The organism is Pseudarthrobacter sulfonivorans (assembly GCF_031454915.1).
GTDB lineage: Bacteria > Actinomycetota > Actinomycetes > Actinomycetales > Micrococcaceae > Arthrobacter > Arthrobacter sulfonivorans_C.
Genome location: NZ_JAVDRS010000009.1, coordinates 1 through 222,063 on the forward strand (window position 1 = coordinate 1; position 222,063 = coordinate 222,063).

Consider the following 222,063-nt stretch of genomic DNA (forward strand, 5'->3'; position numbering starts at 1 on the left):
CGCACTGCACGGTCACGGACTTCGGGCGGAAACTGCTTGGGCATAATCACTATCTTTCTCACAGAAGATAGCGGCATCAAACCCGGGACGGTTCAGCCTGCGAGGTCGCGGGCCGGGCCTGGGTCACACTCTCCAGAGACTATCCGGTGAACTTAGCTACAGGATGACAACCAGGCTGATCTCTGCAACAAGAACTTTAAAGCTTGTAAAAGAAGAACTTTTTCGACACCGCCGCCCGTAACCTATGGCCCCGCCTAGGCGTGGACCAGCAGACCGGGGAACGGGACATAGAGGTGTGAAGTTGCTTTATTCGTTCTAGTCAGTCGGTGAGACGTCTCGTTTGTCCAGCGTTTCAGGACAGCCGGCAGCAACCGACAACTGACATGTCTGCCGGTGCGGGCCGCGTTCTTCAGCATTGAAGGATCGGCTGAGGGGCTGCGAGGGCACGATGCGCACGCAGGCGACCCCTCCACGCCGGTAAGGTGACCGACCCGCATTGGCCTCACGCATCGATCGACCTGGCCATGGTCATCGGACTCCTGACGAGCCTCCCCACATCATTGCGCGCCCCCTGGAACGCGCCGACTTCGAGCGCATCGTCGACGAGGTACTAGTCCCGCTGTGGGCGAGCCGCGGCTACCCGTGCTAGATTTCGCCTCAAGCCACTTGACCCGGGGCCGACAAATAGCGCTACGGACAAGCCGCCATTTAGCGTCGCGGTTCACAGGGTAGGAGAGCCCGGCCCCTGCAACTCGGAAAGGCGTCTCACCGGAGACCCGTTTCAAGGGGGGTATGGAGGGCTTTCAAGCGAGGATGCCAAATCCCACGTGGACGCCGCTGCTGGCTGTAGCAGTGGAAGAAACGCAACGGTCTCACCAACTTGATCGGTTAGGCGTGCGGTTGCTTCAACAGTGCCCGCTTAGGGTCAAACCGCGGGTGTGGACATTGTCAACAATTTCAGCCTCAAATTGGGTAGTACAGCCTCGGGACTGCTCTGGATTCCGCACGTTTCCGCGGGAGCACAGTGTTTGCAAGGGCTGGAATGCAGTTCGAGTCCAACTCGGGCACGTTTTCCCACGTCAGAGGCGGTTTTAAGCTTCTGTTGTGTGTACATTTACCCTCCAGCGGCCCTCTGAGGCCGGCTGCGGAGTGTGCTTGGCGCCGCGCGCGCCGATGTAATTGTGTGGGTGGCGGTTTAGAGCCCTGGATGGGGGGCCTCCGCCTGCTGGGATCTGGCGTGTTACTGGCTCCTTTCTGATTCTCCGGCAACTGTGGTTGGTTCTTCACCTATTCATGCTGTGATGTTGTGTCGACGACATGAGCTGGGCGAGGTTTTTTGAGTATTTTTCGCCCAGTTTGGCTCCTTCTTGGCCAATGGGTGCCGGAGTGTGGCCCGGTTCTCTTGCCAAAGGGGGTTGCACGTCCTGAAAAGGCTGTTCGGCTTGCATCTGGTCCCTTCCTGCGAGCATTTTGGTCGAAACCAGTTCATGCAGCGAGGCGGTGCGGGCGACATGACGTGCGGGGAAGCCGGCGTCCATCGTCGCTTCGCTCCTCGTCCGTTTCCGGTGACATCTCTTCGTGCTCCCGGGCGTGGTTTCTGACATGACCTGTGGGGGAGACCGGGTGCTGCCGCCCGTCGTGGCGCCGGCGAGGGCCGGCCGTCCCCCAAAAAGGCCATCAGAGACAACTCCCCACTTTGGCTTCAACGCGAATACCGGCCTTTCGTCAGCTGAGCTGGGGGAGGCCCAAATGGTATCCGCCGTGTATCCGAAGGGCTTTGATGGGCCGGGGCGGCTGACTGGGTATGCCCGCCAAAGGGCTGTGGGGTGGTATCCAGGGTGGGGAGTGCGCTGGGATGCAAGCCCGATGGGCCGCCAGCCTACAGCGGCGTGCATAGGTGCCCATGGCGTTTCGTCTGCGGACGGGGAGATAGGCCTTGGAGCCTTTGCGGGATTGAGGCCTGATGGCGGGTATCAGCAACGAACCACCGATTGCACGTAGGCGGGTAGGGAATGGTTTTCGCCGGGATACATCCTTTTCAACGCGGAGTAGCGTATTGATTCAGAGTGGGCTGCTTCTAGTTCTGGCACGCCGGTGGGATCGAGGCCTACTCCGGTCGGACGGCCGCTCGACGCCGTCGGTGACTCATGGACGGAGATGGCGGAATGACCCGAAACGTAGATGTCTCAGGAGCATGGCAAATCAAGCAGGAAAATGGCTTCCTTGTTGACCTGGTTCTGCATCAGAACGAGGACGGCGTACTTGACGGAACCGCGACGCACTCAGGCGAACGGGTTCGGAGTACGAGCGTAGACGGCACTGCCCGGGGGGAGAAAGTCGAGCTGGTGATCCAGTGGAACAACAACACGCGCGGCAGGTACACGAGTGAGGACCATCTCGTGGGCGGCCACTTCACGGGCCCCGACCAAGGGATCCTTAAAGGAAAAGCCTTAGATGAAGTAAATCCGCACGTGACAACCAACTGGGAGAGCCTGCGGTCGTTCTCGCGCGTGAACTGAACTTCGCCCTGACCTAAGCCGTGCGTCTCTTTGGAGACGCTTCGGCATGATCCGCCGGGGTGGCAGAGCCCCTGCTGAATAGATTCGAGGAGAAATGGCGGCGCCAGTTCGCTGACGCCGCCATCTTCTAGTGGGTATTAGGGCATCGAGATGATCGGAGTGGATCTCCAGCTACTCCAAACCGGAATACCAAACGGAGGGTCCTCCTGGTGTCGGGCTTGGTGGAAGACTTCTTCCGGTCCCACTTCGGTGTTGATGGTGGGGAGCACGTTGTGAAGCTTGAGGGTCTTGTTGGCTCCTACGTGAACTGTCTTGGACGAATTCTTTATCAGCTGATTTGGTGCGGGGAAGTCAACCTCCCAGACCCGGTGCTGGACTGTCACGAACCGATCCTTCAGGCAGGTCACCTTTACGGGAGAATCGGTGAGCTTTTTGCCGTGCACGCCAACGCCGACAAAGATCGGGCGCAAAGGCGTAACGCTGCAGGCAAATATGTGCGGGGCTGCGGCTTGGGCCGGGGTTGCCAAAGCGACGGGCGCAGCTGTGAGGGCAAGTGAGGCTGCGACAAGCAAGGCATTCTTCTTGACCGGGATTGTGGCTCCAAACATTTTCGTCTCCTGAGTAGGGGTCCGGCCGGAGAATAATTGCCCCTGCATGCGCAGTTGCGACAATGGCGGTGCGGGAAAACTTGGAACTGACAAACCTCTGGAGGCCGGGGACGGTTCCGGATCAGATTTGACCCGATATGTTCATGTTCCGGTCAGGATAGGCGTCTGCGCCTCCGTGCTAACACGGTTACTGCAGAATCCGGCGAATGAGGTTATCGTCGCCCTCTTTCGAAGCGGACTCAGAGTGCAGGTGGTTCTTGGCGATCGTCGCGAGTAGGACATTCTTGCAAGTGCCGAAGAGGGCCTCGCTGTTGTTGTCGCGGTTGGTGTTGGTGAAGTTTGCGAGGACGGCCGCCGTCGCGTCCTTGTCGCTGCTGAGGCAGCCGCCGACTTTTCGTGCGTACATGTGGGCGTGATCGGGTGTGGTGGGCAGGTCCAGCCGGAGGGTTGCGCCCATCCGGTTGTTTTGGAGCGAGATGCAGACGAGGCTTTCGTGGGGCCAGTAGCCGAGGCTGTGGCCGATGAGGCTGACGAGGTCGGTCCACACTTAAATGTTCCTTGTTCCTTGTTCCTTGTTGCTGTTGTCTGCAGTCATCACTGTCGCGTCCCTCGGCTAACGTTCACTCATCGCATACGAGAGGTCTGAAGGACATGGAGGTGATCCGCAAGCGCAGCATGTAGGGTGACTCCCGACATGAGAGTTCAGTCGCTACATTCGGCCGGGTGTTTTTTAGTTGGTCACGGCCGTGTTATCCCCGTGACGGCAGGAATGAAAAACGGGAGTGGTCCCAGCATCGCCAGCCCCTAGCCTGAATTCGGGAGCTTTGGCAGTTCACGTGATCTTCGCATGCCGAAGGCGACCAGTCTGCCAGTAAGAACCCATATGTCGTGCGGGAAAACGCGAACCTAGTGGAGAGGGTTGCGTTTCATTCAGGGAGAAGCTGTCGATCGGTGGTGCTGGTTTCGCGCCATTGAGGTCACGGGGTTCGTAGCGGCGAGTGCAACCGTAACGAGTGGCTGCGGGGTGGGTTTAGTTTTAGCCTTCCTTCAGCGGGGTATCAGCAGGCTGATTTGTGTCCTGATGTCCTGTACCAGTGACTCGATATCCAACCCAGCGTTCAGACTTGCCGCCATGCTGACGAACATGATCGCCGAGACAATGCGCGCTGTGGTCGCGGCGTCACCCATACCGGCATGTTGTTCCCGGTCCAGTATGGCGGCGATGGCTTCCTCGGTTTGCCCAACGATCGATAGGGCAGCGTGATGGTGCGGTTCAGTAGGGTCTCCGAAGACCATTTCCCGTAGGTAGAAGCGTCCGTTGTCGATTTGGGTTCGGTTGCACTCCACGATCGGTCTCACGATGGACATCACCGCGTCCAGGGCATCCATAATGGTTTCAGCATGTGCTCGGCCGCGTTCGAGGGCTTCGGCGTAGTTGGTGTTCTGGACGAGGAGGAGGAGTTCTCCTTTGGTTTTGGCGTACAGAAAGAGGGTTCCGGTGCCGATGTCTGCTCTGTCGGCGATCTGCTGGGTGGTGACGTCCTCGACCCCGTATTTGGCGAACAGTTCAGTGGCTGCGGCGGTAATGCGGTCCAGCTTTTCCTGCTTGTTCCGCTCGCGCCGTCCGAGCGGCTGAGATGTGACAGGCATGTGGGTTCCTCGGGGCATGAAATGACTGGACTCAGTAATGAGTATATCGAAGCTATGGGGTCAGGGGGCCTAACTGGCGTCCCTACTCTTCGTAGTGGGGGAGTATCCGGCCGTGCTTGACGTACGTCAATGCTGCTTCAACCTCATAGGCGTGGATGGCGGAGACAACGGGGGCCAGCTGATGGGAGGGTGGGGACGGCAGGACTGCCGAAGAAGGCATCGCGGGCTGCGGGGTCGGCGAATCCCAGGATGATCGATGCGTGGAATCTGTGGTCCGCCGGGTTGTCGTGGGCTACATGGGGAGTGTCCCACATCTTCCGGATCCTTCAGCACCCCGGTGATGACCAGGGCGGGCACAAGTCTCTTCGTGACGGTCCGCCGGAACGTGCCTGGGCGAACACCGTGGCGGCGGCGGAGGTAGATGATCGCTCGAGCCCCGACGGTCTCTGCCGGGGAGGCTACGTCAAACCAGCGTGCGGTGTTGGGCGGGCCGGCGTAGAGAAGGGTGCGGCGGAACACGTTGATCTCGTCTTTGTAGGCCAAGGCGGTCTGCTTGCGCCCTTTGAGCGGCGAAAGCGCTGATTGGAAGGTGACTTCGGCGATGCCGTCGATCTTCCGATCTACGGGGATGGTGGTCTCCACCCCTGTGGTTGCCGGCCACAGGCCGGGGTTGTGTTCTGCGAGGTGAATTTGCCGGTATTCCTCCAGCCCTGGTGTGGCGGAGATGATGCCCGAGTGCGGGCCCTTCCAATAGTCCATCCCGGATTGGCGGGGCTGCCCGTTGCGTACCCAGAGCAGGACCGAGGAGGTGAAGTGCTTCGTAGCCTGCGGTTGGGTTGTTGCCGGTGGGGTGCCCATGGCGGTCTTCTTTCGCAGCGTAGTGGTCAGGGGGCGAGAAAGTCGACGACGGCGGGTGCGAACGTTGCGTGGTACTGGAAGATACCACCGTGGCCGGAGTCGGGGTAGATGATCAGTTCGGATCCCTTGATGCGTCGGTGCAGGTCCTCGGAGAGCTCGGAGGGCACCATGCGGTCGTTGTCGCCGTTGGCGATCAGGGTGGGTTGAGTGAGGATGGAAAGGTCGGACGGGGCCGAGCGGCCGTACTTCTTAATTGCTTTCAGTTGCGTCCGGAATGCGCGGGTGCTGATTGACTTGTCACGGTTCTCCGTCCGTTCCTGAAGGCGTTTGATGAAGGCTTTCGCAGCGGGTTTGCCGGTGGTGTTGCGGTTGAAGAACAGGAATTCCTTGGGGTCGGACCTGGTTAGGGTTGCCCGGAGGATGTCCCCGTAGGTGGTGCCGACAACCTTGTCGATGTCTTTGCCTCCTCGTGGACCGGTTCCGGTGAGTACGAGCTTTCGGACGAGTTCGGGATGTTTGACGACCAGGTCCTGGGCCACCATTCCGCCCAATGAAAAGGAGAAAACATCTATCTTTTCGAACCCTAGGGCCTTGATGAAGGTGTAGGCGTCGTCGGCCATTGCTTCGATGCTGTTGGGCACTTATCCTGTGGAAGCGCCTACTCCCGGCTGATCGAAGGTGATCACGTGGCGGTTCTTGGCGATGGGGTCGATGATGCGGGGGTCCCAGTTATCAAGGGTGGCAGCGAGGTGCACGAAGAACACGACGGGGATGCCGCCTTTCGGGCCAAGCTCGCGATATGCGTATCTGACACCTCCGGCGGTGACAGTTCTGGCAGGGGCCTTTGAGTATGAGGTGACTACTGTTTCCTCTGGAGTGTCGGTGTTGCCCATGATGGTTGGTCTCCTGGACTCTCTGGGTGAATGTGGCTGGCGCCGGGTCAGTTGTTGACGGTGAGTACTGCTTTGCCCCGGAATCCGCCTGCGGCCAGGGATTGCAACGCTTCTGGAGCCTCGACGAAGGTAAAGACCTTCCCCACAATGGGACGCAGTATGCCGGCGTCCACCAGTGCGCTGATCTGACGTAATTGGTCGCCGCTGGCGCGCATGAAGAGGAACTCATAGCTGACGCCGAGTTTCCTGGCTTTCTTCCGAATCTTGCTGCTGAGCCCGGTGATTGCCAGACGCAGTATGGGGTTGAGGCCGGCGGTGCGGGCGAAGGCCGGATCGGGCGGTCCTGCGATCCCAATCACCTTGCCACCTGGCTTGAGGATTCGCAGTGATTTCTGCAGGTTCTCCCCTCCGAGGCTGTCCAGTACCAGGTCGTATCCGCTCAGGAGCTGTTCGAAGTCCTGGGCGCGGTAGTCGATAACGACGTCGGCGCCGAGGCCGCGTACGAATCCGGCGTTGGAGCTGCTGGCGGTGGTTGCAACGGTCGCGCCGAGATGTTTGGCGAGCTGGATTGCGATGGAACCGACCCCGCCGGCGCCGGCATGAATGAGAACTTTTTGCCCGGGGCGTACGTTGCCCTGCTCCACGAGGGCCTGCCATGCCGTAAGAGCCACGAGGGGCAGCGAGCCGGCCTCTTCCATGCTGGCCGATAACGGCTTGAGCGCGAGGTCTTCCTCCGCGATGGCAATGCGTTCAGCGAATGTTCCGATGCGGTCCTGGTGGGGACGTGCGTAGACCTCATCACCGGGCTTGAACCCTGTTACTTTTTCCCCGACGCTCAGCACGGTGCCGGCTACGTCGTTGCCGAGGACCAGCTGAAGCTTGTAGGGAAGGATCTGCTTGAACTCGCCCAAGCGGATCTTTTCGTCCAGCTGGTTCAGGCCGGCCGCGTGAACCTGTACCAGCACGTCCCGTTCGCCGACGGCAGGCTCTGCCACCTCCGCTTCGCGCAGCGGTTCCCTGTACTTGGTGATAACGAATGCCCGCATGCGGCGATGCTCCTTCTGATTAAAATGACTTAACTCAATTATGATTCCACTCAGTTAAAAGTCAAGCACTAATAAAAACGCGCCGTGGTGATGGGTTCGACCCATCACCACGGCGCGGCTGCTGATATTAAGACTTGCTGGACGCAAGCTGGGGGTAGAGTGCCTCGATGGGGGCGCTGAGTCCGGCCTTGAGCTGCACGGACGTCTCGTCGGCGAGAACTTCGTACTCGCCGGCCTCCACGGCATCCAGCACCTTGGTAACCAGCTCGGCCGGGTCCATCTTGGGGTCGGTGGCGTGTGCAGCCATCGCTGTGTCGACGTAGCCCACGTGGACGCCCACCACGTGGACGCCGTCGGGGGCGAGTTCAAGGCGCAGCGAATTGGTGGCCGACCAGAGGGCGGCCTTCGTGGCACTGTAGATGCCGCCGACGGCGTACCAGCTCATGGCGGAGTGGATGTCGATGATCGCGGATTCGTTCCTGGCTGACAGGACCGGAGCGAACGCGCGGGCGAGGAAGAGCGGGCCGAGGAAGTTTGTCTCCACGTTGGTCCGGATTTCCTCGTCGGTGTGGCTAAGGATGCCTGGGGTTGCCACGGACGCTCCAGCGTTGTTAATCAGGACTGTGACATCGCCGGCTGCCGCGACTGCGGCCCGGATTGACGCCGGATCTGTGATGTCGAGGGTCAGTGGGACGATCCGTGCGTCCTCCCAGGTGCGGGGGGCGCGTGCGGAGGCGTAGACCTTGCTCGCACCGCGTGCGAGGGCGGCGTGGACGAAGTGGGTTCCGATGCCGCCGTTTGCGCCGGTAACGAGGACGACTGCTCCATTGAGTGATTGCATTTCACGAACTTCCTTGTGTGGATTTCCATCAGCACCGGTCGGCCTGGATGGGCTTTGGATGGTGTGGGATCAGACGTGGGCAAGGGCTGGATAGTCGGTGTATCCGGTGGCCCCGCCGCCGTAGAGGGTGGTGGGATCCACCGCGTTCAAGGGGGCATTCAGGCGCAGGCGTTCAACGATGTCTGGATTCGCCAGTGCGAAACGGCCCAGCGGGGCGACGTCGGCAAGGCCGGCCGCGACGTCGTCGCAATCTGCTCGCGGTTACGTCCGTAGCGGACCACGAGCACCGCCGTCGGCCATATATCCCTGAGGGAGCGGAGCAGTTCGTCGTCGCCACCATGGTGAAGGTGCAGGTACGCCAGGTTCAGGGATGCGAGCTCGCCGACCAGGTGCCGGTACTGGGCGCGCACGCTTTCGGTGTCGCCTTCGTTGATGCCACCTAATGGCATGGCGGGGGAGAGGCGGATGCCCACCCTGTCTGCCCCGATTTCATCGGCGAGGGCCTGTGCGACGTCGATCACGAACCGTGACCGGTTTTCTATTGATCCGCCGTATGCGTCCGTGCGGTGGTTCGCGTTGGGTGAGAGGAATTGGTGCAGGAGGTAACCGTTCGCCCCGTGGATTTCCACTCCGTCGGCGCCGGCTGCGATGGCCGACGCCGCCGCGTGGCGGAAGTCATCAATGGTGGTCTGGATGTCCTCTGTGCTCAGCGCCCTGGGTGTCGGCGTTTTTTGGGTTCCGGTCGGCGTGAAAATGTCCTGCTCGGCGGAAATGGCCGACGGCGCCACGGGCTGGCGGTGGTGGGGCGTGTTGTCCGGGTGGGACATGCGTCCCGCATGCATGAGCTGGATGAACATGGCCCCGCCCTCGGTATGAACTGCTTCGGTGACGTTTCGCCAGCCGGCCACGTGCCCGGGAGTGTAAATCCCTGGCGTGTTGGCGTAGCCCTGGCCGTCTGGCGACGGCTGTGTCCCTTCGGTAATGATCAATCCCAGGGAGGCGCGCTGCCTGTAGTACTCGGCCACGAGGTCGCCCGGCGTGCCATCCGGGTTGGAACGGTTCCGTGTCATGGGTGCCAGTGCCAGCCGATGGGACAGGTCCAGGCGGCCAAGAGTCAGAGGTTGCCACAGTGAGGTAAGGGTCATGGGTTGGTCCTTTTTGCGTCCGTGTGTCAGAGCATCACCCCCGCCCAGCCGATGGCTCGACTGTCGTTGATGACTAGACTCATAACTGAGCACGCTCAAGATATATTCCCACGAGAATCAAGAGGGCGAAGAGCGAACGAAAACTCCGCGTCAGCTACCTGGAATTCAGGTCAGCAGCCACAGGACTTGCGGACGATGAGTTCGGTGGTGAGGAGTTCTATCCCGCCAGCCGGCTCCTCCGGTGAGAGGGCGGCGGCGAGTACCCGCTCCGCGATCCGGTCGAGTGGCTGACGCACCGTGGTCAGCTGGGGCCAGCTGAACTCCGACTCGGATAGCCGAACCGGACCTAAGCCGCTGCATGACACATGCCGAGGCGCTCCTGAGAGGCACAGGTGCAGTCACTGCAACAGAAACAATGCCGCCGGACGTCCCGGAACCTCAGATAGGCACTGCCAACCACGGACAAGGGGAACGTCCACCGAAGCCAGGGTGCCACGCAGAAAGGGTATACGCGGCGCCGTCCGGGCGCGTGTTCAACTGACGGCACCCAGTGGCCTGCGCTGGGGAACAGCAAGCCCTTCCGTCCCGCGGTTCCGTTCGCCGGCCCCTTACGGACCCGGAGGAACTTTCCGCTCCTCGGCGGCCCTTCCCAACGGGGAGAAACTTGTTCAGCCTGTGCTGTGGCCCAGGGCTGCCAGTTCTGATTCGAGTTGCTGCGCCAGCGACCGGAGCCGCCGGACGCCTTCCTGAGAGATAGACGTCGGCTGCGACGTCACTTGTGCGTCGACGTCGAAGACGGTGTTGGGGCTGTGCCAGACATTGAACCACTCAAGGCCGTGGCCGAGCGCGTCACGGGTCACCCCTTGAAGCAGGAGCAGGGGTTCACGGGTACTGGTATGAAGCTTGTGAGCCAGGTCGGCATCTGCGGCCACGGCCTGGACCTGTCTGGGTCCGCCGGCCGGATGGTAGCCGTGCTCCCGCATGAGGCCGAGCAGTGAAGCGTTTTCCAGCAGCTCCTTGGTGAAGTGCGGAAAGAGGTCCCGGGGCACCCAAGTCCTCATGAACGCTACCGGGACCTCTTCGAGGTAGCGGATCCGTTCAATCTTCCACGTATTCGTGGTGTTCAGCGCCTCTACCGCCGATTCCGGCGGGGCTGCGTGTTCGACGGCGATGACATGGGTTCGCAGGCGCTGGCCGTGCGCGGCGGCCTGTTCGTCCAGCCCGCCGGCGCGCTGGAGATGCCGGCGGAGGACCGGTGCGGCGGCCACGACGCTGCCCCGGCCACGCTGGCGACGGATCAGCCCAAGGTCTGACAGTCCGGACAACGCTTGGCGGACCACGCTGCGGGAGACACCGAACTGTTTTTGGAGTTCCTCTTCGGTCGGAAGGGGAGAGCCGGGGAGTAGCGGCCGTTCCAGTATCTGCCGGTGCAGGATGTCCCGGATCTGCGCGTGAAGGGGCGGACCCTCCTCCCGGTTCAGGCCGTTAGCCCGCTCCCGGGGCTCGGCCCCGGCTGGTTGCACACTCACACTGACTCCTTTGCCGCTCGAGCACATCATAGCTCGGCTTTGCTGCATCTCCTGCTTGACGGGTGATCCAAACCACAGGTAATGTACGTACTAATTGTACGGACTTGCTCCGTCGACTGGAACATACAATGACGTAGAAAGGTCGAGTAAATGACGCAGATGCACTTGAGGACCGGGCGCTCACGCCTACCGATGTTTGCCTTCCTCCAAAAGGTCCCCGCAGGCATGATGCTGATCCCGCTCATGCTGGGTGTACTGATGAACACCTTCGCGCCCGAGGCCCTGAAAATCGGCGGCTTCACCACGGCGCTGTTCAAGGAGGGGGCCCTGACACTGATCGCGGTGCTGATCCTCGCCACCGGCGCCCAGATCACTGGAAGCCACAGCGGCAAGGCCGCCGCCTCAACTACGACGGTGGTCCTGGTCTGCAAGACCCTGATCCCTGCCACAATCGCGGTGATCCTGGGCCTGGTGGTCGGCATCGAAGGCATCGCGGGGGTATCGATCCTGGCGATGCTGGCAATCTTCGGAAACAGCAACGGCGCCCTGTGGCTGGCGTTCGCCGGCCAGTACGGCGACGAGCGGGACACGGGCGCTTACGTCGCCAGCGCCTTTGATGACGGACCGTTCCTGGCCCTGATCTTCCTGGGCGCATCAGGGCTGGGCGATATCCCGGTGCTGGCCTTTGCCGCGGCACTGATTCCGTTCATCATCGGCCTGATCATCGGCGCCGTGGACCGGGAGTGGACGAAGGCCCTGGACCACGTGCCGAACATCGTGATTCCGTTCATGTCCTTCGCTGTCGGCACCGGCATCAATCTGAAGACCGTGCTGACCGGCGGATTCGCCGGCATCTTCCTCGGCCTGATCGTCGTCATCTTCACCGGGGGCCTGACCTACCTCGGGTACCGGTTCATCCTCAAGCGCGGCTCCAAGAGCGGCATAGGGTTCGCCGCCGGCACAACAGCCGGCAACGCCGTCGCCGTCCCCGCAGTAGTCGCCGTCGCCGACCCGCGATTCGAACCCTTCGTCGCCTCCGCCTCAGCCCAGGCCGCCACAGCAGTCCTCGTGACAGCGCTCCTCGCCCCGATCGTCGCCTCCTGGGCCCTGAAGCGGGCCGGAGGCCTCCAGCCGGCAGATCCGGTCCCCACCGCAGTCTGAACCAACCCCTTACATCCCCTTCATGGACGGAGAAACCATGCGCGACCCGCGCTCGGTGCGATGCACCTACTACCTAGAGTCCGAAATTGACCCTGCAAAAGCCGCAGCCATCATGGCGGGCGAGCAGTCCAGCGGCACCTTCCTGCCGGTCCCCGGCGAATCCGCACGCATCCGTGAGCGGCACGCCGCACGCATCTCGGACGTCCAGGAACTCGGCTTTTGCCGGCCCTCCCTGCCCTCACGATCGACTCCGGAAAAGGTCCGGGCCGCCCTTGTCACCGTCGATTTCCCCATGGAGAACGTCGGCACGGACCTGGCCACCCTGCAGACCGCCATTGCCGGCAACCTCTTCGAACTGGGCGACCTCTACGCCTGCCGCCTGGAGGACATAGCCCTGCCCGATGACTTCGTCGCCGCCCACCCCGGCCCGGCCTTCGGGATTGAGGGGACGCGAAAGCTCATCAGCGACGTTCAGGGCGTCATGGTCGGCACCATCGTCAAGCCCAACGTCGGACTCTCGGAAGAGGAATTCCGGATCGTGGTCCGGGACCTGGCGATGGCTTCCATCGACCTGATCAAAGACGACGAACTGATGACCGACCCCGCGTACCTGCCGTTGGAGCGGCGGGTCGCGGTCGCTACCGAAGAAATCCGTGCCGCTGAGCAGGTCACCGGCCACTCCACCATGTACGCCTTCAACATCACCGGTGACCTCGCCGGACTGCAGAAACGCCACGACCTGGTCGTTGATGCCGGCGGCACGTGCGTGATGCTGAACATCCCGGTCATGGGCCTGCCCGCCCTGGCCCTGCTGCGCAGCTTCGCCGAGGTACCGATCCACGGCCACCGGGCAGGCCTCGCGGCCTCCATGCGGTCCAAGGCCCTGGGCATGGATTACCGGGTCTGGCAGCAGATGGCCCGCCTCGCCGGTGCCGACCACCTGCACGCCAGCGGGCTTGGCAGCAAGTTCTACGAACTGGACGAAGAGGTCGCCGCGAACATCCGCAGCCTGCTCGAACCCCTCGGACAGACCATCGCCCCGCTGCCCGTCCTGTCCTCCGGGCAGAACGTCACCACCCCCGGGCCGACCTTCGACGCCGTTGGCTCCACCGACCTGATGATGCTCGCCGGCGGCGGGGTCGCGGCCCACCCGGACGGTCCCGGCGCCGGGGTGCGCAGCCTGCGCCAGGCCTGGGAAGCGGCCGTGGCCGGCGTGCCCCTCCAGTCGGCAGCGGACAAGCAGTCCCAAACCGGGGACGACGCACTCCTGCACGCAGTTCAAACCTTCGGAAAAGGTGCCTGACATGGCCGCTTTCGGTTTCGTCGCGGACGACCTCACCGGAGCCGCCGACGTCCTGGCCCAGTCACACCGCTACGGCCTGGAAGCAGCCCTGGTCATTGGCGACGCGCCCCTGCCCGCCGATGCTGACGTCGTCGGAATCGCCGGACCCTCCAGGTCCCTGGCCGGGGAAGCATTCGACAACCTGGTACGCAGGGATCTGGCCGGTATCGCACCACTGAACCTGGAGGTGCTGCTCTACAAGGTCTGCTCCACCTTCGACAGCTCTACCACCGTCGGCAGCATCGGCCGCGGCATCCAGCTGCTCCATGAGCAGTTCCCCCTCCACGGCCCAATCCCCGTCGTCCCGGCCCAGCCAGGGTTCGGCCGCTACACCGCCTTCAGCAACCACTATGCGACCTACGCCGGCCAGACCTACCGGTTGGACCGCCACCCCGTCATGTCCCGGCACCCGTCCACCCCCATGGCCGAGGCCGACTTGCGCCAGGTTGTGGCTGAACAGCTCGGCACCGGGGAAGTTCCTGGTGCCATCCACCTGCCCGCCTTCGAGGACGGCACCTTCAAGGACGCCTGGGCCGAGCGCCGGCGGGAGCCCGGCGCGCAGGCCTTCGTCGTGGACGCCGTGGACGAACGGCACATGGACGCCGTTGCCGAAGCACTGACACGGGAAGAGCACGGCCACGGGCCCTCGATCGTCGTAGGATCAGGTGGCATTATGGCAGCACTGGCGCGATCCATCTCGTCGGATCAGACTCCGCGCGTATCTGGACCGCAGCAGCCCTCAGGACCCGTGCTGGCCATCAGCGCCTCTGCTTCCAGCACCACAGCAGAGCAGATCAACGACGCCATCTCCCAGGGCTGGGAGGACGTGCCCGTATCCGCCGAGCTGCTGCAAGGGCACGACGCCGCGGCCGTAACCGCCCTGGACCGGCGCGTTTCAGCAGCCCTTCAGAAGGGCCGGAACGTCATCGTCCACACCACCCGCGGTCCCGGGGATCCCCGCTATGGAGCCGCCAAACCAGCTGATGCCGGCTACGTCGGCGCACTGATCGGAGGCATCGCCGCCCGCATGGCCACAGCCGGCCTCACCCGGGACATCGCCGTGTGCGGCGGAGACACCTCCAGCCACGCACTCATCGCCATGGGCGTACGCCAGCTCCGGGTCTCGGACCAGTTCGTCACTGCAGGGCCAATCCTGCAAGCCGACGGCGGCTCCGCCGTCGCCGGATGCCGTTTGCTGCTCAAGGGCGGGCAGGTCGGCCCCACCAACATCCTGCGCCGATTCGCAGGCCAACTCCCCGACTGATAACCATCCAGGCATTCCCCACGCACCACCAGAACCAATGAAAGGCGGCCCCCATGCGGGCAGTAGTCAAAAACGCGGCCGAGCGAGGCGTTAAGTACGTCACCGACGCCGGCGACCCCAAAGCAACAGAAGGCACAGTCGTCATCGAAGTCGGCGCTGCGTCCCTGTGCGGCACCGACCGGGAACTGTATGAATGGACCCCCTCCGCGCAGGCCTTCAACCTCAACCTCCCCGTCATCCTGGGCCACGAAGGCGCAGGCACCGTCGTCGAAGTCGGCGCAGGTGTCACCGGGCTGAGTGTCGGTGACCAGGTAGCACTTGAAAGCCACCTCACCTGCGGGCAATGCTTCCCCTGCCGCACAGGCGACGCCCACACCTGCGAACGCACCGGCATCCTCGGCATGCACATCGACGGCGTCTTCGCCCAATACGCAGCGGTCCCCCAGGACATCTGCGTCAAACTTCCCACAGGACTGTCCCTGGAATCCGGCGCCCTGCTCGAAGCCGCAGGCGTCGCCGTCCACGCCATCCAGCGCGCCAACTACTCGGTCGCAGGACGCGCCGTGCTCGTCAGCGGCGCAGGACCCGTCGGCCTCGTCGTCGTGAACCTTGCACTGCTCATGGGCGCCTCCCATGTCATCGCCGTCGACCCCAACCCGTACCGGCGCGCCCAGGCCGAAAGGCTTGGCGCCATCGCAATGCACCCCAATGACGGCATCATCGAACGCTGCCGCGAACTGACCGGCCGCCGCGGCGGCTTCGACGTCGCGTTCGAATGCTCCGGTGCACCCGGCACCCTGGCAACACTCTTCGAAGCCGTCCGCCGCGAAGCCACCGTCATCACCGTCGGACACCCCGGCCGCCCGGCCGAAGTCGACATCGCAGCCCACATCAACAAAAAAGGCATCACCCTGCGCGGCATCTTCGGCCGCCGGCTCTGGGAAACCTGGGAACAAAGCCTGCTGCTTCTCGACTCCGGAAAACTGGAACTCGACTGGCTCATCACGCACCGTATGAAACTCAGCCAAATCGACGAAGCGGTAGAACTCCTCACCGGCGACGCCTGCAAAGTCCTGCTGATCCCGGACCTCGGCTGATCCGAGCCCAACTGCGGAACTGCCTCGGCAGAATTGCGCACCTAAGGCAGAACCAAGGTGACCAAGCGGGGGTGTGCATTTGTGATGCATACCCCCGCTTTTCTCTCCAAATCCAAATGCCGCTTTTAACGACCACATCTTTTGCCAATGCTGCCAACGCCACTCAAGCGATCACAGGGAATGCTGAAAGCTTCAAATTGGAAGGAACCACATGAACGGGGACACTCAAACGGCAAGCTTCGTGAGGCTCGCTACCAAGGCCCGCCCCCTTGACTATCACAATTGGGTCCACCTAAACCCGGGCCACCGAGTTATCGTCAAAAAGGTATGGTTTCGAACCAGAGCACGGCACTGTCAACATCGTCAGCGAGGACGCGACGTACTTCTGGGTCTGGGTTGACGGCCAAAGCCGAATCCTTATCTTTCATGGTGACGGAACAGTAATCCACAAAATCCTCCCCTAACACCACAGGGAAGGTGGGCCAGCAGAACATGAATCGTTCGGACTGGTGCTCTCACTCACCACACTCTGGCGTCTCCTCCCGTGACAGTCCTTGCAGCGCCTGTGTCGTTCAAAGGCAGATTGGTCCAGTACGTCGGCCGGGTTATCCGGCCGTACCCGGGGAAAACCGTGTGGACTGTTCACGACTACTACGACGAATCCACACCCGTATTGGCAGCGTCCCTGAATAAACGGGCGCCAGGGTACGTCTCACTCGGGTTCCCTGATCCGCGCAAGCTAAAAAACAGATGACAGCGTTCCCAAGACCATAGATGGCGGGTGCCTGCGTTGCCACAACTCCTCGGAACCGTATTCTCGAGAGGTCACCTTCGGGCAGCCGGATACGTCTCATGCCAGTGGACTCCCTGATACCGCTGAGTACATCGAACATGTACGTGAATCTGCTTGTTTCAGAAGGCCGTGGCCGCCGTCTGGATGAGCCTAATGCCAAGGCGCACACCTCCAAGTCGGAGTTTCTTGGTCAAGTTGCCTGTTCGGATGTCCAGCGTCACCGGCACAGGCAAAAAATCAGCGCGGGCCGGGACTTCGTTAGGAGCCACGAGGCCGGGCTGCTGAAGCACCTTGAGGATGCCTGAGTTGTCGCCTCGAATACGACGACATCATCGCCTTGCGAGGTCTTCTTGTCTGGGACGCACTGCCTGGCCACAACCGCATGGGTGTGACGACTCGTCCCTCCTGCACGTCCAACAAGCGGCGGCTGCAATATAGCACTTGAGTTGTAGAACACCTGAGTTGCATGATGGCCTTGATGTGGAAGGTTAACGTGGGACTAGTTGAGCCGTGGCTGTTAGCTCTTGACCAAGACTCGTATGAGCAGATTGTCGCTGCATTAGAGCTTCTCGCCGAGCGCTGACCTCAACTTGGTCGGCCGCTGGTCGACACGGTGGTTCGTTCACGGCATAAGAACATGAAGGAACTGCGGCCGGGATCGAGCGGGCGGTCGGAACTGCGAATCCTGTTTGCCTTTGATCCAGAGCGGCGGGCTATCCTGCTTGTCGCGGGGGACAAAGCGGGCAACTGGAGCAAGTGGTACACGACGAACATTCCGGTTGCGGATGACCTGTTCGATGATCATCTGAGGATCCTGAAAGGAGAGGCATAGTGGCGAAGTCCATGGAAGAACTACTGGCCAAGCGTCCGGTGGACCGGGCAGCTGTGAATGCCCACAAGAAGCGGATGCTCGATGAGGTCCGGGCCTACCGGCTTCGGGAGCTCCGCGAGGCATCTGACCTGACGCAGGTCGAGCTGGCTGGGCGCCTGCATGTCGGCCAGAACCGGGTCTCCCGCATCGAGCACGGTGACATTGATCGTGCCCAAGTCGACACCTTGCGGAAATACGTCGAGGCGCTCGGCGGCCGGCTTCGTGTCGAGGTGGAGCTAGGCGACGAACGAATCCAGATCGCCTGACGATACGACTCGAGCGATCCGCGACGGCAGTCGTCTTGCCCGTACAGCGAGATCTAACAGGTGGGAAAAAGGGGTGTGCACAATGTGCACACCCTGGGCCTCGGACTAGGCCGTACATGCGTCGGATCGGGCCGGATTCCGCTTGTTTCCGCGGGAGCCCAATATTTGCAAGGGTGGGAATGCAGTTCGAGTCCCACCTCGGGCACGCATAACCCCTCGACAGAGGATTTTTGCTTTAATGTGTGGACATTGACCCTCCGCGGGTCCCTCTGACACTGGCCGCGGACTGTGCCTGGCGCCGCGGCTGCCTGTTCGGTTGTGTGGGTGTGGCGGGGTTAGGGTCTTGGCTGGTGGCCCTCCGCTGGCTGGAATGTAGAGTATGTGCCGTCCTTTCTGGCTGTACCGCTGGCCAGGTGTGGCCTGTCACTCGTTCATGGCCAAGAGTTGTGGTGACGACATGACGAAGCCGAATTTTCTTCGAAGATCTTCCTCGGATGGATGCTGTCTGCGAACCAGGCAGAGTGCGCTCATCGCGTCTTTGTCCGGCCAAAGGGGGTGTGCACATTGTGCACACGTTTGTGCACAGGCGGCCTTTCGACCTACATTTTGATCCCTTCCTCATGGTTCTGCCTTCACTACTTCATGCAGTTCTCTGTTTCAGGCGACATGACTTTGCGGCCTGGACCGTCGGTTTTCGTGGGACGTTCCTGTCAACGGGCACCTCTCATGGCGTGTCTGTGACCGGCGCACGATCCGTAGACAGAGTGCAGGTGTGTGGGATCCGGACTCTTCTTCCGGGGGCGGTCCGGGTTTGGTTGAACCGTAAGACCCGGGTGGACAAGCGCCTATCGTTTCCTCCCATGGACATGGCACCGCTACGAAGGACGTCTCGAGCAGACTTGCGGTAGACGAGGCGGCTCCCGCGCTTCTCAGAGACGGGCCGTCACCGACGATCATTCCGTTGAACACAGCGACGATTACATTGGCGGCACTGGCGTCGTGGACGAGGTAGTCGGCCGCTGGGGGCACCGGGTGTGTCTGTCAGATTTGTGCGTCGTTCTGGTAGCGGAGTCACCGCTGGGTTTGAGGGTCCGGAGTGCAAACTTGGGGAACCGGGAGCGATTCAAGGTTTCGTGGGGAAATAAGCGACGGAGGAGTGCCGAACGAAACTTTGAATCGTGAGCGGCGCGGAGCGCCCTGGTTGCGTGGAGGATCCGCCCAGCGATGATGGGGATCAGAATGACAGCGAAGTTGCTTCTGGTGGTTCTTGGAGGTGGGGGAGTGGGGCGGCATGACGCGCGGTTCGCGGGAAGGGCCGCCCATTTGTTCAAGGCGCTGCGGACCAATGGAGGGGCCTACGAGACGGGCCGGCGTAATCACTGGGGCTTCATCAACTACCCGATGCTGCCAAATGGCCTGCTTAGATACTTCAAGGACAGTGGCTGGGAGTTACTCAGGACCTGTGACCGATTCCCGTCGGGATCACCGATAAGTATCCTTCCGTCAGGTTGTTGGCAGAGCCAAGGGGCCGCAATTTGCGGGTAGCCCGACTATGCTGCGGCACCAGCAGAGATCGCCCTGAGTCTTGTCAGGCGTCGGTTGTTCTCCCTGGAAAGCGGTACCGGGTTACAAACGTGGGCGGCGCAGGCAGGGGGATATTGGAGGGATCCGCGCCGGGCCGTCGGCGTCGTAATTCCAGAGCGAGGGCTTCCTGCCCGCGGGCCATTGCCCAACGATGGTTTGCGGAGAAGGCGGGCCTGAGCAGCCAGCTCAGCCGACGCAGTAGCGGCTTCGACGCGCTGACCCGCCACTCATAGGTGACAACCGTTTCCGGCCCGTCCTGCTCGAAGGTCCAGCGTCCGGTGCCGTTGAGGTCACCGTGCGCGGAGATTGCGAATCCTTGTTCCGTAATGGGCTCGGTGACGGTGAGCCGCCACTTCAGGGTGTAGGGCAGCCAACCCTTGGTATGCAGGAAGAGCGCCTTTCCACTGCCATCCGGGTTGCCCGGATCCAGCGGCACAACAGTCAAATACACCGAGGGCCACCAGCGGGCCAGGGTTCCGGCATCACCCAGAATGTCCATAACCTCGTGCGGGGTCCCGGTCACGCGCCAGACGGTCAGAAATTCGTAGTCAATGCTGCTTTTGGAATTGCTGCCCATGGCTTCCTCCACGGCAAGGGATGGATAGTTGACCCAGAGTACTCAGGGCGCTGCACGTGGTCAACGATTCGGTTCCGCATGCTTTGGCGGGCCGTTTGCCGGCTGACCGCCTATTCGCCGGGCCTGTTCTGAGCCCCAGGCTCCGGGGAGCAAGCGCCACCAACATGAAGGCAGGTGCAGCCTCCTTTGCAGGCACCCGAGCAGACCTGCACTTCAAAATCACCCACTCAACCGACTAAGAAGAACCGCAACGCAAGATCGACCAGGACTTTCCCAAGGGAAGGTTGAGGCGGCCGGGTCAACAAAAGCCGGGGCAGTCCCGTCTTCGTTGCAAGCAGGCCAACGTCCACCATGGCCGCGGACGAGTTGACTGATGATGTACGAAGGGTTGCGGGGGTGTAGGTGGGCGAGGTGTTCGTGATGTAGAACGGTGTCGCCATCTTGCTACCCCCGCCCACTACTCGCCTAGAGGCACGGCTTCCGGGACGCGTCCAGGCTAAGGTGCTTCTTCATGCTGGCAATGTTCAATTGCTTGGCCGTAGCGCATTTCAGCGAACCGTACTGGATATTGATTACGGGCTTGCCCTTGTTGGCAAACGCCGAATAGGCGCCGCACTCGTTGTAGTCGAAACACTCCTCATTGACGGCCATATCGAAGTACGGCTCAAGGGCAGCTATCTGGTCAACGTCATTCTTGAGCGAGACGGCCAGGCCCCGCGCGTGGGTGATTTCCGCCAGCATCTTGTTGTACGCGAGCTGATGCGCCCCGGTCAGCGGGAACCCCGTGCCGTTGGTGTAACCATCCACGTTGTCCCAATCCGCAGCGTCAAAGCCCTTGGCCTTGCATACGTCCGCCCGTTTCTCCATGATCGGTTTCAGGACGGTTAGGTTCCGAACGTCCAGCCACTTCTCACCCGGCCAGCCGTCCAGGTTCTTGCCCTTTACCGAGGCCGGGAATGACGCAGCGTCGGATCGCCAGTCCTCCCAGCTGCCTGCCGACATGTAGCAGATCGACTTCGCGCCGCGTGATTTCAAGCTGGCAACGTGCGATGCCGTGGCGTCGAACCCGTCATAGACGTAAATGCCGACGCCGGCAACGTACGGGGGATTCGGCTTGCTCAACACCATTTGCCACTGCGTCGAGTGGTTGCCCGTAGGCTTCCACCACGCCGCCGCCGCTGGCGTTACTATTTCCGTCGCAGTGGGCGCCGGAAGGATTTGTGCCACCGTTGGGATCGGCTTTTGCGTAAAAGTTCCCACAGTGCATCCGGACAGAGCCAAGACAACGGCTCCCAGAACCGCCGCCATCCTAGCCTTGACAATCATTGCTTACCTCTCAGAGCTTGAAGATCTTGTTCGCGCCGGAATCCCACGCGATGGTGACGTCGCCGCCATTGGGCACAATCGGGAAGTTCATTCCCATGTCGATCCAGGCGATAAGTCTCGGAGCCGTGGCCGCGACGTCGCCGCCGCCAGCGACTGCCGAAGACTCGAAGACCAATACCGAGTGGTTCGAGGCGTTCGAGGCGACAGAGGAAAACACGACGTCGGCAGCATCCGCCACACCGCCGGTTACCGTCTTGGATGTTAGCGCACCGCTCGTCACATGCAGAACTTCCGAGGCGCCCGTCACGTCCGAAACGAACTTGTGGGCCGCGCTGAACGTGTAGGCCCGGACAAGGGCAATCTTGATGACCGCCGTATCCCGTCGGTGGTGTCGCCAAGAAATCCTTCCCGGTCCGGATCGAACAATGCACTCGCCATGATTGACTCCTAGGGAATTTAACGAAAAAGCCCCGAGCTGGGGGGTCGGGGGCTTTCTCGCGCTTTACGGCCGCCGGCATCAGCCGAACAATCTTCTTCGCGGGGCCCCAGGCTCATGTTCATAGGGTTCCGCAATGTCGCGGGCAAACGGTTTCCTCAAGGTTGCAGCTGCAGGCTATCGGTATCTGGCTGGGGAGTAAGCCCCCATGACTCGTTCCGGTCAGTACGCCGGGCAAGGCGGACTACATCCCAGACAGCTCTGGCCTTCTTTCTTAATCGAGCAGCCAGCACAGCAGCAGGAGCCCCACTACGCGATTTTTTCAGCAGAGCTAACTTGGAGCGTGCAATGGGGTGTGGCCGTCGTAGCTATCGCTGAAGGTCGATCTCGACTCCCGCCGCGGCGGCGTAGCCCTTGCTGCCGGAATAATGCAGCACACCCCTGCCGGCTACGGGGTCATAGTGCAGTTGCACCAAGCCGTTGGCTTCGACCGGCGCCGCGATGACGTCATGTCGCCCATCCTCGTCGTCGAGCTGCATCACCACAGTGCCGCCGTTTGGCGGCGGCGCTCCGGCTGGAGAGACGACCTGGATGAGCAAGAAACCCGGTGAGTGCTCGACCACTCGAAGTGACGTCGTCACGGCGGTGACTGCAGCCTGCGTGACACCCGAACCTGTTCGCGGTACGCAACCGTTAGCCGGGAACCAGTCGTCGAAAAGCCATCGAAGCGACCGTCCTGGACGGCACCACGACCAAGACATGGGCGGTACCTCCAGCACCAGCGAATTCGCCGACGCCGTCGCCAACCGCATCACCACCGTCACACACGCACAACCAAGCGATAACAAGCTGCTGGCACGAGTTCCGGCGCAGCCTGTCGTTACATGATTGGCGTGGAGGGCTGCCCCAATCAGATTTCTCGATGCTGTTGGGCTGGGCACGTCCTGCCTCGAGGGTAAGAACGTGTTCCCGTGTGGGTTGGAAGACCACCCGAAGGTTGAAGGTCAGCTTTCAGAGACCCAGCTCTAGTGCAGAGCCGGATGGCCGTGCAGTCTGTTTAAGCCCGGTCATGTGTGTGGCTGCCGAGTTGCTCAGGGGAGGGGTCAACCGATCCTGGCTTCTCCGACTTCCTAGCCGAAATGGGAGCGACAACAGCAACCGGATAGACCACCCTCGGAAACCCTGGGAAAAGTCACCCTTCGGTGCTGTGGGAGACGCTTATCTAACCCCTTAGCTATGCCCCCAGGAAGGGGAGGTAAGGGGATTCGAACCCATGCACAACGTTTTGTGAATGCTGGCGGCAGCGCGGCGGCATCGGGGCGAGGCAGGTTTGCCTACCCGCACAAATATCAGGAGAAGTTATTCAGTGCAGAGGTCAAGAGTTTTGCGGGTGAGCCGAGACGAAGGTGAAGGCCGGCTTTTGCCACTAGCTCTCCGTTGATGACTACCTCGGTGACGTCGGCTGCTGTTGCGGTCATGGGCAGTTGGCCGGGTGCTGATCCGGCGGTGCGGACCGAGGCGGAAGCGATGGCGACGAGGTCGCAGACAGCGCCGACCTGAACGGACGCAGGTGCAATGGGTGTAGCCATGGAGCTGGCGGCTCCTTCGGTTGCTGCGAGAAGCATTTCATCCGGGGAGAACCGTCCTCGTTTTCCAGAGTGAAGCCGCTCACCGTATTCCAGTGCGCGCATTTCCAGCCACGGGTCTATGACTGCGTGTTGGTCCGTTCCGAGCGCGATGCAAGCACCGGCGTCGGCCAAGGCCCGGGCAGGACCAATGCCGTCTGCCAGGTCGGCTTCTGTGGTGGGGCACATAACTATCGTTGCGGCTGCGTTCCCCAGCGCCGAAATGTCCTCCTCTGTGAGGTGAGTGCAATGAACTGCCGAGAGGCGGGGGCTGAGGAGTCCGTGTTGCGCCAAGAGCTCTGTGGGAGTCAAACCGTAAGCGTCAAGGCACGCCGCGTTCTCGGCGGGCTGTTCGCTCAAATGGATGTGCAGCGGTATGTCCGGCGGCAGTTTCTGGGCCACTATAGCGAGGTCTGCTTCAGGCACTCCTCGGACGGAGTGTAGTGCTGCGCCGACGTTGACCATGTCGCTGGGGAAGGTCTTGTTGATTTCCTTCCGCAGGGAGTCCAGCCTGTCGAGCCAGGTGTGGACGTCGGGGTCGCCAAAGCGGTTCTGTTCCGGTCCGAGGGGCAGACCGATCCCTCCGGCGAGGTAGAGAGTGTCAAGGAGGGTTAGCCTGATCCCTGCCGCTTGGGCAGCCCGGGCAAGGGCGAGTTCCATGGCGTGCCGTTGCGGATACGGGGCACCTCCGGGCTGGTGGTGCACGTAGTGGAACTCGGCCACGCTACTGAACCCGGCAACTACCATTTCCGTGAAGACAGCTGTTGCCAGCTGCTCGTACGCGTCGGGTGTCAGCTCGGAGGCGCTCCGGTACATGTGCTCCCGCCAGACCCAGAAGTCACCGCGGTCATGATGAGTGCGCCCGCGCAGGATTCGGTGGAAAGCGTGTGAGTGCGCGTTTGCCGCCGCCGGAAAGACCACTCCCTGCAGAACATGCGCATCGGATGCCGCCTCCACGCCGACGGTGATTTCGATGATCCTGCCTTCCGTGGTTCGAATTTCCACGCCCTCGGCCACTAGCGGTCTGTCTGTGCCGCTCACGAGTGCGGCCTCACACCAATAACGCTTCACAGCAGGCCTGCCAGAACGTTGGCGAGTGCGGTGGCGCCGGCGTCGGCGTCGGCGTCGGTTACATGTTCCTCTGGAGAGTGGGAGATCCCGCTGGGGTTGCGCACGAAAAGCATGGCAGAGGGCACGAACCCGGCCAGCACGCCGGCGTCATGGCCGGCACCGGTGGCAAGCATGGGTGCGTCCGGCAGCATCGCCCCGATGCGCCCGGTCAAGGACGCATCGAAGTGCACGGTGTTGCTGTACGATTCCTCGGTGAGCTTGACCGTGCACCCTTCTTCGGCAGCTACCCGCTGCGCTCGGCCATGGATTTCTTCCACCAGGTGTGCGGTGACCGCGTCGTTGGGGTGGCGGGCGTCCACCCACATGTCCACACGGGAGGCGATGACGTTTGTACCGCCCGGGACTGGAATCATGCGGCCAACGGTGGCACGTGCATCTGGTTGGCGCGCTGCGGCGTGACGGACGGCCATGATGATCTGGGCGGCTGCGACCATGGGGTCCGCTCGGTCTGACATCAGTGTGGTGCCGGCGTGGTTGCCCTGGCCGTAGATGCTCAGTTTCCAGCGGCCGTGCCCCAGGACCGAATTGCCAACCGCGATTCCCGGGCCGTTGGCCCCCAGGCCTATACCCTGTTCCACGTGCAGCTCCACAAAATCACCGATCCTTGCCAACGCATCTGGATCGGGGCCGACATGACGGGGGTCAAGGCCGTTGGAGCGCGCAACGTCTGCGAAGGTGTCCCCGTCACTGTCTCTCAGGCGAAGCGCCCTGTCCGCGTCGATGGACCCGGTGAGCAGCCGCGACCCCAGGCAGGCCACACCGAACCTTGATCCTTCCTCCTCGGGAAACACGGTGATCGCCAGGGACCGGGCGGGCTTGATACCGCGGGCCTTGAGGAGATCGACGGCAGCCAGGGCGGAGGCCACCCCGAGCGGCCCGTCATATGCCCCTCCTCCGGGCACGGAGTCCAGATGGCTGCCGGTCACGAGGGCTCCATCTTGCTGGGGCCCCCACCAGGCCCAGATGATGCCGTTGCGGTCTGTTTCAACATCCAGTCCCCGCCGCTGGGCCTGCTCTCTGAACCAGCTCCGCAGATCAAGTTCGGCAGTTGAGTAGACCGGCCGTGAGTAGCCCCCACGGACGGGGTCCTGCCCCACGTGGGTGAGTGAGCGCAACATCTGACTGACAGTTTCCAAAAGGAACCTCCAAGGTGAAGAACCAGCACTATGTCCTGGCGTAACCGACTGGGGCTGTTCCTTTGGAGGCAGCCCCGGGAAGAAAGCAACTGGCACCAAGCAGCGGCGATAAGATCACCGAACCCTGTGAGGGTTGATGCGATGCGCGCAGGCCTCCGAGATGCTGGCTCTCCCCTCGACGTATCCCGGGTGTGATTGCACAAAACCGGTAGAACACTTGTTAGTCCGTTTCCGGCCCGTTGCAGTAGGGGCAGTTCTCGGGACAACTGGATTGGTTGGCATCCGCGCGTGCAGGGACCCGCAGGAAAGCATGTGAATGCAGTTTACGAATTTCGGACCGGGAATCAGCGTGGCCCGGATATCGTGCGGATCGTGTTTTCACCTTTGCCGGGGTTCCAGAGAGAACCAGTCCTCGATGTGGAGACTGTGTGAGGTTTCGGTGCATATCTTTGTCCTCGTTTCGGTTAGAAGTGCCTAGTGGTGGGCTGAGACTCCAGGGTTGTCAGTGCGATGATCAAGCAACGGGAGCCCGCCAGCTGAAGGGTGAAAGTTTCGGGCTCCGGTGTGTTCGTTATTTCCAGAAGATGCCCTGCCGGAAGGTCGATTGGGGAAAAGCGCGTTGACGTCACTGCGGTCTCGGACTCAGGGCTGTATACGAGGGTTGTATCGGCAGAGGCCGAGAAGTCGCGGGGTTGCCCTTGCTCTGTCCACTCCCACCGAGGTGAGATGTGCGCTGGTGAGTAGATGAGGTTTATGTCTTTGACGGGACCGTTTAGCAGCTCGCACTGAACGTCGGAGCTACCATCGAAGCTCAGGGTTTGGAACGGGGCAAGCACCTCGTTCGAGCGGCCGCCCAGGTTTAAGCGCACACCGTTTCCTTGGATCACTGTGATGATTCGCTGCATGCCCACGAATCTCGAGAATGGTCCGTCGACACCAATGTCGGCAATGGACAGACGCCAGGTGTACTTTTCTCTGGGTCCGCCGCGGAGTAGTTCTGTGGTGTGCCCGCCACGGTTTTTCCACGGCATTCGGGCGTACTCCGTGGGCGCATAGCTGATTGCTTGGAACATTACTGGGCACTAACGGGGTAGCGATACGCCGAGAGAACCGCATTGCCACGCCAAAGTGCATCTCCTAACTAGTGGCTGACTCAATTTGTTTGGTTTCGTTCATGGGGATGCGGACGCCGCGCTCTTTGGCGACCTCGACGGCGCGGTGGTAGCCGGCGTCGGCATGGCGGATGACGCCCATGCCGGGGTCGTTGGTGAGGAGGCGTTCGAGCTTCTGGGCGGCGAGGTCGGTGCCGTCGGCGACGGACACCTGGCCGGCGTGGATGGAGCGGCCGATGCCCACGCCGCCGCCGTGGTGGAGGGAGACCCAGGTGGCGCCTGAGGCTGTGTTGAGCAGCGCGTTCAGCATGGGCCAGTCGGCGATCGCGTCGGAGCCGTCGGCCATGGCCTCGGTTTCGCGGTACGGGGACGCGACGGAGCCGGAGTCGAGGTGGTCGCGGCCGATCACGATGGGCGCCTTGACCTTGCCTTCCTTGACGAGCTGGTTGAACAGGAGGCCGGCCTTGGCGCGTTCGCCGTAGCCCAGCCAGCAGATCCGGGCGGGCAGGCCTTCGAACTCGACCCGTTCCTGGGCCGCGTCGATCCAGCGGTGCAGGTGCTTGTTTTCCGGGAAGAGGTCTTTTATGGCGGCGTCCGTGACGGCGATGTCCTCGGGGTCACCGGAGAGCGCGACCCAGCGGAAAGGGCCGAGGCCTTCGCAGAACAGCGGGCGGATGTAGGCCGGGACGAAGCCGGGGAATTCGAAGGCGCGGTTGTAGCCGCCCTTGCGGGCTTCGTCGCGGATGGAGTTGCCGTAGTCGAAGACCTCGGCGCCGGCGTCCTGGAACTCGACCATGGCCTGGACGTGCCTGGCCATGGAAGCCTGGGCCTTCTTGGTGAAGCCTTCGGGATCGGCGGCGGCCTCGCGGTGCCATTCCTCCACCGAGATGCCTTCGGGCAGGTAACTCAGCGGATCGTGGGCGGAGGTCTGGTCCGTGACGATGTCCACCGTGAGCTCGCCGGCGTTGTGGCGGCGCAGGATCTCCGGGAACACCTCGGCAGCATTGCCGACGTAACCCACCGACCAGCCGCGGCGTTCCTCCTTGGCCTTGAGGACCTTGGCGATGGCGGTGTCGAGATCGGTTTCCACTTCGTCCAGGTAGCGCTTGCCGGCCCGGCGGCGCAGGCGGGTCTCGTCGACGTCGACAATCAGGCACGCGCCCTCGTTCAGCGTGACGGCGAGCGGCTGTGCCCCGCCCATGCCGCCGCAGCCGCCGGTGAGGGTCAGGGTGCCGGCGAGGGTGCCGTTTTCGTCGCCGGTGAGCTTGCGGGCGATCGCGGCGAAGGTTTCGAAGGTGCCCTGCAGGATGCCCTGGGTGCCGATGTAGATCCAGGACCCGGCGGTCATCTGGCCGTACATCATCAGGCCCTCGGCCTCGAGCCGGCGGAATTCGGGCCAGTTGGCCCAGTCGCCCACGAGGTTGGAGTTGGCCAGGAGCACGCGCGGCGCCCATTCGTTGGTGCGGAAGACGCCCACGGGCTTGCCGGACTGGACCAGCAGGGTCTCGTCCTTCTCCATCGTTTCGAGGGTGCGGGTGATCGCGTCGAACGCGGCCCAGGACCGCACGGCGCGGCCGGTGCCGCCGTACACCACCAGGTCATCCGGGCGTTCGGCCACCTCGGGGTCCAGGTTGTTCATGAGCATGCGCAGCGGGGCTTCCGTCTGCCAGCTCTTGGCGGTGAGCTTGGTGCCGCGGGCTGCTTTGACCGGGCGGGCACCGGTGGTGAAATCGGCGGGTGCCATAAGGCTCTCCTTCGTGAGTTTGCAGTATTAGGGCTTGCTTGGTGTTTACCTTGCGGCGGCGGCGGGGCGGTGGCCTGCCTTCGCCAGCTGGATTTGCTCGTAAACGTGGTGGCGCAGTTCTGTGAAGCGCGGCAGGGACCGGGTGTTGAGCTGGTCGCGCTCCGCGGGGAGGTCGATGACCAGGTCCTCCTGAATGACCGTTGGTGAGGACGAGAGGATGATGACCCGCTCCCCGAGGTAGACGGATTCGTCAATGTCGTGGGTGACAAACAGGATGGTGACCCCGAGCTTCTTCCACACAGTGCGGATCAGATCCTCCAGGTCTGCACGGGTTTGCGCGTCAACGGCGGCGAACGGCTCGTCCATCAGCAGGACTTCGGGCTGGTAGGCAACGGCGCGGGCGATGGCAACGCGCTGCTGCATACCGCCGGATAGTTGCCAAGGGTAGGACATCGGAACGTGGGAAAGGCCCACAGCCTCAAGCGCTTCATCCACAAGCCTGTCGCGCTCAGCCTTCGGCACACGCTGATTCTTCAGCGGCAGTTCGACGTTTTCACGCACCCGCATCCACGGGAACAGGGAGCGGCCGTACTCCTGGAAGACCACGGCCATTTTCTTGGGCGGACCGGAAACCTCCACTCCATCCAGCAGCACCTGCCCCTCTGTCGGAGCCATCAACCCTGAGATGCATTTGAGGAGCGTTGTCTTGCCGGACCCGGACGGGCCCACCAGGCATGCAAGCTCTCCTGCGCGGAGATCGAAGGTCAGGTTCCGGACCGCTTCAATGGGTCCGCCGTCGGTTTGGTAGACCTTCTTCAGGCCACGGACCGAGAGCATGGCGTCATTGTTCTGCGGGGTTCCGCCGGTTGACACAGGGTTGGTCACGGTGTTCTTGTCGGTGGTTTCAGACGGCATTTTCTACCTCTCGCAGGCCGTGGTACCAGCGCAGGATGCGGCGCTCGGTGAATTGGAAGATGAAGGACATGGCAACTCCGATCAGTCCCAGGATCACGATGCCGGACCACATTTCGGGGATGGCGAAGGAACGCTGGAACTGAACGATGGTGAAGCCCAGCCCGGAGGAGGAGGCGAACATTTCGGAGATGACCATCAGGATCAGTCCGATGGACAGGCACTGGCGAACTCCCGCCATGATTTGTGGGCTTGCGCTGGGCAGCACGAGGTGGCGGATCCGGGCGCGCCCGGTGATGCCGTAGGTGTGTGCGGAATCGGACAATACGCCGTCGATGGCCCTTACGCCTTCGATGGTGTTCAGCAGCACCGGCCAGATGCAGCCGGAGATGATGACCACCACTTTCATGGAGTCCGTGATGCCCATGAGCAGCATGAGCACGGGCACCAGGACCGGCGGCGGGATGGCCCGGAAGAACTCCAGGACCGGTTCCGTCAGGTCCCGAAGCCACTTCACAGAGCCGATCAGCAACCCCGCCACGATGCCGATGATGATGGCGGCGGTTACGCCCACGATCAGGCGGCCGATGCTGGGCAGCACATCGGAGAGGATCCTGTCTCCGAACCAGGTCTCTGCAAAGGTGGCCAGCAGAGTGGCTGGGGTGGGGACGAAGAAGTTCGCCTCCCCGGCGGTGGCCACTGCCCAAAACAGGACGAGGATTGCGGGCAGGCCTATGGCGTAGCCGATACCTTTCAAGGTTTTCATACAATCACTTCCGCGCGAACCGAGGAGTGCCAGGACAGGGTCTTGCGCTCCACAAAGCGCATGACGAGGTTGATCAGCACCCCGATGAGGCCGGTGGCCAGCACCAGGGCGTACATGCCGGCGATGGCTCCGCCGGACTGGGCCAGTGCAATTTCGCGGCCCAGCCCTGGGGAACCGATTACCAGTTCGGCAGTGATCGCCAGAATCAACGCGACCGACGCTGCCAGACGGACACCGGTCATCAGGTAGGGCAGCGTCGTTGGGAAGACCACATGGCGGATCCTTGCAAGCTGGCCCAGCCCGTAGCTCTTGGCTGTATTCATGGCGACGTTATCCACATCGGCGACTCCGTAGAGAACCTGGATGAAGACCTGCCAGAACGAGGCGTAGATGATGAGCATCAGTGATGACTCCATCTTGACGCCGAACAGCAGAACAGCCAGGGGGATCAGCGCCACCGAAGGGATGGGCCGGAGAAACTCCACTGTGGAGTTGGTGAATTTACGCAGAAAAGCAGAGGAACCGATGATGAAGCCCAACAACGCCGCGGCAAGAACCGCAATGACCAGGCCGATGAGCCACGCGAGCATCGTTTCAGCAACGGCCAGCCAGAACGCGGCCAAGCCAAAGTCACGGACCAAGGCCAAGACCACCTCCGACGCCGGCGGCAGGAACCGGGCATCCACGATGCCGACCGTGGGAATCACCTCCCAGACCAGCAGAAACCCTATGATCCCGGCGATGCCCAGCAACTCCTTGGTCGGCCGTCGTCGGGCCGTCTTTGTGTTGTCCATTCTTCTTCCTGAAGGATCGAGTGCAGGAACTGACATGAGGTTTGCCGGCTACTTGGCGATCAGTGCGTCGTAGTCCGGGTCCTTCTTCAGGACGTCATACTTCTTAGCGGCAGTGCCCAGCTTCGTGAGGGCGTCCATGTTGACATCCTTATACCACTTGGACATCACGATACTTTCGGCGAGTTCCGGTGTGACCTTGGCGTAGTCCTGGATGATGGTGCGAACTTTGTCCTCGTTCTTCATAGCGAAATCAAACGACTTCTCCAGGGCCCGGCGGAAGCGCTCCACGAGTTCGGGATTCTTTTCCAGGGTTTGCTTAGACGTGAAATAGAAGGCCGAATCAAATTTTTCGGCCATGTCCGTCATCGGGCTGGCAACAATTTTTCCGCCTGCTTGAAGGATCTGGGTGCGGAAGGGCTCGGTTGTCCACGCTGCATCCACATCTCCGCGTTCGAGGGCGGCCGGCATGTTCGGGTACGGCATCTCCACGAATTTCACGCCCGTGGGGTCCCCGCCTGCCTGTTCGATGGAGTTGCGGATGGTGATGTCGGCGAAGTTGTTCAGGGCATTGACTGCAACTGTCTTACCCACCAGGTCGGCCGCGTTCCCGATGCCGCTGTCCGGCATGGCTGCCACCTCTGTCGTGTCGCTCCCGGGCTCGTTTGTTGACGTGGAGCCGTTGGACACCACCGTTATGGGGAGACCTTTATCTTGGGCAACCAGCAGCGAGACGACGTTTGAGTATCCGAACTGGTAGTCCCCGGTCATCACTGCAGGGACGATGGCCGCGCCACCCTGCGCCAGCTGGACGTCAAGCTCCAGGCCCTCCTCTTTGAAGTAACCCTCCTGGACGCCCAGGTAAACGGGGGCGACGTCGGTGATCGGAATCAAACCAACACTTACCTTTTCCAGATTGCCACCTGCCTTGTCGCCTTGGGGCGTTGCGGCTGTTCCTGACGAGGACGGGCTACCCGTACCGCAACCGGTCAAGGCAAGCATTCCGGCAAGTACTGCCGACGCCGCTGTGACAACAGCCCGCCGGCTGGGAGCGGATACGGGAAGGGACTTTGCTGACATGGGGATTCTCCAGGAGGTTCCGGGCTCAGATGATTTCAAGCAATAAAATGTAACTGCCATCACATGAAACTACTCCGTGCTGATGGCAGGGGTCAATGGTTTTTACTCACTAAATTGCCGTAGAGTGAAATATGTGTTTCAGAGTCGCGCCGTCCCGCCCTACTGACTGAATGAGGAACCATGACAGTTCGCCCCACCCAGGACCCCACGACCCGGGCCGCGGACCGAGCGCTGGGGTTGTTGCGCGCCGTGTGCGAGGGCGATGGCGTAAAGCTCGTCGACGCCGCCAAGGCTGTAGACCTGTCCGCCAGCACAGCACTGCGACTGCTTCGCACCCTTGAAGCCAACGGTTTCGCGGCGAAAACGGAGGACGGCCTTTACCGCCCCGGATTTCGGATGGTCCAGCTCGGGGTCCAGGCACTGAGCCATGAATCCCTCGTAGCCACGAGCCGCTCTGCGTTGCAGGTCCTCGTCGAGCAGACAGGCGAATCCGCATACTTAAGCGTCCCGGTAGGTAACAACGTGCACGGGTTGTATCTCGCGATCGAGGAGGGCACGCACACGGTGCGCCATATCAACTGGGTTGGTCGGACCTTCCCACTGCAAGGAAGCGCAGCCGGTGCGGTATTACTGGGGCAAGTCGAACCCGGAGCGTTTACCGTCGTTGCCGACGGCGTGGAGCCGGACGTAACTGCCGTTGCAGCACCGGTCATGGTGGGCTCAAAAGTCGCTGCAGCCCTCAGTATTGTGGCGCCCAGCTATCGGACCACGGCGGAGGCAGCCCAGGAGCTGGGCGCCCTGATCGCCGGCGAGGCCACAAGGCTCTTTGCGACACCTGGAAGCGGGGCGGCCGTCCTGGCCTCCCCGCAAACTTCTTAGTCTGTAGGAATTTCCCGCGACAGATGCAGAGCAATTCCGGCTGATGGTAGACATTAGCGAATCGGAGTGGCTACCTTCGGCACAAGATGGGCAACAGGTCAGCGCAGGCCCGCCGGTTACGACAGTTCAATGGAGTCATCCACGGCTGCTGACCGAACAGCGACTCCCGGGCTGGACCGCCTGAACATGCAAAGGGGCGTGATCTGTCAAGAACACCTCCCCTTTTGCATACATGCTCGGAAGCAGACCCGGGAGTTGTTAGGCCCCGCGGACGAGGCTGTTGTTCTTGGTTTCGCGCATGAACGGAGACCTGGAAACGTTCCGCTGCCCGCCGCAGCGGCCAGCCGTCATCGACTACACATTTGGCGAGCTGGAGCCTGCCTTGTGGTGCAAGAAGAGCGTTAGGGTGGGACACGAAGACCTCCGTTTGTGGAACTGGACTCTAGACAAGCCCCACTCCATTCGGAGGTCTTTTTCATGTCACGCCACCACGCCGAACGTCACTAACGTCCGTGGTCAATACAACTAGGTGACTGCGATGCGCACTAACAGGAGCGCGGCTACGGTGATTTCGAAGACGGCGCGGCCGTCCTCGTGTGTGAAGGGTATCTCCGCCGGCGCTGAGTCTCCCGGCTGCGTGATGGTCACCCTCCGCGGCGTCTTCCCGCCGCAGGGGATGGCGACCGTGAAGCTGGCGCTCTGGGCATTGAACCCGCCGGTATCGAGGCCGTCGATGTTGGCGAAGAGCACGTCGAGCCGGTGCTCTGTGCGCTGTCGCAGGTCGATGACCACCGCGGGCGGCGCATTGGTGACGATGGTGCGTCCGTTCGCCTTCAGGATCTCCGCCAGTGCGGTGGTCACTGCGGCATCGTCGGTCTGGTAGTACTTTTGGCCCACCTGTTCGGTTACGAGGACCACGGCACCGTGGCCATGCGACGTGCGTGCCCAGTTGGCTCCGGCGCTAATGCCAAACGCCTGCAGCAGCGCCGGCTGCGATCGCAGCGCGCCGTTCTCATCGAAGACGCCGGCATCGGTGGCGCCGGTGACCAGCAGCGTGCCGCCGGCCTTGACGTAGCTCTTCAGGCTGGCGATTTCCCCGTCCGACAGCGCCGCCGGCCGTGGCGCCGCCACCACCGGGTAGGGTGCGAGCCGCTCCGGTGACAGGTGCGGGGTGGTGACGACGTCGTAGGGTGCGTGGGCGTGGATGAGGGCCTTGCAGATGCCGCGGTACTCGCCGAGGTAGGGCAGGGTCTTGGCGGAGTCCTTCCGCCTGGTCGCCCACCAGTCCTCATCGGCCGGGTTGGTGCTGGTGTAGAGCCCCGTGCCGGCGTTCCGGTCGACAAAATCGCGGCTCACACTGGAGAAGATCACCGCCACCGGGTTGGCGCTGTCGCCGGCCCAGATGTCGCTGTTTTCCTTGAGCCAGCCGTACATCTTGCGACGCCAGGCGTCACCCACCGTGCGGCTCAGGAGCGGGATCTGGCTCTCGTACGGTCGCTGGCCACCGGCGATGGCGATGGCCATGACCCGTTCGGCGTCGTCGGTCTGCTTGCCGTAGGTGATCGCCCAGCTCGGGTTCTTGCCCGCGCAGCCGCGGCCGTGGCGCATCATGATCGCCATCGAGATCCAATCGTCGGCGGGCGCCTGGCGCATGCCGGTCGCATCGCTGGCGCAGTCCACTTCCCAGGCGCGCAGTACGTCGCCATCGTCGCGGCTGGCGCCGTCGTGGCCCTGCGAGGTGGCGTTGCTGTGGTCCATGGTGCCCGTCTCGACGATGAGCAGAAAATCCGGCCGTACTGTGCGCGCGCCACTCAGTACCGCCTGCTCGAACTCGTGGATGACGCCGTGGCGCCACGCCACCCAGCGGCGGAACACCGGGTTGTTCCAATCCACGCTGGTGGGCTGGGCGAGTCCGGTCTCGGCGAGGAATTTAGCGGCGCAGGTCGCGTTGGTGCATGGCCACACGCCGACGATGTCCGAGAGCAGCGGGACGTCCCCCCACAAGCCGTCGAGCGCGGTCTGCGCAAGTCGCTTCACCCGGTTGATGAAGTAGTCGCGGTAGGCGGTGGTGGGGCAGAGCCAGGCGCTCTCGGTCCTCTTCGGCACCCAGAACACGCGGCCGCCGCCGACGAACACGTTTGCCTTGCCGTCGACGCCGCGTTGCACCCAGTCCGGGTGATCCTTCCCCATGGTGTGTCGCCTTTTCGGCGCCTTCTCGGTGAGCACCTCCAGCATCGGGTAATAGGCGACCGCCTTCATGCCGCGCTGGTGACATTTCTTCGCCACCGCGTCGATGAAGACCGCGTGCTCCTCGAAGCGCCTCTCGGTCAGGTAGAAGGAGAGGTCGGAATCGATCACCACCACGCTCACGTGCGCGGCCGCGAGTACATCGAGGCGTGCGTCGACGTCCGGATCGTCCACATAGGTCTCGAGTCCCGCGGCGCGCGCGTCGGAGATCCATCTCAGCTCCACCGGCGGCGGCTCTGCGAGCGGCGGAGTCCGCCCGGCGGCGTCTCCGTCCCCGGTACCGGGGTCTCGCCGCCGAGTGGGTTGCTTCCACACCCAGCGCCAACGGCGGCAAAGCTGAGCGTGACTGAAATGAAAGCTACGCCGGGTCACCTGCTTGATGCTCCTGATTGCATGTGCTGAGCTTAACGACGGAGTCAAGCATCACCAACGAGCATCGGCCCATCGCACACTCGCGAATCGGCGTCCATGCACATGCCCCGCTGCTGCGGTCGGAAGAACATTGAAATTCCGGACATCTTCCTGATTTACAACTGGATAGCTGGACTCGGAGCTAGGGCTCGTCATCCACTGCCACTCGACGGTTGCTGGCGGCAGCAGTCGCGACTTTGACGAATCTCCGGGGCGCAAGCAAGGCTGGCGGGTTGGCCACCGGTTGATTCGGTGCAACTGTGCGGAAGTTCAGAAGATCAAGTCGATTCCGTTCCACCCGCTGCCCATTTGAGCTCGGGGCAGCCACCCACCTGAGCCATTGCCCCGGTATAGCCACAGGTTGCCCTGAGTGTCCCGTCCCACCACGTCGGCGGTACGGTCGCCATTAAAATCTCCAGGGCTCATCACCGTGGTCAGTGAATTCCAGCCTTGTCCCACCCGGACGCGTTGCAGCCATCCGCCTGTGCCGTTTCCCGGATACAGCCATAGGTCTCCAGTCGCAGCTTCGCGTGCCAGGAGGTCCACCCGTCCGTCGCCGTTGAAGTCCCCGGGGCCGACGATGGAGTTGTAGGCATTCCAGCCAGTTCCCACTCGTACCCGCGGCAACCATCCGCCTGTCCCGTTCCCCCGGTACAGCCACAGGTGTCCGGTTGACCGCTCACGCGCAAGGACATCGACAAACTGGTCTCCGTTGAAATCTCCTGGTCCCACTATGGAATCGAACACGTTCCAGCCCTGGCCAACGCGCATCCGAGGCTGCCAACCGCCAACGCCGTTCCCTCGGTAAAGCCACATATATCCGGTAGCGGCTTCACGGGCCAGCACGTCGGCTTTTCCGTCACCGTTGAAGTCTCCCGGTGTCTCGAGGGCGTTCATCGCAGCCCAGCCGACCCCGATGCGTGCACCAGGCCATACCGTTGCGTTCCCTTTCCCCCGATACAGCAGGAGGTCTCCGGTCGCTGTCACCCGGGCCAGCAGGTCGTTGTTCCAGTCACCGTTGAAGTCGGCGGTGGACCGTGAGAGGGTCGAGGCCGGGATCGCCAGGGGCGTGAAGGCGTAGGGTTCGCACGTCAGATCGTAGTCCCGTGTGTCGTCGTACCACTGAGAGAGGTACACCCGGCCGCCGGAGAAGCTGGGCTGCCGGCACCGATCCAGCGCTTCGCCCGGATAGTCGAGCCTCCCGGCGGTGGCCCACACCGGCACCCCAGGCAACCGCCACGACCCCGTGATGTCAGCCCAACCAGCCGCATAGGAGTACAGCCCATAGGAGAACCCCGAGTCGCGGAGGCCACGCATCAACCCCTCGATGATGAGCCGGTTATCTCGCTGCTGAGCGGCGGTGCTCGTCAGCCAGGGTTGAGCCGGCCGCGGCTCAACGTCAATCCATACGACCGGCGGATGGAAACCGACCCTGCTCATGCTGGCGACGGCGAATTGTGCTTCGGCGTAGCCCACGTTGGACAATTGTCCGGCCCGAGTGGTGGTAGTCCATGGTCCCCGGGCACCGTAGGTACTCAACTGCGATGCGGTGGGGAACGCAGCCATTGCGTAGCCATGGGTCTTCTTGTTGTTGGTTCTGGTCCAGTTAACTTGGCTTGCCAGACAAGGATTCTCGGTGAAGGGCAAGCCCTTCGTCAGTCCAATAATGACGAATTGGGTGGAAACCGGTGGCAGAGGCAAGCCGAACCCGCCGACGGAGGGCGAACATTGAGGCCAGGACACATCGTGACCATAGAGCGGTGCGGCGTGAACCGGCGGTGCGGCGGTCACGAACCCACACAGGAGGGCAAGCGATGTTCCAACAGCTAGAACCATCCGGCGGAGCGAGCCAACCATCATGCCAACCACCTCATCCGAGGTGAACATTTTATCGCCGACCGCGGGTCTTGGTCGATTGCGGGCTCATCTAGGCCAAAGCACCGGGGGAGGGCGTACCCGCTACCAGGTGTCAGATTGGAATCTAGGACTGATCATCGGAAGGCTGCCGAAAACCCCTTCTGGACCCTATCCTGACGCTGTTTGAATGTCTGCCTGACGCCTAGCTGGGGTGTGCCCTACCTAGGCAATGCCGTGAAAGAGCGGCTGCCAGGAGCCCAGGGGTGAGCGAGTAAAGGGTTGCTGTAAGCGAGCCGTCCTCTGCCGCTCTGCCGGTCCCGGCACTGGCTTGTAGAACTGCTCAGGCTGACCAGCCCAGGGTGCCTGACGAAAGAAGGCTTGAAAGTCGAGCGAGGGAGGGGCCCGCGGCCTGTCACGAGCGGGTGTCGAGGTAGTGCAGAATCGCCCGGGCCGTTTCCCCTGGAGCGCTGACGTGGGGGCAGTGCCCGGTGGCCTGAAGCTGCACCAGGGTGCCGTGTTCCAGATTCTTGTACAGGTAGGCGCCCACTTCCGGCGGGGCAAGCCGATCCTCGGAGCACTGCAGAATCAGGCAGCTGGTGCGCAACTTTTTCAGTTCAGGGCGAGTATCGGAGAAAAAAGTTACCCCGGCGAAGTGCCGTGCGATGGTCGGATTTGTCCGGCAGAAGCTGGCACGCAGGTCCTCCGCTAATTCCGGCTCCTGCGGGTTGCCCATGACCATGGGCGCCAAGGCCGCGGCCCAGGCGAAATAGTTGCTGTCCAGAGATGCCAGCAGGCCCTCGATGTCTTCCCGCGAAAACCCGCCCACGTAGCCGTCGTACGGGTCATCCGTGTGACGGGGTGAAGGAGCAAGCAGGACCAGGTGGGAGAATCGGTTGGGGTCCTGCACTGCGGCGATCACGGCGATCATCGTGCTGACACTGTGGCCCACCAGGATGACGTCCTCAAGTTCAAGGGCCGCGCAAATCTCCAGCAGGTCCGACGCGTACCCCTTTAGGGAGCCGTACTTCTCCCAGTCATAGGCGCTGATGTCGGAGTGTCCCGCACCAACATGATCAAAAAGCACCAGCCGGTAATCATCAACGAAATAGGGCAGCAGCTTCCGCCACATAGCCTGATCGCAGCCAAAACCGTGGGCAAACATCATCACAGGCCCATCATCCCGGCCGAATATGGTGACATTGTTCCGGCCGATTACCGCAGCAACTGCTTCGATCACGTTCTCACTGACCCTCGCGTAGGGTGGCTTCCTGTCCCAGATACTATAGAGAATCCTAGGGATCCTCCCACTATGAACTTCAAGGTGACGTCGATTCAGCCCATTACATGCGACGCGGCTTACGCGACTCCTCCGACAGGGACCATGATCGCGATCAGAGCGTTGTCAGTCAGGGCATGGGCGAACCAAACCGGCTACAGCTATCCACGGAAGTGTCGGCGCGCGCTTCCAGCCGGACTCATCCGGAACATGAGTACATAACAGAGCACCACCGCCTGTCCTTGGCCTACGCGGGCGAGCCTGTGGCTTAGGGCGAGGTGTGTGGGACTGGGGACCACACTGCCCCACGCGCAATATAATGACGCCATAGAGGCCGACGATTTCGCAGTAGTCCTCGACTATGCGCTAAGAAAACTTCGACCCAGCACGTTGAAGGCCTAAGAAAGACATAGCCGGTCGATGGTTGTCCCAATACGGCTTGGACGACTTCCGTCAGGCTGTCCACGACGCACCGGTGGACTCCAAGGAATGACGTGTCCGGCCTTGGGACGCTGAGTGCGTGCGAGCTGTTCCCAGGGCTGACCCATATCGATAGGGTGATCACGAGCGGTGTCGATAAAGGATCGCTCAGTTTGGAACCAGGGGCCGATAAATCGGAGCCTGGAGTACGCCATTCGATTCTCGGGAGGAAGCATGACTATTCCAGAGCAGGATCCAAGCCAGCAGGAGGGCCCAGCAGACGGTGGCGCGGCCGGCATCCCCGGCGCCCAGGACGGCGGTGCCGATGGCGGCGCTGATGGTGGTGCTGACGGCGGCGCTGATGGTGGTGCTGATGGTGGTGCTGATGGTGGTGCTGATGGTGGTGCTGATGGTGGTGCTGATGGTGGTGCTGATGGTGGTGCTGATGGTGGTGCCGATGGTGGTGCCGATGGCGGCGCCGCACAACCAGGCAGCTAAGTTTGTGCACCACCAGCACTGACTTCCAGGACCCCGGCGCGGTGAAGGACGCCGGGGTTTTGGAAACACGCCTGATCGACATCGGCCATGAGAGGTTCGCCAGCGACGTCTGGGGGCGGACCGCGCTGCTCACCCGGGGTGTCAGCGACTTCTCCGATTTGTTCTCAGCCAACGCCGTCGACGAACTGATCTCGCGCCGCGGACTGCGGACACCTTTCCTGCGCGTCGCCAAGGGCGGCTCAACCCTTCCCGACTCCTCGTTCACCTCACCGGCAGGCGTTGGCGCCACCATCTCTGACCAGCTTGATGACACGAAGCTTTGGCGCAAATTCGCCGACGGAGCCACCCTGGTCCTGCAGGCTCTGCATCGCACGTGGGAGCCTGTGTCGAGGTTCAGCACTCAGCTGAGCACCGAGCTTGGGCATCCTGTGCAGGTCAATGCCTACGTCACCCCGCCCCAGAACCGTGGATTCGACGATCACTACGACGTCCACGATGTCTTTGTTCTGCAGATCGAGGGAACAAAGCGCTGGATCATCCACGAGCCGGTCCACGTGGACCCGCTGCGCAGCCAGCCCTGGACCGATCGTCGCTCCGCCGTCGCCGAGGCCGCTCAAGGCGAGGCTTACATCGACACGGTCCTCGGGCCCGGCGATGTCCTCTACCTGCCGCGTGGCTGGTTGCATGCCGCCGAAGCGCAGGGCAAGGTCTCGATCCATCTCACGCTGGGAGTCCACAGCTGGACCCGCCATGCGCTGGCCGAACACCTCGCGCAGGCCGCGCTTGCGGCACTGGACGACGATCCCGAGATGCGCCGTTCGTTGCCAATGGGCGTGGAGGGACCCGACGGCGAGATCGCCGCCGTCCGTGAACGTCTCGCCGCCGCCGTTCTTGAGGCTGATGCCGCTTCCCTTTTCCACCGTGCCCGGAGGGGACAGGGGCGCCCGGCCCCACTGGGTCCGGTGGCCCAGCTCGCGGCCGTCGAGGGCCTCGGCCCCGGGTCGCTAGTGCGGCTTCGGGATGCACTGGAGGCACGGCTGGAGGGTTCACGCCTGACTACCCGCGTGGGTTGGCTCGACTTCCCCGAGGCAAATCTGCCGTCCGTAAGGCGCCTGCTCGACGGCAAGGATCACCCCGCGGCAGATCTCGGCGTTGCCCTCGTCGAAAGGCTGTTACGCGCAGGAGTTCTCGTCCCCGTTGAACAGTGACTTCCCGGTGGCCCCAACAGAACGTTTCTTCTGCGCGGAAAGCGCTCGGATGCGCGGCGACTCGATGGCCGGCACGGCGTCACCCGGTGTGGTTTGGGTCCTCATCGAGTACCGTGGCGGGTGGCCTCCCAACGGCTTCGAGGGCCTTGACCTTGCGGCCGGGACCCAAGCCCTCGTCCTGTCCGCCGCGCGGACTGCGCGTGCACGGGTTCTCTTGGTGCGGCGGCCCGGCCCCCGCCGGCGCCACGGTCCCAGCCGTTGGGCCATACTGCGCCATCAAAGCTCCGGTGCCTATCAACAGCTATGGGGAACGTGGGACCGGGACGAGGACCTTGCAGAGATTGTCCCAGCCCTGGCATCGCCCGGAAAGCGCGGTTTACCGCCGGTCATCCTGATCTGCGCTCATGGTCAGCATGACCCCTGCTGCGCAGTGCGGGGACGGCCCGTTGGACGTGCACTCAGTGACCGTTGGCCAGAGCTGGTGTGGGAGTGCTCCCATGTTGGCGGTGACAGGTTCGCAGCTACCGCGGTGGTCGCTCCCGATGGCGTGTATTACGGCGGACTCGATGCCGAGTCCTCTGTCGCCACGATCGAGGATCACTTCGGCGGCCGTATCCGCGCAGAGTATCTGCGCGGATACACGGACCTCTTCCCACCACAACAAGCCGCCGTCGCGGCCGTGCTGGGTCATTTCGGCCCGGCCGGCCGGAATGACTACCAAGTCACTGAGACCGTGCGCGAGGGCGAGCACTGGCACATCCATATCACCGGCCGCCCGCCCCACCCGGCGCGCATCGAGGTGGAACTGCAGTCCCGCCGCTCACCGCCGCGTCAGCTGACCTGCCGGGGACCGGCGGCGGGTTCGGTCATAGTCTACGAACCCACTTCCGTCCGCAGAACCTGACACTTGCGGACCGTACATGCCCGCTGGATGTCCATCTAGCCACCCGGCAGCTGCCCTACATCCATTCCGCGCAGTACGCACAGGATGCAGCCCCTAACGCGTACGATCACGAGGCGCCAAGAAGGCTTTCCAGCATGAACGATTACCAAGGTGTTGCCCTGGGTTGCCCGCTGTTTCTGGCCGAACGCCCTTCAATGTTAACGCTGAATGTCCGGCGATAGCTGTCAGACACGCTTATAGGGGGGGACGCGCTCCAGGCCATGGACCTCGGCGGATTCAATGATCCGGCCATGACCTTGACCGTTTCGATCGGGTACTCGCCCACGCTGGTCTCACCGGAGAGCATTACGGCGTCCGCACCGTCGAGCAGGGCGTTGGCGCAGTCGGAAGCCTCTGCACGGGTGGGCCGCGGGTTGTCGATCATGGACTCCAGGATCTTGGCGATGACCGGCACGCGGCGGCCTTCCTCGTCCATGATCTCGTGCACGCGCTTGATGTCATTGGCGTCACGCACGAAGGCAGCGCCACCAGGTCAACTCCGCGGCGCATGGCCCAGCGGAGGTCGTCCTCGTCCTTTTCGCTCAACGCAGGGCCGTTGACGGCAACGCCGGAAGGTTGATGCCTTGTTGTTGGACACCATGCCGCCCACGGTCACCTGGGCAACCACCTTGCCGTCGTCCACGGCAGTGGCGCGCAGGGCCACCTTTCCGTCGTCGATCAGCAGGGCATCACCCACGTTGACGTCCTCGGTGAGGCTCTTCAGCGTGGTGGAACAGATGTCCCTTGTGCCGGGGACATCCTCGATGGTGAAGGTGTCACCAACGGCGAGGGCGTGTGGGCCGCCACCGAACCGACCCAGGCGAATCTTCGGACCCTGCAAGTCAGCCATGATGACCACCGGTTTGGTCAGCTCCGCCGCTGCCTTCCGGACGTTCTCGTAGGTGTTGTCATAAACCCTGTAATCGCCATGGCTCATGTTCATGCGGGCGACGTCAACGCCGGCCTCCCAGCACCGCGAGGGTGTTCTCCTAGCTGGCAATTGCTGGGCCGAACGTAGCCACAATTTTCGCGCGTCTCATATACCTACCCTTGTATTCTTTGCATGGATTTCGAGTACGGAAACACCCGCCCGCGTTATCCCGGGCGGGTGTTTCTGCTTCCCGCGCTGTGTGGAGTTCAGCTACAGGAGGCTTGTTCCGATTTCTCTGCCGATTTGTCGGAGCAAAGTGGCGGAGAGGTGAGGGTCTTTGGAGGAGTCCAGATCGGTGTAGTCCGCCAAGGTGTAAACCCGGGTGAGGGCCATTTCAGACCATCGCTCCTTGGGAAGCAGTGACCGGCCCGCGACAGCGATGATGGGGCGGGTGCCTGACCGTCGCGCAACAGCGGCGGGCAGTTTCCCTGCCAGGGTCTGCTCGTCGATGCTGCCTTCGCCGGTGATCACCACGTCGCAACTGTCCTTGCGGGTGTTGAAGTCCAGCAGGTCCAGGAAGTAGTCGGCTCCGGATACCTGTTTGGCGCCGAGCAGCAGGCAGGCGTAGCCGATGCCGCCGGCGCTTCCGGCGCCTTCATGTGCTGCCTGTGACTCCGCGTCGGCGAATCCGGCTTCGGCCATTTTGGTCACGAAGTGCCCCAGACTGTCGTCGAGGAATGCGACGTCCTCCGCTGTGGCACCCTTTTGTGGGGCGAAGACCGCGGGTGCGCCGTTGGGGCCGCGGAGGGGGTTATGGACGTCGCTCGCGACGACGAGTTCGGTGTCCTGCAGTTCCGGGAGCGCGGTGCGGTGAACGGACTGGATCTGTGCCAACGCTCCTCCGCTGCCGTAGAGCTGGCGCCCTTCGGAGTCGTGGAAGCTGTAGCCCAGGGCGGTGAGCATTCCCATTCCGCCGTCGGTACTGGCGCTGCCGCCCAGTGCCAGGACGATCTTTGCAGGGTTAAGGCTGAGCGCGAACAGGACGGCTTCGCCGAATCCGCGGCTGGAGGAGTTCAATGCCTCCAGTTTGCCTTCGGGCAGCAGTCCGAGTCCGCAGGTGTTGGCCACCTCGACGACGGCGGTGGTGCCGTCGAAAGCGATGCTGGACGGTACGGGTTGGCCGGTGGGGCCGGCAACGGTGTAGCTGTGGCGAGTGAAGCCAGAGGTGACGGCGGCGTCGACGCTGCCGTCACCTCCGTCCGCCAGGGGAAGCAGTTCGCACTGAACCGCTCCGGCCGTGCCTGGGACGTCAACGGGGGAGCGAAGCCCTGTTGCCAGGGCCTGCGCTACCTCGCTGGCCGTGAGGCTGCCCTTGAACTTGTCGGGGGCGATAAGGATCCGCACGGTCTTGGGGGCAGTAGTTGTGCTCATGTTAGTTAGACAGTCTCCGAGTGGATGGGACGAGAGCCCGCGGGGGCAAGCTCGGCAACCGGGCCCGCGTGCTTGGAAACAGCTTCCTTGGGCCCATGGTGTCCGTACTCGGTGAGGTCGTCATCGATGTCAACGACTTCATCCAGGTGGATCGGGTCCTCGGAGGGCATGGGCTCCACGGTTTCACCGGCGAAGACGCGGCGGGCACGATCAGCGTCGAGGGTGCGGTCCCACCAGGCGATGAAGAGGGTTGCCACGGCGTTACCGGTGAAGTTCACCAGGGCGCGGCATTCGGACATGAACTTGTCGATGCCGAAGATGAGCATGATGCCCGCAGCCGGGATGGTGCCGAGGGTGGTCAGGGTGGCGGTGAGGGCGATGAAGCCGCCACCTGCAACGCCCGCGGCGCCCTTGGAGGTCAGGAGCATGACGGCGAGAAGGCCCAGTTGTTCACCGATGGACAGGTCCGTGTTGGTGGCCTGGGCGATGTAGAGGGCGGCGAGGGAAAGGTAGATCGCAGCGCCGTCGAGGTTGAAGCTGTAGCCGGTGGGGACGACCAGGCCTACGGTTTCCTTCTTGACGCCGGCGTGCTCGAGTTTGCGCATCAGGCCCGGCAAGGCAGGTTCGGCGGTGGAGGTGCCGAGGATGAGCATGTATTCCTCTTTGAGGTGCCGGATCATCGTGAAGATGTTCAGCTTCAGGAAAAGCATGATGGAGCCGAGCACGATCACCACGAAGAGGATCGAGGTGATGTAGAACAGGGCGATCAGTCCGCCCATGCTGGTCAATGATGAGACGCCGAACTTGCCGACGGCGTAGGCCATGGCGCCGAAGGCACCGATCGGGGCGGCTTTCATGATGAAGCTGAGGATCTTAAACATGACCCCGGTGAGGCGCTGTACACCGTCCAGGACGGGGGCGCCGACCTTGCCCATGGCGTTCAGGGCGATGCCGAAGATGACGGCGATGAAGATGATCTGCAGGATGTTGCCCTCAACGAAGGGGGAGACCATGCTTTCCGGGATGATGTGGGTGAGGAACTGCCACCATTCCTGGTTCGCGCCGGCGTCGATCAGCTTCGCGGCGGACTCGGAGGTCTCGATGCTGCCAGCATCTGCGTTGACTCCATCGCCCAGCCGGAAGATGTTGATTGCCACGAGACCGAAGATCATGGCCAGGATGGTGCCGACCTGGAAGTAGGTAAGGGCCTTCAGGCCCGTCATGCCCACCTTCTTCAGGTCCGCGACACTGGCGATGCCGCCAACGATGGTCAGAAAAACGATCGGGCCGATGAGCATCTTCATCGCGTCCACGAAGGTGGTCCCGATGGGTTCCATGGCGATGCCGACGCTGGGTGCGAGCCAGCCGACGAGAATGCCGATAACGATGGCGGTCAGTACCCAGAAATACAGTTGGCGGTACAGAGGTGTTTTGCGGGCCGCCGAGGCTGTGCCGGCGGTAGTGATGTGGTCCATGATTCCTACCTCGTTGTGGAATGTAGCTGGAGGGTGCTCGATGAAGATGGGCATGACGGAGTGGACGGCGGCGGTGTTCTGCCGCCGTCCACTCCGGGCTATGTACAGACCGCCGGGATCGTCCCTGGCCGGTCGCGCGTTCTGGCTAGACGGCGGCCAGCGTGTTGGTCAGGGCCTTGATGATTGCCTCGGTGACGTCTTCGGTTTTGGCATTCCCGCCGACGTCGCGGGTGAGGTGGCCGGAACCGGTGGCAGTTTCGATGGCGGCTTCAACCTTGCGTGCTTCCTCGTGAAGGCCGAAGTGGTCCAGCATCAGGGCAGCGGAGGCGATGGCGCCGATCGGGTTGCTGATGCCCTTCCCGGCGATGTCCGGAGCGGAACCGTGGACCGGTTCGAACATGGAGGGGAAGCGGCGTTCCGGGTTCAGATTGGCGCTGGCTGCCAGGCCCAGGCTGCCGGCAAGCGCGGAGCCAAGGTCCGAGAGGATGTCGGCGTTCAGGTTGGACGCCACCACCACGGACAGGTCCTCGGGCTTGAGGATGAACTTGGCGCTCATGGCATCCACGAGGACGCTTTCGGTCTGGACGTCCGGGTAGTCCAAGGTCACGCGGTTGAACACTTCGTCCCAAAGGACCATGCCGTACTGCTGGGCGTTGGACTTGGTGACCGAGGAGACCTTCTTCACGGTGCGGGTCCGGGCCAGGTCGAACGCGAAGCGCATGATGCGCTCACAGCCCTTCTCGGTAAACAGTGCGGTCTGCAGGGCAACCTCGTTGCCGGGGCCACGGCCGCTGAGGTTCCGGCCACCGAGGCCGGCGTATTCGCCTTCGCTGTTCTCGCGGACAACTACCCAGTCAAGTTCGGTGTTGTCAGCCTTGCGCAGCGGGGACTGGACGCCCGGCAGGAACTTCACGGGGCGGATGTTGGCCCACTGATCGAAGTTCTGGGTGATGTTCAGGCGCAGGCCCCAGAGGCTGATGTGGTCCGGGACGTTCTCCCAGCCGACCGCGCCGAAGTAGATCGCATCGAAGTTCTTCAGCGTCTCCAGGCCATCGTCGGCCATCATCTTTCCGGTTTCTGCGTAGTAGCCGCAGCCCCAGGGGAATTCGGTCCAGTTGAAGGCGAACTTGCCGTTGGAGTTCTCGGCCAGCGCGTCCAGGACGCGGCGGCCTGCAGAGACGACTTCCTTGCCTACGCCGTCGGCGGGGATGGATGCGATGCTGAATTTCTGGGTGGCGCTCATGTGCCTACCTCCTCGTTGAGTTTTTAGCAGTGAGCCTGTTAGCGGGGTCACACTGTTCTTCCTCTTCAAGTAGACGGCCTGCTTCTATGCGGCGTCCAAGACCAAGATTCGATACGGCATATAGGCTCCGCCTATCGATGCCGCGGGGGCCCAGCGGCAGCTTCGGGGTCCGGGGAGGCGTGGAGTTCTGCCACCGTCAGGAAGGCCCGGGCAGCTGGCGTGAGGTCTTCCTTCCGGCTGAGGATCGCGACGTCCAAGTGGGAGACGGGCTCTATCAGCAGGGTTCTGAGTCCTATTTTGTGGGCCAGGGGTGCCCAGGATGAAGGCATGACGGCGTGCCCCACGCCCGCGAGCACAAGGGGGAGAATGGAGGTCCGGTGGGCCACTTCGACAACGATTTCGGTGTCGACGCCGTGGGCCAGCGCGTCATCGACCAGCCAGCGCATCAGGGATCCGCGCTGGCTGGCGATGAGCCGGTGGCCGCCCAAGTCGTCGCGTTGTATCGACGTTCCGTGGTTGAAGGTGTCGGCTTGGGGGTTGACGATGAGTATCAGGGGCTGGCGTTCCAGCTCAAGGACCTGGACTCCGGGTACCCGGATGGGTGTAGGGGAGCCGGCGAGGCCGATTTCCGTGCTGCCTGAGCGGACAGAGTCAATAACTTCTTCCGGTGTGAAGGCGGCGCTGACATTGAGCCGGACAGAAGGGTGCAGCCGGGTGAAGCCGGCGATCATGGACGTCAGCGGCTCGATGCCGGGGGAGGGCATGGAAATGATGTCCAGCCGCCCACTTCGGATTCCGCGAAGCGCCTGGACGGCCGAGGCCGCCGCATCGAGATCTCGCATCACCAGTCTGGCCGGTCCGACGAGCTCTTTGCCCGCTTCGCTGAGGACGGCGCGGCGGCCGATGCGATGAAACAGCGGGACGCCCAGGTCTTTTTCCAGACTCGCGATGGTCTGTGAGAGCGAGGGCTGGGCGATTAGTAAATGCTCGGCCGCGCGGTTGAACCCGTTGTGATCAACCACGGCCAAAAAGTACTTCAGCTTTCGCGTATCCACGCAGCTCCTTCAACGGGTTTCGAGCCTGGGGTTGTGGCGACAACGCCCTTGAGCGGCCCTCTGCGGGACGAGGGTCAGGGCGTAAATAGCCTACGCCTATCAGCCGGATTGCTTCTAAGTCTTGGACGCATCCCCAACCAGTGGCTCTAATGGAACGACACAACAGGCACTTCAGGAGCCGCAACTGCCCAAAGGTTTAGGCGGTTCGCCCGCCATGCATCATCACGTGGCGGGGATAGGCGTACGAGAACGTTCCGCGGACGGCTGCGCCACGTTCCAAAACGAGAAGAACGTGGTCCCTTCTACGTTTGCTGCAACAACGAGTTCAGTGGCAGCTGCCAGGGGGCCGCGTCCGGAGGAAATGGCCGGTGTTAACCCGCCATCCTTCCCGCCAAGGAAACGGCACAACGAACACACTCGACGGTCATTTGAGCATCGACCTTGATAAAACGAAGGGCCACGGCATGTATATCTCGAATCCCGGCACTCCCCACTCCATGCTCTCCAGCCGCCTGCGCAAGGAAATAGGCAACTGGCGCGAGCTAACCCCTGGTGACACCGTCGTGCTCCTGACATCGGATAAGCGCAACCCACGGATAACGGGACGTGTGGACGACATCTCCGCTGACGGGTGGTACTTGTGGCTGTTGCAGGACAGCGGCGCCGGGCGCCGCCTGCTGGACCGGACCGAGGGATACACCACATTCCTGGACTCAAATCCCTAGCGGGAAAGAAACAACCCTGCCGCCGGTCATGCCATACCGACCAGCCCCGCCCGGGTAAAGGCTAAACCCCGCACTGCCCCACGTCTCGCCGAGCAGGCAAACATTATCCGGCCACTGGCAGGAACCGGCAGTGTTCGGGACAGACTCACGCTGGTGGGTGCACTTGGATCCCGGTCGACACCATTCTGATGTCGTGTGGGACACCGGAACGCTCCATCCCTCGCCCGTGTGGCGGCCGCTCTGTCGTGAACGCATCGCTGATAGTGACGCATGCCTTCCGAGCTTGCTGTGTAAACAGCAGAAATTAAGACCCGGCGCGGGCCCCGTCTCTCGGGTGCGTGTTGCGGTTCCGCGTGCCCGCGCCGGGAAATTCATCGCTCCGAGATTCCCCCTTTGGATGGCTGTTCCGGTTGTGATTTTGTTGCTATTGGCCAATACCGGTCACACCGATCATGATCGGGACGATGCTGACGATCAGGATGGCACCAAGGATGTCAAAGGCGAATCCGGTGCGGACCATGCGCGTGATAGGAACAGCGCCCGAGCCGTAGACAATGGCGTTTTGCGGGGTGGAGACCGGCAGCATGAAGCCGAAGGATGCGGCGAACGTTGCTGCCAAGGCAGGAACAAGAGGGTCTACCCCCATGGCGACACACAACGGGATGACGATGGGAACAACGACGGCGGCAGATGCAGTGTTGCTGGTTGTCTCCGAGATGAGGATGGCCAGGACTGCCGAGAATGCGGTGATCGCTACGACGCTGGTGACTCCCAGGTTATCGGCGGCAGCATTGCCTATCGTTTCGGCAAGACCGGTGGACGAAAGAAGGGCGCCGAAGATGATGCCCGTACCGAAAAGGAGAATCGTTCCCCAATCGATTTTCGCTGCGTCGGCCCACGTCAGGGTTGCGCGGCGCTCCTTCCAGTTGGTCGGAAGGATAAACAGCAGGGAAGCGCCGATCACGGCAACGATGCCTTCGTCCAGCCGGTTATCGAGAAAGGTGTAAATTTCGGAATCCGGGCCGGCGATGAGGCTGGCGAATGCCGGGAGCAACCACAGTGTGACGGTCAGGCCAAAAGCGATAAGAGTGTTGATCTCCGCCCGGGACATCTTTCCCTGCTGGTTCTTCTGCTCCCGGATGAACTCATCTACGCCGTCAATCCGGCGGATCTCCGGTTTGTTGAGGAGGAACATGGTGAGAGCCAGCACCGCAAACATCGCAACGCAGAGCGGGGCCACGGTGGCTGTCCACTGGACGAAGGAAATCTGAACACCGGTTGCTTCCTCTATGAGTCCGCGGCCGATCAGGTTCGGGGGCGATCCTACAGGGGTCAGGAGGCCACCGACGCTGGCGCCATAGGCAAGCATCAGCATCAGTGCTGCGCCCACGCGAAGACGCAGCGGGTCGAAATCGGACTTGACGACGCCGCGGTCCTGCATCAGTTGTCCGATGACAGCCAGGATGCCCAGGGCGGTCGGCATCAACATCGCCACCGTGGCGGTGTTTGAAACGAACGCGGACAGCAAGCAGGTGATTACGCCGAAGGCGATGATCACGCGGTAGGTGGATTTGGCGATACCGGGAATGGACAGGACGGCGAATGCCAGCCGTTGAGCGATGCCGTGTTTGAGCATGGCGGCAGCGAGGATGAAGGCGCCGATGAAGGTAAAGATGGTTGTGGAGCCAAAGGGTCGCAGTACGTCACTGGCAGGTGCCACGCCGAGCAGGACGATAGCGGCGACACCGATGAGCCCGCCTACTGGGATGGGTACGGGTTCGCAGATCCAGAGGATGATGACGCCCAGCAAGACGGCTGCTAACAGTTGCTGCGTGTGGTCCATCCCTGTGGGAATAAGCGCGAAAATAATTGCTACTGCCGGCGCCAGGAAGAATCCCAGAGTCTGCCGGGCCCGCTCGAATTTTTCTTCCCGCGGAGAGAGCTTCTGCTCGCTCAAACTCCTGAAGGTTTTACCGCCCAGTAAGGCGGCTCGAACATCCGTCCTTTGAGGTGAGGAATCGGCCGCTGAGGATGCCGTTAGTTTGCTGGACATCGTCGTCCTTTCATCGTTGGGTTTGAACCAACTGTGCATCCGTGACCCGAATCACGTCCAAGACGGATTCCCTACTGACCTGATAGGAAAAACCGATCTCAGCCCCCCACCGGCGACCCTTCGACCAGCGCTGCCTCACTGGGGCAAATAGATACGCGTCCCGCCACTGCTTGGACCTAAACCAACACTGCACCAGGGGAACCAACCCGTGCTTGCTGATCAAGCGGGCGCAACCGGTGGCGACATTGATCCATCCATGGCTGGGGTCAATTCAGGTTATCCACGGCTGGAAGCGGGAGCCGTTGGGTAGCTCCCTGGCAGCAGCAGCGGTGGATAAACTATGAAAGTTTCTTCGTATTTTCACGAGCAAACCACGTTGCGCATCGTGTTCTTTGGACGAGGATTGTCGGCTCGTTAGGGATCGTGTCGGTGACGGTCGAAAACTGAGCCATTGTGACGGTTGAAAACTGAGCCACCCGTTCCAAACGATTGGGTGGGTGATCACAGTGGAGGATTGGGCGCTTATCCGGCCGGTTGCATCTGGCCGAGGGTGAGTCGATGAGATCGATAGCGGCGCGGTTGGGAATCTCCCGGAACACCGTCGCGAAGGCTGTCGGCGCTGACGGTCCGCCAACGTATGTGCGCGCACCGCAGGACTCCGGGATCAAGGCGGTGGAACCGGCCATTCGTGCGCTGCTGTTGGAGAACCCGCGGATGCCGGCGACAGTGCTGGCCGAACGGGTTGGATGGTCCGGGTCGCCGGCGTGGTTCCGTGAGAACGTGGCCAGGATCCGGCCGGAGTATGCCCCGGCGGATCCTGCGGATCGGATCACTTACCAGCCCGGGGATCAGGCGCAGTGCGATCTGTGGTTCCCAGAGGTGCGGATACCTGTCAGCACCGGCAAAGCCAGGGTGTTGCCGGTGTTGGTGATGGTGTCTTCGCATTCACGGTTCATCATGGCCCGGATGACCGGAGACCTGCTGGCCGGGATGTGGGAGCTGCTCGAGTCCCTGGGCGCGGTTCCGCGGCGGCTGATCTGGGACAACGAAACCGGCATTGGCCGGCGGAACAGCTACGCCGCCGGCGTCGCGGCGTTCGCGGGGGTCCTGGCCACCCGGATCGTGCAGGTCAAACCCTATGATCCGGAGAGCAAGGGCGTGGTGGAGCGGGCCAACCAGTTCCTGGAGACATCCTTCCTGCCCGGCCGGGTCTTCGCCTCTGCCGAGGACTTCAACAACCAGCTCGGACAGTGGCTGCCGAAGGCTAATGCCCGGCTTGTCAGGCGGACCGGTGCCCGCCCGACGGAGTTGCTCGCTGCTGACAAAGCGGCCATGCTGGCGCTGCCACCGATTCCACCGGTCACCGGATTCACCGCGCGGGTTCGGCTCCCGTGGGACTACTACGTTCGGATGGGATCCAACGACTACTCCGTCCACCCGCAGGCCATCGGCCGGTTCGTCGACGTCACCGCCGACCTCGCAACCGTCACGATCAGTCTGGACGGCAGATCGGTCGGGACCCACCCCCGGTCCTGGGGCACCGGTCTGACCATCACCGACCCGGACCACGTCGAGGCAGCAAGGGCACTGCGGAAGGCCTTCCAAACCCCTCATCCGGTTGGCGAAACCACCGGGCTGCGGGACCTGGCGGACTACGACCGGGCGTTCGGGGTTGTTGACGGGCAGGTCGCCTGATGCCAGCGGCTAAGGAAACCATCGGTCAGATCGAGTACTACTCCCGGGCGATGAAAGCACCCCGGATCCGTGAAGCAGCAACCCGGCTCGCGGACCAGGCCCGTGAAGGCGGCTGGACCCACGAGGAGTATCTCGCCGCTGTCCTGTCCCGGGAAGTCGCAGCCGGGGAAGCCTCCGGCGCTGAGATCAGGGCCCGGGCGGCCGGGTTCCCGGCCCGTAAATCACTTGAGGACTTCAATATCGATCACCAGCCCGGCCTCAAACGCGACACCATCGCGCACCTGGCCACCGGCGCGTTCCTCACCGAAGCGTCCAACATCGTCCTGCTCGGACCGCCCGGCACCGGCAAAACCCACCTCGCCACTGGGCTGGGCTTACGGGCTACCCAGCTCGGTCACCGTCCTGTTCGCCACCGCCATCGACTGGGTCGCACGGCTCCAGGCAGCCCACCAGAACGGCAGGCTGCCCCAGGAAAGAGCCGCATTGGGCGGGGTAGACCGCCGGATTGACGGAAGGACGCCTCAAAGTTCCGCACCATCCGCGCATTCCATTTGACCCCGAAGAAGCAATATACAAAAGGTTCGATTTGATCTTGCGGTGATAGCCTGCAGCTAACATTCACCTGCCGAAGTGCTCAGTTCCTGGCTGGCTATTCTTCGCTGGTTTGGCAACAGGTGATGAAGCGTTCGACAAGGGGTTCCTGCCCTCCGGAGCGGACCACCACGGACAGCTCTACCAGATCCACGCGCCTGCGCAGTTCCCGCCAAACAAGCCCTTGTGGCTGGTACCTGACCGAAGACTCCGGTGCAAGCGTGACCCCCAGCCCGCATCGGACCATGGCGAGCTGGGAATTGATGGAATTGGCATAGTGCTGGGCTTCCGGGCTGAATCCGGCCTGGCGGCAAGCGGCAACCAGTTCGTCATGATAGTCCGGGGAAATGTGCCGGGGCAGCCACACCCAGGGTTCGTCACGGAACTCCGCGAGGCTGACCGGCCCTTCGCTGACCGAGAGTGGATGGTTTTCGGGCATGGCCACCACAAAATGATCCCGGCGCAGCGGCACCGAGCTCAGGCGCCGGCCCGTGGCGGTCTGTCGAATAACTGCAACGTCCAGCTCCCTGCGCTCCAGGGCATCGCGCCCATGGTGGGAGTCAATCTCCCGGACATGCAGGTCCACGAGGGGACGCGACGCGCGGAACCTCTGCAAGATCAGTGGCAGCGTCTCACTGAACGCCGAGGTGACGGCACCGATGCGAAGTGTGCCGGACAGGCCGCCGTTGGCCAGCGTCGCCGCATCACGGGCACGTTCCGAAGCCCCGACCAGCAGCCTGCACTGCTCCAGGAACACGTGCCCGGCCTCGGTCAGCAGAACGCTCCGGCTTGACCGGTTCAACAGCGTAGTTCCCAACTGGCGCTCCAGCTGGAGAATGGCCTGGCTCAGCGGCGGCTGCGACATGTTCAGCCTGTCTGCTGCACGGCTGAAATTCAGTTCTTCGGCAACAGCGATGAAGTACCGGGCCTGTCGTACTTCCACCATCTTATCTAGTCGCCCTTCGTCTTCTAGCTATATGCAGTCAGACCTTCACTCTATCAACCGTGTCCGGTCTACTTGAAGCATGACCGATTCAAACACTTCCCTGCTTGCCGGGTACGCGGAGCTTGACTCCGCTGCCGTATCGGACGCCCTGGACGCCCTGGACCTGCCGCCTGGCCAGGCCGGTTTCCTGCCCGTCTGGGGACACCCGAAAATTGTCGGCTTTGCCGTCACTGTCCAGCTCGAGCCGTACATCCCCGGGCCCTCCGGCGCCCACATCGGGTCCGCTGCCGTTGCTGCGGCCTCGGCCGAGAACGTGATCGTGGTGAACAACGAAGGCCGCACGGACGTCTCGTGCTGGGGCGGACTCCTGAGCCTCGGCGCCGCCCTGAACGGCGTGCGGGGTGTGGTGGCCGACGGTGCCTGCCGCGACGTCAACGAGGCCCGTGACATGGGCTTCCCCGTTTTCGCCAAGGGACGGATCCCGGCTACGGCCCGGGGCCGGCTGCAGCAGCGCTCCACCGGTGAACCCGTGCAGTTCGGCAACGTCACCGTCACCCCCGGGGATGTGGTGTTCGCCGATGAGACCGGCGTTGTCGTGGTCCCCCGCGCCCACGCCGAAGAAGTCCTGGACAGGGCACAGGCCGTGGCAGAACGGGAACGCGGCATTGCCGCGGACCTGCGCGCCGGCATTCGACTCCATGAAGCCATGCGCGACGCGCGCCTGGCAGGAACCACCGAAGGACACTGATGAACACCACTACTGACATCGCGGCCCGGCTGAAGGCAATCCCCACTGCATCCATTTCCGATGCCATGGATTCCCTCAGCCTCCACGGCACCCTCCACGGTCTTGCTCCATTGACCTACGACTTCCGCATCGGCGGCCCCGCCTTCACCGTCCAGTACGAACCCGCCGGCTCCGAACGCGGCAGCGTCGGCGACTTCCTGGACGACGTCCCGCCGGGCGCCGTCGTGCTGATCGACAACCACGCCCGCACCGACGTCACCGTCTGGGGCGGCATCATGACCGAGATCGCCGCCGCCCGCGGCATCGGCGGAACCGTCATCAACGGCGTGTGCCGGGATCTGAACGCGGCCCTGCGCCAGAACTACCCGCTGTTCAGCCGGGGCAGGTTCATGCGCACCGGCAAGGACCGCGTCCGGCTGGTCGCCGTCAATGCCCCGGTCACCATCAACGACGTGGAAATCTCGCCGCTGGACATCATCTGCGGCGATGCCGACGGCGCCCTCGCTGTTCCCGCCGGGCGCGCCGAAGAAATCGCCGAGATCGCAGAACGCATCGAAGACGTAGAGGCCCGGATCGTCGAAGCGGTCAAGGCAGGATCGACCCTGGTCCAGGCCCGCGCCGACCTCGGCTACCACAACCTGCAGTGGAGGAAAGCATGAGCAACGCAGCAGGAGGACACTCCGCAGCCACCCTGTACGAAGCAGCCAAACTACCCTGCGCCTGCGACCCCGGCCTGAAGGCTGCCTGGGCCGGAGCCAAAGTCGCCGGCCCGGCGTTCACCGTCCGCGGCATCGGCGGGGACAACCTCGCCCTCCACAACGCCGTGCTCGCCGCACCTGCCGGCAGTGTCCTGGTGGTTGACCTGCAGGGCGCCGCCTACGGCCACTGGGGCGAAGTGCTCGCTGTCGCCGCACAGCACCGCGGCATCGCCGGGCTCGTTGTCGACGGCGGTGTCCGCGACTCCGAGGAAATGGGGGCCATGGACTTCCCCGTCTTCGCCCGGCACGTCACCGTCGTCGGCACAGGCAAGGACTACCCCGGCGACATGGGTTCCCCGGTCCGTGTCGGCGGCGTCGTGGTCCACACCGGCGACCTGGTGGTCGGCGACGCTGACGGCGTCGTCGTCCTGCCCCGGGACTCCGCCGCAGCCATCATCAGCCGCGCCGACCAGCGCGTCGCCGACGAACAGCGCATCATCGCCGATATCAGGGCCGGCAAAACCACCCTGGAACTCTACAACCTGCGCGCCGAAGGCACCTTCACCGCCCGCTAACCCCCTTACTGGACCGGGGCAGGGGAACGCTTCCCCGGCCATTGCCCGAAAGAAATCATGGAAACTGCAGCCACCCCACGCCCCCGTACGGCCGGTTCCACCGCCGTGGAACGGATCATCAGCAGCAGCAGACGGCCCAAATCCCTCGGCGCCAAAACGCCCGGCGCCATCTCACTGGCCATGGGCGAACCGGACACCGGCACCCCTACAGCCATCGTCGAAGCAGCTGTCACCGCCTTGACCTCCGGCCGGACCCGCTACGCACCCATGGCCGGCTCCCCAGAACTGCAGCACGCCGTCGCGGAACACACCTCGGCCAAGTACGGCCGGCCCACCATGTCCGAGGAAATCGTGCTCACCCACGGCGGCAGTGGCGGCCTCGCGGCAACCATGCTCGCCCTGGTCAACCCCGGCGACCGGATCCTGATCCCCGAACCGACCTACTCCCTCTATTCCGACCATGCGGCCATGATCGGCGCGGAGGTCATCTGGGTACCCAACCTCCATGACGGTTCGCTGGACCTGGACACCCTCCAGCAGGAGGCGCCCACCGCCAAAATGATCATCCTGTGCAACCCCGGCAACCCCACCGGCCGCGTCTACCCCGGCAGCGACCTGCACCGGCTCGAACAGCTCCTCCAGGACAACCCCGGACTGCTGCTCCTCGCCGACGAAGCCTACGCAGACATCATCTTCGACGGCGGCGCCTTCACCTCCGCGCTCACGCTGGCTAACGCACGGGAGCAGATCATCTGCTGCAGCACCTTCTCCAAGACCTACGCCATGACCGGCTGGCGGCTCGGCCACGTTGTAGCGCCGGTCCGGCTGGCAGAGAAGATCAACACGATCCACCGCACCATCAACGGGCCCCTGGGCACGTTCATCCAGGACGCGGCACTGACGGCCCTGGAAATGCCCCGCTCCGATCTCCGGGCGGCAGCACTGTCCTATCAGAAACGCCGGGATATCGTGGTCGATTTCCTGTCCGGGCTTCCCGGCGTTGAGATGCTGACGCCCCAGGGCGCGTTCTACGCCTTCCCCAGGATCACCTCATCCCTCACCTCGGACGAAATGACGGCGCGCTTTGCTGAGGCCGGGGTACTTGTCCGCTCGGGTAGCGAGTTCGGACCAACAGGCGAAGGCCACATCCGGATTTCCTTCGCCACGGACCTCGAAAGCCTCCAAGAAGGGCTTGCCCGCTTCGTATCGGCCGTTAAGGAAATGGTATGAAGCGCAGGGCGATGATAATCAGGCCAGCGCACCGTGAGAGACCGGGCAGCATCCGTCACGACGATCAGCCCCCGGGACCTTAAACCCCTCCTGACGCAGACCCCGGCACTGGGATAGCCCGCCGGGCGCCCGCGCCGATGAAAACTCCATGACTTTAAGGAAGACCCTTGACCACTAACACCCTGACCAGGCACTGGATGGAACTGACCATCGACGGCACCGGCGTGCGGCTTTCCTGCATCAGCCGGAAGGGAGCCGGGATGCCCATCGTGTTTCTTCACGGCTTTGGCTCCACCAAGGAGGACTACGCGGACGTGGCACTGCATCCTGCCTTCGCCGGCAGGCCGATTTTCGCCTACGACGCGCCTGGCTGCGGCGAGTCCGAATGCTCTGACCTGGACCGGATCTCCATCCCCTTCCTGCTCAAGACCGCCCTGGCAGCACTTGATGAACAAGGCATCGACAGGTTCGACCTCGTGGGGCATTCCATGGGCGGGCTGACCTCCCTGATGCTCGCGCACCAGGCACCGGAGCGGGTAGCCAGCTTTACTGACATCGAGGGAAACGTCGCACCGGAGGACTGCTTCCTCAGCCGCCAGATCTTCCTGCACCCGCACGAGGACCCGGAAGAGTTCCTTGAAGACTTCATCGCCCGGAACTGGGCAGCTCCCTTCTATTCAAGCCCCCTGTACGCCACCAGCGTCCGCTACAAGGTACGTGCCGGGGCTGTCCGCGGAATCTTTGAATCCATGGTGGACCTCTCGGACAACGCAGACCTGATGGCGAAGTTCCTGTCCCTGCCGCTGCCGCGGATGTTCATGTACGGCGAGCAGAACAAGACCCTCAGCTACCTGCCCCACCTGGCCTCCAACGGCGTGGCCCTGGCGGAAATCCCGCACAGCCGCCACTTCCCCATGTACTCCAACGCTCCGGAAATGTGGCGCAGGATCGCGGCCTTCCAGGCACGTGCCTATGAAGATTCACCTTCTGCGGAGACCGCGTGCGCCTGACTCAGCGGCCGAACATGGGTTTGGCGGCACAGCGCGGCCGGCGCCGAAACCCAGGTGGCCTGACCTGCGGAAAAGCCCTCGTGGAACGGTAGTTCTCGCGGCTACTTCCACTCCCGTGGTCTGATTGCCGATAACCGGCCTTTCGTCCAGGTAAGTGGCCAAGGGAGTCCTCGACCGCGGGTGATCGCCTGGTGTCGTTGGTCCGACACATACAATCAGGAGGGCGCCTCGAGTACGTGGGATTTTATCGGCCTGCCGCGTAGCTGCCTTGGCTTGGTCCTGTACATGCTTTCCGAGCAACGCATGAAATGGGTGAAGACGACGTCATCCGCAACTTACATCCTCGTTCGTCCGTCCCTTGGGTTTTCGCGTTCACCACTTCATGGTCGCTAGGGCCGCTTACAAGATGATTGCTGATTATTCGTTGGATCGACCGAGGGTTGCGGCCGGTCCGGAATCTCCGCTCTGATACCTGTTCATGCAGGAATGCGGAGGGAACGGCATGACACGGCGTCTCTGAAGCCCAGGGGGACATATGCGCTGTTATCGGCGTTTGGGCAGCGAATTCCCGGTGACAGTTGAAGTCTCTCCCATCGCGCAAGCCTTCGGAACAGAGGGTCGCCGGCCGGGGCTTGGCTCCTAGGAAATCGCCAGCCGAGCTCGCACTCAGGAATGATGAGCTTCGTCGCTAATTTAAGAGACATGCCATCAACGTGACACAGCCTGCGAAGCCCGTAGCCGTAATTCCATTAGAACAGCGGCCAGGGCACTGCCGGCATCTCACCGCTCGGAGCCGGAAACCGCCCTGCCAAGCGCAACCGGGCGCAGCGCGTGGCGAGCGATGCGATTTCTTCGGCGCTGAGCAAGTCCGCCAGGTTTCGGCCAAGCCCACCGAGCAGTCCTTCGGTGACACGATCGATGCCGTCGCGTTCCTCGGCGGTCAGAGCGTCTCCCAGCCATCCCCACAGCACCGTGCGCAGCTTGTGGTCACGGTGGAAGGTGAGCCCATGGTCCACGCCGTGCCGGTGTCCGTCCGTCATGGCAAGAATGTGGCCGCCTTTGCGGTCGGCGTTGTTGACGACCATGTCGAACACCGCCATGCGTCTGAGCGCTGGCGAGTCTTCGTGAACGAGGGCGACCATCCGTCCATTCTCATCCTGACCCTCGAGGACCTGTTTCCAGCCGATCTCCGGCACGTGGTCCGTTGCGACCAGGTTCACGGCGCTTTGGGCGGGGTCTTGCTCCTGCCAGAGCTGCACCATTCCTTCGCCCATCGGACCATCGCGCAGCCAGGTGTGCGGCACGACGTCCCAGCCGAAGACCTGCGAGACCAGGTAGGCGGCCACCTCCCGGTGAGCCAGGGTGCCGTGGGGAAAATCCCATAGCGGACTTTCTCCTGCTATCGGCTTGTAGACGACCACCACGTCGCCGATGCTGCCCAGAAATGTAGCGTTTGACGCCGTCGTGATGCGGCCGGTGAGCGTCAGCTCGGTGGTCACTAGGTCCGGCGCTGGCATCAGACCTCGGGAAGGGTGCAGATGTGCCCGTCGGCGTCTATGGGGTAACCGCAGAGCGAGCATGTGGGACGCCCGGCGCCCACGATCTCACGGGTGCGCTTGGCGAATGCGCGGGCGGTGCCGACCGGCATTCGCACCAGCAGCATTTCGGGCTCGTTAGCGCCGTCCTCGTCAATGGAATCATCGTTGTCATCAGCATCGACATCCGTGATGGGGTAAGCCTCTATTACGACCTGGGCCGTGGTTGGGTCCCACCCTAAGCTCATGGCGCCGGTGCGAAAATGCTCCTGAACGGCCTCGAGCTGGTCATTGTCGACAAGTTCAATTGGAGTACTCGTGGGAACGCTGAAGGGGTTGCCCTCGACGGTGATGAGCTGATCCAGAATTTCGTCGATCTTCTCCGCGAGCAGCGCCGACTGCTGCTTCTCCAGGGCAATACTCACGATCTGCGTCCCTGCGCGCACCTGCAGGTAGAACGTGCGCGCCCCCGGAAGGCCGATGGTGCCAACGACGACCCGATCAGGCCAGGCAAACTCGTGAACACGTGTAGGCATGTCAGTATTTTAGCCCCATGAGGTTCATGGCGCCTTTTGCCCTGCCCCGCCGCCCACCGGCGCATCGCCAGAGTGGATGCCGTTCGACAGCCATGACAGATCACCTGCGTCGGTGTTGGTCGCGTAGACGCTCGGCCGACTAGCGCCGTAGCGCACGATCGATACGGAGGCGGGGCCCACGTTAATACGCTGGAACAGGTCAAGGTGCATGCCGAGCGCGTCGGCGAGGATTGACTTGATGATGTCACCGTGGCTCACCGCCACCCACACGGCCCCAGGCCCGTACTCGGCTTCGAAGGCTGCATCGTGGCGTCGAATCGCTGCCACCGACCGAGCCTGCATCGCGGCCATGGATTCACCGCCGGGAAAAACGACGGCGGACGGTTGAGACTGCACAACCGGCCACAAATCCTCGGTCGCGAGATCACTGAGCGTGCGGCCCTGCCACTGGCCGTAATCGCACTCGGTGAGATCGAGATCGACCGGCGCGTATGGCGTACCAGCCTGGCGGTCGAGGATGAGCCGGGCGGTCTGCTGACAACGCTCAAGAGGGCTCGACACCACCCCGACTACGGGCACGGCCGCGAGCCGGTCTCCGGTCAGAGCCGCCTGGTCGCGCCCGACCTTGTCCAGGCTGACGCCGACGGCCCGACCGGCCAGCAGTCCAGTGGCATTGGCTGTGGTGCGGCCGTGCCGCACGAGAATAACTGTCGCCATCCCCCCAGCCTAGCCACCCGCTCGATGGCGGTGTGGGTTCGGTTGCACTCCACGATCGGCCGCACTACGGCCATCACCGCACCCAGGGCATCCTGGATGGTTTCAGCATCCGCCGGCCCCGCTCGAGAGCTGCAGCGCGAGATCCGTCTTTCAGTCCTGCATCGTCCCGGACAACTGACGGACGTCGAAATCCTGCAGGGGATCCGGCCCTGAGTCCATTGCATCGGTTCGGTCAGTGACAACGATGGCCGCTCCGGTAATCTCCCCTTCGTCGAGCTGACGGAGCCCTGAGGGAACCAGCAAGGACAACCGGATTTCGCTGCGGTTTCTTGTACTCTCGAGGAGAACTCCCGTCAGTATGGTCCCTAGCTCGGACGTTGATATCACCAGATTCTGGCCGGAGAATTCCCGGTCGGTTCCCGGAAGGTCGTCGCCCTGTACCGAGAGCACGCCGGCATCAGAGCTGTACCGCGCTTCGATGCCTTCGCCTGTGAGCGTGAAACTCCTCATCTGAATCTTCCCCTTTGAGAACAAAGCCCGTAATCCCACTACACTTTGTTGGCGTTACTGCGCCGTTACAGAGGCGCGCACGCCGGAAATTAGACCCCAGACCGGAAGGTGAGGCGAACGGTCCAAGCCCGCCGGGTGCCTACGCTCCACTGGCACTTGCGCCTTCATGTTGCGGCGGCCATCCCAAGCCAGCACCACAATAAGGGAAGAGCCCAGTTCCGTTGGAACTGGGCTCTTCCCTTATTGTGGTGTTCGATATCTCTTAGGCAGTAATGCCGCTTGGTTCCCGCGTTAGGGTGAGATCCTGGACGGCCTTCTGCATATGGCCTTTGATGGCCTGCTGAAGTCCGCTCCGGTCCCGCGCATCGAGCAAATCCAGGAGGTTCTGGTGTTCCTGCACCAGCACATCAATGCGGGGATACGCGACTTCCAGGCTGAGGATACACATTCTGGATTCCGCGGCGAGTGTCTCGTAAATCCGGATCAAACGCGTGTTTCCAGTGCCTGAAACAAAGGCGGTATGAAACTGCATATCCAGCCTGGCGATCGCCTGCCAGTCCGAAACCGCAACCTGCTTTGCCATGTCCCTGATGATTCCCTTGAGCTCCCGACACGTATCCGCGACCTGTTCTTGACCGTAGTCGAGCAGAATGTGGGCAGCAGCCAGTTCCACCGCTTCCCGTACGGCGTAGATCTCTTTAATGTCCTCCGTTGAAAGCTCCAGCACGAACACGCCACGATTACGCTTGCTGACCAGGATTCCCTCCTGGCACAGGCGCTGCAGAGCTTCCCGGAGGGGACCCCTTGACGTCTTCAGCTGGCTTGCCAGCGCGGATTCGTTCACCTGCTGCCCAGGGCTGAAAGCCCCTTGGACGATGAGCTCCCGGAGTTGGTCAGCGATAAGCTGCGCCGTGGGCCGGCCCTCCAATACGAACATTCCCTCCGGTGCCGCCATTGACATCCCCTCATTTCATGCTTCAGCAAGTTGAATCTATTAGACCGCTATTGCGGTGTATTTGTACTCCAGGAATTCTTCGATCCCGATCTTTCCGCCTTCGCGGCCCAGACCCGACTGCTTGACGCCTCCGAACGGTGCCGCAGGATTTGAAACAAGGCCGGTGTTCAGTCCGACCATGCCTACTTCCAGTTCTGCGGAGAAGCGAAGGGCCTTGTCCATGTTCTCAGTAAACACGTAGCCAACGAGACCCCACTCGGTGTCGTTGGCGAGGCGGAGGACTTCATCTTCGCTGTCGAAGGGGGTGATGGCTGCTACCGGACCGAAGATTTCGGTGTTCATCAGTTCGGAGTCGATGGAGACGTCGGTCAGGACGGTGGGGGTGTAGAAGTATCCCGGTCCCTCCGGGCGGGTTCCTCCGGTGAGGATGCGCGCGCCCTTGGAAACCGCATCGGCCACGAGGCTTTCGACCTTGTCCAGGCCTTTGTGCTCGATCAGCGGACCCACCTCGGTTCCCTCCAGGGCCCCGTTGCCTACCCGCAGTTCGGAGATCTTCTTAGCGAACTTGCCGCCGAATTCTTCTATGACCGAACGGTGCACGAAGAAACGGTTCGCCGCGGTGCAAGCCTCACCCATGTTCCGCATTTTGGCCTTCATAGCGCCGTCGACTGCCTTCTCAATGTCCGCGTCAGCCAGGACTATGAACGGGGCATTTCCACCCAGTTCCATCGAGGAACGCATGACGTTGTCGGCCGCCTGGCGCAGCAGGATCTTGCCCACCTGGGTGGAGCCGGTGAAGCTGATCTTCCGGGCAATGCCACTGCTGGTCCAGGTTTCCACGACGGCGGAGGCGCGGGAGGTGGTGACGACGTTCAGGACGCCGTCGGGAAGGCCAGCCTCCCTGAAGATCTGCACCAAGGCGAGGGACGTCAGTGGTGTCAGCTCGGCAGGCTTGAAGACCATGGTGCAGCCGGCCGCGACGGCGGGCGCTATCTTCCGGGCACCCATGGCCAGCGGAAAGTTCCACGGCGTGACCAGCACGCAGGGGCCGACCGGTTCCTTGGTGATCATGATGCGCGTATTGCCGTCAGTGGAGGTGGCGTGGTCTCCACCGATGCGGACGGCTTCTTCGGAGAACCAGCGAAGCATTTCGGCGCCGTAGGCCACTTCACCCTTTGCCTCGGCTAAGGGTTTGCCCATCTCCGCGGTCATGATTGCCGCCAGGCGATCGGTGCTGGCAATCACCAGCTCAAAGGCGCGGCGCAGAATGTCAGCCCGTTCGCGGGGTGTGGACTTGCCCCACGCCCCCTGGGCCCGGGCGGCAGCCTCTATCGCTGCGCGGGCTTCTTCGGGGCCGCCGTCTGCTACGTGGGCGATGATCCCGTGGGTGGCCGGATTTTCCACCGGGAAAGTGGCGCCGCTGGCGGCCTTCTGCCAGACGCCATCGATGAACAGTTCCGTGTGAAGATCTGAGGGGTCGAATGAGGAGCTCATGTCACGCTTTCAGAAAATGGTAGGAGAGATATTAGGAGGTGGCTGTCTTCAGCGCCTGGGTGAACCTGGTCAGACCGGCTTGGATCTCATCACTGCTGACGTTAAGCGCTGGGATGATGCGGACGACGTTTCCGTGCGGACCGCAGGTGAGGAGGAGCAGTTCTTCCTTGATTGCTGCTTGCTGGACAGCCAAGGCTGTGGCGGCATCAGGCGTGTTGTCCGCAGTGGTGAATTCGATGCCCTGCATGAGGCCTCGGCCGCGGACATTGCCGATGACCGTGAATTCTGTCTTGAGCCGGTCAAGCCCTGCCCGCAGTTCATCGCCCCGGACCAGGGCATTCTCGACCAGGTTCTCGCGTTCAATGACACCCAGGGTTGCGACGCCGGCTGCGGCCGCTACGGCGTTTCCACCGTAGGTGCCGCCCTGGGAGCCCGCCCACGCCTTGCCCATCAGCTCGGTGGAGGCGGCGATGGCCGAGATGGGGAAGCCGCTGGCGAGTCCTTTCGCGGTGATCACGACGTCGGGGGTGAGGCCTGCCCAGTCGTGGCCCCAGAACTTTCCGGTCCGGCCGACGCCGGCTTGGACCTCGTCGAGGATGAGCACGATGCCGTGGCGGTCAGCGCGTTCCCGCAGGCCTTGGAGGAAGGCCGGGGGAGTGGGGATGTAGCCGCCGTCGCCCAGGACGGGTTCGATGATGAAACCGGCTGTGTCTGCCGGGCTGCTGATGCTCAGCAGGAGGTGGTCCAGTTCCTTCAGGGCGAAGTTGACTGCCGTTTCCTCATCCCAGCCATACCGGTAGGCGTGTGGGAAGGGTGCGATGTGCACGCCACCCATCAGGGGGGAGAAGCCTGAACGGAACTTCGTACCGGCCGTAGTGAGCGAAGCAGCGCCCACGGTCCGGCCGTGGAAGCCGCCGTGGAAGGAGATGATGTTCGGCCGCCCAGTGGCCATCCGGGCCAGACGGACCGAGGCTTCCACTGCCTCGGAGCCGGACGTGGCGTAGAAAACGCTGTCCAGCCCCGAGGGCAGGAACTCTCCCAGTTTTTCCGTCAGCTCAAGCAAGGGCTTGTGCATCACCGTTGTGTACTGGGCATGGACAATCTTGCCCACCTGCTCGCGGGCTGCCGCTACGACGTCGGGGTGGCAGTGACCTGTGCTGGTAACACCGATTCCAGTGGTGAAATCGAGGTACTTTTTGCCGTCGGTCGCGTGGATCCAGCTGCCGAGAGCATGGTCGACGACGACTGGAGTGGCCTGCTTGAGGAGTGGACTGAGAGTTGCCATGGGCTTCATACTTTCTGAGGAACTGTAGATTGTCAACAATAGTCTATGTTGTGGGGATTAGGACTTCAGGTGCTCTTGTCATATCGACTTGAAGCGTTGAGGACGCGCAAAATCGAGGCCGTCGAAGGAGCGCTTGCCCAGGGCTTCGCATGCGGCGATTTCGCCGAATCCGGTGGCCATTTTGAAGCCTTGGCCGGAGAAGCCGGTGGCGAAACAGATTTTGCTCTCTTCGTTGACGTGGCCGATCAAAGGCTTCCCATCTGAGGTGAAGAGGTCCGGGAAGGCGTCCGAGCGGACAATATTGGGGAACAGCCCTGGGAAGAACTCGGTGACCGTCTCCATGGTTTCCGAGATTTCCGCGGATGTTAGGTCGCGGGGGACCGAATCCGCGTTGGGTGTGGGTCCGCCACGTCCGTCCAGGGTTGCCTTGACTGTGGCGCCGTCGACGGCGGGTGCGCCGTACATCGAGCGGTCCCCGGAGATTCGGATGAAGACGGGGAACTTCTCGGGTGAGAACTCCGATGCGTCCCGGGCGACGAACCAGGTCAGGAAGCACCGTTTGGTCTCCGTTGCCGCCTTCAGGTAGTCGGGCATAAGCCGCTGGGACCAGCCGCCGGAGGAAACGATGACGTTCTCGAAAGTCCAGGATTTGTCGCCGGAGGTGATGATGACGCCGTCCGCGGTTTCGGTGATGCTGTCGATCGGGGTGTTGGTGTGGACGGTCGCGCCGTTGGCTTGGGCGGCCGCAACCGCCGCCGTGACTGCACGGTCGGTGCGTAGGGAGCCGGCGTGGGGGTCGTAGACGGCGATGTCGTCCGGGCGGAGGTTGTGCTGCGGGTAGCGTTCGGCCATGGCTTCGCGGCTGAGGATTTCGTGGTCCGCGCCGTTGGCCCTGGTGGTTTCCAGCAGGGCCGTGAGGTAGGGGCCGTCTTTGGTTCCGATGGAGAGTCCGCCGCAGCGGGTCAGGATGTTTTGGCCTGTTTCGGCTTCGAGTTCGGCCCAGAGCGTGCGGGAGCGTTCCAGGATGGGGTGGAGGTCTGGGATCCCGCGGTAGATCATGCGGAAGAGTCGGGTGTCACCGCCGACGGCGCTGCGGGCGTGGGCGGGTGCGTGGGCCTCGAATCCGGTGACGGAATCGGACAGGCGGGAGGCTTGCCAGAGTGCCATGCTGCCGATGCTGCCCAGGCCGATGACTGCGAGTTTTCCGTCCACCTCAGAGCACCTGTTCCAGGAAGGCCTGCGTCCGGGCTTCTTTGGGGTTGGAAAGAACCTCCCGCGCGTCGCCGCGTTCAACGATGTAGCCGTCGTCCATGAAGATCAGGGAGTCTGCTACTTCGCGGGCGAAGCCCATTTCGTGAGTGACGACCACCATGGTCATGCCCTTCTTGGCGAGTTCCTTCATGACGGCGAGGACTTCGCCGACTTTTTCGGGGTCCAGGGCGGAGGTGGGTTCGTCGAAGAGCATGATCTCGGGGTCCATGGCCAGGGACCGGGCGATCGCGACGCGCTGCTGCTGCCCGCCGGAGAGCTGGGCGGGGTAGTAGTCCCCGAACCCGGCCAGGCCAACACTGGCGAGCAGCTCGTGGGCACGCTTGGCTGACTGTTTCTTGTCCGCACGCTTGACCAGGACCGGTCCGGACATGATGTTTTCGTGTGCGGTCATGTTAGGGAACAGGTTGAAGGACTGGAAGACCATGCCGACCCTCGTGCGCTGCTCAGCCAGTTTTTTGGGCGGCAGTGCATGATAGGCGGTGTCGGTTTCGTAGTAGCCGAAGTCTTCGCCGTTGACTTTCAGGACTCCCGAGTCGACCGTCTCCAGGCCGTTGATGCAGCGCAGGACGGTGGATTTACCGGAGCCGCTGGGTCCGATGATGCAGCAGATCTCGCCGCTGGCGATGTCAAGGTTGATGTCTTTGAGGACTGTTTTGGGTCCGAAGGACTTTCGGATTCTGCGGGCGTGAATGGTGCCGTCGGTACTCATCGGGCGATACCTTCCGGGTCGGTCAGGACAACTTTTGTCTTCCGGGGAAGCCTTGAGGAGGAACGCGAGTATTTTTGCTCGAGCTTGGATTGCGGGTAGCTCAGCAGGAGGGTCATCACGAGGTACCAGAGACTGGCGACGATCAGCAGCGGGATGGTCTCGTAGGTGCGGGCGTAGATGAGCTGGGCGCTCTGGAGCAGTTCGGCGACGCCAAGCACGCTGACGAGGGAGGTCTCCTTGAACATGCCGATGAACTGGTTTCCGGTCGCGGGGATGATCGAGGGCATCGCCTGGGGGATGATGACCTTGCGCATCTTCATCGCCCCGCTCATGCCCAGCGAATCTGCCGCCTCGATCTGGCCTTTACCGACCGCGGAGAACCCGCCCCGGACAATCTCTGCCATGTAGGCGGCCTCGTTGAGTGTCAGGCCAATGAGAGCAGCCGTGATGGGCCCCATCAGGGCGTTCGTGTCGATTGCGGTGCTGATGTCGGTGAACGGGATTCCGATGGACAGGTTCGGATAGAGGGCGGAGATGTTGAACCAGAAGATCAGCTGCACCAGGACCGGGGTGCCCCGGAACAAGGTGATGTAAAGCCCCGCGGCGATGGAGACCGGCTTCACCTGTGAGGAGCGCATGATCGCCAGGCCCAGCCCCAGCAGCGTTCCCAGAGCCATGCTCGCCAGCGTGAGGAAGATCGTGAGCATCAGGCCACGGAGGATGGACTCATGGGTGAAGTACCTGGCAACCACACCCCACTTGAAGTTCGGGTTGGTGAGGACGGAGATGAGGATCCCGATGCCGGCGAGAATGCTGAGGACCCATCCCGCGTACTCGGAGGGAGTCCGAAGCCGAAGCCGTGGCTTGAGGGCTGCATCAATGCTACCCATCGTTGTCCTACTTTCTTTGTTAGTAGCTGTGACCATAGTGGCGCCCCGCTAGTTCAGCTTGGCGTCGGTGATGGCCCCGGAGTCCAGACCCCAGGTCTCGAGGGACTCCTTGTACTCCGGGGTCTCAAGGACGGACTGGAGCGCTTTCTGGAATGCCGGGGTCAGCGGCGAGCCCTTCTTCAGGCCGACGGCGGTCAGGTCGCTCGAGCCGACGTTGACCCGGCCCAGGATGGTGAAGGAGCCCGGCTGCTGCTTCTCTGCCCACCCGAGCGAGGTCGTGTCGTAGAGGATGCCGTCGATCCGCTTGGAGTGCAGCTGGGTCAGGGCGTCCTGGATGTTGGGCAGCGTCACGGCGTTGATCCCCGGCTGTCCCTTGGAGGTGCAGGTCTGCTCGTTAAGGGCCGGGAGGCGCTTGAGCTGGCCGGTCGAGCCCTGGGTGACCGCGATGTTCTTCCCGCACAGGGTCTCGACGGTGAGGTTCAGCGGGTTCCCGGCGGCCGCGGCCACGGAGTTGCCGGCCCTGAAGTAGTCGATCATGTCCAGGACCTTGAGCCGCTCTTCGGTTTTGGACATAGTCGTGGCGGTGAAGTCGAACCGGCCACCGTCGAGGCCGGGGACGATCGTGTCGAACTTCGTGTCCACGAACTTCAGCTTCAGGTCAAGCTTCTTCGCAATGAGCCGGGCGACGTCCGGGTTGAGCCCGATCGGGGTCTGGTTGTCCTCCGCGAGGAAAGTCGTCGGAGGGTAGTGCAGGTCCATCGCGACCGTGAGCTCGCCCTTGTCCTTAAAGGACTGCGGCAGCAGTGCCACGGCAGCCGCGTCAGGCTGGATGCCTTCTGAGATGTCGGTGGTGTTGTTGGTTTTTGCCTCAGATCCCGAAGTGCTGGTGGCCGCGCCGCCACAGGCACTCAGGGTCAACAGAACAGCGAGGCCCGCGGCCGCCGTCTGGACTTTGTTGATGGTCTTCATGGTGATTCCCTTCGAATGGTTTCAGCCTTCTGTGTTGGCTGAAACGTGGCAAGATTTACAAGGAACTTCCGCTGGGCATCCCCCCGGAGCCTGACTGCGAAGATCAGTCCCGGTGATACCTGAGGACGTCGGTGTGATCCGGATCTCTCCTTTTCTAAAAGCAATGCAACCCCTTCAAGTGCAGATTGTCAACAATTGACAGCAACTAATTTTTCCATCCAGGCACTCACGCTGCTGTTGGGAATGGTTCGCAAATTGACTGCGATGAACTGTTGACAATCGACAATTTCCGGGCATACAGTCGGTGATAACGGGAACCCCGGTCCCATGCTGGACGCAGGAACTTCCTGGTGCCGGGCACGCATCCTGACAAAACATAAGGGCCCCCAAGAGGGCCCAACCAATCCTCAGAAGAAACGGACGAATCATGGCAGACACGAACTTCCGGCCGAAGTACATCTCTTTTGATATCTACGGCACTCTCATCAACTTCGACATTGACCCCACCACGCGCCGCCTGCTCGATGGCCGCATCTCAGAAGAGCAGTGGCCCGCCTTCAAGAAGCAGTTCCGCGGGTACCGGTTCGACGAGGTCCTTGGCGACTACAAGCCCTACGAGCAGATCCTTCAGGATTCCTTTGACCGAGTATGCAAGCGCTGGGGCATTGGGCCGACCGAAGGCGCCGGCGCAGAGTTCGCCGAGGCTGTACGCGGCTGGGTTGCCCACGAGGACGTGCCGGCTCCGCTGAAGCTGATGGGCGATAACTACCAGCTGGTGGCTCTGTCCAACGCAGACGACAGCTTCCTGGAGATCAGCATTCCCAAGCTCGGCGCTGATTTCCACGCCGTGTTTACCGCTGAGCAGGCCCAGGCCTACAAGCCGCGCTACCAGGCCTTCGAGTACATGCTGGACACGCTGAATGCCAAGCCTGAGGACTTCCTGCACGTCTCCTCGCACACCCGGTACGACATGCATCCGATGCACGACATGGGCTTCCGGAACCTCTGGATGCTGGACCGTGGCTATGACCCCATTGGTGAGGGCTACGACCTCAACACCGCTAAGTCCCTGGACGAGATCAACAAGCACCTCGGTCTCTAAAACGACTCGAGGCGAAAGGTCGAACCGTGAAACTCATTCCTTACTGGCTGGACACAGCCGAAGCATCCGGAGACTACCGGCAGACTCCGGTGCCGGAAAATGTCGATGTGGCAATCATCGGCGCCGGATTTACCGGGCTGTCCGCGGCCCTGGAATTTGCCAAGCAGGGCGCCAGCGTTGCCGTTTTCGAAACCCACACCGTGGGGTGGGGTGCATCCGGCCGTAATGGGGGAATGGCGACGACCGGGTTGGCCATCAGCTTCAGCACCGCGGTCAAGCGGTACGGGGCCAACCGTGCCGTGGAGATGTTCCAGGAATACAACGATGCCATCGACACCATCGAGAAGCTCGTGCATGACAATGGCATCGACTGCGACTACAACCGCTTCGGAAAGCTTTCGCTGGCGTTCCACAAGTCCCACTACGAGGGCTTCCTGAAGTCGCAGGAGAAACTGGCCACCCTGGCCGATCACCATGTCACCGTGATCCCCAAGTCCGAGATCCACAGTGAAATCGGCACGGACTTCTACCAGGGCGCAATGGTTGACCCGCTCGGTGCCGGTCTGCACGTGGGCAAGTTCGTCCATGGCCTGGCCGGAGCGGCTGTTGCCGCCGGAGCCGACATTTGCGAGAACGCTGCCGTGACCGAGCTGAAGAAGGTCTCCGGCACCGTGCACGACGTGCACACCACCCGGGGCATCACCAGGGCCAAGCAGGTCCTGGTCGCTACCAGCGGCTACACCGGCAACATCACCCCGTGGCTGCAGCGCCGCGTGATCCCGGTGGGCAGCTTCATCATTGTCACTGACCCGCTGCCCGAAGACGTGGTCAACCGGATTCTGCCCAACCGGCGCCAGGCCTCCGACAGCAAGATGCTGACCTACTACTTCCGGATCACCCCGGACAACCGTCTGCTCTTCGGCGGCCGGGCCCGCTTTGCGCTGTCCAGCCCGGACTCGGACGTCAAGAGCGCGGAGATCCTGCGCAAGGCCATGCTCGAACTCTTCCCGTACCTGTCCAACGCCAAGGTGGACTACATCTGGGGCGGTCTGGTGGACCTCTCCATGGACCAGATGGTTCACGCGGGTCAGCATGACGGACTCTTCTACTCCCTCTGCTACAGCGGACACGGGGTGCAGATGGCCGCGCACATGGGCAAGAGAATGGCCCACTACATGGCCGGAGACAAGTCCGCCAATGTGTGGGGAGACCTGAAAAACCCGCCCGTCCCGGGCCACTTCGGTCCGCCCTGGTTCCTGCCCTTCATCGGCGCAGCGGCAAAAATCATCGACCGGGTCAAATAGGCAGGATAAGGGTTCACATGCTTTCATCAACGACCGCGGCTCAGGCGCGCCCGAAAACAGCTGAGGAAACGGGTTATGGCCGGGCAACCGTGGCCAACCTTCCTGGCGGTGCCTTTTTTGAAGGTCAGTGGCAAACCACTGACATGACCCTGGAAATACGGGATCCTGAAGATGGCATTCTGCTTGGCCGGGTCTGCACCTCAACACCGCAAGATGTGCGGCGCGCGATCGCGCACATTCATCGCCACCTCCAGACTGACAACTGGCCTCTGCGTTCACGCCGCGTGGCGCTGGAGAATGCTGTACAGCTTATGGGCGAACAGTCTGAGCGGTTCTCGAAGATCATTGCCGCGGAAAGCAGCAAGACGATCGTCGAGGCCGAGCGTGAAGTGCGGCGTTGCATGGAAACCCTCAGGCTTTCTGCCGCCGCTTCGAGCGAGCTGACGGGGGAGACGCTGGGCTTTGATGACAGCATGGCCGGAGGGAACACGATCGGATGGTACAGCCGAAAGCCGGTAGGGATCGTCGCGGCCATCACGCCGTTCAATGATCCACTGAACCTTGTGGCACACAAGCTGGGTCCGGCCATCATCGGAGGCAACGGCGTCGTGCTTAAGCCTTCCGGCCGCACCCCGCTGTCCGGGCTGGCACTGGTCCAGCTCCTGCTCGAAGCGGGTGTTCCGTCGGGACGTATCGCGGCGATCGTGTCCGGTCCGGGCGTTTCCGAAGCGCTGGTGACGGATCCACAGGTGGATCTGATCTCCTTCACCGGCGGTCCCCAGACCGCGGACCGCATCGCCGCCGCAGCAGGCGCCAAGAAGATCATCTCCGAACTCGGCGGCAACAATGCCACGATTGTCTGCCCGGACGCTGACGCTGTCCAGGCAGCCGATGCGATTGTGGCCGGAGCGTTCGGTGTGGCCGGGCAGAACTGCCTGTCCGTGCAGCGCGTGTACGTCCACACCTCGCTCTTCGAGCAAGTCCTCGAACGCGTCATCGCCAGCACCAAGGCACTCAGGACCGGGTCCAAGCTCGACCGGAACACCGACGTCGGGCCCCTCATTTCGGAGGACGAGGCCCGGCGCGTTGAGGAATGGGTGGCGGAAGCGAAGGCTGCCGGCGCCACCGTACACGCCGGAGGCAAACGCCGTAACGCCTACTACGAACCCACGATCCTGACCGATGTGCCCTCGGAATGCCGGGTGATCCGGCAGGAAGTGTTCGGGCCAGTCGTCAGCATCCTGCCCTTCATTGAAGCCCAGGACGCCATTTTTGCAGCGAACAACACTGAGTTCGGTCTCCAGGCAGGTGTCTTCACACAATCCATCGACCTTGCCATGGCCATCGCCGACCGGCTGCACGTAGGCGCCGTTGTCATTAACGAAACCAGCGACGTCCGTATTGATTCAATGCCCTTCGGTGGTTTTAAGAAATCCGGCGTGGGCAGGGAAGGTGTCAAGCACGCAGTGCGTGAGATGACCGAACCCAAGAGCACCATCATCAAACTGGCGGCGTCAGCTACCCGGTGGCATCAGCTGACGGGCACTATGGAAGGAAGTGGATCATGAGGAACCACAAAATCGCGGTCATCGCCGGTGACGGCATCGGACAGGAAGTAGTCCCGGCAGCGATCGAATGCCTTGAGCGGATTGCGCTGATCCATTCCCTGAACCTGGAGTTCACCTATTTCGGCTGGGGATCCGACTACTACGGCCGCCACGGACGGATGATGCCCGTTGACGGCCTGGAACAGTTGGCGCAGCACGATGCCATCTTCCTGGGCGCCGTGGGCTCCCCGGCTGTGCCGGACGCAGAATCGCTTTGGGGTCTCCTCATCCCGATCCGCCGGGAATTCCAGCAGTACATCAACCTCCGTCCTGTAAAAACGCTCGACGGCGTGAAGTCGCCTCTTGCGAACAAGGAACCGATCGATATCCTCATCGTGCGTGAAAACAACGAAGGGGAATACTCCGAGGTCGGCGGTCGCGCCTACCGCGGCCTGCCGCACGAAACCGCGGTGCAGGAAACCATCTTCACCCGTCTGGGAGTATCTCGGGCCGCACACTACGCCGCGTCCCTCGCATCCTCCCGGAAGGGCCACCTGACGTCGGCCACCAAGAGCAACGGCATTATCCACACGATGCCCTTCTGGGACGAAGTGGTTGAGGAAACGACCCGGCTCTATCCTGATGTGACGCTGACCAGCGAGCTCGTTGACGCGTTGGCTGCGCACTTGGTCCTGAAGCCCTGGACCTTCGATGTCATCGTTGCCTCCAACCTGCTGGGTGACATCCTTTCGGACCTGGGAAGCTCCGTCACCGGCTCGATCGGAGTGGCGCCGAGTGCCAATTTGAATCCCGAAGGTGATTTCCCGTCCCTCTTCGAGCCGGTCCACGGATCCGCACCGGACATCGCGGGCAAAGGACTGGCAAACCCGGTGGGGCAGATGTGGTCCGGAGCGATGATGCTCCAGCACCTGGGCCACCCGGAGGCTGCCGAGCACCTCCAAATGGCCTTCGAGTCTGCCCTTCGGGAAGGGCTCGGGACCCGCGATGTCGGAGGGCCGTCGTCGACGTCCGAATTCACTGCCGCAGTCCTGGCCGCGATCGACGTCATCGACGAGATTGCCGCAACCACGGCAAGCAGGCCGGCGGCAGCACCGGCGTCGTCATGACTGCCCCGGAACGCGAGCGGCCCGTCGTCGCAGTCCTCTACCGGGAGGCTTTGCCGCCCCGGCTGGAAGAGATCGAACACCTGGCCGAAGTACGCCTGGCCAAAGCCGACGGACTGGCTGAGGCCATGGACGGCGCGGACGTTCTGTACCAGTGGCACTCGTTTTCCCCTGCCTTAAAGGAGAACTGGGATGCAGCCTCGTCGCTGCAGTGGGTTCATGTCTCGGCGGCGGGTGTGAGCCAGTTGCTTTTCAATGAGCTGATCCGCAGCAACATCGTTTACACGAACTCGCGCGGGGTGCTCAGCCGTGCCATTGCCGAGTTTGCACTTGGCTTTGTCCTGGACATGGCCAAGGACGCTCACGGGTCGTTCCTGCTGCAGCAGCAGCGGCGCTGGCAACACCGGGTGACCCGGAAGATCCAGGGCCAACGGGCACTCGTGGTGGGCACAGGTTCCATCGGACGGGAGACCGCGCGTTTGTTCCGGGCCGTGGGTATGGAGGTGAGCGGGGCCGGGCGCACAGGTCGATCGCGCGACGGCGACTTTGATGTGGTCTGTTCCTCGGCCGATCTGGCCAACGTGGTGCAGGACTTCGACTATGTCGTGCTCGCGGCTCCATTGACGGCGGCTACGAAGGGCCTGGTGAACGCGGGCGTCCTTTCGGCGATGAAGCCGTCAGCGCGCCTGATCAATGTGGGGCGGGGCGAACTCGTTGAGACAGATGCCTTGACCGAAGCGTTGGCCTCCGGCTCCATCGCCGGCGCTGCCCTTGATGTTGTGTACCCGGAGCCACTGCCTGAAGGGCACGCGCTCTGGAACATGGCGAACGTGATCATCACGCCTCACATGAGCGGCGACACCGAAGATTATCTTGACGATCTGGGGAAGCTGTTCGTGGATAACCTCCGTCTGTTCATCGGGGGCCAGCCACTTCAAAACGTCGTGGACAAGTCCCTCGGATTCGTCTCAGTTTCCTGATTTTCCATCTTTAGAGGACCCCGACATGCCCCTGTCAACGAAGACAACAACGATCAGTCACTTCATCAACGGCGTTGAAACCACGGGAGAGGGCAACAGCATCCTGCCCGTTCGCAATCCGGCAACGGGCCAGATGACCGGTGAATTGCGCCTCGCCAACGAAGCAGACCTGAATACCGCCGTCGCCGCGGCCCGCAAGGCCGCCGAGACCTGGGGTGACATTTCCCTGGCCAAGCGCACCGCGGTGCTGTTCAAGTTCCGCGAACTCGTCGCCGCCCACGTCGATGACCTCGCCGAACTGATCACCGCCGAACACGGCAAGGTCCTCTCGGATGCGAAGGGCGAGATCGGCCGCGGCCTGGAGGTCATCGAGTTCGCCTGCGGCGTCCCACAACTGCTCAAGGGAGACTACTCGGACCAGGTCTCCACCGGGATCGATGTGTTCTCCTTCCGCGAGCCGATCGGCGTCGTCGCCGGTATTACCCCGTTCAACTTCCCCGTGATGGTGCCGCTGTGGATGGCGCCGATGGCGATCGCCACCGGCAACGCCTTCATCCTCAAGCCCTCCCACCGGGTCCCTTCCGCGGCCATGCTGCTGGCCGATCTCTTCACGCAGGCCGGATTGCCCGACGGCGTGTTCCAGGTCCTGCACGGCGACCGTGAAGTGGTCTCCGGCCTGCTGACCCACCCGGACATTGACGGCATCTCCTTTGTGGGGTCCACCCCGGTGGCCAAGCACATCAATGAAGTGGCGACCGCGCACGGCAAGCGGGTCCAGGCTTTGGGCGGGGCGAAGAACCACGCCATCGTGCTGCCCGACGCCGACCTGGACAACGCTGCCGACCACCTGGCCGCGGCCGCGTTCGGCTCCGCCGGCCAGCGGTGCATGGCCATTTCCGTCGCTGCCTCCGTCGGGGACGCCGCCGATCTGCTGGTGAAGAAGGTCGAGGAGCGCGCCGTGGCAGTCAAGGTCAAGAACGGCACCGAGCCCGACGCCGACATGGGCCCGGTCATCGGCGCGGACTCCAGGAACTTCATCGTCAAGACCATTGGCGAGGCGGAAGCCGCGGGTGCCGCGATGGTGGTGGACGGCCGCGACCTGGTGGTCCCCGGCCATGAGGAAGGCTTCTGGGTTGGCCCCACCGTCATCGACCACGTGAAGACGGAAATGAGCGCGTATACCGAGGAGATCTTCGGTCCGGTCCTCGTCGTGGTCCGCGTTGACACCCTGGAGGATGGCATCAACCTGATCAACTCCAACCCGTACGGCAACGGCACCGCCATCTTCACGTCCTCCGGTGCCGCTGCCCGGAAGTTCCAGCGCTCCGTTGATGTCGGGATGATCGGCATCAACGTGCCGCTGCCGGTGCCGGTGGCCTACCACTCCTTCGGCGGCTGGAAGGCTTCCCTGTTCGGCGACAAGCACATCTACGGACCGGAAGGCGTCTCCTTCTACACCCGCGGCAAGGTGGTCACGTCCCGCTGGCCCGAGGCAAGCCACGCCTCGGGGGCCTCGTACAACTTCCCTTCGAGCTAATGGCCAAGGTCAAGGCAGAACAACCGCGACGCTCTCCGATTGGACTACGGTTTCCGACGAAATCCCGCCTGCTCCACAAGCTCGGTAAGCCATGGGCGATGCCCCTGATGGAAGACCATTCCGTCTGGCAGACCCTTGACTGTAGGCGTGGAATTGACGATGTCGATTGTTATTCGGCCACCTGCCATTGGCGCGTTGCTGATGTGAAGATCGCCGTAGGACTCGGGCAGCACCGGATCCATCCAGAATCCGCCGCGCGAAACATGGGTGTCGTACCTCATCATGCTGGTCACCAACTGGATCGGTGTGGTGGCTGCCCAGGCCTGAGGGGAGCAGGCAGTCGGATAGGGCACGGGTGCCGGAAGCTGCCCACGGTCAAAACCGCAGAACAGTTCCGGCAGCCGTCCATCGGAGAACTCTGCCGCTTCCAGGAGAGCGGTAGCGATCCGTTGAGCCTCGTCGACAAACCCGTATCGCATGAGTCCTGCTGCGATGACCGCATTGTCATGCGGCCAAACCGAGCCGTTGTGGTAGCTGGCCGGGTTGTAGGCTCCCATGTCACTGGCCAGCGTCCTGACTCCCCAGCCGCTGAACATTTCCGGCGACATCAGCCGCTCTGCTACCAGGGGGGCTTTGTCCTCATCAACTAAGCCGACCCACAAACAATGCCCCATATTGGAGGCACATGAGTCAACCTGACGCTTCTTACCGTCGAGGGCGACGGCGTAATAGCCGCGATCAGGCATCCAGAATTGCTCGTTGAACTGTTCTTTCAACCGTGCCGCCCGATCGGCCAGTTCTGTGCCTAAAGCCTGGTCACCGGCGTCGTACGCCATCCACGCGCGGGCCATGTAAGCGTCATAAACATAGGCTTGAACCTCGCACAAGGCAATGGGAGGTTCAGCCAGACGGCCGTCGGCGAAGTTGATGCCGTCCCAGGAGTCCTTCCAGCCCTGATTGATCAGGCCCCGTGGGTTGAGGCGCTCGTATTCCACGAAACCGTCACCATCTTTGTCGCCGTAGTCCCTGATCCACTCCAAGGCACGGTCGGCATGGGGGAGCAGCCTGGCGATGGTGTCCTTGGCGAAGCCCCAGCGGCTCACGGACCCCAGGACAATGACAAACAATGGAGTGGCGTCAACGCTGCCGTAATAGATGGATTTCCCACCAAGTGCGAGGTCGCTGGATACATCGAGACGGACCTCGTGCAGAATCTTTCCGGGCTCCTCCTCACTCAGGGGATCCACTGCCCGGCCTTGGCGGTCAGCCAGGGTCTGCAGCGTGCCCAAGGCCAGTGATGGATCGACCGGCATGGCCATCTCCGATGCCCACAGTGAGTCACGGCCGAACAATGTCATGAACCAAGGGGCTCCGGCCGCAACGACAACGCGATCAGGATGTACGGGGTCCTCGATGCGCAGGGCGCCCAAATCGTCGTAGCTTCTGCGAAGAGTCCGTTCAACGGACTTGTTGCCGATCTGGACGACGGGAATCTTTGCTACCCATTCCTGTCGACGCCGGTCCCGGGGCGACAAGTCGTCACCGTCCGTGTGGACAAACGACGGCGGGGGAGAACTCTCTGCCTCGTTGCTCGGAACGGCGGTGAGTACCGTACTCCACTGGCTGTGCGGCGCGATCGATGCGCGATATTTGAGGGTGCGTTCCGTGACGGCGGCTCCAGGCGCCTGGACCAGGATGCCCTTTCGGACGTCATGCCAGACCGCCCGGATGGTGAGCGAATCTCCCGCAGCATGGAGCGTCTGATCCCAGCGCCGCCGGATCCTGGCCTCCTTCACTTCAAAGAGGTCGGCGAAGTCCGCTTCAAGGCTCACGGCAACGTCACATCGGACCGGCTCCGGCGAATAGTTACGAATAGTGATCTGTTCCTGGATGCCGGCACCGACTTCCCGAAGCCGCTCCACGATCACCGGGCTGTCGGCATACCCGTCCGTGCGAGGAACGCGCCCCACAAAGAGTGCCCGGTAGGGTTCCTTGGTTTGCGCTGTCAGCGGCTCAAGGGCCTGCCCATTAATGGTCAGATTCCAGCGTGAGAGGATTCGAGTGTCCTGGAAGAATGCCCCGTGCGGATGCTCAGGGTGAATGTCTCCATTCGCAAGCGAAATGCAGAAATTGGATCCCTCGACCAGCGTCACTGTTCCGGCCCCAAGAGGTCCGGCCGCCGTGTCCGCGTTCCACCCAGCCAATTCAGTCTCCCTCGACCCATTGGTCCGAAACGCCGTTGACAGGGTTCCGTATTGTCGTGGGTCTCGGATTCCATCCTTATTTTCGAAGCTACGCCGCTCTCGTGAAAGGCGCCAGAGCAAAAGATGCCATCGACGCAGGGCGCCGGGCCAAGCGCTCAACGAGTTTTTCGGGAGGATCAACAAAAGCCATTAGCTGATGATCGAGGCTCCCACGTTAGGGATGCGGGAAATCCGCGGTGTGCCGTTGGTCCCCGGTATCCCTCAGGAGGCGTAGGCAACGTCGGTGATGAGTAACTCGTAGTCATCTTCGATGTGGAACAGGCGGCGATCACCGAGACCGTCAATCACCCAGATCATTTGGCCATCATCTGTTCGTTCATCGATGGTGCCTTGGTGGCACCGCACGCCGTGACGGTTAAGGGTGACGGCGTCACCGCGCTGGAGTGAGGTCCACATGGATACTTGCTTGGCTGTACGACCACTCTGTCGCATTTTTTGCCTTTCTTATCGCACGGGCCATGAGATGGCCTTGTGGGGGCGAAGAGGTAAAAACTCTGCTTCCACCCTATCGTCGATTGTTGACAATTGCTAGACTGCCTTTGTGCCGTGTCAACAGAGACCGGCATTTTTCACAGCAGGGCTTAGGCCCGAGAAGGAGAAGCCATGGTCAAGGCGACTGTCATGAGTAATGCAACTACCGAGAACCCGGGTGAGCACATCCTGAAGGAGACCTCCACCACCACGCCCGGATAAACTGAGGTATCCCTGCGCCTTTGGGCCAGGGAGGGATTGAAGACGGGTATCTGGGAGGTAACCCCGGGGACTTTCAAGAGCACCAGGCCTGGGTATGACGAGATCTGCCAGATTCTGAGTGGAACCGCGACCATCACGGAGGCAGACGGAAGTAGCTTTGAAGTCGGTCCGGGCTCCTTGTTCGTGACGCCCGCCGGGTGGGAGGGTACCTGGCTCATCCATGACACGCTTCGCAAGATGTGGGTGGTGGCGGACCTTCCTGCCGCTGCCGGCTGACACGGGACTACCCCTGACGCTCCTGCTGGAGGAATGTCATGAAGAAAAGACACCTGGCTGCGCCGCCCACTCCGGACCTCGCCGAAAGCTCTCGCACTGGGTACCAATGCCCGAAATCCGGGTGGTGGCTGGCCCGTGAAGACCCGGGCGACGCAAGGTTCATCACGAAAGGAGACGTGATGCCTGCCTCTGGCGGCGGACCGGTGCTCTGGATAATGAAGGCGACGGCGGACATGCAGTACCCCGGACCGGCAACGCCTTTGCAAGCCAGCTCTTTGGCTTAGCGGCACGCGATCCTGACGATCTGCGGTGGCACGCTCCTGGGCCGGCCGACAGTCAGAGCTGGAAGTGGCATCTTCGCTGTGGCCCTTGTTTGCCGCAGCGAAGATGCCGTTCAGTTGCGGCGTTTCGGTGCTGGAGCCTGGGTCCGGTTCGGGTTGAACATGCGCTTGGGCGCGCGTTGAACATGCGCTTGGGCGCGCGCCCACCTGTGACTTTCGCCAATTGAAGGTCGAACCTGGCAGTGCTGTTTTAGGAGCCTGGCTGGTGCTGTGGGGTGAGTTGGGTTGCGAGGCCGGAGAGAAGGATGCTGAGTCCCTGGTCGAGTTCGCCGTCGCCATCGTAGTCGGCGAGAACGGGTCCCAGCGCGCGGAGATGGGGGAAGTCTTTGGCCGGCAGGCGGTGCAGGCCCAGACGCAGGATGGCTTCGTTTTCTTCCGGGTCCACGATGTACTCCTGGAGTTCGTTCAGGATGTGGCCGTAGAGGAATCCGTAGTAGGCGCGGTAGACGTGCAGCGCCGCCGACGGGGTGAAGCCGGCTTCGATCAGCAGTGCCAGGATCTGTTCCAGGGGGCGCAGTGTGCCCAGCGGGCGCATGCCCAGCGGGGTAGAGAGGGGTCGGGTGACCAGCAGCGGTACGACGTTGGGGTGGCGCAGGGCCAGGAGCCTGAGGTCGTGGGCTATTTTGCGCAGCTGGGCCTGCCAGTCGGGGTCATCGGGGAAGATGGCCAGTTCGTTCAGGACCATTTCCGAGACTCCGTCAAGCAGGGCGGCCCGGTTGGCTGCGTAGCGGTACAGGCTCATGGGATCCCGTTGAAGTTCCTGTCCGAGGCGGCGCATGGTCAGGGCGTCCAGGCCTTCCGCGTCGACCAGCGCCAGCGCGGTGGAGAGTACGAGATCCCTGCTCAGGCGAGGCTTCGGGGCCTCTGTCGGGTGGTCGGATTTTTGGGGGGAGCCCATTAAGTTTCCATCCTCTTCGTTGCCTCGAGCCTACCTATTGAAAGATACGTAAGCTTGCTTATCATGTAGTCTACGCGTACTGTCTACATTGTAGAGACGTTGTCGACATGGTTTCAGTAGAGGGATCAGAGTTTGCATGGCTGCCACGGCCGCTCACACCCTTTATCAGGAGAACCATTGACTGCACACACCCAGAACGAGCACACCAGCACCGTCCGCAACGCCAATGACATCAAGGTATCGACCTGGACCCTCGAGTTCGCCGTCTATGTCGCCGCTGTCATCGCCACGATCATCACCGCTGCAGTTGTCGGGGATGACGCCAGCGAGAACGGCGTCGACGTCTTCAATGCCAACGACGCGATGCAGTACATCACCTTCCTCACGGTCGGTCTGATGGTGGCCCGCGGTCTGGCGAAGGCCGGCAACCGCGTCCACAACAACAACGCCTAACGAGCGCCCTCCCCGTCCCTCACCGCGGAAACTGACTGACCCTGGCGCGGCCCCTTGGGGGTGCCGCGCCAGGGTCATCCTGCCCCACCCCGTATTACAACCTGCCGGAGAACCTCAACGATGATCCGGCAGTTCCGCTCAGCGTCCCGTGCAAGGCACTGAGCTTGATGCCGCTGTAGCCGAATGGCGGACCACACGCACCTTGTTGAAAAGAGCCACCATGGCACATTCACATTTCGACCAGTTCCTCGAAGAAGCCACCTACCGCGACCGGGAGTCCGATTCGACTCTTGATAAGGATGTCTTTTACGGCCTGTACACCAGTTGGTGCTACATATCCCAGACCACGCCACAGCCAGAGCGCATCTTCTGGGCAGCGATGAAAGAGCTCGTCGGTTCCGGGCACAACGGCCTGCAGATGAAGGGCCCGGCGGCCGCCGACTACATCCTGACCAGCTACCAGGCTGTGGTCTGACCAGATTGACCATGACATCGAGCAGCTACGTCCCCCGTGACGTATACCAGCCCCGCGGGAAACGGCCCTGGTGCGCAACCTGCGACACCGATCAGTATCTGATGTTGGAATCCCCAGCAGTAGTGGGCTGGCAGACAGGGACTCTCGCAGTCGCCGTCCACTGTTCACAGTGCTGTGTCTCCCGGGTCATGGACACCACCGCAGACCACGTCGCAGCCTTCCCATGCACTTAGCTAAGCAGGAGGATTTGGTTCATCAGAGTGGACGCTACTTTCACTGCGGAGAACCGATGTCTTTACCCGAACCCCGGGCCCAAACCACCCTGCGGACATTTACCACCCGGTCCGACGCCGAACACTCTCGGGCGGCCTATCTCGCCACCCAGGTCCTACGCTGCCGGTGCGGGTTCCAGGTGGAAGTGCCCTGCTGACCCACCCAGCCCAATGCCTCACACGGCAGGAAAAAGGTACTCCCCGAACATGACGACCCTCAGCCACACGACTGCCCCCGACGCCACTTCCGCCGCGGGGCAGAAATACCTCACCTCTGTAGAGGACCTTGACCTCACGCCTGAAGGCCTCGCCGACGCCCCGGCCCATCAACAGGACCCCGAAAGCATCGTCCATACCGGCAACAGCTAAGCACTGGGCTGAGCCAGGTCGTCCCGTCAGCTACCGGCGCCCGGTATCCCGCTCAGGGCGGGAAGAGGGAGGGCGGACAGCAGCACTATCCTCTGATCCAGTCCTGGACACCTACCGGACGGGCACAAATCACCAACAGCCACAGCGCATGAAGATCACGGAGCGCACAATGACCACTGCATAATCCGAATGCGGTATGCGCGGTGATGGCCGCCGGGAACGCCAACGACCACCGACGGACCACTGGCACCCAGCCTCTTGAGGAAGCCATCGCAGGCGGCGCCGTACGGCACATCGACCTCCTGCGCATCCGGACAGGCCACGGCGAGGACGCCGCTGCTGAGTACGCTCACTCCTACATAGGGTTCGGCCTGACACCCGTCATGGCCATCGACCTTGAAAAGGGCAGCAAAGGCGCCTTGAAGGAAATGCTCTCCGTGATGCGCACGTTCTCCAAATTCAAACCATTCCAAATTCGGCAGAGCGACGGCAGACACCGGAAGTTCGACAGCCTCGTCTTTGCCAATATCGCCGAGATGGCGAAGTACGCCACCCTCAGCGAAGCCGACGACAAGCTCGCCGACGGCCAATTTGAAGTCATCACCTTCCCGCACCGGCCAAAGTGGCGGGTACTGCTGACGGCCCTGAGGACAACCACCCAGGGGCTTGGCGATCAGCCGAGCGTCAGCAGCTACCGGTTCACCACCCTCAAACCCATCCCGTATCAGATCGACGGCGAAGTGAAATCCGTCGATCACAAGACTCCGGTCACCATCGAATGCGCAGCAGCCGCCCTCGCCACGCTGGGGTAGGCGCAGGACGCAATGGTTGACCAAAATGAAAGGAAAGCCGGTGACAGCCGCAAGCGACAAAATAGATGAAGCAGAACCGGAATCAGTTGGAGGGGTGCTGTCCTGGATGCGCCAGCCGTTGACGCCGAGGATCGTCACGACGGGGTCCCTGACCTCGCACGTGCACTTTCTGGCAGGTCCTGCGGACGCTTCAGGTCCGGTCTTTGTGTTGCTTCACGGCATCGGAATGTCCCACCGCTACTTCCGCAGGCTCCAGATCCTCCTCGCCCAGCACGGGGACACCTACTCCATCGACCTGCCCGGTTTCGGCGCAACGCCCAGACCGGATCGACAGCTCAGCGTCCCTGATTACGCCGCTATCGTCGCGGCAACACTCAAAAAAATGGGGGCCACCCGCGTCGTGGTGATCGGGCACTCAATGGGAACCCAGTTCGCGACCGAGCTCGCCGTTCAGCATCCGGACCTCGTTTCCCACGCCGCACTCCTGGGCCCGGTGGTGGACTCGGCGCGCCGCACAATCCGCCAGCAATCCATGGCTTTAGGGCTTGATTCGCTGATGGAAAGCCCGATGGGCAACGCGATAGTTGTCACCGACTACGCCCGCTCTGGGCTGCGCTGGTACCTCACTGAACTGCCCGTCATGATGTCTTACGACCTCGAAGTGCGCCTAGGGGCAGTGACCCAACCCGTTCTGGTCATCCGCGGCTCACGAGATCCGGTAGCGTCCCGGCCCTGGTGCCACAAACTGGCCGACACCGCCCCGAACGGGCGCTTCCTGGAAATACCCGGTAAACCACACATTGTCCAGCACGGTGCGGCTACCCGCACCGCCGCCGGCATCCTCGCCCTAACCCGCACCTAGAAATGTTAGTGCCGGGTCGGTCGTCCCGATAGACAGCTACGGAGGCTAGGCAGAAACGACCGTTTGAAGGTAATCCGAAGCTACGGCCACCATTGGTGCCGGCACACAACAGCCAACCTCCCAAAAGGCGAACTCTCAGGGGTAGGGTTTGCCCTAGCCGACGAAGGGGTCACCATGAGCTACAAATATCGAACTGTCCGGGTGCGCGGTACCGAGCTGGTTGGAACAATTGCCAGGAAGCACGGGAGTGCGGCTGAGATCTACGAAACGTCCAAGGACCCTAGCACATCGGTGGTTCCGGTGTTCTTCGAGGCAACGGGCGAGATACGTTTCTTCGACAGGTCAGCGCTGGAGGACGTGGTGGCGCCAGCCAGTTGACAGCACGGACACACGGGGGCTGGCCGCGCTGGCCTTCCCGATGGGACGGTTGGTCAGATTGGTGACTGCCCGCGCACGCGCGCAGGCCATTCGACAACTAGTGCGTGCACCAGGGCCGGGTTGCTCGTGCAGCAGCGCATGGCCAGCGCTATCGACCGCGGCAAAGGTGGCGCGAGCGTAGTAATCAAGCAGTTCCCAGGGGCCTGGGTCTGTGCGCCGGATGCCGGCATCGGCTCGCGGATGCAAGGTCGGGCCAATGCGGGACGCTGAGGGCGGGGAAATCAGCCCCGAACCCTTCCGTGCTGATCGTGAAGAGAGTAGGAAACAGGGCTTCCAGGTTGCAGCAAGCGAAGACGTTTCAGACGACGAGATCGGCGGCCTCGCCGTCGAAGTCCGAAGAGCCGCGTCGGCAGTCATCGTCCCGTAGACATCTCGGAGCAGCGCCGACTCTCAACGGAGCCCGATTGTTCAGGACTATCAGACGAAGATTTGTGTTGATGTCATTCGTTCAGGCCGCCTCGGGAAGTATTTATCACGACGGCGGTGTCCTTCATCAGGCCGAGTTCGCGGGCGCCGATCATGTGGCGTGTGCTGGGCAGGAGCGGTGCGTGCAGGGTGATCCACGATGTTTACAGATCCGGGATGCCTCAAGCACAGGGGCAAAGTGGCTAGTCTCATCGATCGAATCCACACGCCTAGAACCCACCAGTTTCTCTCCTCTTGGGTGACTACGTGATGACGGTGCCAAATGTCAGTGATGCGCGTTGGAGCTCCAAGCTAGGCTAGTGGTCCCTCGGCGGCGCCGTAAGCCGATTGGCCAACGGACGGACAGTGATGCCCAGCCACTGGAGCTAATCGCTCCGCATTGATAGCTTCAAGGCATGGTCATCAAATTCGAAAATGTGGGTATCGCCGTTCGCGATATTGAAGCAGCAATCGCCTTTTTTACCGATCTCGGTCTTACGGTCATTGGCCGTGACACGGTCAGCGGCGAGTGGACCGATACTGCCGTTGGTCTTGATGGAAACCACGCCAACATCGCGATGCTCCAGACCCCAGATGGTCATGGTCGGCTGGAGCTCTTCGAATACATCCATCCCGAGGCGATCGAGTCGCATCCGACTCGTCCCAACGACATTGGCATGCACCGCGTGGCCTTCTCGGTGGACGACATCGATAAGGCCCTCGAGGTAGCTGCAAAGCACGGATGCCATCCGCTGCGCGGTGTGGCGACCTACAAGGACGTCTATAAACTCACGTACCTCCGGGGCCCCAGCGGAATCCTCGTGATGCTCGCTGAGGAACTGAAGAAGGACTAACACCCGAATCGGCCCAATCGGCCTGTATTGCTAGGCCCCAGGGTCGAGAGACTGTCCGGTGAAGGCGCGACTTTCAGCGGAGTAGGCGTCGTCTGGTATGCGTGCAGACGACTTCTGAAACTGACAACCGGACTCGACGCGGTGCGACGTTCGAATTTGTCCACGACAGGGCGACCATCGGCGGCGGAGTCATCTTCTACGCCTTCGCTCCCTACCCCCTGCAACTGGCTCAATGGGCCCACCGCTTCGGGTGCCCCACAACAGGACAAGCCCACAAAGACTGGATGCGTAACCCCGTCGGCCACATTATGGGCGCGATGTCTATGGGCAGGAAGTGCCGCACCCCGGGTCCCCGTCGACCTGGACCCTGTCCTCAGCGATCGGCGCGGCGATCCGGCGGCACGAATACACCGGGCCACCCACGCCGAGACCCTCGTGAGCCGCGCCTACCTCAACGCCCGCAGCCGGGACTGGCTCGAACCGGCAGGCTACTCGCCGATCGTTGACACCTTCAGCGGAGTCCTGGGCCAGCCAGCCACGCCCCGCTCACCCGCAGGCGAGCGCTCGGCCGGCACCGTGCGCATGGGACTCGATCCAGATTCGACCGCAGCAGCGGTGATCTTCTGCTTCGTCCTGGTCGCGCAGGGCGCCGCATGAATGATCATCAGCGGCCGCATGCAGGCCATGGCGGCCGCCGACGGCTCATTCTTCGGAGGCTTCTTCGGCCGCTTCCACCCCAAGCTGCGCATGCCGATCCGCGTCAACACGCTCTCCGGGGTGGTGGGCTCGTGGGTGGCGATCTTCCCCGGAACACTCGAGGTCCTCTTCGGCCTGGAGTACGACTTCGAGGCAACCTGGGGCGTTTCGCAGTTCACCTTCGAGGCCTTCGCGCTCGGCACGCTAGGGTGCGTCCTGGCCCTGGGACTCGTTGGTTATGCCCGCGGCAAGAAGGTCCGCGAGGCCGGGGCGCCCAGCAGAGATGCCGCCCACGATGCAGGCGCCGATAACAATGGCGCGCTCCTTCCCTGAAGCTGATCCCGGCTTTCCCTTGGTGGGGCTAAGAAACCGTGCTGGCACGGAAGCGTCCAATGCCGCCGCGCACGGACCATGGGAGTGACGGTTTACGGCACCCGGTTTAACAGGACCGGGTGCGCGCACGAAACCGGCAATCAACACCACACTCACTCACACCAGGAGAACCTCCCATGTTTATGAACACCCTGCGGCAACGGACGGGCCGCTCCGCCACCGCCGTTCTGATTGCCATGATGCTTGCTGCCTTCGCCTTCGTTTTCATCGGCAGCACGCTGACGGCGGCACCGGCCCACGCCCTGTGTAGCGGCTCCAGCCAGGCGACTGGAACCTGGAAGAACACCGACCCCAACACCAACTCAGTCACGAAGGTGGTGCTGGACTGGGGCTGCGCGGACCAGGCGCTGTGCGATACGAGTGGGCACTGCGTCTATCCCGCGGGGTCCATCCGGGTGTTCGGAAAATGCCACCCGACCGACTGCGACTGGGGATCGCGGCGGACCTTTGCTGAAAACGGCGGATGGGAGAGTGCCACCTACAAGCACAGCTGGGCGACCAAGAGTGTGTGGGTCAAGCCCTACCAGTACTACGGCCGCACCTACCTGCGGGTATGGGTCCATACCGATTTCACCCCGGCGGATGGCCGGCAGGACTACACCACCGACGTGTGGATGCTGAAGTAATCCAAGACAAAGAGGTCCGGGGTGTGGCTGCTGGTTACCGGCGGCCACACTCGCCGTTACAGGCACGGCAGGGGCCCCGCAGGAAAGGCGGGGCAGCCCCGGGCGACACTTGGTCCGGTAACGCCTCAGTAACGCGTCCCCTGAAGGGTTGAGTTGTTGATTTAAACAGGAAGGCGACGCGATGAGTGAACTACGGAGCGAATGGACGCCGCAGCAGGTGCAGGCGAACCTCGGCGAAGTAAACGAGAATTTGCCTGAAGCGCGGACCACCGACAGGTTTCCGGTATCCGGCACTGCAAGCGGAATGGACATGCGCGCAGGTGAGCAGCCGTACGAGGAGGACGCGGACGCGGCACCTGGTGCAGGCCGCGAACTCCGGATGCCACCAGACCCGCCACGACGCCCTACGGAGCAGGGCGGTCGGTGATGGGCCTCTATTTCCAGAACGGCACCGCGGAAGCTATCTTCGTCGCCTACGCCTACCACGCCCCCGGTTGCGAGGGTGGCACGGACTGGGCCAAGAAGGGCTGGTACCGCATCGCACCCGGTGGCACAGCGAAGGTCCTCAGTGGTTGGGCAGGGCCTGGCAAGTACTTCGTCTTCGCCGAGAACGAACTCCGCACCCGAGCCTGGTCCGGACAATTCTTCACGCAGCTGCCCTCAAGAGCGTTCGATTGGTGCTGGCAAACCGGGAGCAGCGATAGCCGCACGCTTGGCCTTGCCAAATTCGAAGTGGCGTGGGGAATCATGGATCACACCGTCCGCCTCACCTGAGACTGTCTGCGCTCGTTCGGGACGACCAGCCTCGAGCCGTCCGCTCCCGCCAGTCAAAGACATGCGGGCATGATGGGATTCCTACTTGTTGGTCTTCGTCTCGGGCTTTCCCTTGTCCGCGGCAGGTTCTTCCTTCGCCGGTTCTTCAGCTTTCTTCTCCTGCCTGCTGGGGCTCCACTCGTCTAAACCTTTCAGCGGTCTGCCGATGAGCAGGAGGGTCGCAGGCGAAACAGCCATCAGGGAGAAAACGAAGACCAGGACCGCCATCTCCCACCCGCTGATGCGGCCGACGATAACCAAGCCAAACAAGCCCAGCACGAACACGCCAGCGACGACTGAGGACGGCATCAGCAACGGTAGGACTTTGTTGGAAAGCTCCCGCCACTTCGCCAGATGTGCATTTATTTCAGTTGCGGTAACCACCGCCCCCTTCATGAGGTTGACCCGCTCAGCTTGGAATTCGTTCACCAGCCCCTCGCGCTTGACCTGCTCAACAGTCATGCCATGTTTCTGCTCCAGAATCTTCTTTGCCAGGCCAGATCGTTCCTCGTCATCAAGGTGGGCGAAGAGGGCGGCATCGTCAAAGCTGCTGCCGTATGCGGCCGTGTGCGGTCGGTTGACGACGTACTCTACAAGCTTCTTTGCGAGCTCTTCCTGACTGTCGGGCGTGAGCGACGTCCAAAGATATTCCGGGATTGCCGGGAAGACGTCCGACTGTGGGGCAGTCTTTTTCTCAGGCTCGTCCGCAGGTTTATCAGGCTTTCCCGCCGCACTATCGGATTTTGGCGGGTCCTCGGGCTTGGGCGGCGGGCCTCCGGGCTCGAAAAACACTGGGGCTTGCAGAGGGTTTTCGAGATAGGGCTTCGATACGATGCTGCTAAGATCCGACAGCCGTTTGTCTTGGATCAAAAGGGCAAACTGGCTGGCAGCCTCGTCTTCGCTATGCACTTGCCGCAAGAGGAGACTCGCAGGGGATGTTTCTGCTGAATGGGGCACTGCCTGCCACCCATGCTCGAGTACTGCCGCCAATTGTTCTTCAGTGAGGGCTTCCTCGGTCTTGGCAGTTGCCAGGAAAACTTTGTCGTCCATGGTCACTGATCATGGCCCTGCCACCCTGATTTTGGAAGGTCTCCTGACCAAGTCCTGTCGGAATGAGGCGACCGTCGACGGCGCCAGCCGAACAGGCCCTTGTCGACGCGCGCTGGAGCAGGCTACTGAATCAACGGGTTTTGCCGCCTCGGGTCCTGTGCTCGAGGCTCCCGACGGCCGGCGGAACTTCGTTGATGCCCGGTGCCGTGCTGCGCGTTGCGGCCCCCAGACTGGCCGGTTTCTCGGCGGTGAACAGCCATTCGTCGATAAGCGGGTTCAGTTCCTCGCCCGAGACCTTTTGGGCGAGGGTTATGAAATCATCTGTGGAGACGTTGCCGCCGGCGTTCAGTTGCGCCCACTCGCGCAGGATGCGGAAGAATTCCTCGTCGCCGACGGCGTGCCGCAGCGCGTGCAGGGTCATGGCCCCCCGGGCGTAGACCGCGGAGTCGAATATCGCCTCGAGCCCAGGATCGCCGATCCTGACGCTCCAGAACGGGTCATCGGCCGGGGTCGAGGCAATGGAATCGAAGATCTCCTGGATGGTTCCCAGGCCCTCGCGTTCACTCCACAGCCATTCGGTGTAGGTGGCAAATCCCTCGTTGAGCCAGATATGCTGCCAGGCCTCCACGGAAATACTGTCCCCGACCCACTGGTGCGCCAACTCGTGCACCACCACTGCATCGCCCTGCAGCCGGTCGTGGAAGAAATCCTTGGAGTAGATGGGCCGCGTCTGGTTCTCCAGGGCGAAGCCCAGCCCCCGGAGGTCGTCCACGGTCCCGCCGGCGTCCCGGAACGGATACCGGCCGAAGTAGCCTTCGAGGAATCCAATAATTTCCGGCTGCCTGGCGAAGGAAGCCCGCGCAATTTCCCCGACTCCCGGGGGAGACTCTGCCGTTACGGTCCAGTCGTTCTCATTGACCGGGCTGCCCGCCGGCGGACCGGAGACCGCCCATCCGTCCAAGGTATCGCCGTCGTCCTCGAAGGAGGTGCTGCCCTCGCCCGTGGAGACCACCACATCGTCGACAAACACGCCGGGATACTGAGCGAAGTCGTCACTGACGTAGCTGATGGAGACTTCGACGTTCCTGCCTGCAAAGTCCGCCAGGTCGGCCGACCACCGTTCCCAGCCGTCGCTGGCGCCGCTGGCCGCCCACCACACGCCGGAACTGCCCGTCGCCTTGCAGCCGCCCGCTCCGTCGTGCGTCTGGTAGTGGGTCAGGAACGGATGCAGGTCGTGCCACCCGGGACAAGAAGAGCCCGTCTGCCCTGAGGTGTGGCCGTTGGCATCGGGCAAGGTAGTCCAGTCTTCGGCGCCGGCGGTGCGGGCCTCCACGAAGGCGAAATCCCAGTTGGGCTCGGTATCGCGGGTCAACCAGAAGGACAGCTGCGCCCCGCCGTCAGGGACGGTGATGGTTCGGGTAAGCCGCTTGTAGGAACTGACAACCGCCTGGGACCAGGCGAAACTGGTGCCGGTCCGCGGTTCCGCCACAGGGTCAAAGAGGTCGGGGTCCAGCGCATCCAGGTAGTTGATCCGGCCGGCCCGGTACTGGTTGAGGTCCCACTGCCCGACACTGGCCGTGGCAAGATAGGACGCCATCGGTTCGCGCGCCTCCCACGTCCAGGTGGTCAGGCCGTCCCGGGTCCGGTTGTCGAGCAGGCGCCCGTTGGCCACAACTTCGAGCCCTTCGGGAACCGTCATCCGGAAGGTGTAGGAAGCCTTGTCCAGAGGATGGTCGTTAACCGGGAACCAGGTCGCTGCCACATGCGGCTGCCCAATGACCAGGGAGCCGTCGTCGGTGTGGAAGAACCCGGACTGCCCGAACAGTTCGGTGATGGTTTCCGGAACGCCGTCGTAGCGTATCTGCGTTATGAAGCGGCTGCCGTCCCTGATACCCCGCTGCGGAGTAATAGTCAGTTCACCGGCGTCGTGCGTGAATTCGGCCGAACGGCCCTTGACCGTCACCCCGCGGACCGTCATGCCGTCCAAGTCCAGGTTGAATGCCGAGAGGTCCTGCGTGGCCTTGGCGGTGATGGTCGCGGTCCCGCCCAGGACGTCGGTCAGCGGATCGTAGCTGAGATCCAACACGTAATGGTCGACGTCGTAACCGCCATTGCCGTCCAGCGAAAAGTAGGGATCACCCAGCCCGGGCGCCCCGGGCCGGTAATCGGCTCCGCCCGGGAAAGACTCTCCCTGGGCCGATTCCGGGGATGTTTCCGTGGCCGCGGCGGGGAGGAGCGGCAGCGCGGCTACGCACAGCAGCAGTGCCGCCAGCGCGGCCGTGCTCCGGCGTCCGCCATCGGCATGAGGGCCGTGTCCGGCGGCCGGAGGTTGGGGCGACATCGGCAATTCCTGCTTTCCTGAGTAGCCGGTGGAGGGCGCTGCCGTCCACAAACCTGTAGCAGTTGTGTTCGTAGCTACCCTGGCACCGGCCCAGACCGCGGGCGCGGGGTTCCATTGCACCGCCGGTGCCATCACTGGCGCGTTACTGCGCCGTTACTAGCAGCCTGACGGTCAGACGATCGATTCCCGATCGGCCTTCCAGTAGCGCAGGTGGGCCTCCTCAAACCTGGACTCGAGTGATTCGAGTCCGGATGAAACCTTCAGCGTTCGCTCGCGCTCAGTAATTGGAAGCAGCCAGAGGATGTCGATGTGGCAATCGCCGACATGGCAGGTCTGCAAGTCGGGGCCAAACGGATACGGCAAGGAGATCAGCAGGTGATCACAGCCCGAACCAGGTAGCCAGGGCTCCCCGATAGGCACCGTGTGACCGAGGCCGAGTCGGCCGGTTCTGTTGTAGAACACAGTCATGGCCAGGAGCTCGATAGCCCGGGCGTCGTCCGCCTCCGTGCAGAGAACAAACTCCTGCCCGTGGTTTGTGCCCTCCGTCGTGGCCCATCCTCCAATCGAAACGTAGGTCCAAATGCCTCCTTCTGACAGGGGCGCGACGCGCAGGACCCGAAAGTGCGGGTTCTCCCGCAGTATCGGTCCGCCACTCCAGCTAAACGCCTCTACCAATCGGCCCCTGAAGAAGCTCCGTACGTGTTCCTCAAGGACGCGCGCCGAAGCGGCAACAAGCCTGTCCGAGGCGGTTTGGTACTCCTAGGCTGGAGTTACCAAATCACTCGAAGGGTGGCCCACAATGAAGAAGGTTCATACGTGGCTGGCAGTCATTTTGATGGCCGTCGGATTGGGTTTCCTGGCTCCGTTGCCTGCCTCGGCAGCCACATCCTATTGCGGACTCGTGTGGGGGTCGCTGGCTAAATCTGACCCCACCATGAACGCCGCCCCCGTCACCAACGTTAGGACGGGGCAGCACTACTGCTTCGACCGGATGGTGCTTGACCTCAGCGGCCGGCCTAACGGCTACAACGTCAGGTACGTGCCGGAGGTGACCCAGGACGGTTCAGGGGCACCTGTCCCGCTGCGGGGCAGCGCCTTCCTGCAGGTAACGGTGAACGCTCCGTCCTACGACGACGACGGAAACGCTACGTACAGCCCGGCAAACCCAGCTGAACTGACCAACGTTTCGGGATACCAGACGTTCCGGCAGTTGGCGTGGGCGGGCAGCTTTGAAGGCACGACAAACATCGGACTGGGCGTCCGCGGCCGGCTTCCCTTCCGGGTATTCACCCTGGATGGACCGGGCTCGGGTTCGCGCATGGCGGTGGATGTAGCGCACTTCTGGTGAGTACCCGAACATCGGGACAAACCAGGCGCCGTCCGTTGCCGGCGCTCCGTAACGGTCGATGTGAGTGCAAGGGGCGCATGGGTGGAACGTTGCCGCGCCCATGCTCGATGTCGACGGCACCACCCAGCCGACGAATCGCGTCCCTCTCAGCTCCCTGTTGTGATCGGGGCGGGGGCCGGGACGCCCGGGGGTTCCGTCGCTCCGGCCGTAGGCTCGGTGTTCACTGCCGGGGCTTCTTGTGACGGGCCGCTACCGGGTGGACGGCCGCCCGTGGTGGGCTCCGCCGTCGTCGTTCCCGCCGGCACGGTCGGGGGAGCGGTGGCGCCTGGGGAGGGGGGCCGGCTCGATCCGGATGTTGGGCCGGGTATCGGGGTGGCCGTTGTCGTGGGCGTTGTGGATGTGCCGCCGCCCTTGGTGGCGCTGGGGTCGCTTTGGACGATCTGCATGATCTGCTCCTTAAACGTGTTGAGGCGCTCCTGGATTTCGGACAGTGGAATGTTCTGCAGGTTCCGCCCGAACTCGGCAATTTCGGCCCACAGGGCGTTGAGCCTGGCCGTGCTGCCGTCGCTCAGCGGTCCGTCCAAGGTGAGCACCAGTTGCGTGGCCAGTGCATAGGTAAGGCAGCGGAGGCAGTTGTAGTTGGCCGCGGCGGACAGGTTCGCCGGCACGATCACATCGGCTTGGCCCACAATGAGCACCACCTGGAAACCCACGGCAACGGCGGCGCAGTCGGCGCAGCTGGCGAAGGCGTAGGCCTCATTGGTGGTGTCCACGGGTTCGCCGTCTTCGGCCCACACGAGTGCGAAGGCGACGTCATAGGCCACAGAGCCGTCAGTTGTGTTCACCACGAGGGCCTGGTTGCCGTCCCCGGGCGGGGGAGCGGGCTGGTTGAACGGGAACACCCACGACGGCGGCGGGGCTGAACCGGCCGTGGTGTCAGCCGCCGTGCCGTCCCCCGTAGGACCGGCGCGGGGCACCAGGACCATGCTGAGCTGGGGGTTCTCGCGCGTCGGCTTCGCTGCGCCTGCGGGCCACAGGGCCACCGTATTCCCGGTCCCGCCTTCCCGCAGGGCGGAGTACGCCGCCGTCGGAAATACAGCTGTGGTGGCGTCGGCCAGAGTGCCGCGTTCGTACGGCTGCACCGGCCGGTATGTGTCTGCTCCGGGCCACCAGGCCCAGGCCAGCCCGGCGGTCACCGTGGCGATGGCGACCATGGCCACGGCCCGCTGCAGTGTCTTGCCGCTGGTCCGCTTCCAGAGTCCGGTGGTCAGTTGCCGGACCAGCCGGAGCAGGATGTAGCCAATTCCCAGGATGGGGAGGCCGACGGCGGCGATCGCCAGGGCGCGCACCGCGGCTCCGGCGATGTCCCCGGCGGCCAGGCTCTCGGACAATTCGGACTGCTGCTTCATGGCGCTGGCCCACGCCGTGCCCAGGAGCCGCGGCAGCGAGAGCACCATCAAGACCAGGCTGAGCACCAGTAAGGGCACCGTGACCAGCACCCAGGCCGTTACCACTGCCCTGGCCCATGGCTTGAGCACCTGGGCCGCGGGGTCCGTCCGGAGCCACGGCAGCAGCCCCAGCAGGGTCGGTTTGATGCGCTGGAAGAGGTCCGGGACGCCGGTGGCGTCGGCCAGGATGTGGTAACCGTCAAACCGCACTAACGGAAGCAGCTGCCGGACCATCTGGAGGATTTGGGTGACTACCACCAGCAACAGGGCGTCAAAGCCGGTGGCCCACCAGAGGCCCATGATGGCAACGGCCACGATCGCGTTGAAATACAGCCCGCCCAGGTCGGTGCGGAGCCGGCCGCCCCGGCCCAGCCGGTAAGTGTCGGTGACATCGGTGAAAAATGCGGGCCAGATCAGATAGAGGCCGGCCCCCATGGCTCCCGGTGTTGCGCCGCCACGGCGTGCGGCCGCGGCATGGCCGAACTCGTGGAAGCCCGCGGACAGGATGGTCACGGCCAGGACGAGCAGGACGAGCCCTGGGTTGGCGAACGCATCGTGTGTCGCGGAGGCGAGCCCCTTGACCATGAGGACCCACCAGCAGGCAGCAACGAAGGCTGCGCAGACGGCCGCGACGATCAGCGGATTAAAAAGCACCGAGAACGGAGCCGTGAGCCTGCGCGTACGCTCCGGATCGGTCACGGTATAGCGGAAGCGCATGCCGAGCAGGGGGTCCGCTTTCCTCACCTCGGGCTGCGAACCGTCGGCAAGCCGGAGCAAGCCCAGCGGCAGCAACTGGGACCTGACCAGAGTGCGGACGTTGTCTTCGCTGACCAGCTTCCCGAACCGGGCACTGACGTGGTCCGCGATCTGGCCAGTGGTCCGCTGGCCATCAGCTGCTTCCAGCACCAGATACAGCAGGTGTGTCAGCGCGATGGCCTGGCCATCTGCCCTGCGGACCAGCGAAGGCGGCTCACGGTAGCCGGAACCTTTCGTCTCACCGATCAGCTCCACACCATCTGCCCGGACCGGAACGACAGGCGGACAGGCATCGGGCGGGACTCCGGGCCCAGCGGACGCGTTAGAAACCGGCGGGCCGTCCATCCGGGACGGCCCGCCGTGCACAGTGCTCATTAAAGGATGCCCACGTGGGAAGTGGTGTCCGGACTCTACTGCCGCAAATCGGACTGCTGGTCGGCAGAGGCGGTGGCTTCGCCCTCGATGTGCTGGCTAATAATGGCGTCCTGCTGGGCGACGGCGAACGCATCGCTGTCGATGGAGCCGATGTTGGCTGCCACGGCGGCGTCGATCGGGGCGGCAACGTTGGCGTTCGCCGCGACGGCCCCGTTGATGGGGGCCGCAATGTCGGCCTGGGCGGCAAGGTCAACATTGACGTTCAGGAGGTCCCCGTCCAGTGCCGCCGACGGATCTACCGGCAAGGCGCCAACATCAGCGGCCCCATCGTCTGGAAGGAGCCCGCTGTCCGGGCTATCGACAGCCTCGGCCCCGCTGTCCGTGGTTCCGCCCCCATCACCAGCTGTGTCCGTGCCCTGATCAATGACGCTGTCCTGCGTGGAGTCAGCTGTGGCATCCGCCGTGATGCCCTGATCGATGATCACTCCCTGATCGGCAAGGGCCTGGGCCTCAGATCCGAAGGAGAGGATGTTCGCTGAGGCAGCCGCATCGATCGGGGCTGCGACGTTGGCGTTGGCCGCGACCGCCAGGTCGATGGGTGCCGCGGCGTTAATGCCAAGGTCCAGGTCGGCGTTCAGGTCCAGGACGGAAGCCACTTCCTTGTCAGGCAGCGCCGTGCCGCCCTGTGCCATCAGTTCTTCGTCGGTCAGCGGGTTCAAACCCTGTTCAGTGCTCACGCGAAACTCCAGTTCCGGCACGGTCGCCACTGCCCCCAGTGAGCAGCTCCTACACCGATGTGCCTAAAGCAAGTCAATAGTAAGCATGGTTATCATTTTTCGGTATCCAGTGCGAAGTAAGTGCCGGCTTCAAGCCTGTGGTGCGTGGTCGCTGGATCCTACTCTGTTTTGAGACCGGTGCCGCCAGCGAGTAGCGATACCACGATCCCGACGGAGGCGGCCGCGAGAGTTCGCCGACACCAAAAATTCACTCGCCACATCCTTGCGCCCGGCGCATCTGATCATCCAGACTGACTACAGATCCGCAGGACATTCCTCCGCCGATCCAAGCCGCCGGCTTTTGCCGGCCACCGCCCCATCAAAGAATGCCGGGCACCCTCTCTCAAATCACAGCCTTCAGCCTCCCCGGGCGCGCCCCGGCCAGGAGGCGGCGTCTTCCAAATACTCCGGCATTGAACCCACAGAGAAAGAACCCATCATGATCAAGCGCCACTCTGACCTCGTCCTGGAAATCACCGCCGACGACCCTCGCACCATTGAAAACGACATCAATACCGCCGTGGACATGGCCCGCCAGCACGCCATCCTGGAAGGCCGCCACGGGATCCTGGTAACCCAGCACGGCTACACCAGCTACACCGTGGCCGTCAGCCGCGACGTCCCCTTCGGCCAAACACACGAACGCCGAGAATTCGGACAGCATGCGGGCTGACACAACGTGCGTGACTTCAGTCCCAACCGGAGGCAGGTGCCCCACCCGGGGTTGCCGTGGTCATGTCCGCGCCTCGCGATCTGGCGTGAATCCCCACTTTGATACATGGTTGCATGAATACATCTGCCGATGTACTTTCGCATTTATGGAAACCCTCACCCATGCCCCGGTGCTGGCAAGGTTCGGCTACGCGGTCTCTGATCACACCCGGGCTCGGATTCTGCTGGCCCTGGCGGATGCGGCGGCGTACCCGTCGGACCTGGCGGATTCCCTAGGGGTCTCGCGGCAGAGCATATCCAACCACCTGACATGTCTGCGGGGCTGCAGCCTTGTCGTGGCTGTCCCGGATGGCCGTCGCACCCGCTATGAGCTCGCTGATGCCCGCCTAGGACACGCCATCACGGACCTGCTGGGCGTAGTGCTGGCCGTGGACCCGGCCTGTTGCGCCCCGGACTGGACGTGCCTGGCATGACTACTGCAATTCAGCCCGCACCGTCGGCCGTCCGCCGCGCCACACTGAGCCGGCGGATCCGGCTGTTCGCAGCCGCGACGATCACCTACAACCTCGTCGAGGCCGTCGTCGCGCTCTGGGCCGGCAAGGTGGCGGACTCCTCCGCACTGATCGGCTTCGGACTTGATTCGGTGATCGAGGTCGCCTCCGCCGTCGCCCTATCCTGGCAGTTCTCCGCCAAAGACCCTGAACGGCGCGAGCACGTGACCCTGCGGATCATCGCGGTCTCCTTCTTCGCACTCGCCGTGTTCGTCTCCGTGGATTCCATCAGGTCGCTGACCGGAGGCGGCGAGGCACAGCACTCCACGCCGGGCATCGTCATCGCCGCCCTGAGCCTTGCCATCATGCCCGTGCTGTCCTGGCTCCAACGCCGCGCAGGACGGGAACTCGGATCCAGGACCGCGGTTGCAGATTCCAAGCAGACGCTGCTCTGTACGTACCTCTCTGCCGTACTGCTGATCGGCCTGGTTCTGAACAGCACGTTGGGATGGTGGTGGGCAGACGCCGGCGCGGCACTGGTCATCGCCGGGATCGCCGTCCGCGAGGGCCTCAACGCCTGGAAAGGCGACATCTGCTGCACCGTGCCGCATGTCGGGCCGCGGCACGACGGGGAGGCTGACGGTTGTTGCGACACCCCTGAACCTGGCACTGGCCCAAACCGCGACGGCGGACCGGCCGAGTCGGGCGTGCAAGCAGACCAGAGTACGGATGCTGAGCAAAGTACAGCGTCCGGCTGCTGCAAGGGCTGTGGATCCAGTCCGGAACCGAAAGTTGTCAGTCTCTCGGTGCCACCAAGACTCGGCTAAACCAGAGGAGCTAATCGACGCCGCAACACGGGCCGGTGGCACCGGGGGGGCAATGACCGCATCGCAGGAACTCATGCGGAAGTCACCGTTATCCCAGCGGGGCGCCGGCGGGCAGCGGCGTTGTCACTCGTCACCCGCCTGGTCACGAAGGTATCTCGAGAGAAGATTAGCGGTCTGCTGCTCACATTTCAGGATCGGCCTGAGGTGGGCCACTGCCAGCTTCGGCAGAATACGTTCCGGTTCGGCATCGGCCCCGCTTCGGAGCGACCGTTCCAGGTCGAAGGCAAGTTCGGCAAGCCGTTCCGCGCCCACCATCTGGCTGGAGGTCTTGAGGCTGAGGACCGAGTCCAGTGCGCCGGCCAGGTCTCCGGTGGTCAAGGTCAGGCGCAGCCTTTCGGTCCTGTCGGGTAGGAGAGCGATGAAGTTGTGCAGGAACGCACTCCAGACGCCATCGCTGTCATCGAGCTCGTCCCGCAGCCTGTCCACCACGGTGGGATCAAGGAGGGGCTTGGCATGGAAGTCGTCCCGCGTCATCAGCCCTAGGCCTCGTGGTCGGCATCAGCCAGGTTGTGGCTTCGGGCCACGAGGGCGGAGGCGGGATTGATGCGCCCATGTGCTGAGCAAGTAATCATGCTTGCGACGGTACGGAGTGGACGTTGGGGGAACCCTGTATGCCGCCCCTCGGGGTCTCCGAGGGTCGCCCCGAGCCAAGCCGGCAGAGTGCCCCGCCGTGCCGGACCTGCGCTCCATAGACCTGTTCAATCCAGCCACAAATGCTTGGGATTTCCTTGAGGGTTTCCCGGGCACAGCTTCATAGGATTTCCTCAAGGCGGAGCCGTCAAGCTGCCGGTATCTGGCTGGGGAGTTCAGCCCCCATAACTCGTTCCGGCCAGTGCGCCGGGCCTGGCATCGCGCTAACCGATGCCAGGCCCGGCGGCCACGCCTCGCTCCAAGACGTGCACCGTGGCCGGCCCAAGGGTGGTCAAGCTACATGTTGACGGCCTCCTGATGTGTTCCCAGCAGCTGGACAGAAGCAACCAATGATGCGGTCTGGCTGCAGGCAGCAGGCGCAGAGCGCGTCCTGGTCATCAGCGGCGCCGACCTTTACAAGGAAATCCCAAGGTTGACTCTGCATGTTGGGGCGGCGTCTTCATGCGGGCCACGGAGGCACAGCCTGGCACGTCGGGCTGAGCCGCTAAACGGCCAAATGGGCCGCTCGTTGCTTGTCGGACGTTGAGTCGCCCATCAGTGCGACGGTGCTCCTGCCAGCTCCCGCGATGCCGGCGACATCCAGCGAGCTGCGGACCATGCGGCTGCCCGTCTTCAGCCAAGGGGCACTGCCGGTGGGCCCGCAGCGGCTCGATCCACGCGATCCGGATGGGCTGGAATCCGCGCGGTGCGGCCAGCACCGAGTCACCGCCGAAGACTTCGTCCTGGGCGACGACGACGGTGTCCTGTTTATCCCTCTCAGCAGCGCCGCCGAGGTCGCGGAGGTGGCCGCCACCATCCGCGACACCGAACGCTCCCAGGCCGCAAAGATGCACCTGGGCACCACGTTCCGGCACCAGGCTCGTCGGGGGGACTACCTCGCAGCCCGGGACTGGGATGCGACCATCACATTCCGCCAGCACCTTCGTATGTTCGGCGGCGAGATCGAAGAATGACCGCCCGGCAGGGGTGATGTGGAAGGTTCTCGGCAAATGAAACGCCGTCCGACCTCTCCAGTTCCTCTGCGAAGATGTAGGCGTGCGCCTCCAGCTGGTCCGGTCATGACGCCATGACGGGCACGTTGCGCCGCATCGCCGTCTTACCGATTTCCGGCTGTAACCTGAAGCGGAGCACCACTACTCATGGGGGAACTTTGACAGATAATATCCCGCCGGCGCCACAGCCATCAGGTGGCCTTCCGGGCAACCAGCCGCCGTATGGACCGCCGCAGCCATATGCGCAGTCGGGCCCGCCCGGCTATGGCCAGCAGCCCCGGTACGCTCCCTACCCGCCTCAGCAGTACGCCCACGTGTCGACTTTCGGGCCGCCCCACCAGTACACCCATGTGCCGCCTTTCGGGCCCCCTCAGCCGTACGGCCACACGCCGCCTTTCGGTCGGCCGGGCGCGAAGTCCTCCGGATTCCGGGTCGCGGCAGGCATCGTCAGTATTGTTTTCGGCACGTTGCTCTTCCTCCCGGCAATCGCCGGGTCCAGGACGAGCGGAATTGCCTTCATGGCCCTCCTCATCCTGCTTGCCGCGCTGGGGAACATCACCTCCGGAATCCTTCTGCTGGCTAATCAGCGAAACCGGACCCGGTGGGCGCCGGTGACGTCAATGAGCACGGCCGGCTTCGTGCTGCTGCTTGGCTTCATGGGCCTGATGATCGACTACTACGGTGGCGCGCTGCTGGTGATCTCCCTGCTTCTGGCCGGCCCGGTACTGATTCTCTTGGGCATCGGGCTCGCGCGGGAGAAGCGCAATGCCTAACCGTCTACTGCCGCGGTGCCTGGGTACCTAACATTCATGACCACGCCCGAGACTGAGACTGTTCTCCGCCGTCGATGGTGGGGGAGGGCTGTGCTGTGGGCTGTCCTGGTTGTCGCCTCGATCGTCCTGACAGGACTGGCGCTGGAGCGAACGTTCTCCCTCATGGTCGGCCCCGGCCCTGAACAGCTGCGGGTGGGCCGGCTCCTGATGCTGGGCGGTGTCGTCGCGTCCCTCGCCGCGGCCATCTGGTCGCATTTCCGGCGCCACCGCTTCTGGATCACCGCCTGCGTCGCGGCGCCGGCGGTTGTGGTTGGTGGCGTGACCCTCTTGATGCCGGGCAGCCTGCTTCCGCAGATGGTCGGCGCGGTGGCCCTGCCAGCGGCTTTCGCGGGGCTGCTGGGCGGTGTCCTGGGCCGGGGAAGTGGCAACCGCGGATAAGGGGTCCGCCCCATGAAGAGTCCCATCCAGTCCCCGCCCCGGCTGACGGCCCGGCATCGAGGACGCCACGCTCATCGTCGTGGCCAGCAGCGCGTCTGGATAACCAATGAACTTGCCGCGGCACAACAGCCAGCAACGTAGGGACACGGAACCGTCATTCTCAAGGGCCACCCGCTGCAGCCCCGGTAGGATACGAACGATGAGACTCTGGCGGCGACGAGCTAAGACCCGTGCTCCCGAACCTCTTACCGTGATCGTCGACCGTGACAGCGTTGCGATGGGCGACGACACGCAATCGCACCAACGCCAGCTGCAGTTCAGTCCGGGCATCCTGTTGAGTGCCCTCATCGAGCAAGTCTCACCTGAGATTCGGAGCACGGGATGGTCATGGGTTGTGGTTGTCGGTGATGAGACCACGGCTGTGTGGTCGGTCGACCACGGCGTTCAGTTGTTGTGCCCTGACATTCCCGTCGTTCCACAGCCTGCCCCCATCAAGGTGTTCTTCCGCTACTTCGTCCAGATCGGTCCGGCCTGGCTGTTCCAACGTCTTTGCGGGGGGGCAAAGGCTGACCGCGGGGAGCTCGAACGGGAGTACGCGCCGATTGCGAAGGCGACGTACGAGCAGCACCTCCGGGATCGTGAGAGCAGCACGTCCGATCGTTTGCTGACGCAGCAGTGTATTAGAGCGCTTGAGTATTTCGGCGCGGTCATAGACCTGCATTCAGACGTGATGTGCCGTTTCGACGCCCAGGGCCAACAGTGGATTCTGCGCACCGATGGCCCGGTAACACGGGTCTTCCGCGGGGGAAGCTGGCCGCCACTGGCGTCGATGCGCCCCGTAAAACTTGCCGAGAGATGGACGGTGGCCGCGGTCGGCGCCCGTTGCCGTGTCAAGCGCGGAGAGGAACCCCTGCCATCCTTTGAACAGCGCGAAGCGGAGGAACTCATACGCCGGCACGGTACCCACAAAGGCGACATGGAATGGCAGACATCCGGTGGTGCGGTGTTTGCCCGGCTGCACGATGAGCAGTCGGTGCGGCTCTACCAGTTAGTGGCGGGCCGCAACATTGATGACATCGTTGCGCTGCTCTCCACCTGAACCACACGGCCCCGCCGCGGTCCGGTAGCCGGCCCTCGACGGCGACCACCCGCCGTCGAGCTTGACGCCCGGCATAGTGCATGGCCGCCTGGCCGGTGACGGCGCGTTTGCGGCGCGGGCTGCGGCCAAGACGATATCGATCGCCCTGGGTCCACGTCGGGTGAGTATCCGGCGAAGTGCGGCCAGTGCTAGCCGATGATGGGGCGTTCCTCCGGCAGGCTGTAAAGGCGGGGCCGTGACGACAAGGCCAGAGCGGACGCGACCGTGACCGTGCCGATTCTGCCGACGAACATCAAGGCCATTAGCACCCATTCTGCCGACGGCGGGAGGTTGTAGGTGATGCCGGTGCTCATCCCGACGGTGGCGAATGCGGAGATGGATTCGAACAGTACCTTCTCCAGGCTGTAGTCGGTCACCATCAGCAGCACCAGTGTGCCGCCCACCACCGCGGCCACCCCAAGCAACGCCACGGACAGGGCCTGGCGCTGGGACGAGGCGCTGATGGACCGGTGGGCGATGGTCACCTCGTCACGGCCGCGCACCTCGTTCCAGATGGAGAAGCCAAGCACCAGGAAGGTGGTGATCTTGATGCCGCCTGCGGTGCCGGCGCTGCCGCCGCCGATGAACATCAGGACGTTGGTGACCATGAGGGTCTCCGGTGACGCGGCGCCGTAGTCGATGCTGTTGAAGCCGGCAGTGCGGGGGAACACGCTGCCGGCGAGGGAACCCAGCAGCTTCCCGGTCACGGACAGGCCGCCGAGAGTTTCCTCCCTGTTCCATTCGAAGGCGGCGAACAGCGTGATGCCAAGAACAAGGAGACCAAGCGTGCCGTAGATGGTCAGGCGGAGGTGGACGCTCCAGTCTCCGGCTTTGACGTTGCCCCGCAGCAATTGGATGATCACGGGGAAGCCGAGGCCGCCTCCGATGATCGCCAGGCAGATGGGAATGATGATCCAGGGATCCTCCGCGAAGCCGATGAGGTTGTCACTGTACAGCGCGAACCCGGCGTTGTTGAACGACGAGACGGCGTGGAAGACACCGTGCCACAGCGCTGTGGCAGGGTTCTGATCATAGGCCAGCCAGAAACGTCCGGTCAGGACCGCGGCCGTGGCCGCTTCAATGCCCACCATGAGCCTGGCCACGCGGAGCAGCACGGCGCTGACTTCACCCAGGTTGAGCGTGTGGGTTTCCGATTGGGCCACGAGTTGCCCGCGCAGGCCGATGCTTTTCCGGACCAGGAGGGCCAGCAGCGTGGCCAGCGTCATGATGCCGAACCCGCCGACCTGGATCAGTCCCAGGATCACGGCCTGCCCGAAGGGGGTCCAGTACGTGGCCGTGTCCACGGTGATCAGCCCGGTCACGCAGACAGCCGAGACGGAAGTGAAGAGCGCGGCCATCAGGGGGTCGGCTCCGGGGTCGCTGCCGGTCCTGGCGGCGGGCAGCAAGAGCAGGGCTGCTCCGAGGATGATGACGGCCAGGAACGCCAGGGGCACCGACCGGACCGGGTGCGAGAGGGCCCGGCGGATGGCGTTCTCCTTGCCGCCTTTGACGGCTTTGGCCCTCCACCGCGCAGGACCAGAGCCGGGGCCGCGGTCCTTCACGCCCGGGCCGGGGCTGCGTGGGGTCATTGGACTGCCTGTCAGCCTACGTGGATGCGGGGGCGGCGGCCGGGATCCGGTTCGTTTTCCCTGATGATTTCGCGGACCACGGGGGCGGTGTCGCCGCGTCCGAGCAGCAGGTAGCGCATGAGGTGGGCCAGGGGGTTGCCCTCGGCCCACTCGAAGTAGGCGTGCGGCCGGACGCCGGTGGCGTCGCGGAGGGCCAGCAGGATGGCGGCGATGGCATTGGGGGCGGCCGGGCTGTCGGCGCGGAGGACGCGGTGTCCGTCCACTTCGATGCCGCGCACCTCCAGGACGTCGCTGAATCCCGACGGATCGCTGATGTCGATTTCCAGGAAGATCACGTCCGCGGTTCCGGGCACGGGGTTGTTCTCCCGCTGTTCGGCTTCTTTTTCGCGGTATTCCTTGGCATCGCGGGACTGTGGCCGGTTGGCGATCAGGTTGATCCGCCCGTCAAAGTCGAGCGTGTCGGTGATGAAGCGGCGGGCTTCGTCGTCGAATTCGATGTTGTGGACGCGGAGTTCGGTGGTGCGGCTGACCCGGGAGACGAGCGAGACCACGATGATGCCCAGGATGAAGAAGCCGGAGATGGCGATGCCGTCCGGTTTGGCGATGACGTTGGCCCCCAGCGCGTAGAGCAGGATCAGGGTCAGGACGGTGAAGCCGACGGCGGCACGGCGCCTTTTGCTGCGGGCGGCGGAGATGCTGACCGCGACGGCGCCGGAGACCATCATGGCCAGGATTCCGGTGGCGTACGCGCCGGCCTGGGCGTTGACGTCGGCGTTGAATCCGATGGTGATCAGGATGCTGATGGCGGTGTATACCAGAACGACCGGGCGCACGGCCCGGGACCAGTCTGGGGCCATGCCGTAGGAGGGCAGGTAGCGGGGAACGATGTTGATCAGCCCTGCCATGGCGGAGGCGCCGGCAAACCACAGGATCAGGATGCTGCTGACATCGTGGACGGAGCCGAACCCGTTGCCCATCAGCTCGTGGGCCAGGTAGGCCAGGGCCCGGCCGTTGGCCTCCCCGCCTGGCTGGAAGGCCTCTGCGGGGATCAGCACAGTTGTCACGAAACTGCTGCCCAGAAGGTACACACTCATGATCAGGGCGGCGGTGGTGAGGAGCTTGCGGGTGTTGCGGACGCGCGCGGCCAGACGTTCCTCGGCGGTGGCGCCGTTGGCCGCGACCAGTGGCATCATGCTGACGCCGGTCTCGAAACCGGACAGGCCCAGGACCAGCAGCGGGAAGGCGAGCAGGGCGGGTCCTGCGATGTCGCCGAAGCCGGCTCCGGAGGAGGTGAGCGCGGCGGTCCAGTCGGCCATGGCACCGGGCTGGGTGACGGCGTCGTACAGTCCCACGCCGATGATCACCGCGTTCAGCGTCAGGAAGATGCCTACCAGGGGGATGGCGACGGCGACTGCTTCGGAGAAGCCGAGCAGGAACACCCCACCCAGGATGAGCAGCAGAACCACGGTGATGGCAACTGCCTGGCCTTCGAGGAAGTGCGGCAGGTAGGGGTTTTCGAGCATGTGGACGGTGGCGTCGGCGGCGGAGAGGGTGATGGTGATGATCCAGGAGGTGGCTACGAAGCCGAGCAGGATGAGCACAAAGATTTTTCCGCGCCAGAACGGCAGGAGCTTCTCCAACATCGCCACCGATCCCTGTCCGTGCGGGCTTTCGTGGGCGACTCTTCGGTACATTGGCAGCATGCCCAGCAGGGTCAGGCCGACTATCAGGAGCGTGGCCAGCGGGGAGAGCGCCCCGGCGGCGAGTGCGGCGATGCCCGGCAGGTAGGAGAGGGTGGAGAAGTAGTCCACCCCGGTGAGGCACATGACCTTCCACCAGCTCTGGGTGGGCGCGTGGTTCTCAGCGGTTTCCGGGCCCACCGGCTGATGGACAGTGTGTTCGAGCAGCCACCGGGTGAGCCGGTTTCCTGGTCCGCCGTCGCGTTCAGGGTTGGGGACGCTGGCGGGAATGGAGAAGCGGGTGGACGCAGTCAACGGGTTACTTTCTATACCCCGCACAGGCGGGATTGGGGTGAATAACCAACGGAGCGTAGCACCGTGCCGAGAGACCTTTGCGGGAAAAACCGGGATCTTAATGCATCCTTAACGCCTGCGCGACGCGTTCATTGTGACCTCACCCCGAGGCGGGAAGCCAACGCAGGTAGGAGGCGGTGCGGCCAATCCCGTGCGCGCTGTAAGACGGGCCGGGCGCCACCGTTAAGGCCGGATCAAGTCACGGGTGGCGGTTTTCTTGGTAGACGTCAGGGATCCCGTCCTGATCAGTATCGAGGGTTTCTTCCGCCTCCACGGCACGGTACTGGCGGTTCCGGGCGCCCAACACTGCCGTCGCCAGGAGGGCAGCCAGCAGCGACGCGGCGAGGATTCCGACCTTGGCGTGGTCATCGTGGGCGCTGCCTTGTCCGAAGCTGAGCTCCGCCACGAGGAGCGAAACAGTGAAGCCGATCCCGGCCAAAAGGGACACCCCGAACACGTCTATCCATTTCAAGGACCGGTCCAGGGACGCTCGCGTGGCCTTTGTGAGGAGCCAGGTGGTGCCCAGGATCCCGGCCGGTTTGCCCAGCACCAATGCCACGATGATGCCGATGGTTACTGGGTCGGTCACGGCCGAGACGAGACCGTCCCAGCCGCCCACGGCCACACCGGCGGAGAAGAAGGCAAAGACCGGGACGGCGATGCCGGCGGAAATCGGCCGGAACCGGTGTTCGAAGACCTCTGCGAGGCCAGGACCGGCAGAGGGTCCGCCGCTGGCGTGGGACCGGATCACCGGGATGGCGAACCCCAGCAGTACACCGGCGACGGTGGCATGAATACCGGAGGAATGCACCAAGGCCCAGGTGAGCACACCCAAAGGTAGAAGGATCAGCCACGCCGTGGCGGGTCTGGTGCCGAAGAACCGGCGATACTTCTGGGCCAGGAAGGTGTAAAAGGCTAGCGGAAGGAGGGCCAGCAGCAGCGGCCCCGCCTGGATGTCGGACGAATAGAACACCGCGATGATGCTGATGGCCAGAAGGTCATCGACCACGGCCAATGTCAGCAGGAAGATCCGCAGCGCACTGGGCAGGTGCGAGCCGATGATCGCCAGCACAGCCACGGCGAAAGCTATGTCCGTTGCCGTCGGGATAGCCCAGCCCCGCAGGGTCTCAGGACTGGTGAGATTGATCAGCGCGTAGATAACGGCAGGGACTGCCACACCTCCGACGGCCGCCGCGATGGGCACCACGGATTTACTGAATTGGCGAAGGTCGCCGGCGACGAACTCACGTTTGAGTTCCAGCCCCACGAGGAAGAAGAAGATCGCCAACAATCCGTCAGCAGCCCACGCCCCCAGACTGAGTTCCAGATGCCAGGGCTCGTAACCGATGCGGAAGTCGCGCAACGCGAAGTAGCTATCGGAAATCGGGGAGTTCGCCCAGACCAGGGCAATCACCGCTGCGGCGACCAACAAAATGCCGCCCACGGTTTCCTTGCGCAGGATCTCGCCGATGCGCAGCACTTCGCCGTAGCTTCCCCGTCCCAAAACGGCGGAACGCGGAGGAACAGACGGATTCTTGCTCATGTGGGTGTCCTAAAGATTGGGTCGACAAAATAAATGCCGACCAGACTTCCCGGCTCACCTCCAGCAAGTCTACCCGCTCACATAGCCCACGGACTGGCAGGCATTCCAGACCTTCGCCGGAGGCGCATGCCGCGGTAACGACCGGGTAACGGCCTCTGTCTATCGTGGGGACCGACGGCCAGGCAAGACATGACGGCGTTTCATGGCGACCTGCCGAGGTGCAAGACAGCCAACTTGCCCGATCATCTGAGCTGCAGAATTCTGCCAACCACGGGAGTTGCAATGAGGGACCGACCGCTACCGCTGACGATGCCAACAACAAGATCATCCCGCATGGAATTGCGGCACCGCGGACCGTGGAGTGGGCTACGTTGACCGGATGGCCCCAGCCGGATGAACGGGCCGGCACCATCACGCTCGTCCTCGATCAGCCCAGCACCCTTGGTCCCAAGGACGACCTCCGCGACGGATTGTCCGCGATCGCTTGCCAGGGCGACCACCTCTGGGTCGCCAACGACGAGTCGACCAGCCTCGAACGGCTCACCACGGAGGGGGACCAGGCCCGCGCCCATCAAAGCGTCGATCTCAGCAGGTTCCTCGAGTTGCCCGGGGAGGGCGAGATCGACATCGAAGGCCTCGACGTCGCGGGGGACACGCTGTGGCTACTCGGGTCGCACAGCTCGGTCCGGAAGCGGGTCAAGAACGAACATAGCCCTGACCAGGCCCGGAAAGCCCTGGCGAAAGTCGAGGTCAGCCAGCGTCGGCAGGTACTGGCCCGGGTCGCCACCACAACACTCCTTGAGGAGGGCGGCAGCCGGAACGGTGAGCGGCAACGCCTCCCTGTGTTCGGCCCTGCTGGAGGCAGCGGCGGGGGCTTGTTGGAACTCCTGGCTGATGACCCCCACCTTGAAGGCTTCATACGGTCACAGTCGATCCCGGGCAAGGACAACGGGATCGACTGTGAGGGTCTCGCGGTGACGGGCGACCAGGTGTTCATCGGCCTGCGCGGGCCGGTGCTGCGCGGGTGGGCGGTGATTATCGAGCTCAGGGTTGGCGGCGGGCCAGGCATCGAGCCGCAGCCGATCAGTCCCGAAGGGCGCCTCTACCGCAAGCACTTCCTCGACCTGCGCGGCCTGGGTGTGCGTGATCTGTGCCGTCACGGAGAGGACCTGCTCGTCCTGGCCGGACCCACCATGGAGCTCGACGGCCGCACCGCCGTGTTCCGCTGGCGCCACGCGCTGACGACGCAAACCGAAGCCGTCCTGCCCAGGGACGTCCTGAAATGCGAAATAGAAGTGCCGTTCGGAAAGGGCGAGGACCGGGCCGAGGGAATCACAGTGCTCGGGGACGGCCGGTCACTGGTGGTGTATGACACGCCAGCGGACGAACGCAAGACCGGAGACCACGGCGTCCGGGCCGATGCCTTCGATCTGAGGGAGTAGGATCCGTGCGGCCCGATCACGTTCCCGCGCTCGCCGACGACTTCAGGCCTGCTCATGTCCGGCGAAATGGAGGAAAATATACCTAAGCCATTCGGAAACAGAGCCTTCCCTCTGGCGATAACGACGCTGTAACGCCGTCAGGCGTTTAATACCCGTGTGCGCAATTATTTCAGGAGGATCGAAGCACTCGTTTTTGGGGATCCTCCCGTGGCCTGAGCCGGCCTCAAAACGTGGGCGGCCAGAAATGTGATGGTGCGAGATGAACGCCTATAGCCGCCGCCACATAACAGCCTTCGTCTGGGCGGTGATTCTGACAATGCTTCTGTCTGCGTGTATGACGGCAGGCGGCGACACAGTTCCCAGCAGTTCCGGCGCTTCTCAAGGCAATGGGCAGAGCGAAGCCAGCGGAGGATCGACCGGCCCCGGCGGCTCTGGCTCTGATGGGAAAAGTCAGCCGCAAGGCCCGGGGCAACCACCCGGCCCAGCAGCCCCGGGGCAGCCGCCTGCCCCCGAGGACCCCGGCCAACCGCCTGCTCCGCCGCCGGGACCGCCGGCCCCCAACCAGCCACCTGTCCCGGAGACTGTAGTACTCGAATGGTTGCCGATAGGCCCGGTCGGGCGGGGAGATCCGGTCTGGTACGTGAACCTGAAGAACCTGGACTGCCAGTCGCTCGAAGATTTTTCCGAACCTTTGAGCACCATGCAGGCAGCGGCAAAAACGATCTGCCTGGGTTTGAAGGGCGATCAGGCTGCCTGGGAGAAGGGGGCCTCTGCCCTGGGCGCGATGCCCCTGCCACCCTCGGACTGCTGGTCCGTAGCCGCCTACGAGGTGCTCGGCAAAGTCGCCGCTGTCCGGAGGCAGAAGCCAGACGCGCTCGTGGAACTTGCTCCCCGACCCGGCACCGCCTGCCCTCCAGAACTCCAGGGCCTGGAGGATGACGAGGGCTCGCCGCCCTTCCTGGTGTGCCCCGGCCATGCGATCGTCCTGGTGGGGAACGTCACCGGTCTCCCCGCTGGCACCGTTCGTTCAGTAAAGGTGGGAACAACAACGGCGCCTGTGCAGCAGCGGCAGAGCTCCACGAACAACGACTACCCCCTTGAGTTTTACTTCTTGGCGCCGCCCCTTTCGGCAGGGGACCCGACGACGGCCAACGTTAGTATTGCCGACGCCGATTGGGTGGTTAGGGGAACTGCCTCTTTTGAGTACGCAGCTGACCAGAGCACATGTCCGCCGACCCCGGGCGCCGTACCGTGACAAAGACCAGCGAGGACGAGCGTTCCTCATGGTCGCGCGCCCTGGGCGTGATTTCCGCTATCGGCCCGCCTGTCACGGTTGCGACGGCCCTGCTGTTCTACTTCGGCTGGGCACGTGCGGAAGCCCAGGCAGCTCAAATGGGCCTGAACGTCAGCTTGTTTGGGTACGGTGTGCAGGACTACCTCCTGATCAGCATCAACGCGCTCTTCCTGCCGCTGGTCTGCATCCTGGCGGCCAGCGTCGTCTGGCTGGCCCTTGACCGCTGGCTGCGCCGCCGGATCCAGGAGAGCCGCAGCCGGGCTGTCATCGTCCGGGCTTCCGGCATTGGCGCCGTGTTCAGCGGGCTTCTCGTGGGCGTGAGCCTGGTGCTGGCGGTAATGGAGCCTGCCCGGACAGCACTCTTCACGCCATACTTGATGGCCTTGGGCGTGCTGGTGGCTACCTGGTGCATCCACCTGCGCCGTCTTGGCCGGGATGGCGAACGGCCGGCCCTCACCACCGAGCAGCGGGCTGTGGAAACCACGCTGATCCTGAGCATCGTGACACTGCTGCTTTTCTGGGGTACCGCCGACTACGCCCAGGCGCTGGGCCGGCGCTTGGCTCTGAACTACGAGCAGGGAGTCCAGTTCATGCCCAGGGCGGAGGTCTATTCGCTAAAGCCTTTGGGCATCGGCTCAGGTGCGGTCACGGAAGTGAAAGTGGGTAGCGGGGATGCAGCGCTTTACCGGTACGACGGGCTACGCCTGCTGGTGCTCAGCGGTGGACGATTCTTCTTCCTGCACGACGGCTGGACACCGCGTGATGGAACGGTCATTGTCCTCCCGGACAACAATTCCGTCCGTATTGAGTTCAAGAGGTAATAGCGGACTGTTGGTTGTAGAACCTCGGTGGGCTACGGTGCCGGGAGGTCCAGCTCAGAAGTCCTTGGTCCGGGGAGTGACTGCTATTCGGATTAAGGCTTTAGCTCCAAGCAGCCGCCGCGCAATGGAGGGAACGCGGACTTCGCCGACCCACATGTCCTTGACGTCCGGCTCCACGTCCACAAGAGCCTCTTCGCCTTCTTCCCTTGGTTTCCAGAGGCGGACGGGCCTGGCGAGGGTACTTGTCCAGGCCGCCCACGCCTTCGGAAGCTCGGATTCCCCATCTCCTGGCAAGATGTCGACCACGAGCGCGTCTTCCCAGTCAGCCGTCTGCTCCAGGTGGTCCCGCATATCGATGCTGGACTCCCCATGATCCGAGTCGGTCTTGTCGTCGTCTTTTTCCCGGATCGACATGAGCCGAAGGTTCAGGACATGACGCAGTGTGGAAACTCTGTTTCCGTCCTCATCCAGGGGCCGCGGCGCCTTCGAGGACAGGAAAGTAGTCAGCAGGGGCCTGGGGTGATCGACCGGATGTTCGCCCTGTTCCAACCGCTCCACGAGGACCGGGCAGTGGTGGGCTGCGGTCTGTTCGTGTACCAGCACCGGCAGGCCTCGGATCGCCAGCCCCATGTCCAGTTGGAACTCCAGATCAGAGTCGTCCTGATGGCCGACGTCGGCGTTGATCAGATCCAAGGTGACCTGAAGGTCCCCGAACAGGAAGCGGTATAGGTTTTGGTAGCCCTCCTCTGAGTTGACGATGCCGTATCTTCCGCTGTGGCTGCGATGGACGATTGCAGAGTGGGCCTTCTCGATCACCGCGTTCTCAAGCTGGACCAGCCCGTCGCTCTTGGCTCCTACTGCCCGGGAGGAAAGCCCGAACAGCTCCTTGTAGTCTCCTGGATTCGACCCGGCAAGGCAGAAGATTTTCGATACGGAATACCCGTCCTCGGGGATTACGGTGCCTTTGAAGCGGCGGCGCGGCTCCTGATCCTTTTGGAAATCCGGCGTGAGGTACTCGTACATCCGGTCAGGTCCAAAGACGTCTGCGCCAAAGAGTCCGGTGAAGTCGCGGAGGCGCTCGAGGAAACCGCCGCCTACGGCAAACCGGATTCCCCCGTGGGGCGTGGCATACGTGAAGAGGCTGGCGACGTACTTCTCCCCGGCCCGCGGGTTATGCCCGCCCTGTTCGTCGACGTCGGCTTCGGGGATGACACGCTGAAGCAGGCAACGGCAGATGAGCCCGCCCATGGAGTGGGCTACGAGGAAGACCTTCGGGGCGCCTGTTTTGAGCCGGACAAGCTTGATCAGGCCGAACAGATTTATGGCTGCCTGCTCCAGGGAAAACTTCTCCGGGTCGTCTTCAATGCTTGAAGCTGAGACATCGTAGAAACGGTGGATCCAGATTGTGGCCGCGGGAATGTCCTTATCCGTGGCCTGATCCAGATATCTCTTCTGGTCTCCATGCACCCGCACTTCGTAATTCATGTCCGACATTAGCCGCAGCATCGGGGATTCGAACTGGTGGAATGTCGGATCGCCCCTACGGTTGGCTCGAACATGGACCGAGCCGGTGCTGAAGCCGTAGAACGGGTCTTCTATGGCACCCTCTATGGCGCCGCCGGCAAAACCCCGGACATAGATGATGGGGAGCCTGACGTCGTCCTGTTCATAGCTCATGGTCCTGGGCCTTTCGTTCATAAGCAAGCAGCGCCAGACCGGGTGCGCCGGTCGCAGAACGCCCCCTTCCGGCGATTGCAGCACTATGCCCGTTACGCCGGCGTTACTGGGCTTGAGGGCCTGTCTTTGGCTAGGCGTAGGGTGGAACGTGGACGATAGGAGCATTTCATGAAGAAAATCCTCATGGTATTGACCAGCGTTTCCGAGATCGGCGATACGGGAGAAAAGACCGGCTACAACGTGGCCGAGGCTGCACATCCCTGGAAGGTCTTCAAGGATTCCGGGCATTTCGTCGACTTCGCATCCATCAAGGGCGGACAGCCCCCGCGCGACGAGGTGGACTCAAAAGATCCCATCCAGGTTGCCTTCACGGAGGACGAAACCACGCGCGCCGGGCTCTACAACACAGCCCGCGTCGACGTGGTTGATCCCGGCCAGTACGATGCCGTCTACCTTGTGGGAGGCCACGGCACCATGTGGGACTTCCCGGACAGCGAGGGCTTGCAAAACCTCGTAGCCAGTATCTACAACGCCGGCGGCTTGGTGGGCGCGGTCTGCCATGGACCGGCCGGCCTGCTGAACGTGGAACTGGCCAACGGGCTGCGGCTCGTCGAGGGCAGGAAAGTCGCCGCCTTCACCAATGAAGAGGAGGTTGCCGCAGGCAAGGACAAGGTCATCCCGTTCTTCTTGGCAGACCGGCTTGTGGAGCAGGGCGCCACCCACGTCGCGGCTGGTGTCTTTGAGGAAAAGGTGGTGGTTGACGACCGGCTGGTGACCGGCCAGAACCCGGCCTCAGCCGCCGGCGTGGCCAAGGAGATGGAGAAGCTCTTCGCTGAAGTCATCCACCAGGAAAAGGCTGAGGAGCAGCACGAGGCGGAGGCGGTACGCGCCGGAAAGGACGCCGAGAAGAACGCCAGGAAGGCTGCTGCGGCAGGCACCGAGCACTAGTCTTAGGCGCGCAAGAGCGATCTGTTCACCACCCGGCCGTGCCCGGGCCGCCCTTGAACGGACCAACGATCTGCCCGGTGATCCAACCGCCATAGAAGTCACCATCCTGCGAGGTCACCTGCTCGCCGTTGACCTCGCAGGAGTCCGTGCGGCCGGGGTACAGGGCCACGCGGGTGCTGAGCGCCTCGAAACCGCGGGTGGGTTCCGGGTAGGTCCACCCGGCACGGGGAACGACGACACCGCCGGCAACAACGTCGAAGTAGTGCGCTTCTCCCTTGAACTCGCAGAAGCTGGTGCCCTCGACCGGGACGAGAACATCGGCAGGGAATGCGTCCAGTGGCAAATAGTAGACAGGCGGATGGCTCGTCTCCAGGACCCGCACTGCATCGGTGGTGTCGGCAATCACCTGCCCGCCCACGCGCACGATGACCCGTTCGGATCGTGGCTCGACCCTTGGTGGGCGCGGGTAGTCCCACACCGATTCCTGACCGGCCTTGGGTTTGATGGGCTGGGGACGCCGAAAGGCCGAAACACCGTGGGCAGGGGTCATGTCCCAATGCTCCCTGGTCCGGCGCCAGAACGTGGTCCCGGTGCAGACGTTCCCTCTTGTTGACGCGCTGCCCTGTCGAGTGCTTCCAACACGTGCGCGTTGTTTGCCGCGTCCGTGAGATCGTAGCGGAGCGGCGTACCGTTCAGGACGCTGTCGGCGAAGTGTTCGCCCATCCGTACGAAGTGGTTTTCGCCCCTGACCTTGTGATAGATCGTGTCCTGCCCGAAGTGATGCTCCTCCAGGACCGAATCCTCTTCCAAGAGCCCAAAAGGATTGTCGAGATAGAGCCTGCCCTCGGTTCCCGTGAGTTCCAAAAAGTTGCGGCGCTCGAGGTTCACTCCCGTATCAAAAAGCGCGGTGGCGCTGCCGGGAAAGCGCAGCATGCCCGCAATGCTGGTGTCGATTCGACCTCCGTCGCTGGCATCGCGGTAGTTGCCAAAGGCGGCGATGTGAACCGGCTCCTGAGCCGTGACCATCCGGCTCATGTTGACGCAGTAGCAACCCGTATCGAAAAGTGCGCCGCCGCCGAGCCCGGCATACCAGCGGATGTTGTCGTCTTCACCCGCATCAAAGGAGTGACCGACATGGATAAATGTCAGTTTGCCCACCGCATTGGCCGCGAGCAGCTCTTGCAGCTTCTCGAAACGCGGGTGAAAACGGTACATGAAGCCTTCCAGGACTTTGAGCCCGGTCTCGTCGGACCTGCGTCTGATCTCCGCGCACTCGGCCGCGCTCATGGCCAAAGGTTTTTCACAGAGGACGTGCTTACCTGCGTCCAGGGATTTTAGAATCCACTCAAGGTGCAGTGCGTTCGGCAGCGCAATGTAGACAGCGTCGATGTCCGAGGAAGCGAGCAGCGCCTGATAGGAGCCAAACGACTGTGGGATGCCGTGCTTGTCGGCGTACTCCCTGGCCTTTTCCTCGGTGCGGGAAGCGATGCCCACGACCTCACCGTTATTCGTTTCCTGCAACGCCGGAATTGTCTTGCGGACGATACGGGCGGTGCCCAGGACGCCCCAACGCAATTTCACGCTCATTGAACTCTCCTTTTTTACAAAACCTACCGCGCCTGGGAAGTGTTGTGCGTCTCATGCACGCGCGTCATGTGACCGACGCCCCGGCGTTTCATCCCCTCGAGGGGCGGGGTCCAGGCTGCCGATCTTGAACCCGGGGCCAGAGGACAGAGGGCCGGGCGCACCTCACCACGTCACAGTTCCGGCGGCGCCGTCCACCGTGATGTTCTGGCCATCGCGCAGCCGTGTGGTGGCATCCGCGACACCCACCACTGCGGGGATACCGTACTCCCGGGCCACCACCGCTCCGTGCGATATGACTCCGCCCATCTCCATCACCACGGCGCCCGCCGTCATGAAAAGCGGCGTCCAGCCGGGATCAGTGGAGGGGGCCACCAGAATTTCCCCGGGTTCCAGGTGGGCGCCCACCGGATCCATAATGACCCTGACCTTTCCGGTGGCGGTGCCCGCAGAGGCAGGCGTCCCCGTGAGGCGTTCCGAGGCAGCCGGTGGGGGCATCACGGCGGCCTCGACGTCTGTGCCGTCCGAGAGCAGAAGGCGCGGAATGCGCCGCCGCCTGAGTTCGACGTCGTACAGCCGACGGCGGCCGGCGACGATTCCCTTCAGGTCCGCACCGCGGAGGCCCACACGCAGTTCTTCGAAATCCAGGAAGAACACGTCACCGGCTGCGTCGAGGGCTCCGTTTTCGACCAGTTCGGCGCCGACCTCCCTGAGCTGCCGGTGCATCTCCGCGAGCACCAGCACGATATAGAACTTGGGCAATTCCCGCAGGCCGGCGAGCTGCCGTGTCCGGCGCAAACACAACGACACCAGGTGCCCCCGCAACCGGCTTTTCGCCCGGGCCCGCGCCACTAACTCCCTGATCCGGGCCTCCGCATGGTCAGCGGCCCCGGCGAATTGGCGGTCCGGCGCCTGGCCGGGATCTTCCACGCGGAGATAGTTCGAGATCATTCCGAGGAGGTGGTCCGGTTCCTCGAACCACCTCGGCATCCCCAAATCGATCTCCGCCACGGCCCGGTGACCGTACTTTGACAGGAAAGCCCGCAGCCCGGACTGGGCAGCGGCGGGCAGCGTCCCCGCCCTGTAGCGGGAAGCCAGCTCTTCAGGCTTCAGTTCCGTGAACGCGCGGCGGGCCTCAGGATCCCTGCCCAGGGACTCGGTCAGGTGCCACAGCTCCAAATCCATCATGGTGGTCACGTTGTGGGGAAGCCCGCGAAGGACAGCCTCAAGTTCACGCGGCTTGGCAATTCCACGCAGCAACCGCCGGGCCGCGGCCAGCATCAGGTATCCCACGGAGGGAGCCGGCAGTGTGGCCTGGATCAACCCGTTGACGGTGGTGGCCAGGATGTCCGCAGTGTGCTGGAGGCGCCTGGCCGCAGTGGCCGGCAGGCGCAGGGCCAACGCGGCTGCGAGCTGGTCCTGATACCGCCGCGCCCTCCGCAGTTCCCGTTCCGGCCACAACAGGGCCCGGGCCATGGAGGGAATGAGCCCTACAAACAGGCCCAGGCTCTGGGTGCCTTCAGCGCCCTTGGATTGCGTCCGGGCGGAGGCGGTATTGCCCTTGCGGCCGGATTCATTCCGAGGACGCCGGACAACACTGAACCGCGGATCTTCCAGGAGAGCGGGGAGAACCGCGGCTGACCGACCGTCCGCGAGCGGCAGCATCCTCACCAATGCCTTGCGGCCGGATTTGTTGCGGATGAGCGGCGTCAGTTCGATGTACATCCGCAATCCCGGGTTCACGTATTTCCACGGTCCTTTGTTGCCCCTCATGAGGCCCAGGACGGAGAGTCCCATCGGCGTGATGGGGCGCGTGAGGCCCTGGAGCAGCGTGCCGCACAGGTAAACGCGCGTATCACCGCCGGAGGCTGCGTCAGCCGTGCCGTCGGTGCCGGTTTGCCCGCCGAGCGGATCGTCATCCGGCAGCGGGTACAGCGTGGTGATGGGCCGCGACTGGGTCAGCCAGGCCTTGCCGGCGTCGTCGATCACCCATTCCACATCCTGGGGGACTCTGAAAAGCCGCTGGGCGCGGTCCCCGAGGGATGTCAGCTCGCGAAGCTGCGGCACGGTCAGGCTGGGCGCCCCGCCCTGAGTCTGCTGCAGGATCCGGCCCGATGCCGTCTCCACCACGAAATGGTCCGGGTTCACCGCGCCGGACACCACCGCCTGTCCCGGCCCTTGACTGGCATCGATGACTGTCTGGGTCCGTGTGCCTGTCACCGGATTGGCCGTGAAGAGCACGCCGGCCGTGTCTGCGCGGACCATGCGTTGAACGACGACGGCGAGGCCCACCTCACGGTGACTGATCCCGTTCGTTGTGCGGTAGGCAACCGCCCGGTCCGTCCAGAGGGACGCCCAGCAGCGCCGGACGGCCTCAACAACGGCGTCGGCTCCCACCACGTCCATAAAGGAGTCCTGCTGCCCTGCGAAACTGGCAAAGGGCAGGTCTTCGGCGGTGGCGGACGAACGCACCGCCACTGGCCCGCTGCCCATCGTTGCATAGGCATCGCGGATGGCGGCCTCGACGTCGGGTGGTACCGGCGCTGCCGCCATCATCTCGCGGCCACGCCACGAGAGCCCGTTCCGGTCTGGTTCCTGCAGTCCGCCGGCGACGTCCACGCTTTCCGCTCCGTCCAGGCGGGCGGCGATGGCGTCCATTTCCGTGGGTGCGGCCTGCCGGTAGGCGGCCGTGGTCAGGCAGAAACCCGGCGGAACCGGAAAGTCCGCAGCGGCAAGCCGGCCGAGGTTGACGGCCTTCCCGCCCGCTGTGGCCAGCGACGCCGATGCCAGCTGGCTGAAATCAACCACGAGGCCCATTTCGACACGGCCCCGCTCCGGACCGGGATTTACTGAAGCCATGTCCTGCTCCTAGCCGTTGTCCGCACCTTCCTCGATGGCGGTGGACGCTGATGCGGATCACGCTAGTCCCGACGGCGGGCGGGGCAAAGGGGCGAAATGCCCTACTTTGCGCCAGTACGCTCGACACGAGGATAACGATCGCGGAAGCTGGAGAACATGCCCCGAACCCGAGGGGGAGAGTCTGTGCTCTCCCGAGCCGTCCGCATCGTAGAAGCCTTCGGGCCGGGCGATACGGCATTGACCGTCACAGAGATTGCGCGCCGGTCCGGTCTGCACATTGCCACGGCCTCCCGGCTGGTGGAGGAACTGGGCAGCTTCGGCTGGCTCCAGCGCGACGAGGAGCGCAAGGTGCGGATTGGGGTCCGCATGTGGGAAGTAGTTTCCCGGGCGTCTCCAACACTGAGTCTGCGGGAAGCAGCGTTGCCTGTCATGGAAGACCTGCATGCCATTGTTGGCCAGCACATCCAGCTCGGACTTATGGAAGGCGATGAGGTGCTCTTCGTGGAACGTCTGACCGCGCCGGGGGCGGTCATTAACTACACGCGTGTCGCCGGCCGGCTGCCCCTTCACGCCTCGTCCTCCGGGCTGCTTCTGCTGGCCTACGCCCCGCCCGCGCAACAGGAGCGCATCATGGCCCGGCCTCTGGAGGTTTTCACCGAAAAGACGATCAGCACTTCCTCGCAGTTGAGGTCTGCCTTGGCGGAGGTGCGCCGGCAGGGGTATGCACTGCTCGCCGGCCACCTCCACCCGGATGCCACCGGCGTTGCCGTGCCCGTCCGGGACCCTGCGGGCAAGGTGGTGGCTGCCCTGGCAATCATTGTGCCCAACGACGACACGGCACGGTCCCGCATCGCCGTCCTTCAGGCCGCCTCGGGCGCCGTTTCCCGGGCAATGAAGTACCCGGCACCGCCAAACCCCTAGTCCGCTCCGCGCTTTCCTCTCAACCATTGAGAATCGCATAGTTACGGGCGTCACTTCCAAGCCAGCATGTGAGGAGAACACAGCGAGCAAAGGAGCCGAGATGTTCACCGGAAAGAATGACGTACCTGACCCGTCACAGGTCAAGCTGATCGTGACGGCGAAGACGAGGGCCGCTGACGAAGTGGTCGCCCTGACACTGGCCCATCCTGACGGGCGCAGGCTGCCTGACTGGACACCCGGATCCCATGTCGACGTCGTGCTGCCGTCCGGCGTCAACCGCCAGTATTCCCTGTGCGGGGACCGGTGGGACGCCCAGAGTTACCGCATCGCGGTCCTGCACGAAGCGGAAGGCCGTGGGGGATCCGCGTATATCCACGAAGAACTCACCGAGGGAACCATGCTGGCTTTGGGCGGGCCGCGGAATAATTTCCGGCTTGTACCGTCCGAAAAGTATGTGTTTATCGCCGGTGGGATAGGCATCACCCCCATGCTGCCCATGATCCAGCAGGCGGAGATGCTCGACGCGGACTGGAAACTCCTGTACCTGGGCAGGGCACGGAGCACCATGGCCTTCCTTGACGAACTTGCGGAATACGGAGACCACGTTGTGGTCCTGCCCAAAGACGAGTCGGGTCCCAGCCAACTGGAGGAACTGATCGACGGCCCTTCAGCGGACACCAAGGTCTACGTGTGCGGCCCGCAGCGGCTGCTTGCCGCCGTCGAACGCCACTGTGCCGCGTGGCCCGCGGGCCTTCTGCGCCTGGAACATTTCGCCGCCAAGGCCCAGGGCGCCCATGCACGCGACGTTCCCTTCGAGGTGGAGCTCGCCCGGGCCGGATTGTCGGTGACAGTGTCGCCCGACGTCAGCATCCTCGATGCGCTGCAAAATGCCGGCGTCAATGTCCTGACCTCATGCCGGGAGGGTACCTGCGGAACCTGCGAGGTCCCCGTTCTGGCGGGTGTACCGGACCACCGCGACTCCATCCTCAACGACGCGGACCGTGCATCCGGGAACTGCATGTTCCCCTGCGTCTCACGCTCTTGCAGCGACCGACTCGTTCTTGACCTGTAACCCGCAGCCTGCTGCGAAAGGACCCACCATGACCATCACCCCTGCCACGCTCAAAAGACCAGTCCGGGACGTCGACCCTTTCAGTGCCGACATTTTGGAGGACCCGCTACCGTTCCAGGCTGCCCTCCGCGACGCCGGTCCAGTGGTCCATTTGGACAAATACGATGTCTTCGCCATGGGCCGCTACAACGAAGTGCACGCCGCCCTGACAGACTGGCAAACCTTCCAGTCGGCGGCCGGAGTTGGACTGAGCAACTTCCGCACCGAAGTGCCGTGGCGTCCCCCGAGCCTGCTGCTCGAAGCCGACCCGCCCCACCACGACGCGCCCCGCGCGGTCCTCACCAAAATCCTCGGGCCCCGTGAGATCCGCAGGCTGGCCGACTCCTGGGCCGCGGACGCTGAGGAACTGGTCGATGACCTGCTGGCAAAAGGTGAAGCGTTCGACGCCGTAACGGACCTTGCCGAGGCGTTCCCCCTCCGGGTCTTTCCCGACGCCGTGGGAATACCGCAGGCGGGCAGGGAAAACCTCCTGCCGTACGGGGACCACGCCTTCAACGCCTTCGGTCCGCCAAACGAGCTCGTGGCCAAGGGCGCACCGCGCGTAGCCGAACTCTCCGCCGCGATAGCTGCCCAATGCGCTCGCGAGGTCCTGACCACGGATGGATTCGGTGCACAAATCTGGGCCGCCGCAGACAGGGGAGACATCACCGCCGCCCAGGCGCCCCTGATCGTCCGCTCGCTGCTCACAGCGGGCGTGGACACCACCGTGAACGGACTGGCAGCCGTGCTTCACGCTTTCGCCGCCCATCCTGACCAGTGGGCGATGCTGCGCAAAACCCCCGCGCTGTCCCGCACTGCCTTTGACGAGGCCGTCCGGCTCGAATCACCTGTCCAGACGTTCTTCCGGACCACCACCCGGGACATTGAAGTCGGCGGCACGCGTATCCCCGAGAGCCGCAAGATCCTCATGTTCCTCGGGTCAGCCAACCGGGACCCGCGGCGCTGGGAAAACCCGGATGCCTTCGACCTTAACCGGGACCCTTCCGGGCATGTCGGTTTCGGGTTCGGCATCCACCAATGCGTGGGCCAGCACATTGCCCGACTGGAGGCATCGACCATCCTGAACGCCCTGGCCAAGAGGGTCACCTCCCTCGAAATCTCCGGACCAACCCGCAGGCACCACAACAACACGCTGCGGGCCTGGGAATCCCTGCCTGTGCGCGTCCGGACCGCCTGAGCACAGGACGGAAAGACCGCACGCGCACCACCCCACCCACAACCAGATACAACGCCAGCAAAAGGACAGCCGCTGCCGGCTGCCGGTTCAGCGCGCCCAATTTACAAGGACGTAAACATGGACATACTCAACGAACTCCGCACAGCACCTATGAGCAGGCTCCAAATCAGGGCGGTCGCCGTCGCCATCGCCCTGATGCTGATAGACGGCATGGACGTGGCAGTTGCCGCGTACGCAGCGCCGTCACTTTCCAAGGCCTGGAACCTTGACCCCGTTACTCTCGGGTTTCTGCTCAGCTCCGGCCTCGTAGGCATGGCAGCCGGCTCCCTTTTTCTGACCCCGTCTTCCGACAAGATCGGCCGGCGCCGCATGATGCTGGCCGCCCTGGTCCTGGTCAGTGCAGGCATGGTGCTCTCCGTCTTCGCCGGCGACGTCGTGCAGCTGATGGCCTACCGGGTGCTTGCCGGGCTCGGTATCGGAGGCATGATCGCGAACCTCAACGTCTTTGTTTCGGAATACTCATCGGACAAACGCCGGGGGAGTATCTTCGGGTTGTACACGGCAGGATTCGCCATCGGCGCAACCCTGGGTGGCTTCATCGCCGGACCGCTCATTCCGCAGTTCGGCTGGCGGTCAGTGTTCGTCGTCGGTGCTGTAGCCAGCGTCCTGATGCTCGCAGTGACGTGGCGGTTCCTTCCGGAGTCGCTGGATTACCTGCTCAGTAAGCGCCCCCGCCACGCCCTTGCCAAAGTCAACGCCATCCTCGTGCAAATGCGGCGCCCCACGCTGGCCGAACTTCCCGAACTGCCACAGGATCAACACGCCCAACAGGGAATCAAAGACCTGCTGTCCGGGCGGATGGCCGTTCAGACCGTCCTGCTCTGGGCCGGCTACGGCCTCATGATCGCCGCCTATTACTTCGCCAGCACCTGGACCCCCAAACTCATCGCCACCTCCTCCGGAGACGACAGCCTGGGCGTGACGATGGGCCTGGCCGTAAACTTCGGCGGCATCATCGGCTGCTTTATCTTCAGCATCCTGGCCGTGTTCCTTCGCAGCCGCCACCTGCTCCTCGGGTCGCTGCTGGTCTCCGCGCTGATCTACGCCGTGTTCGGCATGGCGTTTAACCAGACGTCCATGGCCATCATCATCGGCGCAATTCTCGGTGTAGCCACCTCGGCAAACGTCGCCGGGTTCTATGCCACCACTCCTGGCCTCTTTCCCGCTGCCCTCCGCGGAACGGGCATCGGGTGGATGGTCGGCATCGGGCGGCTCGTCTCGATCGTGTCACCCATCGTTGTGGGCTATCTTCTGGCCGGAGGCTGGAAAGCCGAGAACATCTTTATGCTCTTCGGGCTGCCGCTGATCGCGTCCGCCCTGGCCATGGCTGCGGTCTGGTCGCTGTCCGCGAAGGCAACTCCGATCGAGCCTGGCTTGGTCAAGGTTTCCTAGGGCCCGCGCCGGGTAAAGGACACCGACAGGCAGCAAGCAGTGAGGCGGCATTGACGCCTCACTGCTTGCGGACGCCGGCTATCCGACGCACTGCAGGCTGGAGCCCGTCCGGTCATCCCGGAAGCGGCTCCAGCCTGCAGACAGGTGAACCATCGTTGTGGTTCAGCCACTTGTATTTCAGCGGGCCGCGGTGGCGGGCTGCTCCTGGAAGGCAGGCACAACGTGCTCGATGAACAGCTCGAGTGAGCGCTTCTTTTCCGCGTGGGTGAGGCTGTTGTCGGCCCAGAAGCTGAACTCGTCCACGCCGAGGGCCTCGTAGTGGCGGAGCCGCTCGATAACCTCGTCGGGAGTGCCGATCATGGCCGTCCGGTGGAAGGACTCCGGTGTGAACTCCGGCCGGTCGGCGAACTTCTCTGCAGGGCTGGGCTCAAGGAACCCGTTCTTCGGTGTGGTCTTGTTTCCGAACCAGGCATCAAACGTGCGGTAGAACTTCTGGATAGCCTCGGCCGGACGCCGCCATCCCTCGGGCTCGTCGGCGGCGTGGACGTGTGTGTGGCGGAGGACCATAAGATCCGGGCGGGGGACGCCGGGGTTGTTCTCCACGGCGGTGTTGAACTTGTTGGTAAGGTCTTCGACCTCTTCGTCGCCCTTCATGAGCGGCGTGACCATGACGTTGCAGCCGTTGGCGACGGCGAACTCGTGCGAGGAGATGTCGCGGGCGGCGATCCACATCGGCGGGGTCGGCTTCTGCACGGGTTTGGGGACGCTGGTCGAGGTAGGGAACTGCCAGACCTCGCCGTCGTGTGCGTAGTCGCCTTCCCAGAGCGCGCGCACGGCCGGGACGAGCTCGCGAAGGTGCTTGCCGCCGTCCACCGCGGACATGCCGCCCAGAAGGCGGTCGAATTCGAACTGGTAGGCGCCGCGTGCCAGGCCCACTTCCATCCGGCCGTTGCTGATGACGTCCAGGAGTGCAGTCTCGCCGGCCACACGGAGCGGGTTCCAGAAGGGCGCGATGATGGTTCCGGCACCGAGCCGGATGCGTGTTGTGCGCGCCGCCAGGTACGCCAGCTGGGGCATGGGGCTGGGGGAGATGGTGTACTCCATGGAATGGTGTTCACCAATCCAGACGGTGCTGAACCCGCCGGCTTCAGCGATGAGCGTGAGTTCCGTCAGGTTCTCGAAGCTTTCCTGGTAAGAGACGGCCTCGTCCCAGCGTTCCATGTGGGCGAAGAGGGAAAAACGCATTAGTGGCTCCTTTGTTCTGCGGCGGTGTCTGCCGGCGCCAGGGTGGCGGGTGCCGCGCCCTGGGCGGCGGCGTTACGTTCGGCGATGGTCTGGTCGCCGCGGGACCAGTGTTCGTGTTCAATTTCCCGGATGATGACGGTGGTGTTTTCCGGTGCTGCGCCCACGGAGTTTTCAGCTGCGCGGTGAAGCGCGCCGATGAGGGAGCGGAGCTGCCCGGGGGTCCGGCCCCGGGCAATCGAGACTTCGATAAGAGGCAAGGTGTTCAGCTCCTCATGATGAAGGGGTCGGCCAGGGGGGACTCGTCGGTGTTGATCCAGACACTCTTGAGGCGGGTGTATTCGCGGATGCTTTCGATGCCGTGTTCGACGCCGACTCCGCTGGTTTTGAAGCCTTCGCGCGGTGATTGCGGGGACATGGTGCGGTAGGTGTTGACCCAGATGGTGCCCGCCTCGAGCCGGCTGGCCATGCGGTGCGCCCGGGAGAGGTTGGTGGTCCAGATCCCGGCGGCCAGCCCGTAGCTGGTGTCGTTGGCCAGGGCGAGGACCTCGTCCTCCGTCTCAAACGGCATGATCGCCGCGACGGGGCCGAAGATCTCCTCCCGCACCACGCGCATGGAATTGTCAACGCCGGTCAGCACCGTGGGTTCGAAGAAGTAGCCGTTGAGGCCGGTGTTGGGCCGCCCGCCGCCGGTCAGGACGGTGGCGCCTTCGGAGACGCCGAGATCGACGTAGCTGGCGACCTTGTCCCGCTGGTCTGCGAAGGCAAGCGGCCCAAGCTCGGTGGCGTCCAGGAGCGGATCACCGATGACAATACTGCGTGCGCGGTTGGCGACCCGCTCCAGCAGTTCGTCGTAGACGGACTTGTGGGCGAACACCCGGCTGCCGGCGATGCAGGTCTGGCCGGCCGCGGCGAAGATCCCGGCCACCACTCCCATGGACGCATTGGCGATGTCGGCGTCAGCAAAAACGATGTTCGGCGACTTGCCGCCCAGTTCCAACGTCGAGCCGATGAAGCGGGACGCGGTGGAGGAGGCGATGCGTGCGCCGGTGGCGGTGCTGCCGGTGAACGAGATCTTCGCCAGCCGCCGGTTCTCGACGAGCGCGGCGCCGGCTTCCGCGCCGAATCCGGTGACCACATTGATGACTCCGGGCGGGAAGCCTGCTTCGTCGGCCAGCGCCGCGAGGCGCAGGACGGTGGCCGAGGTGTATTCGGACGGCTTGATCACGATGGTATTGCCCGTGGCGAGGGCCGGCGCGAGCTTGCTGGTGGTCAGCGTCAGCGGCGAGTTCCAGGGCGTGATGGCCCCGACCACGCCGAGGGGTTCGCGCAGGGTGTAGTTCAGCATTGCGCGGCTGGAGCCCGGAATGGTGTCGCCCTGGATTTTGTCCGCCAGCCCGGCGTAATAGTAGTAGTACTCGGGCATCGCGGCGAGCTGGGCGCGCATCTCACGCAGGAGCTTGCCGTTGTCCTCTGACTCCATGCGGGCGAGTTCGTCCGCATGCTCACCCACGAGATCGCCCAGGCGGCGGAGCAGGTGCCCGCGTTTGGTCTGGCTGAGGTCCCGCCAGGCGGGGTTTTCGAAGGCAGCCGCGGCGGCTGCCACAGCCCGCTCGACGTCGGCGGCGTTGCCTCGGGCGGCCCGGTACAGCACATCCAGCGTGGCCGGGTTGGTGCTCTCGAAGTATTCCCCGGACGACGGTGGAACAAACTCTCCGTTGATGAAGTGCTCGTAGCGGCGATCAGTGGACATGTGAATGCTCCTTGATGAAAGCAGTGAGGGTGGTGGCGAGTTCCTGGGGCCGTTCCACCGGCATCATGTGGCGGGCCCCGCTAATGACGGAGTACGTGCAGCCGGGGATGGCCGCGGCGAGCCGGGCGCTCATCTCCGGTGTTGAGCCCGGGTCCAGTTCACCCGTCACGGCGTGGGACGGAACGCTGATCCGAGGGAGTTCGGGGGCGATTTCCGCGTCTGCGGTTGCGAAGACGCGATAGCAGGCCAGGAAGGATTGGGGGTGGTTGCGAAGCAGTACTTCCCTCGTCGCCTGGACCAATTCGGCCGGAACGGAGGACCCTTCGGGGTACCACCGCAAGATTGATGCTTCCACCGTCGCGGGAAAGTCAGATGCCGCTGAGGCCAGGCGAATCATCACCGCAGCGTGCTCCTGGGATGTACGGTCACATACCGATGCGACGGAAACCAGGGAGGCCACCAAATCAGGCCGGAATCGCGCCAGGTGTTGAGCGACGAGGGCGCCGAGTGAGAAGCCCACGACATGGGTGCCCGGTTCCAGGTGCTCTGCGACGTCGGCGGCGAGCTCGGCAAGTGACACACCCTTGGGCGCAATGTGTCCGCGGTTTCCGTGGCCTAGGAGTTCGAGGACCTGAACGTCGTATTCGGGTTCGAGGAATTCACGGAGCGGCCCCCACATCGACCCGTCGAGGCCAACTCCGTGAATGAGTGCGATGCGGGGGCGGCTCACGAGGGCAGTCTCCTACTTCGCTTCGGTGCTGAACGCGGCGAGGCGCTGCTGGGGGCGTCCCTGAGCTGCGGCGGCCAGTGCGATCACGATCTCGTCGGCGTGAGGTGCGTCATTGATGCGCACCTCGATGCTCTGGTGGTGGGAGCGGATGGTCGCGTCCGTGATGTGCTTGAGCGGAATATCAAACACAACGCCTGCCGGCCCCCGCTTTTCAACCGCTGGCAACAGCGTGGTGGCGTTGGCAGCGTCACGGAAGTGGTTTCCGAAGGCAAGGGTGTGGATGAGTCCGGAACCGTGCTCGATTTCACCGTTGAGGCCCACGATGGCGGCTTTGCCGTACGCTTCGGCGGGGGCGCCGAGGGCTTCGAGCACGCGGGGGGCGAGCAGGGCGCCGATGTCGGAGGCGTTGCCGTCGATTCCGGCTGAAAGGTCCTCGACGAATCCCTGGCCCGCCCACGGGTTCTTGATAATAGCGGCGACGACGGCGACCCGTGCGTTGGGTGCGACCTCGCGGCCGCCCTCGATCAGGATGTCTTCGGTGAATGTGACAATTTTGCGGATGCTCATGAAATTAGTTCTCCTAGGGTGTCTGCTTTGACGACGGGGTCCGTGAGCCGGTCCCCGATGCGTGAGTGTGGGCGGGGTCCGGTTGATGCGCCGAGGGCGACGACAATCTCCCCGGGCAGGGGAGCATCACTGATGCGGGTGGTGATGGTCTGGTAGTGCGTGCGGGTGGCCGCAGCGTTCTTGTGCCAGAGGGGCACAACGAGCGAAGCGCCGGCGTCGGCCCTGTCATCGGCGAAGCAGATGATGGATTCGCCGTCGAAGTACTCCCGGACGAGGTTGCCGAAGAACGGTGTATGGATGAGGGCCGCACCATGTTCAATCTCGCCGTCAGTGCCGACAATCGCCGCTTTTCCGAAGGCCTGGATGGCGTCCACGCCGCCCAGTTCCCTGGCGAGCACGTCGGTGAGCTTGCGGGCCAGGACCGGGGCCAACTTGATGACTTCCTCGTTCAGGTCGTCGGTGGCCCTTCCGCCGAGCCAGGGGTTGGTGACCACGGCCGCTGCCGTGGCACGCACCGCGGGGACGGCGGGGGAGAGGCCGTTCTCGAGCAGGATCTCTTCGCTGTAAAAGACAATCTTGCGGATTCCCAAACTCAAATCGTTCATGATTCGGGCCCGCAATTGGCTGGAGCTCCGGCGGCGCCGAAGGCGTGAAAGATGGAAAAGCACATAACTAGCTCCTGGCAGTAGTAGAAAAAGGCGGGCTTTTCAGCCGTTGGCTTGGTGTTGCTCCGTTGCTACCTCGCGGGCCGACGTGACGACGTGATCACGCATCGCCCACTCGGCGCCCATGGCGTCTTTGGCCTGGATCATGGCGACCACCTTGCGGTGCTCGGCCACTGACCGCGAGATGCGTCCCGGGTGCGCGACGGTGCTCGCAACGAGGCGCTGGTAGTACGCAAGCTGGTTCATCAGCGTCCGGTACTGCTCGGCCAGCTTGCGGTGGTCGCTTCCATCGACGATGAGCTGGTGGAACTCATGGACAAGCCGGGCATAGGTTTCGGAGTCGCCGTTTTGCGCTGCCTCCTCTGAGGCTTCAATGTTGGCCTCCAGTTTTGTGAGCTCCGGTACCGGACCACGACGTGCCATCAGGCCGGCAGCGAGGCCTTCCAGGATCTCTTTGAGCTGGAACATCTCGACGATTTCGCGGCGGCTTGGTTCCCGCACGAACGTCCCGACCTTAGGCCTGATCTCCACAAGACCTTCAGCCTGCAGTTGCTTCAGGGCCTCCCGTACAGGAGTACGGCTGACATTGAATTCCTGGGCCAGGATCGTTTCACTGAGCGCCGTGCCCGCCGGGTAGTCACCACTGAGCACCACTTGGCGGAGCCGGTCCAGCAGGGGCGGCACCGGCAGCTGGATGATCTCGTCCTTTGAGGCCCGCTTCGAACTCTGTTGCATGGTAGATAACGCTACACGGCACGATTCGAGTCCGTCAAGGACTTGCATACAACAGATTCTGCGCGGTCGGCGATCGGCCATAAATACCCGCAAACAAACGGAACTTACCGCCAATCTATGATCTGGAACACGCAATTTTTCACCAGCTATTGACCTGCGTCACATTAAGGATCTACCGTCTGTTGTATGGAACAGACATCCACCAGCGTTCCGCCGGCGCCCGTTGAGGCCCAGGGCAACGCTCCCCAACCGGTTATTCCTCCCCAGCGCTTAGGATCCGTCTTCTGGATCTCCCTAGGACTTATTGCCGCCTTCGTGATTTGGGCGGCTGCATTCACTGACAGCCTCAACACCACCATGACGGCCGCCCTGAACTGGGTTACAGGGTCCGTCGGGTGGGGGTACCTGGCGGTCACCCTCGGCCTTATCGGGCTGCTGGTATACATCATGTGCAGCCGTTACGGCACACTCCGGCTTGGCCCCGCAACGTCGAGGCCGGACTATCCCACCTACGCATGGCTGGCAATGATCCTGTCAGCGGTGATGGGTGTCGGACTCATCAGCTACGGCGTTGCAGAACCGATCTCCCACTTTGTCGCCCCTCCCCATGGCCTGGCAGATGCCGGCTCACGGGACGCGGCTGTCCGCGCCATGCAGTTCAGCTTCTTTGACTGGGGCCTTCACGCCTGGGCAGTGTTCGCCGTCTTCGGGCTTGCCATTGGTTACTCAACACACCGGCTCAACCGGAGCACGCTCGTTTCCACCATGCTCCGTCCAATCCTGGGCAAGGCCGCAGACGGTTGGGGCGGCAAAGCGGTGGACGTCCTCGTCATCATCGCAACGCTCTTTGGAACCACCACCTCGCTGGGCCTTGGTGCAGCTCAGATCGACAATGGCATGCAAAGCGTCTTTGGCCTCCCCGGCGGCACCGCCACGCAGATCAGCATCATCGCCATCATCACCGTCCTGTTCACCGCATCAGCACTCAGCGGCGTCCACCGCGGCATCCGCTACATCAGCCAGACCACCATGGTCCTGGCCGTGGGCCTGCTGCTCTTCGTCCTCGTGACCGGTCCCACCAACTTCATCAGCAACCTGTTCTTCGAATCCATTGGCCGGTACGCCAACGATTTCCTCTCGATGAGCCTCATCACGCCGCAGAGTGATTCTGAACTGCAGTGGATGCAGTGGTGGACGTACTTCATGATGGCCTGGTGGATCGCCTGGGGCGCCTTCGTCGGCGTCTTCCTGGCCAAGATCTCCCGCGGCCGCACTATTCGCCAGTTCATCATCGGAGTCCTCGGCGTCCCCAGTCTCGTCTTCTTCATTTGGTTCACCGTCTTTGGCGGCACCGCGATCCACAGCGACATGACCGGCGACGGAGCCATCGGAAAAGCAGCGACGGCGGACGTCAACTCCGCATTCTTCGCCATGCTCGGCGAGCTTCCCCTTACGGGCATCACCTCAGCCGTCACCATCATCCTGGTTGTGTTGTTTTTCGTCTCCGGCGCAGACGCCAATACTTACGTCCTGAGCATGCTCTCCACCAAGGGCGTTCTTACCCCCAAGCGCCCGGTGCTCGTTGTATGGGGCGCAGTCACTGGACTAACAGCCGTTGTTCTCCTGCTGGCCGGCGGACTTGCGGCGCTTCAACAGGCGGTCATCCTCTCCGCCGCCCCCTTCACCGTCATTGTTGTCCTGCTCGCAGTCTCACTGATGATCGAGCTTCGGCGGGATCCGGAGATTCTCGCCATGGCACCCCTCAAAAACCTGGCAACTCCAGAACCAACCACTCGCAAGGAAGAAGGAGAAAAGTGAGCAACGCACCCACAACCGGCCTCTCAACCCGTGGATCAGCCGTGGCCCAGGCCTGGTCGTCGGCCTGGAACGAAGGTGACACCACGCTCCTGGAGCAGTTGCTCGACCCGGCGTACCAACGCCACTCCGCCGGATCCAGAGGCAGCCAGTCGTCCACGCAGCTCATGGAGACCATCCAGGCCTCGCGCTCTGCTTTCCCGGACCTGCACACCACCATCGATGCGGTCATCGAAGAGGGCGACCAGATGGCCATCTTCTGGCACAGCACCGGTACCCACCAGCACGAATTCCTTGGTGTTCCGTCTACCCGGCGCACCGTGGAGACCTTTGGATCCAACCACTGCGTATTCAACAACGGCAAGGTTGTTGCCGAACACGTGACCTGGGATCCGCGCCAGCTTCTCTCCGCCCTCGGCATCATTTCATTGGAGTCAGAATGAACGACATGACAGCACCCGCTGTTGCCCCCGACGTTGACCCGTCACTGGTCCGCGCCTTCAACAAACAGTTCGTCACGGGTGTCACGGTGGTGACCACGGACGACGACGGCGAGCCGCGCGGCCTGTGTGTGAACGCCTACGCCTCAATCTCCTACGACCCGCCCATGGTGATGGTTTGTGTCCAGCACAGTTCCAGCACGCACCCCTCCTTGTTTAGGGCCACGCACCTGGGCATCAACATCATGGCGAACGACCAGAAGGACGTCGTCGGGATCTTCGCCGGCAAGAGCGACAACAAGTTTGACCAAGTCGAATGGACGCCGGCGCCGCACGGGTCACCGTTGATTGCCGGCGCAGCAGCCTCCCTCGAGGCCGAGATCCGGGAGCGTTTCCAGGCCAAGACCCACACCGTGTTCATCGGGCGCGTGCGCCACGTAACCGTCGCCGACAAAGAGCCCATCATTTACCGGGCCGCGCACTTCTACGACGGCGGTGCGCTGGCAGAGCTGCCCTGATTCTCCCCTGCCACCCCGGAGGGTGAGCTTGTCGAAACCGGCCCCGACCAGCCTGGGCACCGGAAACCCCACCCGAATGAGGAAGAAGCATCAATGAGTATTTCCATCGACCAGGAAACCCGCCTCCTGGACACCGTTCCGACCGGTCTGCTGATTGGCGGGCAGTGGCGGGACGCGTCCGACGGCGGCACGTTCGATGTCCATGACCCCGCCACCGGGGAGGTGCTCGCGACCCTCGCCTCTGCCACCAGCGCGGATGCCGTGGCCGCGCTGGACGCCGCAGATAACGTGCAGGCTTCCTGGGCGCGGACCGCGCCGCGGGTGCGGGCCGAGATCCTGCGCCGGGCCTTTGACCTGGTCACCGAACGCGCCGAGGACTTCGCGCTGCTGATGACCCTGGAAATGGGCAAACCCCTGCCCGAAGCCCGCGGCGAGGTCACCTACGGGGCCGAGTTCCTGCGCTGGTTCTCCGAAGAAACCGTCCGCGACTACGGCCGCTACCTCACCACCCCCGAGGGCAAAAACAAGATCCTCGTCCAGCACAAACCCGTCGGCCCCTGCCTGCTCATCACCCCCTGGAACTTCCCGTTGGCCATGGCCACCCGCAAGGTCGCCCCCGCCATCGCCGCCGGCTGCACCATGGTCCTCAAACCCGCCAAACTCACCCCGCTCACCGCCCAGTACTTCGCCCAGACCATGCTCGACGCCGGCCTGCCCGCCGGCGTCCTGAACGTGGTCTCCTCCGCTTCGGCGTCCGGAATCTCCGGCCCGCTGCTCGCCGATCCGCGCCTGCGGAAGGTTTCCTTCACCGGTTCCACCCCGGTGGGCAAACGCCTCATGGCCGACGCCGCACAGAACGTCCTGCGGACCTCCATGGAACTGGGCGGGAACGCCCCCTTCATCGTGTTCGAAGACGCCGACCTCGATGCCGCCGTCGAAGGGGCCATGGCCGCCAAAATGCGGAACATGGGCGAGGCCTGCACCGCCGCCAACCGCTTCCTCGTCCACGAATCCGTGGCCCAGGAATTCACCCGCAAATTCGCCGCCGCCATGGGCGCCCTCACCACCGGCCGCGGCACCGACCCCACCACCCAGGTCGGACCCCTGATCGACGCCGGAGCCCGCGACGACGTCCACGCCCTCGTGACCGCCGCGGTCGACGCAGGAGCCACCGCCATCACCGGCGGCACACCCGTGGACGGCCCCGGCTACTTCTACCCGCCCACCGTCCTCGGAGGCGTCCCCAACGACGCCGAGATCCTCCGCCAGGAAATCTTCGGCCCCGTCGCCCCCGTCACCACCTTCACCACCGAGGAGGACGCCATCCGGCTTGCCAACGCCAGCGAATACGGCCTCGCCTCCTACCTCTACAGCCGCGACTTCAACCGGCTCCTGCGCGTAGCCGAACAAATCGAATTCGGCATGGTCGGCTTCAACGCCGGCGTCATCTCCAACGCCGCCGCACCCTTCGGCGGCGTCAAGCAATCCGGCCTCGGCCGCGAAGGCGGCACCGAAGGCATCGCCGAATACACCACCACCCAATACATCGGCATCAACGACCCCTACGCCCGCTGATCCGGCGTCGCTGCCACCGCAGCACTGCGGGCTTGGTCAGGAGTGACGAAGGCAGGGCCACCTGTGAGGGGTGGCCCTGCCTTCGTTGCGTAGGGGTTGCGCTCCTGCGCCCGTCCTTCGGGCTACCTGTTGCGATGGATTGCAGGGCGCGGCCCCGTACGCCAGCCGACCTGTTAGGTCGGCGGTATTCGGGCAGCTGGACCGGCCGTCAGTCCTGGCTGCTACATGATGCCCGTGGGAACCAGCAGGGCCCAGGCCAGTGCCGGGGCCACCAGGACCACTCCGCCGGCGTACATCATCAGCTGCTTGTAGACGCGCTGCCGGTCGTCCTCACGGGCATTGGCCACAACCAGGGCGCCGTCGGTGGAGAACGGCGAGACGTCAACGACGGTGGCGGCGATGGCCAGAGCCGCTACTGTTCCCGAGGCGCTGAGCGCGCTCGTCGCCAGCAGGGGACCGGCCAGGGGGATGAACGCCGTCAGCAGGGCCGTGGAGGAGGCGAAGGCAGAGCCGACGCCGATCACGTAGCAGAGGACCAAGGCGATGAGCAGTGGCGCACCGAGCGCAAGGGCCTGCTCGGCGAGAGTGTCGATGACGCCCACGTGCTGGAGGAGGGAGACGTAGGTGATCATGCCTGCCACGAGCAGTACGGTCGACCAGGAGACGCCGCTGATGAAGGTGCGGTGTTCCTTGATGTTGACCAGCGCCAGGAGGAGACCTGCGGAGAGAGCGACAAAACCGATCGGCATGTGGAAGCCCAGGGCACACACGAGCATTGCGGCAATCAAAGCCAGCGTGAGGATCTGCTGGCCGTGAGGACGGCTGATTTGGGTGGTGTCAAGATCGGCGTGTTGGCCGGCACCGTCGCGTAGTTTGCCGAGGAGGGCAAACAGCACAACGGTCAGTATTGAGAGGACCAGGTTGAGGGCGAAACTGGCTGCGAACAGCCCGCCTTGGGAGATGGGAAATCCGTTGTCCAGTGCGATGTCGTGCACCAGGACGCCCGCCACGGAAAGCGGGGAGAATCCGCCGGCGTGGGCCCCGTTGATAATGAATGCGCCCATTAGCACGGGGTGGATGCGCGATTCGTACGCCAATCCGATGGCCGCCGGGGCCAGCAGGGCGACGGCGGCAGGGGAGAAGGTGCCCAGTGCCGTGAGCGATGCGGCCAGGAGGAAGAACACCCACGGCAGAAGCAGCGTCTTGCCCCTGACGAGCCGCACGCAGTTCTGGACGATGATGTCGATGGTCCCGTTCCTCTGGGCCATGCTGAAGAAGTAGGTGACTCCGATGATGGTGATCACGATGTTGGCGGGAAAGTCCGCGAGTATTTCCTTGTCGGTCATTCCGAGCATGAAGTAGCCGACGCCGAAGGAGGCAACCAGCCCCATGACCCCGATGTTCAGTGGCCACTTCGTGGCGACAACGAACATCACCACGAGTATGACGAGCGGAATGATCTGGGTCGCGGTCATAGTCGGCTCCGATTCAGGGGTGGCCGCCGGGTTGAAGAGGACACCCCCGAACAGGAGGGCGACCAGACCCAGGATCACAGAAGCGGCTACCGTCACCAGAAGGATACGGCGGCGACGGTTCGGATGCTTGGAGCGGCGGTCCTGGATGTCGCTCTCTGGGGGAGCAGGTTGGAAAGCGGTCTTAGCCATGGTGGTGTCTCCTCATTGAGTGGCTGATGCCAGGGAGGCTTCGACGGCCCTGCCGAGTGCCTCAGGTAGATGGATGATGGTGGTGGCGATGGTGCGGGCTGTACGGTCGACCCCGACCAGGAGGGATCCGTCGCGTTCCTCGCTCCAGGTTTCGATCACGCCTGCAGGCGTGCGAAGTTTCAGGTTTCCGCCCGGTGTGTCGCCGGTGATGGCGTTGAGTACGGTGCCCCGGGTGCGGGCTGCGAGCGTCAGGGCGATGCTGCCGGTGATGGCCAGGGCCGGGTGGGGCTTGCCCATCGAGAGCATCATGACGTTGACGTCGCAGTCCGGATCCGACGGGGTGGGGGATGCGACGATGGCGAGTTTGGGTACGGCGCGGGCAGCTTCCGCAACTGTTGGTGCCAACCCCATCCGGACGGCTGCCTGACGCCGGATGTGGTCCAGCGTTTCCAGCTGCAATTCCACCCCGGCGACCCAGCTGTCGTAGCGGGCCCTGTCGAGTCCCAGATCCTCAGCACGAACAATCACCACCGGCGCCCCGGCGTCAACCATCGAGACAGTCCAGCGGGTACCACCAGCAACTATGGTGTCGGTCGCTTCACCGGTGGGCAGCAACTTTCCAGTGGTCTTGCCGGCCGGATCCTTGAACCCGAGACCGACCCGGTAGCCGGCTGACGCTACCCCGGGCATGTGCGCATCCGGAACGATGGGTAGGGCGCCCGCGGGTGTGGGGATGAGCTGGACGATGATCTGGCCCGTGTTTGTGTTTCGGGTGACGATACGTGTGGTGTTCCCGGTAGGGACCACCCATCCCTTCTCGATCGCGTAGAGGCCAACAACTGCGGAGCAGTTCCCGCAGTTGCTGCCCCAGTCCACGGCTGCCTCTTCGATACCTACCTGGGCGAAGGTGAAATCGACATCGATATCGTGGTCGGCAGGCCGGTGGAGGATCATGGCTTTGCTGGTGGTCGAGGTTGCACCGCCAACACCGTCAATTTGTCTTGAGTCCGGGCTGCCGAACAGCCGCGGCAGCAAGTCATCCAGGTTGGCGCGGGTTTGGTCCAGATGTCCGGTTTCAAAGACCCAGCATTTGCTGGTGCCTCCGCGCATCCATTCGGCTTCGATCTTCATGAGTATCCACATCTCCTTGTGCCGTCAGTTCTCTTGGGCGCCTGTTAAGAGATTGATCTGGATCACATATGAAGACAATGTTGGATAATTTAGGGGGGATGTAGCCTCTCTTCAATCACTTGAGACAGCAGGGAACTGGTTGAACGAAATTTCCTGATGTCCGCCAACCATGGCCTTGATGGCCTCCCTCAGTGTCCGTGATTACATGGAGTGAAGCAAAGACACAGGAAGGTGAAGAGTTGCTTAAGGATGAGGACAAAGAAATATTCGACATCCGCCGCCTGGCCCTTCTCGTGGAGGTCGTCGAGCACGGGTCGATCACCGCAGCGGCCGATTTGATGATGTACACACCCTCCGCCGTGTCCCAGCAACTGCGAAAGCTTGAGCAGGAGGTCGGCCAACCTCTGCTGAACCGCCGTTCCCGCGGCGTGGTGCCCACCGAGGCCGGACAGATGCTGGCTGGCCACGCCCGCAAGATCCTTGGGCAAATGAGGGCAGCCCGGTCCGATCTCGCGCAAATCGCCGGGCTCAGAAGCGGCTCACTCACTGTGGGTACCTTTCCAACCTTGGCTGGGTCCTTCCTGCCCATCGTCATCCGCACTTTCAAGAAGCGGTACCCGGCGATTGGCCTGTCTGTGCGCAGCGCGCGCTTCGACGAGCTTGTCTCGGACCTTGAATCCGGCGTCACTGGATTGTGCCTGCTCTGGGATTACCCGTGGAATCGCTTCCACGATGATTCGATCCGGGTGACAGAGGTGTTCCAGGAGAGCACCGTCATCCTGGTAGCCAAGGGGCACCCCCTCGCCGACCGTGATGAGGTGAGGATGGAGGACCTGCGAAAGGAATCATGGATAGTGCGGGCGGAGGCCCACCCGGTGGTGGAAGTCCTGCAACGCTCCGCCCACGACGCCGGCTTTGAGCCGACCATCGGGTTCCTGGCCAACGACTACCAGGAAGCCCAGGCCATGGTCAGCGTAGGAATGGGCGTTGCCATGGTGCCCAAAACAGCCGTCGCCCTTCAGCACCCTGACGTAAAGGTACTCAGTCTCGGTTCGGCCGCTCCGCTGCGCCGGGTACTCCTCGCCCAGCGCCAGGACAAGGTCTACGCCCCCGCGGAAGTCGCATTCCACTCCACGCTGCTGGAAACCGCCCGCGAACGGGCAAGTGAATACCTGTGAAGGGCAGAACTGGCGCACCATGCTGCGTATGGTCGTACAGTCTGGGTGGTGGGGACCGCCCTTCTGCCTTGTCCAGCGCGGGGACATCAGCCGCATCGCACTGCCCCGCTAACCTCAGAACGCGTAGCGGACGCGGCAGTAAGGTGCGATCTCCTTGATGAGCGCGGTCAGCTGCCGCACATAGCCCGCCTTGGTCCCTGAGCGGTAGCGGACATTGGTGAAGCCGTTGGCGGAGATCTTCGATTCCTGGAGGTCCGGACGCCACAGCACGTTCTCGGCCTGCGGATGCCACCCCAGATTGACCTCGTGAAGCCGCTCGTTGTGGGTCAGGAAGATGACTTCTGCCGCGAGCTGGGCCTTTGCGGCGGCTGTCAGGGTGGCGTCGAGTTGGCGCAGGAGTTCCTCCCAGTCGCTGAGCCAGGTGTCCGTAATGATGACGGGGGAGAAGTTCACGTGCACCTCGTAGCCCGCATCGACGAAGTCGTTGATGGCAGCCGTGCGTTCAGCCATGGGCGAGGTCCGAACGTCTATTGATTTCGCCAAGTCCGCGGGCATGAGGGAGAAGCGGATCCTGGTGTGACCGCCGTGGTCCCAGCCGAGCATGGCCGGGTTCACGTACTTGGTGGCGAAGGACAGCTTGGCGGTGGGCAAATCGCGGAAGAGCCTGACGAGATCCTCGACGTTGTCGCTGATCAGCGCGTCGACGGAACAATCGCTGTTTTCGCCGATGTCGTACACCCAGAGTTCCGGGTCGCACTGGTTGGGCTCCAGCTTCATGCCCTGGCGTGTGGCGTGCCGCTCGAGTGTCCGGGCAATCTGGTCGATGTTCGCGAACACGGTTACCGGGTTGCTGTATCCCTTGTGGCGGGGCACGTAGCAGTAGGCGCATGCCATGGCGCAGCCGTTTGCGGTTGAGGGAGCGATGAAGTCCGCGGACCGGCCGTTCGGCTTGACGGTCAGCGCCTTCTTGACGCCGAGGACCAGCGCCTCCGTTTTGATCCGGGACCAGCGCGGTACGTTCGTTTCGTCACCGTGCACCTCCGGGATGTTCCAGTGGTTATCCACAAGGACGACATCGGCGTCCGGCCAGCGTCCGATGATCTCCCGGCCTCTGGGTATCTCCAGTGCAGCGGGCTGGGCATAAATGCGCCGGATCTGCAGCAGCCGGTTGAATTCCATGGCTCCATTCTCCAAGACGCGGAAGTCAGCTTCATCAACGCCGTGGGAATCGACAACACCATCATCGGGTCCGACCTTGGGCAGAAGAACAATCCCTTCCCCATCGACTCCTACGAACACGTGCTCGGCCAACTGCTGGACGCCGGCGTCAGCAGGGAAGATGTCCGCAAGCTCGTGGCCGTCAACACCGGCCGGGTCCTGGACGGCTAGCAGGTCGGGAGACGCCCCGCTCTGTCTGAGCGCAATTTGAAAGGTAGGGCGACGGCAGCTCAGTCACCCTCGCCCTTTTCCGCAAACGGACCGCGGTGGGCGTGATGTCCCTGCAGCGTGCCTGCCGACGGCCTGACCGGACGGGAAACGCCGAGTCCGTCGGGGTGCGGCGTTACACGGAACGTGTGAAAAAATGAAGGCTCAGGTCTGATAGAGGAAGTGCAGAATCGTGCCAAGAGAAAGCACCGCTGAGGCGTCGGCCGATTCTGCGCCGAGCATGAACGATGTGGCGCGGGTCGCGAGGGTCTCGCTTGGCACTGTTTCCAATGTCTTGAACAAACCCGAAATCGTGGCGGAAAGAACCCGGTTGAGGGTCCAAGCGGCAATCGACGAACTGGGGTTTGTCCGTAATTCGGCGGCCCGTTCCCTGGCGGCCGGAAGCAGCAGGACCATTGGCCTGGTCCTGACGGATGTTGGCAACTCCCTCTTTGTGGACATCGCCCGCGGCGCAGAGAGCGCCGCGACCGAAAATGGCCATTCCCTGCTGTTGGCTAACAGCGACGTCAACCTCCAGAAGCAGGAGGGCTACCTCGACATTTTTGACGAGGCCCGGGTCGCAGGAATCATCCTTGCGCCGCTGGACGCGTCGTTGGACGGCGTGGACCGGGTTCGCCGCCATGGCCGCCATATCGTCCTGGTTAACTATGCCGGCGGCCGCACCGACTGTTGCAGCGTGCTGGTCGACGAAGAGCATGGCGGCTATCTGGCGGCCCGGCACCTGATTGACCTTGGCCGTCGGCGGCTGGTCTTCGCTGGCGGTCCCGACAACCTGCATGCCGTGAACGACCGCCGCAAAGGTGCCATGCGTGCCACGTCGGAGACCAGGGGCGCCGTCTCCCTTGAAGTGATCTTTGGGCGAAGCCTGAACAGCCCGGAGGGGCGCCGGATTTCGGGCGATCTGGCCAGCCGCGGCCGCAGCAGGATGCCCGACGGGATTATCGCACCATCGGACCAGCTGGCCGCCGGCATCATCCACGAGCTCACGGGAACATACGGTCTCCGGGTGCCTCAGGACATTGCGGTGATCGGGTACGACAACAACCAGTTCGCCAGCGAAGGCGCCATTCCAATGTCCACGATCGGCCAACCTGGGCACGAGATGGGGCGGGTGGCCACAAATCTCCTCCTGGAGGAAGTGAACCAGCCCGGCGAGCATGTCCACCGGAACCTGATGCTGGAACCCACCCTTTTTGCCCGCACGAGCACACTAGGCCGTTGACCGCCAACGGTCAGGTATTCGATAACGGCATGAAACCACGATGGAGCCCGGGGAGATTTCCGTCCCGGGCTCCATCGTCTTCCATTCGCCGGCTCCTCTAGGACACCGGCTCCACGGCATAGCTGAACGTCCCCGAAGCCACATCTAACGGTGTCTTGCCGGGAAGCTCAACCCTGGCTGTGCAGCCAGTGGGGACGTCAATCTGTACGTTCAGTCCATCGGCCCCCAGGGTCCAGGAGATGCTGGCCGACCCGTAGGGTGTTTCATGCCGGGCTGAGGCCTTGGTGAGCCCGCCTCCTGGCCGGGGCTTGAAGAGGATCTTGCGGTAGCCCGGTTCGAGCGGCGAGAGCCCCGCCACTACCCGGTGCATCCAGTCCGCAACCGCTCCGAAGGCGTAGTGGTTGAAGGAAGTCATGTTGCCCGGATTGACGGTGCCGTCAGGCTGCATGGCATCCCAGCGTTCCCAGATGGTGGTGCCGCCCTGTTCCACCGCGTAGAGCCAGGACGGGCATTCCTTCTCCAGCAGCAGGTCGTAGGCGGTATCAAGCGCGCCCACGTCGGTAAGGGCGTCGGAGATGACCGGTGTGCCGGCGAAGCCAGTGGCAATCCGGTTCCCGCCGTCGGCCACCAGTTCGGCCAGCCGCCGTCCGGCCAGCCTTTTCTGCTCTGCAGTGGGGAAGAGATCGAACGCGATCGCCAGCGCGTACGCCGTCTGAGCATCGCCGGCGACTGTACCGGTGGGGAAGATGTACTCGTCCGCGAAGGCCCGGGCCACTGCTAGTCCGAGCTCGGTGTAGTGCAGTTCATCTGCCGTTTTGCCCAGGACGCTGGCGATCCTTCCGAGGTGTGTGGCCGACCAGGCGAAGTAGGCCGTTGCCACCAGGTAGGGGTCTGTTTTTGCTGCGGTGGGGTCATGCGGGGGAGCTGTCGGGTCCAGCCAGTCACCCAGTTGGAAGCCGGTGTTCCACAGGTGCGTTCCGCCGGCCCGGTTGTCCATCAGGTCCACCCACGCTTTGGCACTGGCGTACTGTTCCCTGAGAACCTGGGTGTCCCCGAAGCGCTGGTAGATGGTCCAGGGCGTCAGGACCGCGACGTCACCCCACACGGCACCGGGCCGGATGGGTGTCCACTCGGTGCCACCGGGGATGACAGGAACGTACCAGGGGATGGTCCCGTCGGGTAGCTGTTCGACGGCAACGTCCTTCAGCCAGGAATTGAGCATTCCGGAGCAGTCGTAGAGGAATGAGGCAGTGGGTGCGAAGACCTGGATGTCTCCGGTCCAGCCGAGCCTCTCGTCCCGCTGCGGGCAGTCCGTGGGAATATCCACGAAGTTGCCCCGCATGCTCCAACGCACGTTTTCGTGGAGGCGGTTCAGGTCCGCGTTGGAGCTGTCGAACCAACCGGTGCGCTCCATGTCGGTGTGGTAAACCCGGGCTACGAGGTTTTCGCTGATATCGCCGCCGGTCCAGCCATCGATTTCGGCGTAGCGGAAGCCGTGGATGGTAAAGCGGGGTTCCCAGGTTTCCTGTTCTGTGCCGGCAAGTGTGTACGTGTCGGTGGAGATGGCGCGGCGGAGGGGCCGGGTGAAGAGCTCTCCGTCCTGCAGTACTTCGGCATGGCGCAGTGTGACGGTGTCGCCCGGCGTGCCCTGCACGGTGATCCGAAGCCGCCCCACCAGGTTTTGGCCGAAGTCCACAAGCGTTTTGCCTGCCGGGCTTGTAAAGACGCGAGCCGGGCGGACTTCCTCGGTGCAGCGCACCGGCGGTCCGTCCGGGGCAACGAGCGTTGCCGGATCCCGCGCGACGGTTATGACCGGGCTCCAGCCGCCGTCGTCGAATCCTGATTCACTCCAACCGGACGACAGTCGGCGGGCATCGTAGGTTTCCCCCTCGTAGAGGCCGGTAAAGCCGATGGGACCGAAGCCGGCTTTCCATTCCGTGTCAGTGCCGATCATGGTGACGGTCCCGTCCACGTGGGTGACCTGCAGCTGCGCCAGTAGGGCCACTTTGTCGCCGTAGAGGTTGCGGTAGCCGTCATGGAATCCGATGCGCCCGCGGTACCAGCCGTCCGCGAGCCAGCTCCCGACGGCGTTATCGCCTTCGCGGACCAGGCCGGTCACGTCGTAGGTGTAGTAGCGCAGCCGCTCGCCGTAGACGGTCCAGCCTGGCGACAGGATGTCGGTACCGACACGCGTGCCGTTGAGTTCCATTTCATAAAGACCGTGGGCGGTGACGTACAGCCGCGCTTTGGCGATGGGGGAGGTGACGGAGAATTCCCGCCGGAGCAGCGGAGGCCGGCGGTCGGAGTCAGAGTTTTCATCCCAGGCCGGACTGATGGGTTGGGCGAACCAGTCCTTGGATTCCAGGAGCCCTGCCTCAACGGTGGCTGGCTCACTCCAATCGCTGGGCTCACTGTCGGCCGGCTCACTGTCGCCGTCAGCGCCTCCTGCATCGGCGGTACCCCAGACACGTACCCGGACGGAAGCCTCTTCCCCGGAGCGGAGGGGTTCGCCTGCCCACGGAACCAGCACGGACTCGCCCGATGCGATGCGGTTGCTGAGGACAGCATCGCCGTTCCGTATGGTCTGGATCTGGTAGGCCGTCTGGGTCCAGCCCGGCGCGCCCGCCGTTTTCCAGGAGATACGGGGTCGGCTTTCGCCAACGCCGAGTGCCTCGCGATGGTGATCGAAGGCTACGGGCATAACGGTCGGTGGCATGGGTTGGATCTCCTGGGATCGTGGTGAAGGAAGTTCGGGTGTTTCGGTGGGCAGGCTGTTCGGGCGGGTCATCAAGGCTGTGGCCTAGCCTTTGACCGCGCCGCCGGCCAGGCCTTTCATGACCCGCTGGTTGAGGAAGAGGTAGAGGACAAGGGTGCCAAAGACGTTGATGCAGATGGCAGCGAAGAGCGGGCCGTACTGAACTGCGCCGAACTCGCCGGTGAAGTTCAGCAGGCCGACCTGGATGGTGTTCAGCTCGGCATTGTTGGTGAATGTCAGGGCGATTAGCAGGTCGTTCCAGATGAAGAAGAACTGGACCAGTGCCACGGTGAAGACGGCATTGCGGACCATGGGAAACCCGATGGAAAAGAAAGCGCGGATCATACTGGCGCCGTCGAGGGTTGCGGCCTCGAAGACCTCACGTGGGACGGCCCGGAAGTACGTAGCCATCATGAACACCGTAAGTGGGAGGCCCGTGGCGGTGTAGGTGATGATGAGCGGCCAGAGCGTGCCGGTCAGGCCAACCTGGAAGTAGGCCGAGAAGAGCGGGAGCAGGATCATCTGGCCGGGAACCATGATGCCGGCGAGGAACGTCAGCAGGACTGCGTTGCGGCCTTTCCACACGAGCACTTCGAGGGCGAACCCGGCGGCGACGCCGAACAGCACGATGAGGAACAGTGAGGGGATCGTGGCGATCAGGCTGTTGGCCACATACGTTGCGAGGTTGCCGGTGGTCCAGGCCTCGGTGTAGTTATCGAAGTTGAAGTTTTGTGGGAGTGTCCAGACAGGGCTGTTGAGGAACTCGTCCTGGGTTTTGAAGGAACCCATGAACAGCCAGACAAGCGGGTAGGTCTCCACGATCAGGAGGAGTGCTACCAGCAGTTGGACGGGTAGTCGTTTGAGTGCCTTGATCTGCGGCGCACGGCGGCGGGCCGGAGCAGAGGGGCCAGCAGTGTTGCGGTCCCGGAGTGTGACGGGTGCGGTCATCGTCGGTCAGTCCTTGGTGAGGTCGCGGCGCGACGAGCGGAAGATGAACAGGGTGACGATCAGGCACAGGATCGTCAGCAGCAGTGCAACAGTGCTGCCGTAGCCGTAGTCGCCGTAGGTGAAGGAGGTCCTGAACATGTGCAGGGTCAGGGGTGTGGTGGCGCTGCCTGGGCCGCCGTTGGTGAGCGCCACGATGGAGTCGAACACCTTTAGCGTGCCGTTGATGCTGAAGATGATGGAGGACAGCAGCACGGGCAGGGAGAGTGGCAGGACAATGTGCCGGATCAGGCGGAGCCCCTGTGCACCGTCGAGGCGGGCTGATTCGAGGATGTCTTCGGGGATGTCGACCAGCCCGGTGTAAAGCAGGACGGCGTAGAAGCCCATGGACCTCCAGAGGTCCATGATGACGATGACCCAGAACGCTCTGGAGCCGTCGCCGAGCCAGTCGATAGAGCCCATCCCGAAGACGTTGAGGGCGGAGTTGACCAGGCCGTTCTGCGGTGCGATTTCGAACATCTTCTGGAACAGCAGAGCGACGGCAACAGTCGGCAGGACCACGGGGAAGAAGACCAAAGTCCGGATCAGGCTGGACCCCCGTTTGAGGGCGAACACATAAAGCAGCGAGAGGAAATAGCCCAGAAGGACCTGACCTGCCGTGATGACCACGGCGTAGCGGACGGTGAACCAGAGGGCTTCGCCGACGGCGGGATCGGAGAAGAGCTTTTCGAAGTTGGCGAGTCCGGCGAAGGTGAAACCCGTGATGGCGTTGCCGGAGAGGAAAGTGTAGCCGAGGGACCAGAAGACTGGTACCAGCATGGCCAGGGTGTAGACCAGCAGCGCGGGACCAAGCAGGACGACGACGGCCTTCTTGTCTCCGAGGACGTTGTTCATGGTGCTTCTTTCATCGGAAGTCGGGCAGAGGGTGCCGGGACCGGCTTTAGCCGGCCCCGGCCGGGCTGCTTACTTGGTGTTCAGGTCGTTCTGGACGAGTTCCATGAACTTCTGCGGGGTGATGCTGCCGGAGACGAGTCCAGCGGCGTTGGTCTGGCTGGTGGTGGTGGCCTTGGTGCTGAAAAGCGCTTCGAACCACAGGACGCTTTCCTTGGTGTTGTTCACCGTCTCCTGCGTGGACTTCACCAGCGGCGGGAGGCCGTCCACCGGAGTTGTCAGCTTGAATCCGGATATCGAGTTCTTGTCCTTCAGCGCGGTGCTGCCGTAGTTGGTGGCGATGCACTTGAGCCAGGCAGAGGCCTTGTCGTCGTACTTCTTGGCGTTGAAGGTCATGGGCAGGCCGACGTTGGCGGCGTACTGGTTGTCGATGCCCTTACCCTCGGCGACCTTGGGGAATGGCATAAAGCCGATGTTTTCCTCGCCGATCTTGTTCTGGGCCTTGTCATTGAAGTTCGAGAGGATCCAGCTGCCCATATAAAACATTCCGGCTTTGCCACTGAGGAACTGTGAAGCGGCCGTGTCGTAGTCGATGGATCCGATGCCCTGGCCGAAGTAGCCCTTGGAGCCAAGGTCGGCAATCGCTTCGGCTGCCTTGACGTATTCAGGGTCCGTCAGCTTCGCCTGGCCGTCGGCCACCTTCTTCAGAGCATCCGGACCCAGGTCAGAGAAGAGGTAACCACTGACGAGGCGCGTCAGGGGCCAGCCCTGCTTGCCCGAAGCGGAAAGGGGAGTGACGCCGGCGGCCTTGAGCTTCTCGCCAGCTGCGACAAAGTCTTCCCACGTCTTGGGCGCCTCGATGCCGTTGTCAGCGAAGATTTTCTTGTTGTACCAGACACCCTCAACGTTGTACTGGTAGGGCAGGACGTTGAGCTTGCCGCCGTACAGGGATTTGATGGTGGACGCGGCGCCCGGCAGGATGGCGTCGGAGATGTTCAGGTCCTTGAGCGCCTTCTCAAAATCGAGGATGTTGCCGGACTTGTCCAGATCCTGGGTCAGGGCGGGGGCGTTGCCGGCGGCAAACTGGACCGGGAGGGCGTTCTGTCCGGCAAGCAGCTGAAGCTTCTGGTCGAGGCGGGTCTGGGGGACTGTCTCAACCTTGAGCGGCGCGGCCTCGTTCTCGGTCTTGCACTGGTCCTTGCTCAAGGCTTCGATTTCGCCTCGGATAGTAGTGTTTTCGACGTTGGTCAGATAGGTGAACTCCTTTGAACCTTGAGCTGATCCTCCGCCGCTGCCTGCCCCGCAACCGGTGAGCAGCAGAGCCAGCGCACCGACTGAAGCGATGACAGGGGCGATAACGCGGGTTTTGGGCCGCGACACTACAGAAACCACAGTTCCTCCTTGAAGTGTGCTTCATTTGAAGCGTTTCAATTAGGGTAGGGGGCGGTCGGTGCGTGTGTCAAGGATCACCACGGTCGCCAGATTGCCCGCCATGGCGGGATTACTGCCACGTATCGCATTTTCGCCGCTCAGTTGTTGAATCGATACAATTTGAGCGCTTCAATCTTGTGTAGCAATCCCGCCGTTTTGTGACTTCGGTGCGTCAGTGGTCCCGGGGAGCAGACTGTCCTTCAGTGCGTGGTCATCGCGATGCGGGAAGCAATTTTTGATGAGGCTGGACCAGCCCGTCTGTCGTGCAAAACTTGCTCGGGCCCTGATGCTATTTCACAACTTGTTGCGGTCCCCGGGGCCCATCACGTTGAGCGGCCCAACCTCCGCCAAATCATAGTTCTGGGGATAGACCGGGGGAGCGGACTGCCCGGGGATGAAGCTGGGCACGGCACTCAACGGGGTGCGGCGACGGATCGCGTTGCGCACGGCAAGTCCGGCATTGAGCCCGAGCCGTGACCACCACGTGCTTCGGGGGAGTCCGAGCGCCTCGGCAAGATGCGCGTCGTCGAGCATTGTCGAAATCATGCGCTTCGTGAACGGATGGAGCAGCCGCGGCTGCATGCTTTGAAATACCTGCACCGTGGCGCTCATGAGCGTTCTGCCGGCTGCGCTTGGCCCAACCCTCCGGCGTTCATAGTCGTCGAAAAACATCTCGGCTTCGTCGAACGTGACGGGGATGTCCGTGATGTGCATTCTCGCCCCCAGTTCGCGGAAGAATCGGACCGCGGCGTCTCGTTCGGTCTGTGTTGGTTTACGCCAGCCGTGACGGTCAGTCCATCGCATGGGGACCACCAAGAGCGTCATCAGCACATAGAGAAAATCCTCTTGAGTGCCTGGAACATGCCGGTGAACGCGGTTGAGCAGCGACGTCATGTGCCGTCCGCGTTCCGAGTCCAGCCCGCAGGCGATGAGCTCGTAGATCACCACGCCGGTGTCGATGGACCGCTTCATGGGCCGTGCGGGTATTTCCCCGTTCCTCACGAGGGGGCTGAACCGGAAGGAATGGCGAAGTTCCGGTAATAGGCAAGGAAGAAGCCGAGCTTGAGATCCTCTGCGAGGTCAAACAGGGCCATCTGACGAAACGTTTGCTCCCAGTCTTCCGGGCCCCGGGCCAGTTGCCGTTCGAGGCTGTGGGCGAGCGATGAATGAATTCCCATCATTGGAGACCCCCGGGGCGCAGAACGGCAGCAACGGCGCTGATTTCGACGAGCGCGCCGGGTACGCCCAGGCCGGCGACAAACGCTGCGGTCACCAAGGCTGGTTCATCGGACGCGAGTTCCGAGGCGATCGCTCCGTACCCCGCTGCGAGGTCGGCTCCATCGACGAAGAGCACAGTCCACTGCACGACGTCGCCCACGGTCGCGCCTGCTGCGGCGAGTGCGGTCTTCGCATTCTCGAGTGCCCGGGCAGACTGCACGGCCGCGTCACCCGCTCCGACAAGTGTGCCATCTGCGTCGACGGCGTTCTGCCCGCCGACATAGATAGTCGTCGCGCCGGGCGGAACGATGGCTACGTGGCTGAAGGCCGGGCTCGAGACGAGCCCCTGGGGGCGGAGGCGCTGTATGGATTCCATGCCTGTATGTTCCCACTCACGTCAGATCCCTTGGAAGAGTCGCTTCAGGTGGAGGGGGCCAGGAGGCGCCCGCTGGATCCGCGGACAATCAGGGTGGTCCGCATTGGCGAAACCCGCAGCGGCGTTGACCTCACGCCATGCGGGCTGCCTTCTGTGCCCTGGCGGGAAGCCAGCAGCCGCTGCAGAGCGGTTGCGCCGCATTCTTTGAAGGGCGAGGCGATGGAGGTCAGCGTGGGCGTGGTGAAGTCCGAGCCGAAGATGTTGTCGAATCCGACGACACTGAATTCGTCCGGCACCTTCACGCCTGCCGCTTGCAGTTCCCTCATCAGCCCGATCGCCAGCAGGTCGTTGTAGCAGAGGGCCGCAGTGGCTCTGGATGCCAAAACTTCCCCGGCTGCGCGCCTGCCGCCCTCCAGTGTTGGTGCAAGCGTGGGAATGGGCTGCGCCGTCCGTCCGGCCCATTCGCAGGCTTCGCGGAAGCTGTCCCAGCGACGTGCAGATATCCAGGACTGCCCAGGCCCGGCCAGAAAGGCGAACCTGGTGTGGCCATTGGCTGCCAAGTGGCGGACGGCGTCGCGGATTCCCGGTTCGATGTCAGGAACCACGGACTCAATGCCTTCAACGGATCGGTTGATCACCACCACAGGCTTGGCTTTGTTGAGCTCCCTGATCTCAGGGTCGGACATGCGCGGGCTGGCAAGGATGATGCCGTCGGTGGACGGCTGGATACGCTGAGCGACGACGGACTCCGTGGACCCCGATTCACTGGACTCTGCCAGCACCAGTGTTAAGCCACGTGCCGCAGCCGCGGATTGAGCCCCGCGGATCATGTCAAAGTAGCTGGGGTTCGTGATGTCCGCGACGATGAGGCCGACCGTCCCCGTGCGCCCAGTGGGCAGCGCACGGGCCAAAGGACTGACCCTGAAGCTCAGCTGGGCTGCGGCATCTTCGACGAGCTTCCGGGTTTCGACGCTTACGCCGGGTTGGTGTCCCAGGGCGCGGGACACCGTGGAGGGATTGACGCCTGCCAATTTGGCGATGTCGTAAATTGTGGCCCTGCCGCCGGCCGTATCGGAACCCACCATGTCCACATTCTGCCAAACCTTTGAGCCTGCCGTGGCCGGGCCAAGGGGTGGATCTGCCGGGGCCTGATCCGCCACTTGCGTTGCCTCTGCGTGCGTGCGTAATAGTCGGAATATTTGCCGGCGGTTCGCTGTGGATTTAGGTCGTGGTACAGAATGCGTTCATGACCAATGACGATCTTCGGCCTGTCTACTTCCTGTCAGACAGCACCGGCATCACGGCGGAAACGCTCGGCAACACCCTGTTGACGCAGTTTCCCGCCAATCACTTTGACCGCATCACCGTCCCGTTCATCACCACGGTCGAACAGGCCAGAACTGTGGTCGGTACCATCGACAAACTGGCCGCCACCGGCCGACGGCCGATTGTCTTTTCGACAGCGGTCAGCAGCGACATCCGGCAGGCCATTGCCATGTGCCAGGGGATCATCGTGGATCTTATCGGGACGCATGTTGGACAGTTGGAGCAGGCCCTTGGCACGCCGGCCAGCGGCGAGCCCGGCAGGGCCCACGGTCTGGGCAACGCAGAGCGGTATCAATCCCGGATGGCCGCCGTCGAGTACGCGATGGAACACGACGACGGCCAAAGCCTCCGCGCACTGGAAAAGGCCCAGGTCATCCTGGTGGCTCCCTCGCGCTGCGGAAAAACGCCCACCACCATGTACCTGGCTTTGCAGCACGGAATTTTCGCCGCGAACTTTCCGCTGGTGGATGAGGATTTTGCGCGGGAGGGGCTTCCCAAGCCGTTGCGGCCTTTCGTGGAGAAATGTTTCGGCCTCTCCTCCAACCCGCTGCGCCTGAGCCAGATCCGCACCGAACGGCGCCGCGGCTCACCGTATGCATCGCTGCGGCAGTGCGGCTTCGAACTGCGCAGCGCCGAGCAGCTGTATGTCTCGCACCGGATTCCGTACCTGAATTCAGCCTCCGTGTCCGTAGAGGAAATGGCCGCGACCATCCTCCAGCGCATGAACCTCAAGCATTAGAGAAACTTTTCACAAACTTAATGTGGCGCATATCATGTGGCACGAGCGCCCGTTTCCTGTCAGTGTGGACGGGATTCGCGCCCACCAACCGGCCATAGCCAAGGGTGGGCGGCACATCTGCATGCCACCATCTGCAAAGGAGCAGTAACTTATGACGACAGACATCCTGTGGTTCTCAGAACTCGGACTCAAGGACCTGGACCGGGTGGGCGGAAAGAACGCCTCGCTCGGCGAGATGGTGCAAAACCTGACGTCTGCCGGCGTCCAGGTCCCTGACGGCTTCGCCACGACGGCCGACGCCTACCGTGCGTTCCTGGCAGACTCCGGCCTGGACCAGAAGATCGCCGACCGGATGCTCGGCCTGGACACCGACGACGTGACAGCGCTCGCTTCGGCCGGCCAGGAAATCCGCACCCTCATGCGTGAAACGCCCTTCCTGCCGGACTTCGAGAAGCAGATCCGGGCCTCCTACCAGCAGCTGGTGGACAAGCACGGCGGCTCCGAGGACCTGTCCTGGGCCGTCCGTTCCAGCGCCACGGCGGAAGACCTGCCCGATGCCTCCTTCGCCGGGCAGCAGGAAACCTTCCTTAACGTCCGCGGCATCGAGAACATCCTGCTCGCCATCAAGGACGTGTTCGCGTCCCTGTACAACGACCGCGCGATCGCGTATCGCGTGCACCACAAGTTCGAGCACGCCGACGTGGCACTCTCGGCCGGTGTCCAGCGCATGGTGCGCTCCGACGTCGGGGCCTCCGGGGTCATGTTCACCATGGACACCGAATCCGGATTCCAGGACGCCGTGTTCGTCACGTCCTCCTACGGCCTGGGCGAGGCCGTGGTCCAGGGTGCCGTGAACCCGGACGAGTTTTACGTCTACAAGCCCGCCCTGCAGGCCGGCCGCCCGGCCATCCTCAAGCGCGGACTGGGCGAGAAGGCGCTCCAGATGACCTACACCAGCAACCGCGAAGTGGGCCACACCATTGACTTCGTACCGGTTGAGGCTTCGCTGCGGAACCGTTTCAGCCTCACGGACGACGACGTCGAGCAGCTCGCCCGGCACGCCGTCGCCATCGAGAACCATTACGGCCGCCCGATGGACATCGAGTGGGGCAAGGACGGGATCGACGGCGGGCTGTACATCCTTCAGGCGCGCCCGGAGACCGTGCAGTCCCGCCGTGCCGCCGGCAGCCTGAGCCGTTTCCGCCTCAATGGGACCGGCCGTGTGCTGGCCGAGGGCCGCGCCATCGGCCAGCGCATTGGTGCCGGCAGCGTCCGGATCCTTAGCGCGATCGACCAGATGGCCGCATTCAAGACGGGCGACGTCCTCGTTGCCGACATGACGGACCCGGACTGGGAACCGATCATGAAGCGCGCCTCCGCGATCGTCACCAACCGTGGCGGACGCACGTGCCACGCGGCCATCATCGCCCGCGAACTGGGGATTCCGGCCGTCGTCGGCACCGGCGACGCCACGCACGCCCTGACCGACGGCCTTGAGGTGACGGTCTCCTGCGCCGACGGTGAGACAGGCGTGATCTACGAAGGTCTCCTGGACTTCAGCGTCGAGGAAACCGAGGTCACCCAGCTGCCCGAGGCCCCGGTCAAGGTCATGATGAATGTGGGTACTCCGGAGCAGGCGTTCACCTTTGCGCAGCTGCCCAACCACGGCGTTGGCCTGGCCCGGCTCGAATTCATCATCAACCGCCAGATCGGCATCCACCCCAAGGCGCTGCTGAACCTGGACGACCAGCCGGCCGATGTGGCAGCGGAGATCCGGGAACGGATTGCCGCTTACGACAGCCCGCGCGATTACTACATCAAGCGCCTGGCGGAAGGCGTGTCCACCATCGCGGCGGCCTTCGCGCCGGAGCCGGTGATTGTGCGCATGTCCGACTTCAAGTCCAATGAGTACGCCAACCTCATCGGCGGGCCGGCGTACGAGCCGCACGAAGAGAACCCGATGCTTGGCTTCCGCGGCGCCTCCCGGTACCTGGACCCATCCTTCCGGGACTGCTTCGACCTCGAGTGCGAGGCCCTGTCCTTCGTCCGGAACGAGATGGGCCTGACCAACGTCAAGCTGATGATCCCGTTTGTGCGCACCCTGGACGAGGCCCGGGGCGTGATCGAGCTGCTGGCGGAGAACGGGCTGGTCCGTGGCGAAAACGGCCTTGAGGTGATCATGATGTGCGAGATCCCGTCCAACGCGCTGCTTGCCGACGAATTCCTCGAATACTTCGACGGATTCTCGATCGGGTCCAACGACATGACCCAGCTCTCCCTGGGCCTGGACCGGGACTCGGCCACTATCGCACACAGCTTCGATGAGCGCGATCCCGCCGTCAAGAAGCTGCTGACCATGGCCATCAAGGCCTGCAAGGCGCGCGGCAAGTACGTGGGCATCTGCGGCCAGGGTCCCAGCGACCACGCGGACTTCGCCGAATGGCTGGTAGGGGAAGGCATCGATTCTGTCTCCCTGAACCCGGACACGGTGGTGGATACGTGGCTCCGGCTCGCCGGCGGCGCAGACGGTGCCACAGCCGGTGCGGAAGTTGGCGCCGGCGCGCGCTGATTCTCTGTCTCGACCTGAATGCCCGCCCGGGGTTACCCCGGGCGGGCATTCCCTTAAATCAGTACATTCCGGGGCCCGCAGTGGGTACGATGCGTCCATGACCGGTGACGCAAGTGGACCCATCGATGGTGCCCGATACGGGCATACGAATCTGATCGCGCGCGACTGGCGCAACCTCGCCGACTGGTACGTGCGTCTCTTCGGCTGCACGCCGGTTCCGCCGGTTCGCGACTACGCCGGGACTGACCTCGAGCGGGGCACGGCCGTGCCGGATGCCGCCCTCCAGGGTGTGCATCTGCGGCTGCCGGGACATGGCGATGACGGCCCCACGCTCGAGATCTACACGTTCGCCTCGACGGACGGAGCCTCGGAAGTGGGGATTGACCGGCCGGGCTTCCGCCACATCGCCTTTGCGGTAGCGGACGTGCACGCTGCCCGACGCCGCGTCCTCGATGAGGGCGGGAGCCCGGTGGGCGAGGTGGTCACCCTCACCACAGCCGACGGGCGCCGGGTCACCTGGTGCTACGTCACCGACCCCGAGGGCAACGCCGTCGAGCTGCAGAGCTGGGCGCCGCCGGCGTGAGCCGACGTGGCGGACGGCACCGCCGGTATTCTTGAGGAATGAGCGACATCGCGCACCAAACCGTCATATTGGAAAGCCAGTTCGCCCGGGAGTTTGCGGAGATGGCCATTCCTTGGCGGGCGGAGGAGGCTCCTGACCCGCAACTTCTCGTCCTCAATGAGGCCCTTGCCGACGAGCTGGGTCTTGATCCGGCTTTTCTCCGGAGCCCTGAGGGGCTGCGTCTGCTGATCGGTAACGCATTGCCCGCCGAGGCTGCTCCGGTGGCGCAGGCGTACGCCGGGCATCAGTTTGGCTGGTACTCGCCCCGGCTGGGCGACGGGCGCGCACTCCTGCTCGGCGAGATCGCGCACACTGACGGCCGGCCCCGCGACATCCACCTCAAAGGATCAGGCCGCACGCCGTTCGCACGGAACGGCGACGGCCAGGCAGTGGTGGGTCCCATGCTGCGCGAATACATCCTGAGCGAGTCGATGCACGCCTTGAACATCCCCACCACACGGTCCCTCGCGGTGGTCGGGACAGGAAACCCGGTGCAGCGTGAGACACTCCTGCCGGGGGCCGTCCTTACCCGGGTCGCCAGCAGCCACCTGCGCGTCGGCAGCTTCCAGTACGCCCGGTCCACCGACGACACGGGCCTGCTGCGCCGCCTTGCCGATCACGCACTAAGCCGCCACTACCCGTCCGCAGCGGCAGCCGGCAACCCTTACCTCGCACTGCTCCAACATGTCATTTCGGCCCAGGCGGCGCTCGTGGCGCACTGGATGCTCGCCGGGTTCGTCCACGGGGTCATGAATACCGACAACATGACCATCTCGGGCGAAACCATTGACTACGGGCCGTGCGCCTTTATGGAGGGCTTCGATCCTGGGGCCGTCTACAGTTCGATCGACGAGGCCGGACGGTACGCCTACCGCAACCAGCCGCTGGTGGCGGAGTGGAACCTTGCCCGGCTCGCGGAGTCGCTCCTGCCGCTGCTCCACGCGGACCAGGAGCTGGCGGTGGAGCTCGCGGTCGAAGCACTCGAGGCGTTCCGCAGCCAGTACAGTGCGGCCTGGTCGGCTGGCATGAAAGCCAAGCTGGGGTTGCGCGAAGGACTTGACGACGACGTGACCTCGCCGCTCGTGGACGAGCTGGTGGCACTGCTCCAGGAGTCCCGCCCTGACTACACATCGTTCTTCCGGCACCTGTCCGAAGCCGCCCGCGGCCAGGCTGAACCTGCGCGCGGCATGATGCTGGACCTGGCAGCGTTTGATGCCTGGCTGGGGCGCTGGCGTGCCTTGACGCCGGATGCCGACGCCATGGACCGTATCAACCCCCTCTACATCCCACGGAACCATCTCGTGGAGGAGGCCCTGACGGCCGCTACCAGCGGAGACACCGGCCCGCTGGAACGGCTGATGGAAGCAGTCGCTTCCCCCTACGACGAGCGCCCCGGCCTTGCGCATTACGCTGCGCCCGCGCCGGAGAGCTTCGGCCCGTACCGGACCTTCTGCGGAACCTGAACCGCGGTCCCGGCATCGCCGGTCTTAGCGCTGGCGGGGGTTGCCGCCGGTCACTGGCGTGCGGAGGCGAGGTACGGCGCCGTCCGGCTCTCTGTGGAACGGGCGACGACGGCGGGTGTCCCCGTGGCGATAATCCTGCCGCCGTTGTCGCCTCCTGCGGGGCCCATGTCGATCACCCAGTCGGCTGCAGCCACAACGTCCATGTCGTGTTCCACCACGATCACCGTGTTGCCGGCGTCAACCAGACGGTGAAGCTGTGCCATCAGGAGTTCGACGTCGGCCGGGTGCAGGCCGGTGGTGGGCTCGTCCAGCAGGTACAGCGAATGGCCGCGCTGGGCGCGCTGCAGCTCGGTGGCCAGCTTGATGCGCTGCGCCTCGCCGCCGGAGAGTTCGGTGGCGGGTTGGCCGAGCCGTAGGTAGCCGAGGCCCACCTCACGCAGGGTCTTCAGGCTGCGCGACGCGGCAGGGATGTCCGCCAGGAACTCGGCGGCGGTGTCCACACTCATGCCGAGCACGTCGGCGACGTTTTTCCCGCGGTACGTGACCTCGAGGGTTTCGGGGTTGTAGCGCGAGCCGTGGCACTCGGGGCACGGGCCGTAGCTGCCCGGCAGGAATACGAGTTCGACGGCGACGAAGCCCTCGCCCTGGCAGGTCTCGCAGCGTCCGCCCGCCACGTTGAAGGAGAAGCGGCCTGCACCGAAACCGCGGGCGCGGGCTGTCTCAGTGGCCGCGAATTCCTTGCGGACGGCGTCGAACAGCCCTGTATAGGTGGCGAGGTTGGAGCGCGGGGTGCGGCCGATCGGTTTCTGGTCCACCGTCACCAGCCGGTCCACGTGTTCCAGCCCGGCCACCGGTCCCGCATTTACGTGTGGAGACGCGCCGGCGCCGGCGTCGGCATCCGGGTCCTCGTCCGGCGGCTGCTGCGCGGTGTCGGCCTCGGGATGCAGCCTGGCGCCGACCACCCCGGCGAGGACCTGGCTGACGAGTGTCGATTTGCCGGAGCCGGAGACTCCTGTGACGGCCGTCAGGACGCCCAGCGGGAACTCTGCATCGAGCCCGCGCAGGTTGTGGCGGCTGATGTCCTGCAGCTCCAGCCAGCCGGTGGCATCGCGGCGGGCGCCGGCCTTCCCCGCGGACGCGGAGGGACCGCCGTCGTTCTTTGTGCCTGACCCGTTCGGGAACAGGAACGGCCGCGTGACGGACTCGCGGACTGTGGCGAGGCCGTCAACAGGGCCGCTGTAGAGGACCTCGCCGCCACCTTCGCCGGCCCGGGGGCCAACGTCGACGAGCCAGTCGGCGCGGCGGACCACATCCATGTTGTGCTCCACCACGAACACGGAGTTGCCGGAGGATTTGAGCTGATCCAGGACCGCGAGGAGGGGTTCGGCGTCGGCCGGGTGCAACCCGGCGGAGGGCTCATCAAGCACGTAGATCACGCCGAACAGGCCGGAGCGGAGCTGAGTGGCGATCCGGAGCCGCTGCATTTCGCCCGGCGAGAGCGTCGGGGTGGCGCGGCCCAGGGCGAGGTAGCCAAGACCCAGCTCCAACAGCACTGTGACGCGCACCAGAAGATCCCGGGTAATGGCGACCGCCACCTCGTTCCCTTCGCCGGAGGACTGCTTGCGCGAGGCGGTCCCGGCTGCAGTGAGCTCCGTGGTGGGTCGGATGATTTCGGCCAGTTCTGTCATCGACACGGCGTTGAGCATGGCGATGGTTTTCCCGGCAAAGGTCACCGCGAGGGCTTCGGGCCTCAGCCCGCTGCCGCCGCAGCGCGGGCACGGCCCGGTCTCCATAAAGCGCAGCACCTTCTCCCGCATCGTGGCGCTTTTGGAGTCCAGCAGGGTGTGCAGCACGTAACTCTTGGCGCTCCAGAACCGGCCCTTGTACGGTTTGGCCACCCGGTCACGCTCCGGTGTCACTTCCACCACGGGCTGTTCCTCAGTGAAGAGGATCCAGTCCCGTTCTTTCTTGGGCAGCTTCCGCCACGGGGTGTCCACGTCGTACCCCAGGTGGGTCAGGATGTCGCGCAGGTTCTTGCCCTGCCACGCGCCGGGCCAGGCAGCTATCGCGCCGTCCCGGATGCTGAGGGAGGTATCCGGGACCAACGAGGCTTCGCTGACAGTATGGGCAGTACCCAGACCGTGGCATTCCGGGCAGGCGCCGGCCGCGGTGTTCGGTGAGAACGCGTCCGAGTCCAGTTGGCTGGCGCCGTCCGGGTAGGTGCCGGCCCGGGAGAACAGCATACGCAGCGAGTTGGACAGCGTGGTGACGGTGCCAACGGTGGACCTCGAGCTCGGCGTGCCGCGTCGCTGTTGGAGCGCGACGGCGGGAGGCAGGCCGGTGATCTGCTCCACCTTGGGGTTGTGCCCCTGTTGGATAAGCCGGCGGGCGTAGGGTGCCACCGATTCGAAATAGCGGCGCTGCGCCTCGGCGTAAATGGTGCCGAATGCCAGGGACGACTTGCCCGAGCCGGATACGCCGGTGAACGCCACGATTGCGTCCCGGGGCACGTCCACGTCCACGTTGCGCAGGTTGTTTTCCCGGGCGCCGCGGACCTGGACGTAGCCGTCTGCGGAGTGGCCGTGGGTGAGCGGGGGCAGGGTTGTCATCGCCGTCAGTTCGGAAACATTCTGTTTGCCTTGCATCGGTCCGACTCTAGTAGCCGTCGCCGTCAACCACGAACTTCCGCCGCCTTAGACCGTGGCGACCGGCAGCGGCTCCAGCGGCACGTGGCGCACCGCGCCCTTGTCCGCCGAGAGTGCGAAGGCGGCGTAGGCGCGCAAAGCGGGAGAGACAGCCCGCTCGCGGTCGCGGGGCCGGTACCCGATGGTCGCTTCCAGCAGTGCCCGACGGCGGTCCAGCTCGTGGTCGGGCACGTCGACCGTGATGGATCGGGCGGGAATGTCGATGGAAATCGTGTCGCCGTTCTCGACCAGTGCGATGGCTCCTCCCGCGGCAGCCTCCGGGGAGATGTGGCCGATCGACAGTCCGGAAGTCCCGCCGGAGAACCGGCCGTCGGTGATGAGGGCGCACTTCGCGCCGAGTCCCAGGCCCTTCAGGAACGACGTCGGATAAAGCATTTCCTGCATGCCGGGACCGCCGCGGGGCCCTTCGTAGCGGATGACAACAACGTCGCCGGCGACGATCTGCTTGCTCAGGATCGCCTCTACCGCGTCGTCCTGCGATTCGAAGACCACGGCCGGGCCGGAGAACTTGAAGATTGATTCGTCCACGCCGGCGGTCTTCACCACGCAGCCGTCCACGGAGATGTTGCCCCGGAGCACGGCCAGGCCGCCCTCCACGGTGTGCGCGTTCTCGACGGAGCGGATGCAGCCATTGGCGTCGTCGGTGTCCAGGGTGTCCCAGCGCTCGGACTGGGAGAAGGCCGTGGCGGAGCGGACGCAGCCGGGGGCCGCGTGGAAGAGTTCGACGGCGGTGTCAGTGGCCTTGCCGCCCCGGATGTCCCAGGCGTCCAGCCACGAGCGCAGGTCCGGTCCGTGCACGGAGCGCACATCGTGGCGGAGCATCCCGCCGCGGTCCAGTTCGCCCAGGATGGCCGGGATCCCGCCTGCGCGGTGCACGTCCTCCACCAGGTAGTCGCCGTTCGGAGCAACCTTGGTCAGGCAGGGGGTGCGGCGCGAGATAGCGTCGATGTCCTCCAGGGTGAAGTCGAGTTCGGCTTCCTGGGCGGCGGCCAGCAGGTGAAGGATGGTGTTCGACGATCCGCCCATGGCAATGTCCATGGTCATGGCGTTCTCGAACGCGGCGCGGCCGGCGATGGCCCGCGGCAGCACCGACTCGTCGTCGCCGTCGTAGTACGCCTTGGTGATGTCCACGATGGCCTTGCCGGCATCCTGGTACAGCTCCTTGCGGGCGGTGTGCGTGGCCAGGGTGGTGCCGTTGCCCGGCAGCGAGAGTCCCAGGGCCTCGGTGAGGCAGTTCATCGAGTTGGCCGTGAACATGCCTGAGCAGGAACCGCAGGTGGGGCAGGACGTTTCCTCGATGCGCAGCAGATCCTCGTCCGAAACGGAGTCGTTGACGGCGTCGGCGATGGCCGAGATCAGGTTCAGGCGCTTGCGGACGGTGCCGTCAACCAGGATGGCGGTGCCGCCTTCCATGGGGCCGCCGCTGACAAACACTGTGGGGATGTTCAGGCGCATGGCGGCCATCATCATGCCGGGGGTGATCTTGTCGCAGTTGGAGATGCAGATCAGGGCATCGGCGCAGTGCGCGTTGACCATGTACTCAACAGAGTCGGCGATCAGGTCGCGCGAGGGCAGCGAGTAGAGCATGCCGCCGTGGCCCATGGCGATGCCGTCGTCCACGGCGATGGTATTGAACTCGCGCGGGATGCCACCGGCCGCGATGATGGCGTCCGAGACGATGCGGCCCACCGGCTGGAGGTGGGTGTGGCCGGGTACGAATTCGGTGAAGCTGTTGGCGACGGCGATGATCGGCTTGCCGAAATCGGATCCGTTGACGCCGGCGGCGCGGAGCAGGGCGCGTGCGCCCACCATGTTGCGGCCGTGGGTGACTGTTCGTGAGCGTAGAGGAGGCATGTAAGCAGTCAACCAGTGCTGGTGGTGAGGTGGAAGACGGTGCTGGTACTAGTAGTGGCAGTGCTAGATTCTGGGGATGAGTGATGAACGACGGCGGGAGCTGGGGCAGTTCCTGCGGGACCGGCGCGGGAACCTGGTCAGGGCTGAGCTGGGGCTGCCGCCCATTGGGCGGAGCCGCACGCAGGGGCTGCGCCGTGAGGAGGTGGCCTCCTTCGCTGCCGTCAGCGTCACCTGGTACACGTGGCTGGAACAGGGCCGGGAGATTAACGCCTCCCGCCAGGTCCTCGAGGCCATCGCGCGTGTGCTTCAACTGACAGGTGCCGAGAACTCGTATTTGCTGGCATTGGGCGGGTACGCTCCCGTTCCTCTCGCAGAGGTCGCCCCGATCGAGCAGGCGCCCGCCCATGTCCAGCGGCTGCTGGACTCCCTGGACTTCCCGGCCTTTGCCGTTGCCCCGGACTGGGGGATCGCTGGCTGGAACCGCGCCTACGCCGGACTGTATTCACGGATCGCCGCCGTTGGCCCGGCGGACAGGAACCTCCTCTGGCTCATCTTCACTGACCCGCATCTGCGCGACATGCTGCCGGACTGGGAAGAGACCTCGCGCCATTTTGTTGCCGAATTCCGCGCCGAGGCAGGTGCGCGGCTCGGCTCCGCGGCCCACACAGCGCTGATCTCCCGGCTGGCCGGGGCCAGCCCCGAGTTTGCCCAGCTCTGGGCCGACCGCGGTGTGGAGCGCTTCTCCTCCCGGCAACGGGTGTTTCTGCATCCCGAGGCGGGCAGGCTGGTCTATGAGCAGCACAGGCTGGTTCCATCGGACGCTCCCGAACTGCACCTGGTCATGTATGCCCCTGTGCCGGGCGCGTAAGCACCGCCAGGCAACGGCAGGAATCTCTGGCCTCCCCGCATACCCGTGGCGGTCGGTTCCTACCCCTTCTTGATGACCAGCTTGTCAGGGGCCCATGACTGGATCCGGCGGGGGAGGGAACCGCCCTCAGCCGTGGCCGCCTTGATTTGCGCCTGCCCGCCTCCGAGGTCCTCCCAGCGTCCGTCAATGGCCTGCCCTCGGTCGTCGGGGCTGCTGCCGTGCCATATACAGGTGCCGTCCGCCCGCAACTCGATTGCGTCCCGCCAACGGGCGGGCCGCAAGGGGTAGTCGCGGGGCCGGAACACCATAGTTGAGGGAGTATCTTCCTCGTGGCTGTGCAGCCAAATGCCAGTAATCTCCTGTGCGGGTCCAGTCACGGCCTTCACCGCCCGGCCGGTGTCATCATCACCCCATCATCCACCCGCGGGGTTGAGGCTGTCACTGTTAAGTGCTGCCCGGATGCCCTCCAGGATCACCATGGTCCGACGGTAGTCCTGGCGGAGTTGATCGACTTCCTGCCGGAGCCGGAGCAGCTCGCCGTCCGCCTGCGTCTGAGCCGGCGCCGCCAGCGCCGGAACGGGAGCAGCCGGTGCAGGCATTGCCGCGGGGGTCTGCGTGGAGGCCGCCGGATGTGGTGCGGGTGCAGCTGGAGCAGGCCCAGTCCCGGTCCCGGCCCCTGTCAGCGCGAAAGCCGGCGCGGTCAGGAAGGAAGCCCGTTCGCCCTCCAGGCAAGCGTCGATCCGCCTGGACTGGCCCTTAGTGAACATGAACATCGCTGCGTCGTCGGTGTAGTCCATGTAGTTCATGAACATGTTGCCGTCAGGTCCGTTGTTGCAGCTGATTTGCGGGAAGGCCGGGCTGTTGAACGTGGCGTCGGCCTGGTTGGGCGTGTCGTCCACCATGTCGCTGCCGCTGCAGGAGCCGCGGTCGTCGCCCCAGATGTGCCGCAGGTCCAGCCAATGGCCGATCTCGTGGGTTGCGGTCCGGCCGAGATCGAAGGGCGCCTGCGCCGTCCCTCCCTTGCCGAAGCAGAAGCTGGCGATCACAACGCCATCAGTGGTCGGCGGGCCGCCCGGAAACTGCGCGTAGCCCAGGATGACCCGGCCGATCCCGTCCCGGAGGTCGTTGCATACCCACATGTTGAGGTAATCATCGCTGGGCCAGGGGTCAGCGCCGCCGGTTGCACTGGACTTGACGTCGTCCAGCTCAGTGGTGAAAAACGGAACTGTCGAAGGGGTCCTCGTGATGCCATCGGTCGGACTGCCGTTCGGATCCTGGGACGCGAGCCGGAACTCGATATTGCAGTCGGCTACCCGGTCCGTCCAGACCGGCGGCACACCGGCCACGTCCGGGTTGTCGGCCCGGAAATCCTCGTTGAGGACGTCGATCTGGCTCTGGATCTGCGCGTCACTGACATTTTGGGCGGGATCAGCCGGGTTGAGCACCACGTGGACGACGACCGGAATGGTGAGCAGGCCGTTCCGTGCGATTCCGCGCGACTGGTCCTCGTATGCAAGGGCGCGGTTGTCGATCAGGGCCCGGCGTTCCTGGTACGTGACGCTCACGTTCAGCAGCCGGCGGTGTACTTCCATGGTCCCGCACAGTTCGCGGCTGCGCTGCTCCGGGAGGTTCAGTTGATTTGTCTCGGGCATCGCTGGTTCTCCTTTTATCTGATGGGTCGGGCAATACTGGTGTCGCTATCAAGGGCCTGCGCCACGAACATGGTGTTCATCCGCAGGATCTCCAGGGCCAGGCCGACGTCCAGTGTCTCGAGTGTGTCCCGGTCCGTGTGGACCCGGTCGTTCGCGGAGTCAGTTCCCTCGATGGTCAGGACGGCCGGAATGCCCATCTCGATGAAGGGCACATGGTCGCTGTTGAACGGGGCGAGGCTGGTCTGGACGGCCAGGGAAGTATTCGCCTGGGCGATGTCGGCCAGGGAGTCGATCATGCCCTGCGACACGGGGGCGCCCTCAAGCAGCACAGTGGCTGTGGCGGTATTGGTGCAGGCAATCATGTCCATGTTGATGACGGCGCTGATGCGGGCGCGCTCGTCCGTGTCGAGGCCGCTCACGTAATGGCGGCTGCCAAACAGGCCCTGCTCCTCGCCCCCGAAGAGGATGAGCCTTAGGCCACGCCTCGTTGACCGTCCGGCCAGCGCCCGGCCGATCGCCAGCACTCCGGCACTGCCGGACGCATTGTCGTCGGCACCCGGCGCGGCTGCCGAGGCTCCCTGGATGTTGACGGAATCCAGGTGCGCGGTGACCAGCACAACCTCCCGGCCGTCCCCGTCCCCGTCCCCGGGACGGTCGGCAACAAGGTTGCGGCTCGTCCCGCCGGGCACCGCCACAGTCTGGATCTGCGTGGCATAGCCTAGATCCGCCAGCAGGCTTTCCGCCCACGCGAGTGCACCGCGGAACTCGGCACTTCGTGAGTGCCGCGTCCGCAGGCGGGCCAGCGTGCCGACGTCGTCATCAAACGCTGCGCGCGAAACCTCGACGGCGGCAACGCCAACTGCCTCAGCCGGCGACGCCGGCCCTGGCCCCGCAGCGCGTTGGTCAAACACCACGCCGTCTGCCGGAAGAGGGCTGACGCGGTAACAGGACGCATGCGGGCCGTCGGCGGGAAGGGACGCGCCAGCATCGAAATCGACCACCAGATAGCGGCCCTTGTCCACCACAACACGGATGTCGGGATGGTCCTCCTGGAAAAGGCGGGCGGTTTGGGTGACCACATGAAGGTGCTGCTCCGGGACGAAGAGGCGGCGAGCGGAATCCGGCAATTCGCCGCGGGCGGGACTCTGCCCGGGCCGTGCGGCGGGGGAGCGCACCACGAGCACGTCGCCGAGGCGGGTCCACGTCGCGTCGGTGGCTCCGATCCGCGTCAGGAGCGCGTCCGGCGCCTCCGATGAAACGTCCAAAACAACGGTCTCCACGGGTTCGCCGCCGTTGAGGAACGATTGCACCAGCGGGACCACCTCGGCCAGCGTGTTCACCTCACCGTGGGCCTGCCCCGGACCGCGGACATGAACAGCCGCCAGCCCAAGGCGGCGGGCGGCGAGCACATGGCTGCGGTTTTCGGTGACAAACAGAACATCGCCGAAGCCGACGTCGGGACCGGCCTTCGAGGCCGCCGCCCGGAAGACCGCCTCGTCGGGTTTGAACACGCCCACCTCTGTGGACAACGTGACCCGCTCCGCCACGGGCTCGAAGAACGGCCGGATGCCAAGGTCGTCAAGCAGGCTGTAGTAACGCTGCTGGATGATGGCCACTTCCGACGGCTCGGCCGGCATGTCAAAATCCGACACGAGGCCCAGGAACGCTGACGGGTCCCCGTTGGTGCGGAACGCCGCAATCATCTCCAGCGTCTCCAGCGCACCAGGCACCAGGACGCCATCGCTTTCCAGCGTGTCGCCGAGATCGAACAGGACGAGTTTCACAACCGGCTCCCCAATTTTGGGCCCACTGCAGGAAGAGTCCCCGTCGGCCTCTCCGTCCTTATTCTCGGCTGCCATGCGTTACCGGGGCGTTACTGCTGCCAGGACGCCGGGAGTAACGGGCCAGTAACGCCACGATCCTAGACTCGACGCGGAAGGATTACCGGGCTGCGGATCTAGTGGGAGGAAGCAGGAGATGTCTGAGTCATTGCAGGGGCTTCACTATCATGCCGCCGAGGACAACACAGCGGCGCGTTCTCCAGAATCCTTTGGCCGCTCACCGGGCGGGGCAGATGATGCGCCTGCCATGACCTTCACCAGCAATGAGGGGGCGGCGAGGTACTACCTCGACCAGCTCCTCCAGCGGGACGACCGTGCCGGTATGCGGTCATTGACCGAACCCGAACGGCCGGAGCGCGTACCCAGCCTGGTGGTCGAGAGCGAGCGGGATCTGCCTGCCTTGGGAACCCACTCATTGCGGTTTTCGCAGACCTACCGGGACATCCCGATTTTCGGGGCCATGGCGCTGGTCGAACTTACGGCGGCGCGGGACCTCGTGAGCGTGAACGGGAAACTCGGCGAAGCTCCTGGAGCCAATCCCGTCGAATCCCTCAGCCGTGCCGAGGCGCTGGAGAAGGTGGCGGACTACACCGGCGCGGACATTCCGGCCGAGTCGGGTGTTGGCGCGAGACTCAATTTCTACAAAAAGGACGACGACGGCTCGTGGCACCTGGCGTGGTTTTTCCAGGAGCTCCCCGCGGAGCCGCCTGCCAACGACAACGACGCGGACACTGTTGACGAGGCACTGCTGGGCCATGGTTTCGGAAGGCGGCCTGTACCGCCCAGCTTCAACTACCTCGTGGACGCACACGACGGCGAGATCCTGTTTTGCTACAGCGCCGCGCCGACTGCACTCGCCATCCCGGCCCGGTGCACCGGGATTGATGAGAACGATGACCAGCAGGCGTTCTTTGGGGAGCTGGTCGCGCCAACGTCAACAACGTGCCGGCTGAACGACCCCCGGCGCAGGGTCCGCACGTACGACCTGCAGTTCGCGGACATCAACAACGATCCGCCGGACCCGGACTTCCCAGTGGAGGCGCCGGACAGTGATTATGGCGTCACGAACCGGGCAGCCGTTTCCGCCCACGCCAATGCCTCGCGGGTGCTGGACTTCTACAACGTGGTCCTGCAACGCCAGGGCATCGACGACAACGGGATGGACCTCGTCTCGCTGGTCAACGTCACGGCAGCAAGCATGCAGGCCCCGCCCAGCCTACTCAACGCGTTCTGGTTCAGGCGTCGCATGTGGTACGGGCAAATCACCAAGAATGGCCGCCTCGTCAGCCTCTCGCGCTTCCTGGACGTCATCGGGCACGAGCTCACCCACGGCGTGATTGAAACGACGTCGGGCCTGGTCTATGCCACTCAGTCGGGCGCGCTCAATGAGTCCTTTGCAGACATAGCCGGGGTCATCATCAAGAACTGGTACGAGGCACCGGACCGGGCCGACGTGGCAACCTGGGATTGGGAGATTGGCCCTGGACTCAGGGCGGACGGGCGCCCGCTCCGGGACTTCGCAGATCCTTCCCGCACAGGGCACCCCAAGCACATGGACGACTTCCGCCCTCTGGCCCCCGGCGAACTGCCGGGCCGGTCCAACGATCAGGGCTGGGTCCACTTCAACAGCAACATCCACAACAAGGCAGTCCACAACCTGCTGACCATGAGCACAAACGGGGCCCGGGTGTTCAGCGTCGAAGACGTGGCAGTGCTGACGTACCTGGGCATGGCGCGGTTGACCCCGCGGGCGACCTTCCCCGCGGCACTCCAGTCAGTGGTCGACGTCGGGCAAACGTACTTCGGCGGCGACGTCCACAGGACGGAAAAGATCGCCGCAATCCGGAAGGCCTACCAGCTCGTCGGCATCACCTAAATGTGCCATGGCCACGACAATTGACCTTCACGAAGTAGGGGCCACCGCCGTCAAGGATGCCGCAGGGCATTGGCAGGTGCACATCGGCGTCTACCTGCCGGGCATTACGTTCCCGGACGGGTACCGCGTCCAGGTCCGTCTGATCCATGAGCGTGACCAGTTTGTCCGGGGCATTGAACCGAAAGTCTTTGATCTGTCCTGGCACGGCGGATCCGCACTGGACCTGTGGGACGTGGCCGTCGATCTGACCTCGGACAACAACGGAAACTTTGGCCAGGACGGCGTCTACCTTTACCGCTTCCAACTGCTCCGCGGAGCGAAGGCCGTCACGTTCTGGTTCGCCGACCCTTTCGCCCGCGCGACCGGCCGGGGCGCGTTGTCCGCGTTCACCATCGACAGCGTGGGCGCGCCGTTCAGCTGGCACGACGGCGGGTTTGTTGTTCCGGAGGTCGACGACCTGGTGGTCTACGAGCTGCACGTCGGTGAATTCAACGGCACGTTTGACGGCGTGGCCAGCCAGTTGGACTATCTCAAGGGGCTGGGCATCAACGCGGTGGAACTCATGCCGGTGACCAATGTCAAGGACGAAGTCGAATGGGGCTATACCCCGCTCTCCTACTTCGCGCCCGATGACCGCTACGGCGGTCCGGACGGCATGAGACGGCTCGTGGACGCGTGTCACAGCAACGGCATCGCCGTGATCCTCGACGCCGTGTACTCCCACGCGCATCCTGAATTCGCCTACAACCTCGTCTACGCGACGTCCGGCCGGCCGAATCCGATGATGGGGCCGTTCGGGGAGGAATTCGCCGAAGCCCCGGGCTGTGACTTTAGCCGCGGGTTCACCCGTGACTTTTTTCTGACAGCCAGCCGGTACTGGCTGGACGAATACCACGTGGACGGATTCCGCTACGACTACGTGCCTGGCATCTTCGATGGTGCCACCGGCCGCGGCTACGCCGACCTCGCCTACCGGACGTACCAGCACACCAGGCAAGCGGCACGCTACCCGCGCTTTGATGCCGGCAACGGGCGAAGCCTGGTGATCCAGTGCGCGGAGCATCTGCAGGATCCCCAGGGAATCCTGCGCACTACCTACTCAAACACATGCTGGCAGAACGGTCTGCTGGATGAGGCCGCCTCGCAGGCAGGCCAACCTGTCAGGGCTTCCTTTGCCCGCCAGCTGGACCCGGAGCTTATTGGCTACCCGGACCGTTACAGGAACCCGACAAACGGCGAAGAATTCCCGGTGGCACCATTCCAATACCTCGAGTCGCACGACCACAGCAGATTCATCACCCGGTTTGGACTCGAGGAGCTCTCCGATCCCGTCGGCCAGCCGTATGGAAATCGCCACCTCTTCTTCAAGACGCAGCCGTACGTCATCGCGCTGTACACCGCCAAAGGCGTGCCCATGCTCTGGCATGGCCAGGAATTCGCCGAGAACTGGAGCGTGACGCCCCACCGGCCGGGCGGCTACGAGCGGATCCTGTTCAGCCGCCCGCTCCATTGGGAGTACTTCTACGATTTGTCTGGAAAGGCACTGATCCGGCTGTACCGGATCATGGCTGCGCTGCGGTCCCAATACCGGGCCCTGGGCAGCAGGGGCTTCTTCCACTACGACGACGATCCGAATCACCGGAAGGATGGAATCATCGTCTTCCGCCGCGAAGCCGGGGCACACGGCGCCCTGCCCGCCGAAGCGTTCGTGGTGGTGCTCAACTTCTCGGACAACGACGTTGATGCCTGGATTCGCTGGCCGAAGGCCGGCCACTGGGAAGAACAGATTGACAAGGCCGACAATCCCAAGCCGCCACTCCAGATTCCGGCCGAGGGGCACGTGAGTCCTGTCCGGGTGCCATCCAATTACGGGGCGGTATACCGGCTCGTGCCGCAGAACTGACCACGGAACTGACGAATCCCGGACCCAGTGCTGTGGCCGGCATCATCCGGCTGCGGTCACCACTGGATGTCAGCGACAGAATTCAGGGGCTCCCGGTCCCCGCTGATTGAGGGTGCCGTAAAGGCATCCGCGGTGCGCAGGTCAGCTGCGAATTGCAGTTGGGTACGTTCCTCCAGCTCCGCCGTGCTGATCTGAAAGGCGCGGAACTCGTCGAAGTCGATCGCTTCGAACGGATTCAGGTTCTGGGTCAGCAGGAATGCATGGCTCTTGAACTCTCCCTGCTCCACGTAAGCGAGGACCTTCCAATATTCCCGCGGCAGCCGGGTCTCCCGGTACACGCGGTCATCGTCATGGAAAACCGGCCCGCCAAAGGCGCTCACCTTAAGATCCTGGACTTCGACGTCGGCAAAGACCGCATCTTCCAGCCGCCCCCACACACCCTCTTTGCTGCTCTGGTTGAAGTCATCCATCTGCGGGGTGATGTTGGTGAAGAAGAATGAGTCAATGTTGGCGCTTTTCGCTTCCGGCAAGGGCCCCCACACCAGGTCGGCGCGGCGCGCAAGGTGCCCGCGGTCAAGGCGGTTGCCGCTGTAGAGCTCGTCGCCACTCTGAAACTCGGCGGGGATCCTGGCGTCCTTGATGAATGGGATGCCATTTCGGCTGATCTTCTTGAGAGTGCCGCCGTCGATATTCCAAGCCACCCAGCGGGCGAAGCGTCTGGACTTGCTGAGCGCCAGCGAGAAGTGCGTGTAGGGAATGACCTCCGAGCCATCGAGCCGGACGGTGTCATCCTGCAACGCAGCGCCAATCGTCGGCGGAGCTATCTGTAGCCCCAGGAAATCGGGCGAGTATCCGCGGTCCCCTGCACGGGCACCGGATAGGTCAGTAGTCATTGGATATCCTCCTAACGTTTTTTGGAACATGGCACGACGTCGGCTGGCCGGTCCGCATTTGACCACCCTGACCCGGACAATAGAGGCACGCCGTTACTGGAGTGTTACCAACCGGACTCTGCCAGAAGACGCAGCCCATTGACAGCCTGCTCCGGACTGCGGAAAGTGGTTGTTACATCTGTTCCAGCACTTCAGCCCCACGCTGGATTTAGGGGTACCCATGGGCAATGGCGGCTATGGTTTTCAGTTGCGGCTGCTTCAATCGTGGCAACTTCGGCGTGACACCGACGTGGTGCATGTCGCTGTCCGGCAACAGCGGCTCATTACAGCGCTGGCCGTCAACGGCCCCCGCCCCAGAAGTTATCTCGTCGGCCTGCTGTGGCCGGACACCCCGGAGCCCAATGGGCTTGAAAGCCTTCGCGTTGCCGTGCACCTGATCTCGCGGCAAATCCCCGGCCTGCTCATAAATAGCGGAACAATGCTGTCCCTCAGCGAAATTGTGGACGTGGACCTGCACCGGCTCCGGGCCCAGATCCAGGAGCTGGGGCGGGCTGGACTCAATGGCAACGTCTCCACGTGTCTCCAGCAGCTGAGGGACTCCGACTTACTCCCGGGCTGGTACGACGATTGGGTGCTCTTTGAACAGAGCAGGCTGCAGCAGGATCGGCTCCATGCCTACCACATCATTGCCCGGGAGTCTCTGGCGCGTGGAGATTGTGAGTCTGCCTTGGAGGCTGCGGAGGCGGCATTGGACCTCGAACCGCTCTTTGAAAGTGCTGTTGGACTTCTGATCCAGGCTGAACGGCGGCGAGGCAACAATGCTCTGGCGCTTCGCGCCTTCGGACGATACGCGTCGAGACTGAAGGAGGACATGGGCCTGGTGCCGTCGGAGGGCATCCGACGCCTCATCTCGGACATTTCCTGAGAGCCACGCCAATCCGGTGGGGAAGTTCTAAACCTCGGGTGGAGGCCCCAGCCGGGCATTGAGCCATTGGCGCACAACACTCAGGACCTCCTCCGGATCAGCAGTGGAGGTACTGCGGGGATCATCGTCCGGAGCTTGGCTGTAGGTCAGTCTGGCGCGAAAGCTGGGCGTCTGGTCCGGCTCGTTCCATGTGCGGATAACCAGCGTGCCCATGGCGGGGGCCGCCTGGTCCGGCTGGACTTCGCCGGCGGTTCCCGACGGCGGGTCATCCTTTGTCATGGCAGTTCACCTTACTTTCATTCCGCGAACACCCATTTGATGGAAGCTCGCGGATGCTGACTTGATACTGCAACAAAAGAATCAGAAATCAGCCCAGCTTTGCGAAAGGTTTGCTCAAGATCGCCGGCCATGATCGTGAGTCAGCGTCTGGCCCGTGTTCGCCATGATCCGGAAAGCCGCAGGGGCCAGGGTTCAATGAGCTTTTGAGGCCAAATCCGTTGGGCTTCAGGCTCCGCGCAGCAACGCGACGGACGACGACGATAGAGCCCCCGAGGCGTCCGCTTGAACGGCTGATCGTCCGGGCATAGCATTGCCCGCACGGGCGCAGATGGGTAGTGCCGGACTGGACGGGCTGTCTCTGGTCTGCTCCTGGAGCCTACGGCACGGGCGCCGATCCGATCGAGGAGACGATCATGGGCAACACACCTGCAGATATGTCGTCAGCAAACCTGATGATCGACCTGATCATCTCCCTGGACGGGTACGCTTCGGCCGAGGGCTGGCCGGGTTGGTGGGGTCTGGAGGGCCCGGAATACCTGGCGTGGCTCGGGCAGGAGGGGGAGAAGGGCTACACCTTCCTCCTCGGGGCGAACACGTATCGGCTGATGTCCGGCATGTCACACGAGGCCTCGGCTGAGGGGTCGGGATTCTCCGAAAACGAAGGGGCCAGCCTCACCGGACTTGCGGCCGTCCCGAAGATCGTCTTCTCCTCGACTCTGAAGGCGCCCCTGACCTGGCCCAACTCGGAGCTGGTCACCGGTGATGCTGTGGAGGCCGTGAAGGAGATCAAACGGGCCAGGACCGGGCCTCTGAGCACCCTCGGCAGCCTCAGCCTCTGCCGGTCACTGCTGTCCGCCGGTCTCGTAGACAGGTTCCGGGTAGTCATCTTCCCGGTGATTACTGGCCGCACCGGCAGCGAACGGATCTACGCCGGTTATCCGGACGTCTCTCTCGAGTTGGCGGACAGCCGGACCTTCGACGGCCGGATCCAGCTGCTCGAGTACGTCCCCACTTTGCTGAACGGTCCGCCAGGCAGCAACCCTCAGTGAGCCAAGTCGCCCGCGCGTGCCGCGCTGAGCTTGCCTTCCACAGGCACCAGAGTCTCAGCTATTACTGCCGCTTGACCGTGCCTGTCGTCGCCGCCGGCGAAACGTCCGAATCGTGACACGCCTGGGAATCCTGACAAGCGGCGGGGACTGCCCCGGAATTAACGCCGTGATCCGCGGCGCCGTGCTGAAGGGAGCCATTAGCTACGGCTACGAATTCGCCGGGTTCCGCGACGGCTGGCGCGGGGTGCTGGAATGCGATTTTATTCCGCTGGACCGGCCCGCGGTGCGCGGGCTCTCCCGTCTCGGCGGGACCATCCTGGGTACATCGCGGACTAACCCAATGAACGACGGCGGCATTGAGGCAGTGCGCGAGAGCCTCCAGTTCGCGGGTGTCGACGGCCTGGTCGCCATCGGGGGGGAGGGCACCCTGGCGGCAGCGCAGGAATTTTCACACGCGGGAATCAGGGTTGTCGGCGTTCCAAAAACCATCGACAACGACCTCGATGCCACCGATGTCTCCTTTGGGTTCGACACGGCAGTCCAGACGGCGACAGAGGCCATCGACAGGCTCCGCACCACAGGAGAGTCGCATCACCGCTGCATGATCGCTGAAGTCATGGGCCGGAACGCCGGCTGGATCGCCCTCCACGCGGGGATGGCTTCCGGCGCACACGCCATCCTTATTCCGGAGCACAGGGTTTCGACGCGGCAGGTTGCCCGGTGGGTGGAGTCGGCGCACCACCGCGGACGGGCACCCCTGGTGGTTGTCGCCGAAGCATTCGTCCCCGAAGGACGGGAAGCGCCGTATTCTCCGCGCGGCCTGGACACGTTCGGCAGGCCGCGGCTGGGCGGGATCGGCCTGCTGCTTGAACATGAGCTGCAGGAGCTGACAGGGATCGAAACCAGGGCCACTGTCCTGGGGCACATCCAACGGGGCGGCGCCCCCACTGCCTTCGACAGGGTGTTGGCGACCCGGATGGGGATGAAAGCCGTTGCCTCGGCGGCGGAGGGACGGTGGGGAACCATGGTCTCCCTGCGGGGTACCAGCATTGTGAATGTCGGCTTAGGGGCGGCGCTGGGCCGGCTCAAGACCGTGCCTGAGGACCGCTACCGGGAGGCGGCGGTCCTCTTCGGCTGAGCAGGAGCGGCATCAGCCGTTGCGCGTCCCGCTGACGCAGCCGTGCGCCGGTTGTGCGCCCCGGGGAGCCGCGGGCCTGGGGCTAGGATCAATAGCATGAGCAGCTCCCCCTCAGAGTCTCAAACGGAAATCCTCTCCACCGAGGACTGCTGGAAGTACCTGCAGGCCTCGTACATCGGCCGGCTGGCGGTGATCAACGGCGCTGCCCCCGAGATCTTTCCCGTCAACTTCATGGTGGTGGGAGAAACGGTCGTCTTCCGGACAGCACCCGGTACGAAGCTTCGTGCCCTGCTGACCGGCGCGGCCGTCGCCTTCGAGACCGACGGGCTGAATGCCTACTCCACCGAAGTGTGGAGCGTTGTGGTCAAGGGACAGCCCGGGCCGTTCGAGGGTGACCCCGGGAGCCTCCGCGATGCCGGCCCTGACCGCGAACCCTGGCAGCCTGGCCTCAAAGAACATCTGGTGCAGATCAATCCTGCGGAGGTCTCCGGACGACGGTTTGCCGTGTCGCCCCGCTCGCGCTGGTGGCCGCCGCAGGATTTCTCGGCCGACTGGACCTAGCAGGCCGGCGTCACAGGGACGGTTCCAGCGGGTACCGCCTCCGATGAATCCGGCTCAGCACCAGGACAGCCAGGATGCCGACGGCGGCCGCCGCCAAGGACGCAGCTGAGAGTTCAGGCGGAGGCCACTCCAGCATAAAAAAGTCGGTAAGCAGGGGGACTGTCATCAGCAGGACGAGCCCGGCGCACATGCCACCGATGATGGCCAGTCGGAGTCCCCTGATGGGGCGGCCGACGGCGGCCAGGACACTCAGCGCCACCAAGGACAGAGTGAGCACCGCGGCTGTGCGGTTGGCACCAGCGCTGTAGCCCCCCGACAGGTGGGAGTACACCTGAACGGCGAGCACCGCCGTCGTAATGATTATCCCGGCGGGTACCGCCATAGCCAGGGACCGCCTCAGGAATCCCGGCCGGTAGCGGCGGGGGTTGCTCATGAGGGCCAAAAAGAACGCGGGGATGCCGATCGTGAGGCCATCGGTGGCGGACAGTTGCCGGGGCAGGAACGGATAACTCCACATCAGTGCCCCGAACGTCACCGAGAGGCAGACCGCGTACGTTGTTTTGCTCAGGAACAGCACCGAGACCCGCTCAATGTTGGCGATGACCTGACGGCCTTCGGCAAGCACGTCCGGAAGCCTGTCGAACCGCCCGTCCAACAGCACCAAACGGGCAACGGCCTTCGTGGCAGGCGCGGCGGTGTCCATGGCAATGCCGATGTCCGCTTCCTTCAGTGCCAGGGCGTCGTTGACACCATCACCGGTCATCGCGACGGTGTGCCCCATTCTCTGCAGCGCGAGGACCATGTCCCTTTTCTGGTCGGGCGTGACACGGCCAAACACGGAAAAGCTGCCCAGCGCCTCTTCCAGCAGATGCTGGTCCGACGGCAGGTTCCGTGCGTCGTAGCCGTCGCCGACGTCGAGCCCCACCTCACGTGCCACGGCCGTCACCGTCCTGTGGTCATCACCTGAAAGGATTTTCACGTCAACGCCCTGCTGACGGAAATAGGCCAGGGTCTGCGCCGCGTCCGGGCGTACCTTTTCCCGGAAGGTCAGGAGGGTGGCCGCAGCCAGTCCGGCCGGCAGACGCACATCATCATCCGGTCCCTCTTCAGGCAGCACATTTCGTGTGTGCGCCAGCACCAGGGTCCGCAGGCCATTGGACGCGAGGCGGCGGGCCTGACTAAGGAGTTCCTCAGTGGCCGCGCTGTTCCCCGTTTGGCCGTTCCCGGTGAACACCAACTCGGGAGCACCAAGAACCCACGTTCCCGCGGCCGCGTGGGGTGGAGCAAAACTGGCGGCGCTCCATTTCCTGGCGGAGGAGAACGGAACGATGGTGGCCGGGTCCGTGCCGCCATCGAACGCGAAAGCGGGCGCCAGGCAGCGGGCGGTGGCATTGGCGTGGGGGTCTGCCCCGAACCAGCCCAAGGCATCCCGCCATCCCCGGGGAAGCTGCCGCCCGGCGTCGTGAACGTCGTCAAAGACCACCCGGCCCTCTGTCAGCGTGCCGGTCTTGTCGATGCAGAGCACGTCCACGCGGGCCAGCCCCTCCACAGCGGCGAGCTCCTGCACCAGCACGTTGCGGCGGGCCAGCCGTGCACCGCCAACGGCGAACGCCACACTGGTCATCAGGACCAGGCCCAGCGGGATCATCGCGATGGCCGCACCCACCGCACCGACGAGTGCTTCCTCCCACGCGCCCGTACTGAAAGCGACGTCCCAGCCGCCGCTCGCCTGCATCTGGCCGTTGGTGATGATTGCCACGACAGGCAGGAATGCCCAGCTGATCCAGCGGAGGACACGGCCGATCCCGTTGCGGATTTCCGAATTAACCAGTGAGAAGCGCTTGGCTTCGGCTGTAAGCCGGCTGGCGTAGGACCCCGGGCCCACAGCGACGACTCGTGCCCGGCCCTGGCCGGCCGTCACGGAGGAGCCTGACAGGACGGTCGAGCCGCTGGACTTGCCGACGGGTTCTGATTCGCCGGTGAGGAGCGACTCGTCAACCTCCAGGCCGTCTTCATCGATGATGATGGCGTCTGCCACGACCTGGTCGCCGGCCTGCAGAATGGAGACGTCGTCCATCACCACATCGGCAACCGCAATTTCCTCCACCTGGCCGTCCCGTAGCACCCGGGCCTGCGGGGCATCCAGGACGGCGAGCTGGTCCAGAAGCCTTTTGGCGCGGTACTCCTGGATTACGCCGATGACGGCATTACTGAGCGCGGCAAAACCGAAGAGTGCGTCCTTCCATTGGCCCAGCAGGAGCAGCAGCAGGAAGCAGCCGCCGACGATGCCGTTGAACAGGGTGAGCACGTTCGACCGAAAGATCTGCCACAGGCTTCGGCTTGATTCCTCCGGCGCTCCGTTGGCAAGGCCTGCCAGCGTTCGCTCCCTCACGTCCTCGGCCGAGAGGCCCGAACCTGCGGGAGGATCAGCCCCGGACGGCGGGGGCGCCGCTGCCGTGCTCACGCGCCTCCCTACGTGGCCGGGGAGAACGCTGATCCGAGCGTGTTGCCGTCGAGGTTCATGCCGTGATCACAACTTTCAGTGCTTTGGTCTCCGCCGCGCCCGCAAAGGTGTCGTACGCATCCATGAACTGGTCGAAAGTGAAGTGGTGCGTCGCGAACTTCTCCGCCGGCAGCTTTTTCTGGGCCACGAGTTTGAGCAGCATCGGTGTGGTGTTGGCGTTCACGAGCCCCATGCTGATGTTGATGTTCTGGATCCAGAGGCTCTCCAAATGGAGTTCCACGGACTTGCCGTGGACCCCGACGTTGGCCACGTTCCCGCCCGGCCGGACGATCTCCGTGCACATGCTGAAAGTCGCCGGAATGCCCACAGCCTCGATGGCCACATCCACGCCCTGGCCGTCGGTGAGGCCCAGCACCTGCTCCTTCCAGTCGGCGTCGCCTGAGCGGACAACATGGGTGGCGCCGAATTCGCGGGACTTCTCCAGGCGGTTCCCGTCCAGGTCCACGGCGATGATGGTCGCCGCTCCATAGAGACCCGCGGTGGCGATCGCGGCCAGCCCCACCGGACCTGCACCTACTACTGCCACCGTGTCGCCGGGCTTCACCCGGCCATACTGCACGCCGATCTCGAAGCCCGTGGGGAGGATGTCAGAGAGCATGACGGCCTGCTCGTCGCTCACCCCCGCCGGCAGCAGGTGCAGGGAGTTTTCAGCGTAGGGGACGCGCACGTATTCGGCTTGTGTCCCGTCGATCAGATGGCCGAAGACCCAGCCGATGCCCGGGGCGCCCTCGTCACCCATGCAGTGTGAATAAAGGCCGACCTTGCAGTTGGCACAGTGACCGCAGGACTTGATGCAGGAGATGATGACGCGATCGCCCGGTTTGAGGCTGGTCACTGACGAACCGACCTCGGTGATAGTGCCCACGCCTTCGTGGCCCAGGATCCTTCCTTCGGTCACCGCCGGGACATCGCCCTTGAGGATGTGCAAATCCGTCCCGCAGATGGTGGTGGTGTCAACCCTGACGATGGCGTCGGATGGATTCCGGATCTCAGGATCGGGCACATCCGTCCATGACTTTTTCCCTGGGCCGCCGTAAACCAAAGCTTTCATAACCGTTCCTCGCTGTTGTTGTTCATGGGGGTCCACGGGGTGGGCCGAATGCTGCTCCACCTCAACGATGACGCCCGGCTGGCTCCGCGGTAAGGGACAAAGGTCCCTGATGTCCGACGGCGGCGCGCAAGGCCGGCAGCTGGCCCAGGTTCCGCAGGGCTTCAGGTGCGGGAGATCAGGACCGGGCCCGTGGCGTGGTGCAGGACCGCATGGGCATTCGACCCGACAGTTCCCCTCAGGAGCGTGTGGCCTTTGCTTCCCACGACCACGAGGGCGGCGCCGCGGGAGGCATTGAGGAGTGCCCGCGGAACGGAGGCGTCCTGGGCAAGGCTCTGGCCGACGGTCACGTTCGGGGCCAGATCCTTGGCGTCATGGGCCGCCGTCAGGAGGAGGCGGCGGGCCGTTTCATGGCTTCCTCCGGACCCGTTGGCCATGCCGCCATGGGGGTGAATGACATGGACGATCAGCAGGTCCGTTCCTGTTGCGCTGGCCAGGTGACTGGCAAGACGCAGCGCGCCTGGGGACCCGGAGGAGTCAACTCCTACTACGACGCGCCCCTGGGGGTGCTTATCGAACCGGATGACCGCGACGGGGCAGGGCGCTGTAGCGGCGAGTTCAAGACTGACTGATCCCACCAGAAGTCCCAGAAAGCCACCGATTCCACGGCTGCCAAGCACCAGCATGCCCACATTTTCCGCTATTCGCCGGAGCTGGCCTGCAGGCAGCCCGTACAGGAGGCTGCCCTGGACCGTGGTCCGGGGCTCCGCGGCCAGGGCCTCAGCCTTGCCCTCATCAAGGGTGGCCTGCGCCTGATGCTGCAGGCCGCTGCCAGCAACGCCTTTGACCGGTCCAAGGTCATGGGTTAGCAGCGGCCACAATGAGCAATGAACCACCTCCAGCTCACTGTCCAGAAGAACTGCGTGCCGGGCAGCCCAACGCACGGCAAGGGCTGCCTCCGGCGAACCGTCATAGCCAACGACTATTCGCTCAGGCGCTGGCATGGCTGGACCCGGGTTGACCGCCCGCATCCGCGGAGTTTTGCCCGGGAACGCCTGACAGCGCTCCGGGCAGGTCGGTACCGTGCGCGACGAGGACCGGGCACTTTGCGTGCTCGGCCACCGTGGCGCTCACCCCACCCAGCAGCAAACCTTCAAATCCTCCGCGGCCGCGGCTGCCCACCACGACTATTTGTGCAGTCCTGCTTTCTTCGACCAGTACTTTGGCGGCCGCGCCTTGGGCGGTGACTATTTCGAGATCGGATGGAGGACCGCCGTCGAACGCCTCGGCCACAGCGGCAGCGCAGACTTCCCGGGCTTGCTCCTCAGGGTTCCAGAGAACGGGCGTGAAGGTGCCGACGGCGATCTGGAACTGCCAGCACGTGACGGCCCGGATGCGGGCCTTGAACAGCGGGACTAACCCACCGGCCCAGCGCAGTGCGAGTATGGACGGAGCGCTCCCGTCCACACCCACCACGATGGCAGGCAGTTCACGGCTTTGTTCCATGGTCTTCCTCGGCGTCCTGGCCAACTACCAGCACCGGGCAATGCGCGTGCGCTGCACAGACGGCGCTCACCGAGCCCATGAGCTGGCCCAGCAGGCCGCCGTGGCCCCGCCGGCCCACAACGAGCATTTGGGCGTCCCGGCTTTCTTCCACCAGAACCTTTGCCGGCGACCCGACCGTTACAACAGCGGAGAGGTGTTCAGGGCGTTCCTGGCCAAAGGCTCTGTCGATGGCCTGCTCCATGTTTCGGCGCGCGATCGCCTCAAGCTCCGCCGCGGTATCGAGGTCCCCTCCCGGGGGCAGATGTTCCGGAAGGTAGAAATCGGAGAAGCCCAGACACGTAACCACATGCAAAGGGGCGGCCAAGGCGGAGGACAGCCTCCCGGCGAGGCGCAGCGCCGAGGGGGAGTATTCCGACCCGTCGATTCCAACAAGGATGCGTTTGCTATCACTCATGGCAGTACCATCCTCCAGGATCCGGCCGTACGCCTAGGGCCGAAGGTCACCCAAGGCACACCGTGGCCGGCCGGGCATCAGCTGACCCGGGCATCAGGCTGACCGAAGCAGCACAGCGGCTCCCGTGAACCGGTCCCGCGATAGGTCCAGCAATGCCTGGTCCGCCTTTGTCCACGGGTAGGCGACAGTGGTCGGGCGGAGGGGGATCTTCTCGGCCAGCGCCAGGAATTCCAGGCCGTCGGTTCTGGTGTTGGCCGTAACACTGCGGAGGTGGCGCTCCTGGAAAAGGTCCCTTTGATAGTCCAGGACCGGGATGTCGCTCAGGTGGATTCCGGCGATAGCGAGGGTGCCACCACGGTCCAATGCCCTGAGCGCAACAGGCACCAGCCCGCCCACAGGAGCAAAGAGGATGGCCGCGTCCAGCAGTTCAGGAGGGGCGGCTTCAGCGGCACCGGCGAACCGGGCCCCCAGTTCAAGGGCCAACTGCTGCGCCGCAGCCGATCGTGTCATGACGTAGACGCTTGCTCCCTCGTAGATCGCCATCTGCGCTGTCAGGTGGGCTGAACCGCCAAAACCGTAAATTCCCAGCCTGCCGCCCGGCGGGAGCCCGGAGCACCGGAGCGCCCGGTATCCGATGATCCCTGCACACAGCAAGGGGGCGGCTTTCTCATCGGTGAACACCTCAGGCAGGGGGTACGCATAGTCCTGGTGCGCGACCATCAACTCCGCGTAGCCGCCGTCAGTATCCCAGCCGTTGAACGTCGGGCTGAGGCAAAGATTCTCTGACCCGCGCAGGCAAAACCGGCACATGCCACACGTTCGGGCCAGCCAAGCCGCTCCCACACGCTCGCCAAGACGGAAACGGGAGCTGCCTGCTCCGAGTGCCACCACGTCGGCAACCACTTCATGGCCAGGGATCCTGCGCGCGGCACGGGGGCTAAGGTCTCCCTCGGCAAGGTGCAGATCTGTGCGGCAGACGCCACAGGCACGTACGGAGAGCAGGACCTCACCCGGCCCGGGCGACGGATCAGGCCGCTCGCCCAGCCGCAAGGGACCGGACACGATGGGACCGGGCTCCTCGACCCACCATGCCTTCATGAAGTGTCATTCCAGTCCAGCGCGGGTGGCATCATCCAAGGGACTGCCCCATGTCAGCGGGGCGGCAATCCTGAAGCGCCGTCCACTCACTTCCTCCGGCACAATCCGGAGGAAGTGATCCTTGCGGCCCGTCTCCCAGGGAAACAGCAGCTGCCCGACAGAGGCCAGGAGTTCGGGAGTCCGGGTCAGCGCGGTGGCCTGGCCTTTCACCACAACACTCCAGGCGACGCCTCCATCCGTGTTGGCAGCATCGGCTTCAAGCGCCACCATCTTGCCCACTGCGGCCGAAAGCTTGGTGCCGGCGCCGGTGCGGAAGACCAGCGTTTCGTGGTCAACCTTGTAATTGATGGGAAAGATCTCGGGGTGGTCGTGCACCCAGACGGCAAGGCGGCCCACGGAACCGCCCCGCAGCAACGCCCAGCACTCCTCAGTTGGCAGGTTGGCGGTCTCCGGTATCGATGCATCTGTGGTCATGCCCACGAGCATAGAGGCGTGGTCGGCCCGCAACACAGGGCACAAAGACCCCTAAATCCAGCCTGTGAGCATGGAGGAAAGGCGCAGCGAGGCGTAGTCTGTGTGCAACTGCTGCAGCCGGTCGGCCTGCGTGTGCGGTCAAAAAACCGCGGAAGGCGGTCCCGTGATCGAACCCACCCGGCAAACCGTGGAGGGCCAGCAGCCTCTTGCCAGCTCGCGGATGGACGAACTCCTGACCGACTTTGTTGACCGTGCCGGGGAACTGGTGAGCGCCCAACAACGGATGCAAGGCCTTTTGAATGCCGTCGTTGCACTGGCCGAAGACCTGAGCCTGGAGGCCGTCCTGCACAGGGTGGTCACTTCCGCCTGCCATCTTCTGGAAGCTGACTACGGGGCGCTTGGAGTCATCGGGAGTGACCGTGGCCTGAGCCACTTCATCACGGTGGGGATCGAGGAGGACCTCGCCCACACGATTGGCCCGCTCCCTACAGGCCACGGCGTTCTCGGCTTATTGATCCGGGATCCGAAGCCGCTGCGCCTGCATGACCTCAGCCAGCATCCGGATGCCTACGGGTTTCCGAAGCACCATCCGCCGATGAAATCGTTCCTCGGCGTACCCATCCGGGTGCGGGATGTTGTGTTCGGCAACCTTTACCTGACTCAAAAAAGGGGTGGCGGCGACTTCACGGACGAGGATGAGGAGCTCGCGGAGGCACTCGCTGCTGCCGCCGGCGTCGCCATAGAAAATGCCCGGCTCTACGATGACGCCAGGCGCAGGACAGCATGGCTTCAGGCCTGCATGGACGTTACCGGCAAGATGGGCGACGAGGAGGCGCCGGGGGACCAGGACGGGGGACTGGACATGATCGCCGCCAGGGCACTCCAGGAGTCCCGTTCCTCCCTTGCGCTCATCCTTGTTCCGGAAGGCACTTCCGGCCTGTTCCGCGTCGCGGGGGCCGCGGGAGGAACCGCCCCGGAGTGGGTCGGACGGCTTTCCCCGTTTGATTCAGGGGAGATTGACGCAGTTCTTTCCACAGGCCAGGCGGCTGTCATCGAGGATGCTTCGTCGGGCCTCGCTGCTGCCCTGTTGCCGGATGACGGCCGGCTGTTGGTGATAGACCTCAGCGCACGCGGCACCCACTACGGGCTTTTGGTCCTCGTGCGCGAACGCGTTGCCGGGACGTTCAGCAAGACGGATGTGGAGATGGGCTCAGTGTTCGGTTCGCATGTTGCCCTTGCCCTGGAACTCGCGAGAGCTCACCGGATGCGGGAACAACTAGCGGTGTTCACTGACCGGGACCGGATCGCCCGCGACCTGCATGACCTCGTGATCCAGCGTCTGTTCGCAGCAGGGCTCAGCATCCAAAGCCTCCGGCGCGTGATTACCAGCGACGCCGCCGTCAGTACCCTGCAGAATGTTACCGCCGAACTAGATGAGACCATACGGGAGCTTCGCAACACCATTTACTCCCTGAATGACTCCGCCCTGGAGAAGGAACTTCTCAGCAGCCGTGTGCTGCAGGCAGTCCGCACTGCCGCGCAGTCGCTTCGGTTTGTCCCCAGGCTTACCCTGACAGGCGCCATCGACGCGATCAGGGATGATGAAACAGCATCAAACATCCTTGCAGTAGTTACCGAGGGGCTCAGCAATGCTGTCCGCCATTCGGGAGCGGATTCCATCCGCGTATCCGTTGCCGTGGACGAAGGAACCGTGTGCGTTTCAGTCCAGGACAATGGCACGGGATTCAGCGTGCCACCGCCCGGCAACGGTCTGACGAACATGCAGCACAGGGCCAACAAGCTTGGCGGCACTTTCGAAGTCTCCAGCTCCCCGGAAACGGGAACAGTCCTGACGTGGACGGCCCCTGTGTTCTAGCTTCCACTGGTCCTAGTTCTGCTGGTCACGGTGCTGCGCCATATGGACCGCCGCTTGCGTCCGCCGCTCAAAACCCAACTTCGCCAGCAGGGACGAGACGTAGTTTTTGACAGTCTTTTCCGCAAGAAGCATGCGCTCGCCGATCTGACGATTAGTCAGACCCTCCCCAATAAACTCCAACACCCTGCGCTCCTGCCGGGTCAGCCCTGCGATCCGTGGGTCCACACGCTCTGGCTCGGCAAGCCCCTGGACGATCCGGGCCTTCAGGTCGGCATCAAACAGGGACTCTCCCTTGGCGGCACGGCGCAGGGCCCCGATCAGGTCGGAACCACCGATCTCCTTCAGAACGTACCCGGAGGCCCCGGCCAGGACTGCGCCGCGGAGTGCCTGCTCGTCGTCGTAGCTCGTGAGGATCAGGCAATTGATCGTTTCGTCGACCGAGTGCACATCGCGGCAGACCTCAATCCCCGTGCCGTCCGGCAGCCGTGCGTCAAGAATCGCCACGTCCGGACGCATCGCCGGAATCCGACGCGCCGCTTCGGCGGCGGAACCGGACATGCCGACGACCACGAAACCCTCGCTCTCCAGGAGGTCCTGCAGGCCGCGCCGCACCAACTCGTGGTCGTCCAGGATGAACACCCGGATCCCGTCGTTGGACAGTTCAACGGCGTGCTCCGGTGCTGCTGAAGCGTTCATGCCGATCCCTTCTTGCCTCCGCTGCCTACCCGCAACGGGCTGCTGTCCTGAGCCTGACTCATTCTTTAGGAACCGGGGGACCGCCACAAGGGTCCAATGACCCGAACGGGATCCTGCGGGTGACAGTGCAGCTCTCAGACGTGACCTTTGGCCCTAGTAACGAGGGCACTGCGGCCTAACTCTGGAAGGTACTCAGTGCCCGGCTGGGGGTGCGGAGCCATGAACGTTGTTGCTACGACGGGAGGACTCCCAATGAAAGCTCGTTCAATCACCATGCTTGTTTTCGGCATCCTGTTCTCGATGCTGGGTGTGGGACTGCTGTTCGGCGGCATCGCCGCGTCGTGGGTCAATGCACTCCAGAACGACGGCGGATACCTCACCTCGCCGAGGGAACGTTTCGCTGTCGATTCCTCGGCCATCGTCTCCGCCCGGGCGGACGGAATACGTGGCGACACCTACCCGGGACCTCTGCCCTTTGACGTGGGCAGCATCCGGATAGCGGCGGAGTCCGCCAACCCGGGCAAGGATGTTTTTGTCGGCATCGCGCCCAGACAGGACGTTGACCGTTACCTTTCCGGATCCAACTACTCCGAACTGCGGGAAGTCGAGTTCCGCCCGTTCCGTACCGAGTACCGGGAAGTGCAGGGGACAACCCAACTATCAGCTCCCGCAGACCAGACGTTCTGGGTGGCTTCCGCGGCGGGCAGCGGCGAACGGAACCTGGACTGGAAAATCGAAGCGGGGGACTGGTCCGTGGTGGTCATGAATGCCGATGCCAGTCCGGGAATTTCGGCGGACCTGCAGGCAGGGTTCCGGTCCGAGCTGTTCGGTCCCATAGCTGCGGGCCTGCTGGCAGCGGGAGCCATCCTGCTGATTCTCGGTGTGCCGCTCCTGATCTTCGGCGCTCAAGGGCTGGGACGCCATGCTCCGCACCCGGGCGCTGCCGTGCCAGCAGCGTCCGGCCCCGCACCCACGCCAGCCTTCCAGGGCACGGCCGCTCAGCCAGCAGGTATTACGGCTGCGGCCGAGCTGGCGCCCTATCCGGCGCGGCTTCGCGGCGACCTCGATCCGGTGCTGTCCAGATGGATGTGGCTGGTGAAGTGGTTCCTGGCCATCCCACACTTTATTGTGCTGTTCTTTCTCTGGTTCGCGTTTGTTGTGGTCACCATCATTGCCTGGTTCGCCATCCTGTTCACCGCCCGCTATCCGCGCTCCCTCTTCAACTTCAATGTGGGGGTCCTGCGCTGGAGCTGGCGGGTGTCCTTCTATGCCTATTCTGCGCTGGGAACGGACAGATATCCGCCATTTACGCTGGCCAGGACGGACTACCCCGCTGATTTCGAGGTTGACTATCCGGGGCGGCTGTCCCGTGGACTTGTGCTGGTCAAGGGCTGGCTCCTTGCCCTGCCACACCTGATTATCGTTGGCGCGCTGACCGGCTCGAGTACTGTCCGGTGGACCGACCCCGACACCCCGGGAGTCAGGTACGAGACCGGGACAGGATTTTCCTTGTTCGGTTTCCTCGTTCTGGTTGCGGCCGTGATCCTGCTGTTCAGCGGCCGGTACCAGCGCCCGTTGTTCGACCTGATCCTAGGCTTCAACCGCTGGATCTACCGGGTCATCACCTACGTGGCCCTCATGCGCGATGAATACCCGCCGTTCCGTCTCGACCAGGGTGCCCGGGATATCGGGGAACTCCGGCCCGATGCCAACAACAGCAGCACTCTGCGGGCGCCGGTCCCGCAGGATGGTGCCGTCCCGCCCGAAAGTCCTCTGCCGCCGTCGGACCCTACAGGGCGCACGTAGGTCCTTGGCTGCGACCGCCGAGCGTCCTAAGGTCGAGGCCATGAGGCCTGCATCCCTAAGGACGGCGATTCTGCAATTCCCCTTGGTGGCCGCCACACTGACGGCGGGGGCGGCCGTCATCCTCATGCTGGCGTTGGGTGCGGCTCCGGCGGCACAGTGGACAGCCAGTGCCTACGCCCTCCTGATCGCCGTCATCCGGTCGGGCGCAATGATCAAGGCGCTGATCGGCGGCCGGTGGGGTATCGACCTGCTGGCCGTGACTGCCATCGCCGCGACGGTGGCAGTTGGCGAATACGTGGCGGCCCTGATCATCGTGCTCATGCTTGCCGGGGGTGAAGCCCTGGAAGACATCGCCCAGGGACGGGCCACCCGCGAGCTGAGGTCCCTGCTCGAGCGCACCCCGCAGACCGCCCACCGGCAGCTCAATGGCGGTCCGCCGGAAGACATCCCCGCCGATGCGGTCCGCCCGGGGGACGTCCTCCTGATCAAACCGTCGGAAGTGGTGCCAGTGGACGGAGTACTGCTGACCGGAACCGGCAGCTTTGATGAATCCATGCTGACAGGGGAAAGCCTGCCAGTGGAACACACTGAAGGCGACACACTGCTCAGCGGATCCGTTAACGGCGATAATGCCGTGAACATGACAGCGACGTCCACGGCAAAGGACTCGCAGTACAGCCAGATCGTGGCCCTCGTCCAGGAGGCAGCGTCGAGCCGGCCGCCAGTGGTCCGGCTCGCCGACAGGTACGCCGTCCCGTTCACGCTTCTGGCATTCGCCCTGGCCGGCGCGGGCTGGTACTTCAGTCAGGACCCTGGGCGGTTCGCCCAGGTCCTGGTGGTCGCCACTCCTTGTCCGCTGCTCATTGCAGCCCCGGTGGCGTTTCTTGCCGGCACCAGCCGGGCGGCGCGTTCCGGCATCATCATCAAAAACGGGGGCACCCTCGAACAGCTTGCCCGCGTGCAGACGGCCGTGTTCGACAAAACAGGTACGCTCACCCACGGCCGGCCAACACTGCATGGCATCAGGTTGCCGAAAGCGGAAGCCTGGCCGATCAGCGAGGACCGGCTGCTGCAGCTCGCCGCGTCTGCAGAGCAGTATTCCTCCCATGTGCTTGCATCATCAGTGATTGCCGCCGCGAGGCAACGCGGCCTCGAACTCTTGCCCGGGAGCGACGCGAATGAACACGCAACACAGGGAGTCACCGCTACGTGCGGGGACCACCGGGTAGTGGTGGGTAAACCCGGCTTTGTCCGGTCTGTCACCACTGGTTTTGAGGAGGCCGACCTTGCCGGCGGACAGCTGGCGGTCTATGTGGGTGTTGACGGGCGTTTTGTGGGAGCGCTGGTCATGAGCGACCCCCTGCGGGCAAATGCAGTAGGCACGTTGACCGGCCTGAGGCGGCTGGGCGTACGGGAAACCCTCCTGCTGACCGGCGACGCCCGGCCCACGGCAGAACAGATAGCCAGCCAGGCCGGGATCAGCCATGTCCGGGCAGGTTGCCTGCCCGGCGACAAAGTTTCCATCGTGGCAGGACTGCGGAAGCGCCCGGTCATGATGGTGGGCGATGGCGTTAACGACGCACCGGTTCTGGCCGCCGCCGACGTAGGCGTGGCCATGGGCGCCAAGGGATCAACTGCGGCGAGTGAATCGGCGGACGTCGTCATCATGCTCGACGATCTATCCAAGGCCGTGCTCGCCGTCGAAATCGGCCAGCGGACCATGCGGATCGCCTTGGCGAGCATCTGGACGGGCATCCTGCTCAGCGTCGGACTCATGATTGCGGCAGTCTTCGGCTACATTCCCGCTGTTGCGGGAGCGCTCCTTCAGGAGTTGGTGGACCTGGCCACCATCCTCAACGCGCTTCGTGCCCTCCGAGGTGGCAGGAAAAGAAGTACGACGCCGGTGGGAGGCATGCCAGTCAGCGTCGCCGGAGTCAGGTGAGAGCCGCCGTCGTAGGCTGCTCTCTGCCTGCCCGGACGTCAGTGCTGCCCGGCGTCCAGCGGCGGCCACCAGTGCGACGCGGGATTGATCACGAAGCGCCGGCCGGTGACCTCGGTGGGCGTTACCCGCACCAGATGATCCTTGCTTCCGGTCTCCCACGGTGAGAGTCCTGCATCTGCGGCCTCCTGGAAATCCTCCTGCGAGTCCACAACTGAAACGCTGCCCTTGACGATGACGCTCCACGCAATGGTGCCGTAGGTGTTGAGGCCGTCGGCTTCCAACACAATGGGACTGCCGCCCAGCAGGGCGTCCAGTTTGGTTCCGGGCCCGGTTCGGAATATCACCGTGCCGTTATCGGGGACGTAGTTTACGGGGAAGATTTCCGGCCCACCCCCGGTGGTGACAGCCGCCCGGCCGACCGAAGCTGATCGGAGGTACTTCCAGCAGTCATGAACGTTGAGGACTTCCGTCTGGGATCCCGAAGTGTCGCTTTGCATGTTCGCAGGCTACTACGTCTGGTGCTATACGTGGTGGATTGGTGTTATCACCGTGGGGCACGGGAGATGCGTTAGGACTGCATGTGCTGTGGAACCGAGCAGCAGCCGTTTGAAACCGCCCCTGCCTCGGCTTCCAACCACCAGCAATTGGGCACCAGCTGCGGCTTTGACCAGCGCCGCAGCCGGTTCCTTCTCGGTATCCAGGATCTTGTGCACCACCAGGTCCGGGTAATCCTCGCGGAGGCCGGAGATTGTTTCGGAAAGCACCACCTGTTCCTCGTCCTCAATTCGCTGGGACAGCGTCCCGGTGAGGGCTCCACTGTCGACCCATTTGTCCGGTTCCCAAATGGCATAAACCACCGTCAGCTCCTGGCCCTCCCGGTCTGCCTCGGCGGCAGCGAACGCAACGGCCTGCGTGGCCTCTTCAGAGCCGTCCACGCCCACCACCACGCCCTGCCCGCCTTCAGCCTCCGTGATTCCAATGACCGCGACCGGACACTTCGCTGCAGCGGCGACCTGTAGGGCCCGGTCCCTCAACGAGCCACCCAAATGCGGAGCCCCGGACCCCACTACCAGCATCGATACCTGGGTGGAGTACTTTCGCAGCGAGCCCGCGATTCCTCCCTCCAGGACTTTGGTGGTGACCTCAACCGGAAGCGTGCCCCTCACCCGCCCGGCAGCGGTTTCCACCAATTGTTCACCCTTCTCCAGCAGCTCTCCGGTCCACGGGATCGGTTCGGCCAGCCATCGGTCATCAACAACGTACAAAATGCTCAGCGGAAGGCCGGCCTTAGCCGCCCGGCTGGCAGCCCACTGCACGGCTGCCTGGCTTTGCGGCGAGTCGTTGGTGGCGACGGCGATCGGTTTAGACGTTCTCACGGCTGGTCTTCCTTCTACTTTTGTCGGGGCTGTGGACAACTAAGACGGGGCAGTGCGCATGGGCAACACAGGCTGAGCTGACGGACCCCAGGAGAAGGCCACCGAATCCACCATGGCCACGCCTGCCAACAACGATCATGTCCGCATGGCGGCTGGCGTCGATGAGGGATTCCCGGGGGTGGCCCCGTACCACGCGCGGGATGACGTTGGGCGGCACTTCGTCGCCGAAGGCCTGTTTCAGGGCTTCGTTGAGGACCATCATGACGCGTTCCTCGAAGCGGTCGATGCCCATTGACACATACGCGGCGTAGACCTGCGGTTCATCCCAGTAGGCGGTGGCCAGCACCTTGGCCCCGGCGGGGGCTGCCAGCCGCTGGGCCTGGCGGAGAGCTTCCACTGACGCCTCCGAGCCGTCCACGCCCACCACGAACCTGGCGCCCTCCAAATCCTCCATGGCCCTTCCCTTCGGTACACGGTTGCTGCCTCCAGCGTGCTGCCTCAGGCACCCGACCTGTAGGGCCGAAAGTCACCTAGAAACTCGAGAAACTGCCCGAGCCGGAAAAGCTTCCGCCGCTGCTCCCGTAACCTGTGGTGGCGCCGCCGCCCCTGGCGGAGCTGACGCTGCCGACGCCGGTGTTCAGGCCGGAGTTGAAGGCAGGAACCGAAAAGAAGTAGTAGGACGGGTAGACCGTTCCGAGGATGCTGGGTTCATAAGTCCGCCGGTGGCGGCTGTCTGTGCCGTCCTGCGCGTTCTCCATCTCCCTGCGCATGAGCTGTGCTTCGCGATCGGTCTTGGCAAAGCCCTCGACCACTGTTTCTGCGTGGTTCTTCAATAGAACTGACAGGTGGCTCCGGGCGTCGCGCAACCGGTCCAAGGCACCTTCCGGTGTGATCGTCCCGTCTGAGAGTTCCGTGGTCCAGCACTCGATGTCGCGCAGGCTTTCATCGCGGAAGGACCTGAGTGCCGCGGCGGTAGCCGAGGCACTTTGCCCTTGGCGCTTGCTGAGCAGCTGCTCCACAGCCGCCAGGTCGCTGCGGAAGGGCGCCAACTGCCGGTCCCAGGCTGTGGGCCAGGTGGTGAACTTGTTGAGCAACGCGTTGGTGTCGGCAATGACGTCGTCCAGGGCATCCAGTTCCGCCGCCGCATCTGCGTATTCCCGCACCAGCTTGAGGTTTGATCTGCGGCCCAAAGCCTTCGGATTCAGGGCATGGACCCGGTTCGAGAGCTCGGTTGCGGCGTTGTACCGGTTGAGGAAATTACGGTGTTTTTCCAGGACACTGCTTCCGTAGGAAGGAGACCCGGGGATGGTGCCGGCATTGAGTTCAGTGACGTCCAGGTCTGTGCTCACACTGGCGTAGCTCCGGTCTCCCCGTGCCAGCTCCTTCCGGCTTGCCGCCCTCGTCAGGGCACCCACCGTCAGCCATGCTCCGATGCCCAGGCCGGCCAAGGCGCCGGTCACCCAGGCCGTGATCACGAAGGCGGCCGACTGGTACCAGGGCTGGTTGATCAGTTCGGCACCGCGGCGGACTCCGGCGATGGTCCCGTCCGTCCATTGGGCGTCCCGCAGGAGGTCCTTTGCGGCATCCTGGATGTTGTCCCGTTGTTCCAGCGAGACCTTGCGGTCCTCGCCCATGTACGTGCCAACATGCCGGCCCACAGGATCGAGCGCGAAGATGAAGAGTCCGTCGGCCCACTTTTGCCCGTCGGGACTGATCCAGTCCGGGTGTTCCGCGCGGGCGAACCTGAGCACTTCTTCGTTCAGGTTCTCGGCCGCGCTCCCGTTGTGGGTGTACACCGCCACCTTCGTGGGCTCGTGAAATTGGATGCCGGCGATGGCCGGGACGAGGGTGTTGTAGTCGAGGACTCCCGCCCGGTCTTCAATGACGACGTCCGTGGGAGTCACGGCGAGCGCAGGAACGGCGCCGCCAAGCAGCACGGCAAACACGATCAGCAGCAGCCTGAACGCCTTGAGCATGGTGATTCACCTTTCCGAAGCGGCGTGCGTTCGCGACTACCTGGTCGTTTCCACGGGAATGACCTCGATGCGTGCTGCCTGACCGTCCGCCGGACCAATCACCAATAGAACGCTCCCGGCGGCAACACCGGCGAGCGCAGCGACCACCCGCTCCACCAGTTCAGGATCCGACGGGGGGACGACGCCGGCCGGTAGCGGTGTGCCGCCGGCATCGACTCTCTTCCACACAGCGACTTTGGCGCCGGTCGCGGCGGTGATGGCCCTGGACAGCGGCGCGGGGTCGGAGGCCGTCACCATGGTGACGTGATCAATGGTTCGCGCAGTGGCCGGGGAGGCCGCTGCCAGGAGCGCGTGCTCGCGCCGCCACAGGCCAAAGTGGTAGGCGGCAACGAGCCCGGCCGCTACCAGGAGACCGAGTTGCGCTCGGATCCGGTCCAGGAGGCTGCCCCCGCTTACCTCGCCCAGGAGGAACTCGAAGAACCGATAGCCAATGATGAGGAGGGCGATCAGCGCCACCACGGCGCTGATGCCGAAGAACGCTACGAGGTAAACTCGCCTGCCTGGCGGAATGGTGTCCGCGGTGTGCGGTTGCCTCGTAGGCCTCCACGCCCGCCACCAGACCGGACCGCCCACCACGAGGGAACTGATCCCTCCCAGCAGGAGGGTTCGTGTGCCGCTGCCCGCGAGGGGTGAAACCGCCATGGCAAGCGAAGCATTGATGACTACCCCGACGCCGGACGCGGCCGCTGCCAAGGCAAGCCCCGATGTCACCAGCCGGCTCGCACGCCGGGTGGCAACAGACCGATGGGCCCCGCTGACGCGGTGATAGCGCCACACCAAAGCACCCACAGCAGCGGCGGCGATGGCTGGGCCCAGTGGGGCCAGCAGTTCGTTAATCGGTTCACCCTGGTCGAATGCCGCTCTGAGGAGTACAAAAACCACGACGCCGGCCCCGCCGAGTGCGGTGATGCCCGCCGCGAAGATCCCCACACCAATCAACGCCACGTCCACCAGGGCGGTGTCCAGTTTTCGCCCGCCGCCCCTATGCCAGTGCCACCACCACACGAGACTTCCGCCAACGGCCCAAACCAGCGCCCGGAGCACGGACTGCCACCAGGCGTCCCCGCCCGGCGTCAGGCTGATGTACCCCCGGATCGCGACGTCCAACAACCCGCCCACGGCCGCGATGGCGGCAACAGCGCCCACCACCAGCCCGAAGACCGAACCGATGACCGCCGGGAGATCGTCAAGAGTGAGGGGGTGTTTGGCAGGGTGCCGCCACATCCAGCGATGCCAGAGGAAGATGCCGCCCCAGACCAGCCCGTTCGACAAGGGCGAATGCCACTGAGGTTCCGTCTGGCCGATGAAGGACGCCGCCATCCCCAGGATGGCCGTCGCAGAGGTGATGAGGGAAACCGCATAGACGGCTGACAAGTACAGGCCCCAGCCAACGGAGCTGCGCTCCGCGCCGTCGTCGAGCCTTTTCCAGACAACCCACCACAGGAGCGCGGCGAGCGGGCCGCCGATCAGCGTGAAGGCAAGGGAGCGGGCAACACCGGCCACATCGGTGGATGCCAGCAGAGCGCCAGTACTGAACAGGCGCTCCAGGAGGCCACTGAGCCCCGCTGCTGCGATCACCACCAGTGTGAACAACAGAACGTACAGGATCAGGCGCCGGAGGGTGAGTTGGGCGGAACCTGCCGTGGGAATTGTTGTCCGGATGTCAGAACTCATGGCCTCCCTGCCGATCGGGTGCACGACTGGAGCTGGTACGGCGCCTGGTCGACGAGCCATTTGCCGGTTGTCTTCACCAGGGAGAAACGATCCTCCATTTCGTACTCGGACGGTCCGAACGGGCCGCCCGAACCTGAATTGACCACCGAGACCTTCACGAGGGCTGTGTTGTCACGCTCTGTGGTGGAGACTAAAACCACGCGTGTGGGCAGCGGCCCGCTGTCACGGAAGCCGCTGCACAAGGACCTGGCCGCCTCCGTGAGGTAGGAATTGGCTGTGGCCGTATCACCGGCGATCACCGCGGTGCTGTACCGCTGCACCACTCCCTGGGGTGTCGCTGCGTCCAGCGGCTGAGGGTCCCCGCGCGTAAAAACGACGGCCAGTGCGACGACTACCAACACCGCAATGGCGGCCAGGATGGCGATGAGAATACGGTCGGGCTTTCCCTTCGCAGCGTTCATGCCGTCAGTATGGCGTACCGGCAGCTCTTTTGTATGTGTCTTCCGGCCCGCAACCGGCCAGCTCACAGAATGTGGATCAGGCCAGGGCCCTTGAGGAAGGGCCCTGGCCTGAGGGGTGTTCCCGCCGCCTGGTGGGCAGGATCAGAGCACGCCTAGAAGTTGAAGCTGTCGACGTTCTCTGCGGTGAACACTGTCGGGTCACCGAGCAGCACGGTCTTGTCAGCACCGATGGTGTATTCGCCAAGTGTTCCGGCCTTGAACTTCTCGCCTTCGGCTCCGGTGATTTGCCCCGAGGCGAGGGCGGCGCCGGCATAAGCTGCCAGGTAACCAAGCTTCTCGACGTCCCACAGGGCGAAGGCCTTCATGGTGCCGTTCTTGACGAACTCCTTGAGCTGGCTGGGGAAGCCAAGGCCCGTCAGCGCCACCTTGCCCTTGTATTCAGACCCTGCCAGGTACTGGGCTGCCGCTGCTACGCCCACAGTGGTGGGGGAGATGATGCCCTTCAGGTTCGGGTGCTGCTGCAGGAGGGCCTGCACTTCCTGCTGGGACTTCTGGGCGTTGTCATCCCCGTAAACCGTCGCAACGAGCTTCAGCTTGGCGTATTCGGGCTTCGCAAGCTCCTTCTTCATCAGTTCGATCCAGGCGTTCTGGTTGGTGGCATTCGCCGTGGCAGAGAGAACTGCGATGTCCCCGCCGTCCGGCCCGACTGCCTCCGAGATGAGTTTGACCTGCGTCGAGGCGATGCCTTCCGCCGTGGCCTGGTTGACGTATAGGTCCCTGCACTCGGGATCGGTGTCGGAGTCGAAAGTCACTACCTTGGCGCCGGCGGTCCGCGCCTCATCGAGGGCCGAACAGATAGCCTTCGGGTCATTGGCTGACGTGACAATCACATCACTGCCCTGCTGGGTCAAGGTGTTGATGTAGCTCACCTGGCTTGACGCGCTGGCTTCGGACGGGCCAACTTCGGAGAACGTGCCCTTGAATTCCTCCACGGCGGTCTTGCCGCCGCGGTCGGTCACGGTGAAGTACGAGTTGTTCAGCTGCTTGGGCAGGAAGGCGACCTTGAGACCTTCCTTGAGCGGCGCATTCGCATCTGCTGAAGCAGTAGCAGCGCTGCTTCCGCCGTCGCCGGAACCGGAGTTGACTGTGGTGCCGCCACAGGCCGTCAAGGCCAGGGCGAGGCCGGTTGCGATGGCCAGGTAGGCCGGTGCGCCCCGGCGGGTTCCTTTGCTGCTGAATTTCATGGCTGGTGCCTTTCCTTGTGAACGTCGTTGTTGCAGGGTGTGCTGAAATACGGCTAGGTGGTGTGTGGTTTCCTGCGGAGAGTGCGGCCCCACACAATGGCGTTGGGTGCCACGACGGCTGCAATCAGGAGTCCGCCGGTCAACATGGAGAGCGTGTCCTCCGGGACGCTGGCGAGCTGCAGGGCATTGCGGAGGATGGCAAGCAGCGCGACGCCTGCGATGACGCCGGGCAGGTTGCCTTTGCCGCCGAAGATCGACACGCCGCCGAGCAGCACGGCGGCGATGACGGACAGCTCCAGCCCGGTCGCGTTATCTCCCCGGGCGCTGCCGTACCGCAGCGTCCACCAGATCCCGACGAGTGCGGCGATGGCCCCGGAGGCAACGAAAAGCCAGAACTTGGTGCGTGCCACCGTGATGCCGGCGAAGCGTGCGGCGTCCTCGCTGTAGCCGATGGCGAACAGGGAGCGGCCGAAGCCCGTGAAGTGCAGGACAACGCCGAAGACCAGCGCGAGGAGGAGGACCGGGATGATCCAGACCGGAATGCCGGTTGCCCCGATTTTTGCCTGGAGTGCCGTGGTGATGGCCCGCGGGAAGCTGGTTACGGCCTGGTCTCCCAGGACCACAAAGGCCAGTCCCCGGTACAGTGCCAGCGTTCCGATGGTTACGGCGAGCGAAGGCAATCCCACGACGGACACCAGAAAACCGTTGACGGCGCCGGAGACCGCTCCGAGTAAGAGGCAGAGCGGGATGATGGTCTCCAGCGGAAGGCCGCTGCTCCATAACGCACCGAACAGGCAGCTGATGAAGCCTGCGATGCTGGCCACCGAGAGGTCGATTTCGCCGGTGAGGATGATCAGCGTCATCGGCAGCGCCAGCAACAGGATGGGAATCATGTCAATCAGCAGGAACCCGGTATTGCGGGGGGAGGCGAAGCCTTCCACTGTCAACGAAGCCACCAGGATGCTGACCAGGACCGCGGCAATGATTGCTGTGTCCCAGCCCCGCAGGAACCCTAAACGCGGAGGTGTGGGCGGGGCGGCCGTCGGCCGTGCTGTTTCAGCCAGCATGGGTATCGTGTCCTCTCAGCCGGCGCTCGGTGCGGACGGCAAGGTAGCGGTCAAGGGCAATGGAGGCCAGGATCAGCGCACCGATCATGGCGCGCTGCCAGAACGGGGATACGCCCAGAACCGGCAGGGCGGAGGTAATGGTGGTCAACAGGACTGCGCCGATGGCTGCCCCGTAAACAGTGCCGACACCGCCGGCGATTGCGACGCCCCCCACGACGGCGGCGGCGACGACGTTCAGTTCCAGCCCTTGGCCCGCGGTGGCATCAAGGTTGCCGTATTTGGCGGCGTAAATGACGCCCGCGAGGCCCGCCAGCGCGCCCGAGATGGCGAATGCAATAAACACCTTCCGTCCGACGCCGATTCCGTAGAGCCGCGCGGCGAGCACATCCGAACCGACCGCATAGAATTCGCGTCCTGAGCGCATGTTCCTTAGATAGAGCCCGAATAGGATAACGACAATAAGCGCGATGAGGGCAAGGTACGGGAGCCCGATGAGTGCACCGCTGCCCAGGTCAAGAAATGCCTGGGGCAGGTTGGATGGGCTGATCTGCTGGCCCTGCGCCCAGGCAAAATCAACACCCCGGAAGATATAGAGGGTGCCGAGGGTAACCACCAGGGACGGAACCTTCGCCACGGCGATCAGTGCCCCGTTCACGGCGCCCAGGAGCGTGCCGATGCCCACACCGATCACCAGCATTGCGATGACGGGCAGATCGGGCAGTGCGATGAAGATCTTTCCTGTCGCAAACGCCGTGAGGCCAAGTACGGATCCGACGGAGAGGTCGACGTTCTTGGTAATGATGACCACCGCCTGGCCCACGGCGAGGATCACGAGGATGGAAGAGTTGAGCAGCAGGTCCTTGGTGCTCTGCGCACCGAGGAAGCGGGGGTTCACCGCAACCGTCACGGCAACAAGCGCTGCCAGGGCGAGGAACACACTAAATTCCCGGGAACGTGTTAATGTTCCCAGCCAGGCCAGGGACGGCTGGGGGCGGAGGGCTACTGTGGTCACGCGTGGGTCTCCTTGTCGGCGGAATCGACTCCGGTGGCGGCTGTCATCACCGTTTCCTCGGTGGCTTCACTGCGGCTGAGTTCGGCGGTGATGCGGCCTTCGTGCATGACCAGTACACGGTCCGACATGCCGAGGATTTCCGGGAGTTCGGACGAGATCATAAGGACCGCCAGTCCGGTCCCTGCCAGTTCGGAAATGAGCCTGTGGACCTCGGACTTGGTGCCGACATCGATGCCTCGTGTCGGTTCATCGATGATGAGGATCTTCGGACCGGTGGCAAGCCACTTTCCCAGGACCACTTTTTGCTGGTTGCCGCCGGAGAGTGTTGAGATGGGTGACTCGGGGGAGCCAGCCTTGATCTGCAGCTTTTTCGCCCACTCGTTGGTGGTGCTGGCCTCGGACTTGCTGCTCAGCAGCCCGAAGCGGCTCAGGCGCTTGCGCAGCGTGAGCGTCAGGTTGCGGCTGACGTTCAGTTCCATCACCAGGCCCTGCTTGCGTCTGTCCTCGGGAACGAAGCCGATGCCAGCGGCCATGGAAGCCTTGGGGGAGAGTGCCTTGAGGGGGTGGTTATGCACGATGACTGCACCGGTGTCATATTTGTCGATGCCGAAGATGGCGCGGGCCACTTCGGAACGTCCGGCGCCCACCAGGCCGCTGAGGCCGACAATCTCCCCGGACCTGACGGTGAAAGAGACGTCGTGGAAGACGCCCCTGCGGCTCAGGTTCCGGACTTCAAGTGTCACGTCGCCGATTTCTGCGTCCTGCTTCGGGAAGAGGGAAGCAACGTCCCTTCCAACCATTTGGCGGATCACCTGGTCCACGGTGAGTTCAGAAGCGGCAGCGGTGGCCACGTGGGCGCCGTCCCGCATGACCGTGATCCAGTCAGCCAGTGCGAAAACCTCTTCAAAGCGATGGGAGATGAAGAGGACGGCTGCTCCCCGCGCCTGCAGCGTCCGGGTGACAGTGAACAGCCGCTGCACCTCGACACCGCTGAGGGCTGCGGTGGGCTCATCCATAATCAGGATCCGGGCATCCAGGGAGATCGCTTTGGCGATCTCCACAACCTGTTGGTCGGCGATGGAAAGGCCCTGGGCGATACGGTCGGGATCGATCTTCACCCCCAGCTGGCTGAAAAGTTCCAGGGCCTGTTGACGCATGGCCTTGCGGTCGATCCGCCTGAAGGAGCCAAGAGGCTGGCGGCCCATGAAGATGTTCTCCGCGACGGTCAGGTCCGGAAACATCGTGGGCTCCTGGTAAATGACTGCGATACCTGCCTCCCGGGCGTGGAGCGGGTCGCGGAACGATATCTCTTCGCCGTTCAGGATGACCTCGCCGCGGTCCTGCTGGTGCAGGCCGGCCAGGGTTTTCACCATGGTCGACTTTCCGGCGCCGTTTTCCCCCACGAGGGCCGTGACCTCGCCGCGATAGAGACTCAGGTTTGCTCCTTGGAGGGCCTTGACCGCTCCGAAGGACTTGTGGATACCCCGCAGTTCCAGGACTGGAACGGGAGGTACGATTTCAGCCGCGTCGCTGCGGAGGTCGACGTCATGCATGCCGGTCCCGTCCATGCGGTTACTCCTTTGTAATGAAACGATTCATTTTCAACCTATCCAAAAGGTAGGGCACGTTTCGGGAAGTGTCAACTGTCACATCCGCGGATGAATTCTGCCGTCCGCGGCTGCCGGCGGTGCGGACTGCTGTTCCGGTCCGGACGACGCTATTCTGCAGTGGGTCGTTTGCGTTGCTGTTTGGTTGCCGAGCGCTGTTGTTTTGCGGCGAGGTGCCGGCGTTTGGACCCGCGGGTGGGTCTGGTTGCCCTCCGGCCAGGAGCATCGGGAGCGAGAGCTGCTGCCACGAGGCCGGCGAGCTTCGCCAGGGCGATCTCCCGATTGCGCAGCTGGGAGCGTTGTTCGGAGGCAGTCACGGTGATCACTCCGGCAGTGAGACGTGCGTCGAGGCGCGTGAGCAGCCTCAGCCGCTGGACGTCCGAAAGCGCCGCAGAGCCGGCCACGTTCCAGGAGAGCTCAGCACGGCTGTCCGTCGTGTTGACGTGTTGACCGCCGGGTCCCGAGGAGCGCGAAAAGCGCCAGCCGAGTTCGGACGACGGAATCGTCAGCGCGGGCGATACCTCCAGGTCCATGGAACCAGCGTTGCACAGTATGGGCGCGATCAGAGCCTCCCCTACGGTGCCGCCCCACCGGACTACCATCGTCTCGGGTGAACCCATGGAGCCGAGTCGACCTGGAGAGAAGGAATTATGCCGATGTGGTTGCAGGCTCTGATGTGGGGGACGGTTGCCGGCGGGGCTCTGGTTCTGGGGTCCGGGATCGCCTGGCTGTGGAAAATCCCGCCAAAGTGGGTGTCCACCGTGATGGCGTTTGGGGCCGGCGTCCTGATCTCGGCCCTGGCCTTCGAATTGGTCGATGAAGCTGTCGAGGGCGGCGGACTGCTCCCCACCGTGATTGGATTTCTGGCCGGCGCGCTGATCTTTGTCGGCTCCAATGTCCTGCTTGCCCGCGCCGGGGCAAAGCACCGGAAGCGGTCAGGGGAGAAGCAGCCCTCAGAGAAGGAAGCGCCGGGCAGCGGCACGGCCATAGCAATCGGTGCCTTGATCGACGGGATCCCTGAATCGGTGGTTCTTGGACTTGGAATCCTGGCGTCCGGGACGGTCAGCCCGGCCATGCTCGCCGCCGTCTTCATTTCAAATGTCCCCGAGGGGTTGTCCAGCACCGCGGGGATGAAGAAGGCGGGCCGGGGTCCGGCTTATGTATTCGGGACGTGGACCGGAATCGCCGTCTTCTGCGGGCTCGCCTCACTGCTCGGCTATGCAGCTTTGGAGAATGCGCCGGCTGAACTGATCGCGTTCATCACGGCCGTGGCCGCGGGAGGAATCCTGGCCATGCTCGCGGACACCATGATCCCGGAGGCCTTCGAAGAACACCATAACTTGACCGGGTTTACTGCGTCGGTTGGCTTCCTGACCGCTTTTACCATCCACCGCGTGGGCGGTTGAAATCAACAAAGCGCACACTGGTGTCATGGACGATGATGCTGACGACGTTACGACTCAACGCTCGACGGTGGATGATTGGACGCGGGCACTGGCGGAATCCACCGGCTCGCCGGGTGGTGGCGCCGGGACCGGAGTGATGCTGGCCATCGCCGCATCCCTGACGTCGATGGTTGCCGGTTACACCGAAACTGACCATCACCGACGCTCCGAGCTTGCCAACATCCATGCGCGGGCGCATTCGCTTCGGGAGGCCGCGCTTCGGCTGGCCGACGAGGACGCCTCGGCATCCCAGGCGTTCGGCGCGGCGTTTCGGCTCGAGCCGGGACCGGAACGCGACGATGCCATCCATCAGGCATCCGTCAATGCAGCCAAATCATCCGCAGTGCTCGGCGACCGGGCTATCGATGCCATAGCAGACCTGGGCTGGCTGGCCGCCAACGGCAATCCGGCACTGGTTGCTGACGTTGTTGTAGCGTTCGGTGCCCTCAGGGCAGCCGTCTCAGGTGCGCGAACCAATGTGAGTTTCGATCTCGCCGCGCTCACCAAGGCGGGCGGAGCGCTTGAGCAGGTCCGCGAGCAGCATCCGGTGCTGTGGGCCACGGTGGAGCGGCTCACGGCCGCGCTGGATCAGATCGACGGGCTTACTGCCGGGATAGACCACCGCGCCGCCCCAACCGACAACGTTTAAGCCGGGACGCTAAGCAGTTGCAGGAAGTGCCTCGCGGCTGCGGCCATGTCCACGGACTCGTCGTAGAGCCAGGCAAGCTGCACCCCCTCGATCAGTGACGCCGTCTGGCGGGCAAGAATTGCAGGGTCGAGGTGCGGCGCCACCCGGCCGGCACCGATTTCCCGCTCAAACTCGGACCGCAGTGAGGCGATGATTTCCTGGTCCCGGCGCAGGATGAATGCATGGGCCGGGTGATCGGGGCGCACGGCTTCGGCCCGCAGGGTGGCATCCAGTTGGATCACACCGCGGATGCCGGCGTTGTGGCGCATGACCTCGGGCACCGTTTCCAGGAGGCCCTTCTCCTGGAGCAGCGTGCGGCGCCATGGTCCTTCACGTTCTTCGCGGTGGACCAGCACGGCTTCCAGCAGGGCATCCTTGCCCCCGAAGTGGTGCAGCAGGGCGGTGTGGCTGGTCCCGATTTCTTCCGCGATCTGGCGGATCGACAGGTGCTGGAACCCCTTTTCGGCAAAAACCGCGAAGGCCGCATCAACCAGCTCGGCGCGCTTGCGCTCACCGTTGGCGTACGGCGCCCGCCGGCCGGTGCGCGCCGGTGGCCGCGTCACTTCTGTCATGCCTGTGCCCTCCCGGGGACTGGTGCTGTGATGGCCAGCCTACCAATGTTCCTTTCCAGGTCGGTAAAGATTTCTGCATGAAACTATTCCAACCTGGTAAATGTTTGCCTTAGGGTAGGAACCAGCCGCAGGGCAGGCGCCTCCCACAAGCGGGAGCGGCCGCGCCGGCCCCACCGCGGGGAACAGCAAAACCAGCACAACGAGCAGGAAGGGAAGGCCCGTGACCGCGTCGTCGTTCCGTGATTACCTCTTTGCCCCCGACCACCCGCGGGTGGCGGAGATCCGCGGCCTGAACGCGCGCGAGTACGCTGAGGCCGCCACCAGGGATTCCTTTGCCGGGCCCATGATCGAGGGCTGGCAGACGCTGTATCCGCAGCCGTTCACAGGTATCACGGACGACGGCGTCCTCCGCCCCGGGCTGTATCCGCTGGCTCCGGCGCGGGCGGGGGAGGAAGCGCCCGCCGCGGACATGGTGGCCGCGGCCCGCAGGCTACTGGATGCCGTCACCTTTGAACAGGCCTCCCGGCTGAGATATGCCGTCGATGCTCCGGAATGGCAGAGCTGGGCGAACCCGGAGTTCATGCAGCACGATACGGGACTCCGCCTCGACGAACTGGACGCCCCGGTGCGCGATGCCGTGTTCGCCGTTGTGGAAGCGTCACTGAGTCCCGCCGGCTTTGAGCTGGTCCGGAACCTCATGCGGATCAACGGCTTCCTCGGTGAACTGGTGGAGCTGCCGCTGCTGATGAACGAGTTCAGCTACAACTTTGCGCTCTATGGGGAACCGTCCGAGACGAAGCCGTGGGGGTGGCAGCTGTTCGGCCCCCACGCCGCGCTCAACTGCCTGGTGGCCGGAACCCAGCTGGTGATCTCGCCGGTGTTTATGGGCGCCGAGCCTGATGTCATCGACGCCGGGCCGTACCAGGGTATGGCGGTATTCAAGGAGCGCATCGCCCTGGCGCGGCAGCTGATGGCTGCGTTGCCTTCAGGGTTGCGCTCGGAAGCCACCGTGTATGAATCGATGGTGGATCCTGCAATGCCCGAAGGCCGTCTGCACGCGGGCGACGAGCGGCACCTTGGCGGATGCTTCCAGGACAACCGGGTCATCCCGTACGAGGGCATCCCGGTGGAGGGCATGCCGCCCGAAGCCCGGGCAATCCTGGACGCGGTGGTGGACGACTTCATCGCCTACCTGCCCGACGGTCCGCGGGCTGCCCGTCGCCGCGAGATCACCGAGCACTACGACGAGAGCTTCTTCAGCTGGATTGGCGGCTGGGAGGGGGAAGAAGCCTTCTATTTCAGGCTGCAGAGCCCGGTGGTGATCCTGGAACTGGACCACCACACAGGCGTATTCCTCAGCAACGACGAGCCCGCCCCGTTCCACATGCACACCGTGGTGCGGACACCCAATGGCAACGACTACGGCCGTGAACTGGTGAAGCAGTACCCATCCCGGTAGACGGCAACGCGGGGTCACTTCCGGCCCAATAAATGCACTTTATTGGGCCGGAAGTGACCCCGCGTTGGTTTAAGAACAGATGGCCCGGACTTCCTTTCGGAGGTCCGGGCCATTGGTTTGCCTTGGGTCTTGGGGGAGGAGCTAGGAGATTTCCAGTGCGGTCCGCCGCTGCGGAGGAGGACCAACCACGGTTAGGTCCATTTCCGCCTGAGCCCGGCCGAAGCCTTCCATGTCCATGTAGGGCGCCCCGCCCTCGGTGTACATGTAGTCCTCGGTGGGCTTGTTGAAGTACTCAAAGAAGCCGTTGAAGACCGACGGCGTCAGGAAACCCACCATCTGGGTGTTGTGGGAATCGAAAGCGAACGAGTGGATGGTGCCGGCCGGGGCGTGCACGAAATCCCCCTTGGTCAGCAGCATCTCGCGGCCGTTCGCATACAGCCACATACGCCCTTCGGTGACAAGGAAGTTCTCGGTGTGCTCCGAGTGGAAGTGCAGCGGGATATACGGGGACTTGGCACCCTTGGTGTGCACAGCGAAGTAGTTGGATCCCGTGTTCGCCGGCCGTGAGAGGTAGGTGAAGATCGTCTGGTAGCTGGCCAGGCGTTCGCCTTCGTGGGCGCTGAGGAAGTAGGGGCTCTGCGTGGGCGGCAGGCCGGCGTCGTGCTTGAAGGTGGGCGTGACGCGCTCCACGTCCGGGAACGTGATACCGAACTCGGCGCCAACCTCTGCCTGTTCCTGGAGGCTGGCCTTGTGGCCGGCCCGCACAGGCGGAACGTGGGAATCGATCGGGGTGCCCACCCGCTCGTAGTAGGCCTCGGCGCCACCGGGGGTCATCCAGTTCAGGAAGCGGGTGTAGTGGCTGGCCATCCGGTAGGCGTGCGGCGTGTTGGGCGGGATGACCACAGAGTCTCCGGGGGTGAGGATTCGGCTCTCGCCGGGCAGCCACACGTGCAGGATGCCGTCAAAGACATAGAGGGTCTTGTGCTCCACCTTGTGGCTGACGAAGGGTGACTCCGCCCCCATGCCGCCTGAGATGTACGCGGCGCTGAAGATCCCGCCGGTGTCGGCGGCGCGGGCGATCACGGTCACCAGTTGCCCGTTGATCTCGTAGCGGGCACCTTCTCCCGAGGCCATGTAGTAGGGCACTGCCTCGCCAGGCAAGGCGTTAGACACCGGCAACTGCTGGTTCATTTCCTCAACGCTGAGGGACATCGGTTCCTTCTTTCCTGTTTCGCCCAGTTGGGTTCCGGAAAAGCATGACCGAAATTCGTCACAGACAGGAGTCAAGATTTCATTGATTGAAAACTATCTGGCAAGGCATAACGACTCCAGGCGCACCACTGTAAAAACTGCCTCAAGGAATTTCTGTGCATCTGCATCCACATCCGATGCTGCGCCGGTAGTAGGGGTGTAAGCAAAGATGCCCGCCAGGCGGGCCGATGAAGGAGAAGAACATGCGCAAGAGCATTTTCACAGCAGGAGCAGGCGCAGCGGCAATTGCGGCAGCAATCGCCCTCGCCGGCCCCGCCCAGGCTGCCGAGGGGGACGCCCAGCTTTCAGTACTGCACGGCGTGCCCGGGCTGACAGTCGATGTCTGGGTTAACGGCGACCGCACGCTGGATGATTTCGCCCCCGGCAGCCTGGCAGGCCCGCTGGCGCTGCCACCGGGCGCCTACGAACTCGCCATCACGGCCTCGGATGCCGCCGACGCGTCGGCCCCCGTCATCGGGCCCGTCAGCGTGACCCTGGCCGCGGACGGCAATTACACCGCCGTCGCCAACCTCGACGCAGCAGGCAATCCCACGGCCAACCTCTTTACCAATGATGTCTCCCAAATCGAGGCGGGCAAGGGCAAATTGACCGTCCGGCACACTTCCGCGGCACCCGCCGTGGATGTGCTCGCCGGTGGCGCCGCCGTGGTGTCCAACCTGGCCAACCCCAGCGAGCAGACCCTGACCCTGGACCCCGGAACCATCTCGGCTGCAGTGGCTGCCACCGGCACCACGGCCCCCGTCATCGGCCCGGCCGACGTAACCGTCGCAGAAGGTACGCACACCATTGTCTACGCCTGGGGCAGCGTTGCGGACAAGAACCTGCAGCTGGCCGTGCAGACCATCGAGGGCCTGCACTCGGCTCCGGGCTCGGTACCGGGAGCCCGTGACGGCTCATCAAATGACGGATCGTCCGCCAGTGGCATCTCGGGCAGTGTTTCGGCCGGACAGGTTGTTGTCACGGTCGGATTCGCCGCTACTGCCCTCATCCTGCTCCTGGGCGGCATCGGCATGGCCCGCACCATCGCCGAACTGCGGAAATCGTAATACCAACACGCCAAACAGCGAGGCGGGTCCAGCAGGAAGAAGCCCGGCCGCCGGCAACCAGCCGGCGGCCGGGCTACCCCTCATCAACCAAAGCAGCAGGTGCTTGTTGCGGGAAGGCCGGTCATGAAGCAAAGCACGACGACGGCAGGCGAGTCCCGCCGTCGTGCGTCCGTTCGCTGGCGGGTCGCGTTTGCAGCCGCGGCGGCACTGCTGCTTCCCGCATGCGGCCCCACAACCCCGTCCGTGCCGGAGGCAGCTTCCACGGCGGCCACGGCCGGAAGCGCTGCGGGCGGGAATCCCTCCCCAGGAACCACTGCGCCGCCAGAAGCTCCGGCACCGACGACCCAAACACCTGCAGAAATCCCGGTGCGGCCAGCAACACCGCAAGCCGCGGCGCGTGCGGCGCCGGTTCCGACCTCGCTCACCGTGGCCGGAACGTCCATCAACATGGCCGTTGTGCCCGTGGGTGTGGCAGCCGGCGCCGCCATGGAAATACCGGAGGCCTTCGACCGGGCCGGCTGGTACCGGTTCGGCCCGGCCCCCGGAGCCGCCGCAGGCACCGCCGTCATCGCCGGGCACATCGACACCACGTCGGACCGGGCGCCCTTTTCCCAGCTGAAGTCGCTGGCTGCGGGGACGGCCCTGCAGGTGGGCAGGCAGGATGCGCCTGCTTTGACCTATCGTGTGGTCTCCGTGGAACTCATGGCCAAGGACAGTTTTGACGGTGATTCGCTGTTCCGCCGCACCGGCCCGCACGAACTCAAGGTGGTCACCTGCGGCGGCCGGTGGCTGGACGAACGAATGGACTACAGCGACAATGTGATTGTCACCGCGGTCCTTGAGTGAGCGGTGATCCAGCCGTGGTTCTCGTCACCGATGCCGGGAAGGAATCCAGTTTGGCACTCCCTGACCAGGCGTCCTCCGGGTGGGACGATGGGCTCACATCCTCCTTCATGGCGGGCGACGAACGTGCCCTGGCAGCGGCCTACCGTGAGTTCGCTCCGCTGGTGCACACGCTGGCCCTGCGTTCCCTGCGGGACCGATCCGCAGCTGACGACGTCACGCAGGAAGTCTTCATCCGGGTCTGGCGTTCCCGGAGCACCTTCAACCCCCAAGTGGCACGGCTCCCCGCCTGGATCGTGGGCATTACCCGGAACGTCATCTCCGACGCCCAGTCCGCCTCAAGCAGGGAAATCCGGAAAGTCCTCGCAGTCGCCGGAGTCCGGGGACCGGACGAGGCGGATCCCGGACTGGAAACCGCCGAGGTCCTGGCCGACAGGCTGCTCCTGGACGGCGAGCTGGACAGGCTCGGCGAACCCCAGGGGTCCATCATGAAGCTCGCCTTCTTCGAAGACCTGACGCATGAGCAGATCTCCCGGAAACTTGAACTTCCCCTTGGTACGGTCAAGAGCCACATCCGCCGCAGCTTGTCCCACCTGAGAAACAGATTGGAGGTAGACCATGCCGCATCTTGATCCGGAACGGTTGAGCCTCCTCGCGCTGTACGACGACGGGCTGGACGAGGAGGGCCGGGAGCATCTTCGCAGCTGCAGTGCGTGCACGGCGGACTACGCGGCCCTGCGCCGCGCAGTGGACGCCATGAAAACCACACCGGACGCCAACAGCCTTGAGGCCCCCGGCCCGCAGGTGTGGGCCGGCATTCACCGGGAGCTGGGCCTGTCCCAGGCCGTGCAGGAAGACCCGTTGTCTTCGGTCCGGCGAGCTGCGCCGGTACCCGAAGTCGCACCAGCGCCCGCAGAGGCGCGGCTTCCCCAACCCGCCCGCCAGCCCGAGCCGACGCAGCCGCGGGAACAGCTGCAGACCGCCGGACACAGCCGGCGGACGGCTGCGTGGTGGCAGCGCCCCGGAACCTGGCTGGCCGCTGCGGCGGCAACACTGCTGGTGGCCGGAGCTGCGGTGTGGAGCCTGAACCGGGCCCCCCAACCGCTGGCCCAAGCGGAACTGACCCCGCTCGCCCAGCACTCCGCCACAGGTTCCGCGAAGGTGATCAGGGCCGCGGACGGCTCCCGCACGCTTGAAGTGAAACTCAGCAAGGACGAGGCCCAGGGTTACCAGGAGGTCTGGCTGATCGCCCCGGACCTCTCACGGCTGGTCAGCCTGGGCGTCATGAATTCGGACTCTGGCACCTTCGAGCTGCCCGCCGGCCTGGAACTTGCCGATTTCCCCATCGTGGACGTCTCCGACGAGCCCGTGGATGGAAATCCCGGGCACTCAAGCGTCAGCATCGTCCGCGGCACGCTCAATTCCTGAGTCGCTCCGCCGCATCGTTACTCCATGCTTCGGACCGTGAAGCCACGTTGCTTTGGGCGTCGGCGCATTTCAGCCTCGTTTGTAAGGGGTCAGGGCATCCTGCCTGCCGGGCACCAGCACATGGCCGGTCAGTTTGCCCGTTCCGGAACCGACAAGTTTGCCGGCGTGGATTACTGCCCGTCGCCGCTGGGCAATCCAGTCCTTGACCAGGCGCTCGCCTGGGTGGACTGCGAGCTTCATGAAGAGAACGACGGCGGCGACCACACCATTGTGGTGGGAGCGGTCCGCGCCCTCGGCGCCCGGGAGGGCGCAAAACCGCTGCTGTTCTTCAAGGACGGTATATGACGTCGGTGACTTGACCGGCTACATCTGCTGGCTTCGCGTCCGGGATCCCCAGATTGGCCGTCCACTCTCCAACATATGGAGCGAGTCATGGCAGTCCGCCGTCGGCACGCACTCCAACGACACCCTCAGTGAGGACTTTCCGAGCTTTCTGGGAATTACGGACAGGGGGTCGCCAGAGTCAGCCTCGCGATGTTGAATGCTGAAGTCCAGGACTGTCGTGCACAAAATCCTACGGGCAAGGGCCGGTCCCGGAGGACCTCGGCGAGAATCCACACCCGCGAGTAACCCTGCAAGCGCTCGGCTTGAAATCTGACAGGAACCTGAACATCCATGAACGTTCCCTCTTGCTCTGCCGGACTCGCCACTAATGGCTCGGGAAAGTGCTGGCCTCGTAGGTGATATCTAAGGGTCAAGGCCAGGAAATCCGGGTTCACGAGGGCGTCACCGGGCCTCGCGTTGGCCCCCATTACCGCAGCGAACTGCTGCGGTGCCCACAGGTGCCCGTCGGCAGCCCTTGCGCTAATTTGGCTTGGGAGTGTGGCGGCCAAAAGACAAACGAGTCCCGCCGCCACTGCCACCCGCGCTCGCCCCAAGGCGGCGAGCCTGACCACCAACGCCGCAGCGGGAATGACCATCGCCGGAAGAGTCCAAAACACGTACCGGGGCGTGTACACCGGTGTGACCAGCTCCGAAGCGCACCATAAGAGGACCGGAGGAAGAACCCACCAACTGGCAAAGAGCGCAATATCCGTCCGGGACCTGACTGTCCCGGCGGCCAACCAGCGATAGGTAGCAAAAGCAATCAGTGCGGCCAGCGCCACAGGCAAGTACCACACCGCCTTACTCTGCCCTACGAGATCCTGAACCGCCGCCGGCATTGTCACGGACGTCAGCCAAGAGACTTGCTTCACCTGACCTAAGACGAACAGTGCCGCCACAGCGGTGGGGAGCGCCCCGCATGCTGCCACAACAGCCATCCTTCTGTCTCTGCGGGCCACGGCGTAGATGAAGTGAATTCCGCTGGCCATTCCCGCGAAAAGGTGAGTTGCTGGCAAGAAGATCATGAGTGCCAGATATATGGCAGTAGTCCTTCGAACGTAGCGATCGCAAAGTGCGACAAATGCCCACGTTGCCAAAGTCGCGACGGCCAGGGACCACGAATATGGCCGGACCTCTTGGGAGAACCTCACCCATGAATAGGCTGTGATCATCAACAGGGCTGCAATCCACGCGGTTCTTGCGCCGAACAAGTATCGGCTGAGACCTGCGGTTGCGGCGACGCCAACCGCACCGCCAACGGCCGACGGCACCCTCAGCCACCACAAGGAGTCTGAGACGCCCATCCAAAAGTGCATAAAGGTGTAATACGGCGCAAAATTCAGGTCCTGGTGGCTTAGCAGGCGGAACAAGCCGGACCATGGCAGATTGGCCGCCCACCACGTCGCGGCCTCGTCAAAACCGATGCCGGGGGTGCCGATTCCGATCATCGCAGAGGCAAATGCGCACACTGCAATGATTGTCAGCTGGCGCCTGGCGCTAACGCCCCGAACTCGAAAGAAATTCGTCGAACGCCGGTTTGCAAGGGAAAGCATAGTCGGAGACCTCTCCTGGTGAGGACCAGTCGAGAACCTGACAAGTCGGAGTCCCGATGGTGGTTGCTAGCCAGTTGATCAAGCCGGGTGCGGTGAGCGAAACCGGGCTGGCTCCCGGTGAGTGGGAAGCCGAACCACCTTCATTCCGGCCTTCCATACGCTCTGTATGTTAGGTCGAGCCTTGGTTCGCCAACCAGAACGCCAGCGGAACTCTGTGGGTATCCGCAGCTCTACTGTGGATCCACGCTGACTCAACTGGCCGCCGGGATTCCTTCGGGTCTGAGTCGCTGCGCGTAGGAACGGCGGTCTACGAAGTGGCGCGGTCCGCCGGGGTCCGGTGGCAATCCATCCTGCTCCGGCACGTCCTACCCAACGCGGTGGCCCCTGTTCGGGCAACCCTCGGCCCTGGAATTCGGGATGGCCGTCCTCTCCATTTTGTCCGTGAGCTTCCTGGGTTTCGGAGCCTCGCCGCACACCACGGAGTGGGGATGCCTGGGCAGGTGGGCGTGACTACCTTGTCGCCACCTGGTGGCTGGGACCATTCATTCCAAGCCCGTGTCCAGCACCATCCGGCGGGCGCCTTGCTCGATGGATAGTGCCACCGACTCTTCGACCAGTTTCCAAACAATACCGGAGCGCCGCGCTTCCGGAAGGACGGCGACGAGGCGGAGTTCCGTTGTCTCGCTCCGTCGCTTGGCGGGCACGCGGAGACCCCAACGGCGGGAGGCTTGCGGTGCCCCCTAGGGCTCCGGTGTCCACGTTCTCTGCGACGAGAAGACGCCCTCCCGGGCGGGGGGCAGCCGCGTCGAGCAGCAGGGCGCGACGCTCGAGGATCGGCTGCGATTGGCAGGACAGGTGGTGCCCGCAGCCCGTTTACTCGGCCGGCTAATTTTGGGACTGAAGGGTTAAGGCGCAGGTCAACACCACGTGGAGGAACCGGATCGTTACTTCATGCTTCGGACCGTGAAGCCGCGTTGCTTTGCGCGTCGGTGCATTTCACCCGCGGTTGTACGGGGTCAGGGCGGGTGGTTGGTTTGAATCACCGGCTTTGAAAGGAAAGAACATGACGGAACATTTTGATCTCACCCCCCAGCGTCTGCGTCACGTCCTGGGCCACTTTGCCTCCGGGCTGACAGTGATCACAGCGGCAACACACAACGGCCCGGCGGGCTTCACATGCCAGTCCTTCTCCTCCCTCTCCCTGGACCCGGCCCTGGTCACCTTCAACCCGGCCCGCAGCTCCAGCACGTGGCCGTTGCTGCGTCAGGCCGGACGCTTCACAGTGAACATCCTGCCCGCCGGGCACCAGCACCTGGCCGGCCAGTTTTCCCGTTCCGGTACCGACAAGTTTGCCGGCGTGGATTACTGCTCCTCGCCGCTGGGGAATCCAGTGCTGGACCAGGCGCTCGCCTGGGTGGACTGCGAGCTTCATGAAGAGTACGACGGCGGCGACCACACCATTGTGGTGGGAGCGGTCCGCGCCCTCGGCGCCCGGGAGGGCGCAGAGCCGCTGCTGTTCTTCAAGGGCGGCTACTTCGACGGCGTTCCGTCCCCTGCCAAATTGCTGGAGAGCATCGCATGACGGCAGTCGAGTCTGGCCCCCGCAGGCGCCGGCGGCGCCCCGTCCGGAGGGGGCCGGACACCGTGCCGGAAGGGGACGTTAACGGCGGTCCTGAATATCCCGCCCAGGACTGGTCCGGGATCGAAGTGGACACCACCGTTGAAGTCACCCCCGCGGAGGGACTGCCGTATGTCGCTCGGGTAGATGCCAAAACGCCTGACTCGGGGTTCGTCTGGGTGGTCAGCCTGAAAGGTTCCGGCCGCCAGTTGGTCGGCAGCCGCGACGGCGTCAGCCTCACTCTCTATTCCTGAAGGACGTACTTGCCGTGATCGGGACACTCACCCACAGGATCCAGATGATATGCGGCGACGAGCTCTCAATGCTCCGCCGCCGGATGTACGCCCTCGGATGGCAGGACTTCCACGAAGGTGCTGTTGATGTGGCCGCCACAGCCATGGCCCGCAAGCCCTCCTGCGTGAACCAGGGCGTCAGCGTGGATGTGGTGTGCTTCGCCCTCGGCCCGTCAGCGGAGGCTGCCGCGTTTATGATTTCGGTCGCCATGCATGTCCATCCCCAACGCAGTCCCGGTGCCGTGTATTGGGAAGAAGCCGATGCCTGGGCTCAGGCGGTCGCCGGCCACGGGTGGTTCAGCGTGGAGCCGCGTGGCAGTAGGGAAAATGCATCGGGCCGGGTCTTCCACTATGCGCTGATCGGTGAAGCACGCACGCCCAGCTCACCCAGGAGACGGGGTTGGCAGAAGTTGCATCTCCCTGACCTGCACCGGCGGTCCTGCAACCCGGGCCCGAGTATTGACTCGTTCTGAAGCCGTGGGAGCATAAAAGTGTCGGGACAGCCCCGCTCCACGGCGGGCCGGGAACCGGCAGGCAGAAGGTTGTCCGATGTCTGGGCACGGCGCAGTCGGATCGTCGGTCAGGGCTGCCGCCATTGCCGTCGCGGCTGCAGCCGGCATGGTGCTGGGCGGATGCACCTACGAAACAGAGTTCGACTTCCGGGAGCCCGCAGCGCCGACGTCGGCGCTGCCGTCGGCAGCCGTACCCTCTGATCGTCACCAATCTCTCAAGTTCCCCGGCCTCGAGCCAAAGGCACAGCTTAAGCACGACAGCCAGGAGCTGATCAACGCCGGTGCCTCTGCGGTCCTGCTCGAACTGCGCGTGGGTGCGGAGGCCTGGACCTATGCCGCCGGCGCACGTAAGCCCGGGGGAGAAGCTGCCCGGGCCACGGACCCCATCCCTGCCGGTGACATCACCCAGTCCCTCGTGGCCGTCTCCGTCCTCAAGCTCGCGGACGAGGGCAGGCTGTCCCTTGACGAACCCGCCAGCTCCTACCTTCCGGAACTGCCTAACCTGTTCCCCCATGAGGAGCCCTACACCGTGCGGGACCTGCTCCGCCACACGTCAGGCATGCCCGACTACTACACCGCCCTGCTGAACTCGCCCGAACTGCAGCAGGCCCTCGCCACCCGGCGGGGCCCTGAGGACAAACTCGCCTTGGCAGCTGCTCTTCCCTGGCAGCGTTACCCCGCCCAATGGGCCAGCTACTCGAATTCCAACTACATCGCCCTCGGCCTGATCGTCGAACGTCTCCGCGGGAAGCCTCTCTCGGACGTCCTGCGAGCCGAGATCTGGCAGCCCCTCAACCTCACTGGCACCAGGCTGACGGACGATGGACCGGTACCTGACGACATGGTCCATGGGTATACGCTCATCGACGCTGAACCCGCCGACGCCGCATTTGCCGCCCTGCACGTCGGTGCCGCGGACACCGGCCTCGTCTCGACTGTGGGTGACCTCAACACCTTCTTCGGTGCCCTGCTGGATGGGCGGCTGGTGACGCGCGATCTGGTAGCGGAAATGCAGGGCCCCATCCACGCCAAGTTTGGGCTTGGCCTTTACAAATGGAAGGACTCCTGCACGAACGGCTTCTACGTTGGCTATGCCGGCGACATCCCGGGATATGGAAGCGTCGCTATGGCCAGCGCCGACGGGAGCCGGCGGATCGCCCTGGCGGTTGCCTACGCACCAGCGCCGTTGGTCTATGGCACGAATATACTGGACGGTCGCCTGACGGGAATCGCGGAAGGCGCCCTCAATGCGAGCTGCCGCTTTGGCAGCGGTGTCACGTTCGGGGAAGAGGCAGCCGGCCCGCACGAATAGGTGGCCGGAGGCTGCGGTTAGGTGTGCCTCAGATGAGGCCGAGTTCAGTGAACGCGTCAACCAGTCCTTCCCGGTGCGGCGGCGCTGCCGTGCGGTCGGCCAGGGCGAGGAGTTCCGGCGAGGAGCCCTCGATGGCAATGCCCACACCCGCGAACGCGATCATTTCGAGGTCGTTCTGGCCGTCGCCGATCGCAACGGTGTCCTCGCGTTCGATGCCGAAGTGGGCTATGACGGCCGCGACGCCGTCGGCCTTGCTGATGCCGCGCTGGTACAACTCGCCCGCGTGCCGCCCTTCATTGGCAATTGAATTGGCGACGACGGCGATGTCCGGACCGATTTCTTCCGCGATTTGCTCCATGGGTACCGGAGCCTCGAAGACAGAGACTTTGGCGAACGCGGCCGCCGCCCGGTTGGGCGTGACACGCACGGATCCGAGGATCGCCGAGGCGCCCTTCGGCTGGCCCTCCGGCGCGCGCCGGAAGTGCTCCTCGATGATGGCGCGGAGCCGTGCCTCGGCGTGCGGGGCCACATGCAGTGAATCCTGGGCTTCGAGAATGTAGACGGCATCGTGGGCGTCGAGTACGGCTACGGTTCTGGCCGCGAGGTCGGCGGGGAACCGGCGGTCCAGCAGGACTTCCCCATCCACCTCTACATAAGCTCCGGCACTTGCCACAAGGCCGTCAAAGCCGGCTCCGAGGATGGTCTCCGGCAGCATGGACACCGGGCGTCCAGTGCACAGCAGGACCTTGTGTCCGGCCGCCCGCGCGGTGCGGACCGCCTGCACATGGCCCTCAGGAACAATCCCGTAGTCCGCGTAGGTTCCGTCCACATCCAGGAAGACGGCTCGGATGGTTGCTGTGGGGGTGCTTGGTGTGGAGCTCATGATCCGGGATTCTACAGGGGCGACGAGGATGCCCTGCAGATCGGGTTTGGGTTATGCCGCCGGCTGGCGCCGGATTTGAGGCCACCTGAGTGGCGTTCCGGCTGGAAGCCTGACCTGCCAGCTACGATGATGTGGCTGCCGGTCCCCAACCCGGCCGCAAGGCTCAAGAGCAAGGAACGCTGATATGGCACAGACATACTTCGACGTGGTTGTTCGCTACCAGGTGAAACCCGAAGAAACGGAAACCGTTCTCCGCCTCCTGGGCGAGATGGCCGCAGCCACCCGCACGGAGGAGGCAAATCTGTCCTATGAGTACTTTCAGGGCGTCGAGGACCCCACCCATATCGTGATCCTGGAGCGGTACGCGGATGCCGCTGGCTTTGCGGCCCACCGTGAATATGAGCATGTCCGCAGCATCGGCGCAGAGCAGATCATCCCGCGCCTGGCACGCCGCACCATTCAGACCTTCGAAGCCACGGCGGATGCTTAGTTCCGTCCGCTAAAGACTGGGGTCCGGCCACGCGCAGTAGCGGCCGGCCGGTCCGCCTGTTTGGGCTGGGGTGTTATTGCCTCAGCCCGTAATTCAGCAGCGCGATGCCGGACGGGTAGGAGCGGCATTCCCGGAGTTCCAGCTTCCGCCATTGGCTGATCCTGCCGATGAACGGCACACCGCCGCCGAGGATGACCGGCACCACTGCGAGGCCTAATTCGTCCAGCAACCCCAGCTCAATGAACTGGGTCAGGAGCTGGCCGCCGCCGAAGACACAGATGTCCTTGTCGCCGGGGATGGAGGACTTGATCCGGGCAACAAGCTCTGTCAGATCGCCGGAAAACAGCTGGGTATTCTGCCCCGTGGCCATGGTTAGGTCGTGGGTGACGACGTACGTCGGAATGGCAGAGCCACCGCCGCCGCCCATTCGGGCCACCTCACGGTAAGTGTGCGCGCCCATGACATAAGCGCCGGTCCTGCGCTCAGTCGCCTCAAAACCGTAGTCTTCATCCTTGGCCATGGCGTCGTTCAGCCATGACAAGTCGCCGTTCCCAGAACGGATGTATCCATCCAGGCTCATAGCCATCCCGCCGAAGACGGTGCCCATGTGGCTGACGCTAGCGACCCCCGACCTGACGGTCAAGGGACCGGCATGCATCAGGTCGCATGCGACGTCGCAATGTCGTGAGTGGCGGCCCATTCGCTGACGTCCCTGCGTTCGATCGCCGCAGCCATCAGCTCAGGAAACAGGTCCGGCGTGCAGGCGAAGGCCGGGACGCCGATGCCCGCGAGCGCAGCGGCGTGGTTGGCATCGAAGCTGGGGTGGCCACTGTCACTGAGGGCCAGGAGGGCAATCAAGGTGGCTCCTGATCCGACGATGGCAGCGGCGCGCCGCAGCATCTCTTCAGCGATTCCGCCCTCGTAGAGGTCACTGATCAGGACAAGGATTGTGTCGGTCGGCTGGGTGATCTGGCCTTGGCAGTAGGCCAGCGCCCGGTTGATGTCCGTGCCGCCGCCGAGCTGCACACCGAAGAGCACATCCACCGGATCCTCCAGGTCCTCGGTGAGGTCAACCACCTCGGTGTCAAAGACCACCAGCCGGGTGCGCACGGACCGCAGGGAGCTGAGGACGGCCCCGAACACACTGGAATACACCACGGATTCGGCCATTGAACCGGACTGGTCGATACACAGGATGATTTCGCGCTGCACCTCGTTGCTGCTCCGGGCGTAGCCGACGAGCCGCTCGGGCACCACCGTGCGGTAGTCCGGCTGATAGTTCTTGAGGTTTGCGGCGATGGTGCGGTTCCAGTCGATGTCCCGGTGCCGGGGCCGCCGGGTCCGCGCGGCCCGGTTCAGCGCACCCGAAACGGCCTGGACGGTTCTGGCGCGCAACCGCTCCTCCAGCTCTCTCGTCACCTGCCGGACCACTGTTCTTGCCGTCTCACGGGAATGCTCGGGGATAACCCTGCCCAGTCCGATGAGCGTGCTGACGAGGCTGAGGTCGGGCTGCACGGTGCGGAGCATCTCAGGTTCAAGCAGCAGTTGCCGAAGACCAAGCCTGTCCATGGCATCCGCCTGCATTACCTGCACTACTGAGGACGGAAAGTAGCCCCGGATGTCGCCGAGCCACCGGGCAACGCGCGGGCTGGACGCACCGAGGCCTCCGGGCCCTTTGTTTGGCGCATCGTAGAGGGCTTCCAGCACGCCGTCCCGGCGGGCATCATCGGCCGAGAGGACAATGCTTTCGCCGCCGTCCCTCAAGATGCCGTCGGCCTCATGCCCGCCGAGCACCATGCGCCACCGGCTGAGCCTGTCACGGTCCTCTGGATTCGTGTCAGTCACGCGATTGCCTCCCATCCCAGGATTCTTGCCATCGTGTGGATTGCCGGGCCGGCGCCGCTGATGTCCTGCTCAGCGACGTCCAGCCCCCGCGCGGGCGCTTGTGCGCGGCTGAGCTGCTCGCCGATCTCGCGCCGCTCAGGCCGGCTGAATGCGGAGAACGTCCTGCGCAGCAACGGCAGGACGTCGTCGAACATTTCGTCCTGGACGCCCGCAACCCAATCATCGACGATCTGCAGGAGGCGCCGGTCATGGATCAGCAGCACCGCGTCGCCGGACAGGAAGCCGTCCAGCCAGGCGGCGGCCTCGGGCGCCGGCGTGGCGATGGACAGCCGCTGGCTGAGGCGGGCGGCCACCTCATCCCGTTCCACCAGCCCGGCATCCAGCAGCAGGCGGGTGGCGCGGCCGGCGACAGACCCGTGGATCCGGTCCGAACCGGCGACGGCGGCCAGGGCCCGGTGCCAGTCGTCCAGTGGCAGGTCCGGCAACAACGACAACCCGTATTGAGCCGCATCAATGGCGTGCCGCATGGCGTCGGCAGCAGCGTCGTCCAGCCCGCCGCAGGCGACAGGCAGGCCGACGCATGCCCGCACTACGGTGGCATCGAGGATGGTGTGCACGCCGGTGACGTCCACTCCGCGCACATTCCCGTACCGGCAGGTCCGGGCGAGCGGGGCGATGGTTTCCATCAGCGGCGCGACATCCTGCTGCACTGCGGTTCTCTCGGCGAGCACCGACACTACAGAGCCGATACCGTCCGGCAGGTCGGCCAGCAGGCAGCTTTCGAGGAGTTCGCTGAGGTCCGCCAAGGTGCCGGAACCTTGGGCGCGTTCGGCCACGCATGCTGCCGCTGCCGCGGCGACAGTGGTCCCATAACGGCCGGCATCCACCACCGCGACGGCCAGTTCCGGCTGCCAGAGGAGCGTCCAGGCCTCCTTGAACGTGCCAGTTGTGCGTCCGGTGTCAGCCGGCGTTCCCCAGTCCACGCCCAAGAGGGCCAGCCGGTGCAGCAGCACTGAACGGGCCAGCTGGGCAGGCTTGCGGAGGTCGATCGACACGGCCTCTTCCATCGCCTTGGGCAGCAGGCGCAGCCGGCGCTGGGTAGCCGCCAGGTCAGCGGCGAGCGGCACGGTCGGCGCTGCCTCCGGCACGCTTCCCAGCCCGGGTCCGATGGTGAGCTCGCGGCGCACCAAAGCCAAGGGGAGTGGCGAGCCGTCGCAGAGAACGGCCTGCGCGGCGTCGTCCAGTTCTACCAGGCCGGGGCTGGGGCGGCCGCGGACGGCGGCCAGGGTGGCTGCCAGCCGGCTCGCCTCCACAACGGAGGCCGGCGACGCGTCGAGGTTCTCGCGGCGGAGCGTTTGGGCGACGCGGACCAGCCACGTGGTGGCCACATCAGCCACGGGGTCCCGGGCAGTCCAGTGGGCGAACAGATGCTGGTACCAGCCGGGCGCCGTGACACCGGCCCCGTACCCGGTTTCCAGGCGGAGCCGGTCCGATGTCCACGGCACCCATGTGACCGCTACCTTGGTCTTGGGCAAACCGGCCAGAAGCTTGTTATCCGCCGTCGCCGCGGGAAAGTTCGCCGGCACCAGGGCGGGGGCGTGATAGGCCCCACACACTACGGCGATCCGCGCGTGCCCCTCGCGCATGGCGGCCCGCAGGAGCCGCCGCATGGCGGCTTCGCGGCGGCTGTTCTCGACCACGTCGGCGTGCCCGTCGGGCCGGTCATCCACGGCGCGGATTTCCGCGATGGCATCGGTAATGGCCGCGAACCTTTCGATGGGGTCGGACGTGCGGTGCTCCACGGCGTCCTCCCACCAGCGTTCTGCGTCGCTGTATCCGGCGGCCTGGGCCAGCATCGAGATCGCATCCGGCCGGTAGGGCTGCGTCGGAGGCGGCGGCTGAACCGGCTCGGCCTCATCGTTGGCCTCATCGCGGGCCGCATGCAGTGCGAAGCTGTGCGCTGCCGGCAGGTCGATGGTCCGGACCGGGATCCCCACCGAGTGCGCCCATCTGATGGCCACCCACTCCGGGGAAAAGTCCGCCAGCGGATAGAACGTGGCCAGGCGCGGCTGGTCAGCAGCGTAAATCAGCGCCGCCACTGGCGGGACCATCCCGGCATCGGCAACCAGCGGGATGACCGGGTCGAGCTCCGGCGGTCCCTCCACCAGGACCAGGTCCGGCCGGATGGTTGCCAAAGCCTCGGCCACCGAACGCGCCGAACCCGGCCCGTGGTGCCGGATCCCCAGGACATGGACGTCCGTCATGGATCAGTTCGAGCTTTCGAGGTCGCGGCAGGCCCGGTAGAGGTCCTTCCACTCCGGCCGGTTCCGGACAACGGTCTCCAGGTACTCCTGCCAGATCACGCGGTCCTGGACCGGGTCCTTCACCACGGCCCCGACCAGGCTGGCCGCCACGTCCTGGGCACGGACGCTGCCGTCCCCGAAGTGGGCTGCCAACGACAGGCCATTGGTCATCACCGAGATCGCCTCGGCCGTGGACAGCGTGGCGGACGGGGACTTGAGGGTGGTGCGCTGGTCCTGGGTCAGGCCGGCCCGAAGTTCCCGCATCACCGTGACCACCCGCCGGATCTCGGAAAGAGCCGCAAGATCCGCCGGAAGTTCGAGGGCCGCGCCGAGGCTGCGCACACGGGTGGTGACGATTTCCACTTCCTGGTCGAGGCTGTCGGGAAGCGGCAGGACCACGGTATTGAACCGCCGGCGCAACGCCGAGGACAGGTCGTTAACGCCTTTGTCGCGGTTGTTCGCGGTGGCGATGACGTTGAATCCCTTGCGCGCCTGCACTTCAGCATTGAGTTCGGGGATCGGCAGCGTCTTCTCGCTCATGATCGTGATCAGCGAATCCTGCACATCCGACGGGATCCGGGTGAGCTCTTCGACCCGAACCAGGCTGCCGGTCTCCATGGCCCGCATCACCGGTCCGGCCACGAGGGCAGCGCGGGACGGGCCATCGGCGAGCAGCCGCGCGTAGTTCCAGCCATACCTCAGCGCCTCTTCCGGCGTGCCGGCGGTGCCCTGCACCACCAGAGTGGACGTGCCGGAGATGGCCGCGGCCAGGTGTTCGCCGAGCCAGGTCTTTGCTGTGCCCGGCACGCCAAGCAGCAGCAGGCCCCGGTCGGTGGCCAGTGAAGCCACAGCGATTTCAACCAGCCGCGCTGATCCCAAATACTTCGGGCTGACCACCGTGCCGTCGGGGAGGGTGCCGCCGAGGATGTACGTGGCTACGGCCCACGGGGAGAGCTTCCAGCTGGGCGGTCGGGGCCGATCGTCGGCGGTGGCCAGTGCCAGCAGTTCATCGGCGTAGGCGGTTTCCGCATGGGCACGCAGAATGTCCGGGGCGGTGGTCTGGGCATCGGTCATCGGAAGGCCTCCGTCAGGGATTGTCGGAACGATTGGTACTGCACAACATCCCGGAACACGCGGCGCCGGCTGGCGTCGTCGTCGGAACGTTGAAGCAGGTGGTGGCATTGAGCTGCCGCATCGGGCGGCAGCGCCAGCGGCAGGAACGGAGCCACCAGCTCAGCCAGGTAGCCCCCGTCCTTGGCGGCGAGCAGCTCGACGACGGCGTTGCCCAACGGCAGTCCCCACGGCCTCGGCACGTCGCGCAGCAGCGCGGCCAGGGCCATGGGCTGCAGGGTGCCACTGTTGATGTGGCGCAGAAGTGCGGGCTCCTGTTCGGCCGCCGGCAAACAGGACAGCAGCCGTGCGTCGGCGCGAAGATCGAGCAGGGCGCGTGCCCATTCCACGTCGGAGCGGAGGGCCGCTGCTGTGAAGATGCTCTCCACCACGCGGGGTTCGCGGTCGAGCATTGCCAAGGCCGCCGCCGGGTTCCGCCCGGCGGCGGTCGTCCACACGTCCAGCGGGGCGCCGCGGATGATGGTGTCCAGCCGCCCCAGCCGGTCGGGTTCGCCGGTGCGGGGTAACGGGGCGATTCCGTCGCGCACGGCGGCGGGGTCCGGGTCGGGTGGCAGGTCGATGTCGAACTGCCTGCGCAGCAGCCCTTTGACGCGGAGCAGGGGCGCAAGCCGGGTTGCCATCCGCTGGGCCCGGGCGCTGCCGGGGAGCCGGTCAAGCAGCGCCGCGGCGGCATCGCGGACAATCTTGGCCTTTTCGTCCAGTGCCCGTTCGAGCAGGCCTTCGTCATCCGGGCCGAGGCCAGTGGCGAGAACGCCCAGCTGCGCGGCGCGTTCCCGGGCGCTGAACCCGTCCCAGTCCTCGCGCAGCCGGTCCCGGGCGGCGGCCGGGTCGCTGCGCCGGAGCCGTTCAAGTTCCGTTGCAGCCTCGGCCGCTTTGGGCCCAGCCCCGGTGGCCGCGGTCCCGGGGAGCGTTCCGGAGGCGGTGGACCCGAGGCCCAAAAGCCAGCGGCCCCGGATGCCGATGGCCGGAAGCAGCTGCGCGGCCACCGCCGGCCGTGCCTCGGCCAGGGCCAGCACGGCGGGGAGTGAACGGTGTGGGACGCAGAGCCCGGCCCGGGCCGCGAACTGCAGCCAGTCAATGACAAGCCTCATTCGCAGCTCTTGGCCAACCGGCGGCTGGCTCAGCAGCAGGTCCAGGAGGCGGGCTGCTTCACCAGTGGCCGGCGGTGCAACGTCCGCTGGCGCCGGATCAGGGGTGTTGGCGGCGTCCGCCGTACCCGGGCGGCGGGCGGCACGGGTGATGACGTCGGCCAGGGCTGCCTGGTCGAGCAACAGTTCCTCGGGTGACACTTCGCCGGGAGGACGGAATCCCAGTCCGGGGACCGGCGCCGGCACGGCATGCCGTCCCGTGCCGATGAGCGCTGCGCTGCGAAGATCCGCCACCCAGGTCATGGCGTCACCACCGTTCCGTTGACAACGACGGACAGGGGCCGGACGCGCCCTTCCTCCAGTTCTCCGAACACGTGGACTGGATGGCCGCCGGTCAGTGCCAGCAGGGTGTCCGTTGGCGCGTCAATCATGAGGAGGGCATCGCCGGCACTGTCCCGCAGCCAGCCTGGATTGCCCGGGCAGACACGGACTCCGGCGAACAATGCGGGGTGACGCTCACGCCACGGGGAAAGCGCGACGGCGGTCCCTTCCGTTTCGAGCACGTCGGCGATGCTGCGGCCCTCACCTAAGCTGTCGGCCAGTCCGCGCGGGGTGATCGGGCCGGTGAACATCGCCCGCCGTGGTGCGGTGCCCGGATACCGGGCAACGGTGGCATCCAGCACGGCGCCGGCCAGCTGCGGTGTGGCGAGCGCTTCACCCTGCGCCGCGAAGTCGAGCACCACCACCACGGTGCCATCGGGGCCGCGAAGCCACGTGCGCTGCTGCTGGAGCCGTCCGTCGTCACCCCGGTGGGCACCGAGCACCAGCCACGGACCGGGCAGCGTCTCCGTGGCCTGGACGTCGGCCGACGGCGTCGCCCAGCCCAGTGCCACGCGCAGGTCCGCGAACTCGTGGACAGTCAGCTCGTCCCGTTTGCCCCAGGCTTTGGTCAATGCCCACCAGCGGCCGGTACGAAAGAGCAGATGATCGGCCCAATCGGCGCGGGCATGGACGTCCGATCCCATGGCCCGCACCTGTTCCGCCAGGCCCGGCAGCTGGGCGTCAACCAGGCGTCCCGCTGTAGCGTCCCACCAGGAATACGGCTGGTTGTGGGCAGCGGCCAGCCCCGTCCGCACCAGATCCGTAAGCCAGCGGGCGAAATCGGCGATCCCGGCATCCATCAGTGACAGCCTGTCGGCCAGCCGCTTGGCCTGGGCGGTCGGATCCGTCAGCTGCTCCGTCTGGCGCCGCTCTTTGGTGGCGGCCCGATCCGCCCGCTGGCTTGCCCACTCCTCGGCGAAAGCGGCAGTCTCCGCGCCGCCGTCGGCCATTTCATTCCGCGCCCACATCAGGAGCAGCGCCAGCGCATGCTTGCAGGGGAACTTGCGGCTCGGGCAGGAGCACCTGTACGCCGGGGCGGCAACGTCCACGCTCACCTGATAGGGAGTCTTGCCGCTGCCCTGGCACTTGCCCCAGACGAGGGCGTCGTTGCTCCCGCTCTCTGACCAAGGCCCCGGCCGCGCCAGCTTTCGGGCAGCCGCCAAGGAAGAGGGGTCGGGCGCGGCGCCGATCACTTGCTCTTCGCTCCAACGCCCCATGAAGCACATTCTGCCCGACGCCGCCAACTCCGCAAAGATGCGCGGCGGTGTGGCGCTGCGGATAACCAATACCGGACTGCCGGTGCGGCCACAGGTCCGCACGGGCTAGGGTCACGTTATGAAACCGCTGATCCTCCTCGACATCGACGGAGTTCTCAACCCGACGGCGCGGGCGGCCACCACCGGCGGCGAACCGCGGCTGGTCCTCTCCGCCGCGCGGGTTGCGCTGGTCAGGAGGCTGGCCCGGTGCGGACGGATCGCCTGGGTGTCGACGTGGCCCGCGGAACAGACGGCCGGGCTGGAGGCACAGCTGCAGTTGGATGAGCAGCCGCTGAGGGTGCCGCTGCCAGTCAAGGCGCTGAACGAGTCCGGCGCGGCGACGCCGAAGCTTCGGCCGGTCAGCAGGTGGCTGGCCAGGATGGAACTGCTCGGTGACGCAGACTGGGACTCAGTGGTGTGGATTGATGACGTGCTCGGGCCCGACGCACGGGACTGGGCCAGCCAGTACGGTTCGCCGGTCCTGTTGGAGAAACCGGCACCGGCCCGGGGACTGATGGACGTTCACGTTGTGGCGGTTGAGGTGTTCGTGGAAGACAACTGAGCCACCCCGGAGACCTGGTCACGGCTGATCAGATCACGTACCGTCCGACTGGTGCCAGCTAGCAGCACGGTCTGTGCCGGCGATCCGGTCCACGAAATCCAGGACAGCCGGGTGGGCGGGATTGATGACGTGGCCGCCTGTGACTTGAACCGTGTGGGTGAACGGCAACGCGCCTGACAGCCGTGCGTTGACAGCCCGGAAGGCTCCTACAGAGTCCTCGGCGGAGACGATGAGTGTTGGCCGGCGGATCCCGGCAAGGTCCTCTTCGCTCAGTTCCAGCGCGTCGTCGCTGAGGTCGAAGCCGTGGCCGTTGATTTCGGCGAGGACGGCGTTGCTGGTTCCGGCGAACATCTCTCGGAGCCCTGCGGGGAGTGCTTCCCAGGCCGCGTCGCCGGCAGCCTCCCGGATCACGGACTCGGCCAGCAGCCCGGGCTGACCGGACGCCAGTTCAAGCACCCGCTGCCGAAGGTTCCGGGCCCACGCCGCAGCGTCCGGATCGATGGTGAACAGTGCCGGCTCCAGGAGAACCAGCGCCTGCACTTTGTCGGGAAAACGGCGGGCGAGTTCGAGGGCAATGAGGCCGCCTGTGCTTCGCCCGATGACCACTGCCGGCCCGGCATGCAGCGCCGCGAGGAGGGCTGCGGCGTCGTCGACGTGTTCCACCAGGTCCATGGACTCGAACGGGACCGGCGGGGAACTGCGGTGGAAACCCCTGCGGTCATAGGTGATGCAGCGGCCATGCCGGGCGAGTTCCTGCGCGGCGTCCGCCCACAGCACCGCCGAGCTGGGCGTACCGTGCACGCCCAGGATGGGGAGCCCTTCGCCCCGTTCCTCGTAGTAGAGATCCACGCCGTTGACGCTCACTCGGGACATACAATCAGCGTATCCCGTGGGCCGCTGTCGTCGTGGGCTTCATCCGTGTCAGGATCAGGTATGTCCCAACGCCTGATGCTGCTCGACACCGCGTCCCTGTACTTCCGCGCCTTCTACGGCCTGCCGGACACCCTCCGCCGCGCCGACGGCACTCCGGTGAACGCGGTCCGCGGGCTGCTGGACATGATCGCGCGGCTCACCACCGATTACGGGGCCACGCATCTGGTCGCATGCTGGGATGACGACTGGCGTCCGCAGTGGCGCGTGGACCTCATTCCCACCTACAAGTCGCATCGGGTGGCGGAGGTGGTGGCCAACGCCCCGGACGTGGAAGTGGTGCCGGATGCGCTCGAAGCGCAGCTTCCCATGATCCGCAGGGTCCTGGAGCTCGCCGGGATTGCCGTTGTGGGCGCGGCTGACCATGAGGCCGACGACGTTGTGGGCACCTACGCCAGCCAGGCTGACCTTCCCGTCGACGTGGTGACCGGCGACCGCGATCTTTTCCAGCTCGTCGACGACGACCGCCACGCACGCGTGATCTACACCGCGCGCGGGATGCGGAACCTCGAAGTCCTGACTGACGCCGTCGTCGTCGGAAAATACAGGGTGCTGCCCCAGCAGTATGCGGACTATGCGACCCTCCGGGGCGACGCCTCGGACGGGCTGCCTGGGGTCGCCGGCATCGGTGAGAAAACGGCAGCGACGCTTCTTGGCGAGTACGGCACCCTCGACGGACTCCTCGAGGCAGCAGCGGATCCTGGCAGTGGCCTCTCCGCGTCCGTGCGGGCCAAGCTCGCCGCCGCCAGCGACTACCTCAAAGTAGCGCCCGTGGTGGTGAACGTGGTCCGTGACCTGGCGCTGCCGACGCTCGAGGAAGCCGGGGCGCAGCTGCACCCGGTGGTAGGCGAGTCACGGGCCGAACTGGAACGGCTCGCCGGCGAATGGAACCTGGGTGGCTCGGTGGCCCGGCTCCTCGCCGCGCTCGACCTTCGTCAGTAGCGGACGGCACCCGTCCGGACCCCAGCAGGAACGCAAGAGGGCAAGAACGCAAGAGGACGACGGCGGGAATTCCTTGAGTTCTAGCGGTCGTTGCAACACCCCGAGATTTTGGGAGTTGCAACGACCGTGCCGTCTTTAATGGAAAGATCGCGTTCCAACAGGAA

203 protein-coding genes and 7 pseudogenes are annotated in these 222,063 nt (G+C 63.9%); 91 read left to right on the forward strand and 119 right to left on the reverse strand.

What is annotated here, in order from left to right; genetic code table 11:
• Window positions 1–1,283 precede the first annotated feature (1,283 nt).
• Window positions 1,284–1,538, reverse strand: a complete 255-nt coding sequence (locus J2808_RS17905; RefSeq protein ID WP_309819358.1) for a hypothetical protein — start codon at window positions 1,536–1,538, stop codon at window positions 1,284–1,286.
• 627 nt (window positions 1,539–2,165) lie between these two features.
• Between J2808_RS17905 and J2808_RS17910 the strand changes: the two genes are divergently transcribed.
• A complete protein-coding gene (locus J2808_RS17910) occupies window positions 2,166–2,519 on the forward strand; it encodes a hypothetical protein (RefSeq protein WP_309819360.1) in 354 nt (117 codons plus the stop codon).
• A gap of 137 nt (window positions 2,520–2,656) precedes the next feature.
• On the opposite strand, the gene J2808_RS17915 is transcribed toward J2808_RS17910, so the two are convergent.
• From J2808_RS17915 to J2808_RS17960, 10 genes and pseudogenes are all read right to left on the reverse strand, one after another.
• Complete coding sequence (locus J2808_RS17915; protein WP_309819362.1) at window positions 2,657–3,127, reverse strand: hypothetical protein; 471 nt, start codon at window positions 3,125–3,127, stop codon at window positions 2,657–2,659.
• 187 nt (window positions 3,128–3,314) lie between these two features.
• Complete coding sequence (locus J2808_RS17920) at window positions 3,315–3,674, reverse strand: DUF4192 family protein (protein WP_309819364.1); 360 nt, start codon at window positions 3,672–3,674, stop codon at window positions 3,315–3,317.
• Window positions 3,675–4,174: 500 nt separating this feature from the next.
• Window positions 4,175–4,777, reverse strand: a complete 603-nt coding sequence (locus J2808_RS17925; RefSeq protein WP_309819366.1) for a TetR/AcrR family transcriptional regulator — start codon at window positions 4,775–4,777, stop codon at window positions 4,175–4,177.
• Between the two features lie 126 nt (window positions 4,778–4,903).
• Window positions 4,904–5,635, reverse strand: a complete 732-nt coding sequence (locus J2808_RS17930; RefSeq protein ID WP_309819368.1) for a strictosidine synthase — start codon at window positions 5,633–5,635, stop codon at window positions 4,904–4,906.
• 26 nt (window positions 5,636–5,661) lie between these two features.
• A pseudogene (locus J2808_RS17935) lies at window positions 5,662–6,528 on the reverse strand (alpha/beta fold hydrolase).
• Window positions 6,529–6,575: 47 nt separating this feature from the next.
• Window positions 6,576–7,574, reverse strand: a complete 999-nt coding sequence (locus J2808_RS17940) for an NADP-dependent oxidoreductase (protein WP_309819370.1) — start codon at window positions 7,572–7,574, stop codon at window positions 6,576–6,578.
• A gap of 127 nt (window positions 7,575–7,701) precedes the next feature.
• Window positions 7,702–8,415: an SDR family oxidoreductase gene (locus tag J2808_RS17945; protein WP_309819372.1), complete on the reverse strand. Its 714-nt coding sequence runs from the start codon at window positions 8,413–8,415 to the stop codon at window positions 7,702–7,704.
• 69 nt (window positions 8,416–8,484) lie between these two features.
• Window positions 8,485–9,560: pseudogene (locus tag J2808_RS17950) on the reverse strand (alkene reductase).
• Window positions 9,561–9,730: 170 nt separating this feature from the next.
• Window positions 9,731–9,856, reverse strand: coding sequence for a hypothetical protein (locus tag J2808_RS17955; protein ID WP_309819375.1), 126 nt, complete (start codon window positions 9,854–9,856; stop codon window positions 9,731–9,733).
• 372 nt (window positions 9,857–10,228) lie between these two features.
• A complete protein-coding gene (locus J2808_RS17960; RefSeq protein ID WP_309819377.1) occupies window positions 10,229–11,089 on the reverse strand; it encodes a GntR family transcriptional regulator in 861 nt (286 codons plus the stop codon).
• Between the two features lie 192 nt (window positions 11,090–11,281).
• Here J2808_RS17960 and J2808_RS17965 point away from each other — a divergent pair, with 192 nt between their 5' ends.
• From J2808_RS17965 to J2808_RS17990, 6 genes are all read left to right on the forward strand, one after another.
• Window positions 11,282–12,250, forward strand: a complete 969-nt coding sequence (locus J2808_RS17965; RefSeq protein ID WP_309819738.1) for a 2-keto-3-deoxygluconate permease — start codon at window positions 11,282–11,284, stop codon at window positions 12,248–12,250.
• A 37-nt stretch (window positions 12,251–12,287) separates the two neighbouring features.
• Window positions 12,288–13,553, forward strand: coding sequence for a RuBisCO large subunit C-terminal-like domain-containing protein (locus tag J2808_RS17970; protein WP_309819740.1), 1,266 nt, complete (start codon window positions 12,288–12,290; stop codon window positions 13,551–13,553).
• Between the two features lies 1 nt (window position 13,554).
• Entirely contained in the window at window positions 13,555–14,856 is a 1,302-nt protein-coding gene (locus tag J2808_RS17975) for a four-carbon acid sugar kinase family protein (protein ID WP_309819379.1), read from the forward strand.
• A gap of 53 nt (window positions 14,857–14,909) precedes the next feature.
• The gene (locus J2808_RS17980; RefSeq protein WP_309819381.1) at window positions 14,910–15,953 is read left to right on the forward strand and encodes a zinc-dependent alcohol dehydrogenase; all 1,044 of its coding nucleotides are present in this window, start codon (window positions 14,910–14,912) and stop codon (window positions 15,951–15,953) included.
• Window positions 15,954–17,383: 1,430 nt separating this feature from the next.
• Window positions 17,384–17,578 carry a type II toxin-antitoxin system RelE/ParE family toxin gene (locus tag J2808_RS22290; protein WP_397428085.1) on the forward strand — a complete coding sequence of 65 codons (195 nt, stop codon included), beginning with the start codon at window positions 17,384–17,386 and terminating at the stop codon, window positions 17,576–17,578.
• Window positions 17,578–17,883, forward strand: coding sequence for a helix-turn-helix domain-containing protein (locus tag J2808_RS17990; RefSeq protein WP_309819385.1), 306 nt, complete (start codon window positions 17,578–17,580; stop codon window positions 17,881–17,883). The genes J2808_RS22290 and J2808_RS17990 overlap by 1 nt, the downstream gene beginning before the upstream one ends.
• A gap of 1,588 nt (window positions 17,884–19,471) precedes the next feature.
• Here the strand turns inward: J2808_RS17990 and J2808_RS17995 are convergent.
• The 12 genes from J2808_RS17995 to J2808_RS18045 all read right to left on the reverse strand — a co-directional run bounded on the left by J2808_RS17995 (window position 19,472) and on the right by J2808_RS18045 (window position 32,163).
• Complete coding sequence (locus tag J2808_RS17995; RefSeq protein ID WP_309819387.1) at window positions 19,472–20,044, reverse strand: SRPBCC family protein; 573 nt, start codon at window positions 20,042–20,044, stop codon at window positions 19,472–19,474.
• 465 nt (window positions 20,045–20,509) lie between these two features.
• Window positions 20,510–21,370 (reverse strand): endo alpha-1,4 polygalactosaminidase, encoded by an 861-nt coding sequence (locus J2808_RS18000; RefSeq protein WP_309819389.1) that lies wholly within the window; start codon window positions 21,368–21,370, stop codon window positions 20,510–20,512.
• Between the two features lie 10 nt (window positions 21,371–21,380).
• Window positions 21,381–21,608, reverse strand: coding sequence for a hypothetical protein (locus J2808_RS18005; protein ID WP_309819391.1), 228 nt, complete (start codon window positions 21,606–21,608; stop codon window positions 21,381–21,383).
• Window positions 21,609–22,174: 566 nt separating this feature from the next.
• Window positions 22,175–22,447: a hypothetical protein gene (locus J2808_RS18010; RefSeq protein WP_309819393.1), complete on the reverse strand. Its 273-nt coding sequence runs from the start codon at window positions 22,445–22,447 to the stop codon at window positions 22,175–22,177.
• Window positions 22,448–23,155: 708 nt separating this feature from the next.
• On the reverse strand, window positions 23,156–24,502 hold the full coding sequence (locus J2808_RS18015; RefSeq protein ID WP_309819396.1) for a formimidoylglutamate deiminase: 1,347 nt from the start codon (window positions 24,500–24,502) through the stop codon (window positions 23,156–23,158).
• Entirely contained in the window at window positions 24,499–25,680 is a 1,182-nt protein-coding gene (locus tag J2808_RS18020) for an allantoate amidohydrolase (RefSeq protein ID WP_309819397.1), read from the reverse strand. The genes J2808_RS18015 and J2808_RS18020 overlap by 4 nt, the downstream gene beginning before the upstream one ends.
• 482 nt (window positions 25,681–26,162) lie before the next feature.
• Complete coding sequence (locus tag J2808_RS22295) at window positions 26,163–26,771, reverse strand: HutD family protein (RefSeq protein ID WP_397428086.1); 609 nt, start codon at window positions 26,769–26,771, stop codon at window positions 26,163–26,165.
• 64 nt (window positions 26,772–26,835) lie between these two features.
• On the reverse strand, window positions 26,836–28,554 hold the full coding sequence (locus J2808_RS18025; RefSeq protein ID WP_309819399.1) for a urocanate hydratase: 1,719 nt from the start codon (window positions 28,552–28,554) through the stop codon (window positions 26,836–26,838).
• A 45-nt stretch (window positions 28,555–28,599) separates the two neighbouring features.
• Complete coding sequence (locus tag J2808_RS18030) at window positions 28,600–29,391, reverse strand: ABC transporter ATP-binding protein (protein ID WP_309819742.1); 792 nt, start codon at window positions 29,389–29,391, stop codon at window positions 28,600–28,602.
• A gap of 67 nt (window positions 29,392–29,458) precedes the next feature.
• Window positions 29,459–30,232, reverse strand: a complete 774-nt coding sequence (locus J2808_RS18035; protein WP_309819401.1) for an ABC transporter permease — start codon at window positions 30,230–30,232, stop codon at window positions 29,459–29,461.
• Window positions 30,229–31,026, reverse strand: a complete 798-nt coding sequence (locus J2808_RS18040) for an ABC transporter permease (protein WP_309819403.1) — start codon at window positions 31,024–31,026, stop codon at window positions 30,229–30,231. Before J2808_RS18040 ends, J2808_RS18035 begins: the two co-directional genes overlap by 4 nt.
• Before the next feature lie 48 nt (window positions 31,027–31,074).
• Window positions 31,075–32,163 (reverse strand): ABC transporter substrate-binding protein, encoded by a 1,089-nt coding sequence (locus tag J2808_RS18045; protein ID WP_309819405.1) that lies wholly within the window; start codon window positions 32,161–32,163, stop codon window positions 31,075–31,077.
• A gap of 120 nt (window positions 32,164–32,283) precedes the next feature.
• Here J2808_RS18045 and J2808_RS18050 point away from each other — a divergent pair, with 120 nt between their 5' ends.
• Window positions 32,284–32,982, forward strand: a complete 699-nt coding sequence (locus tag J2808_RS18050; RefSeq protein ID WP_309819407.1) for an IclR family transcriptional regulator — start codon at window positions 32,284–32,286, stop codon at window positions 32,980–32,982.
• A 301-nt stretch (window positions 32,983–33,283) separates the two neighbouring features.
• Here J2808_RS18050 and J2808_RS18055 read toward each other — a convergent pair.
• The 4 genes and pseudogenes from J2808_RS18055 to J2808_RS18070 all read right to left on the reverse strand — a co-directional run.
• Window positions 33,284–33,397: pseudogene (locus tag J2808_RS18055) on the reverse strand (IS481 family transposase); the annotation flags it as partial.
• A gap of 110 nt (window positions 33,398–33,507) precedes the next feature.
• Complete coding sequence (locus tag J2808_RS18060; RefSeq protein WP_309819408.1) at window positions 33,508–35,454, reverse strand: alpha-amylase family protein; 1,947 nt, start codon at window positions 35,452–35,454, stop codon at window positions 33,508–33,510.
• A 456-nt stretch (window positions 35,455–35,910) separates the two neighbouring features.
• Window positions 35,911–37,206: an FG-GAP-like repeat-containing protein gene (locus J2808_RS18065; RefSeq protein ID WP_309819410.1), complete on the reverse strand. Its 1,296-nt coding sequence runs from the start codon at window positions 37,204–37,206 to the stop codon at window positions 35,911–35,913.
• 703 nt (window positions 37,207–37,909) lie between these two features.
• Window positions 37,910–38,734, reverse strand: coding sequence for an alpha/beta fold hydrolase (locus J2808_RS18070; protein ID WP_309819411.1), 825 nt, complete (start codon window positions 38,732–38,734; stop codon window positions 37,910–37,912).
• A gap of 784 nt (window positions 38,735–39,518) precedes the next feature.
• On the opposite strand from J2808_RS18070, the gene J2808_RS18075 reads away from it, so the two are divergent.
• The 3 genes from J2808_RS18075 (at window position 39,519) to J2808_RS18085 (ending at window position 41,803) form a co-directional block, all read left to right on the forward strand.
• Entirely contained in the window at window positions 39,519–39,713 is a 195-nt protein-coding gene (locus J2808_RS18075) for a hypothetical protein (RefSeq protein ID WP_309819413.1), read from the forward strand.
• 19 nt (window positions 39,714–39,732) lie between these two features.
• Complete coding sequence (locus J2808_RS18080) at window positions 39,733–40,899, forward strand: cupin domain-containing protein (RefSeq protein WP_309819744.1); 1,167 nt, start codon at window positions 39,733–39,735, stop codon at window positions 40,897–40,899.
• Between the two features lie 64 nt (window positions 40,900–40,963).
• The gene (locus tag J2808_RS18085; RefSeq protein ID WP_309819746.1) at window positions 40,964–41,803 is read left to right on the forward strand and encodes a sucrase ferredoxin; all 840 of its coding nucleotides are present in this window, start codon (window positions 40,964–40,966) and stop codon (window positions 41,801–41,803) included.
• Between the two features lie 239 nt (window positions 41,804–42,042).
• Here J2808_RS18085 and J2808_RS18090 read toward each other — a convergent pair.
• The 5 genes and pseudogenes from J2808_RS18090 to J2808_RS18110 all read right to left on the reverse strand — a co-directional run.
• A pseudogene (locus J2808_RS18090) lies at window positions 42,043–42,816 on the reverse strand (pyruvate kinase); the annotation flags it as partial.
• A gap of 167 nt (window positions 42,817–42,983) precedes the next feature.
• Window positions 42,984–44,144 carry a glycerate kinase gene (locus tag J2808_RS18095; RefSeq protein WP_309819415.1) on the reverse strand — a complete coding sequence of 387 codons (1,161 nt, stop codon included), beginning with the start codon at window positions 44,142–44,144 and terminating at the stop codon, window positions 42,984–42,986.
• Window positions 44,145–44,149: 5 nt separating this feature from the next.
• Window positions 44,150–45,619 carry a C4-dicarboxylate transporter DctA gene (dctA, locus tag J2808_RS18100; RefSeq protein WP_309819417.1) on the reverse strand — a complete coding sequence of 490 codons (1,470 nt, stop codon included), beginning with the start codon at window positions 45,617–45,619 and terminating at the stop codon, window positions 44,150–44,152.
• Window positions 45,620–45,764: 145 nt separating this feature from the next.
• Window positions 45,765–46,862 carry a tartrate dehydrogenase gene (locus J2808_RS18105; protein ID WP_309819419.1) on the reverse strand — a complete coding sequence of 366 codons (1,098 nt, stop codon included), beginning with the start codon at window positions 46,860–46,862 and terminating at the stop codon, window positions 45,765–45,767.
• A 131-nt stretch (window positions 46,863–46,993) separates the two neighbouring features.
• On the reverse strand, window positions 46,994–47,917 hold the full coding sequence (locus J2808_RS18110; RefSeq protein ID WP_309819421.1) for a LysR family transcriptional regulator: 924 nt from the start codon (window positions 47,915–47,917) through the stop codon (window positions 46,994–46,996).
• A gap of 464 nt (window positions 47,918–48,381) precedes the next feature.
• Here J2808_RS18110 and J2808_RS18115 point away from each other — a divergent pair, with 464 nt between their 5' ends.
• Window positions 48,382–48,642 carry a hypothetical protein gene (locus tag J2808_RS18115; protein WP_309819424.1) on the forward strand — a complete coding sequence of 87 codons (261 nt, stop codon included), beginning with the start codon at window positions 48,382–48,384 and terminating at the stop codon, window positions 48,640–48,642.
• Window positions 48,643–49,066: 424 nt separating this feature from the next.
• On the opposite strand, the gene J2808_RS18120 is transcribed toward J2808_RS18115, so the two are convergent.
• The gene (locus tag J2808_RS18120) at window positions 49,067–50,599 is read right to left on the reverse strand and encodes an SLC13 family permease (RefSeq protein ID WP_309819425.1); all 1,533 of its coding nucleotides are present in this window, start codon (window positions 50,597–50,599) and stop codon (window positions 49,067–49,069) included.
• A gap of 593 nt (window positions 50,600–51,192) precedes the next feature.
• Between J2808_RS18120 and istA the strand changes: the two are divergent.
• Window positions 51,193–52,390, forward strand: a pseudogene (istA, locus tag J2808_RS18125) (IS21 family transposase).
• Window positions 52,390–52,876 (forward strand): annotated as a pseudogene (locus J2808_RS18130) (ATP-binding protein); the annotation flags it as partial. The pseudogenes istA and J2808_RS18130, both read left to right, overlap by 1 nt.
• Window positions 52,877–53,039: 163 nt before the next feature.
• Here J2808_RS18130 and J2808_RS18135 read toward each other — a convergent pair.
• Window positions 53,040–53,927 (reverse strand): LysR substrate-binding domain-containing protein, encoded by an 888-nt coding sequence (locus J2808_RS18135; RefSeq protein ID WP_309819429.1) that lies wholly within the window; start codon window positions 53,925–53,927, stop codon window positions 53,040–53,042.
• Window positions 53,928–54,006: 79 nt separating this feature from the next.
• Here J2808_RS18135 and J2808_RS18140 point away from each other — a divergent pair, with 79 nt between their 5' ends.
• From J2808_RS18140 to J2808_RS18160, 5 genes are all read left to right on the forward strand, one after another.
• The gene (locus tag J2808_RS18140; RefSeq protein WP_309819431.1) at window positions 54,007–54,675 is read left to right on the forward strand and encodes an RraA family protein; all 669 of its coding nucleotides are present in this window, start codon (window positions 54,007–54,009) and stop codon (window positions 54,673–54,675) included.
• Window positions 54,675–55,334: an RraA family protein gene (locus J2808_RS18145; RefSeq protein WP_309819433.1), complete on the forward strand. Its 660-nt coding sequence runs from the start codon at window positions 54,675–54,677 to the stop codon at window positions 55,332–55,334. The genes J2808_RS18140 and J2808_RS18145 overlap by 1 nt, the downstream gene beginning before the upstream one ends.
• Window positions 55,331–55,948 (forward strand): RraA family protein, encoded by a 618-nt coding sequence (locus tag J2808_RS18150; RefSeq protein ID WP_309819434.1) that lies wholly within the window; start codon window positions 55,331–55,333, stop codon window positions 55,946–55,948. The genes J2808_RS18145 and J2808_RS18150 overlap by 4 nt, the downstream gene beginning before the upstream one ends.
• Window positions 55,949–56,005: 57 nt before the next feature.
• A complete protein-coding gene (locus J2808_RS18155) occupies window positions 56,006–57,178 on the forward strand; it encodes a pyridoxal phosphate-dependent aminotransferase (RefSeq protein ID WP_309819436.1) in 1,173 nt (390 codons plus the stop codon).
• 167 nt (window positions 57,179–57,345) lie between these two features.
• On the forward strand, window positions 57,346–58,188 hold the full coding sequence (locus J2808_RS18160; protein WP_309819438.1) for an alpha/beta fold hydrolase: 843 nt from the start codon (window positions 57,346–57,348) through the stop codon (window positions 58,186–58,188).
• A gap of 749 nt (window positions 58,189–58,937) precedes the next feature.
• Here J2808_RS18160 and J2808_RS18165 read toward each other — a convergent pair.
• The 11 genes from J2808_RS18165 to J2808_RS18215 form a co-directional block, all read right to left on the reverse strand.
• Window positions 58,938–59,705, reverse strand: a complete 768-nt coding sequence (locus J2808_RS18165; RefSeq protein WP_309819440.1) for an SCO1664 family protein — start codon at window positions 59,703–59,705, stop codon at window positions 58,938–58,940.
• Window positions 59,705–60,259, reverse strand: a complete 555-nt coding sequence (locus tag J2808_RS18170) for a DUF3090 domain-containing protein (protein WP_309819443.1) — start codon at window positions 60,257–60,259, stop codon at window positions 59,705–59,707. The genes J2808_RS18165 and J2808_RS18170 overlap by 1 nt, the downstream gene beginning before the upstream one ends.
• A gap of 24 nt (window positions 60,260–60,283) precedes the next feature.
• Window positions 60,284–60,976 (reverse strand): MSMEG_4193 family putative phosphomutase, encoded by a 693-nt coding sequence (locus J2808_RS18175; protein ID WP_309819445.1) that lies wholly within the window; start codon window positions 60,974–60,976, stop codon window positions 60,284–60,286.
• Between the two features lie 150 nt (window positions 60,977–61,126).
• A complete protein-coding gene (locus J2808_RS18180) occupies window positions 61,127–61,486 on the reverse strand; it encodes a hypothetical protein (RefSeq protein ID WP_309819448.1) in 360 nt (119 codons plus the stop codon).
• A gap of 262 nt (window positions 61,487–61,748) precedes the next feature.
• Window positions 61,749–62,441, reverse strand: coding sequence for a GntR family transcriptional regulator (locus J2808_RS18185; RefSeq protein ID WP_309819450.1), 693 nt, complete (start codon window positions 62,439–62,441; stop codon window positions 61,749–61,751).
• 39 nt (window positions 62,442–62,480) lie between these two features.
• A complete protein-coding gene (locus J2808_RS18190; protein WP_309819452.1) occupies window positions 62,481–63,935 on the reverse strand; it encodes an NAD-dependent succinate-semialdehyde dehydrogenase in 1,455 nt (484 codons plus the stop codon).
• Window positions 63,936–63,966: 31 nt separating this feature from the next.
• Entirely contained in the window at window positions 63,967–65,220 is a 1,254-nt protein-coding gene (locus J2808_RS18195) for an aspartate aminotransferase family protein (protein WP_309819454.1), read from the reverse strand.
• 78 nt (window positions 65,221–65,298) lie between these two features.
• The gene (gene solA, locus J2808_RS18200; RefSeq protein WP_309819455.1) at window positions 65,299–66,432 is read right to left on the reverse strand and encodes an N-methyl-L-tryptophan oxidase; all 1,134 of its coding nucleotides are present in this window, start codon (window positions 66,430–66,432) and stop codon (window positions 65,299–65,301) included.
• A 1-nt stretch (window position 66,433) separates the two neighbouring features.
• Window positions 66,434–67,201: an amino acid ABC transporter ATP-binding protein gene (locus J2808_RS18205; protein WP_309819457.1), complete on the reverse strand. Its 768-nt coding sequence runs from the start codon at window positions 67,199–67,201 to the stop codon at window positions 66,434–66,436.
• Window positions 67,198–68,091, reverse strand: a complete 894-nt coding sequence (locus J2808_RS18210; protein WP_309819459.1) for an amino acid ABC transporter permease — start codon at window positions 68,089–68,091, stop codon at window positions 67,198–67,200. The genes J2808_RS18205 and J2808_RS18210 overlap by 4 nt, the downstream gene beginning before the upstream one ends.
• A 48-nt stretch (window positions 68,092–68,139) precedes the next feature.
• A complete protein-coding gene (locus J2808_RS18215; protein ID WP_309819461.1) occupies window positions 68,140–69,060 on the reverse strand; it encodes an ABC transporter substrate-binding protein in 921 nt (306 codons plus the stop codon).
• Between the two features lie 427 nt (window positions 69,061–69,487).
• Between J2808_RS18215 and J2808_RS18220 the strand changes: the two genes are divergently transcribed.
• Genes J2808_RS18220 through J2808_RS18245 form a run of 6 tightly spaced genes read left to right on the forward strand, consistent with a single transcriptional unit; the run spans window position 69,488 to window position 76,654 of the window.
• Window positions 69,488–70,162 carry a haloacid dehalogenase type II gene (locus J2808_RS18220; RefSeq protein ID WP_309819463.1) on the forward strand — a complete coding sequence of 225 codons (675 nt, stop codon included), beginning with the start codon at window positions 69,488–69,490 and terminating at the stop codon, window positions 70,160–70,162.
• 26 nt (window positions 70,163–70,188) lie between these two features.
• Complete coding sequence (locus tag J2808_RS18225) at window positions 70,189–71,466, forward strand: NAD(P)/FAD-dependent oxidoreductase (protein ID WP_309819465.1); 1,278 nt, start codon at window positions 70,189–70,191, stop codon at window positions 71,464–71,466.
• 17 nt (window positions 71,467–71,483) lie between these two features.
• Window positions 71,484–73,034 (forward strand): aldehyde dehydrogenase family protein, encoded by a 1,551-nt coding sequence (locus J2808_RS18230; protein ID WP_309819467.1) that lies wholly within the window; start codon window positions 71,484–71,486, stop codon window positions 73,032–73,034.
• Window positions 73,031–74,140 carry a tartrate dehydrogenase gene (locus tag J2808_RS18235; RefSeq protein ID WP_309819469.1) on the forward strand — a complete coding sequence of 370 codons (1,110 nt, stop codon included), beginning with the start codon at window positions 73,031–73,033 and terminating at the stop codon, window positions 74,138–74,140. The genes J2808_RS18230 and J2808_RS18235 overlap by 4 nt, the downstream gene beginning before the upstream one ends.
• Window positions 74,137–75,117, forward strand: a complete 981-nt coding sequence (locus tag J2808_RS18240) for a D-2-hydroxyacid dehydrogenase (protein ID WP_309819471.1) — start codon at window positions 74,137–74,139, stop codon at window positions 75,115–75,117. Before J2808_RS18235 ends, J2808_RS18240 begins: the two co-directional genes overlap by 4 nt.
• Before the next feature lie 25 nt (window positions 75,118–75,142).
• On the forward strand, window positions 75,143–76,654 hold the full coding sequence (locus J2808_RS18245) for a CoA-acylating methylmalonate-semialdehyde dehydrogenase (protein WP_309819472.1): 1,512 nt from the start codon (window positions 75,143–75,145) through the stop codon (window positions 76,652–76,654).
• Between the two features lie 44 nt (window positions 76,655–76,698).
• Here the strand turns inward: J2808_RS18245 and J2808_RS18250 are convergent, their stop codons facing one another.
• Together J2808_RS18250 and J2808_RS18255 are read right to left on the reverse strand one after the other, a co-directional pair.
• Window positions 76,699–78,858 carry an amylo-alpha-1,6-glucosidase gene (locus J2808_RS18250; RefSeq protein WP_309819474.1) on the reverse strand — a complete coding sequence of 720 codons (2,160 nt, stop codon included), beginning with the start codon at window positions 78,856–78,858 and terminating at the stop codon, window positions 76,699–76,701.
• 261 nt (window positions 78,859–79,119) lie between these two features.
• Complete coding sequence (locus J2808_RS18255) at window positions 79,120–79,314, reverse strand: hypothetical protein (RefSeq protein WP_309819476.1); 195 nt, start codon at window positions 79,312–79,314, stop codon at window positions 79,120–79,122.
• 333 nt (window positions 79,315–79,647) lie between these two features.
• On the opposite strand from J2808_RS18255, the gene J2808_RS18260 reads away from it, so the two are divergent.
• Window positions 79,648–79,887 (forward strand): cupin domain-containing protein, encoded by a 240-nt coding sequence (locus J2808_RS18260; protein ID WP_309819478.1) that lies wholly within the window; start codon window positions 79,648–79,650, stop codon window positions 79,885–79,887.
• Between the two features lie 531 nt (window positions 79,888–80,418).
• Here J2808_RS18260 and J2808_RS18265 read toward each other — a convergent pair.
• Window positions 80,419–81,126 (reverse strand): TetR/AcrR family transcriptional regulator C-terminal domain-containing protein, encoded by a 708-nt coding sequence (locus J2808_RS18265; RefSeq protein ID WP_309819480.1) that lies wholly within the window; start codon window positions 81,124–81,126, stop codon window positions 80,419–80,421.
• Window positions 81,127–81,303: 177 nt separating this feature from the next.
• Here J2808_RS18265 and J2808_RS18270 point away from each other — a divergent pair, with 177 nt between their 5' ends.
• The 7 genes from J2808_RS18270 to J2808_RS18300 all read left to right on the forward strand — a co-directional run bounded on the left by J2808_RS18270 (window position 81,304) and on the right by J2808_RS18300 (window position 85,174).
• Window positions 81,304–81,579, forward strand: a complete 276-nt coding sequence (locus tag J2808_RS18270) for a hypothetical protein (protein ID WP_309819482.1) — start codon at window positions 81,304–81,306, stop codon at window positions 81,577–81,579.
• 220 nt (window positions 81,580–81,799) lie between these two features.
• Complete coding sequence (locus tag J2808_RS18275; RefSeq protein WP_309819484.1) at window positions 81,800–82,054, forward strand: hypothetical protein; 255 nt, start codon at window positions 81,800–81,802, stop codon at window positions 82,052–82,054.
• Window positions 82,055–82,533: 479 nt separating this feature from the next.
• Window positions 82,534–82,695, forward strand: coding sequence for a hypothetical protein (locus J2808_RS18280; RefSeq protein WP_309819486.1), 162 nt, complete (start codon window positions 82,534–82,536; stop codon window positions 82,693–82,695).
• A gap of 206 nt (window positions 82,696–82,901) precedes the next feature.
• Window positions 82,902–83,507, forward strand: coding sequence for a diacylglycerol/lipid kinase family protein (locus J2808_RS18285; RefSeq protein ID WP_309819487.1), 606 nt, complete (start codon window positions 82,902–82,904; stop codon window positions 83,505–83,507).
• A 40-nt stretch (window positions 83,508–83,547) separates the two neighbouring features.
• Window positions 83,548–84,369, forward strand: coding sequence for an alpha/beta fold hydrolase (locus J2808_RS18290; RefSeq protein WP_309819489.1), 822 nt, complete (start codon window positions 83,548–83,550; stop codon window positions 84,367–84,369).
• 174 nt (window positions 84,370–84,543) lie between these two features.
• Window positions 84,544–84,747 carry a hypothetical protein gene (locus J2808_RS18295; protein WP_309819491.1) on the forward strand — a complete coding sequence of 68 codons (204 nt, stop codon included), beginning with the start codon at window positions 84,544–84,546 and terminating at the stop codon, window positions 84,745–84,747.
• Between the two features lie 256 nt (window positions 84,748–85,003).
• Window positions 85,004–85,174, forward strand: a complete 171-nt coding sequence (locus tag J2808_RS18300; RefSeq protein ID WP_309819492.1) for a hypothetical protein — start codon at window positions 85,004–85,006, stop codon at window positions 85,172–85,174.
• Window positions 85,175–85,247: 73 nt separating this feature from the next.
• Here J2808_RS18300 and J2808_RS18305 read toward each other — a convergent pair whose 3' ends face one another.
• Window positions 85,248–85,367, reverse strand: coding sequence for an NAD(P)-dependent oxidoreductase (locus J2808_RS18305; RefSeq protein WP_309819748.1), 120 nt, complete (start codon window positions 85,365–85,367; stop codon window positions 85,248–85,250).
• A gap of 261 nt (window positions 85,368–85,628) precedes the next feature.
• Here J2808_RS18305 and J2808_RS18310 point away from each other — a divergent pair, with 261 nt between their 5' ends.
• The 6 genes from J2808_RS18310 (at window position 85,629) to J2808_RS18335 (ending at window position 88,555) form a co-directional block, all read left to right on the forward strand.
• Complete coding sequence (locus J2808_RS18310) at window positions 85,629–86,066, forward strand: VOC family protein (protein ID WP_309819495.1); 438 nt, start codon at window positions 85,629–85,631, stop codon at window positions 86,064–86,066.
• A gap of 435 nt (window positions 86,067–86,501) precedes the next feature.
• Window positions 86,502–86,723, forward strand: a complete 222-nt coding sequence (locus J2808_RS18315) for a hypothetical protein (protein ID WP_309819497.1) — start codon at window positions 86,502–86,504, stop codon at window positions 86,721–86,723.
• A complete protein-coding gene (locus J2808_RS18320; RefSeq protein ID WP_309819499.1) occupies window positions 86,724–87,095 on the forward strand; it encodes a hypothetical protein in 372 nt (123 codons plus the stop codon).
• Between the two features lie 176 nt (window positions 87,096–87,271).
• Complete coding sequence (locus J2808_RS18325; RefSeq protein ID WP_309819500.1) at window positions 87,272–87,781, forward strand: hypothetical protein; 510 nt, start codon at window positions 87,272–87,274, stop codon at window positions 87,779–87,781.
• 181 nt (window positions 87,782–87,962) lie between these two features.
• Window positions 87,963–88,208: a hypothetical protein gene (locus J2808_RS18330; RefSeq protein ID WP_309819502.1), complete on the forward strand. Its 246-nt coding sequence runs from the start codon at window positions 87,963–87,965 to the stop codon at window positions 88,206–88,208.
• A complete protein-coding gene (locus tag J2808_RS18335; protein WP_309819505.1) occupies window positions 88,208–88,555 on the forward strand; it encodes a DUF1036 domain-containing protein in 348 nt (115 codons plus the stop codon). Before J2808_RS18330 ends, J2808_RS18335 begins: the two co-directional genes overlap by 1 nt.
• A gap of 81 nt (window positions 88,556–88,636) precedes the next feature.
• Here the strand turns inward: J2808_RS18335 and J2808_RS18340 are convergent, their stop codons facing one another.
• From J2808_RS18340 to J2808_RS18350, 3 genes are all read right to left on the reverse strand, one after another.
• Window positions 88,637–89,644: a hypothetical protein gene (locus J2808_RS18340; RefSeq protein ID WP_309819507.1), complete on the reverse strand. Its 1,008-nt coding sequence runs from the start codon at window positions 89,642–89,644 to the stop codon at window positions 88,637–88,639.
• A 130-nt stretch (window positions 89,645–89,774) separates the two neighbouring features.
• Window positions 89,775–91,985: a M1 family metallopeptidase gene (locus J2808_RS18345; RefSeq protein ID WP_309819509.1), complete on the reverse strand. Its 2,211-nt coding sequence runs from the start codon at window positions 91,983–91,985 to the stop codon at window positions 89,775–89,777.
• A 171-nt stretch (window positions 91,986–92,156) separates the two neighbouring features.
• On the reverse strand, window positions 92,157–92,660 hold the full coding sequence (locus tag J2808_RS18350) for a suppressor of fused domain protein (protein ID WP_309819510.1): 504 nt from the start codon (window positions 92,658–92,660) through the stop codon (window positions 92,157–92,159).
• A 124-nt stretch (window positions 92,661–92,784) separates the two neighbouring features.
• Here J2808_RS18350 and J2808_RS18355 point away from each other — a divergent pair, with 124 nt between their 5' ends.
• Window positions 92,785–93,333 carry an AMIN-like domain-containing (lipo)protein gene (locus J2808_RS18355; RefSeq protein ID WP_309819512.1) on the forward strand — a complete coding sequence of 183 codons (549 nt, stop codon included), beginning with the start codon at window positions 92,785–92,787 and terminating at the stop codon, window positions 93,331–93,333.
• A gap of 146 nt (window positions 93,334–93,479) precedes the next feature.
• Here J2808_RS18355 and J2808_RS18360 read toward each other — a convergent pair whose 3' ends face one another.
• Window positions 93,480–95,792, reverse strand: a complete 2,313-nt coding sequence (locus J2808_RS18360) for a hypothetical protein (protein WP_309819514.1) — start codon at window positions 95,790–95,792, stop codon at window positions 93,480–93,482.
• Window positions 95,793–95,947: 155 nt separating this feature from the next.
• The gene (locus J2808_RS18365; protein WP_309819517.1) at window positions 95,948–96,649 is read right to left on the reverse strand and encodes a peptidoglycan-binding protein; all 702 of its coding nucleotides are present in this window, start codon (window positions 96,647–96,649) and stop codon (window positions 95,948–95,950) included.
• Window positions 96,650–97,127: 478 nt separating this feature from the next.
• Here J2808_RS18365 and J2808_RS18370 point away from each other — a divergent pair, with 478 nt between their 5' ends.
• The 3 genes from J2808_RS18370 (at window position 97,128) to J2808_RS18380 (ending at window position 98,678) form a co-directional block, all read left to right on the forward strand.
• The gene (locus J2808_RS18370; protein ID WP_309819519.1) at window positions 97,128–97,361 is read left to right on the forward strand and encodes a hypothetical protein; all 234 of its coding nucleotides are present in this window, start codon (window positions 97,128–97,130) and stop codon (window positions 97,359–97,361) included.
• Between the two features lie 145 nt (window positions 97,362–97,506).
• Window positions 97,507–97,833 carry an ArsR/SmtB family transcription factor gene (locus J2808_RS18375; RefSeq protein ID WP_309819520.1) on the forward strand — a complete coding sequence of 109 codons (327 nt, stop codon included), beginning with the start codon at window positions 97,507–97,509 and terminating at the stop codon, window positions 97,831–97,833.
• Window positions 97,830–98,678 carry a cation diffusion facilitator family transporter gene (locus tag J2808_RS18380; RefSeq protein WP_309819522.1) on the forward strand — a complete coding sequence of 283 codons (849 nt, stop codon included), beginning with the start codon at window positions 97,830–97,832 and terminating at the stop codon, window positions 98,676–98,678. Before J2808_RS18375 ends, J2808_RS18380 begins: the two co-directional genes overlap by 4 nt.
• A 123-nt stretch (window positions 98,679–98,801) precedes the next feature.
• On the opposite strand, the gene J2808_RS18385 is transcribed toward J2808_RS18380, so the two are convergent.
• Entirely contained in the window at window positions 98,802–99,212 is a 411-nt protein-coding gene (locus tag J2808_RS18385) for an Hpt domain-containing protein (protein WP_309819524.1), read from the reverse strand.
• A 743-nt stretch (window positions 99,213–99,955) separates the two neighbouring features.
• On the opposite strand from J2808_RS18385, the gene J2808_RS18390 reads away from it, so the two are divergent.
• The gene (locus J2808_RS18390) at window positions 99,956–100,342 is read left to right on the forward strand and encodes an RraA family protein (protein ID WP_309819525.1); all 387 of its coding nucleotides are present in this window, start codon (window positions 99,956–99,958) and stop codon (window positions 100,340–100,342) included.
• Window positions 100,343–100,751: 409 nt separating this feature from the next.
• Here the strand turns inward: J2808_RS18390 and J2808_RS18395 are convergent, their stop codons facing one another.
• Window positions 100,752–100,901: a hypothetical protein gene (locus J2808_RS18395; RefSeq protein WP_309819527.1), complete on the reverse strand. Its 150-nt coding sequence runs from the start codon at window positions 100,899–100,901 to the stop codon at window positions 100,752–100,754.
• Between J2808_RS18395 and J2808_RS18400 the strand changes: the two genes are divergently transcribed.
• The 3 genes from J2808_RS18400 to J2808_RS18410 all read left to right on the forward strand — a co-directional run bounded on the left by J2808_RS18400 (window position 100,900) and on the right by J2808_RS18410 (window position 102,691).
• Complete coding sequence (locus tag J2808_RS18400) at window positions 100,900–101,154, forward strand: hypothetical protein (RefSeq protein WP_309819529.1); 255 nt, start codon at window positions 100,900–100,902, stop codon at window positions 101,152–101,154. The genes J2808_RS18395 and J2808_RS18400 overlap by 2 nt on opposite strands.
• 36 nt (window positions 101,155–101,190) lie before the next feature.
• On the forward strand, window positions 101,191–101,592 hold the full coding sequence (locus J2808_RS18405) for a hypothetical protein (RefSeq protein ID WP_309819532.1): 402 nt from the start codon (window positions 101,191–101,193) through the stop codon (window positions 101,590–101,592).
• A gap of 250 nt (window positions 101,593–101,842) precedes the next feature.
• Complete coding sequence (locus J2808_RS18410) at window positions 101,843–102,691, forward strand: hypothetical protein (protein ID WP_309819534.1); 849 nt, start codon at window positions 101,843–101,845, stop codon at window positions 102,689–102,691.
• Window positions 102,692–102,879: 188 nt separating this feature from the next.
• Here J2808_RS18410 and J2808_RS18415 read toward each other — a convergent pair whose 3' ends face one another.
• The 3 genes from J2808_RS18415 to nhaA form a co-directional block, all read right to left on the reverse strand.
• Window positions 102,880–104,319: a TrkH family potassium uptake protein gene (locus J2808_RS18415; RefSeq protein WP_309819536.1), complete on the reverse strand. Its 1,440-nt coding sequence runs from the start codon at window positions 104,317–104,319 to the stop codon at window positions 102,880–102,882.
• Between the two features lie 11 nt (window positions 104,320–104,330).
• Complete coding sequence (locus J2808_RS18420) at window positions 104,331–106,313, reverse strand: APC family permease (RefSeq protein WP_309819538.1); 1,983 nt, start codon at window positions 106,311–106,313, stop codon at window positions 104,331–104,333.
• Window positions 106,314–106,551: 238 nt separating this feature from the next.
• Window positions 106,552–107,895, reverse strand: coding sequence for a Na+/H+ antiporter NhaA (gene nhaA / locus J2808_RS18425; RefSeq protein WP_309819540.1), 1,344 nt, complete (start codon window positions 107,893–107,895; stop codon window positions 106,552–106,554).
• Window positions 107,896–108,266: 371 nt separating this feature from the next.
• On the opposite strand from nhaA, the gene J2808_RS18430 reads away from it, so the two are divergent.
• From J2808_RS18430 to J2808_RS18440, 3 genes are all read left to right on the forward strand, one after another.
• Entirely contained in the window at window positions 108,267–109,337 is a 1,071-nt protein-coding gene (locus J2808_RS18430) for a DUF3616 domain-containing protein (protein ID WP_309819542.1), read from the forward strand.
• Window positions 109,338–109,977: 640 nt separating this feature from the next.
• On the forward strand, window positions 109,978–110,592 hold the full coding sequence (locus J2808_RS18435) for a hypothetical protein (RefSeq protein WP_309819544.1): 615 nt from the start codon (window positions 109,978–109,980) through the stop codon (window positions 110,590–110,592).
• Window positions 110,589–111,452, forward strand: a complete 864-nt coding sequence (locus J2808_RS18440) for a hypothetical protein (protein WP_309819546.1) — start codon at window positions 110,589–110,591, stop codon at window positions 111,450–111,452. The genes J2808_RS18435 and J2808_RS18440 overlap by 4 nt, the downstream gene beginning before the upstream one ends.
• A gap of 54 nt (window positions 111,453–111,506) precedes the next feature.
• On the opposite strand, the gene J2808_RS18445 is transcribed toward J2808_RS18440, so the two are convergent.
• Entirely contained in the window at window positions 111,507–113,129 is a 1,623-nt protein-coding gene (locus J2808_RS18445; RefSeq protein WP_309819548.1) for an esterase/lipase family protein, read from the reverse strand.
• Between the two features lie 168 nt (window positions 113,130–113,297).
• Here J2808_RS18445 and J2808_RS18450 point away from each other — a divergent pair, with 168 nt between their 5' ends.
• A complete protein-coding gene (locus J2808_RS18450; protein ID WP_309819550.1) occupies window positions 113,298–114,077 on the forward strand; it encodes a type 1 glutamine amidotransferase domain-containing protein in 780 nt (259 codons plus the stop codon).
• 25 nt (window positions 114,078–114,102) lie between these two features.
• Here J2808_RS18450 and J2808_RS18455 read toward each other — a convergent pair whose 3' ends face one another.
• The 3 genes from J2808_RS18455 to J2808_RS18465 form a co-directional block, all read right to left on the reverse strand.
• On the reverse strand, window positions 114,103–114,627 hold the full coding sequence (locus J2808_RS18455; RefSeq protein WP_309819552.1) for a DUF427 domain-containing protein: 525 nt from the start codon (window positions 114,625–114,627) through the stop codon (window positions 114,103–114,105).
• Entirely contained in the window at window positions 114,624–115,664 is a 1,041-nt protein-coding gene (locus J2808_RS18460) for a Gfo/Idh/MocA family protein (RefSeq protein WP_309819554.1), read from the reverse strand. The genes J2808_RS18455 and J2808_RS18460 overlap by 4 nt, the downstream gene beginning before the upstream one ends.
• Window positions 115,665–115,826: 162 nt before the next feature.
• Window positions 115,827–118,520: a PEP/pyruvate-binding domain-containing protein gene (locus J2808_RS18465; RefSeq protein WP_309819556.1), complete on the reverse strand. Its 2,694-nt coding sequence runs from the start codon at window positions 118,518–118,520 to the stop codon at window positions 115,827–115,829.
• A 183-nt stretch (window positions 118,521–118,703) separates the two neighbouring features.
• On the opposite strand from J2808_RS18465, the gene J2808_RS18470 reads away from it, so the two are divergent.
• The 4 genes from J2808_RS18470 to J2808_RS18485 all read left to right on the forward strand — a co-directional run bounded on the left by J2808_RS18470 (window position 118,704) and on the right by J2808_RS18485 (window position 123,202).
• Window positions 118,704–119,441, forward strand: a complete 738-nt coding sequence (locus J2808_RS18470; protein ID WP_309819559.1) for an IclR family transcriptional regulator — start codon at window positions 118,704–118,706, stop codon at window positions 119,439–119,441.
• Between the two features lie 100 nt (window positions 119,442–119,541).
• On the forward strand, window positions 119,542–120,513 hold the full coding sequence (locus tag J2808_RS18475; protein WP_309819561.1) for a PDR/VanB family oxidoreductase: 972 nt from the start codon (window positions 119,542–119,544) through the stop codon (window positions 120,511–120,513).
• 28 nt (window positions 120,514–120,541) lie between these two features.
• Complete coding sequence (locus tag J2808_RS18480; RefSeq protein WP_309819564.1) at window positions 120,542–121,750, forward strand: cytochrome P450; 1,209 nt, start codon at window positions 120,542–120,544, stop codon at window positions 121,748–121,750.
• A gap of 117 nt (window positions 121,751–121,867) precedes the next feature.
• A complete protein-coding gene (locus J2808_RS18485) occupies window positions 121,868–123,202 on the forward strand; it encodes an MFS transporter (RefSeq protein ID WP_309819566.1) in 1,335 nt (444 codons plus the stop codon).
• A 177-nt stretch (window positions 123,203–123,379) separates the two neighbouring features.
• Here J2808_RS18485 and J2808_RS18490 read toward each other — a convergent pair whose 3' ends face one another.
• The 7 genes from J2808_RS18490 to J2808_RS18520 all read right to left on the reverse strand — a co-directional run bounded on the left by J2808_RS18490 (window position 123,380) and on the right by J2808_RS18520 (window position 128,894).
• The gene (locus J2808_RS18490) at window positions 123,380–124,447 is read right to left on the reverse strand and encodes an LLM class flavin-dependent oxidoreductase (protein ID WP_309819568.1); all 1,068 of its coding nucleotides are present in this window, start codon (window positions 124,445–124,447) and stop codon (window positions 123,380–123,382) included.
• Window positions 124,447–124,704 carry a tautomerase family protein gene (locus tag J2808_RS18495; RefSeq protein WP_309819571.1) on the reverse strand — a complete coding sequence of 86 codons (258 nt, stop codon included), beginning with the start codon at window positions 124,702–124,704 and terminating at the stop codon, window positions 124,447–124,449. Before J2808_RS18495 ends, J2808_RS18490 begins: the two co-directional genes overlap by 1 nt.
• A 5-nt stretch (window positions 124,705–124,709) precedes the next feature.
• The gene (locus J2808_RS18500; protein WP_309819575.1) at window positions 124,710–126,197 is read right to left on the reverse strand and encodes an aldehyde dehydrogenase; all 1,488 of its coding nucleotides are present in this window, start codon (window positions 126,195–126,197) and stop codon (window positions 124,710–124,712) included.
• On the reverse strand, window positions 126,187–126,927 hold the full coding sequence (locus J2808_RS18505) for an alpha/beta fold hydrolase (protein ID WP_309819577.1): 741 nt from the start codon (window positions 126,925–126,927) through the stop codon (window positions 126,187–126,189). Before J2808_RS18505 ends, J2808_RS18500 begins: the two co-directional genes overlap by 11 nt.
• A gap of 12 nt (window positions 126,928–126,939) precedes the next feature.
• Window positions 126,940–127,494, reverse strand: a complete 555-nt coding sequence (locus tag J2808_RS18510) for an amino acid synthesis family protein (protein ID WP_309819578.1) — start codon at window positions 127,492–127,494, stop codon at window positions 126,940–126,942.
• The gene (locus tag J2808_RS18515; RefSeq protein WP_309819579.1) at window positions 127,491–128,099 is read right to left on the reverse strand and encodes an amino acid synthesis family protein; all 609 of its coding nucleotides are present in this window, start codon (window positions 128,097–128,099) and stop codon (window positions 127,491–127,493) included. Before J2808_RS18515 ends, J2808_RS18510 begins: the two co-directional genes overlap by 4 nt.
• A 102-nt stretch (window positions 128,100–128,201) precedes the next feature.
• The gene (locus J2808_RS18520; RefSeq protein WP_309819581.1) at window positions 128,202–128,894 is read right to left on the reverse strand and encodes a GntR family transcriptional regulator; all 693 of its coding nucleotides are present in this window, start codon (window positions 128,892–128,894) and stop codon (window positions 128,202–128,204) included.
• A 186-nt stretch (window positions 128,895–129,080) separates the two neighbouring features.
• On the opposite strand from J2808_RS18520, the gene J2808_RS18525 reads away from it, so the two are divergent.
• The 4 genes from J2808_RS18525 to J2808_RS18540 all read left to right on the forward strand — a co-directional run bounded on the left by J2808_RS18525 (window position 129,081) and on the right by J2808_RS18540 (window position 133,242).
• Window positions 129,081–130,712 (forward strand): BCCT family transporter, encoded by a 1,632-nt coding sequence (locus J2808_RS18525; RefSeq protein WP_309819584.1) that lies wholly within the window; start codon window positions 129,081–129,083, stop codon window positions 130,710–130,712.
• The gene (locus J2808_RS18530; RefSeq protein ID WP_309819586.1) at window positions 130,709–131,152 is read left to right on the forward strand and encodes an ester cyclase; all 444 of its coding nucleotides are present in this window, start codon (window positions 130,709–130,711) and stop codon (window positions 131,150–131,152) included. Before J2808_RS18525 ends, J2808_RS18530 begins: the two co-directional genes overlap by 4 nt.
• Before the next feature lie 5 nt (window positions 131,153–131,157).
• Window positions 131,158–131,667, forward strand: a complete 510-nt coding sequence (locus J2808_RS18535) for a flavin reductase family protein (RefSeq protein WP_309819587.1) — start codon at window positions 131,158–131,160, stop codon at window positions 131,665–131,667.
• A 93-nt stretch (window positions 131,668–131,760) separates the two neighbouring features.
• Complete coding sequence (locus J2808_RS18540; protein ID WP_309819588.1) at window positions 131,761–133,242, forward strand: NAD-dependent succinate-semialdehyde dehydrogenase; 1,482 nt, start codon at window positions 131,761–131,763, stop codon at window positions 133,240–133,242.
• A gap of 221 nt (window positions 133,243–133,463) precedes the next feature.
• On the opposite strand, the gene J2808_RS18545 is transcribed toward J2808_RS18540, so the two are convergent.
• Both J2808_RS18545 and J2808_RS18550 read right to left on the reverse strand, forming a co-directional pair.
• Complete coding sequence (locus J2808_RS18545; protein ID WP_309819590.1) at window positions 133,464–134,906, reverse strand: SLC13 family permease; 1,443 nt, start codon at window positions 134,904–134,906, stop codon at window positions 133,464–133,466.
• A gap of 12 nt (window positions 134,907–134,918) precedes the next feature.
• Entirely contained in the window at window positions 134,919–136,037 is a 1,119-nt protein-coding gene (locus tag J2808_RS18550; protein ID WP_309819593.1) for a PrpF domain-containing protein, read from the reverse strand.
• Between the two features lie 263 nt (window positions 136,038–136,300).
• Here J2808_RS18550 and J2808_RS18555 point away from each other — a divergent pair, with 263 nt between their 5' ends.
• Window positions 136,301–137,215 (forward strand): LysR family transcriptional regulator, encoded by a 915-nt coding sequence (locus J2808_RS18555; protein ID WP_397428091.1) that lies wholly within the window; start codon window positions 136,301–136,303, stop codon window positions 137,213–137,215.
• A 114-nt stretch (window positions 137,216–137,329) separates the two neighbouring features.
• Here J2808_RS18555 and J2808_RS18560 read toward each other — a convergent pair whose 3' ends face one another.
• The gene (locus tag J2808_RS18560; RefSeq protein ID WP_309819596.1) at window positions 137,330–138,394 is read right to left on the reverse strand and encodes a spore photoproduct lyase family protein; all 1,065 of its coding nucleotides are present in this window, start codon (window positions 138,392–138,394) and stop codon (window positions 137,330–137,332) included.
• A gap of 42 nt (window positions 138,395–138,436) precedes the next feature.
• Here J2808_RS18560 and J2808_RS18565 point away from each other — a divergent pair, with 42 nt between their 5' ends.
• Together J2808_RS18565 and J2808_RS18570 are read left to right on the forward strand one after the other, a co-directional pair.
• On the forward strand, window positions 138,437–138,604 hold the full coding sequence (locus J2808_RS18565) for a hypothetical protein (RefSeq protein ID WP_309819597.1): 168 nt from the start codon (window positions 138,437–138,439) through the stop codon (window positions 138,602–138,604).
• A 277-nt stretch (window positions 138,605–138,881) separates the two neighbouring features.
• Complete coding sequence (locus tag J2808_RS18570; RefSeq protein ID WP_309819753.1) at window positions 138,882–139,883, forward strand: LacI family DNA-binding transcriptional regulator; 1,002 nt, start codon at window positions 138,882–138,884, stop codon at window positions 139,881–139,883.
• Between the two features lie 97 nt (window positions 139,884–139,980).
• On the opposite strand, the gene J2808_RS18575 is transcribed toward J2808_RS18570, so the two are convergent.
• The 8 genes from J2808_RS18575 to J2808_RS18610 all read right to left on the reverse strand — a co-directional run bounded on the left by J2808_RS18575 (window position 139,981) and on the right by J2808_RS18610 (window position 148,584).
• Complete coding sequence (locus tag J2808_RS18575) at window positions 139,981–142,599, reverse strand: family 78 glycoside hydrolase catalytic domain (RefSeq protein ID WP_309819599.1); 2,619 nt, start codon at window positions 142,597–142,599, stop codon at window positions 139,981–139,983.
• An 84-nt stretch (window positions 142,600–142,683) separates the two neighbouring features.
• The gene (locus tag J2808_RS18580; protein WP_309819601.1) at window positions 142,684–143,586 is read right to left on the reverse strand and encodes a carbohydrate ABC transporter permease; all 903 of its coding nucleotides are present in this window, start codon (window positions 143,584–143,586) and stop codon (window positions 142,684–142,686) included.
• 6 nt (window positions 143,587–143,592) lie between these two features.
• Window positions 143,593–144,477: a carbohydrate ABC transporter permease gene (locus J2808_RS18585; protein ID WP_309819603.1), complete on the reverse strand. Its 885-nt coding sequence runs from the start codon at window positions 144,475–144,477 to the stop codon at window positions 143,593–143,595.
• 69 nt (window positions 144,478–144,546) lie between these two features.
• Entirely contained in the window at window positions 144,547–145,866 is a 1,320-nt protein-coding gene (locus J2808_RS18590; RefSeq protein ID WP_309819605.1) for an ABC transporter substrate-binding protein, read from the reverse strand.
• 333 nt (window positions 145,867–146,199) lie between these two features.
• Entirely contained in the window at window positions 146,200–146,877 is a 678-nt protein-coding gene (locus J2808_RS18595; RefSeq protein WP_397428088.1) for an oxygenase MpaB family protein, read from the reverse strand.
• 26 nt (window positions 146,878–146,903) lie between these two features.
• Window positions 146,904–147,086: a hypothetical protein gene (locus J2808_RS18600; RefSeq protein WP_309819609.1), complete on the reverse strand. Its 183-nt coding sequence runs from the start codon at window positions 147,084–147,086 to the stop codon at window positions 146,904–146,906.
• A complete protein-coding gene (locus J2808_RS18605; RefSeq protein ID WP_309819611.1) occupies window positions 147,083–147,499 on the reverse strand; it encodes a RidA family protein in 417 nt (138 codons plus the stop codon). Before J2808_RS18605 ends, J2808_RS18600 begins: the two co-directional genes overlap by 4 nt.
• 44 nt (window positions 147,500–147,543) lie before the next feature.
• Window positions 147,544–148,584, reverse strand: coding sequence for a LacI family DNA-binding transcriptional regulator (locus J2808_RS18610; RefSeq protein ID WP_309819613.1), 1,041 nt, complete (start codon window positions 148,582–148,584; stop codon window positions 147,544–147,546).
• Window positions 148,585–148,745: 161 nt separating this feature from the next.
• On the opposite strand from J2808_RS18610, the gene J2808_RS18615 reads away from it, so the two are divergent.
• The 4 genes from J2808_RS18615 to J2808_RS18630 all read left to right on the forward strand — a co-directional run bounded on the left by J2808_RS18615 (window position 148,746) and on the right by J2808_RS18630 (window position 154,218).
• Window positions 148,746–149,564 (forward strand): pyruvate, water dikinase regulatory protein, encoded by an 819-nt coding sequence (locus J2808_RS18615; RefSeq protein WP_309819615.1) that lies wholly within the window; start codon window positions 148,746–148,748, stop codon window positions 149,562–149,564.
• Window positions 149,565–149,715: 151 nt separating this feature from the next.
• The gene (gene ppsA / locus J2808_RS18620) at window positions 149,716–152,133 is read left to right on the forward strand and encodes a phosphoenolpyruvate synthase (RefSeq protein WP_309819617.1); all 2,418 of its coding nucleotides are present in this window, start codon (window positions 149,716–149,718) and stop codon (window positions 152,131–152,133) included.
• A gap of 97 nt (window positions 152,134–152,230) precedes the next feature.
• Window positions 152,231–152,716 (forward strand): VOC family protein, encoded by a 486-nt coding sequence (locus tag J2808_RS18625; RefSeq protein WP_309819619.1) that lies wholly within the window; start codon window positions 152,231–152,233, stop codon window positions 152,714–152,716.
• A gap of 38 nt (window positions 152,717–152,754) precedes the next feature.
• A complete protein-coding gene (locus tag J2808_RS18630; protein WP_309819622.1) occupies window positions 152,755–154,218 on the forward strand; it encodes a protein adenylyltransferase SelO in 1,464 nt (487 codons plus the stop codon).
• A 50-nt stretch (window positions 154,219–154,268) separates the two neighbouring features.
• On the opposite strand, the gene J2808_RS18635 is transcribed toward J2808_RS18630, so the two are convergent.
• Complete coding sequence (locus tag J2808_RS18635) at window positions 154,269–156,827, reverse strand: excinuclease ABC subunit UvrA (protein WP_309819755.1); 2,559 nt, start codon at window positions 156,825–156,827, stop codon at window positions 154,269–154,271.
• 84 nt (window positions 156,828–156,911) lie between these two features.
• Window positions 156,912–158,777, reverse strand: a complete 1,866-nt coding sequence (ilvD, locus tag J2808_RS18640; RefSeq protein ID WP_309819623.1) for a dihydroxy-acid dehydratase — start codon at window positions 158,775–158,777, stop codon at window positions 156,912–156,914.
• A gap of 76 nt (window positions 158,778–158,853) precedes the next feature.
• Here ilvD and J2808_RS18645 point away from each other — a divergent pair, with 76 nt between their 5' ends.
• Window positions 158,854–159,645: a helix-turn-helix transcriptional regulator gene (locus J2808_RS18645; RefSeq protein ID WP_309819626.1), complete on the forward strand. Its 792-nt coding sequence runs from the start codon at window positions 158,854–158,856 to the stop codon at window positions 159,643–159,645.
• A gap of 59 nt (window positions 159,646–159,704) precedes the next feature.
• On the opposite strand, the gene J2808_RS18650 is transcribed toward J2808_RS18645, so the two are convergent.
• Genes J2808_RS18650 through J2808_RS18660 form a run of 3 tightly spaced genes read right to left on the reverse strand, consistent with a single transcriptional unit; the run spans window position 159,705 to window position 163,081 of the window.
• Window positions 159,705–160,022 (reverse strand): hypothetical protein, encoded by a 318-nt coding sequence (locus tag J2808_RS18650; RefSeq protein ID WP_309819627.1) that lies wholly within the window; start codon window positions 160,020–160,022, stop codon window positions 159,705–159,707.
• 36 nt (window positions 160,023–160,058) lie between these two features.
• Window positions 160,059–161,297, reverse strand: a complete 1,239-nt coding sequence (locus tag J2808_RS18655) for a zinc metalloprotease (protein ID WP_309819630.1) — start codon at window positions 161,295–161,297, stop codon at window positions 160,059–160,061.
• Between the two features lie 14 nt (window positions 161,298–161,311).
• The gene (locus J2808_RS18660; protein WP_309819631.1) at window positions 161,312–163,081 is read right to left on the reverse strand and encodes a M20/M25/M40 family metallo-hydrolase; all 1,770 of its coding nucleotides are present in this window, start codon (window positions 163,079–163,081) and stop codon (window positions 161,312–161,314) included.
• A 193-nt stretch (window positions 163,082–163,274) separates the two neighbouring features.
• On the opposite strand from J2808_RS18660, the gene J2808_RS18665 reads away from it, so the two are divergent.
• A complete protein-coding gene (locus J2808_RS18665) occupies window positions 163,275–165,014 on the forward strand; it encodes a M4 family metallopeptidase (RefSeq protein ID WP_309819632.1) in 1,740 nt (579 codons plus the stop codon).
• Window positions 165,015–165,021: 7 nt separating this feature from the next.
• On the forward strand, window positions 165,022–166,917 hold the full coding sequence (locus tag J2808_RS18670) for an alpha-amylase family glycosyl hydrolase (RefSeq protein ID WP_309819634.1): 1,896 nt from the start codon (window positions 165,022–165,024) through the stop codon (window positions 166,915–166,917).
• A 56-nt stretch (window positions 166,918–166,973) separates the two neighbouring features.
• On the opposite strand, the gene J2808_RS18675 is transcribed toward J2808_RS18670, so the two are convergent.
• Entirely contained in the window at window positions 166,974–167,810 is an 837-nt protein-coding gene (locus J2808_RS18675) for a DNA/RNA non-specific endonuclease (RefSeq protein ID WP_309819636.1), read from the reverse strand.
• A gap of 247 nt (window positions 167,811–168,057) precedes the next feature.
• Here J2808_RS18675 and J2808_RS18680 point away from each other — a divergent pair, with 247 nt between their 5' ends.
• Entirely contained in the window at window positions 168,058–168,735 is a 678-nt protein-coding gene (locus tag J2808_RS18680) for an AfsR/SARP family transcriptional regulator (protein WP_309819638.1), read from the forward strand.
• A gap of 27 nt (window positions 168,736–168,762) precedes the next feature.
• Here J2808_RS18680 and J2808_RS18685 read toward each other — a convergent pair whose 3' ends face one another.
• Window positions 168,763–169,014: a hypothetical protein gene (locus J2808_RS18685; protein ID WP_309819639.1), complete on the reverse strand. Its 252-nt coding sequence runs from the start codon at window positions 169,012–169,014 to the stop codon at window positions 168,763–168,765.
• 413 nt (window positions 169,015–169,427) lie between these two features.
• Here J2808_RS18685 and J2808_RS18690 point away from each other — a divergent pair, with 413 nt between their 5' ends.
• The 3 genes from J2808_RS18690 (at window position 169,428) to J2808_RS18700 (ending at window position 171,762) form a co-directional block, all read left to right on the forward strand.
• Window positions 169,428–170,063: a dihydrofolate reductase family protein gene (locus tag J2808_RS18690; RefSeq protein ID WP_309819641.1), complete on the forward strand. Its 636-nt coding sequence runs from the start codon at window positions 169,428–169,430 to the stop codon at window positions 170,061–170,063.
• A gap of 112 nt (window positions 170,064–170,175) precedes the next feature.
• Window positions 170,176–171,201 carry an ATP-dependent 6-phosphofructokinase gene (locus J2808_RS18695; RefSeq protein ID WP_309819643.1) on the forward strand — a complete coding sequence of 342 codons (1,026 nt, stop codon included), beginning with the start codon at window positions 170,176–170,178 and terminating at the stop codon, window positions 171,199–171,201.
• A gap of 96 nt (window positions 171,202–171,297) precedes the next feature.
• Window positions 171,298–171,762 (forward strand): pyridoxamine 5'-phosphate oxidase family protein, encoded by a 465-nt coding sequence (locus J2808_RS18700; protein WP_309819645.1) that lies wholly within the window; start codon window positions 171,298–171,300, stop codon window positions 171,760–171,762.
• A gap of 10 nt (window positions 171,763–171,772) precedes the next feature.
• Here J2808_RS18700 and J2808_RS18705 read toward each other — a convergent pair whose 3' ends face one another.
• The 7 genes from J2808_RS18705 to J2808_RS18735 form a co-directional block, all read right to left on the reverse strand.
• On the reverse strand, window positions 171,773–174,226 hold the full coding sequence (locus J2808_RS18705; protein ID WP_309819647.1) for an HAD-IC family P-type ATPase: 2,454 nt from the start codon (window positions 174,224–174,226) through the stop codon (window positions 171,773–171,775).
• A gap of 55 nt (window positions 174,227–174,281) precedes the next feature.
• Window positions 174,282–175,337 carry a zinc-dependent alcohol dehydrogenase family protein gene (locus J2808_RS18710; protein WP_309819649.1) on the reverse strand — a complete coding sequence of 352 codons (1,056 nt, stop codon included), beginning with the start codon at window positions 175,335–175,337 and terminating at the stop codon, window positions 174,282–174,284.
• Between the two features lie 161 nt (window positions 175,338–175,498).
• Window positions 175,499–176,338 carry a universal stress protein gene (locus J2808_RS18715; RefSeq protein WP_309819651.1) on the reverse strand — a complete coding sequence of 280 codons (840 nt, stop codon included), beginning with the start codon at window positions 176,336–176,338 and terminating at the stop codon, window positions 175,499–175,501.
• A complete protein-coding gene (locus J2808_RS18720) occupies window positions 176,325–176,840 on the reverse strand; it encodes a universal stress protein (protein ID WP_309819653.1) in 516 nt (171 codons plus the stop codon). Before J2808_RS18720 ends, J2808_RS18715 begins: the two co-directional genes overlap by 14 nt.
• On the reverse strand, window positions 176,824–177,294 hold the full coding sequence (locus J2808_RS18725) for a universal stress protein (RefSeq protein WP_309819654.1): 471 nt from the start codon (window positions 177,292–177,294) through the stop codon (window positions 176,824–176,826). Before J2808_RS18725 ends, J2808_RS18720 begins: the two co-directional genes overlap by 17 nt.
• 93 nt (window positions 177,295–177,387) lie before the next feature.
• On the reverse strand, window positions 177,388–178,392 hold the full coding sequence (locus J2808_RS18730; protein ID WP_309819656.1) for a zinc-dependent alcohol dehydrogenase family protein: 1,005 nt from the start codon (window positions 178,390–178,392) through the stop codon (window positions 177,388–177,390).
• 6 nt (window positions 178,393–178,398) lie between these two features.
• Window positions 178,399–178,866 (reverse strand): pyridoxamine 5'-phosphate oxidase family protein, encoded by a 468-nt coding sequence (locus J2808_RS18735; protein WP_309819658.1) that lies wholly within the window; start codon window positions 178,864–178,866, stop codon window positions 178,399–178,401.
• A gap of 163 nt (window positions 178,867–179,029) precedes the next feature.
• Between J2808_RS18735 and J2808_RS18740 the strand changes: the two genes are divergently transcribed.
• Complete coding sequence (locus J2808_RS18740; protein ID WP_309819660.1) at window positions 179,030–180,742, forward strand: sensor histidine kinase; 1,713 nt, start codon at window positions 179,030–179,032, stop codon at window positions 180,740–180,742.
• A 12-nt stretch (window positions 180,743–180,754) separates the two neighbouring features.
• On the opposite strand, the gene J2808_RS18745 is transcribed toward J2808_RS18740, so the two are convergent.
• Entirely contained in the window at window positions 180,755–181,438 is a 684-nt protein-coding gene (locus tag J2808_RS18745; protein WP_309819662.1) for a response regulator transcription factor, read from the reverse strand.
• Window positions 181,439–181,690: 252 nt separating this feature from the next.
• Here J2808_RS18745 and J2808_RS18750 point away from each other — a divergent pair, with 252 nt between their 5' ends.
• Both J2808_RS18750 and J2808_RS18755 read left to right on the forward strand, forming a co-directional pair.
• Entirely contained in the window at window positions 181,691–183,244 is a 1,554-nt protein-coding gene (locus J2808_RS18750; RefSeq protein ID WP_309819664.1) for a DUF4389 domain-containing protein, read from the forward strand.
• A 40-nt stretch (window positions 183,245–183,284) separates the two neighbouring features.
• The gene (locus J2808_RS18755; protein ID WP_309819665.1) at window positions 183,285–185,186 is read left to right on the forward strand and encodes a heavy metal translocating P-type ATPase; all 1,902 of its coding nucleotides are present in this window, start codon (window positions 183,285–183,287) and stop codon (window positions 185,184–185,186) included.
• A 38-nt stretch (window positions 185,187–185,224) separates the two neighbouring features.
• Here J2808_RS18755 and J2808_RS18760 read toward each other — a convergent pair whose 3' ends face one another.
• The 11 genes from J2808_RS18760 to arfB all read right to left on the reverse strand — a co-directional run bounded on the left by J2808_RS18760 (window position 185,225) and on the right by arfB (window position 196,196).
• Complete coding sequence (locus tag J2808_RS18760; protein ID WP_309819666.1) at window positions 185,225–185,683, reverse strand: pyridoxamine 5'-phosphate oxidase family protein; 459 nt, start codon at window positions 185,681–185,683, stop codon at window positions 185,225–185,227.
• Window positions 185,684–185,707: 24 nt separating this feature from the next.
• Window positions 185,708–186,562: a universal stress protein gene (locus J2808_RS18765; RefSeq protein ID WP_309819669.1), complete on the reverse strand. Its 855-nt coding sequence runs from the start codon at window positions 186,560–186,562 to the stop codon at window positions 185,708–185,710.
• Window positions 186,549–187,016, reverse strand: coding sequence for a universal stress protein (locus tag J2808_RS18770; protein WP_309819671.1), 468 nt, complete (start codon window positions 187,014–187,016; stop codon window positions 186,549–186,551). Before J2808_RS18770 ends, J2808_RS18765 begins: the two co-directional genes overlap by 14 nt.
• Window positions 187,017–187,092: 76 nt before the next feature.
• Window positions 187,093–188,538 (reverse strand): DUF5129 domain-containing protein, encoded by a 1,446-nt coding sequence (locus J2808_RS18775; protein ID WP_309819673.1) that lies wholly within the window; start codon window positions 188,536–188,538, stop codon window positions 187,093–187,095.
• Window positions 188,539–188,574: 36 nt separating this feature from the next.
• Window positions 188,575–190,272 carry a DUF5671 domain-containing protein gene (locus tag J2808_RS18780; RefSeq protein WP_309819675.1) on the reverse strand — a complete coding sequence of 566 codons (1,698 nt, stop codon included), beginning with the start codon at window positions 190,270–190,272 and terminating at the stop codon, window positions 188,575–188,577.
• Window positions 190,269–190,733: a hypothetical protein gene (locus J2808_RS18785; protein ID WP_309819677.1), complete on the reverse strand. Its 465-nt coding sequence runs from the start codon at window positions 190,731–190,733 to the stop codon at window positions 190,269–190,271. Before J2808_RS18785 ends, J2808_RS18780 begins: the two co-directional genes overlap by 4 nt.
• A gap of 152 nt (window positions 190,734–190,885) precedes the next feature.
• Complete coding sequence (gene rhaS, locus J2808_RS18790) at window positions 190,886–191,977, reverse strand: rhamnose ABC transporter substrate-binding protein (RefSeq protein WP_309819679.1); 1,092 nt, start codon at window positions 191,975–191,977, stop codon at window positions 190,886–190,888.
• A 53-nt stretch (window positions 191,978–192,030) separates the two neighbouring features.
• Window positions 192,031–193,044: an ABC transporter permease gene (locus J2808_RS18795; RefSeq protein ID WP_309819681.1), complete on the reverse strand. Its 1,014-nt coding sequence runs from the start codon at window positions 193,042–193,044 to the stop codon at window positions 192,031–192,033.
• Window positions 193,034–194,056, reverse strand: coding sequence for an ABC transporter permease (locus J2808_RS18800; protein ID WP_309819683.1), 1,023 nt, complete (start codon window positions 194,054–194,056; stop codon window positions 193,034–193,036). The genes J2808_RS18795 and J2808_RS18800 overlap by 11 nt, the downstream gene beginning before the upstream one ends.
• Window positions 194,053–195,624 carry a sugar ABC transporter ATP-binding protein gene (locus J2808_RS18805; RefSeq protein WP_309819685.1) on the reverse strand — a complete coding sequence of 524 codons (1,572 nt, stop codon included), beginning with the start codon at window positions 195,622–195,624 and terminating at the stop codon, window positions 194,053–194,055. Before J2808_RS18805 ends, J2808_RS18800 begins: the two co-directional genes overlap by 4 nt.
• Before the next feature lie 149 nt (window positions 195,625–195,773).
• Complete coding sequence (gene arfB, locus J2808_RS18810) at window positions 195,774–196,196, reverse strand: alternative ribosome rescue aminoacyl-tRNA hydrolase ArfB (protein WP_309819757.1); 423 nt, start codon at window positions 196,194–196,196, stop codon at window positions 195,774–195,776.
• A 117-nt stretch (window positions 196,197–196,313) separates the two neighbouring features.
• On the opposite strand from arfB, the gene J2808_RS18815 reads away from it, so the two are divergent.
• Both J2808_RS18815 and J2808_RS18820 read left to right on the forward strand, forming a co-directional pair.
• The gene (locus tag J2808_RS18815) at window positions 196,314–197,069 is read left to right on the forward strand and encodes a ZIP family metal transporter (RefSeq protein ID WP_309819687.1); all 756 of its coding nucleotides are present in this window, start codon (window positions 196,314–196,316) and stop codon (window positions 197,067–197,069) included.
• Between the two features lie 25 nt (window positions 197,070–197,094).
• Window positions 197,095–197,757, forward strand: coding sequence for a cyclodeaminase/cyclohydrolase family protein (locus J2808_RS18820; RefSeq protein ID WP_309819689.1), 663 nt, complete (start codon window positions 197,095–197,097; stop codon window positions 197,755–197,757).
• Here J2808_RS18820 and J2808_RS18825 read toward each other — a convergent pair.
• Complete coding sequence (locus tag J2808_RS18825; RefSeq protein WP_309819690.1) at window positions 197,754–198,368, reverse strand: TetR/AcrR family transcriptional regulator; 615 nt, start codon at window positions 198,366–198,368, stop codon at window positions 197,754–197,756. The genes J2808_RS18820 and J2808_RS18825 overlap by 4 nt on opposite strands.
• 220 nt (window positions 198,369–198,588) lie before the next feature.
• On the opposite strand from J2808_RS18825, the gene J2808_RS18830 reads away from it, so the two are divergent.
• Window positions 198,589–199,827 carry a DUF3500 domain-containing protein gene (locus J2808_RS18830; RefSeq protein ID WP_309819692.1) on the forward strand — a complete coding sequence of 413 codons (1,239 nt, stop codon included), beginning with the start codon at window positions 198,589–198,591 and terminating at the stop codon, window positions 199,825–199,827.
• 141 nt (window positions 199,828–199,968) lie between these two features.
• Here the strand turns inward: J2808_RS18830 and J2808_RS18835 are convergent, their stop codons facing one another.
• Window positions 199,969–201,039 carry a quercetin 2,3-dioxygenase gene (locus tag J2808_RS18835; RefSeq protein WP_309819694.1) on the reverse strand — a complete coding sequence of 357 codons (1,071 nt, stop codon included), beginning with the start codon at window positions 201,037–201,039 and terminating at the stop codon, window positions 199,969–199,971.
• A 242-nt stretch (window positions 201,040–201,281) separates the two neighbouring features.
• On the opposite strand from J2808_RS18835, the gene J2808_RS18840 reads away from it, so the two are divergent.
• The 5 genes and pseudogenes from J2808_RS18840 to J2808_RS18860 form a co-directional block, all read left to right on the forward strand.
• Window positions 201,282–202,145, forward strand: a complete 864-nt coding sequence (locus J2808_RS18840; RefSeq protein WP_309819696.1) for a DUF4397 domain-containing protein — start codon at window positions 201,282–201,284, stop codon at window positions 202,143–202,145.
• A gap of 123 nt (window positions 202,146–202,268) precedes the next feature.
• The gene (locus J2808_RS18845) at window positions 202,269–202,991 is read left to right on the forward strand and encodes a class F sortase (protein WP_309819697.1); all 723 of its coding nucleotides are present in this window, start codon (window positions 202,269–202,271) and stop codon (window positions 202,989–202,991) included.
• A gap of 50 nt (window positions 202,992–203,041) precedes the next feature.
• Window positions 203,042–203,620: an RNA polymerase sigma factor gene (locus J2808_RS18850; RefSeq protein ID WP_309819699.1), complete on the forward strand. Its 579-nt coding sequence runs from the start codon at window positions 203,042–203,044 to the stop codon at window positions 203,618–203,620.
• Window positions 203,607–204,416, forward strand: a complete 810-nt coding sequence (locus J2808_RS18855; RefSeq protein ID WP_309819702.1) for an anti-sigma factor domain-containing protein — start codon at window positions 203,607–203,609, stop codon at window positions 204,414–204,416. Before J2808_RS18850 ends, J2808_RS18855 begins: the two co-directional genes overlap by 14 nt.
• 96 nt (window positions 204,417–204,512) lie before the next feature.
• Window positions 204,513–204,761: pseudogene (locus J2808_RS18860) on the forward strand (flavin reductase family protein); the annotation flags it as partial.
• Between the two features lie 155 nt (window positions 204,762–204,916).
• Here J2808_RS18860 and J2808_RS18865 read toward each other — a convergent pair.
• Together J2808_RS18865 and J2808_RS18870 are read right to left on the reverse strand one after the other, a co-directional pair.
• The gene (locus J2808_RS18865) at window positions 204,917–206,353 is read right to left on the reverse strand and encodes a glycosyltransferase family 39 protein (protein WP_309819708.1); all 1,437 of its coding nucleotides are present in this window, start codon (window positions 206,351–206,353) and stop codon (window positions 204,917–204,919) included.
• Window positions 206,354–206,895: 542 nt separating this feature from the next.
• Window positions 206,896–207,057 (reverse strand): GNAT family N-acetyltransferase, encoded by a 162-nt coding sequence (locus J2808_RS18870; RefSeq protein ID WP_309819710.1) that lies wholly within the window; start codon window positions 207,055–207,057, stop codon window positions 206,896–206,898.
• Between the two features lie 359 nt (window positions 207,058–207,416).
• Here J2808_RS18870 and J2808_RS18875 point away from each other — a divergent pair, with 359 nt between their 5' ends.
• The 4 genes from J2808_RS18875 (at window position 207,417) to J2808_RS18890 (ending at window position 210,088) form a co-directional block, all read left to right on the forward strand.
• Window positions 207,417–207,935 carry a flavin reductase family protein gene (locus J2808_RS18875; protein WP_309819711.1) on the forward strand — a complete coding sequence of 173 codons (519 nt, stop codon included), beginning with the start codon at window positions 207,417–207,419 and terminating at the stop codon, window positions 207,933–207,935.
• Window positions 207,932–208,225 carry a hypothetical protein gene (locus J2808_RS18880; RefSeq protein WP_309819714.1) on the forward strand — a complete coding sequence of 98 codons (294 nt, stop codon included), beginning with the start codon at window positions 207,932–207,934 and terminating at the stop codon, window positions 208,223–208,225. The genes J2808_RS18875 and J2808_RS18880 overlap by 4 nt, the downstream gene beginning before the upstream one ends.
• Window positions 208,226–208,239: 14 nt before the next feature.
• A complete protein-coding gene (locus J2808_RS18885; RefSeq protein ID WP_309819716.1) occupies window positions 208,240–208,737 on the forward strand; it encodes a hypothetical protein in 498 nt (165 codons plus the stop codon).
• A gap of 76 nt (window positions 208,738–208,813) precedes the next feature.
• The gene (locus tag J2808_RS18890; protein ID WP_309819718.1) at window positions 208,814–210,088 is read left to right on the forward strand and encodes a serine hydrolase domain-containing protein; all 1,275 of its coding nucleotides are present in this window, start codon (window positions 208,814–208,816) and stop codon (window positions 210,086–210,088) included.
• A 28-nt stretch (window positions 210,089–210,116) separates the two neighbouring features.
• On the opposite strand, the gene J2808_RS18895 is transcribed toward J2808_RS18890, so the two are convergent.
• The gene (locus tag J2808_RS18895; protein ID WP_309819720.1) at window positions 210,117–210,971 is read right to left on the reverse strand and encodes an HAD family hydrolase; all 855 of its coding nucleotides are present in this window, start codon (window positions 210,969–210,971) and stop codon (window positions 210,117–210,119) included.
• A gap of 184 nt (window positions 210,972–211,155) precedes the next feature.
• Between J2808_RS18895 and J2808_RS18900 the strand changes: the two genes are divergently transcribed.
• Entirely contained in the window at window positions 211,156–211,461 is a 306-nt protein-coding gene (locus J2808_RS18900; RefSeq protein ID WP_309819721.1) for a putative quinol monooxygenase, read from the forward strand.
• A 73-nt stretch (window positions 211,462–211,534) separates the two neighbouring features.
• On the opposite strand, the gene J2808_RS18905 is transcribed toward J2808_RS18900, so the two are convergent.
• From J2808_RS18905 to J2808_RS18930, 6 genes are read right to left on the reverse strand one after another with little or no spacing between them, the layout of a single operon-like run.
• Window positions 211,535–212,068 (reverse strand): dihydrofolate reductase family protein, encoded by a 534-nt coding sequence (locus tag J2808_RS18905; protein WP_309819723.1) that lies wholly within the window; start codon window positions 212,066–212,068, stop codon window positions 211,535–211,537.
• A gap of 50 nt (window positions 212,069–212,118) precedes the next feature.
• Complete coding sequence (locus J2808_RS18910) at window positions 212,119–213,306, reverse strand: VWA domain-containing protein (protein WP_309819725.1); 1,188 nt, start codon at window positions 213,304–213,306, stop codon at window positions 212,119–212,121.
• The gene (locus J2808_RS18915) at window positions 213,303–215,570 is read right to left on the reverse strand and encodes a DUF5682 family protein (RefSeq protein WP_309819726.1); all 2,268 of its coding nucleotides are present in this window, start codon (window positions 215,568–215,570) and stop codon (window positions 213,303–213,305) included. The genes J2808_RS18910 and J2808_RS18915 overlap by 4 nt, the downstream gene beginning before the upstream one ends.
• 3 nt (window positions 215,571–215,573) lie before the next feature.
• Window positions 215,574–216,683 carry an ATP-binding protein gene (locus J2808_RS18920; RefSeq protein WP_309819728.1) on the reverse strand — a complete coding sequence of 370 codons (1,110 nt, stop codon included), beginning with the start codon at window positions 216,681–216,683 and terminating at the stop codon, window positions 215,574–215,576.
• On the reverse strand, window positions 216,680–218,131 hold the full coding sequence (locus J2808_RS18925) for a DUF5691 domain-containing protein (protein ID WP_309819730.1): 1,452 nt from the start codon (window positions 218,129–218,131) through the stop codon (window positions 216,680–216,682). Before J2808_RS18925 ends, J2808_RS18920 begins: the two co-directional genes overlap by 4 nt.
• Window positions 218,128–219,426, reverse strand: a complete 1,299-nt coding sequence (locus tag J2808_RS18930; RefSeq protein ID WP_309819731.1) for an SWIM zinc finger family protein — start codon at window positions 219,424–219,426, stop codon at window positions 218,128–218,130. Before J2808_RS18930 ends, J2808_RS18925 begins: the two co-directional genes overlap by 4 nt.
• A 118-nt stretch (window positions 219,427–219,544) precedes the next feature.
• Here J2808_RS18930 and J2808_RS18935 point away from each other — a divergent pair, with 118 nt between their 5' ends.
• Window positions 219,545–220,027: an HAD domain-containing protein gene (locus J2808_RS18935; protein ID WP_309819732.1), complete on the forward strand. Its 483-nt coding sequence runs from the start codon at window positions 219,545–219,547 to the stop codon at window positions 220,025–220,027.
• A gap of 33 nt (window positions 220,028–220,060) precedes the next feature.
• Here the strand turns inward: J2808_RS18935 and J2808_RS18940 are convergent, their stop codons facing one another.
• On the reverse strand, window positions 220,061–220,900 hold the full coding sequence (locus J2808_RS18940) for an alpha/beta fold hydrolase (RefSeq protein ID WP_309819734.1): 840 nt from the start codon (window positions 220,898–220,900) through the stop codon (window positions 220,061–220,063).
• A gap of 60 nt (window positions 220,901–220,960) precedes the next feature.
• Between J2808_RS18940 and J2808_RS18945 the strand changes: the two genes are divergently transcribed.
• Window positions 220,961–221,899, forward strand: coding sequence for a 5'-3' exonuclease (locus J2808_RS18945; RefSeq protein WP_309819736.1), 939 nt, complete (start codon window positions 220,961–220,963; stop codon window positions 221,897–221,899).
• The last annotated feature ends 164 nt before the right edge of the window (window positions 221,900–222,063 follow it).

Excerpts from the sequence above, each read along its gene's own strand:
- J2808_RS17905 (WP_309819358.1), bottom strand. The coding sequence starts at position 1,538 with ATGGACGCCGGCTTCCCCGCACGTCATGTCGCCCGCACCGCCTCGCTG.
- J2808_RS17910 (WP_309819360.1), top strand. The coding sequence starts at position 2,166 with ATGACCCGAAACGTAGATGTCTCAGGAGCATGGCAAATCAAGCAGGAA.
- J2808_RS17915 (WP_309819362.1), bottom strand. The coding sequence starts at position 3,127 with ATGTTTGGAGCCACAATCCCGGTCAAGAAGAATGCCTTGCTTGTCGCA.
- J2808_RS17925 (WP_309819366.1), bottom strand. The coding sequence starts at position 4,777 with ATGCCTGTCACATCTCAGCCGCTCGGACGGCGCGAGCGGAACAAGCAG.
- J2808_RS17930 (WP_309819368.1), bottom strand. The coding sequence starts at position 5,635 with ATGGGCACCCCACCGGCAACAACCCAACCGCAGGCTACGAAGCACTTC.
- J2808_RS17940 (WP_309819370.1), bottom strand. The coding sequence starts at position 7,574 with ATGCGGGCATTCGTTATCACCAAGTACAGGGAACCGCTGCGCGAAGCG.
- J2808_RS17945 (WP_309819372.1), bottom strand. The coding sequence starts at position 8,415 with ATGCAATCACTCAATGGAGCAGTCGTCCTCGTTACCGGCGCAAACGGC.
- J2808_RS17965 (WP_309819738.1), top strand. The coding sequence starts at position 11,282 with ATGTTTGCCTTCCTCCAAAAGGTCCCCGCAGGCATGATGCTGATCCCG.
- J2808_RS17970 (WP_309819740.1), top strand. The coding sequence starts at position 12,288 with ATGCGCGACCCGCGCTCGGTGCGATGCACCTACTACCTAGAGTCCGAA.
- J2808_RS17975 (WP_309819379.1), top strand. The coding sequence starts at position 13,555 with ATGGCCGCTTTCGGTTTCGTCGCGGACGACCTCACCGGAGCCGCCGAC.
- J2808_RS17980 (WP_309819381.1), top strand. The coding sequence starts at position 14,910 with ATGCGGGCAGTAGTCAAAAACGCGGCCGAGCGAGGCGTTAAGTACGTC.
- J2808_RS22290 (WP_397428085.1), top strand. The coding sequence starts at position 17,384 with ATGAAGGAACTGCGGCCGGGATCGAGCGGGCGGTCGGAACTGCGAATC.
- J2808_RS17995 (WP_309819387.1), bottom strand. The coding sequence starts at position 20,044 with ATGGGCAGCAATTCCAAAAGCAGCATTGACTACGAATTTCTGACCGTC.
- J2808_RS18000 (WP_309819389.1), bottom strand. The coding sequence starts at position 21,370 with ATGATTGTCAAGGCTAGGATGGCGGCGGTTCTGGGAGCCGTTGTCTTG.
- J2808_RS18020 (WP_309819397.1), bottom strand. The coding sequence starts at position 25,680 with ATGTTGCGCTCACTCACCCACGTGGGGCAGGACCCCGTCCGTGGGGGC.
- J2808_RS22295 (WP_397428086.1), bottom strand. The coding sequence starts at position 26,771 with ATGTTCCAAGCAATCAGCTATGCGCCCACGGAGTACGCCCGAATGCCG.
- J2808_RS18025 (WP_309819399.1), bottom strand. The coding sequence starts at position 28,554 with ATGGCACCCGCCGATTTCACCACCGGTGCCCGCCCGGTCAAAGCAGCC.
- J2808_RS18030 (WP_309819742.1), bottom strand. The coding sequence starts at position 29,391 with ATGCTCTCGGTCCGTGGCCTGAAGAAGGTCTACCAAACCGACGGCGGA.
- J2808_RS18035 (WP_309819401.1), bottom strand. The coding sequence starts at position 30,232 with ATGAAAACCTTGAAAGGTATCGGCTACGCCATAGGCCTGCCCGCAATC.
- J2808_RS18040 (WP_309819403.1), bottom strand. The coding sequence starts at position 31,026 with ATGGACAACACAAAGACGGCCCGACGACGGCCGACCAAGGAGTTGCTG.
- J2808_RS18045 (WP_309819405.1), bottom strand. The coding sequence starts at position 32,163 with ATGGCAGTTACATTTTATTGCTTGAAATCATCTGAGCCCGGAACCTCC.
- J2808_RS18050 (WP_309819407.1), top strand. The coding sequence starts at position 32,284 with ATGACAGTTCGCCCCACCCAGGACCCCACGACCCGGGCCGCGGACCGA.
- J2808_RS18065 (WP_309819410.1), bottom strand. The coding sequence starts at position 37,206 with ATGGCTGCGTTCCCCACCGCATCGCAGTTGAGTACCTACGGTGCCCGG.
- J2808_RS18075 (WP_309819413.1), top strand. The coding sequence starts at position 39,519 with ATGGCGGCGCTGATGGTGGTGCTGACGGCGGCGCTGATGGTGGTGCTG.
- J2808_RS18085 (WP_309819746.1), top strand. The coding sequence starts at position 40,964 with ATGGCCGGCACGGCGTCACCCGGTGTGGTTTGGGTCCTCATCGAGTAC.
- J2808_RS18095 (WP_309819415.1), bottom strand. The coding sequence starts at position 44,144 with ATGAGCACAACTACTGCCCCCAAGACCGTGCGGATCCTTATCGCCCCC.
- dctA (WP_309819417.1), bottom strand. The coding sequence starts at position 45,619 with ATGGACCACATCACTACCGCCGGCACAGCCTCGGCGGCCCGCAAAACA.
- J2808_RS18105 (WP_309819419.1), bottom strand. The coding sequence starts at position 46,862 with ATGAGCGCCACCCAGAAATTCAGCATCGCATCCATCCCCGCCGACGGC.
- J2808_RS18115 (WP_309819424.1), top strand. The coding sequence starts at position 48,382 with ATGTATATCTCGAATCCCGGCACTCCCCACTCCATGCTCTCCAGCCGC.
- J2808_RS18135 (WP_309819429.1), bottom strand. The coding sequence starts at position 53,927 with ATGGTGGAAGTACGACAGGCCCGGTACTTCATCGCTGTTGCCGAAGAA.
- J2808_RS18140 (WP_309819431.1), top strand. The coding sequence starts at position 54,007 with ATGACCGATTCAAACACTTCCCTGCTTGCCGGGTACGCGGAGCTTGAC.
- J2808_RS18145 (WP_309819433.1), top strand. The coding sequence starts at position 54,675 with ATGAACACCACTACTGACATCGCGGCCCGGCTGAAGGCAATCCCCACT.
- J2808_RS18150 (WP_309819434.1), top strand. The coding sequence starts at position 55,331 with ATGAGCAACGCAGCAGGAGGACACTCCGCAGCCACCCTGTACGAAGCA.
- J2808_RS18155 (WP_309819436.1), top strand. The coding sequence starts at position 56,006 with ATGGAAACTGCAGCCACCCCACGCCCCCGTACGGCCGGTTCCACCGCC.
- J2808_RS18165 (WP_309819440.1), bottom strand. The coding sequence starts at position 59,705 with ATGCCAGCGCCGGACCTAGTGACCACCGAGCTGACGCTCACCGGCCGC.
- J2808_RS18170 (WP_309819443.1), bottom strand. The coding sequence starts at position 60,259 with ATGCCTACACGTGTTCACGAGTTTGCCTGGCCTGATCGGGTCGTCGTT.
- J2808_RS18175 (WP_309819445.1), bottom strand. The coding sequence starts at position 60,976 with ATGGCGACAGTTATTCTCGTGCGGCACGGCCGCACCACAGCCAATGCC.
- J2808_RS18180 (WP_309819448.1), bottom strand. The coding sequence starts at position 61,486 with ATGAGGAGTTTCACGCTCACAGGCGAAGGCATCGAAGCGCGGTACAGC.
- J2808_RS18185 (WP_309819450.1), bottom strand. The coding sequence starts at position 62,441 with ATGGCGGCACCGGAGGGAATGTTCGTATTGGAGGGCCGGCCCACGGCG.
- J2808_RS18190 (WP_309819452.1), bottom strand. The coding sequence starts at position 63,935 with ATGAGCTCCTCATTCGACCCCTCAGATCTTCACACGGAACTGTTCATC.
- J2808_RS18195 (WP_309819454.1), bottom strand. The coding sequence starts at position 65,220 with ATGGCAACTCTCAGTCCACTCCTCAAGCAGGCCACTCCAGTCGTCGTC.
- J2808_RS18205 (WP_309819457.1), bottom strand. The coding sequence starts at position 67,201 with ATGAGTACCGACGGCACCATTCACGCCCGCAGAATCCGAAAGTCCTTC.
- J2808_RS18210 (WP_309819459.1), bottom strand. The coding sequence starts at position 68,091 with ATGGGTAGCATTGATGCAGCCCTCAAGCCACGGCTTCGGCTTCGGACT.
- J2808_RS18215 (WP_309819461.1), bottom strand. The coding sequence starts at position 69,060 with ATGAAGACCATCAACAAAGTCCAGACGGCGGCCGCGGGCCTCGCTGTT.
- J2808_RS18220 (WP_309819463.1), top strand. The coding sequence starts at position 69,488 with ATGGCAGACACGAACTTCCGGCCGAAGTACATCTCTTTTGATATCTAC.
- J2808_RS18230 (WP_309819467.1), top strand. The coding sequence starts at position 71,484 with ATGCTTTCATCAACGACCGCGGCTCAGGCGCGCCCGAAAACAGCTGAG.
- J2808_RS18235 (WP_309819469.1), top strand. The coding sequence starts at position 73,031 with ATGAGGAACCACAAAATCGCGGTCATCGCCGGTGACGGCATCGGACAG.
- J2808_RS18240 (WP_309819471.1), top strand. The coding sequence starts at position 74,137 with ATGACTGCCCCGGAACGCGAGCGGCCCGTCGTCGCAGTCCTCTACCGG.
- J2808_RS18245 (WP_309819472.1), top strand. The coding sequence starts at position 75,143 with ATGCCCCTGTCAACGAAGACAACAACGATCAGTCACTTCATCAACGGC.
- J2808_RS18255 (WP_309819476.1), bottom strand. The coding sequence starts at position 79,314 with ATGTGGACCTCACTCCAGCGCGGTGACGCCGTCACCCTTAACCGTCAC.
- J2808_RS18265 (WP_309819480.1), bottom strand. The coding sequence starts at position 81,126 with ATGGGCTCCCCCCAAAAATCCGACCACCCGACAGAGGCCCCGAAGCCT.
- J2808_RS18275 (WP_309819484.1), top strand. The coding sequence starts at position 81,800 with ATGGCACATTCACATTTCGACCAGTTCCTCGAAGAAGCCACCTACCGC.
- J2808_RS18280 (WP_309819486.1), top strand. The coding sequence starts at position 82,534 with ATGACGACCCTCAGCCACACGACTGCCCCCGACGCCACTTCCGCCGCG.
- J2808_RS18285 (WP_309819487.1), top strand. The coding sequence starts at position 82,902 with ATGGCCGCCGGGAACGCCAACGACCACCGACGGACCACTGGCACCCAG.
- J2808_RS18295 (WP_309819491.1), top strand. The coding sequence starts at position 84,544 with ATGAGCTACAAATATCGAACTGTCCGGGTGCGCGGTACCGAGCTGGTT.
- J2808_RS18300 (WP_309819492.1), top strand. The coding sequence starts at position 85,004 with ATGCGGGACGCTGAGGGCGGGGAAATCAGCCCCGAACCCTTCCGTGCT.
- J2808_RS18310 (WP_309819495.1), top strand. The coding sequence starts at position 85,629 with ATGGTCATCAAATTCGAAAATGTGGGTATCGCCGTTCGCGATATTGAA.
- J2808_RS18320 (WP_309819499.1), top strand. The coding sequence starts at position 86,724 with ATGATCATCAGCGGCCGCATGCAGGCCATGGCGGCCGCCGACGGCTCA.
- J2808_RS18325 (WP_309819500.1), top strand. The coding sequence starts at position 87,272 with ATGTTTATGAACACCCTGCGGCAACGGACGGGCCGCTCCGCCACCGCC.
- J2808_RS18330 (WP_309819502.1), top strand. The coding sequence starts at position 87,963 with ATGAGTGAACTACGGAGCGAATGGACGCCGCAGCAGGTGCAGGCGAAC.
- J2808_RS18335 (WP_309819505.1), top strand. The coding sequence starts at position 88,208 with ATGGGCCTCTATTTCCAGAACGGCACCGCGGAAGCTATCTTCGTCGCC.
- J2808_RS18340 (WP_309819507.1), bottom strand. The coding sequence starts at position 89,644 with ATGGACGACAAAGTTTTCCTGGCAACTGCCAAGACCGAGGAAGCCCTC.
- J2808_RS18345 (WP_309819509.1), bottom strand. The coding sequence starts at position 91,985 with ATGTCGCCCCAACCTCCGGCCGCCGGACACGGCCCTCATGCCGATGGC.
- J2808_RS18355 (WP_309819512.1), top strand. The coding sequence starts at position 92,785 with ATGAAGAAGGTTCATACGTGGCTGGCAGTCATTTTGATGGCCGTCGGA.
- J2808_RS18370 (WP_309819519.1), top strand. The coding sequence starts at position 97,128 with ATGATCAAGCGCCACTCTGACCTCGTCCTGGAAATCACCGCCGACGAC.
- J2808_RS18375 (WP_309819520.1), top strand. The coding sequence starts at position 97,507 with ATGGAAACCCTCACCCATGCCCCGGTGCTGGCAAGGTTCGGCTACGCG.
- J2808_RS18380 (WP_309819522.1), top strand. The coding sequence starts at position 97,830 with ATGACTACTGCAATTCAGCCCGCACCGTCGGCCGTCCGCCGCGCCACA.
- J2808_RS18385 (WP_309819524.1), bottom strand. The coding sequence starts at position 99,212 with ATGACGCGGGACGACTTCCATGCCAAGCCCCTCCTTGATCCCACCGTG.
- J2808_RS18390 (WP_309819525.1), top strand. The coding sequence starts at position 99,956 with ATGCCGGCGACATCCAGCGAGCTGCGGACCATGCGGCTGCCCGTCTTC.
- J2808_RS18400 (WP_309819529.1), top strand. The coding sequence starts at position 100,900 with ATGGCCCTCCTCATCCTGCTTGCCGCGCTGGGGAACATCACCTCCGGA.
- J2808_RS18395 (WP_309819527.1), bottom strand. The coding sequence starts at position 100,901 with ATGAAGGCAATTCCGCTCGTCCTGGACCCGGCGATTGCCGGGAGGAAG.
- J2808_RS18405 (WP_309819532.1), top strand. The coding sequence starts at position 101,191 with ATGACCACGCCCGAGACTGAGACTGTTCTCCGCCGTCGATGGTGGGGG.
- J2808_RS18415 (WP_309819536.1), bottom strand. The coding sequence starts at position 104,319 with ATGACCCCACGCAGCCCCGGCCCGGGCGTGAAGGACCGCGGCCCCGGC.
- nhaA (WP_309819540.1), bottom strand. The coding sequence starts at position 107,895 with ATGAGCAAGAATCCGTCTGTTCCTCCGCGTTCCGCCGTTTTGGGACGG.
- J2808_RS18445 (WP_309819548.1), bottom strand. The coding sequence starts at position 113,129 with ATGAGCTATGAACAGGACGACGTCAGGCTCCCCATCATCTATGTCCGG.
- J2808_RS18450 (WP_309819550.1), top strand. The coding sequence starts at position 113,298 with ATGAAGAAAATCCTCATGGTATTGACCAGCGTTTCCGAGATCGGCGAT.
- J2808_RS18455 (WP_309819552.1), bottom strand. The coding sequence starts at position 114,627 with ATGACCCCTGCCCACGGTGTTTCGGCCTTTCGGCGTCCCCAGCCCATC.
- J2808_RS18460 (WP_309819554.1), bottom strand. The coding sequence starts at position 115,664 with ATGAGCGTGAAATTGCGTTGGGGCGTCCTGGGCACCGCCCGTATCGTC.
- J2808_RS18465 (WP_309819556.1), bottom strand. The coding sequence starts at position 118,520 with ATGGCTTCAGTAAATCCCGGTCCGGAGCGGGGCCGTGTCGAAATGGGC.
- J2808_RS18475 (WP_309819561.1), top strand. The coding sequence starts at position 119,542 with ATGTTCACCGGAAAGAATGACGTACCTGACCCGTCACAGGTCAAGCTG.
- J2808_RS18480 (WP_309819564.1), top strand. The coding sequence starts at position 120,542 with ATGACCATCACCCCTGCCACGCTCAAAAGACCAGTCCGGGACGTCGAC.
- J2808_RS18485 (WP_309819566.1), top strand. The coding sequence starts at position 121,868 with ATGGACATACTCAACGAACTCCGCACAGCACCTATGAGCAGGCTCCAA.
- J2808_RS18490 (WP_309819568.1), bottom strand. The coding sequence starts at position 124,447 with ATGCGTTTTTCCCTCTTCGCCCACATGGAACGCTGGGACGAGGCCGTC.
- J2808_RS18500 (WP_309819575.1), bottom strand. The coding sequence starts at position 126,197 with ATGTCCACTGATCGCCGCTACGAGCACTTCATCAACGGAGAGTTTGTT.
- J2808_RS18510 (WP_309819578.1), bottom strand. The coding sequence starts at position 127,494 with ATGAGCATCCGCAAAATTGTCACATTCACCGAAGACATCCTGATCGAG.
- J2808_RS18515 (WP_309819579.1), bottom strand. The coding sequence starts at position 128,099 with ATGAACGATTTGAGTTTGGGAATCCGCAAGATTGTCTTTTACAGCGAA.
- J2808_RS18520 (WP_309819581.1), bottom strand. The coding sequence starts at position 128,894 with ATGCAACAGAGTTCGAAGCGGGCCTCAAAGGACGAGATCATCCAGCTG.
- J2808_RS18525 (WP_309819584.1), top strand. The coding sequence starts at position 129,081 with ATGGAACAGACATCCACCAGCGTTCCGCCGGCGCCCGTTGAGGCCCAG.
- J2808_RS18535 (WP_309819587.1), top strand. The coding sequence starts at position 131,158 with ATGACAGCACCCGCTGTTGCCCCCGACGTTGACCCGTCACTGGTCCGC.
- J2808_RS18540 (WP_309819588.1), top strand. The coding sequence starts at position 131,761 with ATGAGTATTTCCATCGACCAGGAAACCCGCCTCCTGGACACCGTTCCG.
- J2808_RS18545 (WP_309819590.1), bottom strand. The coding sequence starts at position 134,906 with ATGGCTAAGACCGCTTTCCAACCTGCTCCCCCAGAGAGCGACATCCAG.
- J2808_RS18550 (WP_309819593.1), bottom strand. The coding sequence starts at position 136,037 with ATGAAGATCGAAGCCGAATGGATGCGCGGAGGCACCAGCAAATGCTGG.
- J2808_RS18560 (WP_309819596.1), bottom strand. The coding sequence starts at position 138,394 with ATGGAATTCAACCGGCTGCTGCAGATCCGGCGCATTTATGCCCAGCCC.
- J2808_RS18570 (WP_309819753.1), top strand. The coding sequence starts at position 138,882 with ATGAACGATGTGGCGCGGGTCGCGAGGGTCTCGCTTGGCACTGTTTCC.
- J2808_RS18575 (WP_309819599.1), bottom strand. The coding sequence starts at position 142,599 with ATGCCACCGACCGTTATGCCCGTAGCCTTCGATCACCATCGCGAGGCA.
- J2808_RS18580 (WP_309819601.1), bottom strand. The coding sequence starts at position 143,586 with ATGACCGCACCCGTCACACTCCGGGACCGCAACACTGCTGGCCCCTCT.
- J2808_RS18585 (WP_309819603.1), bottom strand. The coding sequence starts at position 144,477 with ATGAACAACGTCCTCGGAGACAAGAAGGCCGTCGTCGTCCTGCTTGGT.
- J2808_RS18595 (WP_397428088.1), bottom strand. The coding sequence starts at position 146,877 with ATGAAGCGGTCCATCGACACCGGCGTGGTGATCTACGAGCTCATCGCC.
- J2808_RS18600 (WP_309819609.1), bottom strand. The coding sequence starts at position 147,086 with ATGATGGGAATTCATTCATCGCTCGCCCACAGCCTCGAACGGCAACTG.
- J2808_RS18605 (WP_309819611.1), bottom strand. The coding sequence starts at position 147,499 with ATGGAATCCATACAGCGCCTCCGCCCCCAGGGGCTCGTCTCGAGCCCG.
- J2808_RS18610 (WP_309819613.1), bottom strand. The coding sequence starts at position 148,584 with ATGGTGGGTTCCGATACGGCCGGCGGCAGGGCCACAATTTACGACATC.
- J2808_RS18615 (WP_309819615.1), top strand. The coding sequence starts at position 148,746 with ATGACCAATGACGATCTTCGGCCTGTCTACTTCCTGTCAGACAGCACC.
- ppsA (WP_309819617.1), top strand. The coding sequence starts at position 149,716 with ATGACGACAGACATCCTGTGGTTCTCAGAACTCGGACTCAAGGACCTG.
- J2808_RS18625 (WP_309819619.1), top strand. The coding sequence starts at position 152,231 with ATGACCGGTGACGCAAGTGGACCCATCGATGGTGCCCGATACGGGCAT.
- J2808_RS18630 (WP_309819622.1), top strand. The coding sequence starts at position 152,755 with ATGAGCGACATCGCGCACCAAACCGTCATATTGGAAAGCCAGTTCGCC.
- J2808_RS18635 (WP_309819755.1), bottom strand. The coding sequence starts at position 156,827 with ATGACAACCCTGCCCCCGCTCACCCACGGCCACTCCGCAGACGGCTAC.
- ilvD (WP_309819623.1), bottom strand. The coding sequence starts at position 158,777 with ATGCCTCCTCTACGCTCACGAACAGTCACCCACGGCCGCAACATGGTG.
- J2808_RS18645 (WP_309819626.1), top strand. The coding sequence starts at position 158,854 with ATGAGTGATGAACGACGGCGGGAGCTGGGGCAGTTCCTGCGGGACCGG.
- J2808_RS18655 (WP_309819630.1), bottom strand. The coding sequence starts at position 161,297 with ATGCCCGAGACAAATCAACTGAACCTCCCGGAGCAGCGCAGCCGCGAA.
- J2808_RS18665 (WP_309819632.1), top strand. The coding sequence starts at position 163,275 with ATGTCTGAGTCATTGCAGGGGCTTCACTATCATGCCGCCGAGGACAAC.
- J2808_RS18670 (WP_309819634.1), top strand. The coding sequence starts at position 165,022 with ATGGCCACGACAATTGACCTTCACGAAGTAGGGGCCACCGCCGTCAAG.
- J2808_RS18675 (WP_309819636.1), bottom strand. The coding sequence starts at position 167,810 with ATGACTACTGACCTATCCGGTGCCCGTGCAGGGGACCGCGGATACTCG.
- J2808_RS18685 (WP_309819639.1), bottom strand. The coding sequence starts at position 169,014 with ATGACAAAGGATGACCCGCCGTCGGGAACCGCCGGCGAAGTCCAGCCG.
- J2808_RS18690 (WP_309819641.1), top strand. The coding sequence starts at position 169,428 with ATGGGCAACACACCTGCAGATATGTCGTCAGCAAACCTGATGATCGAC.
- J2808_RS18700 (WP_309819645.1), top strand. The coding sequence starts at position 171,298 with ATGAGCAGCTCCCCCTCAGAGTCTCAAACGGAAATCCTCTCCACCGAG.
- J2808_RS18710 (WP_309819649.1), bottom strand. The coding sequence starts at position 175,337 with ATGAAAGCTTTGGTTTACGGCGGCCCAGGGAAAAAGTCATGGACGGAT.
- J2808_RS18715 (WP_309819651.1), bottom strand. The coding sequence starts at position 176,338 with ATGCCAGCGCCTGAGCGAATAGTCGTTGGCTATGACGGTTCGCCGGAG.
- J2808_RS18720 (WP_309819653.1), bottom strand. The coding sequence starts at position 176,840 with ATGGAACAAAGCCGTGAACTGCCTGCCATCGTGGTGGGTGTGGACGGG.
- J2808_RS18725 (WP_309819654.1), bottom strand. The coding sequence starts at position 177,294 with ATGAGTGATAGCAAACGCATCCTTGTTGGAATCGACGGGTCGGAATAC.
- J2808_RS18730 (WP_309819656.1), bottom strand. The coding sequence starts at position 178,392 with ATGAAGGCATGGTGGGTCGAGGAGCCCGGTCCCATCGTGTCCGGTCCC.
- J2808_RS18735 (WP_309819658.1), bottom strand. The coding sequence starts at position 178,866 with ATGACCACAGATGCATCGATACCGGAGACCGCCAACCTGCCAACTGAG.
- J2808_RS18745 (WP_309819662.1), bottom strand. The coding sequence starts at position 181,438 with ATGAACGCTTCAGCAGCACCGGAGCACGCCGTTGAACTGTCCAACGAC.
- J2808_RS18750 (WP_309819664.1), top strand. The coding sequence starts at position 181,691 with ATGAAAGCTCGTTCAATCACCATGCTTGTTTTCGGCATCCTGTTCTCG.
- J2808_RS18755 (WP_309819665.1), top strand. The coding sequence starts at position 183,285 with ATGAGGCCTGCATCCCTAAGGACGGCGATTCTGCAATTCCCCTTGGTG.
- J2808_RS18760 (WP_309819666.1), bottom strand. The coding sequence starts at position 185,683 with ATGCAAAGCGACACTTCGGGATCCCAGACGGAAGTCCTCAACGTTCAT.
- J2808_RS18770 (WP_309819671.1), bottom strand. The coding sequence starts at position 187,016 with ATGGAGGATTTGGAGGGCGCCAGGTTCGTGGTGGGCGTGGACGGCTCG.
- J2808_RS18775 (WP_309819673.1), bottom strand. The coding sequence starts at position 188,538 with ATGCTCAAGGCGTTCAGGCTGCTGCTGATCGTGTTTGCCGTGCTGCTT.
- J2808_RS18780 (WP_309819675.1), bottom strand. The coding sequence starts at position 190,272 with ATGAGTTCTGACATCCGGACAACAATTCCCACGGCAGGTTCCGCCCAA.
- J2808_RS18785 (WP_309819677.1), bottom strand. The coding sequence starts at position 190,733 with ATGAACGCTGCGAAGGGAAAGCCCGACCGTATTCTCATCGCCATCCTG.
- rhaS (WP_309819679.1), bottom strand. The coding sequence starts at position 191,977 with ATGAAATTCAGCAGCAAAGGAACCCGCCGGGGCGCACCGGCCTACCTG.
- J2808_RS18795 (WP_309819681.1), bottom strand. The coding sequence starts at position 193,044 with ATGCTGGCTGAAACAGCACGGCCGACGGCCGCCCCGCCCACACCTCCG.
- J2808_RS18805 (WP_309819685.1), bottom strand. The coding sequence starts at position 195,624 with ATGGACGGGACCGGCATGCATGACGTCGACCTCCGCAGCGACGCGGCT.
- arfB (WP_309819757.1), bottom strand. The coding sequence starts at position 196,196 with ATGGACCTGGAGGTATCGCCCGCGCTGACGATTCCGTCGTCCGAACTC.
- J2808_RS18815 (WP_309819687.1), top strand. The coding sequence starts at position 196,314 with ATGCCGATGTGGTTGCAGGCTCTGATGTGGGGGACGGTTGCCGGCGGG.
- J2808_RS18820 (WP_309819689.1), top strand. The coding sequence starts at position 197,095 with ATGGACGATGATGCTGACGACGTTACGACTCAACGCTCGACGGTGGAT.
- J2808_RS18825 (WP_309819690.1), bottom strand. The coding sequence starts at position 198,368 with ATGACAGAAGTGACGCGGCCACCGGCGCGCACCGGCCGGCGGGCGCCG.
- J2808_RS18835 (WP_309819694.1), bottom strand. The coding sequence starts at position 201,039 with ATGTCCCTCAGCGTTGAGGAAATGAACCAGCAGTTGCCGGTGTCTAAC.
- J2808_RS18840 (WP_309819696.1), top strand. The coding sequence starts at position 201,282 with ATGCGCAAGAGCATTTTCACAGCAGGAGCAGGCGCAGCGGCAATTGCG.
- J2808_RS18845 (WP_309819697.1), top strand. The coding sequence starts at position 202,269 with ATGAAGCAAAGCACGACGACGGCAGGCGAGTCCCGCCGTCGTGCGTCC.
- J2808_RS18855 (WP_309819702.1), top strand. The coding sequence starts at position 203,607 with ATGCCGCATCTTGATCCGGAACGGTTGAGCCTCCTCGCGCTGTACGAC.
- J2808_RS18865 (WP_309819708.1), bottom strand. The coding sequence starts at position 206,353 with ATGCTTTCCCTTGCAAACCGGCGTTCGACGAATTTCTTTCGAGTTCGG.
- J2808_RS18875 (WP_309819711.1), top strand. The coding sequence starts at position 207,417 with ATGACGGAACATTTTGATCTCACCCCCCAGCGTCTGCGTCACGTCCTG.
- J2808_RS18880 (WP_309819714.1), top strand. The coding sequence starts at position 207,932 with ATGACGGCAGTCGAGTCTGGCCCCCGCAGGCGCCGGCGGCGCCCCGTC.
- J2808_RS18890 (WP_309819718.1), top strand. The coding sequence starts at position 208,814 with ATGTCTGGGCACGGCGCAGTCGGATCGTCGGTCAGGGCTGCCGCCATT.
- J2808_RS18895 (WP_309819720.1), bottom strand. The coding sequence starts at position 210,971 with ATGAGCTCCACACCAAGCACCCCCACAGCAACCATCCGAGCCGTCTTC.
- J2808_RS18900 (WP_309819721.1), top strand. The coding sequence starts at position 211,156 with ATGGCACAGACATACTTCGACGTGGTTGTTCGCTACCAGGTGAAACCC.
- J2808_RS18905 (WP_309819723.1), bottom strand. The coding sequence starts at position 212,068 with ATGGGCACCGTCTTCGGCGGGATGGCTATGAGCCTGGATGGATACATC.
- J2808_RS18915 (WP_309819726.1), bottom strand. The coding sequence starts at position 215,570 with ATGACGGACGTCCATGTCCTGGGGATCCGGCACCACGGGCCGGGTTCG.
- J2808_RS18920 (WP_309819728.1), bottom strand. The coding sequence starts at position 216,683 with ATGACCGATGCCCAGACCACCGCCCCGGACATTCTGCGTGCCCATGCG.
- J2808_RS18925 (WP_309819730.1), bottom strand. The coding sequence starts at position 218,131 with ATGACCTGGGTGGCGGATCTTCGCAGCGCAGCGCTCATCGGCACGGGA.
- J2808_RS18930 (WP_309819731.1), bottom strand. The coding sequence starts at position 219,426 with ATGGGGCGTTGGAGCGAAGAGCAAGTGATCGGCGCCGCGCCCGACCCC.
- J2808_RS18935 (WP_309819732.1), top strand. The coding sequence starts at position 219,545 with ATGAAACCGCTGATCCTCCTCGACATCGACGGAGTTCTCAACCCGACG.
- J2808_RS18940 (WP_309819734.1), bottom strand. The coding sequence starts at position 220,900 with ATGTCCCGAGTGAGCGTCAACGGCGTGGATCTCTACTACGAGGAACGG.
- J2808_RS18945 (WP_309819736.1), top strand. The coding sequence starts at position 220,961 with ATGTCCCAACGCCTGATGCTGCTCGACACCGCGTCCCTGTACTTCCGC.